This is a genomic window from Ensifer sp. KUDG1, assembly GCF_050434285.1.
In the GTDB taxonomy this organism is placed as follows: Bacteria; Pseudomonadota; Alphaproteobacteria; order Rhizobiales; family Rhizobiaceae; genus Ensifer.
In genome coordinates, this window is record NZ_JBNDIG010000003.1 from 111,340 (window position 1) to 339,234 (window position 227,895).

207 protein-coding genes, 1 tRNA gene, 1 other RNA gene and 2 pseudogenes (1 of these 211 only partly in view) are annotated in these 227,895 nt (G+C 63.4%); 104 read left to right on the forward strand and 107 right to left on the reverse strand.

Annotation, left to right across the window (positions count from 1 at the left end; all coding sequences use genetic code 11):
* The first annotated feature begins 34 nt into the window (after positions 1–34).
* Positions 35–316: a GNAT family N-acetyltransferase gene (locus M2267_RS11180; protein ID WP_060581188.1), complete on the forward strand. Its 282-nt coding sequence runs from the start codon at positions 35–37 to the stop codon at positions 314–316.
* 324 nt (positions 317–640) lie between these two features.
* Here M2267_RS11180 and M2267_RS11185 read toward each other — a convergent pair whose 3' ends face one another.
* Positions 641–991: a flagellar export protein FliJ gene (locus M2267_RS11185; RefSeq protein WP_034806460.1), complete on the reverse strand. Its 351-nt coding sequence runs from the start codon at positions 989–991 to the stop codon at positions 641–643.
* 441 nt (positions 992–1,432) lie between these two features.
* Here M2267_RS11185 and ctrA point away from each other — a divergent pair, with 441 nt between their 5' ends.
* A complete protein-coding gene (gene ctrA, locus M2267_RS11190; protein WP_025424706.1) occupies positions 1,433–2,134 on the forward strand; it encodes a response regulator transcription factor CtrA in 702 nt (233 codons plus the stop codon).
* A gap of 278 nt (positions 2,135–2,412) precedes the next feature.
* Here the strand turns inward: ctrA and M2267_RS11195 are convergent, their stop codons facing one another.
* Together M2267_RS11195 and chpT are read right to left on the reverse strand one after the other, a co-directional pair.
* Entirely contained in the window at positions 2,413–2,775 is a 363-nt protein-coding gene (locus tag M2267_RS11195) for a response regulator (protein ID WP_034806707.1), read from the reverse strand.
* Positions 2,776–3,028: 253 nt separating this feature from the next.
* On the reverse strand, positions 3,029–3,679 hold the full coding sequence (gene chpT / locus M2267_RS11200) for a histidine phosphotransferase ChpT (protein WP_043611903.1): 651 nt from the start codon (positions 3,677–3,679) through the stop codon (positions 3,029–3,031).
* Positions 3,680–3,953: 274 nt separating this feature from the next.
* Between chpT and M2267_RS11205 the strand changes: the two genes are divergently transcribed.
* Positions 3,954–4,547, forward strand: a complete 594-nt coding sequence (locus M2267_RS11205; protein WP_082005878.1) for a DUF1134 domain-containing protein — start codon at positions 3,954–3,956, stop codon at positions 4,545–4,547.
* Between the two features lie 161 nt (positions 4,548–4,708).
* Entirely contained in the window at positions 4,709–5,872 is a 1,164-nt protein-coding gene (locus M2267_RS11210; RefSeq protein ID WP_429114653.1) for a hypothetical protein, read from the forward strand.
* Between the two features lie 48 nt (positions 5,873–5,920).
* On the opposite strand, the gene M2267_RS11215 is transcribed toward M2267_RS11210, so the two are convergent.
* Positions 5,921–6,757, reverse strand: coding sequence for a TrmH family RNA methyltransferase (locus M2267_RS11215; protein ID WP_429114654.1), 837 nt, complete (start codon positions 6,755–6,757; stop codon positions 5,921–5,923).
* A 4-nt stretch (positions 6,758–6,761) separates the two neighbouring features.
* Positions 6,762–7,145, reverse strand: a complete 384-nt coding sequence (locus M2267_RS11220; RefSeq protein ID WP_034806447.1) for a hypothetical protein — start codon at positions 7,143–7,145, stop codon at positions 6,762–6,764.
* A gap of 29 nt (positions 7,146–7,174) precedes the next feature.
* Here M2267_RS11220 and M2267_RS11225 point away from each other — a divergent pair, with 29 nt between their 5' ends.
* Both M2267_RS11225 and rpoH read left to right on the forward strand, forming a co-directional pair.
* Positions 7,175–8,203, forward strand: coding sequence for an RluA family pseudouridine synthase (locus tag M2267_RS11225; RefSeq protein ID WP_429114655.1), 1,029 nt, complete (start codon positions 7,175–7,177; stop codon positions 8,201–8,203).
* Positions 8,204–8,413: 210 nt separating this feature from the next.
* On the forward strand, positions 8,414–9,319 hold the full coding sequence (rpoH, locus tag M2267_RS11230; protein ID WP_043611895.1) for an RNA polymerase sigma factor RpoH: 906 nt from the start codon (positions 8,414–8,416) through the stop codon (positions 9,317–9,319).
* Between the two features lie 110 nt (positions 9,320–9,429).
* Here the strand turns inward: rpoH and M2267_RS11235 are convergent, their stop codons facing one another.
* Entirely contained in the window at positions 9,430–11,745 is a 2,316-nt protein-coding gene (locus tag M2267_RS11235) for a hypothetical protein (RefSeq protein ID WP_429114656.1), read from the reverse strand.
* 63 nt (positions 11,746–11,808) lie between these two features.
* The gene (locus M2267_RS11240; RefSeq protein WP_043623234.1) at positions 11,809–13,107 is read right to left on the reverse strand and encodes an adenylosuccinate synthase; all 1,299 of its coding nucleotides are present in this window, start codon (positions 13,105–13,107) and stop codon (positions 11,809–11,811) included.
* Positions 13,108–13,311: 204 nt separating this feature from the next.
* Here M2267_RS11240 and M2267_RS11245 point away from each other — a divergent pair, with 204 nt between their 5' ends.
* A complete protein-coding gene (locus tag M2267_RS11245) occupies positions 13,312–14,193 on the forward strand; it encodes a DMT family transporter (RefSeq protein ID WP_429114657.1) in 882 nt (293 codons plus the stop codon).
* 126 nt (positions 14,194–14,319) lie between these two features.
* On the forward strand, positions 14,320–16,134 hold the full coding sequence (locus tag M2267_RS11250; RefSeq protein ID WP_429114658.1) for a methyl-accepting chemotaxis protein: 1,815 nt from the start codon (positions 14,320–14,322) through the stop codon (positions 16,132–16,134).
* Positions 16,135–16,178: 44 nt separating this feature from the next.
* On the opposite strand, the gene M2267_RS11255 is transcribed toward M2267_RS11250, so the two are convergent.
* The 14 genes from M2267_RS11255 to tolQ all read right to left on the reverse strand — a co-directional run bounded on the left by M2267_RS11255 (position 16,179) and on the right by tolQ (position 33,032).
* Positions 16,179–16,685, reverse strand: coding sequence for a GNAT family N-acetyltransferase (locus M2267_RS11255; RefSeq protein WP_192450685.1), 507 nt, complete (start codon positions 16,683–16,685; stop codon positions 16,179–16,181).
* A gap of 119 nt (positions 16,686–16,804) precedes the next feature.
* Positions 16,805–18,400: a phosphoglycerate dehydrogenase gene (gene serA / locus M2267_RS11260; RefSeq protein ID WP_429114659.1), complete on the reverse strand. Its 1,596-nt coding sequence runs from the start codon at positions 18,398–18,400 to the stop codon at positions 16,805–16,807.
* A gap of 130 nt (positions 18,401–18,530) precedes the next feature.
* Positions 18,531–19,709, reverse strand: a complete 1,179-nt coding sequence (locus tag M2267_RS11265) for a phosphoserine transaminase (RefSeq protein ID WP_402325407.1) — start codon at positions 19,707–19,709, stop codon at positions 18,531–18,533.
* A 252-nt stretch (positions 19,710–19,961) separates the two neighbouring features.
* The gene (locus tag M2267_RS11270; protein WP_429114660.1) at positions 19,962–20,795 is read right to left on the reverse strand and encodes an outer membrane protein; all 834 of its coding nucleotides are present in this window, start codon (positions 20,793–20,795) and stop codon (positions 19,962–19,964) included.
* 188 nt (positions 20,796–20,983) lie between these two features.
* Positions 20,984–21,808, reverse strand: coding sequence for an outer membrane protein (locus M2267_RS11275; protein WP_429114661.1), 825 nt, complete (start codon positions 21,806–21,808; stop codon positions 20,984–20,986).
* Between the two features lie 374 nt (positions 21,809–22,182).
* Complete coding sequence (gene glmM, locus M2267_RS11280; protein WP_429114662.1) at positions 22,183–23,535, reverse strand: phosphoglucosamine mutase; 1,353 nt, start codon at positions 23,533–23,535, stop codon at positions 22,183–22,185.
* A gap of 315 nt (positions 23,536–23,850) precedes the next feature.
* Positions 23,851–25,794 carry an ATP-dependent zinc metalloprotease FtsH gene (ftsH, locus tag M2267_RS11285; RefSeq protein WP_429114663.1) on the reverse strand — a complete coding sequence of 648 codons (1,944 nt, stop codon included), beginning with the start codon at positions 25,792–25,794 and terminating at the stop codon, positions 23,851–23,853.
* A 100-nt stretch (positions 25,795–25,894) separates the two neighbouring features.
* Positions 25,895–27,235, reverse strand: coding sequence for a tRNA lysidine(34) synthetase TilS (gene tilS, locus M2267_RS11290; protein ID WP_429114664.1), 1,341 nt, complete (start codon positions 27,233–27,235; stop codon positions 25,895–25,897).
* The gene (gene ybgF / locus M2267_RS11295) at positions 27,225–28,253 is read right to left on the reverse strand and encodes a tol-pal system protein YbgF (RefSeq protein ID WP_043623205.1); all 1,029 of its coding nucleotides are present in this window, start codon (positions 28,251–28,253) and stop codon (positions 27,225–27,227) included. The genes tilS and ybgF overlap by 11 nt, the downstream gene beginning before the upstream one ends.
* A 263-nt stretch (positions 28,254–28,516) precedes the next feature.
* Positions 28,517–29,050: a peptidoglycan-associated lipoprotein Pal gene (gene pal, locus M2267_RS11300; RefSeq protein ID WP_034806256.1), complete on the reverse strand. Its 534-nt coding sequence runs from the start codon at positions 29,048–29,050 to the stop codon at positions 28,517–28,519.
* Positions 29,051–29,347: 297 nt separating this feature from the next.
* Positions 29,348–30,634, reverse strand: coding sequence for a Tol-Pal system beta propeller repeat protein TolB (tolB, locus tag M2267_RS11305; protein ID WP_245281720.1), 1,287 nt, complete (start codon positions 30,632–30,634; stop codon positions 29,348–29,350).
* A gap of 106 nt (positions 30,635–30,740) precedes the next feature.
* Positions 30,741–31,820, reverse strand: a complete 1,080-nt coding sequence (locus M2267_RS11310) for a hypothetical protein (protein WP_402325412.1) — start codon at positions 31,818–31,820, stop codon at positions 30,741–30,743.
* Positions 31,821–31,829: 9 nt separating this feature from the next.
* Positions 31,830–32,282, reverse strand: coding sequence for a protein TolR (tolR, locus tag M2267_RS11315; RefSeq protein WP_034806246.1), 453 nt, complete (start codon positions 32,280–32,282; stop codon positions 31,830–31,832).
* Positions 32,283–32,309: 27 nt separating this feature from the next.
* Positions 32,310–33,032 (reverse strand): protein TolQ, encoded by a 723-nt coding sequence (tolQ, locus tag M2267_RS11320; protein WP_034806243.1) that lies wholly within the window; start codon positions 33,030–33,032, stop codon positions 32,310–32,312.
* Positions 33,033–33,467: 435 nt separating this feature from the next.
* Between tolQ and ligD the strand changes: the two are divergent.
* A pseudogene (ligD, locus tag M2267_RS11325) lies at positions 33,468–34,469 on the forward strand (non-homologous end-joining DNA ligase); the annotation flags it as partial.
* 28 nt (positions 34,470–34,497) lie between these two features.
* Here ligD and ybgC read toward each other — a convergent pair.
* Complete coding sequence (ybgC, locus tag M2267_RS11330) at positions 34,498–34,953, reverse strand: tol-pal system-associated acyl-CoA thioesterase (RefSeq protein ID WP_429114665.1); 456 nt, start codon at positions 34,951–34,953, stop codon at positions 34,498–34,500.
* A gap of 124 nt (positions 34,954–35,077) precedes the next feature.
* Here ybgC and M2267_RS11335 point away from each other — a divergent pair, with 124 nt between their 5' ends.
* From M2267_RS11335 to M2267_RS11350, 4 genes are all read left to right on the forward strand, one after another.
* The gene (locus tag M2267_RS11335; protein ID WP_429114666.1) at positions 35,078–36,298 is read left to right on the forward strand and encodes an NAD-dependent epimerase/dehydratase family protein; all 1,221 of its coding nucleotides are present in this window, start codon (positions 35,078–35,080) and stop codon (positions 36,296–36,298) included.
* Positions 36,295–37,155 (forward strand): glycosyltransferase, encoded by an 861-nt coding sequence (locus tag M2267_RS11340; protein ID WP_429114667.1) that lies wholly within the window; start codon positions 36,295–36,297, stop codon positions 37,153–37,155. Before M2267_RS11335 ends, M2267_RS11340 begins: the two co-directional genes overlap by 4 nt.
* Positions 37,152–38,042, forward strand: coding sequence for an NAD-dependent epimerase/dehydratase family protein (locus tag M2267_RS11345; RefSeq protein WP_429114668.1), 891 nt, complete (start codon positions 37,152–37,154; stop codon positions 38,040–38,042). The genes M2267_RS11340 and M2267_RS11345 overlap by 4 nt, the downstream gene beginning before the upstream one ends.
* Before the next feature lie 178 nt (positions 38,043–38,220).
* Complete coding sequence (locus M2267_RS11350; RefSeq protein ID WP_429114669.1) at positions 38,221–39,429, forward strand: hypothetical protein; 1,209 nt, start codon at positions 38,221–38,223, stop codon at positions 39,427–39,429.
* A gap of 124 nt (positions 39,430–39,553) precedes the next feature.
* Here the strand turns inward: M2267_RS11350 and M2267_RS11355 are convergent, their stop codons facing one another.
* The 4 genes from M2267_RS11355 to ruvC form a co-directional block, all read right to left on the reverse strand.
* Positions 39,554–40,456 (reverse strand): metallophosphoesterase, encoded by a 903-nt coding sequence (locus M2267_RS11355; protein ID WP_429114670.1) that lies wholly within the window; start codon positions 40,454–40,456, stop codon positions 39,554–39,556.
* Entirely contained in the window at positions 40,457–41,500 is a 1,044-nt protein-coding gene (ruvB, locus tag M2267_RS11360; protein WP_192450698.1) for a Holliday junction branch migration DNA helicase RuvB, read from the reverse strand.
* Positions 41,501–41,596: 96 nt separating this feature from the next.
* Positions 41,597–42,214 carry a Holliday junction branch migration protein RuvA gene (ruvA, locus tag M2267_RS11365; RefSeq protein WP_043625531.1) on the reverse strand — a complete coding sequence of 206 codons (618 nt, stop codon included), beginning with the start codon at positions 42,212–42,214 and terminating at the stop codon, positions 41,597–41,599.
* 119 nt (positions 42,215–42,333) lie between these two features.
* Positions 42,334–42,846 (reverse strand): crossover junction endodeoxyribonuclease RuvC, encoded by a 513-nt coding sequence (gene ruvC / locus M2267_RS11370; RefSeq protein ID WP_043625534.1) that lies wholly within the window; start codon positions 42,844–42,846, stop codon positions 42,334–42,336.
* A gap of 170 nt (positions 42,847–43,016) precedes the next feature.
* Here ruvC and M2267_RS11375 point away from each other — a divergent pair, with 170 nt between their 5' ends.
* Entirely contained in the window at positions 43,017–44,018 is a 1,002-nt protein-coding gene (locus tag M2267_RS11375) for an LLM class flavin-dependent oxidoreductase (protein ID WP_429114671.1), read from the forward strand.
* Positions 44,019–44,028: 10 nt separating this feature from the next.
* On the opposite strand, the gene M2267_RS11380 is transcribed toward M2267_RS11375, so the two are convergent.
* From M2267_RS11380 to M2267_RS11415, 8 genes are all read right to left on the reverse strand, one after another.
* Complete coding sequence (locus M2267_RS11380; protein WP_429114672.1) at positions 44,029–44,658, reverse strand: HAD hydrolase-like protein; 630 nt, start codon at positions 44,656–44,658, stop codon at positions 44,029–44,031.
* 71 nt (positions 44,659–44,729) lie between these two features.
* Entirely contained in the window at positions 44,730–45,476 is a 747-nt protein-coding gene (locus tag M2267_RS11385) for a YebC/PmpR family DNA-binding transcriptional regulator (protein ID WP_429114673.1), read from the reverse strand.
* Between the two features lie 85 nt (positions 45,477–45,561).
* Positions 45,562–46,044, reverse strand: coding sequence for a hypothetical protein (locus M2267_RS11390; RefSeq protein ID WP_429114674.1), 483 nt, complete (start codon positions 46,042–46,044; stop codon positions 45,562–45,564).
* An 18-nt stretch (positions 46,045–46,062) separates the two neighbouring features.
* Complete coding sequence (locus M2267_RS11395) at positions 46,063–46,899, reverse strand: MBL fold metallo-hydrolase (RefSeq protein ID WP_156134291.1); 837 nt, start codon at positions 46,897–46,899, stop codon at positions 46,063–46,065.
* A 284-nt stretch (positions 46,900–47,183) separates the two neighbouring features.
* Positions 47,184–50,360, reverse strand: a complete 3,177-nt coding sequence (locus M2267_RS11400; protein WP_429114675.1) for an efflux RND transporter permease subunit — start codon at positions 50,358–50,360, stop codon at positions 47,184–47,186.
* Positions 50,357–51,511: an efflux RND transporter periplasmic adaptor subunit gene (locus tag M2267_RS11405; RefSeq protein WP_429114676.1), complete on the reverse strand. Its 1,155-nt coding sequence runs from the start codon at positions 51,509–51,511 to the stop codon at positions 50,357–50,359. Before M2267_RS11405 ends, M2267_RS11400 begins: the two co-directional genes overlap by 4 nt.
* A 481-nt stretch (positions 51,512–51,992) precedes the next feature.
* Positions 51,993–52,817, reverse strand: a complete 825-nt coding sequence (locus M2267_RS11410) for a TIGR00282 family metallophosphoesterase (RefSeq protein ID WP_034806196.1) — start codon at positions 52,815–52,817, stop codon at positions 51,993–51,995.
* A 211-nt stretch (positions 52,818–53,028) separates the two neighbouring features.
* On the reverse strand, positions 53,029–53,601 hold the full coding sequence (locus tag M2267_RS11415; RefSeq protein WP_043625555.1) for a 5-formyltetrahydrofolate cyclo-ligase: 573 nt from the start codon (positions 53,599–53,601) through the stop codon (positions 53,029–53,031).
* 362 nt (positions 53,602–53,963) lie between these two features.
* On the opposite strand from M2267_RS11415, the gene M2267_RS11420 reads away from it, so the two are divergent.
* A complete protein-coding gene (locus M2267_RS11420) occupies positions 53,964–54,161 on the forward strand; it encodes a transcriptional regulator (protein ID WP_234798710.1) in 198 nt (65 codons plus the stop codon).
* Positions 54,162–54,175: 14 nt separating this feature from the next.
* On the opposite strand, the gene M2267_RS11425 is transcribed toward M2267_RS11420, so the two are convergent.
* Positions 54,176–54,400, reverse strand: coding sequence for a hypothetical protein (locus tag M2267_RS11425; RefSeq protein WP_429114677.1), 225 nt, complete (start codon positions 54,398–54,400; stop codon positions 54,176–54,178).
* A 112-nt stretch (positions 54,401–54,512) separates the two neighbouring features.
* On the opposite strand from M2267_RS11425, the gene M2267_RS11430 reads away from it, so the two are divergent.
* Positions 54,513–55,382 carry a LysR family transcriptional regulator gene (locus tag M2267_RS11430; protein WP_192450706.1) on the forward strand — a complete coding sequence of 290 codons (870 nt, stop codon included), beginning with the start codon at positions 54,513–54,515 and terminating at the stop codon, positions 55,380–55,382.
* 24 nt (positions 55,383–55,406) lie between these two features.
* On the opposite strand, the gene ssrS is transcribed toward M2267_RS11430, so the two are convergent.
* The 3 genes from ssrS to M2267_RS11445 form a co-directional block, all read right to left on the reverse strand.
* A non-coding RNA gene (gene ssrS, locus M2267_RS11435) (6S RNA) lies at positions 55,407–55,564 on the reverse strand.
* Between the two features lie 72 nt (positions 55,565–55,636).
* Entirely contained in the window at positions 55,637–56,014 is a 378-nt protein-coding gene (locus M2267_RS11440) for a cell division protein ZapA (protein WP_429114678.1), read from the reverse strand.
* Positions 56,015–56,025: 11 nt separating this feature from the next.
* A complete protein-coding gene (locus M2267_RS11445; protein ID WP_034806184.1) occupies positions 56,026–56,295 on the reverse strand; it encodes a DUF4164 domain-containing protein in 270 nt (89 codons plus the stop codon).
* A 350-nt stretch (positions 56,296–56,645) separates the two neighbouring features.
* Between M2267_RS11445 and tkt the strand changes: the two genes are divergently transcribed.
* From tkt to M2267_RS11475, 6 genes are all read left to right on the forward strand, one after another.
* Entirely contained in the window at positions 56,646–58,628 is a 1,983-nt protein-coding gene (gene tkt, locus M2267_RS11450) for a transketolase (RefSeq protein ID WP_429114679.1), read from the forward strand.
* Between the two features lie 72 nt (positions 58,629–58,700).
* Entirely contained in the window at positions 58,701–59,711 is a 1,011-nt protein-coding gene (gene gap / locus M2267_RS11455) for a type I glyceraldehyde-3-phosphate dehydrogenase (protein ID WP_034806178.1), read from the forward strand.
* A gap of 5 nt (positions 59,712–59,716) precedes the next feature.
* Complete coding sequence (locus M2267_RS11460) at positions 59,717–60,307, forward strand: putative glycolipid-binding domain-containing protein (RefSeq protein WP_429114680.1); 591 nt, start codon at positions 59,717–59,719, stop codon at positions 60,305–60,307.
* Positions 60,307–61,503: a phosphoglycerate kinase gene (locus tag M2267_RS11465; protein WP_429114681.1), complete on the forward strand. Its 1,197-nt coding sequence runs from the start codon at positions 60,307–60,309 to the stop codon at positions 61,501–61,503. The genes M2267_RS11460 and M2267_RS11465 overlap by 1 nt, the downstream gene beginning before the upstream one ends.
* Positions 61,504–61,749: 246 nt before the next feature.
* On the forward strand, positions 61,750–62,775 hold the full coding sequence (locus M2267_RS11470; RefSeq protein WP_402325445.1) for a class I fructose-bisphosphate aldolase: 1,026 nt from the start codon (positions 61,750–61,752) through the stop codon (positions 62,773–62,775).
* 206 nt (positions 62,776–62,981) lie between these two features.
* Positions 62,982–63,917, forward strand: a complete 936-nt coding sequence (locus M2267_RS11475; RefSeq protein ID WP_429114682.1) for a PhzF family phenazine biosynthesis protein — start codon at positions 62,982–62,984, stop codon at positions 63,915–63,917.
* Positions 63,918–63,932: 15 nt separating this feature from the next.
* Here M2267_RS11475 and M2267_RS11480 read toward each other — a convergent pair whose 3' ends face one another.
* Entirely contained in the window at positions 63,933–64,484 is a 552-nt protein-coding gene (locus tag M2267_RS11480; protein WP_429114683.1) for a TetR/AcrR family transcriptional regulator, read from the reverse strand.
* A 106-nt stretch (positions 64,485–64,590) separates the two neighbouring features.
* Between M2267_RS11480 and M2267_RS11485 the strand changes: the two genes are divergently transcribed.
* Positions 64,591–66,102: an MFS transporter gene (locus M2267_RS11485; RefSeq protein ID WP_429114684.1), complete on the forward strand. Its 1,512-nt coding sequence runs from the start codon at positions 64,591–64,593 to the stop codon at positions 66,100–66,102.
* Between the two features lie 39 nt (positions 66,103–66,141).
* Here the strand turns inward: M2267_RS11485 and M2267_RS11490 are convergent, their stop codons facing one another.
* Both M2267_RS11490 and M2267_RS11495 read right to left on the reverse strand, forming a co-directional pair.
* Positions 66,142–68,079, reverse strand: coding sequence for a TPR end-of-group domain-containing protein (locus M2267_RS11490; protein ID WP_429114685.1), 1,938 nt, complete (start codon positions 68,077–68,079; stop codon positions 66,142–66,144).
* Between the two features lie 111 nt (positions 68,080–68,190).
* Positions 68,191–68,346 carry a hypothetical protein gene (locus M2267_RS11495; RefSeq protein WP_090299729.1) on the reverse strand — a complete coding sequence of 52 codons (156 nt, stop codon included), beginning with the start codon at positions 68,344–68,346 and terminating at the stop codon, positions 68,191–68,193.
* 147 nt (positions 68,347–68,493) lie between these two features.
* Between M2267_RS11495 and M2267_RS11500 the strand changes: the two genes are divergently transcribed.
* The 5 genes from M2267_RS11500 (at position 68,494) to M2267_RS11520 (ending at position 71,770) form a co-directional block, all read left to right on the forward strand.
* Positions 68,494–68,640 carry a hypothetical protein gene (locus M2267_RS11500; protein ID WP_205237832.1) on the forward strand — a complete coding sequence of 49 codons (147 nt, stop codon included), beginning with the start codon at positions 68,494–68,496 and terminating at the stop codon, positions 68,638–68,640.
* A complete protein-coding gene (locus M2267_RS11505) occupies positions 68,640–69,941 on the forward strand; it encodes an MFS transporter (protein ID WP_043610753.1) in 1,302 nt (433 codons plus the stop codon). Before M2267_RS11500 ends, M2267_RS11505 begins: the two co-directional genes overlap by 1 nt.
* Complete coding sequence (locus tag M2267_RS11510; RefSeq protein WP_043610601.1) at positions 69,928–70,116, forward strand: DUF1192 domain-containing protein; 189 nt, start codon at positions 69,928–69,930, stop codon at positions 70,114–70,116. Before M2267_RS11505 ends, M2267_RS11510 begins: the two co-directional genes overlap by 14 nt.
* A 354-nt stretch (positions 70,117–70,470) precedes the next feature.
* Complete coding sequence (locus M2267_RS11515) at positions 70,471–70,989, forward strand: DUF1465 family protein (RefSeq protein WP_429114686.1); 519 nt, start codon at positions 70,471–70,473, stop codon at positions 70,987–70,989.
* Positions 70,990–71,434: 445 nt separating this feature from the next.
* The gene (locus tag M2267_RS11520; RefSeq protein WP_429114687.1) at positions 71,435–71,770 is read left to right on the forward strand and encodes a hypothetical protein; all 336 of its coding nucleotides are present in this window, start codon (positions 71,435–71,437) and stop codon (positions 71,768–71,770) included.
* A 105-nt stretch (positions 71,771–71,875) separates the two neighbouring features.
* Here the strand turns inward: M2267_RS11520 and rpmE are convergent, their stop codons facing one another.
* Positions 71,876–72,097 (reverse strand): 50S ribosomal protein L31, encoded by a 222-nt coding sequence (rpmE, locus tag M2267_RS11525; RefSeq protein ID WP_034806140.1) that lies wholly within the window; start codon positions 72,095–72,097, stop codon positions 71,876–71,878.
* Positions 72,098–72,303: 206 nt separating this feature from the next.
* On the opposite strand from rpmE, the gene M2267_RS11530 reads away from it, so the two are divergent.
* Both M2267_RS11530 and M2267_RS11535 read left to right on the forward strand, forming a co-directional pair.
* On the forward strand, positions 72,304–74,106 hold the full coding sequence (locus M2267_RS11530) for an ABC transporter transmembrane domain-containing protein (protein WP_429114688.1): 1,803 nt from the start codon (positions 72,304–72,306) through the stop codon (positions 74,104–74,106).
* A 135-nt stretch (positions 74,107–74,241) separates the two neighbouring features.
* A complete protein-coding gene (locus M2267_RS11535) occupies positions 74,242–75,234 on the forward strand; it encodes a Bug family tripartite tricarboxylate transporter substrate binding protein (protein ID WP_429114689.1) in 993 nt (330 codons plus the stop codon).
* Between the two features lie 212 nt (positions 75,235–75,446).
* On the opposite strand, the gene M2267_RS11540 is transcribed toward M2267_RS11535, so the two are convergent.
* The 6 genes from M2267_RS11540 to M2267_RS11565 all read right to left on the reverse strand — a co-directional run bounded on the left by M2267_RS11540 (position 75,447) and on the right by M2267_RS11565 (position 82,508).
* Positions 75,447–77,093 carry an FAD-binding dehydrogenase gene (locus M2267_RS11540; protein WP_429114690.1) on the reverse strand — a complete coding sequence of 549 codons (1,647 nt, stop codon included), beginning with the start codon at positions 77,091–77,093 and terminating at the stop codon, positions 75,447–75,449.
* Positions 77,094–77,254: 161 nt separating this feature from the next.
* On the reverse strand, positions 77,255–78,286 hold the full coding sequence (locus tag M2267_RS11545; protein WP_043610615.1) for a peptidoglycan -binding protein: 1,032 nt from the start codon (positions 78,284–78,286) through the stop codon (positions 77,255–77,257).
* A gap of 3 nt (positions 78,287–78,289) precedes the next feature.
* Positions 78,290–79,387, reverse strand: coding sequence for a MotA/TolQ/ExbB proton channel family protein (locus tag M2267_RS11550; RefSeq protein ID WP_043610616.1), 1,098 nt, complete (start codon positions 79,385–79,387; stop codon positions 78,290–78,292).
* Between the two features lie 252 nt (positions 79,388–79,639).
* Entirely contained in the window at positions 79,640–80,440 is an 801-nt protein-coding gene (locus M2267_RS11555) for an inositol monophosphatase family protein (protein ID WP_034806132.1), read from the reverse strand.
* 271 nt (positions 80,441–80,711) lie between these two features.
* Positions 80,712–81,851 carry a tetratricopeptide repeat protein gene (locus M2267_RS11560; RefSeq protein WP_429114691.1) on the reverse strand — a complete coding sequence of 380 codons (1,140 nt, stop codon included), beginning with the start codon at positions 81,849–81,851 and terminating at the stop codon, positions 80,712–80,714.
* 9 nt (positions 81,852–81,860) lie between these two features.
* Positions 81,861–82,508, reverse strand: coding sequence for a thiamine phosphate synthase (locus M2267_RS11565; protein WP_043610620.1), 648 nt, complete (start codon positions 82,506–82,508; stop codon positions 81,861–81,863).
* 106 nt (positions 82,509–82,614) lie between these two features.
* Between M2267_RS11565 and M2267_RS11570 the strand changes: the two genes are divergently transcribed.
* Together M2267_RS11570 and M2267_RS11575 are read left to right on the forward strand one after the other, a co-directional pair.
* The gene (locus M2267_RS11570) at positions 82,615–83,394 is read left to right on the forward strand and encodes a sulfite exporter TauE/SafE family protein (RefSeq protein ID WP_429114692.1); all 780 of its coding nucleotides are present in this window, start codon (positions 82,615–82,617) and stop codon (positions 83,392–83,394) included.
* A 100-nt stretch (positions 83,395–83,494) separates the two neighbouring features.
* Positions 83,495–83,755 carry an ArsR/SmtB family transcription factor gene (locus M2267_RS11575; RefSeq protein WP_034806124.1) on the forward strand — a complete coding sequence of 87 codons (261 nt, stop codon included), beginning with the start codon at positions 83,495–83,497 and terminating at the stop codon, positions 83,753–83,755.
* 155 nt (positions 83,756–83,910) lie between these two features.
* Here M2267_RS11575 and M2267_RS11580 read toward each other — a convergent pair whose 3' ends face one another.
* Positions 83,911–84,084 (reverse strand): YdcH family protein, encoded by a 174-nt coding sequence (locus M2267_RS11580; protein WP_034806123.1) that lies wholly within the window; start codon positions 84,082–84,084, stop codon positions 83,911–83,913.
* 213 nt (positions 84,085–84,297) lie between these two features.
* Between M2267_RS11580 and M2267_RS11585 the strand changes: the two genes are divergently transcribed.
* From M2267_RS11585 to M2267_RS11615, 7 genes are all read left to right on the forward strand, one after another.
* Complete coding sequence (locus M2267_RS11585; protein ID WP_034806122.1) at positions 84,298–84,501, forward strand: YdcH family protein; 204 nt, start codon at positions 84,298–84,300, stop codon at positions 84,499–84,501.
* A gap of 53 nt (positions 84,502–84,554) precedes the next feature.
* Positions 84,555–85,019 carry a 5-(carboxyamino)imidazole ribonucleotide mutase gene (gene purE, locus M2267_RS11590; RefSeq protein ID WP_034806641.1) on the forward strand — a complete coding sequence of 155 codons (465 nt, stop codon included), beginning with the start codon at positions 84,555–84,557 and terminating at the stop codon, positions 85,017–85,019.
* Positions 85,016–86,071 carry a 5-(carboxyamino)imidazole ribonucleotide synthase gene (locus tag M2267_RS11595; protein ID WP_043610625.1) on the forward strand — a complete coding sequence of 352 codons (1,056 nt, stop codon included), beginning with the start codon at positions 85,016–85,018 and terminating at the stop codon, positions 86,069–86,071. The genes purE and M2267_RS11595 overlap by 4 nt, the downstream gene beginning before the upstream one ends.
* Positions 86,072–86,242: 171 nt before the next feature.
* Positions 86,243–86,368: a type B 50S ribosomal protein L36 gene (gene ykgO / locus M2267_RS11600; RefSeq protein ID WP_034806120.1), complete on the forward strand. Its 126-nt coding sequence runs from the start codon at positions 86,243–86,245 to the stop codon at positions 86,366–86,368.
* Positions 86,369–86,445: 77 nt separating this feature from the next.
* Entirely contained in the window at positions 86,446–87,060 is a 615-nt protein-coding gene (locus M2267_RS11605; RefSeq protein ID WP_402325699.1) for a tetratricopeptide repeat protein, read from the forward strand.
* Positions 87,029–87,376 carry a hypothetical protein gene (locus M2267_RS11610; RefSeq protein WP_429114693.1) on the forward strand — a complete coding sequence of 116 codons (348 nt, stop codon included), beginning with the start codon at positions 87,029–87,031 and terminating at the stop codon, positions 87,374–87,376. The genes M2267_RS11605 and M2267_RS11610 overlap by 32 nt, the downstream gene beginning before the upstream one ends.
* A 30-nt stretch (positions 87,377–87,406) precedes the next feature.
* Positions 87,407–88,411, forward strand: coding sequence for an alpha/beta fold hydrolase (locus M2267_RS11615; protein WP_429114810.1), 1,005 nt, complete (start codon positions 87,407–87,409; stop codon positions 88,409–88,411).
* Between the two features lie 149 nt (positions 88,412–88,560).
* Here M2267_RS11615 and pyk read toward each other — a convergent pair whose 3' ends face one another.
* Positions 88,561–90,000, reverse strand: coding sequence for a pyruvate kinase (pyk, locus tag M2267_RS11620; protein ID WP_402325474.1), 1,440 nt, complete (start codon positions 89,998–90,000; stop codon positions 88,561–88,563).
* A complete protein-coding gene (locus tag M2267_RS11625) occupies positions 90,000–90,476 on the reverse strand; it encodes a DUF1036 domain-containing protein (RefSeq protein WP_051659725.1) in 477 nt (158 codons plus the stop codon). Before M2267_RS11625 ends, pyk begins: the two co-directional genes overlap by 1 nt.
* 192 nt (positions 90,477–90,668) lie before the next feature.
* Here M2267_RS11625 and M2267_RS11630 point away from each other — a divergent pair, with 192 nt between their 5' ends.
* The 3 genes from M2267_RS11630 (at position 90,669) to M2267_RS11640 (ending at position 92,279) form a co-directional block, all read left to right on the forward strand.
* On the forward strand, positions 90,669–91,478 hold the full coding sequence (locus M2267_RS11630) for an N-formylglutamate amidohydrolase (protein ID WP_429114694.1): 810 nt from the start codon (positions 90,669–90,671) through the stop codon (positions 91,476–91,478).
* Positions 91,475–91,783, forward strand: coding sequence for a DUF1244 domain-containing protein (locus M2267_RS11635; protein WP_429114695.1), 309 nt, complete (start codon positions 91,475–91,477; stop codon positions 91,781–91,783). The genes M2267_RS11630 and M2267_RS11635 overlap by 4 nt, the downstream gene beginning before the upstream one ends.
* A gap of 232 nt (positions 91,784–92,015) precedes the next feature.
* On the forward strand, positions 92,016–92,279 hold the full coding sequence (locus M2267_RS11640; RefSeq protein ID WP_034806111.1) for a DUF2312 domain-containing protein: 264 nt from the start codon (positions 92,016–92,018) through the stop codon (positions 92,277–92,279).
* Between the two features lie 167 nt (positions 92,280–92,446).
* Here M2267_RS11640 and M2267_RS11645 read toward each other — a convergent pair whose 3' ends face one another.
* Positions 92,447–94,303 (reverse strand): DUF882 domain-containing protein, encoded by a 1,857-nt coding sequence (locus M2267_RS11645; protein ID WP_429114696.1) that lies wholly within the window; start codon positions 94,301–94,303, stop codon positions 92,447–92,449.
* A 180-nt stretch (positions 94,304–94,483) separates the two neighbouring features.
* Complete coding sequence (locus M2267_RS11650) at positions 94,484–96,028, reverse strand: sigma-54-dependent transcriptional regulator (protein ID WP_043610639.1); 1,545 nt, start codon at positions 96,026–96,028, stop codon at positions 94,484–94,486.
* A 188-nt stretch (positions 96,029–96,216) separates the two neighbouring features.
* Here M2267_RS11650 and M2267_RS11655 point away from each other — a divergent pair, with 188 nt between their 5' ends.
* Genes M2267_RS11655 through M2267_RS11665 form a run of 3 tightly spaced genes read left to right on the forward strand, consistent with a single transcriptional unit; the run spans position 96,217 to position 99,956 of the window.
* Positions 96,217–98,076, forward strand: a complete 1,860-nt coding sequence (locus M2267_RS11655; RefSeq protein WP_429114697.1) for a M3 family oligoendopeptidase — start codon at positions 96,217–96,219, stop codon at positions 98,074–98,076.
* 45 nt (positions 98,077–98,121) lie between these two features.
* Positions 98,122–99,321, forward strand: a complete 1,200-nt coding sequence (locus tag M2267_RS11660) for an aminodeoxychorismate synthase component I (protein ID WP_429114698.1) — start codon at positions 98,122–98,124, stop codon at positions 99,319–99,321.
* Positions 99,318–99,956: an aminotransferase class IV family protein gene (locus M2267_RS11665; protein WP_429114699.1), complete on the forward strand. Its 639-nt coding sequence runs from the start codon at positions 99,318–99,320 to the stop codon at positions 99,954–99,956. The genes M2267_RS11660 and M2267_RS11665 overlap by 4 nt, the downstream gene beginning before the upstream one ends.
* On the opposite strand, the gene M2267_RS11670 is transcribed toward M2267_RS11665, so the two are convergent.
* Positions 99,921–100,871: a sensor domain-containing diguanylate cyclase gene (locus tag M2267_RS11670; protein WP_043610644.1), complete on the reverse strand. Its 951-nt coding sequence runs from the start codon at positions 100,869–100,871 to the stop codon at positions 99,921–99,923. The two genes, M2267_RS11665 and M2267_RS11670, sit on opposite strands and share 36 nt — an antisense overlap.
* A 153-nt stretch (positions 100,872–101,024) precedes the next feature.
* On the opposite strand from M2267_RS11670, the gene M2267_RS11675 reads away from it, so the two are divergent.
* The 8 genes from M2267_RS11675 to M2267_RS11710 all read left to right on the forward strand — a co-directional run bounded on the left by M2267_RS11675 (position 101,025) and on the right by M2267_RS11710 (position 110,571).
* Positions 101,025–101,903: a heme-dependent oxidative N-demethylase family protein gene (locus M2267_RS11675; protein ID WP_429114700.1), complete on the forward strand. Its 879-nt coding sequence runs from the start codon at positions 101,025–101,027 to the stop codon at positions 101,901–101,903.
* Between the two features lie 192 nt (positions 101,904–102,095).
* Entirely contained in the window at positions 102,096–103,547 is a 1,452-nt protein-coding gene (locus M2267_RS11680) for a homospermidine synthase (protein WP_429114701.1), read from the forward strand.
* A 173-nt stretch (positions 103,548–103,720) separates the two neighbouring features.
* Complete coding sequence (gene omp10 / locus M2267_RS11685) at positions 103,721–104,092, forward strand: outer membrane lipoprotein Omp10 (protein WP_043610649.1); 372 nt, start codon at positions 103,721–103,723, stop codon at positions 104,090–104,092.
* 231 nt (positions 104,093–104,323) lie between these two features.
* Entirely contained in the window at positions 104,324–106,201 is a 1,878-nt protein-coding gene (locus M2267_RS11690; RefSeq protein WP_429114702.1) for a 5'-nucleotidase C-terminal domain-containing protein, read from the forward strand.
* 123 nt (positions 106,202–106,324) lie between these two features.
* Positions 106,325–107,362: a ferrochelatase gene (gene hemH, locus M2267_RS11695; RefSeq protein ID WP_429114703.1), complete on the forward strand. Its 1,038-nt coding sequence runs from the start codon at positions 106,325–106,327 to the stop codon at positions 107,360–107,362.
* A gap of 196 nt (positions 107,363–107,558) precedes the next feature.
* Positions 107,559–108,554 carry an SPFH domain-containing protein gene (locus M2267_RS11700; protein ID WP_429114704.1) on the forward strand — a complete coding sequence of 332 codons (996 nt, stop codon included), beginning with the start codon at positions 107,559–107,561 and terminating at the stop codon, positions 108,552–108,554.
* Positions 108,555–108,557: 3 nt separating this feature from the next.
* The gene (locus M2267_RS11705) at positions 108,558–109,028 is read left to right on the forward strand and encodes an NfeD family protein (protein ID WP_402325498.1); all 471 of its coding nucleotides are present in this window, start codon (positions 108,558–108,560) and stop codon (positions 109,026–109,028) included.
* A 94-nt stretch (positions 109,029–109,122) separates the two neighbouring features.
* Positions 109,123–110,571, forward strand: a complete 1,449-nt coding sequence (locus M2267_RS11710) for an outer membrane beta-barrel protein (RefSeq protein ID WP_429114705.1) — start codon at positions 109,123–109,125, stop codon at positions 110,569–110,571.
* Between the two features lie 75 nt (positions 110,572–110,646).
* On the opposite strand, the gene galU is transcribed toward M2267_RS11710, so the two are convergent.
* Entirely contained in the window at positions 110,647–111,534 is an 888-nt protein-coding gene (gene galU / locus M2267_RS11715) for a UTP--glucose-1-phosphate uridylyltransferase GalU (RefSeq protein WP_043610659.1), read from the reverse strand.
* Positions 111,535–111,932: 398 nt separating this feature from the next.
* Here galU and M2267_RS11720 point away from each other — a divergent pair, with 398 nt between their 5' ends.
* The gene (locus M2267_RS11720; protein ID WP_429114706.1) at positions 111,933–113,153 is read left to right on the forward strand and encodes a lytic murein transglycosylase; all 1,221 of its coding nucleotides are present in this window, start codon (positions 111,933–111,935) and stop codon (positions 113,151–113,153) included.
* A gap of 136 nt (positions 113,154–113,289) precedes the next feature.
* Entirely contained in the window at positions 113,290–114,540 is a 1,251-nt protein-coding gene (locus M2267_RS11725; RefSeq protein WP_429114707.1) for an SGNH/GDSL hydrolase family protein, read from the forward strand.
* Positions 114,541–114,626: 86 nt separating this feature from the next.
* On the opposite strand, the gene M2267_RS11730 is transcribed toward M2267_RS11725, so the two are convergent.
* Both M2267_RS11730 and gltB read right to left on the reverse strand, forming a co-directional pair.
* Positions 114,627–116,084, reverse strand: a complete 1,458-nt coding sequence (locus M2267_RS11730; RefSeq protein ID WP_429114708.1) for a glutamate synthase subunit beta — start codon at positions 116,082–116,084, stop codon at positions 114,627–114,629.
* Between the two features lie 108 nt (positions 116,085–116,192).
* The gene (gene gltB, locus M2267_RS11735) at positions 116,193–120,917 is read right to left on the reverse strand and encodes a glutamate synthase large subunit (RefSeq protein ID WP_429114709.1); all 4,725 of its coding nucleotides are present in this window, start codon (positions 120,915–120,917) and stop codon (positions 116,193–116,195) included.
* Positions 120,918–121,471: 554 nt separating this feature from the next.
* On the opposite strand from gltB, the gene M2267_RS11740 reads away from it, so the two are divergent.
* Positions 121,472–122,518: a threonine aldolase family protein gene (locus tag M2267_RS11740; protein ID WP_429114710.1), complete on the forward strand. Its 1,047-nt coding sequence runs from the start codon at positions 121,472–121,474 to the stop codon at positions 122,516–122,518.
* Positions 122,519–122,536: 18 nt separating this feature from the next.
* Here the strand turns inward: M2267_RS11740 and M2267_RS11745 are convergent, their stop codons facing one another.
* Positions 122,537–123,394, reverse strand: a complete 858-nt coding sequence (locus M2267_RS11745; protein ID WP_429114811.1) for a LysR family transcriptional regulator — start codon at positions 123,392–123,394, stop codon at positions 122,537–122,539.
* A 94-nt stretch (positions 123,395–123,488) separates the two neighbouring features.
* On the opposite strand from M2267_RS11745, the gene M2267_RS11750 reads away from it, so the two are divergent.
* Positions 123,489–124,481, forward strand: a complete 993-nt coding sequence (locus M2267_RS11750) for a bile acid:sodium symporter family protein (RefSeq protein ID WP_429114711.1) — start codon at positions 123,489–123,491, stop codon at positions 124,479–124,481.
* A 94-nt stretch (positions 124,482–124,575) separates the two neighbouring features.
* Here the strand turns inward: M2267_RS11750 and M2267_RS11755 are convergent, their stop codons facing one another.
* Positions 124,576–125,037, reverse strand: a complete 462-nt coding sequence (locus M2267_RS11755; protein ID WP_034786801.1) for an Hsp20 family protein — start codon at positions 125,035–125,037, stop codon at positions 124,576–124,578.
* A gap of 388 nt (positions 125,038–125,425) precedes the next feature.
* Between M2267_RS11755 and M2267_RS11760 the strand changes: the two genes are divergently transcribed.
* Complete coding sequence (locus tag M2267_RS11760; RefSeq protein ID WP_429114712.1) at positions 125,426–126,391, forward strand: alpha/beta fold hydrolase; 966 nt, start codon at positions 125,426–125,428, stop codon at positions 126,389–126,391.
* 112 nt (positions 126,392–126,503) lie between these two features.
* Here the strand turns inward: M2267_RS11760 and hisN are convergent, their stop codons facing one another.
* Both hisN and M2267_RS11770 read right to left on the reverse strand, forming a co-directional pair.
* Positions 126,504–127,277, reverse strand: a complete 774-nt coding sequence (gene hisN, locus M2267_RS11765) for a histidinol-phosphatase (RefSeq protein ID WP_429114812.1) — start codon at positions 127,275–127,277, stop codon at positions 126,504–126,506.
* Between the two features lie 434 nt (positions 127,278–127,711).
* Positions 127,712–128,593 (reverse strand): N-formylglutamate amidohydrolase, encoded by an 882-nt coding sequence (locus M2267_RS11770; protein ID WP_429114713.1) that lies wholly within the window; start codon positions 128,591–128,593, stop codon positions 127,712–127,714.
* Between the two features lie 200 nt (positions 128,594–128,793).
* Between M2267_RS11770 and cpdR1 the strand changes: the two genes are divergently transcribed.
* The 3 genes from cpdR1 (at position 128,794) to M2267_RS11785 (ending at position 130,747) form a co-directional block, all read left to right on the forward strand.
* Positions 128,794–129,159: a response regulator CpdR1 gene (cpdR1, locus tag M2267_RS11775; RefSeq protein WP_034786813.1), complete on the forward strand. Its 366-nt coding sequence runs from the start codon at positions 128,794–128,796 to the stop codon at positions 129,157–129,159.
* Positions 129,160–129,419: 260 nt separating this feature from the next.
* Positions 129,420–129,494 (forward strand) — tRNA-Val (locus M2267_RS11780).
* Between the two features lie 560 nt (positions 129,495–130,054).
* A complete protein-coding gene (locus M2267_RS11785) occupies positions 130,055–130,747 on the forward strand; it encodes an alpha/beta fold hydrolase (RefSeq protein WP_402325523.1) in 693 nt (230 codons plus the stop codon).
* Positions 130,748–130,827: 80 nt separating this feature from the next.
* On the opposite strand, the gene M2267_RS11790 is transcribed toward M2267_RS11785, so the two are convergent.
* The 4 genes from M2267_RS11790 to M2267_RS11805 form a co-directional block, all read right to left on the reverse strand.
* Positions 130,828–131,103, reverse strand: coding sequence for a hypothetical protein (locus M2267_RS11790; protein ID WP_429114714.1), 276 nt, complete (start codon positions 131,101–131,103; stop codon positions 130,828–130,830).
* Between the two features lie 32 nt (positions 131,104–131,135).
* Positions 131,136–131,327: a hypothetical protein gene (locus M2267_RS11795; protein ID WP_402325526.1), complete on the reverse strand. Its 192-nt coding sequence runs from the start codon at positions 131,325–131,327 to the stop codon at positions 131,136–131,138.
* Between the two features lie 85 nt (positions 131,328–131,412).
* The gene (gene dapA / locus M2267_RS11800) at positions 131,413–132,351 is read right to left on the reverse strand and encodes a 4-hydroxy-tetrahydrodipicolinate synthase (protein ID WP_429114715.1); all 939 of its coding nucleotides are present in this window, start codon (positions 132,349–132,351) and stop codon (positions 131,413–131,415) included.
* 11 nt (positions 132,352–132,362) lie between these two features.
* Complete coding sequence (locus M2267_RS11805; protein WP_429114716.1) at positions 132,363–132,851, reverse strand: hypothetical protein; 489 nt, start codon at positions 132,849–132,851, stop codon at positions 132,363–132,365.
* A 301-nt stretch (positions 132,852–133,152) separates the two neighbouring features.
* Between M2267_RS11805 and ilvD the strand changes: the two genes are divergently transcribed.
* Together ilvD and M2267_RS11815 are read left to right on the forward strand one after the other, a co-directional pair.
* Positions 133,153–134,991 (forward strand): dihydroxy-acid dehydratase, encoded by a 1,839-nt coding sequence (ilvD, locus tag M2267_RS11810; RefSeq protein WP_429114717.1) that lies wholly within the window; start codon positions 133,153–133,155, stop codon positions 134,989–134,991.
* A gap of 160 nt (positions 134,992–135,151) precedes the next feature.
* The gene (locus M2267_RS11815; RefSeq protein WP_077959723.1) at positions 135,152–135,580 is read left to right on the forward strand and encodes a lipocalin-like domain-containing protein; all 429 of its coding nucleotides are present in this window, start codon (positions 135,152–135,154) and stop codon (positions 135,578–135,580) included.
* A gap of 18 nt (positions 135,581–135,598) precedes the next feature.
* Here M2267_RS11815 and M2267_RS11820 read toward each other — a convergent pair whose 3' ends face one another.
* Complete coding sequence (locus M2267_RS11820) at positions 135,599–136,003, reverse strand: GFA family protein (protein ID WP_429114718.1); 405 nt, start codon at positions 136,001–136,003, stop codon at positions 135,599–135,601.
* Positions 136,004–136,138: 135 nt separating this feature from the next.
* Entirely contained in the window at positions 136,139–136,546 is a 408-nt protein-coding gene (locus M2267_RS11825; RefSeq protein WP_402325535.1) for a GFA family protein, read from the reverse strand.
* A gap of 95 nt (positions 136,547–136,641) precedes the next feature.
* On the opposite strand from M2267_RS11825, the gene M2267_RS11830 reads away from it, so the two are divergent.
* Positions 136,642–137,115 (forward strand): MarR family winged helix-turn-helix transcriptional regulator, encoded by a 474-nt coding sequence (locus tag M2267_RS11830; RefSeq protein WP_429114719.1) that lies wholly within the window; start codon positions 136,642–136,644, stop codon positions 137,113–137,115.
* Between the two features lie 11 nt (positions 137,116–137,126).
* Here the strand turns inward: M2267_RS11830 and M2267_RS11835 are convergent, their stop codons facing one another.
* The gene (locus M2267_RS11835; RefSeq protein WP_043610690.1) at positions 137,127–137,573 is read right to left on the reverse strand and encodes a MarR family winged helix-turn-helix transcriptional regulator; all 447 of its coding nucleotides are present in this window, start codon (positions 137,571–137,573) and stop codon (positions 137,127–137,129) included.
* Between the two features lie 61 nt (positions 137,574–137,634).
* On the opposite strand from M2267_RS11835, the gene M2267_RS11840 reads away from it, so the two are divergent.
* From M2267_RS11840 to M2267_RS11855, 4 genes are all read left to right on the forward strand, one after another.
* A complete protein-coding gene (locus M2267_RS11840) occupies positions 137,635–138,363 on the forward strand; it encodes a DUF899 domain-containing protein (protein ID WP_429114720.1) in 729 nt (242 codons plus the stop codon).
* 114 nt (positions 138,364–138,477) lie between these two features.
* Positions 138,478–138,954, forward strand: coding sequence for a DUF1579 domain-containing protein (locus M2267_RS11845; protein ID WP_429114721.1), 477 nt, complete (start codon positions 138,478–138,480; stop codon positions 138,952–138,954).
* 129 nt (positions 138,955–139,083) lie between these two features.
* Positions 139,084–139,851 carry a VOC family protein gene (locus M2267_RS11850; protein WP_429114722.1) on the forward strand — a complete coding sequence of 256 codons (768 nt, stop codon included), beginning with the start codon at positions 139,084–139,086 and terminating at the stop codon, positions 139,849–139,851.
* 452 nt (positions 139,852–140,303) lie between these two features.
* Complete coding sequence (locus M2267_RS11855) at positions 140,304–142,121, forward strand: GGDEF domain-containing protein (protein WP_082005832.1); 1,818 nt, start codon at positions 140,304–140,306, stop codon at positions 142,119–142,121.
* Here the strand turns inward: M2267_RS11855 and M2267_RS11860 are convergent.
* Positions 142,093–143,004: a LysR family transcriptional regulator gene (locus tag M2267_RS11860; protein WP_429114723.1), complete on the reverse strand. Its 912-nt coding sequence runs from the start codon at positions 143,002–143,004 to the stop codon at positions 142,093–142,095. The two genes, M2267_RS11855 and M2267_RS11860, sit on opposite strands and share 29 nt — an antisense overlap.
* Before the next feature lie 128 nt (positions 143,005–143,132).
* Here M2267_RS11860 and M2267_RS11865 point away from each other — a divergent pair, with 128 nt between their 5' ends.
* From M2267_RS11865 to nudI, 14 genes and pseudogenes are all read left to right on the forward strand, one after another.
* The gene (locus M2267_RS11865; protein WP_429114724.1) at positions 143,133–144,167 is read left to right on the forward strand and encodes an aldo/keto reductase; all 1,035 of its coding nucleotides are present in this window, start codon (positions 143,133–143,135) and stop codon (positions 144,165–144,167) included.
* Positions 144,168–144,328: 161 nt separating this feature from the next.
* Positions 144,329–147,655 (forward strand): annotated as a pseudogene (locus M2267_RS11870) (DUF2126 domain-containing protein).
* On the forward strand, positions 147,656–150,064 hold the full coding sequence (locus tag M2267_RS11875; RefSeq protein WP_429114725.1) for a circularly permuted type 2 ATP-grasp protein: 2,409 nt from the start codon (positions 147,656–147,658) through the stop codon (positions 150,062–150,064).
* A gap of 2 nt (positions 150,065–150,066) precedes the next feature.
* Entirely contained in the window at positions 150,067–150,945 is an 879-nt protein-coding gene (locus M2267_RS11880; protein ID WP_429114726.1) for a transglutaminase family protein, read from the forward strand.
* A 178-nt stretch (positions 150,946–151,123) separates the two neighbouring features.
* Positions 151,124–152,440 (forward strand): vWA domain-containing protein, encoded by a 1,317-nt coding sequence (locus tag M2267_RS11885; protein ID WP_043610702.1) that lies wholly within the window; start codon positions 151,124–151,126, stop codon positions 152,438–152,440.
* A 204-nt stretch (positions 152,441–152,644) separates the two neighbouring features.
* Positions 152,645–155,110, forward strand: a complete 2,466-nt coding sequence (locus M2267_RS11890) for a glycogen/starch/alpha-glucan phosphorylase (protein ID WP_429114727.1) — start codon at positions 152,645–152,647, stop codon at positions 155,108–155,110.
* On the forward strand, positions 155,107–157,317 hold the full coding sequence (gene glgB / locus M2267_RS11895; RefSeq protein ID WP_429114728.1) for a 1,4-alpha-glucan branching protein GlgB: 2,211 nt from the start codon (positions 155,107–155,109) through the stop codon (positions 157,315–157,317). Before M2267_RS11890 ends, glgB begins: the two co-directional genes overlap by 4 nt.
* A 115-nt stretch (positions 157,318–157,432) precedes the next feature.
* On the forward strand, positions 157,433–158,695 hold the full coding sequence (gene glgC, locus M2267_RS11900; RefSeq protein WP_043610706.1) for a glucose-1-phosphate adenylyltransferase: 1,263 nt from the start codon (positions 157,433–157,435) through the stop codon (positions 158,693–158,695).
* 7 nt (positions 158,696–158,702) lie between these two features.
* Positions 158,703–160,145 carry a glycogen synthase GlgA gene (gene glgA / locus M2267_RS11905; protein WP_429114729.1) on the forward strand — a complete coding sequence of 481 codons (1,443 nt, stop codon included), beginning with the start codon at positions 158,703–158,705 and terminating at the stop codon, positions 160,143–160,145.
* Positions 160,146–160,151: 6 nt separating this feature from the next.
* Positions 160,152–161,780: an alpha-D-glucose phosphate-specific phosphoglucomutase gene (locus tag M2267_RS11910; RefSeq protein ID WP_429114730.1), complete on the forward strand. Its 1,629-nt coding sequence runs from the start codon at positions 160,152–160,154 to the stop codon at positions 161,778–161,780.
* Positions 161,781–161,902: 122 nt separating this feature from the next.
* Entirely contained in the window at positions 161,903–163,867 is a 1,965-nt protein-coding gene (gene glgX, locus M2267_RS11915; protein WP_429114731.1) for a glycogen debranching protein GlgX, read from the forward strand.
* A gap of 73 nt (positions 163,868–163,940) precedes the next feature.
* On the forward strand, positions 163,941–164,429 hold the full coding sequence (locus M2267_RS11920; protein ID WP_043610712.1) for a MaoC family dehydratase: 489 nt from the start codon (positions 163,941–163,943) through the stop codon (positions 164,427–164,429).
* A 23-nt stretch (positions 164,430–164,452) separates the two neighbouring features.
* Positions 164,453–164,992 carry a GNAT family N-acetyltransferase gene (locus tag M2267_RS11925; RefSeq protein WP_429114732.1) on the forward strand — a complete coding sequence of 180 codons (540 nt, stop codon included), beginning with the start codon at positions 164,453–164,455 and terminating at the stop codon, positions 164,990–164,992.
* 35 nt (positions 164,993–165,027) lie between these two features.
* On the forward strand, positions 165,028–165,477 hold the full coding sequence (nudI, locus tag M2267_RS11930; protein WP_429114733.1) for a nucleoside triphosphatase NudI: 450 nt from the start codon (positions 165,028–165,030) through the stop codon (positions 165,475–165,477).
* Positions 165,478–165,542: 65 nt separating this feature from the next.
* On the opposite strand, the gene soxG is transcribed toward nudI, so the two are convergent.
* From soxG to M2267_RS11950, 4 genes are read right to left on the reverse strand one after another with little or no spacing between them, the layout of a single operon-like run.
* Positions 165,543–166,094, reverse strand: a complete 552-nt coding sequence (gene soxG / locus M2267_RS11935; protein WP_043610718.1) for a sarcosine oxidase subunit gamma family protein — start codon at positions 166,092–166,094, stop codon at positions 165,543–165,545.
* On the reverse strand, positions 166,087–169,080 hold the full coding sequence (locus tag M2267_RS11940; protein ID WP_429114734.1) for a sarcosine oxidase subunit alpha: 2,994 nt from the start codon (positions 169,078–169,080) through the stop codon (positions 166,087–166,089). Before M2267_RS11940 ends, soxG begins: the two co-directional genes overlap by 8 nt.
* Positions 169,077–169,412, reverse strand: coding sequence for a sarcosine oxidase subunit delta (locus M2267_RS11945; protein ID WP_034786877.1), 336 nt, complete (start codon positions 169,410–169,412; stop codon positions 169,077–169,079). The genes M2267_RS11940 and M2267_RS11945 overlap by 4 nt, the downstream gene beginning before the upstream one ends.
* 10 nt (positions 169,413–169,422) lie before the next feature.
* The gene (locus M2267_RS11950) at positions 169,423–170,676 is read right to left on the reverse strand and encodes a sarcosine oxidase subunit beta family protein (RefSeq protein ID WP_043610722.1); all 1,254 of its coding nucleotides are present in this window, start codon (positions 170,674–170,676) and stop codon (positions 169,423–169,425) included.
* A gap of 324 nt (positions 170,677–171,000) precedes the next feature.
* Here M2267_RS11950 and rpsU point away from each other — a divergent pair, with 324 nt between their 5' ends.
* From rpsU to M2267_RS11965, 3 genes are all read left to right on the forward strand, one after another.
* The gene (rpsU, locus tag M2267_RS11955) at positions 171,001–171,213 is read left to right on the forward strand and encodes a 30S ribosomal protein S21 (protein ID WP_034786884.1); all 213 of its coding nucleotides are present in this window, start codon (positions 171,001–171,003) and stop codon (positions 171,211–171,213) included.
* Positions 171,214–171,477: 264 nt separating this feature from the next.
* Positions 171,478–172,365, forward strand: a complete 888-nt coding sequence (locus M2267_RS11960; RefSeq protein WP_429114735.1) for a tetratricopeptide repeat protein — start codon at positions 171,478–171,480, stop codon at positions 172,363–172,365.
* Positions 172,366–172,501: 136 nt separating this feature from the next.
* Positions 172,502–172,978 (forward strand): DUF992 domain-containing protein, encoded by a 477-nt coding sequence (locus M2267_RS11965; RefSeq protein WP_043610725.1) that lies wholly within the window; start codon positions 172,502–172,504, stop codon positions 172,976–172,978.
* Positions 172,979–173,088: 110 nt separating this feature from the next.
* Here M2267_RS11965 and M2267_RS11970 read toward each other — a convergent pair whose 3' ends face one another.
* The 6 genes from M2267_RS11970 to M2267_RS11995 form a co-directional block, all read right to left on the reverse strand.
* Positions 173,089–174,489 (reverse strand): NAD(P)(+) transhydrogenase (Re/Si-specific) subunit beta, encoded by a 1,401-nt coding sequence (locus M2267_RS11970; RefSeq protein WP_429114736.1) that lies wholly within the window; start codon positions 174,487–174,489, stop codon positions 173,089–173,091.
* Between the two features lie 10 nt (positions 174,490–174,499).
* Complete coding sequence (locus M2267_RS11975; RefSeq protein ID WP_205237753.1) at positions 174,500–174,910, reverse strand: NAD(P) transhydrogenase subunit alpha; 411 nt, start codon at positions 174,908–174,910, stop codon at positions 174,500–174,502.
* Positions 174,910–176,055, reverse strand: coding sequence for a Re/Si-specific NAD(P)(+) transhydrogenase subunit alpha (locus tag M2267_RS11980; RefSeq protein WP_429114813.1), 1,146 nt, complete (start codon positions 176,053–176,055; stop codon positions 174,910–174,912). Before M2267_RS11980 ends, M2267_RS11975 begins: the two co-directional genes overlap by 1 nt.
* A gap of 387 nt (positions 176,056–176,442) precedes the next feature.
* Positions 176,443–176,667 (reverse strand): aa3-type cytochrome c oxidase subunit IV, encoded by a 225-nt coding sequence (locus tag M2267_RS11985; RefSeq protein ID WP_034786900.1) that lies wholly within the window; start codon positions 176,665–176,667, stop codon positions 176,443–176,445.
* A 235-nt stretch (positions 176,668–176,902) separates the two neighbouring features.
* Positions 176,903–177,676: an N-acyl amino acid synthase FeeM domain-containing protein gene (locus tag M2267_RS11990; protein WP_192450784.1), complete on the reverse strand. Its 774-nt coding sequence runs from the start codon at positions 177,674–177,676 to the stop codon at positions 176,903–176,905.
* A 232-nt stretch (positions 177,677–177,908) separates the two neighbouring features.
* Positions 177,909–180,218, reverse strand: a complete 2,310-nt coding sequence (locus tag M2267_RS11995; protein ID WP_043610734.1) for a putative bifunctional diguanylate cyclase/phosphodiesterase — start codon at positions 180,216–180,218, stop codon at positions 177,909–177,911.
* A 429-nt stretch (positions 180,219–180,647) separates the two neighbouring features.
* Here M2267_RS11995 and M2267_RS12000 point away from each other — a divergent pair, with 429 nt between their 5' ends.
* The gene (locus M2267_RS12000) at positions 180,648–181,406 is read left to right on the forward strand and encodes a gamma-glutamyl-gamma-aminobutyrate hydrolase family protein (protein WP_043610776.1); all 759 of its coding nucleotides are present in this window, start codon (positions 180,648–180,650) and stop codon (positions 181,404–181,406) included.
* A gap of 42 nt (positions 181,407–181,448) precedes the next feature.
* On the opposite strand, the gene M2267_RS12005 is transcribed toward M2267_RS12000, so the two are convergent.
* From M2267_RS12005 to M2267_RS12015, 3 genes are all read right to left on the reverse strand, one after another.
* Positions 181,449–182,414 carry a 2-hydroxyacid dehydrogenase gene (locus M2267_RS12005; protein ID WP_429114737.1) on the reverse strand — a complete coding sequence of 322 codons (966 nt, stop codon included), beginning with the start codon at positions 182,412–182,414 and terminating at the stop codon, positions 181,449–181,451.
* Positions 182,415–182,441: 27 nt separating this feature from the next.
* Positions 182,442–183,464 carry a LacI family DNA-binding transcriptional regulator gene (locus M2267_RS12010; protein ID WP_043610737.1) on the reverse strand — a complete coding sequence of 341 codons (1,023 nt, stop codon included), beginning with the start codon at positions 183,462–183,464 and terminating at the stop codon, positions 182,442–182,444.
* A gap of 168 nt (positions 183,465–183,632) precedes the next feature.
* Complete coding sequence (locus tag M2267_RS12015) at positions 183,633–184,130, reverse strand: MarR family winged helix-turn-helix transcriptional regulator (protein ID WP_034786917.1); 498 nt, start codon at positions 184,128–184,130, stop codon at positions 183,633–183,635.
* A 113-nt stretch (positions 184,131–184,243) separates the two neighbouring features.
* Here M2267_RS12015 and M2267_RS12020 point away from each other — a divergent pair, with 113 nt between their 5' ends.
* The 3 genes from M2267_RS12020 to M2267_RS12030 all read left to right on the forward strand — a co-directional run bounded on the left by M2267_RS12020 (position 184,244) and on the right by M2267_RS12030 (position 187,455).
* Positions 184,244–185,035 carry a creatininase family protein gene (locus M2267_RS12020; protein WP_429114738.1) on the forward strand — a complete coding sequence of 264 codons (792 nt, stop codon included), beginning with the start codon at positions 184,244–184,246 and terminating at the stop codon, positions 185,033–185,035.
* Between the two features lie 73 nt (positions 185,036–185,108).
* Positions 185,109–186,512: a hypothetical protein gene (locus M2267_RS12025; RefSeq protein ID WP_429114739.1), complete on the forward strand. Its 1,404-nt coding sequence runs from the start codon at positions 185,109–185,111 to the stop codon at positions 186,510–186,512.
* A gap of 64 nt (positions 186,513–186,576) precedes the next feature.
* Entirely contained in the window at positions 186,577–187,455 is an 879-nt protein-coding gene (locus M2267_RS12030) for a glycosyltransferase family 2 protein (protein WP_429114740.1), read from the forward strand.
* Between the two features lie 18 nt (positions 187,456–187,473).
* Here the strand turns inward: M2267_RS12030 and M2267_RS12035 are convergent, their stop codons facing one another.
* The gene (locus M2267_RS12035) at positions 187,474–188,562 is read right to left on the reverse strand and encodes a glycosyltransferase family 4 protein (protein WP_429114741.1); all 1,089 of its coding nucleotides are present in this window, start codon (positions 188,560–188,562) and stop codon (positions 187,474–187,476) included.
* A gap of 187 nt (positions 188,563–188,749) precedes the next feature.
* Between M2267_RS12035 and M2267_RS12040 the strand changes: the two genes are divergently transcribed.
* From M2267_RS12040 to cysE, 3 genes are read left to right on the forward strand one after another with little or no spacing between them, the layout of a single operon-like run.
* Positions 188,750–189,859: a CobW family GTP-binding protein gene (locus tag M2267_RS12040; protein ID WP_429114742.1), complete on the forward strand. Its 1,110-nt coding sequence runs from the start codon at positions 188,750–188,752 to the stop codon at positions 189,857–189,859.
* The gene (locus M2267_RS12045) at positions 189,859–190,848 is read left to right on the forward strand and encodes a WD40 repeat domain-containing protein (RefSeq protein WP_429114743.1); all 990 of its coding nucleotides are present in this window, start codon (positions 189,859–189,861) and stop codon (positions 190,846–190,848) included. The genes M2267_RS12040 and M2267_RS12045 overlap by 1 nt, the downstream gene beginning before the upstream one ends.
* 10 nt (positions 190,849–190,858) lie before the next feature.
* Positions 190,859–191,686, forward strand: a complete 828-nt coding sequence (gene cysE / locus M2267_RS12050) for a serine O-acetyltransferase (protein WP_429114744.1) — start codon at positions 190,859–190,861, stop codon at positions 191,684–191,686.
* A 16-nt stretch (positions 191,687–191,702) separates the two neighbouring features.
* Here the strand turns inward: cysE and M2267_RS12055 are convergent, their stop codons facing one another.
* The 3 genes from M2267_RS12055 to M2267_RS12065 form a co-directional block, all read right to left on the reverse strand.
* Positions 191,703–192,887, reverse strand: a complete 1,185-nt coding sequence (locus M2267_RS12055) for a metal transporter (protein WP_429114745.1) — start codon at positions 192,885–192,887, stop codon at positions 191,703–191,705.
* On the reverse strand, positions 192,884–194,011 hold the full coding sequence (locus M2267_RS12060; RefSeq protein ID WP_429114746.1) for a multicopper oxidase domain-containing protein: 1,128 nt from the start codon (positions 194,009–194,011) through the stop codon (positions 192,884–192,886). Before M2267_RS12060 ends, M2267_RS12055 begins: the two co-directional genes overlap by 4 nt.
* Before the next feature lie 313 nt (positions 194,012–194,324).
* On the reverse strand, positions 194,325–194,771 hold the full coding sequence (locus M2267_RS12065; protein ID WP_429114814.1) for a glyoxalase superfamily protein: 447 nt from the start codon (positions 194,769–194,771) through the stop codon (positions 194,325–194,327).
* 269 nt (positions 194,772–195,040) lie between these two features.
* Here M2267_RS12065 and M2267_RS12070 point away from each other — a divergent pair, with 269 nt between their 5' ends.
* Both M2267_RS12070 and M2267_RS12075 read left to right on the forward strand, forming a co-directional pair.
* Complete coding sequence (locus tag M2267_RS12070; RefSeq protein WP_429114747.1) at positions 195,041–195,673, forward strand: LysE family translocator; 633 nt, start codon at positions 195,041–195,043, stop codon at positions 195,671–195,673.
* A 1-nt stretch (position 195,674) separates the two neighbouring features.
* Positions 195,675–196,247, forward strand: a complete 573-nt coding sequence (locus M2267_RS12075; RefSeq protein WP_429114748.1) for a hypothetical protein — start codon at positions 195,675–195,677, stop codon at positions 196,245–196,247.
* A gap of 224 nt (positions 196,248–196,471) precedes the next feature.
* On the opposite strand, the gene M2267_RS12080 is transcribed toward M2267_RS12075, so the two are convergent.
* On the reverse strand, positions 196,472–196,756 hold the full coding sequence (locus tag M2267_RS12080) for a hypothetical protein (protein ID WP_043619526.1): 285 nt from the start codon (positions 196,754–196,756) through the stop codon (positions 196,472–196,474).
* A gap of 263 nt (positions 196,757–197,019) precedes the next feature.
* Here M2267_RS12080 and M2267_RS12085 point away from each other — a divergent pair, with 263 nt between their 5' ends.
* Complete coding sequence (locus M2267_RS12085; RefSeq protein WP_429114749.1) at positions 197,020–198,186, forward strand: hypothetical protein; 1,167 nt, start codon at positions 197,020–197,022, stop codon at positions 198,184–198,186.
* A 77-nt stretch (positions 198,187–198,263) separates the two neighbouring features.
* Positions 198,264–198,671, forward strand: a complete 408-nt coding sequence (locus M2267_RS12090) for a VOC family protein (RefSeq protein WP_402325593.1) — start codon at positions 198,264–198,266, stop codon at positions 198,669–198,671.
* 6 nt (positions 198,672–198,677) lie between these two features.
* Here M2267_RS12090 and M2267_RS12095 read toward each other — a convergent pair whose 3' ends face one another.
* The 3 genes from M2267_RS12095 to odc2 all read right to left on the reverse strand — a co-directional run bounded on the left by M2267_RS12095 (position 198,678) and on the right by odc2 (position 201,340).
* Positions 198,678–199,304 carry a LysE family translocator gene (locus tag M2267_RS12095; protein WP_043619555.1) on the reverse strand — a complete coding sequence of 209 codons (627 nt, stop codon included), beginning with the start codon at positions 199,302–199,304 and terminating at the stop codon, positions 198,678–198,680.
* A gap of 218 nt (positions 199,305–199,522) precedes the next feature.
* Positions 199,523–200,113 carry a GNAT family N-acetyltransferase gene (locus tag M2267_RS12100; protein WP_429114750.1) on the reverse strand — a complete coding sequence of 197 codons (591 nt, stop codon included), beginning with the start codon at positions 200,111–200,113 and terminating at the stop codon, positions 199,523–199,525.
* A gap of 87 nt (positions 200,114–200,200) precedes the next feature.
* A complete protein-coding gene (odc2, locus tag M2267_RS12105; RefSeq protein ID WP_246764948.1) occupies positions 200,201–201,340 on the reverse strand; it encodes an ornithine/lysine decarboxylase in 1,140 nt (379 codons plus the stop codon).
* A gap of 695 nt (positions 201,341–202,035) precedes the next feature.
* Between odc2 and M2267_RS12110 the strand changes: the two genes are divergently transcribed.
* The 3 genes from M2267_RS12110 to M2267_RS12120 all read left to right on the forward strand — a co-directional run bounded on the left by M2267_RS12110 (position 202,036) and on the right by M2267_RS12120 (position 204,721).
* On the forward strand, positions 202,036–202,929 hold the full coding sequence (locus M2267_RS12110; RefSeq protein WP_429114751.1) for a LysR family transcriptional regulator: 894 nt from the start codon (positions 202,036–202,038) through the stop codon (positions 202,927–202,929).
* A 101-nt stretch (positions 202,930–203,030) separates the two neighbouring features.
* Positions 203,031–203,675: a DUF1007 family protein gene (locus tag M2267_RS12115; protein WP_429114752.1), complete on the forward strand. Its 645-nt coding sequence runs from the start codon at positions 203,031–203,033 to the stop codon at positions 203,673–203,675.
* Positions 203,669–204,721, forward strand: coding sequence for a nickel/cobalt transporter (locus tag M2267_RS12120; RefSeq protein WP_429114753.1), 1,053 nt, complete (start codon positions 203,669–203,671; stop codon positions 204,719–204,721). Before M2267_RS12115 ends, M2267_RS12120 begins: the two co-directional genes overlap by 7 nt.
* Before the next feature lie 22 nt (positions 204,722–204,743).
* Here the strand turns inward: M2267_RS12120 and M2267_RS12125 are convergent, their stop codons facing one another.
* From M2267_RS12125 to M2267_RS12140, 4 genes are all read right to left on the reverse strand, one after another.
* The gene (locus M2267_RS12125; protein WP_034786975.1) at positions 204,744–204,950 is read right to left on the reverse strand and encodes a hypothetical protein; all 207 of its coding nucleotides are present in this window, start codon (positions 204,948–204,950) and stop codon (positions 204,744–204,746) included.
* Between the two features lie 42 nt (positions 204,951–204,992).
* On the reverse strand, positions 204,993–205,688 hold the full coding sequence (locus M2267_RS12130; RefSeq protein WP_429114754.1) for a GNAT family N-acetyltransferase: 696 nt from the start codon (positions 205,686–205,688) through the stop codon (positions 204,993–204,995).
* Between the two features lie 121 nt (positions 205,689–205,809).
* On the reverse strand, positions 205,810–206,523 hold the full coding sequence (locus tag M2267_RS12135; RefSeq protein WP_429114755.1) for a tellurite resistance TerB family protein: 714 nt from the start codon (positions 206,521–206,523) through the stop codon (positions 205,810–205,812).
* Positions 206,524–206,729: 206 nt separating this feature from the next.
* On the reverse strand, positions 206,730–207,368 hold the full coding sequence (locus M2267_RS12140; RefSeq protein WP_043619547.1) for a 2-dehydro-3-deoxy-phosphogluconate aldolase: 639 nt from the start codon (positions 207,366–207,368) through the stop codon (positions 206,730–206,732).
* A gap of 201 nt (positions 207,369–207,569) precedes the next feature.
* On the opposite strand from M2267_RS12140, the gene M2267_RS12145 reads away from it, so the two are divergent.
* From M2267_RS12145 to M2267_RS12155, 3 genes are all read left to right on the forward strand, one after another.
* Positions 207,570–208,043, forward strand: coding sequence for a CYTH domain-containing protein (locus tag M2267_RS12145; protein WP_034786982.1), 474 nt, complete (start codon positions 207,570–207,572; stop codon positions 208,041–208,043).
* A complete protein-coding gene (locus M2267_RS12150; RefSeq protein WP_429114756.1) occupies positions 208,040–208,948 on the forward strand; it encodes a CHAD domain-containing protein in 909 nt (302 codons plus the stop codon). The genes M2267_RS12145 and M2267_RS12150 overlap by 4 nt, the downstream gene beginning before the upstream one ends.
* Positions 208,949–209,057: 109 nt before the next feature.
* On the forward strand, positions 209,058–210,014 hold the full coding sequence (locus M2267_RS12155) for a rhodanese-related sulfurtransferase (RefSeq protein WP_429114757.1): 957 nt from the start codon (positions 209,058–209,060) through the stop codon (positions 210,012–210,014).
* A gap of 275 nt (positions 210,015–210,289) precedes the next feature.
* On the opposite strand, the gene M2267_RS12160 is transcribed toward M2267_RS12155, so the two are convergent.
* From M2267_RS12160 to M2267_RS12175, 4 genes are all read right to left on the reverse strand, one after another.
* Positions 210,290–210,697, reverse strand: a complete 408-nt coding sequence (locus M2267_RS12160; protein WP_429114758.1) for a GFA family protein — start codon at positions 210,695–210,697, stop codon at positions 210,290–210,292.
* 110 nt (positions 210,698–210,807) lie between these two features.
* Entirely contained in the window at positions 210,808–211,584 is a 777-nt protein-coding gene (locus tag M2267_RS12165) for a MetQ/NlpA family ABC transporter substrate-binding protein (protein ID WP_402325609.1), read from the reverse strand.
* 39 nt (positions 211,585–211,623) lie between these two features.
* Positions 211,624–212,289 (reverse strand): methionine ABC transporter permease, encoded by a 666-nt coding sequence (locus tag M2267_RS12170; RefSeq protein ID WP_192450810.1) that lies wholly within the window; start codon positions 212,287–212,289, stop codon positions 211,624–211,626.
* Positions 212,279–213,361, reverse strand: coding sequence for a methionine ABC transporter ATP-binding protein (locus M2267_RS12175; RefSeq protein ID WP_429114759.1), 1,083 nt, complete (start codon positions 213,359–213,361; stop codon positions 212,279–212,281). Before M2267_RS12175 ends, M2267_RS12170 begins: the two co-directional genes overlap by 11 nt.
* A gap of 414 nt (positions 213,362–213,775) precedes the next feature.
* Between M2267_RS12175 and M2267_RS12180 the strand changes: the two genes are divergently transcribed.
* Positions 213,776–214,648 carry an NAD-dependent epimerase/dehydratase family protein gene (locus tag M2267_RS12180; protein WP_429114760.1) on the forward strand — a complete coding sequence of 291 codons (873 nt, stop codon included), beginning with the start codon at positions 213,776–213,778 and terminating at the stop codon, positions 214,646–214,648.
* A 51-nt stretch (positions 214,649–214,699) separates the two neighbouring features.
* On the opposite strand, the gene M2267_RS12185 is transcribed toward M2267_RS12180, so the two are convergent.
* From M2267_RS12185 to xylA, 5 genes are all read right to left on the reverse strand, one after another.
* The gene (locus M2267_RS12185) at positions 214,700–216,067 is read right to left on the reverse strand and encodes a GH1 family beta-glucosidase (RefSeq protein ID WP_429114761.1); all 1,368 of its coding nucleotides are present in this window, start codon (positions 216,065–216,067) and stop codon (positions 214,700–214,702) included.
* A 145-nt stretch (positions 216,068–216,212) separates the two neighbouring features.
* Positions 216,213–217,394, reverse strand: coding sequence for a Gfo/Idh/MocA family protein (locus M2267_RS12190; protein ID WP_429114762.1), 1,182 nt, complete (start codon positions 217,392–217,394; stop codon positions 216,213–216,215).
* A gap of 256 nt (positions 217,395–217,650) precedes the next feature.
* On the reverse strand, positions 217,651–218,703 hold the full coding sequence (locus tag M2267_RS12195; protein ID WP_429114763.1) for a sugar phosphate isomerase/epimerase family protein: 1,053 nt from the start codon (positions 218,701–218,703) through the stop codon (positions 217,651–217,653).
* A gap of 337 nt (positions 218,704–219,040) precedes the next feature.
* Complete coding sequence (locus M2267_RS12200) at positions 219,041–220,552, reverse strand: globin-coupled sensor protein (protein WP_052201834.1); 1,512 nt, start codon at positions 220,550–220,552, stop codon at positions 219,041–219,043.
* Positions 220,553–220,931: 379 nt separating this feature from the next.
* Positions 220,932–222,242: a xylose isomerase gene (xylA, locus tag M2267_RS12205; RefSeq protein WP_429114764.1), complete on the reverse strand. Its 1,311-nt coding sequence runs from the start codon at positions 222,240–222,242 to the stop codon at positions 220,932–220,934.
* 142 nt (positions 222,243–222,384) lie between these two features.
* Between xylA and M2267_RS12210 the strand changes: the two genes are divergently transcribed.
* Positions 222,385–222,747: a nuclear transport factor 2 family protein gene (locus tag M2267_RS12210; protein ID WP_429114765.1), complete on the forward strand. Its 363-nt coding sequence runs from the start codon at positions 222,385–222,387 to the stop codon at positions 222,745–222,747.
* Between the two features lie 35 nt (positions 222,748–222,782).
* Here the strand turns inward: M2267_RS12210 and xylB are convergent, their stop codons facing one another.
* The 4 genes from xylB to M2267_RS12230 form a co-directional block, all read right to left on the reverse strand.
* Positions 222,783–224,237: a xylulokinase gene (gene xylB, locus M2267_RS12215; RefSeq protein ID WP_429114766.1), complete on the reverse strand. Its 1,455-nt coding sequence runs from the start codon at positions 224,235–224,237 to the stop codon at positions 222,783–222,785.
* A gap of 50 nt (positions 224,238–224,287) precedes the next feature.
* On the reverse strand, positions 224,288–225,325 hold the full coding sequence (locus tag M2267_RS12220) for a LacI family DNA-binding transcriptional regulator (protein WP_429114767.1): 1,038 nt from the start codon (positions 225,323–225,325) through the stop codon (positions 224,288–224,290).
* A 145-nt stretch (positions 225,326–225,470) separates the two neighbouring features.
* A complete protein-coding gene (locus tag M2267_RS12225; RefSeq protein WP_429114768.1) occupies positions 225,471–226,586 on the reverse strand; it encodes a metallophosphoesterase in 1,116 nt (371 codons plus the stop codon).
* An 84-nt stretch (positions 226,587–226,670) separates the two neighbouring features.
* Positions 226,671–227,895, reverse strand: the 3' portion of a protein-coding gene (locus M2267_RS12230; protein ID WP_156134123.1) for a DHA2 family efflux MFS transporter permease subunit. 365 nt of this gene lie beyond the right edge of the window; only the last 1,225 of its 1,590 coding nucleotides appear in the window; its start codon lies off the right edge, out of view — the gene reads right to left on this strand; the stop codon is at positions 226,671–226,673.

Sequence of the window (227,895 nt, forward strand, 5' to 3'; positions counted from 1 at the left end):
AAGCAGACAAACCCGTTCACCAAGGAAGGTTGCCATGGAAATCATGCACGAGGAAACCGGATCGCACGGCCGCTACTCGACATCAGTCGAAGGCCATACTGGTGAAATGACCTATTCGCGCACCTCGCCGCAACTGATCATCGTCGATCACACGCTCGTTCCGGATGCCCTGCGCGGCAAGGGCGTCGGCCAGGCGCTGGCCAAGCATGCGATCGAGGAAGCCCGCAAGGGCGGCTGGAAGATTATCCCCCTCTGCCCTTTCATGAAGGCCCAGGCGATGCGGCATCCCGAATGGCAGGATGTCATCCAGGGTTGAGACACCTGCGCCGACGGCCGCGGCACAAATCTTAAATCGAAATCGCGCGCGCCTTGAAAGAACCACGGCGCTGCCGGTCCCGAAATGAGAAGACCCGCCCGGATGCCGAGGCATCGGGCGGGTCTTTTTGTCTTGTCACGATCGTGCCGGATCGGATCATGCCAACCGCATGATCCGTCAAGGATGGAACCATCTGCTCCGAAACGGGCTATCGGCCCGTCCAACGGACAAATCCCCCTTGCCGCATCCGGCTCGGGGTTCAAATCACCCTTTGGACCAAGGCGTTACGGCCCGCTGCGCCGAACTAGGGCGCAGGAGCCGCAGCTATGCCCGCAGGCGGGTCGACGTGTCCCGCTCTTCGAGGGCCGCCGCCTTCGCGTATTCGGCCTGCACTTCTTCGAGCGCGAGTTCGGCAGCATCCTGCTGCGTCTTCAGCTCGCGAATGGAGACCTGAAGATTGTCGGCTCTCTGACGTGCGGCCTTGGCGAAGGTGGGATAGGCGAAGTGCTGGGGATCGGAGATACCCGACTTCTTCTCCTCGAAAATAATCTGATTTTCCAGATCCTTGGTCATCCGTTCGAACTCAGCCATCATCATCTGAAGCTGGTTCAGCTGACGCTGCTTCTCCCGGACCTGAAACTCCTTCAGGCGGACAAGGCTCTCACGTGCTTTCATACGCAATACTCCCGTGGATAACGAGACCCCGGTTACTGATTTGCCCGCGAGCCGGCCCGAACAGGGCCGGAAACGAAAAATCTTCAGCGATATTAACAAAAGCCTACCGCTGGTAACCTTTCGTTTACGGGCATCGTTAATCATAGGCGTGATGATTTAAGGCTCCGTAAATGCTGAGGCACGAAATGTGACCGCCCCGGCATTAACGAGTCAGAAGAGTCAGATAACGGGATTTCCTCATGTTTCACATGAGATTAGCCGTTCTGGATTCACGTTTGAAATCAGGAGACTGCTAAAAATATTTAACAAACTCGATACACCTTGCCAGAGGGAATCAGAATTTGTTAACCATTTGGTGGCAGCCTCCAAATCAGGCAACGACTGGATCCGTATCGCGTAAGGGTGCCACGACAACCTTGGGCGGCGGAAAAGGGGAAGAATATGCGGGTTCTATTAATTGAAGACGACAGTGCAACGGCTCAGAGCATTGAGCTGATGCTCAAGTCCGAGAGTTTCAACGTCTACACCACCGATCTCGGTGAAGAAGGCGTCGATCTCGGCAAACTTTATGACTATGACATCATCCTTCTCGACCTCAACCTGCCGGACATGTCCGGCTACGAAGTCTTGAGAACGCTGCGTCTTTCCAAGGTGAAGACGCCCATCCTGATTCTTTCGGGCATGGCCGGCATCGAAGACAAGGTTCGAGGCCTGGGCTTCGGCGCAGACGACTACATGACCAAGCCGTTCCACAAGGACGAACTGGTCGCTCGCATTCATGCGATCGTCCGCCGCTCCAAGGGCCACGCCCAGTCGGTCATCTCCACCGGCGAGCTCATCGTCAACCTGGATGCCAAGACGGTTGAAGTGGGCGGACAGCGCGTCCACCTGACCGGCAAGGAATACCAGATGCTCGAGCTGCTCTCGCTGCGCAAGGGCACGACGCTTACCAAGGAAATGTTCCTGAACCACCTCTACGGCGGTATGGACGAGCCGGAACTGAAGATCATCGACGTCTTCATCTGCAAGCTGCGCAAGAAGCTCGCAAACGCCGCCGGCGGCGCCAACTACATCGAAACCGTCTGGGGCCGCGGCTATGTGCTGCGTGAGCCGGATGGCGCCGAATACGCCGAAACTGCCTGATTCCCTGCCAGGGCTTGCACCGATCCCCGCATGATGCGGGCCCGACATTCGAGAGTTTCGCAAAACCCGCCTATGAGGCGGGTTTTGTTTTGCGTGAAAGAGACCACGCCTACCGGTTTTGCGATGATATTGCCCCAGATCCAGGGCGCACCGCGCCCGTCGCCCTCCCCTTTCCCAATGATCGAAATCCCTGTTCGGCGCACCGGGTTGGCACAACAAAAAAGCCGCGGCAAACGCCACGGCTTGGTTTCGCTGCAAGGATGCCAGGATAAGGCGGCTCAGGCCGCCATCGACTGGCTCGCGAAAACGCTGGTCAGGATCTTGCGGTCGAAAGGCTTCAGCAGGAAGTCGTCGGCACCAGCCCGCTTGCCGGCCATCATCTTCTTCAGGTCCGCTTCGACGACGCAGTAATAAATCCGCACCGACGGGCCGTTCGGCAGCCGGCGAATGTTGCCGATAAGCTCGAGCGCGCCTTCGAGACCTGCGTCGATGATCAGGATGTTCGGGAGTTCCGCTTCACAGCGCACGAGCGCCTCAAGGCTGTTCGACGCCTCGTAAACCATAAAGCCCATGCCGGAGAGGATACGTTTTCCAACTTTCCGGACGACATCCGAGCCGTCGGCAATCATCAAACGTCGCATGTCCAACTCCCTTCGCCACTTACCTATACGCGTATCGGCATTCTTGAAACAACTCTATACAAATTTGGGAAAGATTTCGTTACGGAATTTGCTTAACGAAGCTTTTTCGCACGAGATCAACCCACTGAAAATATTAAGTTTTCCAAGATTCGGGTGACAGTGAAACGCCTATGGCAGATACGTTTCCGCCGGATGCGATGGCACCCGGCGGCTGTCGAGACGTCAAGAAATCGGGGCGCCTGGCGCCGCCGACTTAAACCTCAGGCTGCATCTTGGCGGTGAAGATGATTTCCTCGCCGGTCGAGGTGACGGCGATTTCCATGCCCGCCTCCTCGCCGAGAAGCACCGTGTAATAGGGCTGGATCGAATGGGCATCGACGGCCTCTTCCGGCGTGCCGGAGAGGAGTTCCACCAGCCTTGGAGGCACGCGCATCATCCGGCCCTTGGCAACGAGCGTGAACACGGCGTCGAACTCCGGGTTCTCGAGCGTCACGTCGATCGAGCCGCCGCGCGGAATGGCGCCGTAGGCGATCAGGAAGAGGTTCAGGAGCAGCTTGACCCGGTTCTTGGCAATGATCGCCCGCGGGCCGTGCCAGTTGACCTCGGTCTTCTTCTCGGCCGCGGCAAAATCCTTCGCCGCCTTCTCCGCTTCGCCGGTATCGATCGACGCACCAACCGAACCCGACGCGCCGAAGGCTAGGCGCGCAAACTTCAGCCGGACCGAGGCGTTGAGCGCGCTCGTGCGGATGAGATCCATCGCATCCGCATCGGCGCCGCCCTCGTCGAGCAGCTCCAGGCCGTTGTTGATGGCGCCGACCGGGGAAATGATGTCGTGGCAAACCCGGCTGCACAGAAGCGCGGCCAGATCGGGTCCCGTCAATGTCAGGTTCGGATTCGTTGCCATCTTAGTTCCTTGTTTGGTGCCATCGGCCCTCGCCTGGAGCACGCGCCGTGGTCACGCCGGTAAAGCCTCCTGCGTGAAGACGCAAGTCATGAGCTGCCCGGCGCAGCCGTTCATCAGTGGAACATAATGACACCACATTTGGTAAACCGATTGTTAAGACCATCGGTTCAAATTGCATGGAATTGGTCCAGACCCCACCTGGCCGCGCAGTGATCTGACTGTCGGCCACTGCAAACCCGCAAGCGAGCAAATTTCGCGCCTGACGGAGGATATGATGCATCAGATCATGAAGGCTGCCACATCGGCTGGCCGTGTTGTCCTGGCCACGATGTTTCTGGTCGCCGGCGCCCTGTCCGTCGCGCACGCCCAGTCGGCGAACAACAACAGCCAATACACCATGCAGGAAATCGTCGATGCCGGTCACGGCTTCTTCGGAGAAACCTCCGGCGGCCTTGCCAAGGTCGTCGAACGTGCCTTTGAACGCTACGGCCTGCCGAATGGCTACATTCTCGGACAGGAAGGCTCAGGCGCGTTCATCGCCGGCCTCACCTATGGCGAAGGCGAGCTCAACACCAAGAATGCCGGACAGCACAGCGTCTTCTGGCAGGGTCCGTCGCTCGGTATCGACTGGGGCGGCCAGGGCAGCCGCGCAATGATGCTGGTCTACAATCTGCCGAGCGTGCCGGCGCTCTACAAGCGCTTCGGCGGTGTCTCCGGCTCGGCCTATGTGGTTGCCGGCGTCGGCATGACGGTACTGACCGACGAGAACATCGTCGTGGTGCCGATCCGCACCGGCATCGGCGCACGCCTCGGCGTCAATGTCGGCTACCTCAAGATGACCCAGAATCCGACCTGGAATCCCTTCTAAGACCGTTGCCGGACCTGCCTGTCGCAAAATCCGGCACCATAGACTTGCAGCGCACGAAACGTCATGTTTAGTGCAAGGAAACGGAAGATGGAGCGCCTGCCGTGCCCTTTGTGGCCGGGCAGGCGGTTCGGTTTCCGGTCTAGTTTCGAAACGGCCAGCTCGTGATCCAATTCTCGCTTCTCTTTGCCCTGGGCTTTCTGACGGCGATCATCATCGGTCTCCTGGTCGCACCGGCGATCCACCGCCGTATCGTGCGTTTCGCCGAGGACCGGCTGAAGGCGACGATGCCGCTCAGCCCCCAGGAGGTGCGCGCGCAGAAGGATGCGGCCCGCGCCGCTTTTGCCGCCGAAAATGCCCGCACGCTTCAGGCCTTGAAGCGCGAACGGGACAAGGGCGTGTCTCTGATGCTCACAAACGAGAAGAGCCTGCAGGAAGCCCGTCGCCTCAGCGGCGAAAACGCCGATCTGCATGCCCAGCTTGCCGACATGAACGTCGAGGCGGCAGACATGCGCTCGGCCATCCGCCAGTTCGAACAGCGCCTGGAGCGGATGAAGGCGACGCTCGACAGCGTCGAGCGGGACAACGCCGGCAAGGCCGACGAGATCAGGAAGCGTGACGTTCAGCTCGCCCAGGATGCTGCCGAGACCGACAATCTGCGGATCAACCTGGCCGCACGCGACACAGAGGTCGAGCATCTGAAAAGCCGGATCGCCACACTGCGCGACGAGCGCGAAGCCCTGCGCGGCGACTTGAAGACCGAGACCACCCATGCAAAGGAAATGGAACTCCGCCTGTCGCGCGATGAGACCCGCCTGCACCGGCTGGAAGACAAGCTTGCGCGCGAAATGGCAACCAGCGCCGATCGCGAGAGCGCGCTCGAAAGGCGCGCCGGTGAAATCGAGAGATTGAAGGCCAAGGTGAAGGACACCAACCAGGAAATGCGTGACGCCGCCAAGGCGCTGCGCGCCGCCGGCGTCGCCTTTCCCTTGCGCCGCGACCGCAAGTCGGCATCCGAGCAGACGGGCAATGGTGCTGCAGCACCGGTCGAATTGGCAAACGGGGATTCCGGCTCCATTGTCGCCGCCGACGACCTGCGCAATCGCGCCACGGCCCTTTCGGAGCGCCTGACCAACTCCAAGTCCGCAACCCATGACGAAGCGCTGCGCGACGAAGTCGCAGCAATCGCCGCAGGCATGGTCGCGCTGACGGCGGCGAATGAGGGCGCCACCTCTCCCATCCCCAGCCTGCTCTCGGGCGAGGAAGAAGGCACAGCCAACAGAAAAAGCCTGGCGAAGCGCGTCAAGGATATTCTTCCGCGCGAGTAGGCGCCCGCAGCCGTCGGGGACTGCCTGCCCTCACACCAGCGCTACCCCTCAGATGCGGCCGTTGATCAATGCCACCTGGTGCAATGCGATGCCAGCCGCGGTCGACACGTTGAGGCTGTCGAGCCCCGGCCGCTGGCGGATGCGCGCGGTCTGGATCGCGGTCATCACCGCTTGCGGCAGTCCCTCGCCCTCGGTCCCCATCAGAAGCGCCGTGCGCGGTGCCGGAGGGATTGCGCCGATGTCTGTCGTTCCTGCCGGCGACAGCCCCCAGATCGCAAAGCCTGCATCCTGCAGCCGCTCCAGCATGATGGCGACGGAACCCTCGCGAACGAAGGGCACCGTCAGCACGGAGCCGACGGAAACGCGGATCGCCTTGCGATACATCGGATCACAGCTCGTCTCGTCCATCAGGACCGCGTCGACCCCAAAGGCCGCGGCGTTGCGGAAAAGCGCACCCATATTGTCGTGGTTGGAGATGCCGCAGGCCGCCAGCACCAGGCTCGACGTCGGCAGCGACGCGATCAGCGCATCGCGATCCGGTTCGCCTTCGCGGCGCCCGAGTGCCAGCACGCCGCGATGCATGTTGAAGCCGGCGATCGCGTCGAACACCTGCGCGTTCGCCACATAGACCGGGACGTCAGGCGGGAAACGCCGAAGAATGTCGCCGACGCCCTCCAGACGGTTTTCCAGAAGCAGGAGGGCCTCGGCGGCAAAACCGCGGCCGGCCGCGTGCGCGGCGGCCAGCATGCGTAGCACCACGGTGCCCTCGGCAATGAAGCGGCCCTGCCGCCCCGTCAGATCGCGCTCCTTGATCGAGACGAAACCAGCGATCCGGGGATCGGCGGGATCGTCGATGCGCAGGACGGGCGGGAGGGCGCCGGACATGCCGTCAGTTCGTCCGAACGGTGATATCCGCGACGATGCGGCCGGTGCCGATGTCGAAGACGATCGCACGCGGCTCGGCACCGGGCAGGTTGCCGTAGAACAGCACCTGCGAGCCAGAAAGCGCGACATTCGTCACGGTGAAGCCGGCAGGCAGCGCGGCAACAGCGTTGAGCGGCGCCTCACTCGGAACGACGGCGGCGGACGTCTGGGCCGGCGCTTTCTCATCCGTGCGCGTCAGCTTGTAGACAATCGTTCCAAGGACAGCCATAAGCATGACCAACATGACGCCTGCCGAGACGAGCTGCAGCTTCACCATCTTGCGGCGGACATTTTCCATCGCCGGATCTAGCGGCTTGTCTTCCTGGTCATCGGGCTCGATTGCGGTCATGGCTGGCCTTTTTTCGGATTTTTAACGGAATGAACGACCCCTTTAAACAAGCAACGGCCAATAGGAAAGTCCTGACGGCGGGCGAGGATGCCGCAGGACGGCTCGATTCCTTCCTGACGGACGCACTTTCGGGTGAATTCTCCCGCAACCGTATCAAGGCTCTCATCGAGCAGGGTGCCGTGTCGGTCAACGGCAAGCCGGTGAGCGAGCCGAAGAAGAAGGTGCAGCCGGGGGACATTTTCGAGATCGACCTCCCGGAGCCGGAAGATCCCGAGCCGAAGGGCGAGAACATCCCCCTCGACGTGCTTTATGAGGACAGCGACCTGATCGTGCTGTGCAAGCCGGCCGGCCTCGTCGTGCATCCGGGTGCCGGCAACTGGACGGGCACGCTCGTCAATGCCCTGATCCACCACTGCGGCAGCAGCCTGTCGGGTATCGGCGGCGTCAAGCGCCCCGGCATCGTCCATCGCCTCGACAAGGAAACGAGCGGCGTCATGGTCGTCGCCAAGAACGATGCGGCCCATCGCCATCTCTCCGACCAGTTTGCCGACCACGGCCGCACCGGCCCGCTCGAGCGCGCCTACCGGGCGGTCGTCTGGGGCAGGCCCCGGCAGTTGAAGGGCACGATCGACGCGCCGCTCGGCCGCGCCGGCGACCGAACGAAGCGCGCGGTCAAGCGCGAGGATAGCGACGACGCCCGCGAGGCGATCACCCATTACGAGGTGGTCGAGCGCTACCTCGAAAAGCCCGACGGCACCTCGCTCGCCTCGACGATCGAATGCCACCTGGAAACGGGCCGGACCCACCAGATCCGCGTGCACATGGCCCATATCGGCCATCCGCTGATCGGCGATCCCGAATACGGCGCCGCCTTCAGAACCAAGGCGAACCTTCTGCCGGATGCCGCCAAGGCCGTTGTCAACCAGTTCCACCGTCAGGCGCTGCATGCCTTCATGCTGCAGTTCGAGCACCCGTCGACCGGCGAGACCATGCATTTCGAAGCGCCGATGCCGGACGACATGGGAGCGCTGATCGAAGCGCTGCGCAGCGGAGAGTGAGCGCCCCTTGAAATCCGTCGGAAGAATTCCGATCTAAAGCGTGCCTCTATTCGTGACATTTCCGTCGCTCCGGCGTCACATCCTTGTGAACCGGACTCCTTGAATCATGCTTTCGCCGTACTTATTTTCTACGTTCGTGGGGTCTTGACGAAGACCCACATGCCCGGCTTGCCGACCGGAGGCCGGAGACTAAAAAGGGGGGTGCTTCATATGGCCCGAAACAATTTGCCGACCATTGCCGCTGGAGAAGGCGGCCTTAATCGTTACCTCGACGAAATTCGCAAGTTCCCGATGCTTGAGCCGCAGGAAGAGTACATGCTCGCCAAGCGGTACCAGGAACACGACGACCGCAAAGCGGCGCACAAGCTTGTCACCAGCCACCTTCGCCTCGTCGCCAAGATCGCGATGGGTTATCGCGGCTACGGCCTGCCGATCGGCGAAGTCGTGTCGGAAGGCAATGTCGGCCTGATGCAGGCCGTGAAGAAGTTCGAGCCCGATCGCGGCTTCCGTCTCGCCACCTATGCAATGTGGTGGATCAAGGCGGCGATCCAGGAGTACATTCTGCGCTCGTGGTCGCTGGTCAAGATGGGCACGACCGCCAACCAGAAGCGGCTGTTCTTCAACCTGCGTCGCCTCAAGGGCAAGATCCAGGCACTCGATGAGGGTGACCTGAAGCCGGAGCATGTCAAGGAAATCGCCACCACCCTCAAGGTGAGCGAGGACGAAGTCGTTTCGATGAACCGCCGCCTGTCCGGCGACGCCTCGCTCAATGCGCCGATCAAGGCGAGCGAGGGCGAGTCCGGCCAATGGCAGGACTGGCTCGTCGACGACCACGACAACCAGGAAGAAATCCTGATCGAGCAGGACGAGCTCGAAAGCCGCAGGGCACTGCTTGCGAACGCGATGAAGGTGCTCAACGACCGTGAGCGCCGCATCTTCGAGGCACGCCGCCTGACCGAAGATCCGCTGACGCTCGAGGATCTTTCGGCCGAGTTCGACATCAGCCGCGAACGCGTCCGGCAGATCGAAGTTCGTGCGTTCGAGAAGGTCCAGGACGCCGTGCGCAAGGCAGCGCTGGAGCGCGCCAATTCCCTGCGCGTCGTCGAAGGCGCCTAAGGCAACCGCAGCAACTTAAAGCGGCGGTTCTGCTTCAAGTACGCGAAACCCAATAAAAAACCCGGCGGTTGCTTCCGCCGGGTTTTTTGTATGTTCGGTTCTTGTCGAGCTTACTGGCTGTTGCTCTCGGCAGCCGTACCCGTCGCCGACCAGGCGCGCATGGCCTGGTTGAAGGCATCCGTGCCGCTCTGCCCCTTTTCAAGCGTCAGAAGCGCGCGGCGACCGTTGCGGTAGGTCAGCGGGATATCGATCCAGCTGCGGCTGCGCAGCAGCTGGGTGTTGTTGCCGATGGCGTCCGTCGCATCGTTCAGAGCGATCATATGGAAATCGTCCGTGATCTTGGCCGGAACCGCGATCAAGGCGTCTCCCCGATCCTGCTCGGTCCGCTTCATCGATACGCGCTGGACGCTGTCGATGGCGCCGCCCTCGAAATTCGACGGCAGCGAGAACACGAACTCGATGACGTGGCTTGCCGGCAGCGACGGATCCGCATTTCGCTTGATCGTCATCAGCGCGGTCAGGCCGCGGTCCGGAACGGTGATCTGGGCCTGGATCGCCGGCTCGGGCTTGGCATCGCCGCCGGGCGATTCCTCCTTCACCGACCACGCCACGGTTCCCGGAACGGCCGTGGGCGAAGACTGGCCGAGACGCTCCTCGTAGAGGAACATCTTCTCGCCGGTGGCGAGGGCCACTTCAGGCTGGTTCGGCTGGCCGGCCGGCTGGCCAGTCGCGGGCGCTCCGGCCTGGCCGGCCGTGCCACCCTGACCGCTCGCCGCTTCGACAGGCTTGCCTGCTTCCGTCTGCGGCGCCACGGACTTGCCTTCCTGCGCGGCGCTCTCGCCCGTTGGGTTGGCCGGGCCGTCGTCGGTCTCCGATCCGTCCGCCATCAGGCGCTGCGTGAACTTCGTCGAGTTGTTGTCCGGCGCAACCGTATCGTCATGCGCGGCCGGTTCCTGCGTGGCCGTTTCGCCAGCGGGCTGCGGCGGCGTGCTTTGCTCGGCCGGCGTTCCGCCGATGCTGGACACCGCCGAGCTTATCGACGACACCATGCCGGAAATCCAGGCATTGCCAGCCTCGCGGTTCTGCCAATAGGCAAATCCGCCGCCGCCAAGCACGAGCAGGGCGACGCCCGCAATGACGAGACGCTTTACGCTGAAACGAGACGGCTTCGGCGTGGCCCGGTAGGATGTCGGCCTTGGCGCTGCCGGGGTTGCTTCGCCAGCCCGTTCCGGCTCGCGCGCTGCCGCCGTGGCTCCGGCTCCCGCCGCAGCAGCGTTGGCCGCGTCCTCGAAGCCGAGCAGATCGTCAATATGATCCCAAGCGGTACCGGCGCGTTCCTGCTGGTTCTGCGCCGCCGGTACGGCAGCCGCCTGAACAGGCTTTTCGACCGGCCACGACCAGTCGCTGATCTCCGGTTCGGAAGTCTTCTCGGCCCGCCGCTCTTCGATCGGCGCAAAGGGGTCATTGTCGTCGAACGACCAGCCGCGCACGGGGTCCGCCTTGGGCGTCGCCTCAGGGGCCTGCTGCTCCAGCTCGGCGACCGGATGCATCCCCAAAAGCTCGGGCGCGGTGTCCGGGTCGTGGGTCTCCGTGGCGCGCTCTTCGCCGATGTGTTCGGTGACCGGCGCGACGGTCGAGGTCGGACCAACGGTCTCCCATTCGGGCAGGTCCCACTCGGAGAGGGCCGGCTTCTGCTCAGGACTTGCAGCCGGCGCTTCGTCCCAGGTCGGCTCGTGCGCGGCATGGTGCTGCGTCTCGACCTCCGGGGAAGCCACCGGTGTTTCCTGCGCTTCTGTCACCGGCTCCGAATATTCGGGCGCTTCATAGGCCTGCACGTCTTCGTGCGGCTGAACGACGACGGGACTTTCGTCCAGCGGCGGCGCAACGGCTTCTGCAGGTTCAACGACCGGTTCGTATTCTACCGCCTCGACCGGAGTTTCCTCGACCGGCTCGGCCTCGGGCTCGACCACATGCGTCGGCGTCTCATAGGCCTCGACAGGATGGTAGGGCTCGGCGGCGATTTCCGGTTCCGATGCGGGCTGCTCGGCCGCATCATCGGCAGCGGCCAACGGCTCGCTTTCGACAACCTGTACAGGCTGAGCTTCCGGTTCCGGTTCCGGTTCCGGTTCCGGAACGTGCTCTACTGCTGGCTCCGAGGCAACCGGTTCGACGGTCTCCGCCTCGGCAACCTCGGGCTCGTCGAGCGCCGGCAAGGCCTCGGCGTGTTCGCTGTCGACCTCGGCAATCGCATTTTCGAGTTTCGCCAGCTGGCGATTGATCATGTCGTCCGACGGACGCGGGTTCATGTTTTCGAGTTGGCGGCGCACGGCCGCGCGCGCCTTCTCGTATACCCTGTCCCGCATTTCAGGTGTGTTTTCCGACAGGCCGTCAACGGTCCTGCGAATAACTGCAACAAAATCCGCCATTAGTACTTTCTCATACGCCCAGGTATGTCTTTGCGATCACGACGCAATGTCAGTTCGCCGACACTAGTCCTCAAAGGGGTCCGTCACAAGTATTGTGTCGTCCCGCTCCGGGCTGGTCGAAAGAAGAGCAACCGGTGCACCGATCAGTTCTTCCACCTGGCGGACATACTTGATCGCTTGCGCCGGAAGATCTGCCCAGCTGCGTGCGCCAACCGTCGATTCTTTCCATCCTTCAAGCGTAACATACACTGGCTTTGCCGAAGCTTGCTGCGCCTGGCTTGCCGGCAGATGGTCGATCTGCTGCCCGTCCAGAGTATAGCCAATGCAGATCTTCAGTTCGTCGAGGCCATCGAGAACGTCAAGCTTGGTGAGCGCGATGCCGGTGATGCCGTTGGCGGCAACCGACTGGCGTACCAGGGCTGCATCGAACCAGCCGCAGCGGCGCTTGCGGCCCGTCACGGTGCCGAACTCATGGCCCTTTTCGCCGAGGAACTGGCCGATTTCGTCGGTAAGTTCGGTCGGGAACGGACCTTCACCGACGCGCGTCGTATAGGCCTTGGTGATGCCGAGGATGTAGCCGAGCGAGCCCGGGCCCATGCCCGAACCGGCGGCAGCCTGGCCGGCGACCGTGTTCGACGAGGTGACGAACGGATAGGTGCCGTGGTCGATGTCGAGCAGCGTGCCCTGAGCACCTTCGAACAGGATGCGCGCGCCCTTGCGGCGGGCCTTGTCGAGCAGCACCCAGACGGTGTCCATGAACGGCAGCACCTTGTCGGCGACCGACGAAAGTTCCTGCATGATCGCGTCATGGCTGATCTCGGCTTCACCAAGGCCGCGGCGCAGCGCGTTGTGGTGCGTCAGCAGGCGGTCGACCTTGGCCGGCAGCGTGTCGAGGTCGGCAAGGTCCATGACGCGGATGGCACGACGGCCGACCTTGTCTTCATAGGCCGGGCCGATGCCGCGGCGCGTCGTGCCGATCTTGGTGCCGCTGTTGGAGGCGGCGTCTTCGCGGATGCCGTCAAGCTCGCGGTGCAGCGACAGGATCAGCGTGGCATTGTCGGCGATACGCAGGTTGTCCGGCGTGATCGCAATGCCCTGCTTGCCGAGCTTGTCGATTTCGGCGATCAGCGCGTGCGGATCGATGACGACGCCGTTGCCGATGACGGCAAGCTTGCCGGGACGCACGACGCCGGAGGGCAGGAGCGACAGCTTGTAGCTGACGCCGTCGATCACCAGGGTATGGCCGGCATTGTGACCGCCCTGAAAGCGCACGACGATATCCGCGCGCTCGGAGAGCCAATCCACAATCTTGCCTTTGCCTTCGTCACCCCATTGGGAGCCGACCACTACGACATTCGTCATAATTCTCTTCCTGTTCAGGCGCGCAACCGAGGCTGCGCTGTTCTCAAACCCGCGCATCTATACTGTGTTGTCATCTGGAAAGCGACCCCGTTATGTCGGGCGTTCCGCCCTTTTTGCATGACAAGGCCGGGATTTAGAGCCTATATCTTCCGCTCTCCCGCCATCGCGACAACCGGTCGCCATCCCCATGCAGGTCTGAGCATCGTGAATTCCAGGGCCTACTTCTATCTCTGCATCACCGCGCTCTTCTGGGGCGGCAACTCCGTCGCCGGCAAGATGGCCGTTGGCCACGTGAGCCCGATGATGCTGACGACCCTGCGCTGGGTCTTCGCCCTCGTCGTCATCCTGGTGCTGATGACGCCGCAGATCCGGCACGACTGGGACAAGATCCGCAAGCACTGGCTGCAGCTTCTCGCCTACGGCGTGGTCGGCTTCACGACCTTCAATGCCCTGCTCTACTCGGCGCTCAAATATACGAGCGCCATCAATGCCGTCATTCTCCAGGCCGGCATCCCGATGCTGATCTTCCTCTTCAACTTCGTGCTGTTTCGAACGAAGGCGTCGATCGCCCAGGTGATCGGCTTTACCGTCACCCTCGTCGGCGTTCTGGTGACGGCGGCCCATGGCGACGTCACCAGCCTGCTGTCGCTCGAATTCAACTTCGGCGATGCGCTGATGATCGCGGCCTGCGTCGTCTATGCCGGTTACACCGTGGCGCTGCGCTACAAGCCGACGATGCACTGGCAGAGCTTCATTGCGGCCCCCGCCTTCGGCGCGCTCTTGAGCGCCATTCCGCTGTTGTTCTGGGAGATCGGCACGGGCACCGCGATCGCGCCCGATACCACCGGCTGGATCATCGTGCTCTATGCCGCGATCTTCCCATCGCTGATGTCGCAGGTGCTTTATGTCCGCGGTGTCGAGATGATCGGCGCCAACCGCGCCGGCCTGTTCATCAACGCCATTCCCGTTTTCGGCACGCTGCTGTCGGTGATGCTGATCGGCGAGACCTTTCACCTCTTCCACCTTGTCGCGCTGCTCCTGGTGCTCGGAGGGATCGCGATCGCCGAAAAGGGTCGCCCGCGCTAGCCGGAGCCTCGCGCCTGCCGGGTAAGTTTCTGGCGATGCAATCGCTAGAACTCGGGAGGTGACTTAAGGCTTGATTAGCAGATGGATGTTTCTGTCGCCCCCAGGATTTTCCTTGGGGCTAAGGCAGTGAAAAACATTAGAATTTCGACACGTATCTACTTATTGACGGCGATGGCGCTGGTCTTCATGGCGGCCGCCATGGCCTATAAGACTCAAGTTGCCAACGCGGAAGTCAGCGACGAACGCCGGCAGATGCTGCGCAACGTCACCGAAGCGGCGATCTCGACGATCGCAAGCTTCGAGGAACAGGAGCGCAGTGGCACGCTCTCGCGTGAGGAGGCCCAGAGCCGCGCCATTTCCGCGGTCATGGCCATGCGCTTCGGCCAGGACGGCTACTTCTTCATCAACGGCTTCGACGGCATGATGATCGCTCATCCGCTCGCCAAGAAGCTCGTCGGCACCGACGTGCGCGGCCTCAAGGATACCAACGGCAAGGCCTTCAACGTCGAGCTTATCGCGTTGGCACAGAACCCGGGCAACGGCATCGTCAACTACTACTGGGACAAGCCCGGCCACGAGGAGCCGGTCGAGAAGTACTCCTATATCCAGGGCTTCAAGCCCTGGGGCTGGGGTGTCGGCACCGGCGTTTACGCCGACGATCTCGCCGCCAAGTACAATGCGTCGCTGCTGATGACGATCATCACCACGGCGATCGCCGCGATCGCGACGCTTGCCGCCGCCATGGCGATCGGCCGCTCGATCAGCCGGCCGATCAACCGGCTGAAGGACGTGATGCTCGAAGTGTCGAACAATGACACCCGTTCGGAAGTCCCCGATACCGACCGCCGCGACGAGATCGGCCATATGGCCGACGCGCTCGTCGTGCTGCGCGCCTCGGTGATCGAACGCAATGCTCTCGAGGTTCGCCAACGCGAACAGCAGGTGGCGCTCGACGGTGAGCGCAGCGCCAACGAGGAAATGCAGCAGGCGACCGCCCGCGCGCAGGCCCATGTCGTCAGCACCATCGGCGGTGCGCTCGAGCGGCTGGCGAGCGGCGACCTCACCACCCACGTGCCGGATCTTGGCGCCGACTACGAAAAGCTGCGCCAGGACTTCAACACCGCCGTCGCCGCACTTCGCTCGACGGTCAGCGCAATCGCCGATTCCACCTCTGTTGTCACCGGCAATGCAAATGAGATCAGCCGTGCAGCCAACGACCTGTCGCAGCGTACCGAGCAGCAGGCAGCGTCGCTCGAAGAAACCGCAGCCGCGCTCGACGAAATCACCTCGGCGGTGCAGAACTCCACCAACCGTGCCGAGGAGGCGACCCGCATGGTCGCCGAGGCTCGCAAGGGTGCGGCCACCTCGAGCGAGGTCGTTCGCGACGCCATCACTGCCATGGGCCGTATCGAGAACTCGTCTTCGAAGATCGGCGAAATCATCGGCGTGATCGACGACATCGCCTTCCAGACAAACCTTCTGGCGCTGAACGCCGGCGTCGAAGCGGCGCGCGCGGGGGATGCCGGCAAGGGCTTTGCCGTCGTCGCGCAGGAAGTGCGGGAATTGGCGCAGCGCTCGGCAACGGCCGCCAAGGAGATCAAGGGCCTGATCACCGCGTCGGGCGTCGAGGTTTCGGCCGGCGTACGGCTGGTCGAGGCGACCGGCTCGGCGCTCGGTGACATCGAGCGGCGGGTCAACGAGATCAACGACCGTATCGTCGCGATTGCGACGGCAGCGCGCGAACAGTCGGTCGGGCTGCGGGAGATCAACACCGCCGTCAACCAGATGGACCAGATGACCCAGCAGAACGCTGCCATGGTCGAGCAAACCTCGGCCGCAAGCCAGACACTCGCCGGCGAAAGCAACGTGCTTTCCGGCCGGCTTGCCCAGTTCACCGTCGAGGAAAAGGTATGGCGGCCCGCGACGCAGCGGGCGGCCTGATCCAGCACAAAACGAAAATGGCGCCGATCGGCGCCATTTTCATTTTAGACGAGGTGCCGCTCCATGTAGAGCGCGTCGTCACCGTAACTCGAAAGCTTCTGTGCCAGCCGTTCGTCCATGCGGACCTCAAAGCCCTGTCTTTCCCAGAAGCCGCGGGATCCGTTGACGGAAACGAGCGACATCGACCGGAACCCTTCCGTGCGAGCGACATCCGCAAGCATCGGCAACACGCCGCCCCCTGCCCCGGAGCCGCGCATTTCCGGCAGGAGCGCGAGGTCATGGATGTACCACGTGTCGGCGGCCTCAGGGATTTCGCCAAGCATGCTGTTCAGCGACGGCGGCGCACCGCGAAGCCATGGGTGGCTCAGCACATAACCGCGCGACAGACCTTTCGCATCCAGCATGAAACAACCGGCAGGGCTGAGTGCGATGCGGTCGGCGAGAACGGCGTCATCCTCAGGAAAGGCCTGGTGAACCACGAGCTGGATCTCCGATACGGAGGCGAGGTCGGGCAGGCTTGCCTCGCGCCAGCGGAATGTCATTTCGGTCATTTCTCGTCACATGCGTTCGAAACAGGAAAACGCACCGGCGGTCAGCCGGTGCGTCCTCGATATGTCCCGTGAGTGGGTCGGCAAAGTGGCAGACGGTGCTGCCACTTGCTGGGCTGGCGTCAATCTATGTTGAAGACCAGCGGCTTTGCCTGGCGAATTGCCGGATTGGCACGCAGCTTGTCAAGCACAACCTCGGAAACCGCGCCATCGACGTAGAGCAACGCGATCGCGTCGCCGGCTTCCTTCTCGCGGCCGAGCTGGAAGTTGGCGATGTTGACGCCGGCATCACCGAGCGTCATGCCGATGAAACCGATCATGCCGGGTACGTCGGTGTTGGTGATGTAGACCATGTGGCTGCCGACATCCGCATCGAGGTTGATGCCCTTGATCTGGATGAAGCGCGGCTTGCCGTCCGAGAACACCGTGCCGGCAACCGAACGGGTCTGGTTCGCGGTCTTCACCGTCAGCTTGATGTAGCCGTCGAAGACGCCGGTCTTGTCGCGCTTGACCTCGGACAGGATGATGCCCTTCTCCTTGATCATGACCGGCGCCGAAACCATGTTGACGTCGGCGACCTGTGGTCGGATCAGACCGGCAAGCACGGCACTCGTCAGCGCCTTGGTGTTCATACCGGCGGTCGAGCCGTCATAAAGGATCTCGATTTCCTTGATCGCGCTTTCCGTCACCTGGCCGACGAAGGCGCCAAGCACGTCGGCAAGCCGGATGAACGGCTTCAGGATCGGCGCTTCCTCAGCGGTGATCGACGGCATGTTGATGGCGTTGGAGACGGCACCCTTGACCAGGTAGTCCGACATCTGCTCAGCCACCTGCAGCGCGACGTTCTCCTGGGCTTCCGTGGTCGAAGCGCCAAGGTGCGGCGTGCAGACGACGTTCGGCAGGCCGAAGAGCGGGCTTTCGGTCGCGGGCTCGACCTCGAAGACGTCGAAGCCGGCACCGGCGACATGGCCCGACTTGATGGCTTCGGCAAGCGCTTTCTCGTCGACGAGACCGCCGCGAGCGCAGTTGACGATGCGCACACCCGGCTTGGCCTTGGCAAGCGCTTCGGCGCTCAGGATATTGCGGGTCTTGTCGGTCAGCGGCACGTGCAGGGTGATGAAGTCGGCCTGGGCGAGCAGTTCGTCGAGCTCGACCTTGGTAACGCCCATTTCCTCGGCGCGCTCCTTGGAGAGGAACGGGTCGTAGGCGAGAACGTGCATCTTGAGGCCGATGGCGCGCGAGCAGACGATGGAGCCGATGTTGCCGGCGCCGATGACGCCGAGCGTCTTGCCGGTGATTTCGACACCCATGAAGCGGGACTTTTCCCACTTGCCGGCCTGCGTCGAGGTATCGGCGGCCGGAAGCTGGCGGGCAACGGCAAAGAGCAGCGCAATCGCATGTTCGGCGGTCGTGATCGAGTTGCCGAAGGGCGTGTTCATCACGATGATACCGCGGCGCGAGGCGGCCGGGATGTCGACATTGTCGACGCCGATGCCGGCGCGGCCGATGACCTTGAGGTTGGTCGCAGCTGCGATCAGCTTTTCGGTCGCCTTGGTGGCCGAGCGGATGGCGAGGCCGTCGTAGTTACCGATGATTTCGGCAAGCTTGTCCTTGTCCTTGCCGAGCTTCGGCTGGAAATCGACTTCGACGCCGCGATCGCGAAAAATCTGGACGGCGGTTTCCGACAGTTCGTCGGATACGAGAACGCGAGATGCCATGAAAGGCCTCCTTAAAGATCAGGTCTGAATGGAAATGCGAATAGCCAGCTTCGCTCCCATCGGGAGCGAAGCGGATCACTCAAATCAGTGTGAGATGCGGGCGAAGTTCATTGTCCTCACCCTTGTCCGATCAGGCCGCGGCCTGTGCCAGCGTTGCCTTCTGGGTCTCGAAAGCCCAGGTCAGCCACGGCATCAGCGCCTTCATGTCGGCCGCCTCGATGGTGGCGCCGGCCCATATGCGAAGACCGGACGGTGCATCGCGGTAGTGGCCGATGTCGAAGGCAACGCCTTCCTTTTCGAGAAGCGCAACCACGCCCTTGGCAAAGGCTGCCTGTCCGTCGGCGTCGAGCGCGAGCACGTCCTTGTCGACGATCTTCAGGCAGACCGAGGTGTTGGAGCGGGTCTCGTCCTTGACCGCCAGGTTGGCGATCCAGTCATTGGCGGCAACAAAGTCGAAAATCGCCTGCGCATTGGCGTCGGCACGCGCCATCAAGCCCTTGAGCCCCCCGACCTGCTGCGCCCAGACGAGCGCATCGATGTAATCTTCGACGCAGAGCATCGACGGCGTGTTGATGGTTTCACCGGTGAAGATGCCTTCGATCAGCTTGCCGCCCGAAGTCATGCGGAAGATCTTCGGCAGCGGCCAGGCCGGAACGTAGGTCAGCAGGCGTTCGACGGCGCGCGGCGACAGGATGATGACGCCGTGGGCGCCCTCGCCGCCCAGAACCTTCTGCCAGGAGAAGGTGACGACATCGAGCTTGGCGAAATCGAGGTTCTGCGCGAAGGCAGCCGAGGTCGCGTCGCAGATCGTCAGGCCCTTGCGGTCTGCCGGGATGAAGTCGCCGTTAGGCACTCGCACACCCGAGGTCGTACCGTTCCAGGTGAAGACCACGTCGCGGTCAAAATCGACCTTGGAAAGATCGGGAAGTTCGCCATAGGCGGCTTCGAACTTGCGAACGTCGGCGAGCTTCAGCTGCTTGACCACGTCGGTCACCCAGCCGGCGCCGAAGCTTTCCCAGGCGACCATGTCGACGCCGCGCGGACCGAGCAGCGACCAGAGCGCCATTTCGACGGCGCCGGTATCGGAAGCGGGCACGATACCGATGCGGTAATCAGCCGGCACTTCAAGAATGTCACGGGTAAGATCGATGGCCTGCTTCAGCTTCGTCTTGCCGATCTTGGCGCGGTGCGAACGACCGAGCGGAGCATCGGAGAGAGCGTCGAGCGTCCAACCGGGGCGCTTCGAGCAAGGGCCAGAAGAGAAATGGGTATTGTTCGGACGGAGGTCCGGCTGTGCAGGCTTTGCCATGTGCTATCCTTCCAGATAGATAGCCCTTCGTTGGGGAAGGGTGTCCCGCCGTCGTCGATATTGAGGGCGGGACCGGAAGTCAAGCGCTTTGTCGCAATCGACAAAATTTATGGCGTCGCGAGCAAGATTCGAAAAAGCACACGGCCGCCGCCGAGCGATTGTTGCCAGACGCTGCCTTCATGTGGGCAACAGGCTGAATCACCTGAGGAAGGAACGCGGCAAACCTGCCCGATCTTCCCTTGGCCGATCGTGTTAGAACGAGAAGCGCAGGCCCGCCCGGATTTCGTGACGCGAAAGCCCATCGTCGAACCCCTTGTCGCCCCGCGCGCCGGCCAGCGCTTCGGCACCAAAGCCGAACATCTCGCCATCGGCGATGTGGGAGTAGCGGTAGCCGACATCGAGCTTCAGCTGATCGCTGAGATCGTAGGAAACGCCGGCCATCAGGGCATAGGTAAACCGCCAGCTATCGCGCCCCTCGTAGGGGGTGGAGCCGGCGGCACCAGCGCAGGCGCCGCCGCCGGCAACGCAGGTCGCCCGTTCAACTGCCGTATCCCAATTGAGACGCGTTGCGCCGAGACCGGCGCCGACATAGGGGGTAAAGCCGGCGAGCGTGCCGAAATCGACATAGGCGTTCGCCATCAGGCCAAGAGCGGAGTAATCAGCCGCGGTTGAAAATGCGCAGGACGTTCCCGCCCCCTGCCCCGCGCACGGGGCGGTCGACGATGACGAACCGTTGAACCGGCCCTCAAAATACTCCGCCGTCAGGTCGGCACGGAACGTGTCGGTAAACTGGTAGCCGACGCCAAGCGAGCCTGCGAACGGCTTGTCGAAACGGGCGTTGTCGAAAGTGGTGCTGTCGTATGTCGACGTGCCTGCATCGAAGGTTCGGTAATAGGGATCGCCCTCGCTACGCCAGGGCGCATAACCGATATCGCCGCGCAGGTAGATCGCGCTGGCGCCAGCGGCTTCTTTTTCGATGGTGATCTCCGGCGCATTCAGGAGCTCCTCATCGGCAGCGAATGCCACGCCGGAAAGGAGCAGGCCGGCACCAAAAGCGGCCCCGCAGAACCCGTTTCGCCAATCCATGCCCATGCCCTTTCACCACTGCTATCGGTGCGGGATGGCGCACTGCCGTCACCGCTTCGTTCAGCGTTAACTATTGGCAGCTACTGGTTAACCCCTGGTTAACCATGCCCGTTAGGAAACCAGCAAAGATTGGCGGCAACGAAAAAGGCCACCCGAAGGTGGCCTTTTGTATCATCTGGTCTGGTCGATCACTTGTAGACGATCGGCTCCGGCTCGTAGGGCACTTCGCAGACACTGCCGAACGAGTAGCGCAGACCGGCGCGTGCCTCATGGATGTAGAAGCCCTTGTCGAAGCCCGGGCCGCCACCATTGGCGTAGCCGAACATGTCGCCATCGTCGACCTGGCGGAAGCGGTAGCCAACGTCGGCCTTGAGGTTGCAGGTGAGGTCGATGGCCGTACCGGCCATCAGCGCATAGGTGAAGCGCCACTTGCTCTCGCCGTCATGACCCGTCGTCGGGTCGCATTGGCTGGGATCGGCGATGCTGCAGCTGGTGTTGCGCAGTTTGTCCCACTTGACGTGGGTGGCACCGATACCGGCACCGACGTAAGGGGTGAAGGCGCCGTAGGTGCCGATGTCGACATAGGCGTTGGCCATCAGGCTCCAGGCGGAAACCGAAGTTATGTCACGCGATCGGCAAGGACCAGCCACGCTGCCGCAGCCACCCAGGGTCGAACCGGCAAAGTCGGCATTGCCCCAGTAGTCGGCCGTGATGTCGGCGCGCAGATAGTTGTTGAACTGGTAACCGACACCGACGCCGGCGACCCAGGAATCATCGATATCGGCCGTTTCGAAATTGGTGATGGAGCCGCCGGGCCCCCCTTGGTAGTAGTTCGCACCGCGCAGGTTGTTCCAGGCGTAGCCAACGTCGCCGCGCAGATACCAGCCGCTGGTCTGGATGACCTCGACCGGCTGTTCCGGCACCGGCTCCATTGGCGGTTGATACACATCTGCAGCGTAAGCTGCCGTGCCGCTGAGCAATATAGCAACAACGCCACTCAAAATTCTCTTCATGGCCCACTCCAATACATTTCGTTGCTTGGCTCACCATGAAACCGGTGCCCAAATCCCGTTGTTGGTTATGGATAATGAGGAGCAAAGGTTAAGTTCCGATTAACTACAATCGTTTACCGAGTTTGTTAAACATCGGGTCTATTCTTGTAGTTGTCGTGCGACGTTACTGACGGCAACGGAGCATCCGTAAGACACACCTAAATAGTTTGGCAGGACAAAGCGCTAGGTTGCGCATGGCTGGAAGCACTTGCTCGGCAAGCGACGCGCCCGCGCGGGAAAAAGTCTCCGACGCGGCGCATGGCTGACGCACCATCCGCACAAAAAAGAGGCCGGTGCAACGCACCGGCCCTGGAGGGAAACCAAAGGTCTGACGTTTAAGCCGCGTTGCGCACGCTGCCGATGACGTTGACCAGTTCGTCGACGATGCGCTCGACCTGGCCGCGATCGTCGCCTTCCGCCATCACGCGGATCAGCGGCTCGGTGCCGGACGGGCGGATCAATAGACGACCAGATTTCGCAAGCTCCGCCTCCGCGTCCGCAATCGCCTGGCGCACGGTCGCGTCTTCAAGCGGCTTGCCGGCGGAAACACGAACATTCTTCAAGACCTGCGGCACCGGCTCGAAGCGATGGCACACTTCGCTGACGGCCTTGCCCTGGCGTTTGATCACCGCAAGGATCTGCAGTGCGGCAACGAGACCATCGCCGGTCGTGCCGAAGTCGGACAGCACGATGTGGCCCGACTGCTCGCCGCCGACGTTCAGGCCGTCCTGGCGCATCTGCTCGACGACGTACCGGTCGCCGACCTTGGTGCGGCGCAAGTCGATGCCGCGCCCCTTCAGGTAGCGCTCGAGACCGAGATTGGACATGACGGTGGCCGCAACGGCGCCACCGCGCAGCATGCCGTCCTCGGCCCAGCTGTCGGCAATGACGGCCATCAGCTGGTCGCCATCGATGACGGTGCCGTTCTCGTCGACGATCAGCACGCGGTCGGCGTCGCCGTCGAGCGCAATGCCGATATCGGCGCGCACTTCATGGACCTTCTTGGAAAGGGCAGCCGGATGCGTCGAGCCGCAGTCGAGGTTGATATTGAGACCGTTCGGCTCGGTGCCGATGCTGACGACCTCGGCGCCCAGTTCCCAAAGAGCGGTCGGAGCCACCTTGTAGGCCGCGCCATTGGCGCAATCGATGGCGATCCTCAGACCCTGCAGCGTGACGTCGCGTGGCAGCGTGCGCTTTGCGTGTTCCAGGTAGCGATAGATGTCGCCATCGACGCGCTTCGCCCGGCCGATGTCTTCGGATTTTGCCAGCTGTCCAGAGAGGTCCTGATCGAGCAACGCTTCGATCTTCTGTTCGATATCGTCGGAGAGTTTGTAGCCATCAGGGCCGAAAAGCTTGATGCCGTTGTCCTGGAAGGGATTGTGGGACGCCGAGATCATCACGCCGATATCGGCGCGAAGCGACCGGGTGAGCATGGCCACGCCCGGCGTCGGGATCGGCCCGAGCAGGAAGACGTCGAGACCGGCGGCGGTGAAGCCCGCCACCATCGCGTTTTCGAGCATGTAGCCGGAAAGACGCGTGTCCTTGCCGATCACCACCCGGTGACGATGGGCGCCATTGCGAAAGATCGTACCGACGGCGATGCCGACCCGCATCGCCAGGTCCGGAGTCATCGGAAACATGTTGGACTGGCCGCGAATACCGTCAGTGCCGAAATACTTGCGCTTCATAAGAGCTCCATCGTTCTGCCGGGTCAGCGCTGGCTTTGCCAGCTTCGCCTGTCTGCGGGGTGCGCGACTGGGTTTCATTGACCGGACCTCATTTCATATCGGCGGTTGCCGTACGCCTCGGATCGTCATGCCCATCTATGGCCATGCGATCGCAACACATGAGTCTTCTTGACACAAAAGCGCAGCAAACGGCAGCGAGCCTAGCATCAGAAATCATTACATCCCGTTACCAAATGCCAGGTAGAAAATCGCCAACGAAAAACCGCCGCTCCACTCAAGGAACGGCGGCTTCAATACATGGCCGACAGGTGTCGGTTATTGCGGCTGCGGCTCGAACCCGCCTTCGGACTCTTCGCCCTTGTTGCCCGCCGAACCTTCCTTCTTGGGACCAGCCGAAGGAACGGCCGAGCCACGATGCGGCGGCGTGTCGTCGCCGAGATCGCGTGCCGGCTTCTCGCCGCGGATCAGCGCCTTGATTTCTTCGCCGGTCAGCGTTTCGTATTCGAGCAGGCCTTCGGCAAGCGCCACGAACTCGTGGTTCTTCTCCGTCAGGATCTTGCGGGCGGTCTCGTAGGCCTCATCGATCAGACGACGGATTTCGTTGTCGATCTTCTGGGCGGTCGCTTCCGACACGTTCTTCTGCTGGGCAACGGAGTGGCCGAGGAAGACTTCCTGCTGGTTCTCGCCATAAGAAACCTGGCCAAGCTGGTCGGAGAAACCCCATTGCGTCACCATCGCACGGGCAAGCTTGGTGGCCTGCTCGATATCCGAGGATGCGCCCGAAGTGATGTTCTCCTTGCCGAAAGTCAGTTCTTCGGCGACGCGCCCACCCATCATGATGGCAAGACGCGAGACCATCCACTTGTAGCTCATCGAGTAGCGGTCGCCTTCCGGCAGCTGCATGACCATGCCGAGCGCGCGACCGCGCGGGATGATCGTCGCCTTGTGCAGCGGATCGGCCGAGGGAACGTTGAGCGCAAGGATCGCGTGACCGGCTTCGTGATAGGCGGTCAGCTTCTTCTCGGCCTCGGTCATCGCCGACGAACGACGCTCCGCGCCCATCATGATCTTGTCCTTGGCATCCTCGAACTCGAGCATGGTGACAAGACGCTTGTTGCGACGGGCGGCCATCAAGGCAGCCTCGTTGACGAGGTTCATGAGGTCGGCACCGGAGAAGCCGGGCGTACCACGTGCGAGCACCTTGAGGTCGACATTCGGCGCCAGCGGCACGTTGCGTACATGCACCTTGAGGATGCGTTCGCGGCCGTTGATATCCGGGTTCGGCACGACGACCTGCCGGTCGAAGCGGCCCGGACGCAGAAGAGCCGGGTCGAGAACGTCAGGACGGTTGGTCGCCGCGATCAGGATGATGCCTTCATTGGCTTCGAAGCCGTCCATCTCGACTAGCAGCTGGTTGAGCGTCTGTTCACGCTCGTCGTTGCCACCGCCGAGGCCGGCGCCACGATGGCGACCGACGGCGTCGATTTCGTCGATGAAGATGATGCAGGGTGCATTCTTCTTGGCCTGCTCGAACATGTCGCGCACACGGCTGGCGCCGACGCCGACGAACATTTCGACGAAGTCCGAACCGGAGATCGTGAAGAACGGCACGTTGGCTTCGCCGGCAACCGAGCGGGCCAGCAGCGTCTTACCGGTACCGGGAGGGCCGACGAGCAGCACGCCGCGCGGAATGCGACCGCCGAGGCGCTGGAACTTCTGCGGGTCGCGCAGGAATTCGACGATTTCTTCCAGGTCCTGCTTGGCTTCGTCGACGCCGGCGACGTCGTCAAAGGTGACGCGGCCATGCGCTTCGGTCAGAAGCTTGGCCTTGGACTTGCCAAAGCCCATGGCGCCACGCGAACCGCCCTGCATCTGGCGCATGAAGAACAGCCAGACGCCAAGGATCAGAAGCATCGGAAGCAGGGTACCGATATAGCTGAGGAACCCGGACGAACCGTCGGTTTCCGGGCGAACCGTGACCGTCACGTCCTTGGCTTCAAGGCGCTCGGTGAGCGCCGTATCGACTGAAGGCGCGTAGGTCTGGAAGGTTGCGCCGCTTTCGGAATAGCTGCCGATCACTTTCGAGCCGGTGATCACGACTTCCTTGACGCGGCTCGCATCCACGTCTTTCAGGAACTGCGAGAACGGAATCTCGCGCGAGCCGGTGCGCTCCGTCGGCTGTTGGAACATGCTGAACAGCGCGATCAGCAGAAGCGCTATGATTGCCCAAAGGGCAAGATTACGAAAATTAGGGTTCATCGAACTCCCCGGAACCTGTCACGACCCGCGCATTTCGCGAGCCGCTGTCTTGCTCCCTAACATAGGGTTCTGGTGACGTATTGCCAAGGCAAACCGCCGGCTACCGTTCCATTTCTGTCAACAGATCGTGAACCGGCGGCGGAGGATAAGGCTCTCGTCCGAACAATCCGGCGATCCGATCGGCCATGATCCGGTCGAAACTCGGCAAAAAGGTGTCGTAGAGCCCGATCCGCGGCTCGATTGTGACAGATGCGACACTTTCGCCGTTCCCAGACAGGACCTTCGGCGCCGCAAGCGATGCCCGGCCGGCAACGCCCGGTGGCAGGCCTGCGGCAATAAGTCTCTGCTGTTGTGGCCCGCCCCTGCCTTCTGCCGCGACGGAGATGGGCGTGCTTGCGCCGTTGTGCACATGGAAGCGGCCGTCCCATGTTCCGGTCTTACCGCCCGCAAGCGTCAAAGTCGGTAGGCCCCGCGCCTCGCGATAGAGGTAAAGTCCGCTTGCGCGCAGGTCGAACACGCATCGTCCGGCCGTCATCCTGCCGGGCGTTGCTTCTTGCAGAAACGCGGCTACCCGCTTCACCGTGTCGGCTGCGGGGATATGCGCGCGGCCGCCGACGACGGCCACCAGCGCGAGCAGCGCCCGCTGCCAATCGACGTTGTCGCGATGGTTGGCGAGAGCAAGCGGGATCTCCACCACCAGGCTCGCATGCACGCGCACCTGGCGGGTGAGTACGCCGGCAGCCCTTGCCGACGACCGGGCCCTGGCTCCAGCATCCCATGCCCCCTCCTCCGCTCGCGGCGATTGCGCCAGTTCAGTCCGGACGCGGACCCGCTCGAAAGTCGGATTGGCGTTGCTCGGATCATCGAACCAAGTCACGTCGCGCGTCGCAAGAAAGGCGCGGATCGACGCCCGATCAAGACTAAGGAACGGCCGCAGCACCCAGACCCGGCGGTCGTAAAGGGTGGCGCTCGCCATGCCGGAAGCACCCGGCCCTTGCGCCCTTTGCGTCCGCATCAGGATCGTTTCGCACTGGTCGTCGCTGGTGTGGCCGGTGACGATGCAGCCGGCCTCAAATCGCTCAGCGGCATTTGCCAGCAACCGGTAGCGCGCCACGCGCGCTGCCGCCTGAATGCCGGTCGGCGGCTTCGCGCCATCCCAGCGCATGATGAGGTGTGGGACGTCGATGCTTGCGCAGAACGCAGCAACACCGCGCGCTTCCTCGGCCGATTCCGGCCGCAGCGCGTGGTCGACCGTACATGCGGCCAGGGAAAATCTCTTGGGTTCGGCTGCCTCGATCGCCTCGTTCAGGGCGAGAAGCAAGCCCTTGGAATCGCTCCCACCGGACACGGCGACGAGGATGCGCGTTGGGCGAAGAAAGGAGGCAAGAAATCGTTTTGCCGTTTCGACAACGGCTGTCGGCGCGGGAGCCTCAGCAGCCAAAGCGGCTCTGCTCGCTCGTCACCTTCGCCTTCACCGCAGGCGAGGCCTTGGGATAGCGCTTGTTGACCTCGCCCAGCGTCGCGCAGGCGGTTTCCTTGTTGTCGAGCGCGCCGAGCGACATGCCGAGCTTCAGAAGCATTTCGGGCGCCTTCGGCGATTTGCCGTGGGCCTGATGCGCGTTCAGGAAAGTCTTTGCGGCGTCGCTGTATTTGCCTTGCGAATATTGGGCTTCGCCCAGCCAGAAGCTGGCATCGGCTGCCTTGTCGCCCTTCGGAAAGGCGGCCAGGTAATCGCCGAATTCCTGTTCGGCGGTGCTGTAGTCGCCCGAAAGCACATGACCGTAGGCCGACTGGTAGAGGTCGCCTGGATTGTCGAGAGACGCGGTCTGCTGGCTACCGGGATTGCTGTTCAGGCCGCCATCGGCGGGTGCGCCGGAATCAACGCCGGGAAGCGTGGCGTTTGCGCCAGGCCGCCCATCGGTCGTCGCTGCGACCGGATTGCCGTTCTCGTCGAAGACGATCTGCCCGAGTGTCGACGGCGGAGCCGCACCATTGCCGCCCTGGCCTGCTCCGGGCGAAACGCCGGAAGACGCCATGTCGTTGCCGCCGGCGCCCGGCGCCATGGTCTGGCTATCCGTCACCCCCGGGGTGACGGACGCCTGATCGCTGGTTTTCGGCGTCTGCAGAGCGCCGCTCTTCTTGGGGGAGGCCTTGCCGCTTTCCAGATCCTGGAAGCGGAACTCGTTGTCCTCCTGGAACTTCCGGATCTGCTCCTGCATCTGCAAGAGCTGGAAGCTCATTTCCTCGATACGCCCGTTGAGCGAGCGGATCTGTTCTTCGAGCTGGCCAATCCGTGCGGTTTCGGCCGACTGCACCTTCACGACGGGCAGGTTCTGCACGCCGCTGTTGGTCTCAGCCGTTCGGGCCAGCAGCCCTGAAAGAGGCATGGCGTTCGCCGTCTGGCCGAGACCCGCAAGGGTCGCAAGACCGATCAGGCCCGCCACGACAAATTTCTTCATTTCATTTGTCCTGTTCGAATACCGGTTGTCCCACCCTTGACCAGGGGCCCGCAATACATCTCGCCGAGTCATCTGGGTGATTGCCGCACAGTTTTCCAATTGCCCTGAAAAAGCAACGGAGTTCGGCCAAAGTGTGGTAAAAAAGCAAAGGGCGGCCGAGGGCCGCCCTTTTAATTTAGCGATCTGTGATCTCCGGAACACGCAGCGCCTCCTCAGATCACGTCGTGATTCCGGGCCACGCGATGCGCGGGGCCGCGGCATCATTACATGCCAGCGCCACCGAGAACGGTAACGGCGCGGCGGTTCTGCGACCAGCAGGAAATGTCGTCGCAAACGGCGACCGGCTTTTCCTTGCCGTAGGAGATCGTCTTCATGCGGTTCGACGGAACGCCCTGGCTGATCAGGTAGTCGCGGGTGGAAGCCGCACGGCGGGCGCCGAGCGCCAGGTTGTATTCGCGCGTGCCGCGTTCGTCGGCATGGCCTTCGATGGTGATAGCGTAGTTCGGGTACTTGGCGAGCCACTGGGCCTGACGAGCGAGCGTCTGCTGCGCGTCGGCGCGGATCGAGGTGGAGTCGGTGTCGAAGAAGATGCGATCGCCGACATTGACGGTGAAGTCCTGCTGCGAGCCCGGCGTTGCCGAACCGGCGCCACCGAGACCGAGTTCGCCAGCACTGCCCGGCAGGTTCTTCTTCGATGCACAGCCAGCCAGGGCAAGCGTCATGACCAGGGCGATCATGACCGGGTTGCGAGCGATGGTCTGCATGCGGCCTGCGGCCGGGGTGTCAATTCGGCTCATACGCCGGTCTCCTTGAGAAGTGTCTGAATTCACGGTTGCCAGACTGTAACCGGAAGCGGTTAATCGCTATTCAACAGTTATGGTTAACAAATCGATAATTTCGGCTCGGGCCCTGCTAGACCAGCACTTTGCGGCGAGAAAGCGGCATCATTGCCACATTTTCCCGCCGCAAATCGGATCTGCCTGCAGCGGGATCAGGAAATAAGGACGCGGCTTTCCGCGGGCCTCCCACCCTCAAGTGGACGAGAGGCGATCACGGTTATGGCTTTGGATCGCGAGACCCAAAGCCATCGTGAACTACTCGAGCAGCGGCGACCAGGCCGGGTCGGATGCGAAGCCCTGCGTCTGGATCAGTTGCTCGTTGTAACCCGACAGATCGATCGAGTAGAGCTGCGGTCCGCCCGAACCGGCACCCTGACGGAAGAACATCAGCACGCGGCCGTTCGGCGCCCAGGTCGGGCCTTCGTTGTGGAAGCCGGTGGTCAGGATACGTTCGCCCGAACCGTCGGTCTTCATCACGCCGATCGAGAACTTGCCGCCCGACTGCTTGGTGAAGGCGATGAGGTCGCCGCGCGGAGACCAGACCGGCGTCGAATAGGAGCCGTCGCCGAAGGAGATGCGGCGCTGGCCGGAGCCGTCGGCACCCATGACGTAGATCTGCTGGCGGCCGCCGCGGTCGCTTTCAAAGGCGATCTGGCTGCCATCCGGCGAATAGGACGGCGCGGTGTCGATCGCCGCGGTGTTGGTGAGGCGCGTCGTGGTGCGCGAGCGCAGGTCCATGGTGTAGATGTTGGCGTTGCCGTCCTGCTGCAGGCTCATGATGACCCGCTGGCCATCCGGCGAGAAGCGCGGCGAGAAGGTCATGCCGGGGAAGTTGCCGACCACCTCGCGCTGTCCGGTCTCCAGCTGCAGCAGGTAGACGCGCGGCTGCTGGTTTTCGAACGACATGTAGGTGACTTCCTGGCGGTTCGGCGAGAAGCGCGGCGTCAGAACGATGTCGTTGGAATTGGTGAGCGCACGGGCGTTGAAGCCGTCCTGGTCCATGATCGCGAGCTGACGCTTGCGTGCCGTCTTCGGGCCGCTTTCGGCGACATAGACGATGCGGGTATCGAAATAGCCCTTTTCACCGGTAACGCTCTGATAGATCGCGTCGGCGATGATGTGGGCCACGCGGCGCCAGTTTTCCGGCTGGGTGAAGAACTGCTGGCCGGTCATCTGCTTGTTACCGAACGTATCCCACAGGCGGAACTCGGCCTTCAGCCTGCCGTCGCCTTCCTGCGTCACGCGACCGGTGACGAGCGCTTGCGCGTTGATGACCTTCCAGTCTTCGAAACGCGGCGTCGCATCCGGATTGCTGATCTTCTCGATGAAGGCGCCCTTGTTGATCGGCGCGAACAGACCCGAACGCTTCAGGTCGGCTGCGACCACGTCGGAGATCTTCTGGCCGAGTTCGCCCTGGAGGAAGTCGGTAACAGCAATCGGCAGCGGTTCGACGTTGCCCTTGTTGATGTTGATTTCAACTTCAGCGTTCGCCGGCGTCACCGCCGCCACGACGGCGACTAACATGCCCGCGGCCACCATCATGGCGCGGATAAGAGAGACCTTGATCATAGAGACAAGCCTTTCAGCTTCGTACGAAGGGTTTGCAGGGGTGGTTTGCTATCCGGCATGGGTTCCAATCCCGGCAGCTCTAGAGTGCGAATTCCGAGGGGTCGAAGTTCAGCACGAGGGTATTCCATCCTTTTTCGCCCTCATATTTTTCAGGCGGCAGGTTCTGTAGCGGGGCCGAACGGCGGATCGCGCGCAAGGTGCTGCTTTCAACGGCGCGGCGCGTACCTTCCGGACCGCCGGTTGCGGTAACCTCGGGCGTGCCGACGATATTGCCGGCCTGGTCGAGCTGCACGCGGACCGTGACGCGGACTTCCTCGACGCCGGTCAGGCCGGGGGTCAGCGACCAGTTGCCCTGGATCTGCCCCTTCACGCCGTCGATTTCGTTGGCGCTCAAGCCCACGCCGATCGTCTTCTTGCCGCCAAGGGCCGCCTCTTGCGTCGAGCGCTTGGCGCCACCGGCGGACGGATCCTGCCGATTGAGCAAAGCGGCGATCTCGTCGGCGTTGAACTTGCTTTCCTCGGTGGAGGCAGCTTTCTTCTGTTCCTTCGGCGTTGCCTCGTTCTTGCGCTCAGGCGTCTTGGCGCTCTGGGCGGGCTTTTCGACCTTCGGCTTCGCAGCCGGCGTCGGCACCTTCTCGGGCAAGGCTTCGGCTTCCGGGTTTTCGGCCGGCTTTTCTTCAGCCGGGGCCGGATCGGGCTTCGTCTCCGGCTTCACTTCCTGCTTGGGTTCCGGCAGGGCCGCAACTTCGGTCGCAGGCTCGGAAGCAGGTTTGGACTCCTCGACTTTCTTGATCTCCTGCTCGACCGGATCGGGCGTCGGCTCGGGCTTGTCGTTCTTTTCAGGCGAGGCCGTGGCTTCGCTCTTCGACGGCTTGGCGTTCGGCGTTGGCGGGGTCTTCAGGTCGGTATCGTTGTCGCCGACATTTTCAGCCGGCTGGTTCGTCTCCGGACGCTTGGTCGGAACCGGCGACGAATGCTCCTTCTTCGGTGCCTTCTTGTCGCCCTGCTGAACCTGCGTCATCTCCGAATAGGGAACGATGTCGACAGGCAAAGCCTCGACGTCGGCGACCTGGAAGTCAGCCGGGCTGCCAAGCGACACCAGCGCCCAGGTCAAGACCATGGCGTGGAGGACAGCAGATGTAGCGAGACTGCCCTTCATCGTGGACGATCACTTTTCCTGTTCTTGCAGCGTGACGAGGCCGAGGTTCTTGAACCCGGCGGCAGAGATGCGGGCCATGACCTTCATGACCGTGCCGTAGTCGGCATTGGTGTCGCCGCGCACATAGATGCGCTCATTGTAGCCGGTGGTGGCAATAGCCTCGAGCTTCGGCACGACTTCATCGATGGCGATCGCGGTTTCCTGCAGGTAGATCTCGCCGGCCGGGTTGACCGAGACCGTGATCGGCTGCGTATCGGAATTCAGCGCCTTTGCCTGCGTTTCCGGCAGATCGATCGGCACGCCGACCGTCATCATCGGTGCGGCCACCATGAAGATGATCAGGAGCACGAGCATGACGTCGACGAACGGCGTCACGTTGATTTCGCTCATCATGGCTTTCTTGCCGCCGCGGCGACGACGTCCGCCACCCGAACCTTTGGCTCCGCCAACCGACATACCCATCAGCGTGGTCTCCGTACTCTCTGGCGATTACTGCGCGGCCTGGCGCGGGTTCTGGAGCTTCTCGTCGATCTGCCGCGACAGGATGGCGGAGAACTCGTCGGCGAAAGCTTCCATGCGTGCCGACAGCTTGCCGGCGTCGGCCGAGAACTTGTTGTAGGCGATAACCGCGGGGATAGCGGCGAGAAGGCCGATCGCGGTGGCAAGCAGCGCTTCGGCAATACCGGGCGCCACGACCGCAAGGTTGGTCGACTTCGAACCGGCGATCGCCTGGAACGAGGTCATGATACCGACGACCGTACCGAAGAGACCGATGAACGGCGCTGCCGAACCGATGGTCGCGAGCGAGCCGAGGCGGGCCTCCAGCGATTCCGATTCCCGGGCGAGCGTCACGTCCATGGCGCGGTCGATACGCATCTGCAGGCCGATCGGCGAACGGGCACCGCGCTCGAAGCTCTTCTTCCATTCGCGCATGGCGGAGACGAAGATCGCGCCCATGCCGGCCGTCTGGCGGTCGGCGAGCGTGCGGTAGAGTTCTTCCAGCGACTGGCCGGACCAGAACACCTGCTCGAAGCTGTCGAGCTGGCGACGGACGCGACCGTAGTTGAGCGTCTTGTCGACGACGATCGCCCAGGTCCAGACGGAGGCTGCGACCAGCCCCAGCATGACCAGCTTCACGACGAAGCCCGCTTGCATGAATAGCGACCAAAGGCTCACATCGTGTGTTGCCGCGGCCAATCCAACCTGTTCCATCGTCTTCAGTCCCCGAATCCAAACACCCGGCAAGAGCGGTTCATGCTCGTGACCGGGTAGCCCAAACGTCCTGTTTGCAAGAGTGCCCGGCACCGCCGCAGATCGCACCATCGCGACCTTAATTAGCTTTAGGTTGCCTTCTCTCCGTCAATTTTGGTCAAAGGATGACGTGCACTGCACAAATCCTGATGCGATGATTAAGACACCATTATGGTTAAGAGACCGTTACCGTTGTGTGTCTTTACAGCGTCACCTTCGGGGCGGAACTTACCCGCTACCGCCACGTTTCTTGACCACGACCCGATCCTCGACCGGACGTTGCGACAAGTTGCCATTCTCGCGATATCCTGACCTTGATGACATCGGGCATGTCGATCTCCAGACAGGCCACAGGCCGTGGACCATCCAATCGCGCTGCGGGTGATGAGAATGACCGAAACGGAAGACACCGCCACCAAACGGAACAAGGGCAAGCCGGCCCCCGGGACATCGAAGGGTGCCGGGGCGACACCCGCGAAGTCCCGTCCGGCCGCCCCTGAAGAGACGGTGGCCGGCATAACGATCACGCACCCCGAACGGCTGCTGTTTGACGGCGGCATCAGCAAACTGGATCTTGCCCGCTATTACGCGGTGGTCGCCGATCGCATGCTGCCCTACGCCGCCAGACACCTGCTGTCGCTCGTGCGCGCCCCGCAGGGGCTGAAGGGACCGCGCTTCTACCAGAAGCATGCCGGGGATGGTTTTCCCGAAGAGATCAAGGAAATGGCGATCACCGAGAGTTCCGGCGAAACCGAAAACTACATGTACGTGCACGATACCGCCGGCCTGGTCGCCGCGGTGCAGATGGGATCGCTCGAATTCCACATCTGGGGTTCGCGGGTCGATGCGCTTGAAACACCGGACCGGCTGGTCTTCGACCTCGACCCGGACGAGGGCCTTGATTTCGGCATGGTCAAGACCGCAGCGACGGCGCTTCGCGATGCGCTCTCCGCCATCGGATTGGCGTCGATGCCGATGGTTACCGGCGGCAAGGGCGTGCACGTGATCGTGCCCCTGGCCGAGCACGCCACCTGGGCGCAAGCCAAGGCCTTTGCCAAGACCTTTGCGCAAGGCTTTGCCGATCGCGAACCGGACAAGTTCATCGCCACCATGTCGAAGGAAAAACGGAAAGGGCGGATCTTCATCGACTGGCTGCGGAACGAACGTGGATCGACGGCTATCACCCCCTACTCGACCCGTGCGCGAGCCGGTTGCCCGGTCGCCACGCCCGTCAGTTGGGAGGAGCTTGCCGGTCTTGACGCCGCCAATAGCTTCCACATCGCCGACAGTCTCGAACGGATCGAACGCGGCACGGATCCCTGGCGGGACTTCGCGAAGGCGAAGCAATCGCTCACCAACGAGATGCTGAAGCAGCTCGGCGTGGAAGCGGCGGACTAAGCCCCGCACGCGTCCCGGGCGTGCCGGCCTAGCCGGCGCTCTCCTTGGCATGCTGGAACTTGTAGGCCAGCGCCTCCGGCAGCCGCCGCGGGCGGCCCTGAGCATTGATCACGGCGATGATCACCTTGGCAGCGATCAGCAAATGTTCGCCGCGGCGAATTTCCTGCTGCAGCACCATCTTGGCGCCGCCGGCCTTCTCCGTGACGGTCGTGATCTTCAGGATGTCGTCCATGCGCGCCGGCGCCTTGAAGTCGATTTCCATGCGATGGACGACGAAGACGAGGCCCTCGCTGTCGCCCTCGATCGCCAGCGTCGCCTGTTCGACGCCGAGCAGCCGCAGGAAATCGGTGCGGGCGCGTTCCATGAAGTGCAGGTAGCGGGCATGGTAGACGACGCCGGAAAAGTCGGTGTCTTCGTAATAGACGCGCTGGATCAGCTGATGGCCGTTTTCGGTCAGTTCGCCTGCAAGCGAGATCAGGGACATACTTTTCTCCGAAAGAATTTCCCGTTTCCTGTGCAGGAACAAAAAGCCGTTTGCAAGCATTGCAGCCTTGTCACAATCCTATCCTATCACGTGACGGACTTCCTTTGCGATCAGGAGAACGTGCATGAAGATTGCGATTCTCGGCGGCGACGGTTTCGTCGGCTGGCCCACGGCCCTTCATTTGTCCGATGCCGGTCACGACGTTCATATCCTCGACAATCTCTCCCGCCGATGGATCGATACGGAACTGGGCGTGCAGTCTTTGACGCCGATGGATTCGATCCAGGAACGCACCCGCATCTGGCATGCCGAAACCGGCCGCCGCATCCATTTCAACCTGATCGATCTTGCCCGAGACTACGAGCTTCTGAAGAACTGGCTCGCCGAACACCGTCCGGATGCGATCGTGCATTTTGCCGAGCAGCGCGCCGCCCCCTATTCGATGAAGAGCGACCGCCACAAGAACTACACGGTCAACAACAACGTCAACGCCACGCACAATCTCCTGAACGCATTGGTCGAGCTCAGCCTCGACGCCCATCTCGTCCATCTCGGCACCATGGGTGTCTACGGTTATTCGACCATCGGCGCGGCGATCCCTGAAGGGTACCTGCCTGTCGGCATCGAAACGATGGGCGGCGAGACCGTCAGCCAGGAAATCCTCTACCCCGCCAATCCCGGCTCGATCTACCACATGACCAAGTGCCTGGATCAGTTGCTCTTCCAGTTCTATGCCAAGAACGACGGGCTCAGGATCACCGATCTGCACCAGGGCATCGTCTGGGGTACCCACACCGAGCAGACGCACCGCCACCCGCAGCTCATCAACCGCTTCGATTATGACGGCGACTACGGCACCGTCTTGAACCGCTTCCTCATCCAGGCGGCGATCGGCTATCCGCTGACCGTGCACGGCACCGGCGGCCAGACACGCGCCTTCATCCATATCCAGGATTCGGTCCGCTGCATCGAGCTGGCACTCACGAACCCGCCGGCGCGCGGAAGCCGCGTCGAGATCTTCAACCAGATGACCGAGACCCATAGGGTGCGCGACCTCGCCGAGATGATCGCCACGATATCGGGCGCTCAGATCGCCTGGCTGCCGAACCCGCGCAAGGAAGCCGCCGAGAACGAGCTCGTTGTGCACAACGAGAAATTCCTGAGCCTCGGCCTCAACCCGACGCGGCTGCAGGATGGGCTTCTCACGGAAATCGTCGATGTCGCCAAGAAATTCGCCTATCGTGTCGACAGAACGCGCGTGCCCGCCGTCTCCGCCTGGACCAAGGACATCGCGCCGCTCATCAACCACGACCCAGAGGGCAAGCGGCTGAAATCCGTTTCATGAGATCGACCGATCCTTCGGAGGGGCTCCGCCCCTCCTCGCCTCCCCAAGCCGACCATGCCTATGTGACGCTCGTCACCAATGCCGACTATGCGCTCGGCGCCCGCGCGCTGGCGCGCTCCATGAGGCTGACGGACACGAAGGCCGATATCGTCGTGCTCCATACCGGCGGCGTTTCGCGCGAGGCGCTGGCGCCGCTCGCAGAATTTCAATGCCGCCTGGTCGAGACCGACCTGCTGCCGCTTTCCGACGCCTTCAACGAACGCCACCAGCGCCGGAACGTGCATGACAAGGCGCCCTTCACCAAGGGCCGCAAGCCCGACTTCCACTCGCCGCTCGACAACTTCTGCAAGCTTCGGCTCTGGCAGCTTGGCGAATACCGACGCTGCGTCTTCATCGACGCCGACGCGATCGTGCTCAGGAATATCGACCGGTTGTTTGCCTATCCGGAATTCTCCGCCGCCCCCAATGTGTATGAAAGTCTTGCGGATTTTCACCGGCTGAATTCAGGCGTCTTCGTCGCCGAACCGTCACTGGCGACCTTCGACAGAATGCTCACTCGGCTTGACGCGCCGGACGCCTTCTGGCCGCGCACCGACCAGACCTTCCTGCAAGCCTTCTTCCCGGACTGGCATGGCCTGCCGGTGACGATGAACATGCTGCAATATGTCTGGTTCAACCTGCCGGAACTCTGGGACTGGAGCGCGATCGGCGTGCTGCACTACCAGTATGAAAAGCCCTGGGAGAAGGATCATCCGCGCCGGGAGGCCCTGCAGCCGCTGATCGATCTCTGGCACGGCTATCTCACAGGAGAGGCTATTCCGGACATCGCATCGCTCGCCAACCCGGCCCGCCGATGAGCCGGGTGCTTGTCTCCGGCGGCACAGGCTTCGTCGGCCGCTTCATCGTCGAGCATCTGCTACAGGCCGGGTACGAGGTGGTGGTCGGTGGTCGCACGCGGCCCGCCGGCACCTTCCTTGGCGGACCTATCGATTTCGTGCCCCTGTCGCTCGATCCGACGAGCGATCGCAGCGCTGCTTTCGCCAATGTCCAGTGTTTCGTCCATGCCGCCTTCCAGCACATCCCCGGCCGATATCGCGGCGGCGAAGGCGACGATCCCGAGGGTTTCCGCCGCGCCAATCTCGATGGTTCGGTTCGCCTGTTCGAAGCGGCACGCGAACAGGGCGTGGAGCGCTGCATCTTCCTGTCGAGCCGCGCGGTGTTTGGAGCACACCCGGCGGGCACGGTGCTGACCGAGGGGTCGGCCTGCCACCCCGAGAGCCTCTATGGCACGCTCAAGCTTGAGACGGAGCGGCAACTGGAACTGCTCAGCACGAACGACTTCAAGACAGCGAGCCTGCGCGTCACCGGCGTCTACGGAGCGCCGGGCAACGGGGCGTCGCACAAATGGCAGGCCCTGTTCGACGACTATCTGCAGGGCCGCCCGGTTGCGCCGCGGGCCGGCACGGAAGTGCATGGCGACGATGTCGCAGCCGCCGTGCGCCTCGTGCTTGAAGCGGAAGCACGCCGCCTACCGGCTTCGGTCTTCAACGTCTCCGACATCCTCGTCGACAGCCGTACCATTCTGGAAATCTTGCGTGAAATCACCGGTTGCACGAACGACCTGCCCGAACCGGCCGCATTGGCTGATTTCAACGCGATGGACTGCGACCGCTTGCGCGCGCTCGGCTGGACGCCCGGCGGGCTGCCGCGGCTGCGCGAGACGATCGAAAAGCTGCTCGGCTGAGGCGCTGTGCAGAGCCGTTCTGTGTCGATCAAGGACTCCTTTAAGGAGTGTTAATTTACAATTTAACACCACAGGTTGCCCTCGAAAATCCGCGCTATGTTGGCTGTGCGGAGCGGTTCCGCTCCGCGCAAAAGCTCAACCCTCCCGTCGATCGACGGCGCTTCGAAGGAAATCAATCATGCCTATCGAGACGTTGAATCCTGAAGTCTGGAAGCTTGTCGGCACTTTGAACGGTGAATGGAAAACAAATGGCGGCAATGATTTTGGCTGGGGTACGGTCAAGACCTCATCGCAAACCTTGACCGCAAACGCCTTGCTTTCGGTCTACAAACTGATGCGCGGCAACCAGAACCTGACGCGTGACTACTATCTCGTCGTCGGGGATGTCTATCACGGCATCCAGGGCTCGCCGTCCAACCCGTCATCCAACTGGGTGTCGGTCGGCTTTTACGCCAATCAGATGAAGCTGCGCCTAGAAACGAACTCGTCGCAGGCGCGGCTGGTAACCTTCGGGCCCAACAGCACCGTCGAGCAGGCGACGATCAGTTTCTCGATCGGCGGCGAACTCAGCGCCGAATACAGCAAGGAAGGTCCGAAGGGCGGCGCCTCGCTCAGCGCCAATGTGGGTGTCAGCTTCACCGCCTCCGAGGTTTCGTTTGCGGCACGGCCCGCAACGCAATCGATCGAGTGGCAGGCGCGGCTGCCCCATGTCGGCTGGGTATCGCCAGGAGTACCGGCAAATCCCGGCCGTCCTTCCTATGCCGGTTACATCTGGAATGCAGCCGCGATCATCGAGGTCCCGCAAGGCGCAACGCCCAACTTCAAGGGGCGCTTCGAGGTGGACTTCGAATTCAACTGGACGCGCGGCATTCGCAAGCGGTCGTTCACGCCCGAGATCGATCTCGTCTACCAGTCCCTTACGAGGACCGGCACCAGCGACATCGAGGTCGTTCCGGCGCTGCCGACGATTCTGGAGACCTTGCGCTCTCTGGCCTCTTCGACCGGCCGGGACGGCAAGACCGACACCTTCCTGGCGGCGCTGGAAAACTCTCGCGTGATCGATGCCCTCGGCGACAGCAATCTCGACCAGATCGTCATCGCGCCAACCAACTTGGCCGTCCAGACTTACTTCGACAAGCATCCGCAAATCGCGCTCGAGGCGGTTTCACCGGCAAACCAGGCCTGGCTCGATAGCTGGGTCGCCGAACGGATCATCAGCACACCGCCCGGCTCGGTTGAACTGGCAACGCTCAGCCCGTCGGTGAAGAGCATGAGCGAAGGGGAATGGTACCAGTGCGCCGACGGCCTGCTGTTGGTCACCGACACCTATGAGGTCGCGTCCGGCCTGCGGGGCGCACTGCGAAGCGGCGCCATCCGGGCCGCCTGATAAGCCGTGACGAACGGGCGCCCTGCTCGGCTCAACAGAGCGAGCGGGCGGGAGCAAACGGACCTGGCGTCGTCTTGACGCCAGGTTCTTTCAGGCCAAGATCGTCAAGCCCGGAAATTACCGCTCAACCGAGATCGATCACCACGATCTCCGGCGGCATGCCGAAGCGAACCGGCGCAAGCGAGCAGCCGAGACCGCCGGAAACGATCAGATTGCAATCGTTCTCGGTCACATGACCATAGGCGTAGCGCTCGCCGAAACGCGAGGGCACGACCGGCGCATAGCCGAGAAACCGCACCTGGCCGCCATGGGTATGGCCCGACAGCGTCAGCGCGACGCGCGATGGAACGCGCGGGAAGACATCCGGCTCATGCGCCATGAGGATGACCGGATCGGCATCGCTCACCTGGGCGAGCGTGCCGCCGAGGTCGTCCAGACCACCCATGTGCCTGCGCTTCCATTTTTTACCGGGCAGCAGCGCAAGCTGATCTTCGAGGCCGGCGACCCAGAAACCCTGCCCGTCCTTCTCGAAGCGGGCAGCCCGGTTGCTGTAGACGTTGATGCCGACGTCCTGCAGCGCCTTGTGCCCAAAGGTCGGTCCGCCGCCGTTCTTCTGCGCCGTCCTGTCTTCCCACCAGTCGTGATTGCCCATGACGGCGTGCACCCCGAGCGGTGCCTCGAGGACTGCGAGCGCCTTCGACCATTCGCTGGAATGCACATAGCTGGTGACGAAGTTCATGCCGGCCACATAGTCGCCGAGCAGCAGCGTGATATCGCCGCCAAGCGAGTTGGCCTGCCGGCAAATCGAAGCGATGCGGCTCGCCGGCATCCAGGGCTCGCAGGCGTGGATGTCGGTAAGCACCACGAGGCGCAGCTTCAGCCCAGGCGTCCAATTGGGCGGCGTCAATTTGTATCGCGTGACGTTCAGCCGGGCCAATGGTTCGACGGCAAAGGCGTAACCGCCAAGTGCTGCCATACTGGCGATACCGCCGCCGACCAGTTTCAACAATCCGCGTCGGCTGATCATCTAGTCGTCGTCCTCTAATGTCAGGCGAAACTGGGTCGCCTCCATTTCCTTGGGGGGATTAAGGCCGATATGTTTCCAGGCATTGGCGGTCAAAATACGGCCGCGCGGTGTGCGTTGGATGAAGCCCTGCTGGATCAAATAGGGCTCGATGATATCTTCGATGGCATCGCGCGGCTCCGAAAGGCCGGCGGCGATGGTTTCGATTCCGACAGGACCGCCGCCGAAGTTCTGCGCGATCATGAAGAGATAGCGCCGGTCGAGCTGGTCGAGGCCCATATTGTCGACGAGCAGCCGCGTCAGCGCCTCGTCGGCGAGTTCCTTGGTCACGGCTTCGGCGCGCGCCACTTCGGCGAAGTCGCGCACCCGACGCAACAGCCGGCCGGCGATGCGCGGCGTGCCGCGGGCGCGACGGGCGATCTCGCGGGCGCCGTCGTCGGTCATGCCGAGCCCCATCAGCCGGGCGCCGCGCCGGACGATCGATTCCAGTTCCTCGACCGTGTAGAAATTGAGCCGCACCGGAATGCCGAAACGGTCGCGAAGCGGCGTCGTCAGAAGGCCAAGCCGGGTGGTCGCCGCCACCAGCGTGAACTTCGACAGATCGATCTTCACCGAGCGTGCCGCCGGGCCTTCGCCGATGATGAGATCGAGCTGGAAGTCTTCCATCGCCGGGTAGAGGATTTCTTCGACCGCCGGATTGAGCCGGTGGATTTCGTCGATGAAGAGCACGTCGCGCTCTTCGAGATTGGTGAGCAGGGCGGCGAGATCGCCGGCCTTGGCGATAACGGGGCCGGAGGTCGAGCGGAAATTGACGCCGAGTTCCTTGGCCATGATCTGCGCCAGCGTCGTCTTGCCGAGACCCGGCGGGCCGACGAAGAGCACATGGTCGAGCGCCTCGCCGCGGTTCTTTGCGGCCTCAATGAAGATCTTCAGGTTGGCGCGCGCTTCCGCCTGGCCGGTGAAATCGTCCAGCGTCTGCGGGCGCATGGTCGCATCGATGTCTTCACCGCGCTTTTCCGGCGTTATCAGGCGTGCGGCGTCAGTCATGCGTTCGTTCCATTCGGTCGGGCAGCTCAGCGCTGCAACCCGTCATCATGCCGGGCACGATGCGTTCTGCCTTCTGCACCCGGCCAAGGCAAGCGTTCATCGCGCCAGTTCTTTCAGGCCAAGGCGAATGAGCTTGGCGCTGTCGCCGCCTTCGCCGCCGTTCTTCAGGGCCGCTGCGACGGCATTGGCTGCCTGGTCACGCGAGTAGCCGAGGTTGGTAAGCGCCGAAACCGCATCGGAAACCGGCGCGGAGGCGACGCCTTCGCCAAGCTCCTGCTTGAGGCCGATCGACGCCGACATCTCGCCGGCAAAGGACGGCGCCTTGTTCTTCAGTTCCGTGACGATGCGCACCGCCACCTTGGGCCCGACACCGGGCGCACGGGAGACGGAGGTCTTGTCCTGCAGCGCGATCGCATTGGCCAGTTCGCCCGGCGTCAGGGTGGAAAGCACGGCCAGCGCCACCTTCGAACCGACCCCCTGTACGCTCTGCAGCAGGCGGAACCACTCCCGCTCCAACGCCGTCAGGAAGCCGAACAGCTTCAGCTGGTCCTCGCGCACATAGGTCTCGATGAAGAGGATGGCCGCCTCGCCGGCAGACCCGAGCCTGGACAAGGTGCGCGCCGAGCAAAAGGCAACGTAGCCGACGCCATGCACATCGAGCACGACGTGATCCTCGGCGATCTCGTCGATGGTACCCTTCAATTTGCCGATCATGTGGCGTCTCTCGCGGTGGGCTGTGATGGTCACCGGACCATCGGAAATTATCGTCTCTACAGCGCCGCGCGTCTGACGAGACGCGCTAAGGACGCTGTAACACTTTATGACGGGCGCAACTACGCCATCAATGCGGCAAGCCGGCTCGTCACCGATTGCCGGTTGTGGGCATGGCAGATGGCGATCGCCAATGCGTCCGCCGCGTCGTTGCCCTTGAACTCGGCCTTCGGCATCAGAACCTTCAGCATCATGTGGATCTGCTGCTTCTCGCCGTGGCCGACGCCGATCACCGCCTTCTTGACGGCGTTCGGCGCATACTCGGCGACCCTCAGGCCCGCGCGTGCCGGCACCAGCATGGCGATGCCGCGCGCCTGGCCGAGCTTCAGCGTCGCCGTCGCGTCCTTGTTGACGAAGGTCTGCTCCACCGCCGCCTCATGCGGCTGATAGCCGTGCACCACCTCGGCAAGCCCGTCATGCAACTGGCAAAGTCTGGAGGCGAGATCCATGTCGCCATCGGAGGTCACCGTGCCGGAAGCGACGAAACGCAGCGAATTGCCGAGCGTCTCGATGATGCCCCAGCCGGTACGGCGGAGCCCCGGATCGATACCGATGATACGAATCGTGGTCTGCATGGATTTCACCCTATGATGTCAGCCCGGACGCTGCCAGCAAAAAGTGAACAAAACAAAAACATACGCACAGTTGAGACGCGGACTCAGGTTTTCTTCGGCAGCGCCCTTGGATTGAGGAAAATTGAGCTTACATAGCCTTGCATCAATTTCTCTCAATGAAGGCCTTTGCCATGGCGACTTTCTCCGTCCTCGATCTTTCCCCGATCACTGAAGGCGGCAGCGTCGCCCAATCGCTGGAGAATTCGCGCCGACTGGCCCAAGCAGCCGAAGAGAACGGCTACAGCCGTTTCTGGCTGGCCGAGCATCACGGCATGAAGGGCATTGCCAGTGCCGCGACCTCGATCGTGATCTCGCATGTGGCCGCCGCCACCAAGACCATCCGCGTCGGCTCCGGCGGCATCATGCTGCCGAACCACTCGCCGCTTGTCATCGCCGAGCAGTTCGGCACGCTTGCGGCCCTCTACCCCGGCCGCATCGACCTCGGTCTCGGCCGCGCGCCAGGCACCGACATGCGCACCGCCCAGGCGCTTCGCCGCAACATGGAGGCGAGCGGCAACAACTTCCCGAACGACGTCGTCGAACTGCAGGCGCTGCTCGGCCCGGTCGCCGAAGACCAGAAGATCATCGCCGTGCCGGGCGCCGACACCAACGTGCCGATCTGGCTGCTCGGCTCCAGCCATTTCAGCGCCCATCTCGCCGGTATGCTCGGCCTGCCCTTCGCGTTTGCCTCGCATTTCGCACCCGACATGCTGCTCTCGGCGCTGGAGATCTACCGCGAGCGCTTCACCCCCTCCGAGACCCTTGCCAAGCCGCAGGTGATGGTCGGCGTCATGGGGGTCGCCGCCGAAACGGACGAGGAGGCGAACTACCTCTTCACCTCCATGCAGCAATCCTTCGTGGCCCTGCGGCGCAATGCCCGCGGACAGTTCCCGCCGCCAGTCCAGTCGATGGATGGGCTGTGGAGCTATGACGAGAAAATCTTCGTCGACCATTCGATGATGTATGCGATCGTCGGCGGGCCCGAGACGATCCGGCGCAAGATCGAGGCGTTCCTCGAGCAGACGAAAGCCGACGAGCTGATCATCTCCATGCCGATCTTCGACATGGACGCGCGGCTGAATTCGCTTCGCCTCTTCGCCGACGCCCAGCGCGATCTCGCCAAGGCGGCCTGAGGCGGGCCGATCAGATCGCCCCGAAGGCGGGCGCGATCTCTTCCAGATTGGCAAAGAACCGATCCGGCCCGAGCCCTTGCAGGAAGACCGGGTCGGCATAGCCCCAGGCAACGGCCCCTGCCGCCACACCGGCCTTTCGCGCCGCCTCGATATCGCGCGCCTCGTCGCCGATCGCCAGGATGCGAGCCGCATCGAGGCCGGAGTGCCTGATCGCGCGCTTGAAGTGCTGCGCCTTGCCGAAGAGCGCGGCCCCGCATTCGAAGAGGTTGACAGTCGCAGCCGCTTCGCCGAGCGCGGCACGAATACCCTCTTCCGCATTCGAACTCACAATCGCGATGCCGATGCCTGCCGCCTTCAGTTTCCAGAGAAGCTGAACGGCGCCCGGAAACAGCCGGACGCTTGCGGCTTCCGTTGTCATGGCCCGGCGCATGAAGGTGGCGATCTGCGGCAATTTCCAAACGGGCACGCCGAGCTGCGCGATGATCTCGCGGCTGCCCATCGCCCGCAACGACTGGAACTCCTCGACCGAGAGCTCGCGGAAGCCGTAGCGCCGCGCAGCCGCATTGCACGCCGTCATGAAGCTTGCCGCCGTATCGGCCAGCGTGCCGTCAAAATCGAAGATTGCGAACTGATAGGTCATCGGGCCATCCAAAGAAAAACCCGCGCCCTTTCGGACGCGGGTAGGAAATCTTCAAGCGACGGTCGCCCCAATCAGGCCGACAGCTTCGCCAGGATCTCGTCCGACACTTCGAAGTTCGAGTAGACGTTCTGGACGTCGTCGTCGTCTTCAAGGATGTCGATGAGCTTCATCAGCGACTGTGCCTTTTCTTCGTCGACCGGAACGGTGTTCTGGGCCTTCCAGATCGCCTTGACCGTTTCGGCTTCGCCGAGCGTGTCTTCGAGCGCCTTGGAGACTTCGCCGATCGCTTCGAAGCCGCAGATGATCGTGTGGCCGTCCTCATCGGTGGTGACGTCGTCGGCACCAGCCTCGATTGCCGCGTCCATCACCTTGTCGGCGTCACCGACGGAGAGCTTGTAGGTGATCTCGCCAACGCGATCGAAGGAGAAGGAGACCGAGCCGGTTTCGCCGAGCGCGCCGCCGGCCTTGGTGAAGGTCGAGCGCACGTTGGAGGCGGTGCGGTTGCGGTTGTCCGTCAAGGCTTCGACGATGACCGCGACGCCGCCCGGGCCATAACCCTCGTAGCGCACTTCTTCGTAGTTCTCCGAGTCGCCGCCGGACGCTTTCTTGACGGCGCGCTCGATGTTGTCCTTCGGCATCGACTGCGCCTTGGCGTTCTGGATCGCCAGGCGCAGGCGCGCGTTCATTGCGGGATCGGGCATGCCGGTCTTGGCGGCAACCGTGATTTCGCGCGCGAGCTTGGAAAACATTTTCGAGCGCACCGCATCCTGACGGCCCTTGCGGTGCATGATGTTCTTGAACTGTGAATGGCCAGCCATGGCACCCTCTGCATGCATTAATTTGAATGGAATGGGGCGCCTTATAGTTTTATTGCCGCTTTCCGTCCAGCCGGGGGGCGGTTTTTCAGTTGGCCGAGACCTGCGCGCGGCTGAGGAGGAAGCTGTGCCCGTCGTCACGACGACAGGAAAGACCGGTGCGTTCCGACACGCAGGAGAACGGCCCGCGCGACCAGCTTTGCCCATAGTCGAGAACGGTTCCGACCGAGCAGCAGCTCGGATCGCCGACGGCGTGATTGAGCGTGGCGGCTCCCGCCCGGCCCAGGGTCGCCCTGACATAACGCGGCGCGACGATATCGCAGGCGAGTTCCGGACCGCCGTCGGCGGGCTGATAGACGGACGTGCCGCCAGCCGGCGTATAGATGCAGCCGATATTGCCCGAGGGCATCGCGAAAATCTCCTGCTCAGAAACTGGTTGGACCGCGATCTCCGGTTGGCTTTGCGGCTGCTGTCCCTCTGGAGACGGCATGCGCGGCGGCGGCACGCCACCGGCCTCGGCAAGAGTCGAAAAGGAGAGAAAGAGCGATACGCCAACCACGAGCAACTTCATCGGGCGATCCCAGGATGTTCAAACGCCCTTGAGAATATAAATCAGCGGTTTGCTTGGCAAGGAACGCAGGGATACTTTGATACTGGCGCTGTCGGCATACCGCTTGTCGTAGTCGTCGCCGAACATGTCGAGGAAAGCCTCGATCGGCGGGCCGCGGCGATGCATCGGCAGAATCAGCGACGAGCGCAGCCGGCTGACGACCCGGCTCATGCTTTCCGCCCCCATGGTCAGGCCGCCATCGACAGGCACCATCAGCACATCAAGCCGGCCGATCTGGCCATAGTGGCTGTCGTCGAGCTCATGGTGCAGATGGCCCAGATGCCCGATGCAGAGATCCGCTACCTCGAAGATGAAGATCGAGTTTCCGTCGTGCTCCATGGCGCCGCCACCGGCACGAATGTCCGTCGTCACGTTGCGGATGTAGGCGTCGCCGACCACGAGGTCGTGGCGCGCCGGTTGGCCGCTATCGCTCCAGCCGTGCAGCACGGTCTTGATCGCGGGATCCGGCGTCAGCGTGTAGTGGCTCGAATGCGCCTTGTTCATGGTCGCGACCGTCGGTGGCGCCGACGGCGCATACCAGCCGCTGTAGTCGGTTGCGATCGAGACGCCGCCGGGCGTCTCGATCAGGAAGGTGGAATGGCCGAGATAGCTGATCGTCACTTCGCCGGCCGTCGTCTGCCCCTTGGTGGTGGCAGCAGGCGTGAAACTGGCGAATGTGGCCTGGGGGATCGTCTCGGCGATCGCCTGGCATTGACTGACGGGGCGCGGCTGTTGCTGCGCATGGGCGACCGATGGCCAGAACGCGTGGATGATCCATATGGCGGCGAATGTGTAGACAAAGTACCGGAGCATCAGCCTTCACCTCTCTCACTTGCCGCCCGACCTCGGGCCCTGGGGGCACGCGGCAGGCAGGTATTGAACAGCGAATGGAAGCCTTTGCCTTCGCTCGACCGAACGGTGGCGTCACGGGGCCGGGAGAGAATTGCTCAAGGGCCTGGCCACGTCCAGTTACAAGCGGCAGGCGGTGCTCACGTTTACGTCACCGACCCCAGGGGACGATCAAGAAACGATAACCTCTTCAAAGCCAAATGCCCCGGCATTGCTGCCGGGGCATTTGTCCGATTGTCGAGAGGCCTGCGTTACTCGGCCGGGTGCGGCGCCGGCTCGCTCACCGCCACCTTGCGTCGCCGGAACGACCGGAGCGCGACGTAGAACACCGGTGTCAGGAACAGGCCGAGGAACGTTACCCCGAGCATGCCCGAGAAAACCGCGGTACCCAGCGACTGGCGCATTTCGGCGCCCGGGCCGGTCGCGATCATCAGCGGCACAACGCCGAGGATGAAGGCGAAGGCGGTCATCAGGATCGGGCGCAGGCGCAGCTGGCTCGCTTCCACCGCCGCCTCGATCGGCGTCTTGCCCTCGTCTTCGCCCTGCCGCGCGAACTCGACGATCAGGATCGCGTTCTTGGCCGCAAGGCCGATGAGAACGATCAGCCCGATCTGGGTCAGCACGTTGTTGTCGAGCCCGCGGATGAACACGCCGACCAATGCGGCCAGCACGCCGAGCGGCACGATTAGAATGATCGCCAGCGGCAGGACCCAGCTTTCGTACTGGGCCGAAAGCGCCAGGAACACGAAGACGACCGACAGTGCGAAGATGAACACCGCGGTGTTGCCTGTCTGGCGCTCCTGGTAGGCGAGTTCCGTCCACTCGAAGGTCGTGCCCTGCGGCAGGATCTGGGCGGCGAGCGCCTCCATCTTGTCGAGAGCCGTGCCCGTGGAGACACCGACCGCGGGGTTACCCTGGATCGGCACCGAGACGTACATGTTGTAGCGCTGCACCAGCGTCGGACCGGCCGTATCCTGAATCTCGACGAGTGTACCCATCGGCACCAGCGCACCGGTTGCCGAGCGCACCTTCAGCGCCAGGATGTTGTCGCGCTCCACGCGGTATTGCTGGTCGGCCTGCGCCCGCACCTGGTAGACGCGGCCAAAGGCGTTGAAGTCGTTGACGTAGGATGTGCCGAGGTTGATCGACAGCGCTTCGAAGATGTTGGGGATCGGCACGTTGAGCGTGCGTGCCTTGTCGCGGTCGATCGCCAGGAAGTATTGCGGACTGGAGGCCGAGAAGGTGGTGAAGACCCCGGTCAACCCGTCCGTCTGGTTGGCAGCACCCATCATCTGGTAGGCAAGTCCGAGCGCGCGGCGCATGTCGGAGCTCTGGCGGTCCATGATCTGCATCTTGAAGCCGCCGGAGTTGCCGATGCCGCGCACCGAAGGCGGCGGCACGGCGATGATGAAGGCTTCCTGGATGCTCTGCAGGCTGCCATAGAGCTGGCCGATGATCTGGTTGGCCCCCTGCCCGTGCTTCAGCCGCTCCTCGAAGCTTTCGAAAGAGGCAAAGACCACACCCGAATTGGACGCGTTGGTAAAGGTCGCACCATTGAAGCCGGCAAAGGCAACGGCGCTCTTCACGCCCGGAACGTCCTGGATGATCTTCGACGCCCGCTTGACCACAGCGTCCGTCCGGTCGAGCGAGGCGCCGTCCGGCAGCTGGATAACGACAATCGCATAGCCCTGGTCCATGGTCGGCACGAAGCCGCGGGGCACGATCTGCGCCATGTACCAGGTGGCCCCGAGCAGCCCGACGAAGACGAGAAGGGACGCGGCCAGCGCCACCTTCGTCGAGACGAGCTTGCGCACGACCCACGCATAACCGGCCGCCATGCGGTCGAAGCCGTTGTTGAAGCCGTTTGCCAGCGCCTTGCCGAACCGCGTCAGCGGATTGCGGCTTTCATGATGGCCGTTCTCGTGCGGCTTCAACAGGATGGCCGCCAGCGCCGGCGACAGCGTCAACGAGTTGAAGGCGGAAATGACCGTTGCGACCGAGATCGTCACGGCGAACTGCAGGTAGAACTGGCCGGCGATACCGGGGATGAAGGCCGTCGGCACGAAGACCGCGGTCAACACCAGCGAGATCGCGATTACGGCCGCCCCCACCTCGTCCATGGTCACATGCGAGGCCTCGCGCGGGGTCATGCCGCGCGCGAGATTTCGTTCGACGTTCTCGACCACCACGATCGCATCGTCGACGACGATGCCGATCGCCAGCACCAGGCCGAACAGCGTCAGCATGTTCAGCGAGAAGCCGAAGGCATAGAGGAAGGCGAAGGTGCCGACGAGCGACACGGGGATGGCGACGATCGGGATGATCGCCGTTCGCCACGATTGCAGGAAGACGAGGACGACGATGGCGACGAGAATGGCCGCCTCGGCGATCGTTTTGTAGACCTCGTTGATCGACTCCGAGATGAACTCGGTCGGGTTGTAGACGATGCGATATTCGAGCCCGTCGGGGAAGTCCTTGGAAACGTCGGTCATCACCTTCTGGATCTGCTCGGCGGCGTCGAGCGCATTGGTGCCCGGCCGCGAGAAGATGCCGAGCGCCACCGCCGGGCTACCGTCGAGATAGCTGTTGTTGACGTATTCGCGGGCGCCGAGCTCGACGCGGGCGACATCCTGCAGCTGCACGAGACGGCCGGTTTCTGTCGCCTTGACGATGACGTAGCGGAACTGCCGCGCATCGCTGAAGCGGCCATCCGTCGTGACCGTATACTGGAACGCGCTGTCGCCCGGCGCCGGCGGACCGCCGATAGACCCGCCGGAGACCTGCACGTTCTGCTCGCGCAGTGCCTGCACCACGTCGCCGGCCGTCATGCCGTAGGCCGACAGTTTCTCTGGATCGAGCCAGACACGCAGCGCATACTCGCGCTCGCCGAACAGGATGACGTCGCCGACGCCGTCGAGCCGCACGAGCAGGTCGCGGATGCGGGTGCGCGCATAGTTCGAGACGTAGAGCTGGTCATAGCGTTCGGTCGGTGAGAGCAGATGCACGACCATCATCAGGTCGGGCGAACTCTTGGCCGTGGTGATGCCGATGCGCCGGACTTCCTCGGGCAGCCGGGGCTCCGCGATCGACACGCGGTTCTGCACCAGCACCTGCGCCTGGTCGAGGTCGGTGCCGAGCTTGAAGGTGATCGTCAGCGCCATCGAACCGTCGGCGGTCGAATAGGAGGACATGTAGAGCATGTTCTCGACGCCGTTGATTTCCTGTTCGAGCGGCGTCGCGACGGTGTTGGCGACGGTATCGGCGTCGGCGCCCGGATAGGCGGCGCGAACGACGATGGTCGGCGGCGCAATTTCCGGATACTGCGCCACGGGAAGCTGAAAATAGGCGATGCTGCCGACGATCAGAAGCACGATCGAAAGCACCGATGCGAAGATCGGCCGGTCGACGAAGAAGTGAGCAAACCTCATTGCGCTGCCCCCACGCTTGGGCCTTCCGGCGGCAGCTGGACCGTCTCGGGCTTCACCTTGGTGCCGGGACGCGCCCGCATCAGGCCGTTGACGACGATAGTTTCGTCACCCGTCATGCCCGAGCGGATGACCCGGTAGCCATGCAACCTCGGGCCAAGCCGAACCGGCTTGGTCACCACGGTGCCGTCGCCGGTCACCTCGTAGACGATACGCTCGTTCTGGTCGGCGCCGATGGCTTCGTCCGGAATGAGCACGGCCTTGTAGGTGTTCGAGCCTTCGATCTGCACGCGCCCGAAGAGGCCCGGCTGCAACACGAGGCTCGGGTTATCGAGACGGGCGCGCACACGCATCGTGCCGCTCTGCGGGTCGACGCGGTTTTCGGCAAAGTCGAGCTTGCCCTTGAACGGCTCCTCCTTCGAGTCGGCGATGGTAACCAGCACCTCCAGCGAACCGCCGCCTTCCTGCAGCGCGCTGCCGCGCTCGCGCGCGACCCGGGCATAGGAAAGCAGCCGCCGTTCGTCGACGTCGAAGTAGAAGTCGATCGGGTCGAGTGACACGATCGTCGTCAGCACCGTCTGGTCGGCCTGAACCAGGTTGCCTGTCGACAGCAGCCGCCGGTCGACGCGGCCGCTGAGCGGCGCGGTGATGGTGGTGTAGTCAAGGTCGAGCTTGGCGCGCTCGACCGCCGCTTCCGCGCCGCGCACAAGCGCCTGCGCCGACAGGAATTCGCGGCGGTGATCGTCGAGCGTCGAGACCGAAAGCGTGCCGGTGCCCGTCAGCGATTGCGTCCGCTTGAACTGGGCTTCGGCGAATTCCAGCGAGGAGCGTGCCGATTCCAGTGTCGACTCGGCCTGGGAGAGGGCCGTGCGATAGGGGCGCTGGTCGATGACGAAGAGCTTGTCGCCCTTCTTCACCAGGGCACCATCGGTGAAATTGACCTCGTCGAGATAGCCGCCGATGCGGGCGCGAACCTGCACCTCGTCGACGGGCTCGAAACGGCCGATGAACTCGTCGCTATCGATGACGTCCCGCACGACCGGCTTGGCGACGGTCACGACGGGCAATTGCGCGTCCTGCGCCTGGGCACCAATTGCGGATAGAAGGGAAAGAGAAGCGCCGACGATCATCGGCAAATGCCACTGAGACAACATGCATGCCCTCCGAATGCACTTGGATCACGAGGGGCAGCCAATCGACCAAACCACCGCAATCGCTTTGAATATTCAGAGCGGGGCCCGTGCGCAAAACAGCCGCATTACCCGTCCCGCTCCGCACAAATCCTCGGATCGGCAGCGATCCGAGAGGCAAAGTCACACAAGCAATCAAATGATACAGCGGCCTTGCGCCCTTCGGCCCGCGAACGCTGTCAGGTCAAAACCGCCCGCAGCGGGCATCAGCCCGAAACGCGGCGACAACAGCACATGCCCGCAATCCAGGACTGCGGACACCATTCATTCTGCAAAAACCCACGAATACATCACGCCCCGGCCCGGCGTGATTTCGCGATAACCTGCCATCATTTGATGGGGTTGTCACCTTGAAAAAAATCAATTCCGATAAGGCGATACGGGACAACCAAAGGTGCCCGCGCGCAGCTTTGCACTGCGACTCAGGACGCCGCCTGCCCTGGCTTTAAGACCAGAAATCCGGGATCGTTTCCGCCAGTCTCGGCCCAAGTCGCAGCGGCGCGATCTTCTCGGCAAGCCCGGTGCGATCGGAAATCTCGACGCCGAGGCCGCAGATGGTGGCCGGACCCGACGCCGCCTCAAAACGCCCCTTCGGCATCTTCGAGATGAAGCGGTTGAGCGGCTCTTCCTTGTCCATGCCGAGCGAGGAATCGTAGTCGCCGCACATGCCGGCATCGCTCATATAGGCGGTACCGCCATTGAGAATCTGGTGATCGGCGGTCGGCACGTGCGTATGCGTGCCGACGACGAGGCTGGCGCGTCCGTCGACGAAATGGCCGAAGCACTGCTTTTCGCTTGTCGCCTCCGCATGAAAGTCGAAGACGATCGCATCCGCCTGCTCGCCGAGCGGGCAGGCATCGAGGATCGCCTCGGCCGACTTGAAGGGATCATCGAGTTCGGGGTGCATGAAGACGCGGCCCATGACGTTGGCGACCAGCACGCGGGCGCCGTTGCGGGCAAAGAACAGGTTGGAGCCGCGGCCGGGCGTGCCGGCCGGATAGTTGGCCGGGCGCAGGAACTGGTCGTGCCGCTCGCAGAAGACCACCGCCTCCTTCTGGTCCCAGACGTGGTTGCCGGTGGTCACCACGTCAGCGCCGGCGTTAATCGTCTCGAGGAAGATGTCTTCTGTGATGCCGAAGCCGCCGGCGGCGTTCTCGCCGTTGACGATGACGAAGTCGAGCTTGAGGTCGCCGATCAGTCCCGGAAGCCGCTCCCAGACCGCCGTACGGCCCGTCTTGCCCACCATATCTCCCAGAAACAGAAGCCTCATGCTCGCTCAAATCCTACCAGGGCAGCTCCGGCGGAAGCGCGTCAGCGGTAGTTGCGGCCGGACCTGCGTAAAACAAAGAGGTAGAGCGTCTACACGATCCTGGCCCGACAGGAAACGCCCAAGATCGATTCCGCCGGAATCGCGAACCGATCGTCGGTCGCGACCTGCACGATTTCAAGGCGCAGGGCCGTTCCTCGGCTTCGTCGGTGATCTAGAAATGCCGGAACCCGCTCTCGGTGAGCACGGCATCCAGCGCCACATCATGCGGTTCGGCCGGCACGGTGGCCACTTCCTGGCAGTCGAAGGCGATGCCGATCAGCTTCGGCAGGTGCCCCTTGTTGCGCAACCGGTCGATCGCCCGGTCATAGTAGCCGGCGCCGTAGCCGATCCGGTGACCGGTCGCATCGAACGCCGAAAGCGGCACGAGCATGATATCCGGGTCGAGCACCGGTGCATCCGGGCCAGGCCCGGTGGTGCCGAAGCCGGTGGCGATGATGTCGACACCATCGAGCAGCTCGCGAAAGACGATCGTCTGCTTGTCCATGATCACGGGCAGGCAGAGCCGGGCCCCGCGGCTTTTCAGCCGTGCCATCAGCGGCCGGATATCGACCTCGGAGCGGATCGGCCAGAAGCCGGAAACGATGTGACCGGGATCGAGCGCAATGACGTCGCCCGCATGGTCGGCCATGGTCAGGCTCGCCTCGATCCGTATCTCCGCGGGCATCGCATCGCGCAATGCCAGCCGCTCATTGCGCAGCGCCGCCTTCAAGTCCTTCGGTGACATCGTGCCCTCTCCTGCCTCATGCCATCGTCGCGGACGAATTTTCTTCCCGAAATGGCACAACCCGTCACTTTCTCGCCGATTCCCGGCTCAATCACCAGCCTATACACCCGATGTCACCCAGACATAGTCACCCGCTTCGCCGCTTTTGCCGCGGTTTGCGACAGCACGGCCAGCATCTTCCCGGTTCGGCACAGCATTAGCGTTCCGTTCATCATGGACGACGGTTCCGCTTTCACGCATCGGCGACCGCATGCAAATAAAGACGCGATTTCAAATAATTAGCAGGAACTAATGCCCGCGTTCGATGTATGGACGCGCTCCTGCAGGCAGCAGTGGAAAAGCCGACGTCCATGAAGGACCAGATGAAAGAACTCGAACCGTTGGAACTGCGTTGCCTGACGCTCGCCGCCCGCGGCCGCACGCGCCAGGATATGATGCGCGAAACCGATATTCCCCTCGACCGGATCGACCGGGCGCTGGAAGACGCCATGCGCAAGCTGCAGGCCGGCAATCTGGCCGAAGCCGTCTTTCGCGCCGCAAGGCTCGATCTCATCTCGTAAGGATTGGCGCGGGCCTAGAGCATCCAGTGCGACCGATAGACCGCCTGCTCCAACATCCGCTCCCGCCGTCGAAGGTCGAAGTCGACTGCGGGGATCCCGGCGTCGCGCAGCAGCAGCGGCCTGTCCGCCGGCACCTCGGCGGGCGCCTCGACAAGCAGCAAATCGGCGGCCCATTGCCTGGCCCTGCGTCGGGCGGCAGCGAATGTGTCGGAAAAGGCGAGAACAGCAAGCACGCTCATGGCAGGGACTCGGGCCTAGGATGATCTGACAGAACGATCTTCGTCCTCGCATTGACATCTGACAAACGAATTGCAAGCATGACTGTCATCAGAAATTCTGATGGTTGACGCCATGCCTCTCCCCCTTGATAGCGATCTGCTCAGAACCTTTCTCGCGGTCGTCGATACCAGCAGCGTCACGCGCGCCGCAGACATCGTCGGGCGTACCCAGTCGGCCGTCAGCATGCAGATCAGGAAGCTCGAGGATGTGCTCGGCGACGCCCTGTTCGAGCGCCACTCGCGCGGTGTGGTACTGACGCCGCAAGGACTGCGGCTCGTCGACAATGCCAGGCGCATCGTCACCCTGCTCGACGACACCGCCGCCGCGCTGCGTCAGCCGGCACTCGACGGCGCCGTCCGGATCGGGCTGCCCGAGGAATACATCAACTCGACCCTGCCGAAGGCGCTCGGCAGTTTCGCGGCCATCCACCCGGGCGTCGAAGTGACCGTGCAGCAGGGCGCCTCGATGACCAATGTCGCGGCGCTGGAGGCCGGCGAGATCGACCTTGCCGTCGTCTTCGAGCCCGGCGGAAAGACGAGGAACGAGGTGCTGATGATGGATCCGACCGTCTGGGTGACGTCGGAGCAGCACCGGACCGACGAGCGCCGTCCCGTACCGATCGCGACCTATACCTATCTTGAAGGCGGCTGGTGCGACGACCTTGCCCAGCGCAATTTGAGGAAATGCCGCATCGACAACCGCGTCGCCTATGTCAGCCGCACCAGCGGCGGCCTGATGGCGGCGGTGGTGTCCGGCCTTGCCATCGCGCCGCTTGCCCGCAGCAGCATCCCGTCCGGCTGCCGCGAACTGACGGCCGATGACGGCTACACCGTGATCGATCACTCGAATGTCGTGCTGCGGATTTCAAAGGCCGGGAACGGCAAGGACCGGATCGTCGAGGCCATGGCCGACGCCATCCGTCGGGCCTTTGCCGGGGACTGAACAAGCAGTCGAAAGGAGGGAGAAGTGCGATCCACACAACCGATGGATAGTTTACGATCCCGGGTGCCTACAAAGTAGGTGGGCGCCATGTGTCCGGACCCACGAGCCCGGCCAGGGACGGCTCCCTAGAGATCGAGTATGGCCCCGGGGATTGTGGTTCCTGTCGGGAAGCGCAGACCGCATCCAATATATAAAGTGTCTCGGTGCTTCGCGCCAGTGGCTCGCCACCGAAACCTTGTCAGGGCGAAACCTTGTCAGCTCGACGTGGTCGGGGTGCGGCCGTTCAGCTTGGCGGCAATGCCGTGGATCTGCTGGGTCACTTCGCTGAGCGCCGAGGCCAACGCTTCCTCGTTCTTCAACTGGTCCGAAAGCGCTACATCGCGGCCGTTGGTCAGGTTGCCGACCTCCGCTTCGAGGTTCTTCAGCCGGCGATTGACCTCGCTGAGCTCGTCCATGACCATGATGCCGGCCATGACGGTCAGGCGCAGATCGCCGATCTCGCCGAACTGGGCCTTGAGGTGTCCGACATACTGATCGAAATTGGTGGCAAGCTCGATCAAATGATCTTCCTGCCCTTCCTCGCAGGCCATCCGATAGGCCTTGCCGTCGATCGAAACTGTCACCTGCGCCATGTCGCTTGTTCCTAGCGGTCGAGCACCGCCCGAATGGTTTCCATCGCCGTCACGAGGCGACGGGAAACCTCACGGTTGACCTCCTCGAGCCGGTTTGCCCGGAACTGCGACTGATCGAGCTCCTGCGCCAGTCGCGACCGGTCGGTGTTGACGCGTCGCACCTCGCCCTCGAACTCGCTGAAGTCCCGCTCCCTGTCAAACCGACCGTCGATCGCATTCTCCAGGGATTGCACTGCGTTTCGCAGTTCGTCGATCGCCGCTTTGACAGTCTTTGCCGGCATGTGTTCCGAATACCTCGCCCATGAGGCCGAATCGCCCGAATCCCGTCCGCCGCTTCGGCTCGATCTTTTTTAAACCTATTACGTAAGTCTCAACAATGCCAAGTACAGCAAACAACAGCGGAAGCTGTGGATGGATTGCGTAGCCGGCTTTCTTCAACGGCAGTGCAGCAGGCATATTGCATTGCAGAACAAGCACTCGGGCAGGGACCGAAGCAAGCTGCCGTCAAATGGCCGCGGAAGCCCCGTATTTATTGACTCGCACGGCGCACCTGCTATGTGTCAGCCGCTTCTTGCGCGGTCTTTGGAGGATAGAGACCGTTCCCTGACCACCGAACGCAAACGGAACAGTCATGATCTCTCGCGAAAAACACGACCGGATGGCAAATGCGATCCGTTTCCTCTCCATGGATGCCGTCGAGAAGGCAAATTCCGGCCACCCTGGCCTGCCCATGGGTGCAGCCGACATAGCGACAGTCCTCTTCACGCGCTATCTGAGCTTTGACCCCAAGAACCCCTCCTGGCCGAACCGCGACCGCTTCGTGCTGTCGGCCGGCCACGGCTCGATGCTGCTCTACTCGCTGCTCTATTTGACGGGCTACGAAGACATCTCCATCGACGAGATCAAGAACTTCCGCCAGCTCGGCGCCCGCACCGCCGGCCACCCGGAATACGGCCACGCCGCCGGCATCGAGACGACCACCGGTCCGCTCGGCCAGGGCATTGCCAATGCCGTCGGCATGGCGATCGCCGAGCGCAAGCTGCGTGACGAATTCGGCTCCGACCTGATGGAGCACTATACCTACGTGCTCGCCGGTGACGGCTGCCTCATGGAAGGCATCAGCCAGGAAGCGATTTCGCTCGCCGGCCACCTGAAGCTCAACAAGCTGATCGTCTTCTGGGACGACAACAACATCTCGATCGACGGCCCGATCTCGATCGCCGACTCGACCGACCAGCACGCCCGCTTCCGCGCCTCCAACTGGAACACCATTGCCGTCGACGGCCATGATCCGGACGCGATCGCCACTGCGATCGACCAGGCGCAGAAGTCCGACAAGCCGACGATGATCGCCTGCAAGACGACCATCGGCTTCGGCGCCCCGAACAAGGCCGGCACCCACAAGGTTCACGGCTCGCCGCTCGGCGCCGAGGAAATCGCCGCCACCCGCAAGGCGCTCGGCTGGGAAGCTGAAGCCTTCGTCGTTCCTTCCGACGTGCTCGATGCCTGGCGCCTGGCCGGCCTGCGCTCCACCAAGGCCCGCAAGGAATGGGAAGAGCGTCTCGAAAAGAGCGAGGCCGAGAAGAAGGCACAGTTCGTTCGCCGCTTCTCCGGCGAACTCGAAGGCCGCCTGTCCTCCGCCATCGACGACTACAAGAAGAAGCTCGCCGAGACCAAGCCCTCGCCGGCAACCCGCAAGGCTTCCGAGGACGCGCTCGAAGTCATCAACGGCGTTCTGGCCGAAACCATCGGCGGCTCGGCTGACTTGACCGGCTCGAACAACACCAAGACGAGCCAGACCAAGTCGATCACCCCTGACGACTTCTCCGGGCGCTACATCCATTGGGGCGTTCGCGAGCACGGCATGGCCGCTGCCATGAACGGCATGGCGCTGCATGGCGGCGTCATCCCCTATTCCGGCGGCTTCCTGATCTTCTCGGACTATTGCCGTCCGTCGATCCGCCTGGCCGCCCTGATGGGCATCCGCGTCATCCACGTGCTGACGCACGATTCCATCGGCCTTGGCGAAGACGGCCCGACGCACCAGCCGGTCGAGCACATGGCAGCCCTTCGCGCCATCCCGAACCTGTTGATGTTCCGCCCGGCCGACGCCACGGAAACGGCCGAGTGCTGGCAGCTGGCGCTCGAAAGCCACAACCGTCCGTCCGGCATCGCGCTGACGCGCCAGAACCTGATGGCCGTTCGCACCGAGTATGAGGAAGAAAACCTCTGCGCCCGCGGCGCCTATGACCTGATCTCGGCCGCCGACGCCAAGGTCACGATCTTCGCCACCGGCTCGGAAGTCGAAATCGCCGTCAAGGCCTGCCAGACGCTGACCGCCAAGGGCATCTCGACCCGCGTCGTCTCCGTTCCCTGCTTCGAGCTTTTCGCCGAGCAGAGCGAAGACTACCAGCAGGCGATCATCGGCAACTCGCCGGTCAAGATCGCCGTCGAAGCCGGCATCCGTCAGGGCTGGGATCACTTCATCGGCAGCGATGGCACCTTCATCGGCATGTCGAGCTTCGGCGCTTCCGGCCCCTACAAGGAGCTTTACAAGCACTTCGGCATCACGCCTGAGGCGGTGGTTGCCGCCGCGGAAACGAAGCTCGCCTGATCAATCTGCGGGGCGCGCCGAAAGGTGCGCCCCGCTTTTTTTGTACCACGTCAGTCAGACAGGGAGAGACCCATGACAGTGAAAGTCGCCATCAACGGTTTTGGCCGCATCGGCCGCAACGTGCTCCGCGCGATCGTCGAATCCGGCCGCACCGACATCGAAGTCGTTGCGATCAACGACCTCGGCCCCGTTGAGACCAACGCTCACCTGCTGCGCTATGACTCGATCCACGGTCGCTTCCCGGCCGAGGTCAAGGTCGAAGGCGACACGATCACCATCAACGGCGGCAAGCCGATCAAGGTGACCGCGATCAAGGATCCGGCAACGCTGCCGCACAAGGAACTCGGCATCGACATCGCGATGGAATGCACCGGCATCTTCACCGCGCGCGACAAGGCTGCAGCCCACCTGACGGCCGGCGCCAAGCGCGTCATCGTCTCGGCCCCGGCCGACGGCGCTGACCTGACGGTCGTCTACGGCGTCAACCACGACCAGCTGACCAAGGACCACCTGGTCATCTCCAACGCATCCTGCACGACGAACTGCCTGGTTCCGGTCGTCAAGGTCCTGAACGATACCATCGGCATCAGCCATGGCTTCATGACCACGATCCACTCCTACACCAACGACCAGCCGTCGCTCGACCAGATGCACAAGGATCTGTACCGCGCCCGCGCTGCCGCTCTGTCGATGATCCCGACCTCGACCGGCGCTGCCAAGGCCGTTGGCCTGGTTCTGCCGGAACTGAAGGGCAAGCTCGACGGCACGTCGATCCGCGTTCCGACCCCGAACGTCTCGGTCGTCGACTTCAAGTTCGTCGCCAAGCGCAACACTTCGGTCGAGGAAATCACCAACGCCATCAAGGCCGCCTCCAACGGCGCGCTGAAGGGCGTTCTCGGCTACACGGAAGAGCCGCTCGTTTCGCGCGACTTCAACCATGACAGCCACTCCTCGATCTTCGCGATCGACCAGACCAAGGTCGTCGAAGGCAACTTCGTGCGTATCCTCACCTGGTACGACAACGAGTGGGGCTTCTCGAACCGCATGGCCGACACGGCGGTCGCGTTCGCCAAGCTCATCTAAGACAGATGTTTCGCGCCCTCTCCTCAACGACGGTCCGCTGGCGTCCGCTGGAAGGGGAAGGGCTCGAACACTTGACGCTGACGAAAATCGACACCACCGACGGCGCGGTCATCCGCGCCGTCGGCGTTCTGATCGGCAGCCGCGGCGGCGCGCCCTATGGCGTGCGCTACCGGATCGACTGCGACGACAGCTGGCACGTGCGCAAGCTGATGGTCGACACGACAGACGGCCGCAGCCTGCACCTGCGCTCGGACATTCCGGGCGAATGGGCAACGGCACGCGGCACGCCCCTCCCCGAATTCGACGGCTGCATCGATATCGATCTCGCCGGCACGCCCTTCACCAACACCCTGCCGATCCGTCGCCTCGGCCTTGGGAGCCAATCCGGCGCCGCCAGGCTGAAGATGCTCTACGTGCCGTTCGACACGTTTCAGCCCGTTGTCGACGGTCAGCACTACACCTGCCTCGATGATTTCAGGCTCTATCGCTACGAGGCCGAGGATCGCAGCTTTACCGCGGACCTGCCTGTGGACGAGGACGGCCTCGTCATCGACTATCCAACCCTTTTCCAAAGACTATCACCGGAGACCATCTGATGACTTTCAAGACCCTCGACGATCTGACCGACATCGCCGGCAAGCGCGTTCTGGTGCGCGTCGATCTCAACGTGCCGGTCAAGGACGGCGTGGTCACCGACGCGACCCGTATCGAGCGCGTCGCGCCGACCATCCGCGAGCTGTCCGAGAAGGGCGCCAAGGTCATCCTGCTCGCCCATTTCGGTCGCCCGAAGGGTGAACCGGTCGCCGACATGTCGCTGAAGACGATCGCAACGGCCGTCGAGGACGTGCTCGACCAGCGCGTTCACTTCGGCGCCGACTGCATCGGCGACAAGGCAGCGAACGCGATTGCCGACATGAGCAACGGCGACGTGCTGCTGCTCGAAAACACCCGCTTCCACAAGGGTGAGGAAAAGAACGAGGCCGAGTTCGTCAAGGCGCTCGCGGCCAATGGCGACATCTACGTCAACGACGCGTTCTCGGCAGCGCACCGCGCCCATGCCTCGACCGAAGGCCTTGCCCATCACCTGCCGGCCTATGCCGGCCGCACCATGCAGGCCGAACTGGAAGCGCTGGAAAAAGGCCTCGGCCAGCCGAAGCGCCCGGTCGTCGCCATCGTCGGCGGCGCCAAGGTCTCGACCAAGATCGACCTGTTGCAGAACCTCGTGACCAAGGTCGATGCGCTCGTCATCGGCGGCGGCATGGCCAACACCTTCATCGCTGCCAAGGGCATCAATGTCGGCAAGTCGCTCTGCGAGCATGACCTCGCCGACACCGCCAAGACGATCATCGCCGCTGCCGACAAGGCCGGCTGCGCCATCGTGCTGCCGGAAGACGGCGTGATTGCCCGCGAGTTCAAGGCCGGCGCCGACAACGAAGTGGTCGACATCAACGCCATTCCGGCCGATGCCATGGTTCTCGACGTCGGCCCGAAGTCGATCGCGGCCGTCAACGCGTGGATCTCCAAGGCCGAAACGCTGGTCTGGAACGGCCCGCTCGGCGCCTTCGAAATCGCGCCATTCGACAAGGCGACCGTTGCCGTCGCCAAGCATGCGGCTGCCCGCACCCGTCAGGGTTCGCTGGTCTCGGTTGCCGGCGGTGGCGACACCGTCGCGGCGCTGAACCATGCCGAAGTCGCCGACGATTTCAGCTACGTCTCGACCGCCGGCGGCGCGTTCCTGGAGTGGATGGAAGGCAAGCCGCTCCCGGGCGTCGACATCCTGAAGCAGAAGTAAGACATACAACCGGCGCGTGGGAAGCACTCTCACGCGCCGGCAATCAAGAAAAAACCTTATTTATTCAAACGATTAAAAAATTTTAAATCGTTTCAGTCGATTTTCTCGCCATTTTCCTGGACAATTTCACCTGTTACTCGCGCTCCTGTTGGGAGCGTGGCGGTTGCCCCGTGCGCCGTCGGCCCTGCAACTGTTTCAGTGTTCGCCTGATCCCCACGATCGGCGCTGTCTAGGGAGAGAAAAAGCATGACGGAAAAACTGGAAGACATCGCCGTCGCCATGGTCGCCAATGGCCGCGGACTGCTTGCCGCCGACGAGTCCACGGCAACGATCAAGAAGCGCTTCGACACGATCGGCCTCGAATCCACCGAGACCTCCAGGCGCGATTACCGCGAGATGCTGCTGCGCGCCGAAAAGGCGATGCGCAAGTACATCTCCGGCGTCATCCTCTACGAGGAAACCCTGTTCCAGCATGCGGTCGACGGCACGCCGCTCGTCGACATCATCCGGGCCGCCGGCGCGATCCCCGGCATCAAGGTCGATGCCGGCGCCAAGCCGATGACCAACTTCCCGGCCGAAACCATCACCGAAGGGCTCGACGGCCTTGCCCAGCGGCTGGCGAGATATCACGAGGCCGGCGCACGCTTTGCCAAGTGGCGCGGTGTCGTCTCCATCTCCGATACGCTGCCCACCGCCGGTGCGGTGCGCGCCAATGCCCATGCGCTCGCCCGCTATGCCGCCCTCTGCCAGGACGCCGGCATCGTGCCGATCGTCGAGCCGGAAGTACTGATGGATGGCGCGCCGGGCGACCACTCGATCGATCGCTCCGAACATGTGACCGAGTGGACGCTGCGGACCACCTTCGAGGAATTGGCGGCCATGCGCGTCAAGCTCGAAGGCATGATCCTGAAGCCAAGCATGGTGATCGACGGCAAGAAGGCCCGCAATGCCTCCGTCGCCGAAGTGGCCGAGCGCACCATCCGGGTACTGAAGCGCACGGTGCCTTCGGCTGTACCGGGCATCGCCTTCCTCTCCGGAGGTCAATCGACCGAGGAGGCGACCGCCCACCTCTCGGCAATGAACGCCAGCCACGACCTGCCCTGGAAGCTCACCTTCTCCTATGGCCGCGCCCTGCAACAGGAAGCGCTGAATGCCTGGCACGGCAAGGCCGACAACATCGGCGCCGGCCAACGCGCCTTTGCCCATCGCGCCGAGATGTGCAGCTTGGCGGCGAAAGGGACGTGGAAGAAGGAACTCGAGAAGGCCGCCTGAGCCAGGTTGACCGCATAGGAGGGGCCGCTGTCGGCCCCTTTTCATTGCAAAGGCTTGACGCCTGCAACGCGACGGCTTCGTCGGCGCCGTGGAACTTGTCACCCGGACAAGTTCGGGTCTTTGTGCGGTGTGTCGGCTGTCTTAAGCCTTGACATCAGAGCCGACACGATGAGCGCCAGCGGCGCTCCACCAGCGAAAGCCACGACATGACCTCTGACACCGCGCCGAAATCCGTTGCCTATGTCACCGTCGACGTCTTCACCGACGAGCGCTTTGCCGGCAACCAGTTGGCGGTCATGTCCGACGCCCGCGGCTTGAGCGATCGTCAGATGCAGGCGATCGCGACCGAATTCGGCTATTCCGAAGTCACCTTCGTGCTGCCGCCGCGCGACCCTGCGAACACCGCAGAAGTCCGGATCTTCACGCCGACGACCGAGATCCCCTTTGCCGGCCATCCCAATGTCGGCACGGCCTTCGTGCTCGGCCGCCAAAAAGAAATCTTCGGCCGCGCGCCCGGCGAAATCCTGCGTTTCGAGGAAAAGGCCGGCCTCGTCGAGGCCACGTTGCTGGTGGAGGACAGTGTCGTCGTCGGCGCCACCATCGTCGTACCGCGCAGCCTGACCGTCGGCCCAGAATTCGACGCCGACACCATCGCGGCCTGCGCGTCGCTCGCGCCTGAGGCCATCAGCAGACGCGTGCACGCACCGAGCCGGCTTTCCGTCGGCCTGCCCTTCGCCGTCGCCGAAATCATGGATGTCGCGACACTGTCGTCTGCCCAACCCAATGTCACCGCCTTCCAGGCGGCCAATGCGCGCTACAAACCCGAGGAAGACAGTTTCAGCCTGTTCCTCTACGCTCGCTCGGTGGAAGCGCCCTGGCAGATCCGGGCGCGCATGTTCGCACCGCTCGACAATGTCAACGAGGACCCGGCAACCGGTAGCGCCTCGGCAGCGCTTTCCGCCTATCTCGTCTCGCTCGCCCCGGAGCAGGATATCGATGTCGAGATCACCATCGAGCAGGGTGTGGAGATGGGGCGTCGCAGCCTCATCGGTGCGCATGTCCGAAAGCAGGGTGGCGTCGTTCGCAAGGTCAGCCTTTCCGGCCATTGCGTCAGCGCCATGCGCGGCCTGATCGAGCTCTAGCGCTTTTTTAACGACTCAGGCGCGGTCGCGCTCCGGCAGAAGCTTCAAGATATCGGCAAACATATCCTGCCATTCGGCGTCTTCCATCTCGAGGAAACCGAAGCCGCGCAGCAGGAAGACGCCTTCCGTTGCCAGAAACATCATCCGCGCCCTTCGGCCCTCCTCCGTCGACAGGTCGAGACCGTCGAGGCGAGCGCGATACCAGGCGCGGTTCTTCGCCATATGCTCTTCCCGCTGCAGCAGTGCGGCCATCATGCCGGAAGTGCGGGCATTGTCGGCCGTGTTCATCCGGGCGGTCACCGCCGCATGGGCGCGCATCGCCTTGATCGGATCAGGATCGTCGCCGCCTTCCGCCGTTACCGCGGCATCGAACTCGTCGAACCAACGCTGCATCATCGCGTCGATCAGGCCGTCCTTGTTGCCGAAGCAATATTGCACGCCGCCCTTGGTGATGCCGGAGGCCTTGGCGACGGCATCGATCGTCAGCCCGGCCGCGCCAACGGAATTCACCACCGCCTCCGCCGCATCCAGCACCTTGTCACGATCGATTGTTCGTCGTCGTCCCATCTTGACTTCCTATTTCAAATCCATACGTACGTATTCAAATAAACAACGACCCTGATTTAAACAAGGCCCAGCCCCCATTTCCCAGTGGCGGCCACCGAGGTGTACCATGCTTCCGCAAAATCGCTGGCTCATTCTAGCCATAGTATCGAGCGCACTTTTTCTGATCGTCGTCGACATGACGGTGCTCTATACCGCCCTGCCCCGTCTGACCCATGACCTCGGCGCCACCGCGTCGGAGAAGCTCTGGATCGTCAACGCCTATGCCCTGGTCGTCGCCGGCCTTCTGCCCGGCCTCGGCACGCTTGGCGACCGCCTCGGCCACAAGAAGCCCTTCATCGTCGGTCTTGCCGTCTTCGGCATCGCCTCGCTGATCGCCGCCTATGCGCCGACATCGGCGATCCTGATCGGCGGCCGCGTCCTGCTCGCTGTCGGCGCCGCCCTTATGATGCCGGCGACGCTGTCGATCATCCGGCTCACCTTCACCGACGAACGGGAACGGTCGCTGGCGATCGGCGTCTGGGCGGCGATCGCTTCCGGCGGCGCCGCAATCGGCCCGGTGCTTGGCGGTTTCCTGCTCGAATACTTCTGGTGGGGCTCGGTCTTCCTCATCAACGTGCCGGTCGTCGCGGTAGCGCTGCTGCTCGGCCTCGCCGTGCTGCCGAACAGCGCCGGCAATCCGAAACACCCCTGGGACGCGATCGGTTCGCTGCAGATCATGGTCGGCCTCATCGGTCTTGCCTATGCCGTCAAGGAAACGAGCAAGCGCGAGCCGTCGCTGGAAGCGGGTCTTGCTGCCGCCGTGATCGGCGCGATCGCGCTCCTTCTCTTCGTGCGTCGCCAGCGCCGCAGTCCGCATCCGCTGATCGATTTCAGCCTCTTCCGCAATGCGGTGTTTTCCTCCGGCGTCGCCGCAGCGCTGGTGGCATCCGCCTCCATCGTCGGCATCGAACTGGTGCTGAGCCAGCAGTTGCAGCTGGTCGAGGGATTTTCGCCACTTCAGGCCGGCTTCTTCATCCTGCCGATCCCGCTTGCCGCCTTCGTCGCCGGGCCGCTGACCGGTACGTTGCTGCCGCGCCTCGGTGCCGAAGTGGTGCTGCGCTCCGGCCTCATCCTGGCGGCGCTCGGCCTCGGCGGCTACCTGCTCCTCCATGAAACCGGCGCGCTCGCCCAGGTCGCCACCCTCGTGGTTCTCGGCCTCGGCATCGGTGCGTCCATGACCGCCGCCTCCAGCGCCATCATGTTCAACGCCCCGCCGGAACGAGCCGGCATGGCAGCATCGATCGAGGAGGTCTCGTTCGAGCTTGGCGGCGCGATCGGCATTGCCGTGCTCGGCACCGTCATGTCGGTCGTCTACACCGCTTTCCTCGTCCTGCCGGAGGGGGCTGCGATCCCGGCGATGGCACGCGACAGTCTCGACGAAGCCCTGCTTCTCGCCGAGAAGCTGCCGGCGGATGTGGCGAGCGAACTGGTGACCCGTGCCCGCCTCTCCTTCGAAGGAGCGTTTACCGCGGTCGTGATGGTGGCGACAGCCATGCTGTTCGTGACCGGAGCGGCCATCTGGTGGCTGACGGCCGGGCGCGTCAGCGCCCCTCAGGGATCCCGCCAGGGTCACCACTAGCAACTGCGAGCCGCCGGAAGGCAACGACTGTCCGGCGGTTCAGCGCAATCCGGCCTCGCATTTTGCGATCGCTTCGACCATCGCCTGGAAACGAACATGGTGGCGAACGGCGTCGAGGTCGGAATCCTGCTTGAACCAAAGCAGCTGGTAGCAGGAGCTCTGCGGCAGCAAGGTCTCGAGAAGATCGAGCGCCGCGTCGATATCGCCGAGGATGCAATAGACGCAGGCGGTGTTGTAGCGGGCGACCACGTCATCGGGATCGATCGCCAGCGCCCGCGCTGCCCATTCGCGCGCACGGTCGGCCTCGCCCATATGGGCAAGCGCCAGCGCGCCGCGATGGGCCGGGCCCGAGTTTTCCGGATTGAGCTCCAGCGCTCGCTCCGCCCGGGCTATGCCGATGCGCGCCCACTGCTTGCGTTCGGAGTCAAGGCCGAGCGTGCGATAGGCGCTCATCAGGTGGATCGGCGACAGGTAGTCGTCCGGACGGATGTCGGCGGCGCGTTTGAAGAACTGGATCGCCATTTCGAAGGCGCCCTGCATGAACAGGAAGCGGCCATAATGGAAGTTCGCCTCGTAGAGCCCGGCATCAAGCGTCAGCGCCTGCTCGAAGGCGGCAACCGCCTCCTCGCATTGGCCGTCCTGGTGAAGCACCAGACCACGGGATGCATGGGCCTCCGCGAGGTCTGGATCGAGCGCCAGCGCCCTGTCGGTGATGGACAGGATGCCTTGCAGCGGAAACTCGTCCTCGTGCCAATCACGCAGCGCCGACTCGCAATCGGCGATGCCGGCATAGGCGCGGGCAAAATCCGGATCGAGTTCCACCGCCTTCATGAACATGCGCCGCGCGAGCAGGAGATAGGAGCGCGTCCAGGCATGCGAAAACTGCCGGCCGCGCAGATAGTAGGTGTAGGCTTCGACACTTGTCGTCGGGTCGCTCTCGATCGCCCGCCGTTCCGCCGGCAACAGCTTGATCTTCAGCTGGTCGACGATCGCATGGGTGATTTCGTCCTGGATGGCGAAGATGTCGGTCAGGTCGCGGTCGTAGCGATCGGCCCAGAGATGCGTGCCGGTCAGCGCATCGATCAACTGGCCGGTGATGCGCACCCGCGCGCCCGCCTTGCGTACGCTGCCTTCGAGGATGTAGCGCACGCCCAGTTCCTGGGCCACCTGCTTCACCTTCACCGACCGCCCCTTGTAGGTGAACACCGTGTTGCGGGCGACGACGTGCAGCTTCGATATCTTCGAAAGATCGGTGATGATGTCTTCGGTGATGCCGTCGGAGAAGTATTCCTGCTCCGGATCGTGGCTCATATTGGTGAAGGGCAGTACGCCGACCGAGAGCCCGTAGCCATCGTCGAGCACCACCGGACACGATCCGTTCGGCGCCGACGCGACCTTGGTCGGTGCACCGAGCGCCACCGAATAGACATGCACGCCGGCGGCGATGTTCTTCAGCGTGTGTTCGCCCTTGTCGATGAAGCCGACATCCAGGCGCGCGCCGACATGGTCGCGCACGGAAGCCGAGACGGCGATGCCGGAAGGTTCAGCGAGGCCTTCGAGGCGCGCCGCGACATTGACGCCATCCCCGAAGATGTCGCCATCTTCGACGATGATGTCGCCAAGATGCACGCCAATCCTGAGTTCGATGCGTTTGAGCGGCGAAACGCTTTCATTGCGCAGCAGCATGCCGCGCTGGATATCGACCGCGCAGGCAACAGCGTTGACGACGCTGGCAAATTCGACGAGCAGGCCGTCGCCGGTGAGCTTGACGATGCGTCCCTTGTGACGGGTGATCTTCGGATCGACGAGTTCGCTCTTGTGCCGTTTCATCGCGGCCAACGTACCGGTCTCGTCAGCGCCGATCAGGCGACTGTACCCCACGACATCGGCAGCGAGAATGGCAGCAAGCCGGCGTTCCAAGAAACCCTCGAAGTCATCTCCCGAATGAGGCTCGCACTTTAGCGCTTTCTTTCCCATCTGTCCTGCGCCCTTTTCTGGTTGAAACGACAGGTTTCGCAACCAAGGTAGCGGTGAGCCGAAGGCGATGGAGTTCCAAAGGTAACGGGGAGTTGCGGTGCTTGGGCCGGATCAGGGGCGGATCAACACCGTCACCATCATCATCACGATGGCGAAGACCGCGATCTTCCAGAAATCGCGACGGCGGCGCAGCCCCGGAATGCCTATCGGCCAGAGGAGCTGAATGGCCATGATCAGAAGCAGAAAAAGGGCGATCGCCTTTTGCATGTTGCCCTCGTCTACCGGGAGGCTGCCTCGACCGGTGAAGCGTTCGCAACACCGGCACTCTTCGTCGCACGCAGCACCGCCTCCCCCGAGGACTAGCGATACGTTGCGCCTAGCAAAAAGGGCTAGTGTTTCCGCGGGCGATTTGCAATGACCGGCCGCCGCATGTTGCGTCATTCGTCTCCGATCGAAGGACAAAACCTGCGGCAACGCCAGGCGCTGCAATCACAAACCGGCTGGCAATTCACCAGGCACCGCCCTAACTTGCTGACGGCAGAACGAATTTCGGATGAATGATGAGAAAGAACCTGCTCCCTGTCGCCGCCCTCCTGCTCGGCACGCTGTTTCTCTTTCTGGGCAATGGTCTGCAGGGGCTGCTTCTTCCGGTGCGCGGCACCGCTGAAGGTTATCCCACCACCATCCTCGGCCTGATCGGCACATCCTGGGCTGCCGGCTTCGTGCTCGGCTGCTTCTTTGCGCCCACCGTCGTCAAGCGCATCGGCCACGTGCGCGCCTTCAGCGTCTTTGCATCGCTGATCGCGATCGTCGCGCTGCTCACCGGCATCCTGATCGACCCGACCTGGTGGCTGATCCTCAGGGCCTTGACCGGCTTTTCCACGGCCGGCACCTCGATGATCATCGAAAGCTGGCTGAACGAGCGCGCCACCAACGAGAGCCGCGGCGTCATCTTCTCGCTCTATATCGCCATCACGCTCTTCGGCGTCGTCGGCGGCCAGATGATGATCCCCTTCGGCGATACGTCGACCAGCATCTTCTTCATGATCTGCGGCATTCTCTACTGCGTCGCCATGCTGCCGACGCTTATGTCCAAGGCCGCCTCGCCGCAACCGTTGAAGAAGGTGAGCCTCGACCTGCGTGGCCTCTACAAAAACTCGCCGGTTTCCTTCCTCGGCATTCTGCTCGTCGGCATCGCCAACGGCGCCTTCGGCACGCTCGGCGCCGTCTTCGGTCGCCAGGCCGGCCTTTCCGACAGCACCGTCGCAGCCATGATGAGCGTGGCGATCTTTGCCGGCGCCGTCATGCAGTTGCCCGCCGGTCGCCTCTCCGACCGCATCGACCGGCGCTACGTTCTCGCCGCGCTTGCCGGCATCGGCGCCCTTGCCGGGCTCCTCATCTTCCTGATCGAGCCGAGCCAGGTCTGGATCGTGCTGACGCTGATCGCGATCTACGGCGCTGCGGCCAACGCGCTCTACCCGATCGCCGTGTCGCACGCCAACGACTTCGCGACGGCCGAAGACTTCGTCAAGGTGTCCGGCGGCCTGCTGCTGCTCTACGGCATCGGCACCATCATCGGCCCGACGATCGGCGGCCCGGTCATGACTGCGGCAGGCCCCTACGGCCTGTTCATGATCACCGCCTGCGCCCATATCCTGATCACGGCCTATGCCATCATCCGCAGCCGGATGCGCGCACCGGTTCCGGTCTCCGACCGCGACGCCTTCTCGCCGGTCAATGCCGGTGCGCCGACGACGCCGGAAAGCCTGCAGCTTTCGCCGCGCGCAGCCCCGTTCGAAGAAGCACACAACGAACCGGACAAGCGTCCGGAATGGGAGGATCAGTCGGATGAGCCTGTTTGACGACGACCGGCCGCAGAAGAAGGTGGCCCATGAAATCGGCAGCGATCTCGCGCTGCTGTCCGTCGATGAGCTGACGCAGCGCATCGCGCTTCTAACCGAAGAGATTACCCGGCTGGAGGCGGAGCGGACACGCAAATCCGCCAGCCGGTCGGCCGCCGAGAACCTGTTTCGCTGATCCGGCGGCGTAAGGTCGCACCGCAGCAAAACGGAGCGCGTTTAACGCCGCATTAAGCATTATCTGCGATTGTCAGGGCATCCGGAGCTTTCCGGTTTCAGACAATTTCTCCGACTGGCGAATGGGTCTGATTTTTCTCCCTGTTTTACCTTGAGAGCCGCTTTCCGCGGCTCTTTTTTTGTTTTGGCATAGGTTTTTCCAAAGAACTGTGGAGATTAACCCTTTCTTAAGAATGCCCTTGCGCGAAATGCGCTATCGGATCATTCTTCAAGCATAGAGACGGGCAAGGATTTATTTCCCATAACCGTCCCCTACCTGACTGTCGTGATGCGTTTGAACCAGGGAAAACAGGTCATGTCCGAGAGAGGATTGAATACGGTCAGTTTCGCAGGACACGCGGCGTCCTCGGCACAATTCAAGACACTCTATTCGGAAGGCATGGGACTGGTCGAAGAAACGGCCACCTATCTTGACGGACCCGGCCGCGCCGCTTCCAAGGTCCTGCCGCGCATGGCATCGGTGCTTTATGCAGCCGAATCCATGCGACTGACCACCCGCCTGATGCAGATGGCCTCCTGGCTGCTGCTGCAGCGCGCCGTCAACAACGGCGAGATGAGCCGCGACCAGGTGATGTCGGAAAAGAGCAAGGTTCGCCTCGACAGCTTCAACGTCGACAAGGCTGCTCCGGGCTGGGCCGAGCTGCCGGAATCCTTCCGCGACCTGATCGAGCGGTCGCTGCGCCTGCAGAACCGCGTCGCCCTGCTCGACCGCGAAATCTATCGCCCGCACGAAGCGGCCGCGATCGTCCCGGACAACCAGAACGGCGTCAAGGCGCAGATCAAGCTGCTGCAGACGGCCTTCGGAACCAACTGACGCCGCGCGCAAAGAACAAATCTGAGAAACCAAACCCGCCGCAACAGCAATTGCCGGCGGGTTTTTCTTTGCGACCGGCAGCGGCGGCGGCCGCCCGTCGCCACCGGCAAACAGCGACTTATCGGACATGATCCTCACCGAAGCCGACTTGGCTCCCTTCCGCGACGCGAACGGACTTGCACATCTGGAACCACTTCCCGGGTTCCTCGAGAGCGCTGCGGCGCTACTCAGCCCCGGACGCGTCGTCCTGCCAAGCCAGATGTTGACCCCAACCCAAAAAGCCTTCGAGACCGAATGGAACGCCTTCGATTCCAGCAGGCCGCGAGAGACGCTCCAGGCGATCCCCGTCCTTGCCTTCCGACGACACGTCCCTGTTCTCAACCCAGCCGTGGAATGGCGCGGACTGGTCCATCAGTGCTCCGGATTCTATTGCCAGCAGATGAGGATGATCGCGACGCGCCTGAGGCCGACGCCGGCGATCGCTGCGCATTTGAACGCCATTGTCCGAAAACACTATGACGCGGACGCCGGTTTCCTTCATCCCGACAATCTGCGCGCATCGCAGATCGTCTCTTACATCGAAACGCTGGCACGCCTGGGCCTCGACTGCGACGTTTCCTGGAGAAGCCTCACCGAGGGCGCCTATCCGATCGACGCCACGCAAAAGCATCTCGATCTTCTGACGGAAGAGGCGTTGCCGCTTGCGGAAATCGCCGACTGGTCGGATCAGGAACCGCGACATAACGCCGTCATCCTGCTCCTTGCCTGGAACAGCGACTGAACGCCGCTGCCCGCAGCGCCGCGCCCGGCGTATCTCCCAAAACCAAGACAGCAAAAAGCCCGGGCCAATGACCCGGGCTTTTTGAAATGCCGAAGAGGCGTTCGATTAGAGGCCGAGGCCTTCGAAGCGCTTCTTGAACTTGGAGACGCGGCCGCCGCGGTCCATGAGCTGCTGGTTGCCGCCCGTCCAAGCCGGGTGCGACTTGGGGTCGATTTCCAGGTTCATGGTGGCGCCTTCAGAACCCCAGGTCGAGCGGGTTTCGTATTCGGTGCCGTCAGTCATGACTACCTTGATGACGTGGTAATCGGGATGGATGTCTGCCTTCATAACGATCTTCCTAGAGTTCCAGGGTCCAATTGTCGCAAGGCATTGCGACTTCGAGACCGAACACGTAAATGAAGCCGCGTACCGGCTGAACGGCCACGGCTTCCCAATTCGATGCCGTGCCTATACATCAAGGTCTGCGGGATAACAAGTGCCGCACGGAAGACTCATGGGCAATCCCTTCCTCCGTGTTTGGCGAAAGGGGTCAAGTGTCGTCAAGAGAAAACCAGGCGCCAACGCGCAAATCCATTCGCCCGCTCGCCACGCTGCTTCCCTATCTCGCGCGCTACCGTCATCTGGTCGTCGGAGCCAGCATTTCGCTGATCCTTGCTGCCGTAACCACGCTGGCGCTGCCGCTCGCCGTCAGGCGGATGGTCGACAACGGCTTCTCCAGTCCCGATAGCGGCTTCATCAACACCTACTTCGCGATGCTGATGATGCTCGCCATCGTGCTCGCGCTGGCGAGTGCGGCGCGCTACTACTTCGTGATCACGCTCGGCGAACGCATCGTCGCCGACCTGAGGCGCAGCGTTTTCGACCGCGTCACCCGCCTTTCCGCCTCCTTCTTCGACGTCAACCAGTCCGGCGAGATCGTCTCGCGACTGACCGCCGATACGACGCAGGTGAAATCCGCAGTCGGCGCCACCGCCTCGGTCGCGCTGCGCAACCTGATCCTGTGTCTCGGCGCTATCGGCATGATGGTCTATACCAGCCCCAAGCTTTCGAGCCTGGTGCTGATCGCGATCCCGATCATCGTCTTCCCGCTCGTCGGCTTCGGCCGTTCCGTCCGCCGCCGCTCGCGCCAGGCGCAAGACACGCTCGCCGCCGCCTCGGCCTATGCCGGCGAGGCGATTGCCGCATCGCGCACAGTCCAGGCCTTCAACGGCGAAGGGCTTGCCAACAGCCACTTCGGAGCCGCCGTCGAGGATGCCTATGGCGCGGCGCGCGCCGCGATCAAGGCGCGCTCGGTGCTGACCGCTTTCGCCATCACCATGGTGTTCGGCAGCGTTGTCGCCGTGCTCTGGTTCGGCGCGCACGACGTGCTGTCGGGCAATCTCTCCGCCGGCACGCTCAGCCAGTTCCTGCTCTACTCGGTCTTTGCCGCGGGCAGCCTCGGTTCGCTCTCGGAAGTCTGGGGCGAGCTTTCGCAGGCAGCGGGTGCTGCCGAGCGGCTGAACGAGCTTCTGACCGAAGTCCCCGAGATCCAGGCGCCGGAAAATCCGGTCGCCATGCCGGTGCCGGCAACCGGCGCCATCGCCTTCGACGACGTTCATTTCGCCTACCCCTCACGGCCCGACTACAAGAGCCTCAACGGCCTCAGCTTCAACATCGCGCCCGGCGAGACCGTTGCGATCGTCGGACCGTCCGGTGCCGGCAAGAGCACCGTCTTCTCGATGCTGCTTCGCTTCTACGATCCCGCCAAGGGCGCGGTGAGCGTCGACGGCGTCGATATCCGCACGGTCGACCCCAAGGATCTGCGCGACCGCATTGCGATCGTGCCGCAGGACGTGACGATCTTCGCCTCGTCCGTGCATGACAACATCGCCTTCGGCATGCCGAAGGCCAGCCGCGAGGCGGTGCGCGCCGCTGCCGTCGCTGCGCAGGCGGACGAGTTCATCGGCAGGCTCGACAAGGGCTACGACACCTATGTCGGCGAACGGGGCGTTACGCTTTCCGGCGGCCAGCGCCAGCGCATCGCCATTGCCCGCGCGATCCTCAAGAACGCGCCGGTGCTGCTTCTTGACGAAGCAACCTCTGCCCTCGACGCCGAGAGCGAGACGCTGGTCCAGAAGGCGCTCGACAGCCTGCTGCACGAGCGCTCTACCATCATCATCGCCCATCGGCTGGCGACCGTGCTGAAGGCCGATCGTATCCTGGTTCTGGACCATGGCCGCATCGTCGAGGAAGGAACCCACGCCTCCCTCATCCGCCAGGGCGGGCTCTACGCCAAGCTGGCGCGGCTGCAGTTCAACCATGGCGCAGAGGCCCTGTTCGTCAACGCGCAGAGCTAAACGCACTGCACGGCGCGAAAGCATCCTCCGATTTGCCGTAAAGCGGTTGCCGACGGGAGGCCGAGCCCTATTGTTATGGGGCCGGCCGAGGAGGCCGGTATCGCTTTCTGCTGAATTGATCGGGAGGACTACCGCATGGCATTTTCGCACCTGACCCGGCGTGCCGCTCTGGCGCTGGGCCTGATGGCACTGACGGCGCTGCCCCTTGGCTCGACGGCACTGGCACAGGACTTCCCCGACCGGCCGATAACGCTCGTCGTTCCCTTTGCCGCCGGCGGTTCCACCGACGTGGTTGCCCGCATCGTCGCGCAGAAAATGTCGGAGGACCTCGGCGAACAGGTGATCGTCCAGAACGTTGCCGGCGCCGGTGGCAATCTCGGCGCAGACAATGTCGCCCGCGCCGATCCGGACGGCTATACGATCCTGATGGGCACGGTCGCCACCCACGCGCTCAATCCGCTGATCCTCAAAACCAAGCCCTACGACCCCGAAAAGGACTTCGCGCCGATCTCCCTGCTCGTCGTCGTGCCCAACGTGCTCGTCGTCAATCCGGAACTTCCGGCCAAGGACGTTGCGGAACTGCTGGCACTCCTGAAGGCCAAGCCCGACGAGTATAGCTACGCGTCTTCCGGCAACGGCACGCCGCTGCACCTCTCCGGCGAACTCTTCAAGAAGATGGCCGGCGTCAGCATGCAGCACATCCCCTACAAGGGCGCAGGCCCGGCGCTGAACGACGTCATCGGCAACCAGGTGCCGATCATGTTCGACAACCTCCCCTCCTCCTCCAGCCACATCAAGGCGGGAACGCTGAGGGCGCTTGCGGTGACCACGGCGGAACGGGCACCGTCCTTCCCGGATGTGCCGACGGTCGCCGAGGCCGGCATTCCGGGCTACGAGACCTACACCTGGAATGCGCTCTTCGCCCCCGCCAACACGCCTCAGCCGGTCGTCGCCCGCCTCAACGAGGCGGCCAACAAGGCGCTGAAGGATCCCGCCGTCGTCGAACGCATGAAGGAATTCAGCGCCACGATCGTTGGCTCGACCCCGGTAGAGCTGGAAGCGCATGTGAAGGCCGAGCTGGCGAAGTGGACGCCGGTCGTGCGCGACGCCAACGTTCAGATGGATTGACGATCAGACCGAGCGGTGCCGTCATCCGTTGCCACGCCCTTCTCCCCGTACGCGGGGAGAAGGGACGTGTGGCGCGCTCCGCGCGTTTGCGTCAAACACACACGGTGTCCCTCGGATTGAACCCGGATACACCACCCCACACTCGAACGTCGCCTCTTCGCGCTTGGCAAGGAGAGGGCTATCGTGAGGGGCCGCTCCAGCTAACAACCACGTCACGCCCCGGCAGCACCCCGCCCCGCAGCCCGGCCGGAAAAGATGCAGCCGCCGAGAAACGTGCCTTCGAGCGCATTGTAGCCATGCATGCCGCCGCCGCCGAAGCCGGCGACTTCGCCGGCAGCGTAGAGACCGGGTACCGGCTCGCCCGATTGCTCCAGCACCTGGCCTGACAGGTTGGTTTGGAGCCCGCCGAGCGTCTTGCGGGTCAGGATATGCAGGCGGACGGCAATCAGCGGTCCGGCCTTGGGATCGAGCAGCCGATGCGGCTTGGCGGTGCGCAGCAGCCGATCACCGCGATAGGCGCGGGCGCCGCGGATCGCGGTCACCTGCGCGTCCTTGGAGAACGGATTGTTGATTTCCCGGTCGCGCGCCTCGATCTGCTGCCGCAGATGCTCCAGCGACAGCCGGTTCTCGCCGGTCAGTGCATTCATCGCCGGCACCAGGTCGTCGAGCCGATCACGCACGATGAAATCCTCGCCCTTGTCCATGAACGCCTGGACCGGCCCTGGCGGGTTCTTGCCGAGCCGCTTTAACAGAAGGGCGACGCTCTTGCCGGTGAGATCGGGATTCTGCTCCGAACCGGAAAGCGCAAATTCCTTCTTGATGATCGCCCGCGTCAGCACGAACCAGCTGTAGTCATGGCCGCTGTCGCGGATCGCCTTCAACGTGCCGAGCGTATCGAAGCCGGGCATGGCTGGCGCCGGAAAACGGTTGCCGTCGGCGTCGCACCAGAAGGACGAAGGCCCCGGCAGGATGCGGATGCCATGGTCCGGCCAGATCGGATCGAAGTTCTTCAACCCCTCGGTATAGTGCCACATGCGATCCGCATTGATGACCGCGCCCCGCGCCTGGCTGGCGATCTCCAGCATGCGACCGTCGACATGGTGGGGTACGCCGGCGACCATCGTCGCCGGCGGTTGGCCGAGACGCTTGCGCGGCCAGTTGCGGCGGACTAGATCGTGGTTTCCGCCGATACCGCCTGACGTGACGACGACCGCGCCTGCCGAAAGCTCGAAATCGCCGACGATGTCGCGCGAGCTGCGTTCGCCGCGCCCGACCGGATCGTCCTTGAGCAGCGCACCGCGCGCACCCGTCACGCGGCCGTCGGTGGTCACGAGCTCATCGACCCGGTGCCGGAAACGGAAGCGCACGAGACCGCGGCTTTCCGCCTCCCGCGTCAACCGGATGAACGGTTCGAGCACTGCCGGGCCGGTGCCCCAGGTGACGTGAAAGCGCGGCACCGAATTGCCGTGCCCGTGGGCAAGGCCGCCGCCGCGCTCCGCCCAGCCGACGACCGGGAACCAGCGCATACCGAGCGAGTGCAACCAGGAGCGTTTCTCGCCCGCGGCAAAATCGAGATAGGCTTCCGCCCAGAGCCGCGGCCAGTGATCCTCAGGACGGTCGAACTGCGACGAGCCCGCCCAGTCCTGCCGGGCAAGCTCGCGGGTGTCGCGGATACCCATGCGGCGCTGTTCGGGGCTATCGACGAAAAACAGACCGCCCAGCGACCAGAAGGCCTGTCCGCCGAGGTTCTGCTCCCCCTCCTGGTCGAGCACGATGACCCTGCGCCCGAGTGCTGCCGCCTCCGCTGCGGCGACAAGCCCGGCAAGGCCCGCGCCGATAACCAATACATCGCAATCCATGAAATGCTCTCCCCCTCGCATCCCATCCGGCACCCCACGCCCTGACACGCAAAAGTTGCCGCAGCCATCGAAATGGCCGCAGAAACTGTTACGCGTACGTCAAGGTCAATTCAAGGCCGGACTGGCGTCACCGACGACGGGACGCTCGCGGGGCCGAAAGCTTACTTCTCCGTCAGCTTGAGCTCGATGCGGCGGTTCTGCGCCCGCGCTTCCGGGCTTTCGCCCGGCGCGATCGGCTGGTACTCGCCAAAGCCTGCAGCAACCAGGCGGTCCGCCGGTACGCCCTTCGAGATCAGGAACTTGACCACCGAGGTCGCGCGCGCCGACGAGAGCTCCCAGTTGTCGGCAAAACGCCCGGCGCCGGAAAGCTGCACATTGTCGGTGTGGCCGTCGACACGCAGCACCCAGTTGATCTCGGCGGGGATTTCCTTGGCGAGATCGAGCAGTGCGGTGGCGAGCTTGGCCATTTCCGCCTGCCCCGCCGGATTGAGGTCGTTGCCGCCGGACGGGAACAGCACCTCCGACTGGAAGACGAAGCGGTCGCCGACGATGCGGATGTTTTCGCGGTCGGAGAGAATTTCCCGAAGGCGTCCGAAGAAGTCCGAGCGGTAGCGATTGAGTTCCTGCACCCGCTGGGCCAGCGCCACGTTGAGGCGTCGGCCGAGATCGGCGATCTTGGTCTGCGACTGCTGGTCCTTGGCTTCCGATGCCTGAAGCGCCACCTCGATGGCGGCAATCTGGCTGCGGAGCGCCGCGATCTGCTGGTTCAGGAGTTCGATCTGGCTCATCGCCCGCGCGCTGACTTCGCGCTCGGTCTCAAGCTCAGAGCCGAGACGGCCGATCTTCTGGTTGGCGGCGTCCGAGCTGCCAGCACCCTGGTCGAGCAGGGCCTGAAGCCGCGAGCGTTCGCCCTCGGAGGTGGCGAGCGACGCCTGCAGATTGGCAAGGGAATCCTCGAGATCCTGCTTGCCGCTCTTTTCGAGCGCCAGAAGCTGGGTCAGCTCGTTGATCTGGCTGTTCAGTCGCGTGAGTACCTCGTCCTTGCCGCTGATTTCACGGCTGAGCAGAAACTGTGCGAGGACGAAGACGGTCAGCAGGAACATGATCGACAGCAGCAGCGTCGACAGCGCGTCGACGAAGCCCGGCCAATAGTCGATCGTGCGCTGAGAGCGGCCTTTTCGCGCGAGCGCCATGGATCATTCCCCTCCGGTCTCTTCCACGCGCGCCTTGGCCGGCACGGCCGGCTTGTCATGCGCAGACGACCGGTCGGAGATGCCGACGCGCGAAGCCAGCTTGTCGAGCGTCTTGCGCATCGCCTTGGCTTCGTCCTGTTGAGCTTCGATCCAGTCCCGCAGCATCTGCTGTTCGCCGCGCATGTTCTTGACCAGCCCCTGAATGCCTTCTGCAAGGCTTGCCATGGCGGCGGTCGTGCGCTGGTTCGCGCCGCCCTCATGGTTAAGGCGGACGAGCTGGTCGGTGAGCCTTTTCAGCTCCTCGACCGGCGCGCCGGCGGGCAGGTCGAGCGCCGGCGAAAGCTCCGAGCCGACATCGGTCACGGAGGAGAGCCAGTTTTCAAGCTCGGTGTAGAAACGGTTCTGCGCCCGCCCGGCCTGCAGATCGAGAAAGCCGAGGATCAGCGAACCGGAAAGGCCGAAAAGCGACGTCGAAAACGCCGTGCCCATGCCGGTGAGCGGTGCCGACAGGCCGTTCTTCAGCGCCGAGAGAATGTCTTCCGTCGTACCCGATCCGGCATCCAGGGACTGGATGACCGTATTGATCGAGCCGATCGTTCCAAGCAGACCCCAGAAGGTGCCGAGCAGGCCGAGAAACACCAGAAGCCCGGTCAGGTAACGCGAAATGTCGCGCGATTCGTCGAGGCGGGTGGCGATGGAATCGAGGATCGACCGCAGCGCCGTGGTCGAGATCGCCGTCTGGCGACCGCCGATCAGGGCCCGCATCGGCGCGAGCAGAACCGGGTCGCGGCCGACCTTATCGGCACTGCCGGCGGCACGGAACGAGTTGAACCAGCGCACTTCGGGACGCAAGCCCAGCACGTGGTTGAAGACGAGCAGGATGCCGATCAGCAGGACGCCGAGGATCAGGCCGTTGAGGCCCGGATTGGCGAGAAAGGCATTCTGCGCCTGGCGGAAGAGGATCGCACCCACGAAGCCGACGATGATCAGAAAGACCACCATCGTCCAGAAATAGTGCATGGGGCTCGAGAGCTTATGCGGGTTGTAGCCGTCTTCCATGCCTTCCCGACCGTTCCATCCGGACAGATGCAGTTTCGTCATGGGTATGAGTATCTCCGCTTCACTTGACGGAACGACGCCGCGCCGGCCCGGAGCCTATCGCATAATTCCTGAAACCGAAATCGATTCAAGGGCCAATTTGTGCATGCAGCCGCGATGATGCCGCCGCCTGCAGGTCGCCAGTTAGGCACGGGCCTGTGGCGGTGTCGTGTTGCTCCGCCGCGCTTCGCACTAAAAACAAAGCCCCCGATGCGGGCTGCGCGTCGGAGGCTTTGAAACGAAAGGGATGACGACTTACTTCGTCGGCACCGGGCGATGAACGACTTCCGTCAGCGCCTTGACGATGTATTCGTTGCCGCAAATGACCGAGCCGTCGTCGACCGGACGGGCGCCGCCGTTGATATCGTGCGTCCAGCCACCGGCTTCGCGAATGAGAAGCACGCCGGCGGCAATGTCCCAGGCGGCAAGGTCACGCTCCCAGTAGCCGTCGAAACGGCCGGCAGCGACATAGGCAAGATCGAGTGCAGCCGAGCCCATGCGGCGGATGCCGGCGACTTCGCCCATCACGTGACGCAGTTCGATCAGGTACTTGCCGTGGTTGCCGCGGCCGAGATGCGGCGTGCCGGTGGCGATCACGGCATCGGAAAGATGCTTGCGCGCAGCAACCCGCAGACGACGGTCGTTGAGGAAGGCGCCACCGCCGCGCTCGGCCGTGTAGAGTTCATCGGTCGCTGGGTTGAAGACGACGGCGCCGACGATCTCGCCCTGGCGCTCCAGTGCGATCGAAACGGCGAAATGCGGAATGCCGTGCAGGAAGTTGGTGGTGCCGTCGAGCGGATCGACGATCCAGCGATGGGCGCCGTCGGTGCCGATGATCTCCTCGCCTTCCTCGCCGAGGAAGCCATAGGTCGGGCGAGCCTTCAGGAGTTCTTCGCGGATGAGCTTTTCGGCCTTGCGGTCGGCCTGCGAAACATAGTCGCCGGGTCCCTTGAGCGAGACCTGCAGGTTCTGGACTTCCCCGAAATCGCGGGACAACGACTTGCCCGCCTTGAAGGCGGCCTGAACCATGACATTGAGAAGTGCTGAACGGGCCATCTGGCGATCCCTTGAAAAACGAAGGCCGATCGAACGCGTTCGATCGGACGTTGAACCTGCTTGACGAAACATAGGCGCATTGCCGGCCCCAAGGGCAAGCTGCAAACCGTGTTCCGTCGTCAAAAAACCGAGTGAAGTCTCACTCCGCTCGCGCATTGCAGCCACTGTCGTGGCGCCACGAGCAAAACCGCGGCTTCAGAACCACAAAAGCCCCGCGAGTTCAAGCGAAATAGCATGTTTGCCGGCCGCCGGCGACGGGATTCCGCCGCGCTCAGCTCCGGCGATACTTGTTGGCCGCACTCAGCGCCTGCTTCTGCTGCTCTTCGTTCAGGCCGAGGTAGAAGTCCTCGAGCGCATCGTCCTTGAGACCGGCGCGGCGCGACAGCACATACCATTTCGCCGCCTCGACCGGATTGGGCCGCGTGCCGATGGCATTGACATAGAGATGCGAGAGGCGGTTCTGCGCCACCACGTTGCCGCCCTCGGCAGCCCGGCGCATCCAGCCGAAGCCGTCCTCCAGGTTCCGCTCACCGGCAATGCCTTCGATCATCCAGATGGCGATGTCCAGCTGGGCGGTGTCGAAGCCCGCCCGCGCCGCACGGATCAGCCATTCGCGGGCACGCGCCCGCTTGCTTTCCTCGATGCCGTCGACATTGACCAGGATCTGCGACAACGCATATTGCGCGTCCGCAATGCCTTGCTCGGCCGACTTCTCGTAATAGGGCATCGCCAGCTTCAATCCCTTCGGTCCGGGATTGTCGGCAACGAGCGTTTGCCCATAGTTGAACTGCGCCGAGCCGTTGCCGAGATCGGCCGACTTCTTCATCAGCTCTTCGGACTTCTTCCGGTCACGCTTGGCGTAGCGCCCCTCCATCAGGATCAGGGCATATTTGAACATCGCCGCCGGATCGCCTTTTTCCGCCGCCTGGCCATACCAGAAGGCAGCCTGCTGCGGGTTGCGCACGACGCCAAGCCCCTGCTGCAGGATTTCGGCAATCAGCGTCTGCGCCGCTGGATCGCCGAGCTGCGCCCGCGGCAGCGCCAGATCCATCGCGGTCAGGTAATAGCCGCGCTGGAACGCGCCATAAGCCTCGTCGACCTTGCCGGCGAAGGGCTTTTCGGCCGGAAGCGCCGGCAATTCCGCACCCATGCGATCGAAAACGCCCACGCCTCCAGACGGCGCCGTACCGTCTCCCGGCTTCTTTCCCGAGGCCGCGTTCGACTTGTCGCCAGTCTCTGCCCCTTCGGGCATCGCCGCGCCGTTGAAGGGTGTGATGCGGCCGCGTTTTTCGACGCCGGCATCACCGCCGTCGCTCGGCTGCTCCTGCGCATGCGCCGGCAGCGCCAGCGCAACGGCCAGGGCGACAAGGGAAAGACCCCTACTCAATCTGGAAGACGGACGGTTCAACATCGAAACGTCTTAATCTTCAAACCGTGGCGCTTTTTCGTCAAGCAACGCGTTGACCGCGGCAACGACGGAGGGCGCCTGTCCCGGCTCACCGAAGACGGCTAGACGAAGCGCCACGAACTCGGCGCCGGTCTCCGCCACGGCAAGCGCCGATTGCGGATCGGTGCCGCCCATGACGATGCAAGGGATCTCGATCATCGACGCCCACCATTCGGCAAGCGCCAGGTTCTTCGAATGCGCCTCCGGCTTGATGTCGCCATCGGTCTTGCCGAAGAACACGTAGTCCGGACGCACTTCGCCGATCTCCAGCGCATGGTGGCGGTCGGCCGCGTTGCCACCGCCGACGATCAGCTTCGGCGTATGCTTCTCGACCGCCTCGCCGAGCACCTCGGCATTGCCGGTAACATGCAGACCATCCGCCTTGGCGCGACCAGCCACGCGCGAGTCGCCCGCGATCAGCGCTGCGGCGCCCGCCTCCTGGATGACCGGAACCAGGCGCTCGGCATGCTTCTGGAACTCGGCGTCGTCGAGCCCGTATTGCGGCACGATCACCGAGGCGACGTCGCCACCCTTGAGCGCGTCGGCGAGCACCTTGGCACGTTCCGCCGCATCGGGCATGTCGGGCGCGATAAGCACCAGGCGGCAGCGTTCTGTTGTCATGCTCAGATATCCATTTCCGGCTGTACCGCGTAAGCCGCGAAACCAGCGCTCGATTTCATTTCCGAAAACCGATAGACGGAGACTGCAAAAGGATCAACAGCCACCCATGCTTCCGGATCTCGACTTCTACCTTATCGCCATCCCGGCCGTTCTGCTTGTCGGCCTCAGCAAAGGCGGCATGGGAGAAGCGCTTTCGCTCATGGGCGTGCCGATCCTGTCGATGGCGGTGTCGCCCGTCCAGGCCGCGGCCCTGCTCCTGCCGATCCTGATCGCGATGGACCTTGTATCGCTCTGGATGTGGCGCAAGCATGGCGACCGCAAGACGCTTTTCATGCTTTTGCCCGGCGCCATTGCCGGCATCCTCATCGGCTGGGCGACCTCCGCCTACGTCTCGCGTGACCTGCTCCGCCTGATCATCGGCCTGATCACCGTGCTCTTCGTGCTTCGCTACGTCTACAACATCTGGCGCATGCGCCTCGGCATCACCATCGCGCCGAAGACGCAGCGGCCCGGGCCGGCAGCGCTTTGGGGCTCGTTCGCCGGCTATGGCAGCTTTGTTGCGCATGCCGGCGGCCCGCCCTTCCAGATCTATGCGCTGCCGCTGCAACTCGATCCGCGCGAATATACCGGCACGATCGTGCGCTTCTTCGCGATCCTCAACGCAGTGAAGCTCATTCCCTATTTCGCGCTCGGGCAACTGGATCTCAGCAACCTGAAAATCTCGGCGACGCTCTTTCCGCTGGCGATCGTCGCGACCGTGTGCGGCGCCTTTATCGTTCGCCGCATGAAGCCGCAGATCTTCTATCCCTTCATGTATAGCATGGCCTTCATCGCGGGCTCGAAGCTGCTCTGGGACGGTATCGTCGGCCTCGCCGCGGCCGGCTGAGTCGCCACCCAAGTATTACGGAAATATTGCAAAGCAAAATTAGCGTTTCGCACCGCACAAAATTCTTGCTGCCTTGCAAAAATTCGCCTAACGTCCGCCCATGACCATCGCGGACCCTTTCGATGCCATTGCGGACCCGAACCGGCGCCACCTGCTGGAGGAATTGCGGCGCGCGCCGAAAACCGTGAACGAGCTGGCCGAAGGCTTGCCGATCAGCCGTCCTGCCGTATCGCAGCACCTGAAGGCCTTGCTGGACTGCAATTTGGTCTCGGTCTCGGCGAGCGGCACGCGGCGGATCTACGCGATCAACCGGCCGGGGTTTGACCGCCTCAACCTCTGGCTCGACCAGTTCTGGTCTTGAGCTCTGAAGCGACGGCCCGGAAACAAGAGGACCGGGCGTCAGGCCCGGTCCAAAAGTCCGTATATTCCACTGTGGGGGATTGGTTCTAAACCTTGTTGCGCCTACTCAGAGGGGAGATGGCGCTTCCCGATGGTTCTGGGAAATACCGTTGATAATCAGTGAGTCGAGGAGCGAAGCCTTTCGATTTCGTCCTTGATGCGCAGCTTCCTTCGCTTGATATCGGTAATCAGTTCGTCTTCCACTGACGGCTGATTCATCGCTACGTGGAGCTCCTGCTCCAGGGCGCCATGTTTTTTCTCAAGCGTTGCAAGATGAGCCTCAACAGTCATTTGGCAGTCCCTTCCTTTTGCTTGCATCCGGCACGCAAATGCCGGATGTTTCATGGTTGTAACCTTACTACTGTGCCACGCCATTTTTCATTTGTCGAAGGCGAAATGATGACGACGGATAACTTCCCGTTACCGCCCAAGATGTGATAGAGCGGCGCATGAAATTCCGGTTCGAGGAGGACTTCGCAACCGGGCTGATGGGGATCGCTTTGCATGCCGGACCAGGACCAGGCCGAACTCAGACTGACCGCAGCGCGGCTGAGGCAGGAACATGAAGACTATGATGCTGCCATCAACGCCATGATCGAGACGGGCTGCGACGCGCTCAGAGTCCAGCGCATGAAGAAGAAGAAGCTGGCGATCAAGGACAAGATCAGCAAGATCGAAGACCAGATCATTCCCGATATCATTGCCTGAAGCAGAACAGGATAGACGTGATCGACACCACGACCCCACCCGTCGCCATCATCATGGGAAGCCAGTCGGACTGGGAGACGATGAAGAATGCCGCCGATACGCTCGACGCGCTCGACATTCCCTATGAGGCACGCATCGTTTCGGCCCATCGCACGCCCGATCGGCTGGTCAGCTTCGCCAAGGGCGCCCGCGACGAGGGCTTCAAGGTGATCATCGCCGGCGCCGGAGGTGCAGCGCATCTGCCCGGCATGTGCGCCTCGATGACGCCGCTGCCGGTCTTTGGCGTCCCCGTCCAGTCAAAGGCGCTCTCCGGCCAGGACAGCCTGCTGTCGATCGTCCAGATGCCGGCCGGAATCCCGGTCGGCACGCTCGCGATCGGCCGCGCCGGCGCCGTCAATGCAGCACTCCTTGCCGCAGCCGTCCTTGCGCTTGGCGACGAGGACCTCGCAGACCGCCTCGACGACTGGCGTGAACAGCAGACCATTGCCGTTGCCGAGTATCCGGTGGACGAGGCATGACCACCATCGGCATTATCGGCGGCGGCCAGCTCGGCCGCATGCTGGCGATGGCAGCCGCCCGACTGAACTTCCGCACCGTCATCCTCGAGCCGCAGGTCGACTGTCCGGCGGCCCAGGTGGCGAACGACCAGATCGTCGCGGCCTATGACGACGAAGCCGCGCTCGGCGAGCTTGCCGCCGTCAGCGACATCATCACCTACGAATTCGAGAACGTGCCGGTCGGGGCCGCCGAGCGGCTTGCCGCGAAACGTCCCGTCTTCCCGCCGCCGAAGGCGCTGGAAGTCGCCCAGGACCGCCTCACCGAAAAGCAGTTCATCAACGGCTGCGGCATTGCCACGGCACGCTTCCATGCCGTCGACAGCCAGGCCGACCTCGAAGCGGCGCTTGCCGATTTCGGCGGAACCGGCGTCCTGAAAACCCGCCGCCTCGGCTATGACGGCAAGGGACAGCGCGTCTTCCGCTCGACGGCAGACAGCCCGGCCGGCGCCTTTGCGGCACTCGGCGGCGTACCGCTGATCCTCGAAAGCTTCGTGCCCTTCGAGCGCGAAATCTCGATCATCGCCGCCCGTGCGTCCAACGGCGCCGTTGCCTGTTTCGATCCGGCGGAAAACGTGCACCGCAACGGCATCCTCCACACCTCGACGGTCCCGGCGGAGATCGGCGCTGCGACAGGCGAAGCGGCACGGGTTGCCGCCAAGGCGATCCTCGATGCGCTCGGCTATGTCGGCGTCATCGGTGTCGAGTTCTTCGTGCTCGCCGACGGCAGCCTGATCGTCAACGAGATGGCGCCACGCGTGCACAATTCCGGCCACTGGACGGAAGCCGCCTGCGTCGTCTCGCAGTTCGAGCAGCATATCCGTGCCGTCACCGGACTGCCGCTTGGCAATCCGCGTCGCCATTCCGACTGCGTCATGCAAAACCTGATCGGCGACGACCTCGACGCGGTCCCCGCATGGCTTGCGGAGGATGACGTGCTGGTGCACCTCTACGGCAAGACCGAGGCCCGCACTGGGCGCAAAATGGGCCACGTCACGCGGCTCGTTCGCGGCTGAGGGCCATAGAAATGCGGGGCAAGACGCCAAAATGGGGCGTCTTGTGGTTGACACACCAGGGGTGACACGGTATTTGCCATCCCACCTTAAAGGAGCGCGCTCACGGGCGCGCTTTTGATTGTTAGAGATACCGGGCGAATTTTCATTCCCCGAAACCTGCGGATCAGGAAAATGAAGATCAAGAATTCGCTCAAGTCGCTCAAGACCCGCCACCGCGAAAACCGTCTGGTTCGTCGCAAGGGCCGCATCTACATCATCAACAAGTCCAACCCGCGCTTCAAGGCTCGTCAGGGCTGAGACCCGTCAGGGGACTTGGGAACAGCGCTCAGGCGATGTCCCAGAATTGATTTGAAGTTATTCCGTGGCGAGCTAACATGCTCGCCATGCGAGTTTTTAGACCCTTGATTCTGGCGTGTTCCGCCCTGCTCGCCACCTCCACGGGAGCTGGCAACCTCTCCTTCGCGGCGGAAGCCTCGACCCAAACGGAAGCAACCAGCCTCACCACCCCGAAGCAACGCCTCGACACACTGTTCGCCGACCTGAAAAAGGAACGCGACCCTGACAAGGCACGCGAGCTTTCCAACCAGATCCGCATGGAGTGGCAGGATTCCGGCAGCGCCACGGTCAACCTGCTGATGCAATGGGCCGACAAGGCGATCTCCGACAACAAGCAGCCGGCCGCTCTCGATATCCTCGACCAGGTTATCGCCCTTGCACCCAACTATGTCGAAGGCTGGAACCGCCGCGCGACCTTGCACTATACGATGGGCAACTACCGGAAATCGATGGCCGACATCAACCGCGTGCTGTCGATCGAGCCCCGCCACTTCGGTGCGCTTGCCGGCATGGCGGCAATCCTCGGCGCCTCCGGCAAGGATGAGCTTGCCATGCGTGCCTGGGAACAGTTCCTGGACATTTATCCCGCCGATCGCAAGGCGCAGGAACAACTGGGCGAACTTGCCGAAAAACTCGCCGGCAGCAAGACCTGACAACGCGCGATCCGGTCGATTGCCTAGCCCGTCAACGCTCCTCCCCTCCGACAGAACGTCGCTTCTGAAGATCGCGACAGCGGCGCGCCGTTTCGTCGAGCCCATCTGGGAGGAATGGCATCGCCATGCCGGAGCCGACCGCCCAGCGATCGCCGCGGTGCTCGTTGTCGACCGCATGGACAACCGCTACAACAAAGACAACCGGGATGCGGCGCTGCCAGAGTTTGTGCTGGCCCGCAAGCGCGCTGTGGACGACATCTGGCCGCGATGGCAAAGGATAAACCTCGGCGGCCCCAAGGGTTCGGTCACGCCTTGAAAGACGGGCACCGGAAGACAAATAGAAATGATGTTCCCAGTCACGCTCCTGTTCCTTGCACTGATACTCGCCGGCGTCGCCTACAGCCTCTGGCACGCGCGTGGCTTCGCCCGGCGCTTTCCCAATGTCGGCGAACTGATCGATATCGGCGGCTACCGCATGAACAGCGTGCACCTGCCCGCCGGCGGGCAAGCCGACCTCCTGCCGGTCGTCTTCATTCATGGCGCGAGCGGCAACCTGCTCGACCAGTTGCATGCTTTCGCAACCGCGCTTGATGGTCGCGCCGAGATGCTGTTCGTCGATCGGCCGGGCCATGGCTATTCCGAGCGCGGCGGGCCGGAAAACGACCTGCCCGGTGGCCAGGCGGATGCGATCGCAAGGCTGATGGACAAGCGCGGCGTCGGTCGCGCGGTGATCGTCGGCCACTCCTTCGGCGGCGCGATTGCGGCGAGCTTCGCGCTCAATCATCCGGACAAGACCGCCGGCCTCCTCCTGCTGGCGCCGGCCACCCACCCCTGGCCCGGCGGCATCGACTGGTACTACCGCCTGACAGCCTTGCCCTTCGTCGGCTGGCTCTTTGCCCATACGCTGGTAACGCCACTGGGACAGCGACGCATCGAGGGCGGTACGCACTCGATCTTTTCGCCCAACCCGCGCCCGGCTGACTACATCGACAAGACCGGCCCGCATCTGGTGCTGCGTCCCTCGACCTTCCTCAGCAACGCCCGCGACATCGCCAATCTGCACGGCTATCTGACTGCTACCGCGCCCCGCTACCGGGACATCGCCGCGCCGACCGTGATCATCACCGGCGACAGCGACGGGATCGTTCTGGCCGATATCCACTCGCGCGGGCTGGCGCGCGATATCCCCGGCGCCGAACTGCACTGGATCGGCAATCTCGGCCACAAACCCGACTATGTGGTCACCGACGTCGTCGTTGCCGCGGTCGAGAAACTGGCCGGCAAGCCCGGCGATCTCGAAGCGGCAGTCAAGCGCGCCGAAGAAAGGCTCGCCGCCGCCAAGTCGCCCTGATCGCGCCAGGCCATCCGTTGGGGATCTGGCCGGTTTTGCCGGGGCGCCCGTCATCCCACGACCTGCCCCATCATCAACAAAACACGAGACCCCAGGAGCGGGATCATCGCTCCTGGGGTCTCGTTGCAGTCCGAAAAAGAGAGAGGGCGTCAGACGCCGCTCATGCCGTCCGAGCCGATATAGGCGATGCGCAGCATGTTGGTCGCGCCGGGGGTGCCGAGCGGCACGCCGGCCGAGATGATGATGCGTTCGCCCGGCTTGCCGAAGCCTTCCGAGGCTACGATGCGGCAGGCGCGGTTGACCATGTCGTCGAGGTCGGTCGCATCCTCGGTGACCACGCAGTGCAGGCCCCAGACGACCGAGAGGCGGCGCGCCGTCTGCACGATCGGCGACAGCGCGATGATCGGCACCTGCGGCCGCTCGCGGGCGGCGCGAAGGCCCGTCGTGCCCGACGAGGTGTAGCAGACGATGGCAGAGAGCCGCAGCGTCTCGGCGATCTGGTGGGCAGCGAGCGAAATCGCGTCGGCGCCGGTTGCTTCCGGCGGCGTGCGCTGCGCGTAGATGATGCTGGAATAATGCGGGTCGCGCTCGACGTTGCTGGCGATCGACGCCATGGTCGAAACGGCTTCCACCGGATACTCGCCCGAGGCCGATTCTGCCGAAAGCATGACAGCATCCGCACCTTCGAACACGGCCGTCGCGACGTCGGAGACTTCGGCGCGGGTCGGGACCGGAGCCGAAATCATCGATTCCAGCATCTGGGTGGCAACCACTACCGGCTTGCCGGCGCGGCGACAAGCGCGCGTCAGCTGCTTCTGCAGGCCGGGCACCGATTCCAGCGGCATCTCGACGCCGAGGTCGCCGCGGGCGACCATCAGCGCGTCCGAGAGTTCGATGATCTCGTCGATGCGGTCGAGCGCCTGCGGCTTTTCGATCTTCGACATCAGGCCAACGCGGCCGCGGGCGATCTTGCGAACTTCGGCCAGGTCTTCCGGACGCTGCACGAAGGAGAGCGCCACCCAATCGAATTCGCCGGTCGCCAGAACGGCGTCGAGGTCGGCGCGGTCCTTGTCGGTCAGCACGCCCACAGCGAGCAGCGTATCAGGCAGGCTGACGCCCTTGCGATCGGAAATCCTGGTGCCGGCGACAACGGTCGTGACGATGCTCTTGCCGTCGGTCTTCTCGGCCTTCAGGTGGAGCTTGCCGTCGTCGATCAGCAGGCGGTGGCCGGGCTTGACCGCTTCGAGGATCTCCGGATGGGGCAGATAGACGCGGGTGTTGTCGCCAGGCTCGTCCTTGTTGTCGAGCGTGAAGGTCTGGCCGACCTTGAGATCGACCTTGCCTTCGGCGAACTTGCCGACGCGCAGCTTCGGTCCCTGCAGGTCGCCGAGAATGCCGATCGGCCGGCCGCAGCGCGCTTCGACCGCGCGGATGCGCTGCACCAGCGTGCGCATCACGTCGTGGCTCGCATGGCTCATGTTGATGCGGAACAGATCGGCCCCGGCCTCGTGCAGCTTCTGGATCATCTGCTCGTCCGAAGACGCCGGTCCGAGCGTTGCGAGGATTTTGACTTTTCTGTTCCGCTTCATCAATTCTGGCTTTCCTGCGTGCCGGACGGATCCGAAAGCTGAACCATCCAGCTTCCCTGCCGCCCCGTGTCGTACTCTTTGAATCCCATGCGCTGGAAGCCGCGGGCAAAGCAGTCCTGCACGCCCGTGATTTTGAATTCGTTCTCGGCGACGCACATGTTGACGTCACCGGTCCAGCGACCGCCACGGGCCGCATCTTCCGCGTAAAGATAATAATAACGTGACTGAAGCTCGCCCTCGATCAGGGTCGCGCAGGTGTTGGCAGGCACCTGCCACCAGCCTTCCGTCATCCAGCCGTCCTTGGCCCGGTAGCCGATGGCTACGCCGACCAGTGTCTGGGTGCCGTTGCATACGCGAAAATCGGCGCGTGCATCGCTGGCGAAAAGAAATGAGCTTGATGTCGCCAGGAGAAACAGGAGGATGCCTCCCAGTGTCGTCAGCCCCGGCTTCGCTTTGGAAAAAGGATATCTGGACACGGTTTCCGATGGAACTCCGTTTTGATTTGCGTGGCACTTTCTTGCGACGGGCAGCCCCGAAAGTCAACGCAACTCTAATCGATTACAATCGGTAAATTGCTTTCGGATTTCGTTAAACAGTTGCGTTTTTCTTGCGATTGACGCCCACGCGTGCGATCAGCGAGACGGGACGCTGAAACGGACTGGAAGGGCATGCAACACTATTCTCCCTATGAGATTATCGAAGCCAAGCCCACAACCGGGCTCGTGCTCCTTGCCGATCACGCCATGAACCGGCTGCCTGCCGAATATGGCAGTCTCGGCCTTCCCGCCGCAGCCTTCGAGCGGCACATCGCCTACGATATCGGTGTCGAAGCGCTCGTGCGGCGCCTGTCGGCGATGCTCGACGCGCCGGCCGTTCTCGGCTGCTTCTCGCGCCTGCTGATCGATCCCAACCGCGGTGAGGACGACCCGACATTGATCATGCGGATTTCCGACGGAGCGATCATCCCGGGTAACCACCCCATCACCGAGCAGGAGTGGGAAAACCGGCTGAACCGGTTCCATCGCCCCTATCACCGCGCCGTCTCCGAGACCATCGGCCGAAGCGCCGAGGCGCATGGCGCAGCACCGCTGGTCATCTCAATCCATTCCTACACGCCGGCCTGGAAGGGCGTCGCCCGTCCCTGGCACGCCGCCGTGCTCTGGGACAGCGACGGCCGCGCCGTGCTGCCGCTGATCGACAGGCTCGAGGCGCCGGGCGATATCGTCGTCGGCAACAATGAACCCTATGACGGCGCGTTGCGCGGCGATACGATGTTCAGGCATTGCATGGTGCCGGGCATTGCGCACGCCCTGATCGAGGTGCGGCAGGACCTGATCGCCGACGCTGAAGGCGTTGCCGCCTGGGCCGAGCGGCTGGCGCCGATCCTGGCAAGCCTGAACGCCATGCCCGAGTTGCATCGCTACGAGCGGCACATCTCGCGCACCGGCGCCTATGATGAAGAGGACGAGCGACCATGACCGAACTGACCCCGGAGCAACAGACCGCCTTCGAGGCCGCCGCCTTTCGCCGGCTGGTCAACCACCTGCGCGAACGCAACGATGTCCAGAACATCGACCTGATGAACCTCGCCGGCTTCTGCCGCAACTGTCTGTCCAACTGGTATCGCGAAGCCGCCGAACAGGCGGGCGTTCCGCTTGCCAAGGAGGAATCGCGCGAGATCATCTACGGCATGCCCTATGAGGAATGGCGCGAGCGCAACCAGAGGGAAGCATCGGCCGAACAAAAGGCGGCGTTCGAGCTCAACCGGCCCAAGGCGGAATGACGAAAGGCGTATGCGGGCTTCCACCCGCACTTCGCTCGAACGCGTGAGCCGCTTGAAAATGATGGCTGGATCGCGCCGACACAAACCGTCGTGATCAAGGGATTAGGGTCTTTTCGGCCGCCTCTGCCACGGAAATGACCGCGTTGTTGCGCAATCACCCTTGACCTTGGCGGCCGTTCGCGGCACGTCACGGCACCCAAGAAATTCCATTCCCCCTATCAAGGAGAAGACCATGTCGGATGCTCACGGCGTCGCACGCGATCAGCTTCGTGCTTTCATCGAACGGATCGAACGCCTGGAAGAAGAAAAGAAGACCATCGCGGACGACATCAAGGACGTCTACGGCGAAGCCAAGTCCACCGGCTTCGACGCCAAGATCCTGCGCAAGGTCATTTCGATCCGCAAGCAGGATCACGACGAGCGCATGGAACAGGAAGCGATCCTCGACACCTACCTCCAGGCGCTCGGCATGGTGCCGGCGGCCGACGAGGAATAAGCAGGACCTTTTCGAGGCCGCCGCCAGGCGGCCTTCGCTTTCCGCGCGGGAACGCCGCGGCGGAGGCGCGCATGCAGCCGGAGCCGGCATGAGGCGAAGGCAGACGACAGACACGAAAAAGCCCGCCAGGTCGGCGGGCTTTTTCGTGTCTGGTGCTTGGTGGAAGCTCAGTTGGTGCTGAACTTCTTCACTTCCATGAAGTTGACGGCATTGCCGCTGAAGCGGGCCGTGTCGACGTTTGGTCCGGCGCTGCTGGAGAAGCCGGCCGCATAGACCGTCGTCGGGGCAGTCCGCAGGGACTTGCTGACGAAGCGCGGCGCCTTCACCGGCTTGGAAAGCGTTGCGACGCGGCCGGTCGAAAGCGCCCATTCGGAGATGATCTTCTGGGTCAGCTTCGGTTCGGCGCGCACCGACGAGCGGGTCGCGGCATCGGCGTCGTTCTTCTTCGGTCGGCCGCCCTTGGCCGGCGCTTCCGCCTGCGTGTCAAACGCGCTGTCGAAGATCGCGGCACGCGCATTGGTGCCCGACTGCGGCGCGTAGGCTGCCATCTCGATCGGCTGCGGCTGGGCGACGGGCTGGCGTTCAGCCGGCGTCGGCTGGGCCAGCGCCACACGGGTCTTGGCTTCGGCCGCCACATCACGCGGCGGTTCTGCGGATGCCACGACCGGGCGCTCCGCGAAGGAGGGGATCACGACCTGCGCATCGGCAACGGCGGCAAGGGCAGCGTCGCCCGCGGGCCGCATGGCAGGAACCGGCACGAAACCGAGCGCCTGCATGTCCGGCTCGGCATCGGCGGATGCGACGAGCGTGTTCATGTCGCGGCGGTCAAGCATTTGCGGGACCGGAACCTTCATCGAACCGAGGTCGGCAAATTCGCTCGGCGTTTCCGAGGTTGGCGGCAGGGCTGCAGCAAGCGCTTCCTGGGCCGGGTTCTTCTCCGGCGCGACGAGAGCCACGGCTACGCCAGCATCGGCAGGCGCCTGCTTGAAGGCGGGCCGCACGGCCGGAACCGGCGCATTGATGTTCTGTTCGGCAGCAACCGTCTGCTCGGCGGCGACAGAACCGGCAACACCGGGCAGCGCTTCCTGAGCGGCGGGGGCAGCAGCCGTCTGCACCTTGGCAGCGGGCGCAGCACCACCTTCGTCATCGGTACCGGGGCCGGCTGCGATTGCCGAGGGTTCTTCATCCTCGTCACCGCCACCGCCAAAGAGCATGGCAAACAGGTTGCCGCGACGCTTGCCGCTCGCCGTATCGCCCGGACCGGTATCGCCACCGCCAGCGACCTGGATCGCCGAAGCCCCGACGCGACGCTTGTAGTCGGCAACCGCCTGCTCATAACCCGGAAGCGGCTTGCCATCGGACGGCAAATGCATGGTCTTGCCGTCGGGGAAGAGGCGTGCCAGTTCGGCGCGGCTCATGCGCGGCCAGGCGCGAACGCCACCGACGTCCATGTGGACGAAAGGCGAGCCGGATGTCGGGTAATAGCCGACGCCGCCCACCTGGAACTTCACGCCGATTTCGCGCAGCGTCTTCAGCTTCACATCCGGCAGATAGAAGTCCATCGCCTTGCCGAGCATGTGCTGGCTCTTCTTGGCGACACCCTTCGAGCGCGAACGCAGCATGCCGTTGGTCGCCGGCGAACGATAGGCCGAAACGACGTGGATGTAATCGCGCGAGCCGCTCTTCTGGTAGACTTCCCAGACGAGATCGAGCAGGCGCGGATCCATCTTCGTCGGCTCGTTGCGGCGCCAGTCGCGCAGGAAGCGGTTGATTTCCTGCAGGCCCTTGGCGTCATAGCGGCCATTGCGCTTGAAGGTGATCTGCGCCTTTTCCTGGGTATGAATGAAATAGAGCTTCAGTGTCCGGGTCTGGCCTGCGGCCTCTACGGGAGGAGCAAAACCAGGCGTAACGAGGGCAGCCGCAAGAGCAACGGATGTCAGAACCTGCGGCACCCGGCGGGTGACCGCCGCGCAGACTCTCGCTAAGGAGCCGAGCGGCTTCTTAAAACCGAACAAATTTGGCATTCAATCCCCGTCCGACGGACAACCGTGCTTCGCTGTCTCAGATGACTGTCAAATAAGGTGACAGCATGGCAAATTTGCCACAGTCGTCACCGCCCCTTATAATATAGTGAATACTTCACTAACAAGGTCTAAACGGCGGTGACTGAATAGCACGGCTAATGAATCGTGAATGCGTCGATTTTATGCCGCCTCTCTCAAAGGGTTATCGGGATCGATGCCATAATCCTTCAGCTTGCGGTAGAGGGTAGACCGGCCGATACCGAGCTTGCGGGCCACCTGGCTCATCTGGCCGCGGTAGAATTTCAGCGCAAAACGAATCAGTTCCTCCTCGACTTCCGCAAGCTTGCGCACGTCTCCGCCCTCGTCGACGCTGGCGATCGCGTTCTCCATGCGTGCGTCGCCGGAGGCCTCTGCCTCCATGGATTTCGCCGCACTCGCAAAGTCCGGGTAGACGCTCGACACGGTCTCGCCGCCAGCCGCCGCCCGCTCCGGACCAGCCTCGCCCCAGGAGAAACCGGCGCGATCGGAAACCACGTAGCCGGGGATCTGGGTGGCGATCTGCGGGAAATCCTTCACCGTCAGCTCGTTGCCCTCGGCAAGCACGACGGCGCGGAAGATCGCGTTTTCGAGCTGGCGGATATTGCCCGGCCAGTCATAGGCGGTCAGAAGCGCCAGCGCGCCGCTCGACACCGTCAGCGGCTGGTTCAGCCGCTGCTCGGCGGCGAAGCGCTCGACGAAGGAGCGCACCAGCACCGGGATATCTTCCTTGCGCCGGCGGAGCGCCGGAATGGTGATCGGGAAAACGTTGAGGCGATAGTAAAGGTCCTCGCGGAACCGCCCTTCGCGCACTTCGTTGATCAGGTCCTTGTTGGTGGCCGAAATCAGCCGGACATTGACCTTCTGCGGATGGCGTGCGCCGATCGTCTCGACCTCGCCCTGCTGGACCGCGCGCAGAAGCTTCACCTGGACTTCCAGCGGCAGGTCGCCGATCTCGTCGAGGAACAGGGTTCCCCCGTCAGCATCGACGAACTTGCCCGTGTGCTTTTCGGTCGCGCCGGTAAAGGCGCCCTTCTCGTGGCCGAAGAGGATGCTCTCGACCAGATTGTGCGGGATGGCGCCACAGTTGACGGTAATGAAGGGCTTGCCCACCCGGTCGCTTGCGGACTGGATGGCGCGCGCCACCATTTCCTTGCCGACGCCGCTCTCGCCTTCGAGCACGATCGGAATGTTCGACTGCGCGGCGCGGCGCGCAAGGTCGATCACCCGGATCATCGCCGGGCTTGCAGAGACGATGTCGTCGAAGCCGACGGCGCCGCCGCGCGGACGGCGCGAGGTTTTGACCTTGCCGTCACGGCTCGCCATCTTCAGCGCGTTACCGATTGCCACAGACAGCCGCTCCGGAGAGACCGGCTTGACCAGGAAGTCGAAGGCTCCGGCCTGCATTGCGTGCACCACGGTCTCGATGCCGCCCTGTCCGGTCTGCACGATGACAGGCGTATCGACGCCGCGCTCGGCCAGCGCTTCAAGGAAGCCGTGGCCGTTCATTTCCGGCATCAGGAGATCGAGCAGGATGACATTGATCATGCCGCCCTTGCGCTCCAGCAGTTCCAGGCCGCTGCGGCCGTTATCGGCGAGATGCGCCACATGACCGAGACGCTCGATCATGTTCGTCAGCAACCGGCGCTGCACCGGATCGTCATCAATGACCAGAATGTGTGATGTCACGGAAGCCTCCTGCTCTGGACACGCGGTACTCTTTGGCCAACCTCATGTGCCAAATCACGTCAGGCATCTGTGCCATAAAGGGCTGAACATCATGTTTTGAGAAATGCTTGCATTTTATCCATTGCCGGCGATAGCAATGGGGCCCATATCGCTTGCCTCTTCCTGTCACGAACGAGAGAAATCCGACGATGACCTTCCGCCCCTTCGCCCCCGAGCAATTTGTTGTCCGCGCCGCCGCCGGCCAGAGCCATGGCGCCGCTGCCGACCTCGGTGACCTGCCCTCCTGGCGGCTGGAGGATCTTTATGCCTCCGCGTCCTCGGATGCGTTTCGCAACGACATGAAGAAGGCCGATGCCGACGCGATCGCCTTCGAGACCAAGTGGAAGGGCAAGCTCGCAGACGCGGCGACGAAGAGCGGTGACGCCGGCATCGGCGCGGCCGTGCGGGAATTCGAGGCGCTCGAAGACATCATGGGGCGCATCGCCTCCTTTGCCGGTCTCACCTATTTCTCCGACACCTCCAAGCCCGAAAACGGCAAGCTTTACGGCGACGTGCAATCGAAGCTCACCGACATGTCGGCGCATCTCCTGTTCTTCTCCTTGGAGCTGAACCGGATCGACGACGCGATCCTCGACAAGGCGCTCGAAACAGATGCGCTCGCCGCCCATTACAAGCCATGGCTGACCGATCTGCGCATGGACAAGCCCTACCAGCTCGACGACAAGCTGGAGCAGCTTTTCCTGGAAAAATCGATGACCGGCGCTGCCGCCTTCAACCGGCTGTTCGACGAGACGATGGCAAGCCTCACCTTCACGGTCGACGGTGAAACGCTGCCGCTCGAGGTCACCCTGAACCTGCTGCAGGACCCGTCGAGCGATGTTCGCAAGAAGGCGGCGATGGCGCTGGCCGAAACCTTCAAGGCCAATATCCGCACCTTCACGCTGATCACCAACACGCTCGCCAAGGACAAGGAAATCTCCGACCGCTGGCGCGGCTTCAAGGATATCGCCGACAGCCGGCATCTGGCCAACCGCGTCGAGCGCGAGGTCGTGGACGCGCTCGCCGAAGCGGTCAAATCCGCCTATCCGCGCCTGTCGCACCGCTACTATTCGCTGAAGGCCAGGTGGCTCGGCATGGAACAGATGGATTTCTGGGACCGCAACGCACCGTTGCCGGAAACGCCGAATGCGCTGATCTCCTGGGATGAAGCCAAGGACACGGTGCTCTCCGCCTACAATGCCTTCGCTCCGGAAATGGCCGATATCGCCCGCCGCTTCTTCGACGAGCGCTGGATCGACGCACCGGTGCGCCCCGGCAAGGCGCCGGGCGCCTTCGCCCACCCGACAGTCCCCTCGGCCCACCCATACGTGCTCGTCAACTATATGGGCAAGCCGCGCGACGTGATGACGCTCGCCCACGAACTCGGCCATGGCGTGCATCAGGTGCTCGCCGGCGGTCAGGGTGCGCTGATGGCTTCGACCCCGCTGACGCTCGCCGAAACGGCGTCCGTCTTCGGCGAGATGCTGACCTTCCGTGCGCTGCTCGACCAGACGAAGGACAAGCGAGAGCGCAAGGCCATGCTGTCGCAGAAGGTCGAGGACATGATCAACACGGTCGTGCGGCAGATCGCCTTCTACGAATTCGAGCGCAAGGTGCACACCGCGCGCAAGGAAGGCGAGCTGACTGCCGACGATATCGGCAAGCTGTGGCTGTCGGTACAGAACGAGAGCCTGGGCCCGGCCATCCGGATTTCCGAGGGCTACGAGACCTACTGGGCCTATATCCCGCACTTCATCCATTCGCCCTTCTACGTCTATGCCTATGCCTTCGGCGACTGCCTGGTGAATTCGCTCTACGCGGTCTACCAGAACGCCGAACAGGGCTTCCAGGACAAGTACTTCGAGCTTCTGAAGGCCGGCGGCACCAAGCACCATTCCGAGCTGCTCGCCCCCTTCGGCCTCGATGCCACCGATCCGTCGTTCTGGGCACAGGGACTGTCGATGATCGAAGGGCTCATCGACGAGCTCGAGGCGCTTGATAAGGCCTGATCCGGACACAGGTCCGGATCGCGGCGCGATCGACAAGACGACTTTATGAGCGACACCGCACCCTATGTGCTGTTCCGGGACGACAGCGAAAACCGCACCACGGTTTTCGCATCGCCTTCGCGCGTCATAACTGCGCGCACGAAGGCCGAATTTGTCCGCGGCCTTGCCGAGCTTGAACGCGCGCACACATCAGGCAAATGGATCGCCGGTTTCATGTCCTATGAGGCCGGCCATCTCTTCGAGGAGAAGCTCGAAGGCTTTGCCGAGGAAAATCGCAAGACGCCGCTGATGTCCTTCGGCATCTTCGATGCGCCGAGCGAGGACCATCCCCTCGCCGGGCCGCAGCGGCGCACCGAGAACGAACCCTTCCTGAGCGAGCCCCGCGCCGGCTGGGATTTCGAGACCTACCGCGAGCGTTTCGACCGCCTGCACCAGCATCTGCGGCAGGGCGATTGTTACCAGGCAAACCTGACGATGCCGATCCGCGCCCGCTGGTCCGGCGACCCGCGGGCCGCCTTCTGGTCGCTGATCGACCGGCAGCCGGTCAAGTATGGCGCGCTCGTCGCCCTCGACGGTCCGGTCCTTCTATCGCGCTCACCGGAGCTCTTTTTCCGCGTCGACACGGACGGCTGGATCGAGACCCACCCGATGAAGGGCACGGCCAAGCGTGGCGCCACGGCCGCCGAAGACCTCGAAATCATCGCCGCCATGCGCGCCGACGAAAAGACCCAGGCCGAAAACCGGATGATCGTCGATCTCCTGCGCAACGACATCTCGCGCATCACCGAGGTCGGCACGCTCAGCGTCCCAAAACTCTTCGACATCGAGACCTATCCGACGGTGCACCAGATGGTGAGCCATGTCCGGGCGAAGCTCCTGCCGGAGATCACCCTCAAGGACGTCTTCGCAGCACTCTTCCCCTGCGGTTCGATCACCGGGGCGCCGAAGATGCGCGCGATGGAAATCCTGCACGACCTGGAAGACGGCCCCCGCGACGCCTATTGCGGCGCGATCGGCTTCATCGCCCCGAACGGCGTGATGCGCTTCAGCGTCGCGATCCGGACGATATCGCTCTTTGATAATGGCGATGCCGTCTTCAATGTCGGCGGCGGCATCGTCTTCGACAGCACCGCCCAATCCGAATACGAGGAATGCCTGTTGAAGGCCCGCTTCGCCGTCGGCGACGATAGGATCGCGCTCGGCGAAGGCGATGTCGCGCCCGTCGGCAATGCGGTCATCCGATGACGGATTTCTCGCTGATCGAAACCCTGCGCTACGAGCCCCAAGTCGGCTTCGTCCGCTTGCGCCTGCATCTTGCCCGGTTGGTCCGCTCCGCCCGCCGTCTCGGCATCGCGGGTTCAGGTGGCGCGCAGGCTGCGCTGCTTGCGGCGGTCGATGCGGCCGCCGGCAATGCCGGAACCGCGCTTCGCGTGCGCCTCGAGCTGTTCCCGGACGGCCATATCGAGGTGAAGACCGCTCCCTTTGCGCCGCTACCCGAAGATACGCTCTGGCGGGCGCGGATTGCCACCGTCAGGCTCAAGTCGAACGATCCACTGCTGCGCTACAAGACCAGTCGCCGCGCCACCTATGAGGCAGCCCGCAACGAGTTTGCGGCGAGCGAGGCCGACGAGGTTCTGCTTCTGAACGAGAGGGACGAGGTCTGCGAAGGCACGATCACCTCCGTCTTCCTCGACGACGGCAGCGGCCTCCTGAAGACGCCGCCGATCGCCTGCGGCCTGCTTGCCGGCGTGCTGCGTACCGAGCTTATCTGCCAGCGCCGCGCGCGGGTCGCGCGGCTCTCGCGTGACGACCTTGTTCGCGGCAACCTCTATGTCGGTAATTCGCTACGGGGCCTGATCCGGGTGAACCTCCTGGTCTGAGCCGGGAAGCGTGTAGCGGCGGACGCGATCTCGGCCGTCGCGCTTGGCAAGATAGAGCGCCTGGTCGGCGCGCGCATAGAGATCGCTGACGCTGTCGCCGTCGCGATATTCCGCAACGCCGACAGAACAGGTGTAGAAGAACTCAGGAATGTTCTCGAGCGGCCGCGAGCTTCTGACCCGTTCGAGCAGGCGGTCGAGGATGCGATTGCCCTCGCTGATGGTCGTATCCGGCAGGATCAGCATGAATTCCTCGCCGCCGATCCGTCCGAAACAATCCGAACGGCGAACGAATTCCTGCATCTGCCGGGCGAAATCGAGCAGCACCTCGTCGCCGCGCTGGTGCCCATGGCGATCGTTGATCGCCTTGAAGTAGTCGATGTCGATGATCGCGACGCAGCCCCACATATGCGGGTTCTCGGCGCAATTGGCGATGAATTCGGTGAGCCGGCCCATCGTGTAGCGACGGTTGGGAACGCTCGTCAGCTCATCCACCTGGGCGGCCCGAAGCGCGAAGTCGCGATCCTGCCTGAGCTCGCGCTCTTCCGCATGGATGGCCGTCACGTCGACGGCGATGCACAGCATGCAGCCATCCGCGTCCACCGTCTCCGTCATCCACATCCAGCGACCGTCATGCAGGTCGGTTTCCATGGCGCGGAACGGAACCTTGCCACGCCGATGCATCGTCGAGGCGATCCAGGCATCGATGTCTTCGGTCTTGAGGATCGTTCCGTGGCCGGCAGCGTGGTTCCGGCGCATGATTTCCTCCCAAGTCGGACTCTCATCCGGGCCGACGTGGTAGGCTGCGCGGAATGCCGGATTGGCAAACCGCAGGCGATCATGCTGGTCGTAGAGCGCGATCAGCACGGGTGTTTTGCTCTGTAAGGCCGCAAGAGCCTTGAGATGACTACCGGTCACGGTCTGTCACGCCTCCGGGTCGGACAACTATCAATTATGGCGCGAAGCGGATGCTTCTAGCGAAGCTATAGCACGAACAGCTTGTGGCAAGCGTTTCATCGTGCGAAACGATAGGGATATGGTTAAATCACAGCCTTGGTGCGGCCGCTGAGCATGAAGCATACGCCTTACGACGGTTCTTCAAAACCTTTCACCATCGGCCTTGCCCAGCTCGACCCCGATCGCTGGATCGAGCCGGACGAACAGCTGCAGCACTACCTCTGCGAAAAGAAGCGGCTGCTTGCGCAGGCGCGCGATACCGTGTTCGCCGCCGCTGACGGAACGCAGGACGCGCAGCGCGAACTGCTCGACGTTCTGCTCGACTACCTGCCGGCCGCCTACCCGGAGATCTACCGCCGCGACGGCGACCGCATGATCGTCGGCGGCGAGCCCGTGCCGCTCGACGGCGATGAGCCGCTGGCCGTTTCGGGCTCGCTGGTCCAGGACGATCTTGCCATCATGCAGAAGACCGACGACGGCTGGCGCCTCAACGCCGCCTATGTCGCCTTTCCTTCCTCCTGGTCGCTCGCCGAAAAATACGGCCGCACCATGAACGAGATCCATGGCCCCGTCCCGGGCTTCGAGCATGGCACCCGCAATGCCGAGCTGATTGCCCGCATGTTCGACAATCTGCCGCCGGGCCGTTTCGTCGAGCGCTTCAACTGGGCGGTCAATGTCGACGGCGCGCTGCACCTGCCGAAATCGAAGTCCGAGGGCATTGCCGCCAGTGCCATCGAGATGACCGAGGAGCGTACCTTCATCCGTATCGAACGGCAGGCGCTGCGCAAGCTGCCTGAGACCGGCGCGCTGGTCTTCACCATCCGCATCTATTCGGACCCGCTGGCGATGCTGCGCAAGCGGCCGGATGCCGCAGCGCTGGCCGCGTCCTTCGTCGAACAGCTGCGCGCCCTGACCTTGCCGCAGGCCGCCTACAAGGGGCTTGTCAGCAAGCGGGATGGCCTGATTGCCGCACTGCTGACGATCGCCGGTTAAGCACACTCTCAAATAGCGGTTGACCGGCCGGCTCTTTATTGTGACAGCAATCTATGCTCTACAGCGCCGCGTGCCCCACGGGCACAGCGGCCGTTTCGGCACACTCGTACGAGCCAGACAGCGGCCACAGCCGCTTCCTCACGCTTAGTCACCCACCGCCACAGGGAAAGTTTTCTCAGGAGTAAGACAAAAATGGCAGATACCACCTATCCGGTTTACGGCGAGATCACCGGTCCGATCGTCATGATCGGTTTCGGCTCGATCGGTCGCGGCACCTTGCCGCTGATCGAGCGCCACTTCAAATACGACAAGAACCGGTTGATCGTGGTCGAGCCCCGTGAGGATGCCGCCGACAACGAGATCTTCGAACGCCACGGCGTTCGTCACGTTCGCGCGCATGTGACCAAGGACAACTACAAGGAACTGCTGAAGCCGCTCCTGACCGAAGGCGAAGGCCAGGGCTTCTGCGTCAACCTGTCGGTCGACACCGGCTCGGTCGATCTGATGAGGATGTGCCGCAAGCTTGACGTTCTCTACATCGACACGGTCGTCGAGCCGTGGCTCGGCTTCTATTTCGACAGCGAAATGGACAATTCCGAGCGCACCAACTATGCGCTGCGCGAAACCCTGCGCAAGGAAAAGGAAAAGAACCCGGGCGGCACGACCGCGGTTTCCACCTGCGGCGCCAATCCGGGCATGGTCTCCTGGTTCGTCAAGCAGGGCCTCCTCAACCTCGCCAACGACCTTGGCGTGAAGTTCGAAGAGCCGCATCAGGACGACCGCGAAGGCTGGGCCAAGCTGATGAAGAAGGTCGGCGTCAAGGGCGTGCATATCGCCGAGCGCGACACCCAGCGCACCAAGAACCCGAAGCCGTTCAACACCTTCTGGAACACCTGGTCGGTCGAAGGCTTCATCTCCGAGGGCTTGCAGCCAGCCGAACTCGGCTGGGGCACCCATGAAAACTGGATGCCGAAGAACGCCAAGAAGCACAAGAAGGGCTGCAAGGCGGCGATCTACCTGGAGCAGCCGGGCGCCAACACCCGCGTGCGCAGCTGGTGCCCGACCCCCGGCCCGCAGTATGGCTTCCTCGTGACCCACAACGAAGCGATCTCGATCGCCGACTTCTTCACGGTTCGCGACAAGGACGGCGAAGTCACCTATCGCCCGACCTGCCACTACGCCTACCATCCGGCCAACGACGCGGTTCTGTCGCTGCACGAAATGTTCGGCAACGGCGGCAACGCCCAGCCGGTGCACCACGTCCTTGACGAAAAGGAACTGGTCGACGGCGTCGACGAACTCGGCGTGCTGCTCTACGGCCACGACAAGAACGCCTACTGGTTCGGTTCGCGCCTGTCGCTCGAAGAAACCCGCCGCATCGCACCTTACCAGAACGCCACCGGCCTGCAGGTGACCTCGGCGGTTCTCGCGGGCATGGTCTGGGCAATCGAGAACCCGAAGTCCGGCATCGTCGAAGCCGACGAGATGGACTACAAGCGGTGCCTCGAAGTGCAGCTGCAGTACCTCGGCCCGGTCGAAGGTCACTACACCGACTGGACCCCGCTCGACGGTCGCCCGGGCCTCTTCCCGGAAGACATCGACACCAAGGATCCGTGGCAGTTCAAGAACATCCTCGTTCGCTAAGCTGCTGAGACGTAAGCGCATCCGGCCCGGGACACGAACGTGCCCCGGGCCTTTTCATCTCTGGCGGAAAAGCCGGAGGCCGCGGCCTGCCGCTCTTGCTTTCAACTCATGATCGCGGCATGGTCTGCCGGAATGAAACAATCCGCTCGACCCAAACGCGGGGGAAATCGCCTATGAAGCCATTCGCCGTTCTGACCCTAATCGCAACCGCGGCGGCGCTTGCCTCCTGCCAGTCGTCGCCACGGATCATCGATGACGGTGGACAGCCGGCACGCCAGGCATCAGGCGTCGAGGGCTCCTGGGTGGACCCGAACGGTATCGTCTCGACATTTGCCGGCGGAACGTTCTCCACGCGCACGACCGACACCAATCAGCTGCTCGCCTCGGGCAACTACGTCAAGACGAGCCCGACCCTTGTCGAGATCAACATGACCTCGCTGGTGCGCAACACCCAGTCGAAGGTCGCCTGCGCTCTGGTCACCCAGAACCAGCTCAATTGCACGACCGATGCCGGGGCACAGTTCTCGCTGGCGCGACGCGGCTAATACAGCAAACCGGAAACAACAAAAGCCTCCACCCGGAGGCTTTTTTCGTTTCAGCGCCACGACTTAACCTTAACGGTAAACCCGACGACCAGGGCATGGTTTTAACGCTTGAAGTCGCCTCCAAGTGATGAAAACATCCGGCCCGGCAAAGCCACCCCGATCGTGGGGACCGGACCCGTTTCGACGGCCGGATGCGGTCGGACGACAATAGGCAAAAAACAGGAGAACATCATGATCAGACACGTGCGGACCGGCCTGATGACCGCGTCCATTCTTGCCCTTTCCTCGGGCGCAGCCTTCGCCGATTATGAATTGAACATCCTGCATATCAACGACCTTCATTCCCGCATCGAATCGATCAACAAGTTCGATTCCACCTGCTCGGCAGAAGAGGAAGGCAAGAACGAGTGCTTCGGCGGCGTCGCGCGCCTGAAAGCGCTGATCGACCAGAAGCGCCAGGACCTCTCAGGCAAGAACGTGCTGCTCTTGAACGCCGGCGACAACTTCCAGGGCTCGCTGTTCTTCACCACCTACAAGGGCCTGGCGGAAGCCGAATTCCTCAACCTGATGAAGTTCGACGCGATGACCGTCGGCAACCATGAATTCGACGAGAGCGAAGACGGCCTTGCCGGCTTCCTCGACAAGATCGCCTTCCCTGTTGTCACCGCCAACGTGCTGCCGAGCGTCAAGTCGAAGATCGGCGACCGCATCAAGCCGTCGCTCGTGCTCGACGTCGGCGGCCAGAAGGTCGGCATCGTCGGCGCGGTTGCCAACGACACGCCGGAACTCTCCTCCCCCGGTCCGGACATCCTGATCGGTGACGACGTCGCCACCACCACGGCAGCCGTCGAGGAACTGAAGAAGCAGGGCGTCGACAAGATCATCGCACTCACCCATGTCGGCTATCCGCGCGACCTCGCGGCCATCGCCAAGATCCCGGATGTCGACGTCGTCGTCGGCGGCCACTCGCACAGCCTGCTCTCCAACACCGATGCGAAGGCCGAGGGTCCTTACCCGACGATGGTCGACAACCCCGGCGGCTACAAGGTTCCGGTGGTCCAGGCCGGCTCCTACACCAAGTATCTCGGCGACCTCGTCGTCACCTTCGACGACAAGGGCGTGGTCAAATCTGCCAAGGGCGACCCGATCCTCGTCGACAGCTCGGTCAAGCCGGATGAGTCCGTGCTTGCCCGCGTCGCCGAACTCGGCAAGCCGATCGAAGAGCTGCGCTCGAAGATCATCGCCAAGACCGAAGCGCCGATCGACGGCTCGCGTGAGAATTGCCGCGCCAAAGAGTGCGAGATGGGCAGCCTGCTTACCGACGCCATGCTCGACCGCGTCAAGGGCCAGGGCGTGACCATCGCCATCACCAACGGTGGCGGTCTGCGCGCTTCCATCGATGCCGGCGACGTTTCGATGGGCGAAGCCATCACCGTGCTGCCGTTCCAGAACACCGTTGCGACCTTCCAGATCAAGGGCGACGGCATTCGTGCAGCCCTTGAAAACGGCCTCAGCAAGCTCGAGGAAGCCGGCGGCCGTTTCCCGCAGGTGGCCGGCATGAAGTTCTCCTTCGACAAGTCGAAGCCGGTCGGCAGCCGCGTCGTCTCGGTCGAGGTGAAGGAGGGCGAGGCCTATGTCCCGCTCGATCCGGCCAAGACCTACTCGCTCGTCACCAACAACTACATGCGCAATGGCGGCGACGGCTACGACGTCTTCAAGACGCAGGGTGAAAACGCCTACGACTACGGTCCGGGCCTCGAAACCGTGCTTGCCGACTACCTCGCCGCCCACCAGCCGTTCAAGCCTTATACCGACGGCCGCATCACCGAGGTCGCTTCGGCCGCAGGCGCTGCGACGACCGAACAGCCGGCAACCGAAGCAAAGCCAGCGGCCGACGCCACGGCAACCCAGCCGGCAACAAGCGCTGGCGGCACCGCGGCGGCGAGCGGCCCGCAGAAGCATGTGATCGCCAAGGGCGACACGCTCTGGGACCTCGCCAAGGCCTTCTACGGCGAAGGCGCACTCTGGAAGAAGATCTCCGACGCCAACGGCAAGCCGGCGCCGCGCGCCCTGCATGTCGGCAAGGAACTGGAGATTCCGGCAAAGTAAGACAATTTGCCTCTCTTTTCAGGGCCGGCGCGGGCTTCCCCGCGCCGGCTTTTCTTTTTAGAAGGACTGGAAACCGAAGGAACGAAAGCGGCGTCCCGATGCGGGGACCCGACGAGGATGAAGATGACCGATCAGCTTGCCGTGACCACTCCTGCCAACCACCCTTCCGTCAAATCCGGAAAGGTCGGCATCCTGCTGGTCAATCTCGGCACCCCCGACGGCACCGACTACACCTCGATGCGCCGCTACCTGAAGGAGTTTCTGACCGACCGCCGGGTGATCGAATGGTCGCGGCTGTTCTGGTACCCGATCCTGTTCGGCATCGTGCTCAACACCCGCCCTGGCAAGGTCGGCAAGGCTTATGAGACGATCTGGAACAAGGACCTGAACGAAAGCTACCTGCGGACCTACACCCGCAACCAGTCCGAACTGATGGCCAAGTCCTTCGCCGACCAGCCCAACGTGATCGTCGACTGGGGCATGCGCTACGGCCAGCCGTCGATCGCATCGCGCATGGACGCGCTGCAGAAGGCCGGCTGCGAACGCATTCTCGTCTTCCCGCTCTATCCGCAATATGCCGCCGCCACCACGGCCACCGTCAACGACAAGGCCTTCGAGGCGCTTCTGAAGATGCGCTGGCAGCCGGCGCTGCGCACCGTCCCGCCTTACCACGACGACCCCGTCTACATCGACGCGCTGGCGACGTCGATCGAGCGTCACCTGGCGACGCTCGACTGGGAGCCGGAAGTGGTGCTCACCTCCTTCCACGGCATTCCGAAGAGCTACTTCGACAAGGGCGACCCCTACTACTGCCAGTGCCAGAAGACCGCGCGGCTGCTGCGCGAGAAGCTCGGCTGGTCGAAGGACAAGCTCCAGGTCACCTTCCAGTCGCGCTTCGGGCCCGAGGAATGGCTGCAGCCCTACACTGACAAGACGGTCGAAAAGCTCGCCCAGGATGGCGTCAAGCGCATCGCCGTGCTCAATCCCGGCTTCGTCTCCGACTGTCTGGAAACGCTGGAAGAGATCGCCGAGCAGGCGGCCGAGAGCTTCCATCACAATGGCGGCGAGAAGTTCACCCACATCCCCTGTCTGAACGACAGCGCCGAAGGCATGGCCGTGCTCGAACACGTCGTGCGCCGGGAGCTTGCCGGCTGGCTTTGAGCCTCCCGCTAGCCCACTTGAAAACGGCACGCCGATCACCACCTCAGGATGAAGGAGCCGCGCGCGCGCCCACCGGCGAGTGCGCCTTTCTAACATTTTGAATTTACGCGCAATCCGCGGAAAACCGATTCCGAATGGAAACGGAATACGCTAGACTGCAGCCACAGGTCGAGATTGCAATTTAAGGGGGTATATCTTGGGCGGAATGGATATCGTCGTCATTGGCTTCGTGGTGCTTATCATCCTGGTCCTCTTCATGGGGATCAAGACGGTGCCCCAGGGCTACCGCTATACGATCGAACGCTTTGGCCGGTACACGAAAACGCTTGAGCCTGGTCTCAACCTGATCGTTCCCTTCATCGACCGGATCGGCGCGAAGATGAACGTGATGGAACAGGTGCTCGACGTACCGACCCAGGAAGTCATCACCAAGGACAATGCCAGCGTCTCGGCCGATGCCGTCGCCTTCTATCAGATCCTGAACGCGGCGCAGGCCGCCTACCAGGTCGCGCACCTGGAAAACGCCATCCTGAACTTGACGATGACCAACATTCGCTCGGTCATGGGCTCGATGGATCTCGACGAGCTCTTGTCCAACCGCGATACGATCAATGACAGGCTGCTGCATGTCGTCGACGAGGCCGCCAGCCCCTGGGGCATCAAGATCACCCGCGTCGAGATCAAGGACATCGCGCCGCCGAAGGACCTGGTCGATGCCATGGCGCGGCAGATGAAGGCCGAGCGCGAAAAGCGCGCCCAGGTGCTCGAAGCCGAAGGTGCCAGAAACGCGCAGATCCTACGCGCCGAAGGCGCCAAGCAGTCGGCGATCCTGCAGGCCGAAGGCCAGCGTGAAGCAGCCTTCCGCGACGCCGAAGCGCGCGAACGTCTGGCGGAAGCCGAGGCGAAGGCGACCAGGATGGTCTCCGAGGCCATTGCGGCCGGCGACGTGCAGGCGATCAACTACTTCGTCGCGCAGAAGTATACCGAAGCGCTCGCTTCGATCGGCACCGCCAACAACCAGAAGATCGTGCTGATGCCGATGGAAGCCTCGGCGCTGATCGGTTCGCTCGGCGGCATCGGCGCCATCGCCAAGGAAGTGTTCGGCAACGGCGACACCACGCCGGCGAGACCGCGCCAGTCGACGCCGCGCACCACGCCGGCCTTCCCGGCCGATCCCTCGCAAGGGAAGTAACCCATGATCGAACGCGCCATTCAAGAACTCGGGCCCTGGAGCTGGTGGGTTCTGGGCTTCGTGCTTCTGGCAGCCGAGCTCGTCGCGCCCGGCGTGTTCCTGATCTGGATCGGCGTCGCGGCCCTTGTCGTCGGCATCCTGTCCCTCCTCCTTTGGGAGGTCGGTTTCTGGATTTGGCAGGTTCAGCTGGTGCTTTTTGCACTGCTGTCGGTGGCGGCCGTTCTGCTCGGCCGCCGCTTCGTTCTCTCCACCTCCGAGACATCCGACGAGCCGCTGTTGAACCAGCGCGCCGAAAGCCTCGTCGGCCGCACGGCGGTGTTAGAGAAGCCGATCGCCGAGGGCCGAGGGCGGATCCGGCTCGACGACACGTTCTGGATCGTCGAGGGGCCGGACCTGCCGGCCGGCACGCGGGTGCGCGTCGTTTCCACCAACGGCCGCAACCTGACCGTCGAAGGCGTAACCGCAAGCGGCTGATGCCACGACGTTTTTTCCGCTTGGAAACGATTGCTTAACCACGTCGCTTTACGATTGCGAAAGGATTGCAATCAGGCTCGTGGACAAACGGCATATGGTGCCAGGCACATCTCGCTCGACCAAAGGAGACGCGCGGCGTTCAGCCTCGCTGGCGTTACTGCTGGCTGGCACGGCGCTGCTTGTCCCGGCGTCCCTGAACGCCCAGACCGCCACCACCGCGCCGGCGACGACCTATACTGCCGGCACGGCACCGTCAGCCGTCCCGGCCACGACACCCGCGATCACCGATCCGCAGACGACCGGCGCCGTCAGCGCCGACGATCTGACACCGGCTTCAAACGAGGATTACCTCCGCCTGAACCAGCGCGAGCCGACGCTCGACGGCCTGCGGCTGCGGGCCTATGACCCCGAATACGATCGCGCAGCGGGCATTCGCCTCGGCACCTTCACGCTGCGCCCTGAAATCAGCGAGACCATCAATCACGAATGGCGCAAGGACGGCGACACCAAGACCAACCGCGGCTATCTCGAAACAGGAATTCGCGGCACCTTGACGTCGGACTGGTCGCGGCATCAGCTGATCGTCACCGGCGAAGGCGTACTGCAGAACAACATCTCCGGCGAGGGCGAGGAAGAGCCGCGCGCCAATGTCGATGCCGAATTGCGCCTCGATCTCTGGGACGAAACGATCGCCCGTCTGCGTGCCGGCTATAGCTTCGAGCGCGAAGACGCCGACGACCCGAACGCGATTTCGAACGCCAAGGACCAGTCCGCCGTCAACACCTACCGCCTTGGCGCCGCCATCGAGCGCGACTTCGGCGTGATCCGCGGCTCGGTCGGCATCGATTTCGACCGGCGCACCTATGGCGATGTCGAACTCGAAAACGGCACGAACCTGTCGGTCAAGTATCGAAACCGCAACACCGGCATGCTGACGGCCCGCGTCGGCTACGAACTGTCGCCGGCGCTGATCCCGTTCATCGAGGGCTCCGTCGGCAAGTCGCTCTACGACCTGCGCCAGGACCCGCTCGGCTTCGAACGTTCCTACCAGACCTATGCCGGACGCGGCGGTATCGAGCTCGACCTCGGCGAGAAGCTCTATGGCGAGCTCGGCCTCGGCTACGAGACCTACAATTTCGAGGATGGCCGACTTGGCGATCTCAGCGGCCTTTCGGTCGATGGCCGTCTCAACTGGTCGCCGCAACGCGGTACCGACGTGCTCTTCGCCGTTTCGACCGACCTCAACCCGTCGACGACGCCGGGTGATGCCGGCTCGATCGACTACAACTTCACCAACATCATCACCCACCAGATGCGCTCGGACCTGGTCGCGCGACTGACGAACAACCTGACGCTCCGCAACTACCCTTCGAACGCCCGTTCGTCGGACGAGACCACCTGGCGCACCGGCGCCGGCCTCACCTACGACATCAACCGCTACCTGGCGCTGACGGGCGATGTCAGCTACGAGCGTACCACCCGCGATCAGGGCGACACCACCGACATCACTCGTGTCGGCGTCGGGTTGACGCTCCGCCGCTGAGGCAATCCGATCATCAGATAAAAAAAGCCGCGCCCGATGGGCGCGGCCTTTCTGCCTTCGAGAAGAGAAAGCCGATTACTTCAGGCTGCCGAGCAGGCTCTTCAGCGGGCCTTCGACGGTCGGACGGATATCGCCACGCTCGAGCGCGAAGGCGACGTTTGCCAGGATGAAGCCGTCCTTGGCGCCACAGTCGTAGGTATCGCCACGGAAGTGGTAAGCGGCGAACTGCTGGTTGTCGGAAAGCTTGAGCATGCCGTCGGTCAGCTGGATCTCGTTGCCCGCACCGCGCTCCTGCTTTTCGAGAATCGGGAAGATCTCCGGCTGCAGGATGTAGCGGCCGTTGATGAAGAAGTTCGAGGGAGCCGTACCCGGTGCCGGCTTCTCGACCATCTTGGTGATCTTGAAACCTTCGCCGACCTTATCGCCGACGCCGACAATACCGTACTTGTGCGCCTGGTCCGGCGCGCATTCCTCAACGGCGATGACGTTGCCGCCGCTCTGTTCGTAGAGCTCGACCATGCCCTTCAGGCAGCCCTTTTCACCCTTCATGATCATGTCGGGCAGAAGCAGCGCAAACGGCTCGTTGCCGACGAGATCACGGGCGCACCAGACCGCGTGGCCAAGGCCAAGCGGCGCCTGCTGGCGGGTAAAGCTGGTGGTGCCGGCCTTCGGCAGGATGCCGTCGAGAAGGGCGATCTCGGCCTTCTTGTTGCGCTCGCGCAGCGTCTGGTCGAGCTCGACCTGGATGTCGAAATAGTCCTCGATGACGGCCTTGCTGCGGCCGGTCACGAAGATCAGATGCTCGATACCGGCTTCCAGCGCCTCGTCGACCACATATTGAATGACCGGCTTGTCCACCACCGTCAGCATTTCCTTCGGCACGGCCTTGGTCGCCGGCAGGAAACGGGTGCCCAGTCCTGCGACCGGGAACACGGCTTTGCGGACTTTACGCTTGTCGGTCATCGATACCTCCTTGAAAGGATTTCACTCATAACTCTTGCCGAATGGTCCCGGACGTCAATCCGTCCCGAACCATACAGCGCTCCGTAATGGAGCCGCAATCTCTATGCCGTCAGCTGAACACAGCATGAACCGACGAAACAAATGCATATGCGAACTCCACGACCAAGGCTTGACATTTTCTGTGGCCGAAGACGCCACCACATTTTCATGGTAAAGGGTTTGTTGACCACGTTTCTGTAGATTCGTTGCAATCCGGCAATGCAACAAGCGCGGCCGGATCCGAACCAGGAGCCGCCGACGACTGCCCCCACCGTCGAGGCTGGCCCCAGACTGCCACCTTGCGGAGTGATTCGGGCCATGACGGCCGAAACTCCGCAGAGAAACGGAACCGACAGCTGATGATCAGAAACCGCAGGACGTTTTTCCGTCATATCGCAGCCGCCCTCGTCCTATCCGCCGCCACCCTCGGCACCTCCCCCGCGCGCGCCGATACCGGGTTCCAGAACTGGATCAACGAGTTTTACGCGACCGCCGCCCAGGCAGGCATCACCAAGGCAACCTACCGCCAGGCCTTTGCCGGCGTGAAGTCGCCCGACCAGACCGTGATCGACAAGGCCAACTACCAGCCGGAGTTCAAGCACAAGATCTGGGAATATATCGATTCCCGCGTGAACCCCTACACCAAGCGCGTCGGCCAGGAGATGGCGACCAAGCACGCCCGCACGCTGAACGCGCTGGAGAAACACTTCGGCGTCGACAAGACCATTCTGCTCGCCATCTGGTCGATGGAGTCCAACTACGGCGCCGTGCTGGAAAAGGACGACCGTCTGCACTACGTGCCGCGCGCGCTCGCCACCCTTGCCTATGCGGATCCGAAGCGGTCGAACTATGCCAAGAAGCAGCTGATCGCCGCGCTGAAGATCCTGCAGAAGGGCGATATCACCCCGCGTGAGCTGACCGGCTCCTGGGCGGGCGCCATGGGCCACACCCAGTTCATCCCCACGAGCTACCTGCTCTATGCGGTTGACGCAGACGGGAACGGTCACCGCGACATCTGGAATTCCGTACCGGACGCGCTGGCCACCGCCGCCAACCTTCTGAAGAAGAACGGCTGGCAGCCGGGCGAGACCTGGGGCTACGAGGTCGCGCCGCCGGCCAATGCCGCGAAGTATTCGGGCCAGACGAAAACGCTCAAGGAATGGGCGTCGCTCGGTTTCATCAGGCCGAACGGCAAGGGCTTCCGCAATGGCAGCACGCGCGCCGAGCTCAAGCTGCCGAGCGGCGGCAACGGCCCCGGCTTCCTGATGACCAAGAACTTCTTCGTCATCAAGCGCTACAACGCCTCGGACAGCTACGCGCTTGGCGTCGGCCTGCTCGCCGACCAGATCGCCGGCTACCAGGGAATGCAACAGCGCTGGCCGCGTCCGGACGGATCGCTTGATATCAGCGAGAAGTTCGAGCTGCAGAACCGCCTGAAGGAGCTTGGCTACTACAGCGGCGAAGTCGACGGCAACTTCGGCTCCGGCTCGAAGGCCGCGATCCAGGCGTTCCAGTCGAAGAACGGGCTGGCGCCGGATGGAGAGCCGACCCAGATGCTGCTGCGGGCGCTGCGCAACTAGCAGGCTCGAAACGGTTTCACGATCTGCGTATCCGTGAGATAAAAGACCGAAAAGGCGCGCTGCATTCCCTGCGGCGCGCTGATCCGTGACAGCGGCCAGGCGCCGCCGGAACACGTATGAACGGGCAGAAAAGCAGATGACGAGCAAGCGCAGCAGGCAACAGGGCCGGACGCCGTTCGGGATTGCGACGATCATGATCGCGCTTGCGGCCATGCTCACCGTCAGCCTGTTCGCCAGCTTTGCCGAGGCGCAGGAGCGGGTGCAGCGGCGCAATCTGTTCCAGATGCTCTTTGGCGGACTGAGCCGCGAGCGGCCGGTCTATGAGGACCGGGACTATTTTCCCGAACAGCCGCGCCCGAAGCGCCAGCGCCAGCCGCAACAGCGCCAGAAGGGCCTGGGTCAACAGAAGCAGAAGCCGAAACCTGCCGACACCGCTGCCCCGGCGCCCGTGGTGGTGGAAAAGGCGCCGGATGCCAAGAAGGTGCTCGTCGTCGGCGACTTCATGGCCGGTAGCCTTGGCGACGGCCTGAAGACCGCCTTCGAGATGACGCCCGGCATCACCATCGAGACACGCGCGAACGGCTCGTCCGGTCTCGTGCGCGAGGACTATTTCAATTGGCCCGGCACGCTGCCGGGCTATGCCGGCGAAGTGAAGCCGTCGGTCATCATCATCAGCCTGGGCGCCAATGACCGACAGCAGATGCAGATCGGCAGCACCAAGGAGAAGTTCCGCTCCGACCTTTGGACGGAAGAATATCGCAAGCGCGTCAACGCGCTGGCAGCCCTTGCGCGCAAGGAAAAGCTGCCGGTTCTCTGGGTCGGCATGCCACCATTTCAGTCGGCCGCCATGACCGCCGACATGGTCACCTTCAACGGCATCTACCGCGAGGAAATCGAGAAGGTCGGTGGCCAGTTCGTCGACATCTGGGACGGTTTCGTCGACGAGGCCGGCAAATTCGTGCTGACCGGGTCCGACATCAACGGCCAGCAGGTGCGCCTGCGCGGCGCCGACGGCGTCAACCTCACCAAGGCCGGCAAGCGCAAGCTCGCCTTCTATGTGGAGAAGGACATCCGCCGGCTGCTCGGCGATGCCGCCGCGACCGACAAGAACGTACCGGGCGCCGACGAACTCAAGGACCTTGTGGTGACCGCACCGCTCGGCAACGAGGATATCGTCAAGACCCAGCCGATCGGGCTGACCGATCCGGCGCTCGATGGCGCCGCGTCCCTGCTCGGCAGCGCAGCACCGGACAAGGGCAACGGCAAGAGCCCGCGCGACCTGCTGGTGGGCAAGGGCGACGTCGCCGCCGCCCCGGCCGGTCGCGTCGATGACTTCCGCCTGTCGAAACCGAGCACGGTGATCAGCAACCCGGTGATCCGCAACTAGATCGACGAACAGTCGGCCTTCTGGCCGGCCACAAAAAAAGCCCCGCATCGCTGCGGGGCTTTTTTCATGCTTGGGAGTGAACTTGCTTAGCGCGGCAGGGTCGTCGAGCCCATCAGCGCCTCGTCGATCGCGCGCGCCGCCTGGCGGCCTTCGCGGATCGCCCAGACGACGAGCGACTGGCCGCGGCGCACGTCGCCGGCGGTCCAAAGCTTGTCGACCGAGGTCTTGTAGTCACGCTCGTTGGCAACGACGTTGGTCGATCCGCGGCGGTCGGTGTTGAGCGTCAGCTTGTCGCCGAGGTCCTTGATCACGCTGTTGGTGAAGGGACCGCTGAAACCGATGGCGATGAAGGCGAGATCGGCCTTGATGATGAACTCGGTGCCGGCGACCGGCTTGCGGCGATCATCCACCTGGCAGCACTTCACGCCGGTCAGGTTGCCGTCCTCGTCGCCGATGAATTCGAGCGTCGCCACCTGAAACTCGCGGATGGCGCCTTCGGCCTGGCTGGAAGAGGTGCGCATCTTGGTTGCCCAGAACGGCCAGACGGCGAGCTTGTCTTCCTTTTCCGGCGGCTGCGGACGGATGTCGAGCTGGGTCACCTTTACGGCCCCCTGGCGGAAAGCGGTGCCGACACAGTCGGACGCGGTATCGCCACCGCCGACGACGACGATGTGCTTGCCGCCGGCAAGGATCGGCTGCGACGGCCAGCCGACGCTGTCGATGTTTTCGCGGCCGACGCGGCGGTTCTGCTGCACGAGATAGGGCATCGCGTCATGCACGCCGGCGAACTGGACGCCCGGGATGCCGGCGTCGCGCGGCGTTTCGGAACCGCCGCAATAGAGCACGGCGTCGTGGTCGTCGAGAAGGCGCTGCATCGGCACGTCGACGCCGACATTGATGCCGCAATGGAAGGTGACGCCTTCACCCCGCATCTGATCGACACGGCGATCGATGAAGTTCTTCTCCATCTTGAAGTCCGGGATGCCGTAGCGCAAAAGCCCGCCGGGCTTGGTCTCGCGCTCGTAGACGTGAACCTCGTGGCCGGCACGGGCAAGCTGCTGGGCCGCTGCCATGCCGGCAGGTCCCGAACCGATGACCGCGACCTTCTTGCCGGTCTTGGTGACGGCCGGCTGCGGCACGATATAGCCCATCTCATAGGCCTTGTCGGCGATCGCCTGTTCGACCGTCTTGATCGCGACGGGCGTGTCTTCGAGGTTCAGCGTGCACGCTTCCTCGCACGGCGCCGGGCAGACGCGGCCGGTGAACTCCGGGAAGTTGTTGGTCGAATGCAGGTTGCGGATCGCCTCGTCCCAGTTGCCGTTGTAGACGAGATCGTTCCAGTCCGGGATCTGGTTGTGCACCGGGCAGCCGGTCGGGCCGTGGCAATAGGGGATGCCACAGTCCATGCAGCGCGCGGCCTGCTTCTGCACTTCCGGTTCTGACATCGGAATGGTGAATTCGCGAAAATGGCGGATGCGGTCGGAGGCCGGCTGGTACTTTGCCACTTGCCGGTCGATCTCGAGAAATCCAGTTACCTTACCCATCGTATCATCCTGAAAGCTTTGCGTCTGAACAGGCGCTTTTGACAAGCGCGCGTGAAGGACCCCCGCACCGATCTGCGATGAACCGGGAGCCTTGGTCACCGGGGCCTCCTATTCGGCCGCCTCTGCCATTTTCATGCGTTCCATATCCTCGAGCGCACGGCGGTATTCGACCGGCATGACCTTGCGGAATTTCGGCCGGTAATCCGTCCAGTGGTCGAGGATCTCCTTCGCCCGGGGCGAACCCGTGTGGTGAAGGTGATTGGAGATGAGCTGATAAAGCCGCTCCTCGTCGTGGCGTGTCATGTCGCCGGACACGTCGACCATGCCCTTATGCATGATGTCGCCGCCGTGATGGTGCAGCTTCTCCAGCATGTCGTCCTCTTCCGGAACCGGTTGCAGCTCGACCATCGCCATGTTGCAGCGACGGGCGAAGTCACCTTCCTCGTCGAGCACATAGGCAACACCGCCCGACATGCCGGCCGCAAAGTTGCGACCCGTGCCGCCGAGCACGACGACGACGCCGCCGGTCATGTATTCGCAGCCGTGGTCACCCACGCCCTCGACGACCGCGACAGCGCCGGAGTTGCGCACGGCGAAACGTTCACCGGCCACGCCGTTGAAGTAGCATTCGCCCGAGATCGCGCCGTAGAGCACGGTGTTGCCGACGATGATCGACTCCTGCGGGACGATCGTCGCGTTTTCCGGCGGACGGACGATGATGCGACCACCCGAGAGACCCTTGCCGACATAGTCGTTGCCGTCACCCACGAGATCGAAGGTGATGCCGCGTGCCAGGAACGCGCCGAAGGACTGGCCGGCCGTGCCCTTGAGGGTCACGTGGATGGTGTCGTCCTTCAGGCCCTTGTGGCCCCAGCGCTTGGCAAGCGCACCCGCAAGCATCGCGCCGGCCGACCGGTCGACGTTCTTGATCTCGGCTTCGATCTTGACCGGAGCCTTGGTTTCGAGCGCGACAGTTGCTTCCTTGATCAGCTTGCGGTCGAGAACGTCGTCGATCGGGTGCTGCTGGCGCGTGGTCCAGTATGTCTCTTCCTTCTTGGCTTCCACCTTGTGGAAGATCTTAGAGAAGTCGAGGCCGTTGGCCTTCCAGTGGGCAAGCGCGCTGTCCTTTTCGAGCAGCTCGGACGCGCCGACAATATCGTTGAGCTTCTTGACGCCGAGCGACGCCAGGATCTCGCGCACTTCCTCGGCCACGAAGAAGAAGTAGTTGATGACGTGCTCGGCCGTGCCTTTGAAGCGCTTGCGCAGCACCGGATCCTGGGTCGCAACGCCGACGGGACAGGTGTTCAAGTGGCACTTGCGCATCATGATGCAGCCGGCGGCGATCAGCGGTGCGGTCGCAAAGCCGAACTCGTCGGCACCGAGCAGCGCACCGATAATGACGTCGCGACCGGTCTTGAGACCCCCGTCGACCTGAAGGGCGACGCGCGAACGCAGGCCGTTCAGGACCAGCGTCTGCTGGGTCTCGGCAAGGCCAATTTCCCAGGGGCTGCCGGCATGCTTCAGCGACGTCAGCGGCGAAGCGCCGGTGCCGCCGTCGAAGCCGGCAACGGTGATGTGGTCGGCGCGCGCCTTGGCAACGCCGGCGGCAACCGTGCCGACGCCCACTTCCGAGACGAGCTTGACCGAAACGTCGGCTTCCGGATTGACGTTCTTCAGATCGTAGATCAGCTGCGCCAGGTCTTCGATCGAATAGATGTCGTGGTGCGGTGGCGGCGAAATCAGGCCGACGCCCGGCGTCGAGTGCCTGGTCTTGGCGACCGTCGCATCGACCTTGTGACCGGGCAGCTGGCCGCCTTCACCGGGCTTTGCGCCCTGCGCCACCTTGATCTGCAGCATGTCGGCATTGACCAGATACTCGGTCGTCACGCCGAAGCGGCCGGACGCGATCTGCTTGATCGCCGAACGTTCCGGGTTCATCGAACCATCGGGCAGCGGCAGGTAGCGATCGCTTTCCTCGCCGCCTTCGCCGGTGTTCGACTTGCCGCCGATCCGGTTCATGGCGATCGCCAGCGTCGTATGCGCCTCGCGGCTGATCGAGCCGAAGGACATGGCGCCGGTGGAGAAGCGCTTGACGATGTCGACGGCCGGCTCGACCTCGTCGATCGAGATCGGCTTGCGGCCAAGGGCCTCGGCGCTCTTGATCGTGAACAGGCCACGAATGGTGTTCATGCGCAGCGCCGAGGTGTTCACCATCTCGGCGAATTCGCGGTAGCGGTCCTCTGCGTTGCCGCGAACTGCGTGCTGCAGCGAGGCGATTGCGTCGGGCGTCCAGGCATGGCTTTCGCCGCGCATGCGGAAGGCATATTCGCCGCCGATGTCGAGCGAGTTGGCGAGAACCGGGTCGGCACCGAAGGCCGCCTTGTGGCGGGCGACGGTTTCGGCGGCGATCTCTTCGAGGCCGATGCCTTCAATCGTCGTCGCCGTGCCGAAGAAGAACTGATCGACAAGCTTCGACGACAGGCCGACGGCGTCGAAGATCTGCGCGCCGCAATAGGACTGGTAGGTCGAGATGCCCATCTTGGACATGACCTTGAGGATGCCCTTACCGACCGCCTTGATATAGCGGTAGACCACTTCGCTGCCGTCGACTTCCTTGGGGAACTCGCCGCGCTTGTGCATGTCGGTGAGCGTATCGAAGGCGAGGTAGGGGTTGATCGCCTCGGCGCCGTAGCCGGCGAGCAGGCAGAACTGATGCACTTCGCGCGGTTCGCCGGATTCCAGCACGATGCCGACGGACGTGCGCAGACCCTTGCGGATCAGGTGGTGGTGCACCGCGGCGGTCGCCAGCAGCGCCGGGATCGCCACGCGGTCCGGACCAACCTGACGGTCCGACAGCACGATGATGTTGTAGCCGCCCTTAACCGCCGCTTCCGCGCGCTCGCAGAGCCGGTCGAGCATTTCGGGCATACCTTCGGCACCGCGCGAAATGTCATAGGTAAAGTCGAGCGTCTTGGTGTCGAAACGATCCTCGGTGTGACCGATCGAACGGATCTTTTCGAGATCGCCATTGGTCAGGATCGGCTGGCGCACTTCAAGACGCTTGGCATGCGCCATGCCCTCGTGGTCGAGGATGTTCGGCCGCGGGCCGATGAAGGAGACGAGGCTCATCACCAGCTCTTCGCGGATCGGGTCGATCGGCGGGTTGGTGACCTGCGCAAAGTTCTGCTTGAAATAGGTGTAAAGCAGCTTGCGCTTGTCTGACATCGCCGAGATCGGCGTGTCGGTGCCCATCGAGCCGATTGCTTCCTGGCCGGTCGTCGCCATCGGCGACATCAGGATCTTGGTGTCTTCGAGCGTGTAGCCGAAGGCCTGCTGGCGGTCGATCAGGGACACGTCGCGACGGAGCGCACGCGGCTCCACCGGCTTCAGCTCCTCGAGGATCAGCTGGGTGTCTTCGAGCCACTTGCTGTAGGGGTGCTTCTGCGCGAGCGAGGACTTCACCTCCTCGTCGGAGATGATGCGGCCCTGCTCCATGTCGATCAGGAGCATCTTGCCCGGCTGCAGGCGCCACTTCTTGACGATCTTGTCTTCGTCGACCGGCAGCACGCCGGCTTCCGACGCAAGGATGACGCGGTCGTCAGAGGTAACGATGTAGCGGGCCGGACGCAGACCGTTGCGGTCGAGCGTCGCGCCGACCTGGCGACCGTCGGTAAAGGCGACCGCGGCCGGGCCGTCCCACGGCTCCATCAAGGCGGCGTGGTATTCGTAGAACGCCTTGCGCTCGGGCGACATCAGCTGGTTGCCAGCCCACGCCTCGGGGATCAGCATCATGACGGCATGCGACAGCGAGTAGCCGCCCTGCACGAGGAACTCGAGCGCGTTGTCGAAGCAGGCGGTGTCCGACTGGCCCTCGTAGGAGATCGGCCAGAGCTTGGAGATGTCGTCGCCGAAGAGCGGCGAGGATACAGAGGCTTGGCGCGCCGCCATCCAGTTGACGTTGCCGCGCAGCGTGTTGATTTCGCCGTTGTGCGCGACCATGCGGTACGGGTGCGCCAGCTTCCAAGACGGGAAGGTGTTGGTCGAGAAGCGCTGATGGACGAGCGCCACCGCACTTTCGAACCGCGGATCTGCCAGGTCCTTATAATAGGCGCCGACCTGATAGGCGAGGAACATGCCCTTGTAGACGATCGTCGAGGACGACAGCGACACCGGGTAGAAGTTGCTCTCCTCGCCCTTGTATTCGTCATAGATGCGGTTGGAGATCACCTTGCGGAGCGTAAAGAGACGGCGCTCGAACTCGGGGTTCGTGGCGGCGTCACGGCCGGCGCCGATGAAGATCTGGACATGGCGCGGCTCGGTCGCGGCGATTTCCGGCGCCTTCGACAGCGACGAATTGTCGACCGGCACGTCGCGGTAACCGATGAGCACCTGGCCCTCTTCGGTAACGACGTCCTTGATCACCTGCTTGAAGTGTTCGACCAGCGCATCGTCCTGCGGCATGAAGATGTGGCCGACGGCATATTCGCCTGCCTTCGGCAGGGTGATGCCTTGCTTGGCCATCTCCTCGCGGAAGAAACGGTCGGGAATCTGCACGAGGATGCCCGCGCCATCGCCCATCAGCGGGTCGGCGCCGACGGCACCGCGGTGCGTCAGGTTTTCGAGCATGAAGAGACCGTCGCGCACGATCTGGTGGGACTTCTGACCCTTCATATGGGCGACGAAGCCGACACCGCAGGCGTCATGTTCGTTGCGCGGATCGTAGAGCCCCTGTTTTCGCGGCAGGCCAGTCGGGAATGCGGGCGTTTTTTCAGCCGTCGCAACGCTGTGTGCGAGGTTGAGCCCAGATTGCTGTGATGGCGAATGATCCGTCATCGTTTTCCCTCCTGTTGAACCCGGCACCGCCGGGCATGGCACCGCCCGCGCATGACTCTTCGTTGCGTGCAAAGACACGCCGAAAAGCCGGGGCACTCATCGTCTCATGATCCTGATCAGGTCGCAAATAAGCACGGCATCATCAGGCACTGATGTCTGCGACCATCCTGACGGCAGGCGATAACAACCGGATGAAATCCGGTTAATCCTCCCGCTTCGCACGCCGGCTGCCACTTTTTTAGGCACTCACGGCGATTGTTCCGGTCCCTAGACCGAAATAGGACAGCAAACCTGTCCTATTTCATGTGCTCTATGCCAGAAACCACCCCCCTCCGCAAGAGGCACATCAGCAAATAATGGAGAAGATTTTGCCGAACATTGCCGGAAATTTCCGGCTTTTATAATTTAATTACGGCATATCGTCGTTTTCTTCATTTTGGTTTCAAACTGGTCTCCTGTTGGCCTTTCGGCCTCTCACCGTGATTGATCCGGCTATAAACTCGGCTAAGGTCGGCAAAAGCCGTCGAAATGACGGTGAAACAGGGTGAGAAGTGATGATTTTTTCGTCTGATAACTGGGCTGGCGCCCATCCCGCGATCGCCGAAAGCCTGATGGCGCATGCCAGCGGCTACGCATCGGCCTATGGCACCAGCGAGCTTGACCGGAAGGTGGAAAAGAAGTTCGCGGAGATTTTCGAAAGGGAGGTCGCAGTCTTCTTCGTCGGCACCGGGACGGCCGCCAATTCGCTGGCCCTGGCGACGGCCAACCGCGCCGGCGGCGTCGCCTTCTGCCATCGCGAGGCCCATGTCATCGCCGACGAATGCGGTGCGCCCGAGTTCTTTTCGCATGGCGCCCGACTGAAACCCGTCGACGGACCGCGGGGCAAGATGGAGGCCTCCCGCCTTGAAGCCGAGATCCGCCGCTTCCCGCTCGACAACGTCCACGGCGGCCAGCCCAGTGCGGTATCGCTGACGCAGGCGACGGAAAGCGGCACGGTCTATTCGCTCGCTGAGATCGAGGCGATCTCGGCCGTCGCCAAGGCGCACAAACTACCGCTGCACATGGACGGTGCGCGCTTTGCCAATGCACTCGTCAGCCTGGGCACGACGCCCGCCGAAATGACCTGGAAGCGCGGCGTCGACCTCGTTTCCTTCGGCGGCACCAAGAACGGCTGCTGGTGCGCCGAGGCGCTGGTGCTGTTCGACCTCTCCAAGGCGCATGAGATGCACTTCCTGCGCAAGCGCTCGGCCCAGCTCTTTTCCAAGTCGCGCTTCGTCTCGGCGCAGTTTGACGCCTACTTCGCAGGCGATCTCTGGCTGAACCTCGCCCGGCACGCCAATGCCATGGCCACACGTCTCGCCGAAGGCATTGCCGCCTCAAAGACGAGCCGGCTTGCCTGGCAGGCCGATGCCAACGAGGTCTTCGCCATCATCAGCAAGGATGTGGCGACGAAGCTCAGGCACGATGGCGCCGTCTTCTACGACTGGCCGGTGCCGCACGATCTTGAGGGCAAGCTTGCCAAGAACGAGGGCCTCTATCGCCTCGTCACCAGCTTTGCGACCAAGGCCGAGGACGTCGACCGCTTCGTTGCCGGTTGCTGAGCAGTATCAGCCTTGCCTTCAACTCTGCCCTTGCAGGGTCCTCAGATTGGCGAGGATTTCGACCGAGAGCGCCGCACTCAGCTTTCGGTCGACGCCCTTGCTCGGCACCAGCACGAATTCCACGTCTTCGAGCGGCGGCAGGAGACCGGCCGGGATTTCCTTCAGCCCTGACGGCACCATGCTGCGCGGCTGCACGAGCACGCCCATGCCGGCCCGGGCCGCCGCCGTCAGGCCGCTGAGGCTGCCGCAGGTGCACACGATCCGCCACGGCAGGCGGTTCCGGTCAAGCACTTCGAGCGCGACGCTGCGGGTGATGCTCGGCGGCGGAAAGGCGATCAGCGGCAGCACCTTGTCACGCTTGATCCTTTCGGGATCGCGCGCCAGCCACACCAGCGGCTCGCGATAGACGAGCTCGCCCCTGATATCGCCGAGCCTGCGCTTGGCGAGAACGAGATCGATCTCGCCATTGTCCTGCATCTGGTAGAGCACGCCGCTCAAGGCCACCGTGAGCTCCAGATCGACGGACGGATGGGCCCGGACGAAATCTTCCAGCACCGCCGGCAGCCGGCTCATGACGAAATCCTCCGAGACGCCGAGACGCAGGCGGCCGCGCAGGCTGCTTTCGGCAAACAGCGCCCTCACTTCGCCGTCGATCGCCAGCATCGAGCGCGCATGGGAAAGCAGCGCCTGGCCATCGGCGGTCAGCGAAACCCGGTGTGTATCGCGGGCAACGAGCGTGCGCCCGAGAGACGCTTCAAGCCTCTGGATATGCTGGCTGACCGTCGATTGCCCGAGCGACAGCTTCTCCGCCGCAAGCGTGAAACTGCCCATCTGCTCGAGGGCGACGAAACTGCGCAACTGCACCAGATCCAACATACTCATCTAATTCCGTGATAACTGTTATTCCTTGCATCCTGCTTCACAATGAGCGATCCCGGCAAGACGTTCGTTAACGAGCAAGTGAGCTGAGATGCGCCGCTACCTTCCCGATACCTTCACGATCCTGCTTCTGGCGACGGTGCTGCTTGCATCCGTCCTGCCGATCCATGGCGAGGCAACCGAGTGGTTCGGACTGGCGACGAAGGTGGCCGTCGGCATGGTCTTCTTCCTGCACGGCGCGCGCCTGTCGCGCGATGTGGTGATCGCCGGCATCCTGCATTGGCGGCTGCACCTGACGATCCTTGCCTCGACCTTCGTGCTCTTCCCGCTGATCGGCCTTGCGATCGGCTTCGTGCCGGATTCGATCCTGCCGCAGTCGCTCTATACCGGCATCCTCTTCCTCTGCGTGCTGCCCTCGACGGTGCAGTCGTCGATCGCCTTCACCTCGATGGCCGGCGGCAACGTGCCGGCGGCGATCTGCTCGGCGTCGGCCTCCAACATTTTCGGCATGTTCCTGACGCCGCTGCTCGTCGGGTTGCTGTTTTCCGCCGGCGGCCACGGCACCGTCACGCTCGACGCGGTCAAACAGATCCTGTTGCAGCTGCTCGCTCCCTTCGTCATCGGCCAGATGCTGCAGCCCTTGATCGGCAACTGGATCCGCGCCCGCAAGGGACTGTTGGCGCCGGTCGATCGCGGCTCAATCCTGATGGTCGTCTATCTGGCCTTCAGCCAGGCGGTGACGTCGGGCCTGTGGCAGACGTTCTCGCTGACCGATCTCGGTGTGCTCGTCATCATCGAAATCGTCATGTTGGCGCTTGTGCTCGCGGTCACCATGTATGGCAGCCGCTTCCTCGGCTTCGACAAGGCCGATGAGATTGCCATTACCTTCTGCGGCTCGAAAAAGAGCCTGGCGAGCGGCGTGCCGATGGCAAGCGCCATCTTCGCCGGTCAAAACATCGGCGCGATCGTGCTGCCGGTCATGCTCTTCCATCAGATCCAGCTGATGGCCTGCGCCGTGATCGCGCAGCGCTATGCCGCCCGGAAAGCGGCGGCTTCCACGGTGCCGGTGCCGGCCCAGCCCTGATCCAGCCCCGATTGATCCGACAACAAAAAACGGCGCCCTGACGGACGCCGTTCTTTGTGGGAGGTCTGTTTCGTGCCCTGGTCGGGCATGATGTTTAGAGGGTCTGAGCCTCGATCTGCTTCGGCTGCGATGCAACGGACGCGATCTCGATCCGACGGGGCTTGGCGGCTTCCGGGATCTCGCGGGTAAGATCGATATGCAGCAAGCCGTTCTTCAGCGAAGCCGACTTGATCTCCACGTGATCGGCGAGCTGGAAGCGGCGCTCGAAGGCGCGCTTGGCAATACCGCGATGGAGAAACTGGCTTTCTTCGCCCTTGTCCTCGGCCTTTTCGCCCTTGACCGTCAACGTGTGTTCACGCGCCTCGATCGAAAGCTCGCTCTCGTCGAAACCGGCAACGGCCATGGTGATGCGGTAGGCATTTTCGCCGGTGCGCTCGATGTTGTAGGGCGGATAGGTCTGGGCTTCACCGGGCTGGCCGAGGCTGTCGAGCATGGTGAACAGGCGGTCGAAACCAACCGTGGAACGGTAAAGGGGGGAGAAATCGAAGTGACGCATGGTGTCCTCCTTGGAGCAACGTTTGCGATGTCTGGTCGGCCACCCCATTCTGGCAGTGGCAGGACCGGTGAACGGACCCGTCTTCGGCGCCCGTGACCCTGATTTGGGGAGGCGATTTGACGACTTCAAGACGCCCCCGCCGACGATTTTTCCGTGAACCCGACATGAACGCTGGCTTCGGCTGCCGTTCAGCCCGGCGGGACTAAAACGAAACCCTGGGCCGCAACGCCCAGGCTGAAGTGACATGTCCCTTCCCCTTCAGCGGCCGGAAACGGTGATCGTCCGGATTTCACCCACCGTTTCCGGCTTTTTTCTTTGACGGCGAAGACCCTGCCGCCTATCCCTTGATGCTACCGATCAACACGCTTTCACCTCCGGCCACGACCCCATGACCTCGATCCTCCACGCGACACCGGACAATCCGATCCCGGACAATCATGTCGCTGGCTTTTTCGATGGCATCGGCGGCCGCAAGATCCGCTATGCGATCTTCAAGACGAAGCAACCGGTGGCGCGCGGCACGGTCGTGCTGCTGCAGGGCCGCAACGAATCGATCGAGAAATATTTCGAGACCATTTCCGACCTGACCGCGGCCGGCCTCTGGGTTGCCACCTTCGACTGGCGTGGCCAGGCAGGCTCCGAGCGGCTGCTGACGCACTCCGGACGCGGTTATGTCGACCACTTCTCCGATTACGAGCGCGATCTCAGCACCTTCCTCGAACAAATCGTGCTGCCCGATACCCGCCTGCCCTTCTCGATCGTCGCCCATTCCATGGGCGCGCTCGTCGCCTTGTCGCTCGCCCCGATGCTTGCAAGCCGCATCGACCGGCTGGTGGTGCTGGCCCCCTTCGTCGGCCTTGGCGGCCAGGCGCTCGGCGAAAAGAGCATTGCGACGGTTGCGACCTTCATGCGCCTGGTCGGCCTCGGCGCCCTGCCGGCACATCCCGACAAGGGCAACCGCCCCTTCGAAAACAACGTGCTGACAGCGGACCGTCGCCGTTACGCCCGCAACATCGCGCTGACCGACGCGCATCCGGAACTGAGGCTCGGCCCCCCGACGGCGCGCTGGCTGAGCGAGGCTTTCCACGCCATGCGCCGGATCCTCCGCCGCGACCATCTGACCCGCATCACCTTGCCGACGATCATCCTGGCACCGACGGCCGATCGGCTGGTGCCTCATGTCGCCGTCGAATGGCTGGCGCGCAACTTCCGCGCCGCCCAGATGATTCCGATCGATGGCGCTCGCCATGAACTGCTGCACGAGGCGGACCGCTATCGCGCCCAGGCGATAGCGGCGATCCTCGCCTTCGTCATCCCCGAAGAAGGCGACGCGCGCGAAACCACCGCCGCCTGAAGCCAGCGCGCGCGCTCCCGACAACGCCGCACGCCCGATCGGACGTACGAACGCCTCTGTAACACTTTGATTTTACGGATGTCCGCGCCCGCTGCGCGAGGCGCAGGGCGCATCAGCCCTTCAGGATTTCCAGCGCCTGCGCGTGCAGTTCCGCATTGCCAGCCGCAATGACTTCGCCGCCCATTTCCGCCGGGCCGCCCTGCCAGTTGGTGACGATACCGCCGGCCTGCTCGATCAGCGGAATGAGCCCGCCGACATCATAGGGTTTCAGCCCGCATTCGATCACCAGATCGACATGGCCGGCAGCCAGAAGCGCAAATGCGTAGCAATCGCAGCCATAGCGGAACAGCCGCACCTTGTTTTGCACCGCTTCATAGCGGGTCTTGAACGCGCCGGAATAGAGGTGCGGCGAGGTGGTGAAAAGCACCGCGTCGTCCAGCGACTTGCAGGCGCGCGTCGAAAGCACCTGCTCGCCACCCGGTCCACGGTAGATCGATTTCGTGCCGTCGGCGAAGTAGCGCTCGCCGGTGAAAGGCTGGTCCATCAGGCCCATGACCGCATCGCCATTGCGATAGAGGCCCACCAGCGTGCCCCAGACCGGCAGGCCGGAAATGAAGGCGCGCGTGCCGTCGATCGGGTCGATGACCCAGACATATTCGCGGTCGAGACCGACATTGCCGTGCTCTTCGCCAAGAATGCCGTGCTCCGGAAAATGCGCCTCGATCAGCGCACGGATCGCCGCTTCAGCCGATTGGTCCGCTTCCGTCACCGGATCGAAGCCGCTTTCGAGCTTGTTGACGACGCTGGTCCCGATCCGAAAGCGCGGCAGGGTTTCCGCCTTGGCGGCATCTGCAAGACGATCGAAGAAGGCGCGGTCAGGCAACATGGCGATCTCTCTGAAAAACATGGAGGAAGGTACGTCCTGAATAGACGAAATTTGTCGAAAGGCAAACGACCGAGCACGCCCATCAGCGGGCGGCGTCGGCGTCAGGGCAGGAGCGTTTCGCACTGCACCACGGCCGCCTTACGCTTCAAACGCGGCTCTGCCGAATTCAATCGGTTGATTCGCCGTTTCCGGCTGAAAAACTTTTGACGCAATGCAAAAGTTTTCACCGGCAAACTTGACATTTGTGCAGCGCAATAATATGGTTTTCCTACAGTCACCTGTGACTGTAAATACCCTCCTTGGGTGTTTCCTCCCTAGACTTGACCGCGCCGTTGGCGCGGTTTTTTTTGAACCTCCCCGACAGAAAATACCAAGCGCCGCCAGCACCTTGCTGGACGTCACCCTTGTCCGTTCTTCCTGGTTTCTGGGAAAGGCTACTCGGCCGCCAGCGGCAGATAAGCGCCGTAGTCTTCGACGTGGCGGGCAAGCGAGCCGATGAAGGTCGTGAGGTCGGCAACCAGCGAACCGAAGCCGGGTTTGCGCACCAGCGTCGTTTCGTCGACATAGAGTGCCCGGTTGATCTCGATCTGCAGCGCGTGCAGCCCGCGCGTCGGCCGGCCGTAATGCTCGGTAATGAAGCCGCCGGCATAGGGCTTGTTGCGCACGACACTGTAGCCGAGTTGCTGCAGCAGATCGACGGCGGCACGCGAAAGCTCGCCGGCAGCACTGGTGCCGTATCGATCGCCGATGATGAAATCCGGTCGCTGGGCGCTGCCCGGCAGATGCACGTTGCCCGGCATCGAATGGCAGTCGATCAGCACCGACAGGCCGAACTGCACATGCGTGCGGGCGATCAGCTTGCGCAAGGTGGCGTGATAGGGCTTGTAGATCGTCTCGATCCGCGTCAGCGCATCCTCGACCGGGAACCGCCCGCGATAGATCTCCATATTCTCGGCCACCAGCCGCGGGATCGTTCCGAGCCCGCCTGCAACGCGCATCGAGCTGATGTTGGCATGCGGCGGCAACGATCCCTCGAACATGCGCGGATCGAGCTCATAGGGCTCGCGGTTGACGTCGAGGAAGGCGCGCGGGAAATGTGCAAGCAGCAGCGGCGCGCCGAGGAACGTCGCGTTCTGGAACAGCTCGTCGACATAGTGGTCTTCCGACCGGCGAATCGAAAGCGCATCGAGCCTGGACTGGTCGAGGAAACTCTGGGGGTAGGACCGGCCGCTATGCGGCGAATTGAACACAAAGGGAATGCGCTGGATTGGAGGTTCAAGGACCTCGAACAGTTCCCTCTCCGCAATTTCCCCCATCTGAACCCTTTTTTACCATATGCGGTACTTGCAATTGTCATCATGTTGCCAGTTGGCCCGCTCTGTGTCCATAGTGGCCAATCACAGCATCCCGGGGAATTGACGTCCCGCGTTCACGAGATATTTACCGCGTTGCGGTTTGGATAAAACGCCGCAATCTACGCGCAATGAACTGAATAAAGAGAAGCACGGCCCAATTCATGACTGCGAAAATCCTTCTTGCCGAAGACGACAACGACATGCGCCGGTTCCTGGTGAAGGCGCTGGAAAAGGCCGGCTATAAGGTCATGTCCTATGACAACGGCGCCAGCGCTTACGACCGGCTTCGCGAAGAACCGTTCTCGCTCCTTTTGACCGACATCGTCATGCCCGAGATGGACGGCATCGAGCTGGCGCGCCGCGCGACGGAACTCGACCCGGACCTCAAGGTCATGTTCATCACCGGCTTTGCCGCGGTTGCCCTCAACCCGGACTCCAAGGCGCCGAAGGATGCCAAGGTGCTCTCCAAGCCCTTCCACCTGCGCGACCTCGTAGACGAGGTCAACAAGATGCTGGCTGCTGCCTGATCAAGACAGTTTTCCACAGGCGCGCCGTTCCGCGACTGTAAAGAATGCGACTTCGGACCGACCGCCGCGATCCACAGGGATCTCCGGCGGTCTTTTCGTTTCAATGCCTTAGCGGAAACCCAGCAAATCCGGGATCTTGCCGGTGTCTCATCGACGCCGTTCCCGTGGGGAAAATCGCCGCCTTTAAATTTCTGTCAAAAAACCTTCGAAAACCCTATTGACGCGACAACGGCTTTTGTGGTCTATGCGCCACATCGGATGGGCGTGTAGCTCAGCGGGAGAGCACTACGTTGACATCGTAGGGGTCACAAGTTCGATCCTTGTCACGCCCACCATTCGAATTCAAAAGGCCTTTCGAGAAATCGAAAGGCCTTTTCTCGTTTCCCCTATTTCTTCCCCCTTCAGCTTGCGCATTCGCAAAGGCGTCGATCAAAGCGCTGCCCACCACTTTGCCCACAGCCGGCGCTCAGACTTTGGTCCGACAGAGGTCGGCAAAGGTCCGGGGCGCATTGTCGAATCGGTTTCGCGGTGACTTGATGCCGATGCGCCCGGAAGCAAGCCCGCCTCCTGGACGCAACTGGTCCCAGGGCGATGCCCCGTAGCCCCAATACGCCGCTCTGGGACCCCGTTCCTCCTCCACATGGCTGACACTGCCTGCTGTCGCGGCCACCCGAGCCATGGGTCGGTCCTCCGTCACGAAAATTTGTGGCTTGCGTCATGGAAGGCACGTCTTGTCGCCCTAATTTCGGGCTGCAATCTCAACGCTTTGCCAAGCGCCAAGCGCAAGGCCGAGCAAGCCACCGAACAGACGACGGGCAGCACCCTCGCACACCTCTCCAGGGACGAGTGTGCTGCCGAACCGAGCACCTCTCCATTCGAGCGAAAGGAACGGATCATGCCGGCAGTCAAGAATATCGTGCTTGTACACGGCGCCTGGGGCGATGCCTCCCATTGGCGCCACGTGATCCCGCCTCTGCACGCCAAGGGCTACAGGATCGCGGCGGTACAAAACCCGCTGACCTCGCTTGCCGACGATGTCGAGCGCACCCGCAAGCTGGCGGAATCGCTGGAAGGTCCGACACTGCTCGTCGGCCATTCCTATGGCGGCGCGGTGATCAGCGGCGCCGGCCACGCGTCCAACGTCGTCGGCCTGGTCTATGTCGCCGCTTTCGCGCCGGATGAGGGCGACAGCCTCGGCAGCATCTTCGCAAGGCGCGATCCGCCGTCCGGCGCCGCCAGCATCCGCCCCGACAAAGACGGCTTCCTCTGGCTGGCGCAGGATACGTTCCGTGAGAGTTTCGGCCAGGATCTGAGCGAGACCGAGGCTTTGGTCATGGCGGTCGCGCAAAAACCGATCGCCGGGCGTTGCTTCGAGGACAAGGCCGGGGCTCCCGCCTGGAAGACGAAACCCAGCTGGTACCAGGTCTCGCGGCACGATCACATGATCCCGCCCGAAACCGAACAATGGATGGCCGAGCGCATCAAGGCGAAGAAGATCATCACGCTCGACGCCAGCCACGCCTCCCTTGCCTCGCACGCCAAGGAAATCGTGGCGCTGATCGACGAGGCGATCGCCTCGCTCGGCTGAACGTCCGGAAGCGCAGCGTCCCGACACGAGCAACCCCGTCGGCTCCGAGCCGACGGGGTTCCCCTCTGTCTCATTGGACGTCAGGCATAGGCGCGGCGCCGGCGCTGTCGCGTGGCGCTCGGCCCGCGCGAAAACGTATCGAGATCGATCGCCGCCCCTTCCGGTGCCCGGCACACCTCCTCCGGATGCCGGTCGCTCGCCTCGACGGCGAAATGGATCGCGGCGCTCTCATTGGTAAAGAGGCCGCCGACGAGGCCCTTGCGGTCGGATACGACCCACCAGCCGTGCCGGTCGCGGCCGACGACGAAACGCGCCCGCGCCAGGAAACCACGGCGGATCTGCTGCATACTGCCCATGATCGAACAATCCTTGTTGAGGAAAAGGCGGCCTAACCGGCGATCCACGGCAGTGCGGCCTGGATGCCGTAGGCAAGGCCGAGCACGATGGCGAGCCGGATGCCGATGCCGAGAAAGGCATCGCGAACGGCGCTGTCCTTGGGCGGAAGGTGCTCGGCGCGCTCGCTGCTTTCGATGCGCCGGCGCCCGGCAGCGCGCGCGGCAAGATGGGGAAAACGGGACATGGTCGTTCCTTTCGGGTGAGATGGATGCGGGCAGCGAGCGCCGCCGCGGCAATCGGGCATGCAGGATCCGGGTGAGGACGTGCCGTCAGCCGGCGAGCGCGATGCGCACCCCGCGGCCGATCAGGGTGGAGGCTGGAAGCTCGGTCAGCGGTTCGAGCGCCGCACGGATTTCCGCCGCCGTCTCCGGCGCCACTGCTGTCAGCGGCAGGCGCACCTCCGGGCTGAGCGCCCGCACCAGGTGCAATGCGTATTTCACGGGTCCGGGATTGGTCTCGCGCTCCAGCGCCGTGAGCAGCGGCCGCAGGCGCTCATGAAGGGCGAGCGCCGCTGCGACATTTCCGGTCGTGACGGCCTGATGCATGGCGACCACCAGCCGCGGCACGACATTGGACGCCACCGAGATGGTGCCGCGGCCGCCACAGAGATTGAACGGCAGCGCCGTCTGGTCGTGACCCGAGAGCTGCTTGAGCCTGGTCTTCAAGGCTGGCGACGACGACAGGAAGCGGCCGACGTCGCCGGTGGCGTCCTTGATGCCGACGACATTTTGAAGCTCCGCCAGCCGCTCGATCGTCCGCGGAGCGAGATCGACCCCGGCGCGCGAGGGCACATTGTAGATGATGATGGGAAGGTCCACCGCTCGGGCGACCGCCTCGAAGTGGCGATAGAGCCCCTCCTGCGACGGCTTGCTGTAGTAGGGCGCAACAACGAGCGCCGCATCGGCACGGAGGGCCTTGGCTTCCGCGGTCAGTTCAATCGTCGTCGCGGTGCTGTTGGTACCGGTTCCGGCGATAACCGGGATCTTGCGCTCCGCCACCTCGACGCAGCGCTCGATCACCAGCGCCCGCTCGGCACGCGACAGCGTCGGCGCTTCGCCGGTGGTGCCGCAGGCAACGATGCCGGAAATGCCGTGGCGGATCTGCCATTCGACCAGAGACATCAGGCCGACGACATCGACCTTGCCGTCCCGGAACGGCGTGACGAGTGCTGTGATCGCCCCTTCGAGGCGCAGCGAATTCATGTTCATGGAAGTATCCTTCAGGTGGAAAGTTGGCCGCGGCCGGCAGCGGCCGCAAGCTGGTGGCAGCGGCAAGAGCGCAGGAAGGCGCCAAGGATCGCCGCGGCAAGGTCGGCATGTCGCGCCTTGAACGTGATCCGGCCGGCGCCCGGTGGCTGATAGCGCAGCGCGCAGGTCCACAGGCCGAACTCGTGATTGAGCGTTCGAAGGCACAGTTTCGCCTCGGTCGCCGACGTCAGCTGGATGACGGCATCGACCAGTGCATCGGCGGCCATCAGTTCACGGAACCGGCGCGACGGCCATTCCCCAACCGCCAGATCCGGCATGTCCGCGATCACCCGTACCGCCTCCCAGACATGGTGCTCGCGCAGGCGGCGAACGGCGGTCAGCCGGAGGATCAGCGCATCGAGCGCTTGCGCAACCGTTTCGCCGGTCAACTCCGGACCCACATCGACCTTGCGCGGGGCCGGAAGAATATGACGACGGATGTTGAAATCCTGGAGAGACATGGCACGCATCCCTATTCGATGCGGCAAGGCTAGACCCGGCAGGCGTCCGGTTTCGATTGCGACTTCGGGCGCCCGGCATAAGATTTCCGTAAAGCGCTTCGGTGGGTGTTGTGGAAGACGCCGGCCGCGGTCTAGATTTGGTTTCCGAACAGGCGAAAGCCCGGCGCGACAGCGCGCGCGGCGTCGAAATAATCTGACGCAAAAGATGACGCGCACGCAATTTTGCGCTAGGTAGCCCATTCGGTGGCGATCAGGGATCGCCATTCCCGAGCAATACCCCTTGTCCGTGAAGGAACATGCCATGCCTGCCTATCGCTCACGTACCACCACCCACGGCCGTAACATGGCCGGCGCCCGCGGCCTCTGGCGCGCGACGGGCATGAAGGACAGCGATTTTGGCAAGCCGATTATTGCGGTGGTGAACTCGTTCACCCAGTTCGTGCCGGGCCACGTGCACCTCAAGGATCTTGGCCAGCTCGTCGCCCGCGAGATCGAGGCTGCCGGTGGCGTCGCCAAGGAATTCAACACCATCGCCGTCGACGACGGCATCGCCATGGGCCACGACGGCATGCTCTATTCGCTGCCGTCGCGCGAGATCATCGCTGACTCGGTCGAGTACATGGTCAACGCGCACTGCGCCGACGCCATGGTCTGCATCTCCAACTGCGACAAGATCACCCCCGGCATGCTGATGGCCGCACTTCGCCTCAACATCCCCGCCGTCTTCGTTTCCGGCGGCCCGATGGAAGCAGGCAAGGTCGTGCTGCACGGCAAAACGCACGCGCTCGACCTGGTCGACGCCATGGTCGCCGCAGCCGACGACAATGTTTCCGATGAAGACGTCAAGGTCATCGAGCGCTCCGCCTGCCCGACCTGCGGCTCCTGCTCCGGCATGTTCACGGCCAACTCGATGAACTGTCTGACCGAAGCCCTCGGCCTGTCGCTGCCCGGCAATGGCTCGACGCTCGCCACCCACGCCGACCGCAAGCGCCTGTTCGTCGAAGCCGGCCACCTGATCGTCGACATCACCCGCCGCCACTACGAGCAGGACGACAACAGCGTCCTGCCGCGCAACGTCGCCTCGAAGAAGGCGTTCGAGAACGCCATGGCGCTCGATATCGCCATGGGCGGCTCGACCAACACCGTGCTGCACATTCTCGCCGCCGCCCATGAGGGCGAGGTCGATTTCACCATGGCGGACATCGACCGCCTGTCGCGCAAGGTGCCCTGCCTGTCGAAGGTCGCACCGGCCAAGAGCGACGTGCACATGGAAGACGTGCACCGTGCCGGCGGCATCATGTCGATCCTCGGCGAACTCGAAAAAGGCGGGCTCATCAACCGCGATTGCCCGACGGTGCACAGCGCCACGATCGGCGACGCCATCGACCGCTGGGACATCACCCGCACCTCGAGCGAAACGGTTCGCAATTTCTTCCGCGCGGCACCGGGCGGCATCCCGACCCAGGTCGCGTTCAGCCAGGAAGCCCGCTGGGACGAACTCGACACCGACCGCGAAAAGGGTGTCATCCGCTCGGTCGAACATCCCTTCTCCAAGGATGGCGGCCTCGCTGTCTTGAAGGGCAACATCGCCATCGATGGCTGCATAGTGAAGACCGCGGGCGTCGACGAGAGCATCCTGAAGTTCTCCGGTCCGGCCCGCGTTTTCGAAAGCCAGGACGCGTCGGTCAAGGCGATCCTTGCCAACGAGATCAAGGCCGGCGACGTCGTCGTCATCCGCTATGAAGGCCCGAAGGGCGGCCCGGGCATGCAGGAAATGCTCTATCCGACGAGCTACCTGAAATCGAAGGGCCTCGGCAAAGCCTGCGCGCTGATCACCGACGGCCGCTTCTCCGGCGGCACCTCGGGTCTTTCGATCGGCCACGTTTCGCCCGAAGCGGCCAATGGCGGCACGATCGGCCTGGTGCGCGAAGGCGACATGATCGACATCGACATCCCGAACCGCACGATCAGCCTGCGCGTCGACGAGGCGGAACTCAGCCGCCGCCGTACCGAGCAGGACGCGAAGGGCTGGAAGCCCACCGAACAGCGCAAGCGCAAGGTGACGACGGCGCTGAAGGCCTATGCGGCTTTCGCCACCTCCGCCGACCGTGGCGCCGTGCGCGACCTCGGCGAGCACTGACCAGCCACGTTCTGGCAGCGCCCGAGCGGCGCAAGAAACAACGAAGGGCTCCCGCGCGGCGGGGGCCCTTTTCTTTGATCTCGTCCTAGGGATTGGCCCGGCTTTGCCGGACAGGAACCATCTGTTATTTTAGTTTACCCTAAAATCATACAGGTGGATCATGGCGGACGAGTCTGGATTGCTCGGCACCTGGAAGATGCTTTCCTGGACGCGCGAGGTCGTCGCCACTGGCGAGGTCAGCGATGCCATGGGTCCTGACCCCATCGGTTATCTCTCGTATTTTCCGGATGGCCGGATGACTGCCGTCGTGGTGAAGCGCGATCGGCCGCAGCTCAAAGGGCTCGTGCCCTCTCACGACGAAAAAGCGGCACTGTTTGATTCCATGCTCGCCTATTCCGGCTCCTATTCACTCAAGGACGGCCGGATCATCCATCATGTCGAGGCAAGCTGGAACCCTGCCTGGGGCGTCTCCGACCTGATCCGCCCCTTTGTCCTGCAAGGCGACAAGCTGGTGATCTATGGTGCGCCGGGCGTGGACCCGGCAACCGGCGAGGAGGTCATCTACCACCTCGAATTTCGCAAGATGTGACCAGCTTGGCCACGGGCGTCAGAGGTGACGCGTCTCGGCCGGCGCGTGGAACCAGTTGTTGTTGCGCCCGTCCATGTACTGCACCGGTGCTTCGGCCAGCACCGCCGGGTCGAGATCGTCGAGGCAGGCGACGTTGACGGAATAGTAGGCGCCGCCGATCTCCTCGATGTAGCCGTGACCGAAGGCGGCAACGCCGCAGGTCCTGCAGAAGCGGTGATGCACGCTGTTGCTGCCGAACTGGTAGTCGGCGAGGTTGGCTTCGTCGCACTGCAGCCGGAAGGCGTCGGGCTTCACGACCACCCCCCAGTAGCGCCGCTTCCAGCAAATCGAGCAGTTGCATTTGCCGGTGCCGGCATCGAGGTCGATATCGGCCTCATAGCGGATGTTTCCGCAATGGCAGCTTCCTTTGTAGGTCAGTTTCATAGCTGTCGCTCCTGCTCGCGGGCCGGTCAGCCCCCATATTGCCGCCCACCCGGCAGGCGATATGCCTGCCGGGTGAAGCTCATGCAATGCAAGTGCCATATTGACAACATATTGTCAATTATGAACCGGCACGCGTCAGAGATGACGGACTTCGGCGGGCGTTTGATCCCATCGGTCGTTCCGGCCATCCAGATATTGCACCGACACCTCGGCAAGGACCGATGGATCGACATCGTCCAGCGTGGCAACATTGACGCTGTAATAGGCGCCACCGAGTTCCTCGACATAACCATGGCTATAGGAGGCGATGCCGCAGGCCGGGCAGAAGCGGTGGTTGCCCACCTTGGCGCCGAACTGATACCGGCCAACCTGATCTTCCGGCGACAGGAGGCGAAAATCTTCCGGCTGGACCTGCGCACCCCAGTAGCGGGCCTTGCCGCAGAACGAGCAATTGCATCGCGTCGTCCCGGCATCGAGATCGAAAGTCGCCTCGTATCTGAGCTTGCCGCAATGGCAACCGCCGCTGTAAGTCCTTCTCGCCATGCTCTCATCTCCCTTGCTAAAATGGCTTGCTGAAACAACTGCATCATGACAACATGATGTCATATAAACATTCACACGACGCTGGTGCTGTCAACATGAAAGATCCTGATCGGACACCCGCCGGAGACGCCTTTGCGGAGTTCGCCATATCGGTATTGCGGCTGGCGGGCCCCCTGACGCAGGCCGGCGACGCGCTCGCCAAGCCTTCCGGACAAACGAGCGCCCGCTGGCAGGTGCTGGCCGCGGCAAACCATGCGCCGATGTCGGTGGCCGATGCGGCACGCGCGCTCGGCCTTGCGCGCCAAGGGGTGCAGCGCATCGCCGATCTCCTGGAGGCCGAAGGGCTGATCGCCTACAGGGACAACCCGACCCACCAGAGGGCGAAACTCATGGTCCTGACCGCGGCGGGAGAAACGGCGCTGCACGCCATCAAGCAACGGCAGGCGGCCTGGGCGGATGGCCTGGGCGGCGCGCTCGGCGAAAGGCGGCTACGCCAGGCTTCCGCCTTGATCGCCGAGGTGATCGAGGTACTCAGGGAACGCCCCACGCCAGAGCCGTCCGAGGACTGACCGACTGTCGGTCAGGCCAGCCTCAGGAGATCCGCACGCAGGCGGTCCGGACCACCGTCCCCGAACACCGGATCGAGCGCCTCATGGAGGTCCCGCCAGATCGGCACAGCGCGCGCCAGCAGCCCCTGCCCCTCCGGCGTCAGCCGCAATCGGCGCGACCGCCGGTCGTCGGCATCCGGGAAGCTTTCGACCAGGCCGCGCCGTTCGAGCGGCTTCAGCGCCGCCGTCAAGGTCGTCCGGTCCATGGCGAGAAGCGATGCCACCGAGCCCATATTGGGCGCTACCGGGCGGTTGAGCGACATCAGCAGAGAGAACTGTCCGTTGGTGATATCGAGCGGGCGCAGCCCCTCGTCGAACCGGCGGGCAAGGGCGCGCGCGGCACGCTGCACATGCAGGCAGAGGCAGGTGTCCTTCACATGCAGGGTGGTATCGAACGAAACGAGCGGCATTTTTGACATGACCGATTAATGTTGATATCAACGTAAATAGTCAAGTGCAACGTTGGAAGGAGGAACGGGCATGAGACAGGACCACGCAGTGGTATCGCCTGGAGAGTGGCTGAAGGCGCGCAGAGACCTGCTTGCGCTGGAAAAGGAACACACCCACGCACGCGACAAGGTCAATGCCGCCCGGCTGGCCTTGCCCTGGGTGAAGATGGAAAAGACCTACGTCTTCGATACGCCGGCGGGCCGCAGATCACTTTCCGAGCTTTTCGACGGCCGCAGCCAGCTCATGGTCTACCATTTCATGTTCGGCCCCACCTGGGAGGCCGGCTGCCCCGGCTGCTCCTTCCTGGTCGATCACTTCGCCGGCATGCTGCCGCACCTGAACCATCACGACGTCACGCTGGTCGCCGCATCGAACGCGCCGCTGGTCAAAATCGAAGCCTACAAGAAACGCATGGACTGGCATTTCCCCTGGGTCTCGGCGGAAGGCAACGGCTTCAACCATGACTTCCACGTGGCCTTTTCGGCAGACGAACTCGCCAGTGGCAAGGTCGGCTACAATTTCACCGACATCGAAAGCGCCAATGCGCATGAGGAACTGCCCGGTCTTAGCGCCTTCCAAAAGAGCGAGGACGGCACGGTCTACCACACCTATTCGTCCTATGCCCGCGGGCTCGAGGAACTGGTGGGCACACTGATGCTGCTCGACCGCGCACCGAAGGGCCGCAACGAAGACGGTACGATGGACTTCGTCCGGCGCCACGACGAATACGACCGGGAACCGGGCCGCAAGGCGGGCTGACCTTCGCATCCGCCGCGGGCGGAACTTTTCGCCCGCGAAATCGTTGTGAGAACGCTCGCGTGCCGGGCCGATTGCCTATGCCCGGACGAACCCTGTGCCCAACAAGGAAATCCCGTGAGAGCAGAACCGGAAGAACCGCACCGCTGGCTCGAGCAATTGCTGGGCGACTGGCACGTTCGCACGGCCGGATCCGATGGCGAGCCCGACGGCAGCGGCCCCTGGACCGAACATGTCCGGTCCCTCGAGGGCCTTTGGATCGTCTGCGAAGGTCAGGGAACGATGCCGGGTGGCAGTTTCGGCCAGACGCTGATGACGCTCGGCTTCAATCCGCAGACCGGGCGTTACGTCGGCACCTGGATCGGATCGATGATGAAGCACATGTGGATCTATGACGGCGAACTGGACGCGGCCGGCACGTCCCTCTCCCTTTCCTGCGAAGGGCCGGATTTCGAGACCCCCAACCGGACCGCGCGTTACCGTGATGTCATCACGCTTGACGGTCCGTCCCGGCGGCTACTGACGGCGCAGATGCAGACAGCGGACGGACGCTGGAAAGATTTGATGACCGCGGAGTACCTGCGCCGGGATTGAAAGCGGTGCTGGCGGCCGACCTTCGGCTTTGCGGTCACACGTCCCGTCAGGCTGACCCGGCGACAGTTCATTCGAACAGGCAACCAAGCGGCGCGAAATACGCCGCGCCAAGGCAATCGGAGGAAGGCAATGGCAGATCACGGCAAATTCGTTTGGTACGAGCTGATGACGACCGACATGGCGGCCGCCGAAACGTTCTACAAGGACGTCGTCGGGTGGAATGCCGCCGATTCCGGCATGGCCGGCATTAACTACACCCTGTTCAACGTCGGCGAGATTCCGGTGGCCGGCCTGATGACCATGCCGGAAGGCGCGCTTGAAATGAACGTGCCGCCCGCCTGGCTCGGTTACATCGGCGTCGACGATGTCGATGCGACCGCCGCCAGCATCGCCGCCAAGGGCGGCAAGGTGCACCGGGCGCCGGACGATATCCCCGGCATCGGGCGTTTCGCCGTCGTCACCGACCCGCACGGCGCGGTGTTCTCGGTCTTCAAGGGGACGGGCGATCCACCGCCGGTCACAGACCCGATGGCTCCCGGATTGATCGGCTGGCACGAGCTTGCCTCCGGCGACCTCGACACTGCCTTTCCCTTCTATTCCGAGCTCTTCGGCTGGACCAAGGACCAGGGCATGGACATGGGCGAGATGGGCATCTACCAGATCTTCGCCCATGGCGGCGCCCCGATCGGCGGGATGATGACCAAGCCGAAGGAAGTGCCCGCGCCCTATTGGCTCTACTATATCAACGTGCCGGCCATCGATGCCGCCATCGAACGCATCAAGGCTGGCGGCGGAAAGATCGTTTTGGAGCCTATGGAAGTCCCCGGAGGGGCCTGGATTGTTCAGGCGCTCGACCCGCAAGGCGCCCTCTTCGCACTGGTCGGGCCGAGGCGCTGAGACTGTTGCATGTCTCCTTAGATCCTCCTCGATTTAAGGCAAAAGACACGCAGCAGGTCAAAGTGCCATGGCAACCTTTGAGGGTTTGATGGGACGCGAGGCACGCCAGGCGCAGCACAGATCACGTTGCCGTGAAGAGTTACAGAAGTAAAATCACGGCAGACCAAGTCCAGGCCCGCTTTCGGCAAGAAAACGGGCCTGATTTATTACGATCATGGACCGGAAAGCGAACACCGAGGCCACCAAAGCCATGGCCTGCCCTGCGCCGGGCGCATCCCTCGGTTGCGGAATAGCCCCTAGTATTTCAGGGTATTTCAAGCTTATTTAACATCTTATACGATAACAGGGGCGACAAGCACACTGATTTCGGATGGGTTTCTTGTCGGGCGACAAGAATTTGTCGTGACTGTCGAGACGACGAGCGACGACATGAGTGGAGCAACTTCGCGCAGATGAGCAATAAGGGCAGCAGCTATGCGTCCCCTCAGATGGGCGTCGGGGAAGCACGCACGGCCAAGGCCCTGCGACGCAAGCTCCAATGGCTGGTGGCCATTGTCGTTGCCTGCACGGGCATTCTTGCGACCGAAATCATCGCCGCGTCCTACAGCGATTTCGTCATCGCGCGCCGCAATCTGACGGAAGTCATGGCCTTTTGCCGCGTCCTCGACGCCGCGAACTACCTCTCGGCCGAACGTGGTCCGTCGAACGGCATGCTTGGCCTCGGCGTAGCGCCCGGGTCCACCGTTCAGGCGCGGCTGGCGGAGTTTCGTACCCGCAGCGACGCGGCACTCGCCGAGATCACCGCCGACATCGACAATGCCAGCCGTTCCGAACCGGCCGGCGCACTCTCGCCCATCCTGGTCGAGGTGCACCGTCGGCTGATGCTTGCGCGTGCGGAAGTCGATCGCATTGCGGCCCTTCCGCCGGAAGAGCGGAACCTGGCCGAAATCGAAGGGTCGATCGAGGCCATGTTCGGCGTGATCGATGCGCTCCGCCCCGCGATCGACTGGAACATTCAGCGCCTGACCAATACGGACCCGAACCTTGCGGGCATTGCTCTTGCGGCCCAGATGCTCGCCAATCTGCGTGAAGACGGTGGTCGCCTCGGCTCGCAGGTCATGGCGCCCGTTGCCGTCGGCAAGCCGCTCGCGATCAAGAACCTGGCCGACAGCGAGCGCACACGTGGCAGGCTGCAGGAGGTCTGGGCGATCGTCGGCAAGCCGGGCGCGCTTCCCGGCCTCGATCCGGCGAAGATCGGCGATCTCGCCAAGATCGACCGCGAATTCTTCGGCGAAGGTTTTGCGATCATCGACAACATCGTCGCCGTCGGCAAACGCTCTGGCAACTACCCGCTGACCGCCGAACAGCTCACCGACATTTTCGTCCCGAAGATGAAGCCGCTTGAGGATCTGCGTCGCGCCTTCATGGATTCGACCGTCGAGCGCCTGTCGGCCAACAAGACGCGCGCGTCGATCAAGCTCGCCGTCGCGAGCCTTGCGACCTTCTCGCTTTTCCTGGTGCTCCTGGTGTTGATGCGCCGCGCCCGCTCGCTGGTCTTCGAACCGCTGCTCCTTGCGCGCCACAGCATCATCGAGCTTGCCAACGACCGCCCGATCCCGCGCCTCCAGGGCAAGGGCGGAGAAGGCGAAATGGGGCGCCTGTTCGATGCGATCGACATCCTGCGCCAGCGCCTCGACGAGCGCACGCTGCTGATGCAGCATCTCGAGCGCCAGGCGGAAACGGACGAATTGACCGGCCTGCTCAATCGCCGCGCACTGGAGCTGATCGGCGGCGCAGAGGACACGGACGGCAAGGATCAGGACGCCTGTCTGATCCTGATGGATATCGACCACTTCAAGCAGATCAACGATACCCACGGCCACCTGATCGGCGACATCGTGCTTCAGGAAACCGCACGCATCATCCGCAATTCCGTGCGCAATTCCGATCTCGTCGCCCGTTTCGGTGGCGAGGAGTTCGCCGTGATCACGCCCGGCGACAGCATCGAATCCGCGCTTGCCCTTGCCGAAAGGATCAGGGTCAACCTCGCACGCGAACCGATCGTCCTTGCCGACGGGCAGAAGCTGAATGTTACCGCCAGCTTCGGCGTGGCCGAGGGCCGGAGCGCGGACGGTGGCTGGAAGCACCTGATCGAACTTGCCGATACGGAACTCTATCGCGCCAAGTCCGAAGGCCGAAATCGCGTCTGCGGCCAGCCGGACGAAGCCGCGCACTCGCCGTTCAAGGCGATGAAATCCGCGCGCGCTTAGCCAGGAAATCGAGCACTACCCGCACACGCGCCGGCAGGGCTCCACCCTGCCCGTGGAACACCGCATGGAAGGCCTCGATGTCGCCCGGGTTCAAGTGCTCGGCAACCGCCGTCAGCCGGCCGCAACGGATATCCTCCTTGACCGTAAACGTCGGCAGTCGCGCCAGGCCGACGCCGGCGAGCGCAAGCTGGCGCAAACCCTCGCCGTCACTCACGCGGACCTGCTCCGTCGGTGCCAGCGTGATCGGCTCCCCGTTCGACAGGAGTGGCCAGCCATCGATCGAACGGGCGTAGCTATGGCTCAGCCTGTTCATCGCTTCGAGATCCTCAACACGCTCGGGCGTGCCGAACCGTTGAAGATAGGACGGCGCGCCGACGATCGTCATCGACGTGCTGCCGAGCTTGCGGGCGATCAGGCTTGAAGACTTCAGCGGACCGGCGCGCACGGCAATGTCGGCCCGCTCCGCCATCAGGTCGACCACGGCGTCGGTCTGCAGAATATCGAGCGAGACCGACGGAAAGGCCGAGAGAAACTCCGGCAGCACCGGCATCAGCACATGCACCGCATAGGAAGCGCTGACGTTCAGACGCACGCGACCCTCCGGCGTCTCGCCTGAACCCGCCTCGCGCTCCGCCTCGTCGATATCGGCAAGGATGCGCACCGCCCGCTCGTAGAAGGCGCAGCCCTCCGCCGTCAGTTGCAACCGCCGCGTCGAGCGGTTGACGAGCCGGACGCCGAGCCTTTCTTCAAGCCGCTGCACGAGCTTGCTGACGGCCGAGGGGGTCATACAGCAGACCTTTGCGGCGGCCGAAAAACCGCCAAGTTCCACCGCCTTGGCGAAAACCGCCATCTCCCCCGAACGATTGATCGACAAGCGCGACATGTGACTTCAACTCACAAATGATGTTCTTTCATCATGTCTACATCGCAAATAGCAACGACACCACCTTCTCCTCGTGGGCGAGCGGACATCCGGTCTCGCAAAGGCCAACCATCGAGGAGTTTGACGACATGGAATACAGACGGCTTGGATCATCGGGACTGAAAGTGCCTGCCTTGAGCTTTGGTGCCGGCACGTTCGGCGGCAAGGGGCCGCTCTTTAGCGCCTGGGGCAACAGCGACGCTTCGGAAGCCAGGCGGCTGATCGACATCTCGCTCGAGGCCGGCGTCAACCTCTTCGACACCGCCGACGTCTATTCCGACGGCGCGTCCGAGAGCGTGCTTGGTGCAGCCATCAAGGGCCGGCGCGATGCCGTGCTGCTCTCCACCAAGATGGCATTGCCGATGGGCGATGGACCGAACGACGCCGGCACGTCGCGCACGCGCCTCGTCAAGGGCGTCGACGATGCCTTGAAGCGGCTCGGCACCGACTATATCGACCTGTTGCAACTGCACGCCTTCGACGCGGGAACGCCGGTCGAGGAGGTGCTTTCGACACTCGACGGTCTCGTCACTGCCGGCAAGCTGCGCTACGTCGGCGCCTCAAACTTCGCCGGCTGGCAGCTGATGAAATCGCTGGCGGTCTCCGAGAAACACGGCCTCGTGCGCCATGTCGCCCACCAGGTCTACTATTCGCTGGTTGGACGCGACTACGAATGGGAACTGATGCCGCTTGGTGCCGACCAGGGCGTCGGCGCGCTGGTCTGGAGCCCGCTCGGATGGGGGCGCCTGACCGGTAAGATCCGCCGCGGCAAGCCGTGGCCGGAAGGAAGCCGCCTGCATGACACAGCCGCCTTCGGCCCGCCGGTCGATGACGAAAAGCTCTACGATGTCGTTGACGTGCTCGATCAACTCGCCGAGGAAACCGGCAGGACGATCCCGCAGATCGCCATCAACTGGCTGCTGCAGCGCCCGACGGTCTCGAGCGTCATCATCGGCGCCCGCAACGAAGAGCAGCTTCGCCAGAACCTCGGCGCCGTCGGCTGGTCGTTGTCGCGGGAACAGATCGCCCGGCTCGACGCGGCGAGCAATACGACTCCGGCCTACCCCTACTTCCCCTACTACCGCCAGGAGGGTTTCGCGCGGATCAATCCGCCGATCGTCTGATCGTCAGGCAACCGCTTTCGCACGCCGCGCACTGGCGTGCGAAAGCGTTGCACCGCCTCGATTTTCCAGGCACGCTTTCGCGCTTGCATTCTCGATTTGCATTGCACAAACTTCGTGGCGATGGGGGCACCAGACCTTCCACGAAGGGGATCAAATCCGGCATGTCTATCAAGGCCAGTATCTATCACCTGACCCACTACACCTATGACCGTCCCGTCAGGCTGTCGCCGCAGATCATCCGGCTGAAGCCCGCCGCTCACTCCAAGACAAAGGTGATCAGCCACTCGCTGAAGGTCTCGCCCGGCAACCATTTCGTCAACCTGCAGCAGGACCCCTACGGCAACTACCTCGCCCGCTTCGTCTTTCCCGATCCGGTGAGCGAGCTGAAGATCGAAGTCGATCTCGTTGCCGACATGACGGTCTACAACCCCTTCGACTTCTTCGTCGAGGAAGAGGCCGAGCATTGGCCCTTCCCCTACCCCGAAGATCTCAGCGACGATCTGAGGATCTACATGACGCCGGAGCCGCTCGGCCCGGCGCTCTCCGCCTTCATGGCAACGGTCGACCGTTCCCGCCAGCGCACCATCGACATGGTCGTCGGGCTCAACGCGCGCCTGCAGCAGGAAATCGGCTATGTCATCCGCATGGAGCCGGGCGTGCAGGACCCGGAGCAGACGCTGACATCGGCGCGCGGCTCGTGCCGCGATTCCAGCTGGTTGCTCGTGCAGATCCTGCGCAATCTCGGCTTCGCTGCCCGCTTCGTCTCCGGCTATCTCATTCAGCTGACACCCGATCTGAAAGCCCTCGACGGCCCCTCCGGCACCGACCACGACTTCACCGACCTGCACGCCTGGGCCGAAGTCTATCTGCCCGGCGCCGGCTGGGTCGGGCTCGACCCGACCTCGGGCCTCCTGACCGGCGAAAGCCACATTCCGCTCGCAGCAACGCCGCACTATCGAAACGCCGCGCCGATTTCCGGCGGCTTCTTCGGCGATCCCGAGACCCGAACCGACTTCGCCTTCGACATGAAGGTAAAACGTGTCGCCGAGCACCCGCGCATCACCAAGCCGTTCTCCGACGAGAGTTGGGAGTCGCTGAACGCACTTGGCGAAAGGGTCGACCGGGTTCTCGAGGAAAATGACGTCCGCCTGACGATGGGCGGCGAACCGACCTTCGTCTCCATCGACGATTTCGAGGCGGAAGAATGGAACACCGCCGCCGTCGGCCCGACCAAGCGCGAGAAGGCGGACGATCTCATCCGTCGGCTGCGCGAGCGTTTCGCCCCCGGCGGGTTCCTGCATTACGGCCAGGGCAAGTGGTATCCCGGCGAAAGCCTGCCGCGCTGGACCTTCTCGCTCTACTGGCGCAAGGACGGCGTGCCGATCTGGCGCCGGCCCGATCTCATCGCCGAGGAAGCCGGCCGGCACGACGTGACCGAAAAGGATGCCGAACGCCTGCTGCACGCGATCGCCGGCGAACTCAACGTCGCGGCCGAGATGGTGGTGCCCGCCTTCGAGGATCCGGCCGAATGGCTCTTGAAGGAGGCGAACCTCCCGGACAATGTCGATCCCGCCAACTCGAAGCTCAAGGACCCGGAGGAACGCAGCCGCATGGCGCGTGTCTTCGAGCGCGGGCTGACGACGCCGACCGGCTACGTTCTGCCGGTCCAGGCCTGGAACGCCCAGGCCTCCGGACGACAATGGATGAGCGAGAAGTGGAGCACCCGCCGCGGTCGGCTCTTCCTCGTGCCAGGCGATAGCCCCGTCGGCTACCGCCTGCCGCTCGGCACTCTGCCCTACATCGCGCCCTCGCAGTTTCCCTATATCCACCCGCTCGACCCGACCTTGCCGCGCGACGACCTGCCGGATTTCTCCGAGGAGATCAGCCGGCCGCAACAGGCACGCTTCCAACCCTTGGAAGCGCCGGAAACACCGCTGCCGGTCGCGCGGGACGAAATCGCCGGCCTGGTGCGTACCGCCATCAGCGTCGAGCCCCGCGACGGCAGGCTCTGCGTTTTCATGCCGCCGACGGCAAGCATCGAGGAGTATCTCGACTTGATCGCGTCTGCGGAACGGGCCGCTGCCGCCATTGGCCTGCCGGTGCATATCGAGGGCTATGCCCCGCCCCAGGACGAGCGCATCAACGTCATCCGCGTCGCACCCGATCCCGGCGTGATCGAGGTCAACATCCACCCGGCCGCCCATTGGCGCGACTGCGTCGATACCACGACCGCGATCTACGAGGAGGCGCGCCAGAGCCGGCTCGGCGCCGACAAGTTCATGATCGACGGCCGCCACACCGGCACCGGCGGCGGCAACCACGTGGTCGTCGGCGGCGCCAATCCAAATGACAGCCCGTTCCTGCGCCGCCCGGATCTCTTGAAGAGCATGGTGCTTCACTGGCAGCGGCATCCCTCGCTTTCCTATCTGTTTTCCGGCCTCTTCATCGGTCCGACGTCGCAGGCGCCGCGCATCGACGAGGCCCGCCACGACCAGCTCTATGAGCTCGAAATCGCGCTGGCGCAGGTGCCGATGCCCGGCTCTGCAACGCCGCCGCCCCTGCCCTGGCTCGTCGACCGGCTGTTCCGCAACCTGCTCGTCGACGTCACCGGCAACACCCATCGCGCGGAAATCTGCATCGACAAGCTGTTCTCGCCCGATGGCCCGACCGGCCGTCTCGGCCTCGTCGAGTTTCGCGGCTTCGAGATGCCGCCCAACGCCCGCATGTCGCTTGCCCAGCAATTGCTGGTGCGCGCGCTCATCGCCCGCTTCTGGAAGCATCCGGTCGACGGCCGCTTCGTGCGCTGGGGCACGGCGCTGCACGATCGTTTCATGCTGCCACATCATGTCTGGCAGGATTTTCTCGACGTGCTCGCCGACCTCAGAACCCATGGCTTCGATCTGAAGCCGGAATGGTTCGAGGCCCAGCTCGAGTTCCGCTTCCCCTTCTGCGGCGAGGTCGAATACGAGGGGGCAAAGCTCGAAATCCGCCAGGCGCTGGAACCCTGGCACGTGATGGGCGAACAGGGGGCAATCGGCGGCACCGTACGCTATGTCGACAGCTCGATCGAGCGCCTTCAGGTCAAGCTCGATACCGCCAATCTCGAGCGTTACACGGTCGCCTGCAACGGTCGGCCCGTGCCGCTCACACGCACCGGTCCGAACGGCGCGGCGGTGGCCGGCGTGCGTTACAAGGCGTGGCAGCCGGCGTCCGGGCTGCACCCGGTGCTGCCGGTCAACACTCCCCTTACATTCGATATCTATGATACATGATCGAATCGGGCGATCGGCGGTTGCATCTACCATGTCGCCCACCCGGGTGGGCGCAACTACGACACGTTTCCGGTCAACGGCAACGAGGCGGAGGCGCGACGCCTGTCGCGGTTCGAGCCTTGGGGCCATACGCCGGGAGGTTACCCGCTGCGCCCCGAAAGCCCGTCGACGGAATTCCCGATGACGCTTGATCTCAGGCGTCCACCAGGAGCGTAAATGCCGAAGAAGCAGACAGCCGCCGCAAGCCATCCGGGCACCGACGACGATCCGGTCTTCGGCTATCGGGCCCTACCGGGCATTGCCGACGAAATGCTCGACCAGGAAGGCAATGTCCGCCCGGTCTGGCAGCGGCTGCTCGCGACGCTTGGGCGGCTCGACGAGACCGAGCTTGCCAACCGCTTCGCCCGCGCCGACCGCTATCTGCGCGATGCCGGGGTATTCTATCGCGTCTATGGCGCCAAGGAGAGTTCCGAGCGCAGCTGGCCGCTGTCGCACATTCCGGTTCTGATCGACGAAAAGGAATGGGCGCACGTCTCGCAGGGCCTCGTGCAGCGCGCCGAGCTCCTGGAAAAGGTTGTCGCCGACATCTATGGCGAGAACCGGCTGGTGCGCGAAGGGCTGCTGCCGCCGGCGCTCGTTGCCTCCAATCCGGAGTTTCTGCGCCCGCTCGTCGGCGTAAAGCCGGCCGACGGCCACTTCCTGCATTTCGTCTCCTTCGAGATCGGCCGCGGCCCCGACGGAAACTGGTGGGTGCTGTCCGATCGCACCGAGGCGCCCTCGGGCGCCGGCTTCGCGCTCGAAAACCGGGTCGCGACCACGCGCGCCTTCTCCAATCTCTACGCCGAAAGCCACGTCCACCGGCTGGCCGGTTTCTTCGGCGAGTTCCGCGACACGCTGCAGAGCCGCCGGCTGCATCCGGACGACCGCATCGCCGTCCTTTCGCCGGGGATCGCCAACGAGACCTATTTCGAACATGCCTATATCGCACGCTATCTCGGCTTCATGCTGCTTGAAGGCGAGGATCTGACCGTGGTCGGCGGCCGGGTGATGGTGCGCACCGTCGCCGGTCTCAAGCCCATCGGCGTACTCTGGCGCCGGCTCGATGCCGCCTTTGCCGATCCGCTCGAACTCAATCAGTCCTCCCATATCGGCACACCCGGCATCGTCGAGGCGCTCAGGGCCGGATCGGTCTCGATCGTCAACGCGCTCGGCACCGGCATCGTCGAAACCCGTGCCTTCCTCGCCTTTACGCCGGCGATCTGCCGTCATCTGCTGGGCGAGGAGCAGAAGCTGCCCTCGATCGCCACCTGGTGGTGCGGCCAAAGCGCGGAACGCGAACAGGTCGCCGCCAACCTCGACCGCATGGTCATCGGCCCCGCCTACCAGACCCGCCCCTTCTTCGACGACAATGGACAGTCGGTGCTCGGCCGCACGCTCGATGAGAAGGCCCGGGCCTCGATCGCAGACTGGCTTTGCGCCGAGGGCGGCAAGCTCGTGGGCCAGGAAGTGGTCACGCTCTCGACCACCCCCGCCTGGGTGCGCGGACGGCTGACGCCACGGCCGATGAGCCTGCGCGTGTTTGCGGCGCGCACCCGCGACGGCTGGCAGATCATGCCGGGCGGCTTTGCCCGCATCGGCTCCGGTGACGATGTCGCTGCGATCGCGATGCAGGCGGGCGGCACCGCCGCCGACGTCTGGATCGTCAGCGACCGGCCGGTCGAGCGCACGACGCTGCTTCCGGCCGAGGAAAGCTTCACCCGCAACATGCCGGGCAGCCTGCCGAGCCGGGCGGCCGACAATCTCTTCTGGCTCGGCCGCTACATCGAGCGTGCGGAAGGGGCGCTTCGCATCCTGCGCGCCTGGCACGGCCGCTTTGCCGAAACCGCCGATCCGGACCTGCCGCTCCTGAAGGATGTCGGCGACTATCTCTCCGCCCTCGACATCGATGCCCGCCAGCCGGTGCCCGACAGCCTGCTTGCCAATATCTCCAGCGCCCTTTTCAGCGCCGGCAACATCCGCGACCGTTTCTCGCCGGATGGCTGGCTGGCGCTCAACGACCTCTCGCAGACGGCCCGCAAGTTCCACGCGACGGTGCAGGCCGGCGACGACGCGACGCGGGCGATCACCGTGCTCCTGCGCAAGCTCGCCGGCTTTGCCGGTCTCGTGCATGAAAACATGTACCGCTTCACCGGCTGGCGCTTTCTTTCGATCGGCCGCTACATCGAGCGCGGCCTGCACATGACCCGGCTGCTCGGCCACATGTCGGGGCCGGATGCGCCCGATGGCGCCTATGACATGCTGCTCGAAATCGGCGACAGCGTCATGACCCATCGCCGGCGCTACAATGTCAGCACCGCCGCCTTGACCGTCACCGACCTTTTGGCGCTCGACCCGCTCAATCCGCGCTCGGTGCTTTACCAGTTGAACGAGATCAAGACCGAGGTCGAGCTCTTGCCGAACGCCTTCGTCAACGGACAGATGTCTCCTTTCTACCGCGAGGCGATGCGGCTGCATTCGGGCCTGGCTGTGATGACGCCGGAAGCCATGAACCTCGGCGTCTACAATCGGTTGGAGCGGGATCTCGAAAGCCTGTCCGATCTGCTCGCACGCACCTATCTCGGCTAGCCATGCTTTACGACATCAGCCTGAAGATCACCTATGACTACGAAGTGCCGGTGTCCGGCGGCCGCCACCTCGTGCGTGTGCTGCCGGCGACGCTGCCGGGCCGCCAGCGTCTCGTCGTCGGCTCGCTCAGCTGCCATCCCGTGCCGGCCGAGCGCACCGAGAGCATCGACTTCTTCGCCAACCCGTTCGCGTCGATCCTCTTTCGCAATTCGCATGCCGACCTGACGATCCGCATGCAGGCGCGTGTGCAGGTGGAGGCCCAGGCCTTGACCGCGGACTTCTCCCCCGATCTCGCCGGCCTGCCGGCAGAGCTTGCCGCCTGCTGGTCCGTCGATGCCGAAGCGCCGCACCACTTCGCCGGCCCGAGCCCCCTCTTGCCCGAGGCCGCCGAAATCGCCGCCTATGCGCGCGACACGGTCACCGACGGGATGACCGTGCGCCAGATCGCCGTCGCACTGTGCGACCGCATCCATCGCGACTTCACTTATGACGGTGAGGCGACGACCGTGAACACGACGCCGGCAGAAGCGTTCAAGCTCAAGCGCGGCGTCTGCCAGGACTTCGCCCATGTCATGATCGTGGCGCTCAGAAGCCTCGGCGTCCCTGCGGGATATGTTAGTGGATTCTTAAGGACGATCCCTCCGCCCGGCAAGGAACGCCTCGAAGGGGCCGATGCCATGCATGCCTGGGTGCGCGTCTGGTGCGGCACAACCGGTGGATGGCTCGAACTCGATCCGACCAACAATATTCCGGCTGGAACCGACCATATCGTCGTCGGCCATGGCCGCGACTATGGCGATGTCGCGCCCGTCATCGGGGTCCTGAAAAGCTACGGCAGCCAGACGACGAAACAGGCGGTCGACGTCATTCCGGTACCGTGACCCGATTTGGCACAGTCCAGTTCCCGCTTCAGGACAGATCGCGTGCCGCAAAACCCCTTACAACAACTGGTTTTCCGGCGATCCGTTAAAATTGCACGGATTGCCGGAACGATATCGTAAGCCATCGCCGCTATTGATGCCCCCAAGCTTGCAACGTGTTCCTTTGGGGTGTGCAAAGATGGGAAGACGATACACGGTAGGCCGGTCCTTCGTAGCCATGCTCAAGGACCGGGGTGGCAATTTTGGTGTGATGGCTGCACTCGCGGCGCCATTGGTCTTGGCTGCCGGCGGCGTCGCCGTCGATCTGGCCACGATGATGACGACAAAGAACCAGATGCAGGATGCGGCCGATGCGGCGGCTCTTGCGGCTGCGTCGGCATTGGTTGCCAGCAAGGATGGACTGACGCCCGAGAAGGCCAAGGAAATCGCCTTGAACTTCCTGAAGGCGCAGTCGGCCGCAAGTTCGACGGATGTGCCCGGCGGCAACGACCCGGGCATGGGTACAGCCTCGGCGGGCGGCGTGACCGATCCGACAGAGACCCAGGTTCAGCCGACGGTCGACATCGTTACCACGCCGGTCGGCAAGAGCGACAAGGCCTTCAAGGTCACGATCGTCAACAAGCAGACCATTCAGCTCAACCCCATGACGCGATTGCTCGGACAGAAGTCCGTCAATCTGGAAACGGTGGCCATCGCCGAGAGCGCGACGGAAACCAAGAACGCCATGTCGATGTATCTCGTGCTCGACCGCTCGGGCTCGATGGCGTTCGCGACGAACGTGGAAAAAAAGCCGACCACCAGCTGCGTCAACTGGAACTCGGACAATTGGGGCAAAAGCAACGTCAAGGCGTCCACCCCGTGCATGATCGACAAGATCACGACCTTGAAATCCGCGGTTGAGACGCTGCTGAAGCCACTGACCGAGATGGACCCCGATAAGAAGTATGTTCGTGTCGGCGCCGTTTCCTATAGCAGCTCCATCTTCGCGGAAGAGAAACTGGCCTGGGGCACGACGAAGGCCAGCACCTACGTCAAGAACCTCGAGGCGAACGGCGGCACGGATTCGAGCGGCGCCTTCGCCAAGGCCGTCGCGGACCTGAAGCTCAAGAGCGAGAACGACGCGCACACGGCTTCCAACGGCCTGACACCGAAAAAGTACATCGTCTTCATGACCGATGGGGCGAACACACATTTCGAAGGAAAGGCGTTGACCATCCCGGCGGCGCCAAAGCCGGAACCGGAACTCGACAATTACACGGCCCAGGATTCCAAATCCGACACCGCAACGCTCAAGGCGTGCCAGGATGCCAAGGACGCCGGCATTCGCGTCTTCACGATCGCCTTCATGGCGCCGATTCAGGGAAAATCGGTCCTCAGCCGATGCGCCAGCAGCACCGCCGACTACAAGTCGCCGGAAGATGCCGCTGCTCTGGTCAAGGTTTTCGGCGAAATCGGCGCCACGACCTCGGGCAAGATGGCACGCCTGACGCGGTAAGACAGACCACATCGCTGACGATGCCGCCCGGTCCCGCCGGGCGGCATTTTGCATTTCGGCGGGACGCTTTCTCCACCGTTTGAGACACGTCTAATCCATTTAAAAACATCTGTTGCAAGCGCTTCGGATCGATGCATAAATTGCCTTTATCCCCGGTCGGGTCCGGCCTGCGACCTCCCAACGCAAAAGGGTAAAGACAGTTTCATGATGAACAGGCTCTCCACCAACGACGTGCCGCAGCCCGCCCCAAGGTCGTCTGAACCTAGCCAGCTCGCCGTCGAAATCCTCGAACGTCTGAAGTACCGCATCGGCAAGGACCCGAAGGTCGCAAAGCCCCATGACTGGCTGACCGCGGCGATCCTGGTTGCACGCGACCGCATCACCGACAAGTGGATGGATTCCACCCGCAAGACCTATTCAACCGGTGCAAAGCGCGTCTACTACCTCTCGCTTGAGTTTCTCATCGGCCGGCTGATGCGCGATGCGATGACCAATATCGGCCTGATGGACGAGATGCGCGATGCGCTCGCCTCCCTCGGCGTCGATATCGACGTCGTCGCCCAGCTCGAACCGGACGCAGCCCTTGGCAACGGCGGTCTCGGCCGTCTTGCCGCCTGCTTCATGGAATCGATGGCGACCGTCGACGTGCCGGCCTATGGATACGGCATTCGCTACATGCACGGCCTCTTCCGCCAGCAGATGGCCGACGGCTGGCAGGTTGAACTGCCGGAGACCTGGCTTGCCCATGGCAACCCCTGGGAGTTCGAACGGCGCGAGAGCTCCTACGAAATCGGCTTCGGCGGGATCGTCGAGACCGCCAATATCGACGAAGAGATCCAGCGTTTCGTCTGGAAACCGGCCGAGCGCGTTATCGCCACCGCCTTCGACACGCCGGCCGTCGGCTGGCGAGCAAAGCGCGTCAACACGCTGCGCCTGTGGACCGCGCAGCCGATCGACCCGATCCTGCTTGCAGCGTTCAATGCCGGCGACCACATCGGAGCGCTCAAGGAAAGCAACAAGGCCGAAAGCCTGACCCGCGTTCTTTATCCCGCCGACGCAACGCCGGCCGGCCAGGAGCTGCGACTGCGCCAGGAGTACTTCTTCTCGTCGGCCTCGCTGCAGGACATCCTGCGCCGTCACCTGCAGCAATATCCCGATTTCAGCTCGCTGCCGGACGCCGTCGCCATTCAGCTGAATGACACCCATCCGGCCATCTCCATTGCCGAACTGGTGCGGCTCTTGACCGATCTGCACGGCCTCGACTTCGAGCAGGCCTGGGACATCACCCGCCGCACGATCTCCTACACCAACCACACGCTTTTGCCCGAAGCGCTCGAAAGCTGGCCGGTGCCGCTGATCGAGCGGCTTTTGCCGCGCCACATGCAGATCGTCTATGCGATCAACGCCAAGATCCTGATCGAGGCCCGCCGCCAGAAGGGCGCGACGGACGACGAGATCCGCAACATCTCGCTGATCGACGAAAGCGGCGAACGGCGGGTGCGGATGGGCAACCTCGCCTTCGTCGGCTCGCACTCGATCAACGGCGTTTCGGCGCTGCACACCGAGCTGATGAAGGAAACGGTCTTTGCCGACCTGCACAAGCTCTACCCCGACCGCATCAACAACAAGACCAACGGCATTACCCCGCGCCGCTGGCTGATGCAGTGCAATCCCGGTCTCTTCGGACTGATCCGCGAAGCGATCGGCGACGAGTTCATGGACAATACCGAGGCGCTGCAGGCGCTCGACGCCTTCGCCGACAAGGCGGACTTCCAGGAGCAATTTGCCGCCGTCAAGCGCGCCAACAAGGTGCGCCTCGCCCAGGTCGTGCAAAGCCGCCTCGGCATAAGGCTCGATCCGTCGGCGATGTTCGATATCCAGATCAAGCGCATTCACGAATACAAGCGCCAGCTCCTCAACATCATCGAGGCGGTGGCGCTCTACGACCAGATCCGCTCGCATCCGGAGCTTGACTGGGTCCCGCGCGTCAAGCTTTTCGCCGGCAAGGCGGCGCCGAGCTATCACAATGCCAAGCTGATCATCAAACTCGCCAACGACGTCGCCCGTGTCGTCAACAACGACCCGGCCGTGCGCGGCCTCCTGAAGATCGTCTTCGTGCCGAACTACAACGTCTCGCTTGCCGAGATCATGGTTCCGGCCGCCGACCTCTCGGAGCAGATTTCGACCGCCGGCATGGAAGCGTCGGGCACCGGCAACATGAAGTTCGCGCTGAACGGCGCCTTGACGATCGGCACGCTCGACGGCGCCAATGTCGAAATGCGCGACTGGATCGGCGAGGAAAACATCAAGATCTTCGGCATGACCGCCGAAGAGGTGACGCGCGCACGAGCCGAAGGGCACAATCCGCGCGCCATCATCGAAGGCTCGCGCGAGCTGTCGCAGGCGTTGCAGGCGATTGCCTCCGGTGTCTTCTCGCCCGACGACCGCAACCGCTTCGCCGGCCTTATCGAGGGCATCTACAATCACGACTGGTTCATGGTTGCCGCTGATTTCGAAGCCTACGCCAAGGCACAGCGCGAGCTCGACCAGCTCTGGACGACGCCGTCCGACTGGCAAGCACAGGCAATCCGCAACACGGCACGGATGGGCTGGTTCTCGTCCGACCGCACCATCCGGCAATATGCCGGGGAAATCTGGAGAGCCGGATGACGTCTTCGGCCGGCAAGGACCCGGAACCCGCAGCTTCAGGTCTGCTGTCAGCGCCGGATATCGCGGCCATCCTCTCGGGCACGCATGAGGACCCCTTCGCGGTTCTCGGCGTGCACCCCGCCGGCAAGGTCATCCTTGCCCGCTGCTTCATCCCCGACGCCGAGACCGTGGCGGTGGAAACGCTCACAGGCAAGGAACTTGGTTCGCTGGAACGGCGCCACGATGCCGGATTCTTCGAGGGCCCTGTCTCCCTGAAAAAGCCGCAGCCGGTGCGCTATCGCGCCCGAAATCAGGGCGGCGAATGGGTGGTGGTCGATCCCTATAGCTTCGGCCCGGTGCTCGGGCCGATGGACGATTACTACATTCGCGAGGGCTCGCATCTCCGGCTGTTCGACAAGATGGGCGCCCATGCGATCGAGCATGACGGCGCGCAGGGCTATCACTTCGCCGTCTGGGCGCCGAACGCCAGGCGCGTTTCGGTGGTCGGCCAGTTCAACGACTGGGACGGCCGGCGGCACGTCATGCGGCTGCGCGCCGATACCGGCATCTGGGAGATCTTCATTCCCGGCGTCGAAGGCGGACTTGCCTATAAATACGAGATCCTCGACCGCAACGGCACGTTACTGCCGCTGAAGGCCGATCCCTTTGCCCGGCGCTCCGAGCTCCGCCCCAACACCGCCTCCGTCACCACGCCGGAAATCGCGCAGGTGTGGGACGACGAGGCGCACCGCAAGCATTGGGCGTCTGCCGACGCGAGGCGCCAGCCGATCTCGATCTACGAGGTCCATGCCGGCTCCTGGCAACGCCGCGACAATGGCGACATGCTCTCCTGGGACGAACTTGCCGATCGGCTGATCCCCTACTGCGTCGATATGGGCTTCACCCATATCGAGTTCCTGCCGATCTCGGAATTTCCCTTCGATCCGTCCTGGGGCTACCAGACGACCGGCCTCTATGCGCCGACCGCCCGCTTCGGCGAGCCCGAAGGTTTTGCCCGTTTCGTCAACGGCTGCCACAAGGTCGGCCTCGGTGTCATCCTCGACTGGGTGCCCGCGCATTTCCCGACCGACGAGCACGGGCTGCGCTGGTTCGACGGCACCGCACTCTACGAACACGAGGATCCGCGCCAGGGCTTCCATCCCGACTGGAACACGGCGATCTACAATTTCGGCCGCCAGGAAGTGCTGTCGTTCCTCGTCAACAACGCGCTCTATTGGGCGGAAAAATTCCATGTCGACGGACTGCGCGTCGATGCGGTCGCCTCGATGCTCTATCTCGACTACTCGCGCAAACATGGCGAGTGGGTGCCGAACGAGTATGGCGGCAACGAGAACCTCGAAGCGGTTCGCTTCCTGCAGACGATGAACACCCAGATCTACGGCCTGCATGGCGGCATCCTGACGATCGCCGAGGAATCGACCTCCTGGCCGAAGGTGTCCCATCCCGTTCACGCCGGCGGCCTCGGCTTCGGCTTCAAGTGGAACATGGGCTTCATGCACGACACGCTGCAGTATCTGTCGCGCGAGCCGGTGCACCGCAAGTTCCACCACAACGACCTGACCTTCGGCCTGCTCTACGCCTTCAGCGAGAACTTCGTGCTGCCGCTCTCCCATGACGAGGTCGTGCACGGCAAGGGTTCGCTGATCGCCAAGATGGCCGGCGACGACTGGCAGAAGTTCGCCAATCTCCGCGCCTATTACGCTTTCATGTGGGGTTATCCGGGCAAGAAGCTGCTGTTCATGGGCCAGGAGTTCGCGCAATGGCGCGAATGGTCCGAGGACCGCGCGCTCGACTGGAACCTGCTTGAATACCACCTGCACGAAGGCATGCGGCGGCTGGTGCGTGACCTCAACGGCACCTACCGGGCCAAGCCCGCCCTTCATGCGCGGGACTGCGAGGGCGAAGGTTTCGAGTGGCTGCTGGCCGACGACCGCGACAACTCCATCTTTGCCTGGCTGCGCAAGGCGCCCGGCGAAAAGCTCGTTGCCGTCATCACCAATTTCACCCCCGTCTACCGGGAAAGCTACGCCATCCCGCTTCCGGTCAAGGGTCGTTGGAAGGAGATCCTCAACTCCGACGCGGAAATCTACGGAGGAAGCGGCAAGGGCAACGGCGGCGCCGTTTTTGCCGAGAAGAACAGCACGGGAGCGATCATGGCCAACATCACCCTGCCGCCGCTGGCGACACTGATGCTGGAACAGGAGTAATTTATCCGATCCGCCAGCCGAAGGAGCGGGCGGGAGACTGCAAAAATCGAGGGCCGCAAGGCGTCGCAGAAGGCCGCCGTGACGACCCCTTGAGGTCAATGAATGGGGAGGACAAATGGTGGAAAAGCGTACGCAACCTCTGGCACGTGATGCCATGGCCTATGTTCTCGCCGGCGGTCGCGGCAGTCGCCTGAAGGAACTGACCGACCGACGGGCGAAGCCGGCGGTCTATTTCGGCGGCAAGGCCCGTATCATCGACTTCGCGCTGTCGAACGCGCTGAACTCCGGTATCCGCCGCATCGGCGTCGCCACCCAGTACAAGGCGCATTCGCTGATCCGCCACCTGCAGCGCGGCTGGAACTTCTTCCGCCCTGAACGAAACGAAAGCTTCGACATCCTGCCTGCCAGCCAGCGCGTTTCCGAAACGCAGTGGTACGAAGGCACGGCCGACGCGGTCTACCAGAACATCGACATCATCGAGGACCATGGCGTCGAATACATGGTGATCCTTGCCGGCGATCACATCTACAAGATGGACTACGAACTGATGCTGCAGCAGCACGTCGATTCCGGCGCCGATGTCACCATCGGCTGCCTCGAAGTGCCGCGCATGGAAGCGACCGGCTTCGGCGTCATGCATGTCGACGAGAAGGACCGCATCATCGCCTTCGTCGAAAAGCCCGCCGATCCGCCGGGCATTCCCGGCAATCCCGAGATGGCACTCGCCTCCATGGGCATCTATGTCTTCCACACGAAGTTCCTGATGGATCTTCTGCGCCGCGACGCCGCCGATCCGAAATCGAGCCGCGACTTCGGCAAGGACATCATTCCCTATATCGTCGACAACGGCAAAGCCGTCGCACATCGCTTTGCCCAGTCCTGCGTACGCTCCGATTTCGAGCGCGAGGCCTACTGGCGCGACGTCGGCACGATCGACGCCTACTGGCAGGCCAATATCGATCTCACCCATGTGACGCCGGAACTGGACATCTACGACAGCACCTGGCCGATCTGGACCTTCGCCGAGATCAAGCCGCCGGCCAAATTCGTGCATGACGACGAAAACCGCCGCGGCTCGGCGACCTCGTCGCTCATCTCCGGCGACTGCATCATCTCAGGCGCCGCTCTCAACCGCAGCCTGTTGTTCACAGGTGTGCGTGTTAATTCATATTCCCGTCTGGAGAATGCCGTAGTTCTTCCCGATGTGAAGATCGGTCGCCATGCGACGCTGCGCAACGTGGTCATCGACAGCCGTGTCGTGATCCCGGAGGGCCTCGTCGTCGGGGACGATCCGGTGCTCGATGCCAAGCGTTTCCGGCGCTCGGAAAACGGCGTCTGCCTGATCACGCAAACGATGATCGACAAATTGGGAATGTAGGCACTTCATGAACGTCCTGTCCGTTGCGTCCGAAGTCTATCCGCTGATCAAGACCGGGGGGCTCGCCGATGTCGTCGGCGCGCTTCCGGCAGCGCTTTTGCCGCACGGCGTCAAGACCCGCACCCTGGTGCCCGGCTATCCGGCCGTGCTGCAGAAGCTGAAGAAGAAAAAGAAGGTCGGCAGTTTCGACAACCTGTTCGGCAATCCGGCGACAGTTCTCGCCGCTGAAATCGACGGGCTCGACCTTTTGGTCCTCGACCAGCCGGAACTCTACGCCCGCGACGGCGGTCCTTACGTCGATGCGACCGGCCTCGACTATGCCGACAATTTCCGTCGCTTCGCCGCGCTCTCGCTTGCGGCGGCCGAGATTGCCGGCGGCGATATCGTCGCGGGCTTTAAGCCCGATATCGTTCACGCCCATGACTGGCAGACCGCGCTGACGCCGGTCTACATGCATTTCGGCCCGGCGGCCGCAACGCCGACGGTGATGACGATCCACAACATCGCCTTCCAGGGCCAGTTCGGCGCCTCGGTCTTCCCGGAGCTTGCCCTTCCCCCTGAAGCCTTCTCGATGCAGTTCGTCGAATATTACGGCGATGTCGGCTTTCTGAAAGGCGGCCTGCAGACCGCCGACGCCATCACCACCGTCAGCCCCTCCTATGCGCAGGAAATCCTGACGCCCGAGTTCGGCATGGGGCTCGAAGGTCTGTTGAAGAGCCGCGTCCCCGACCTCTCCGGCATCGTCAACGGCATCGACGCAGATGTCTGGGATCCGCAGACCGATCCTCACATCGCCCAGCACTTCAGCGCAACGAGCCTGAAGCAGCGGGCGGCCAACCGGCGTTCGCTCGAGGAACGCTTCAGCCTTGAAAAAGGCAACGGACCGATCTTCTGCGTCGTCAGCCGGCTCACCTGGCAGAAGGGCATGGATCTGGTAGCCGAAGTGGCGGACGAACTCGTCGCCCTTGGCGCCAAGCTGGTGGTGCTTGGGTCGGGTGACGCGGCCCTTGAAGGCGCGTTGCTTGCGGCCGCTTCCCGTCACCGCGGCCATATCGGCATGGTCACCGGCTACAACGAGCCGCTGTCGCATCTGATGCAGGCGGGTTCCGACGCGATCCTCATCCCGTCGCGCTTCGAGCCCTGCGGGCTTACCCAGCTCTACGGCCTGCGCTACGGCTGCGTGCCGGTCGTCGCCCGCACCGGCGGGCTTGCCGATACCATCATCGACGCCAACGAGGCCGGGCTTGCGGCCAAGGTCGCCACCGGCTTCCAGTTCACGCCTGTCAATGCCGATGGGTTGCGGCTTGCGATCCGGCGGGTGCTGCGTGCATACAGCGAGCCCAAAGTCTGGTCGAAAATTCAGACCCAGGGCATGAAATCGGACGTTTCCTGGGCCACAAGTGCCGAGCGTTACGTCTCTCTTTATTCCGGACTTCTCGGGAAAGGTTAAGTCAGCATGATAAGAACGGTTACCACAACCCCCTACGGCGACCAGAAGCCTGGCACGTCAGGGCTGCGCAAGAAGGTCCCGGTCTTCCAGCAGAAGAACTATGCCGAGAACTTCATCCAGTCGATCTTCGACGCGCTCGAAGGCTTTCAGGGCGAAACCCTTGTGATCGGCGGCGACGGCCGCTTCTACAACCGCGAAGTCATCCAGATCGCCATCAAGATGGCGGCCGCCAACGGCTTCGGTCGCGTGCTCGTCGGCCGTGGCGGCATCCTGTCGACGCCGGCTGCCTCCAACGTCATCCGCAAGTACAAGGCCTTTGGCGGCATCGTTCTGTCGGCCAGCCACAATCCCGGCGGCCCGACCGAAGATTTCGGCATCAAGTACAATATCGGCAATGGCGGCCCGGCACCGGAAAAGGTCACCGATGCGATCTTTGCCCGCAGCAAGGTGATCGACAGCTACAAGATCTCTGACGTTGCCGACATCAACCTCGATGCCGAAGGCACGCAGGAGCTTGACGGCATGACCGTGACGGTCATCGACCCGGTCGCCGACTATGCCGAACTGATGGAAAGCCTGTTCGACTTCGACGCCATCCGCAAAATGATCGGCGGCGGCTTCCGCGTCGTCTTCGACGCCATGAGTGCCGTCACCGGGCCTTACGCCAAGGAGATCATCGAGAAGCGTCTCGGCGCGCCCAAGGGCTCGGTGATGAACTTCATTCCGCTGCCCGATTTCGGCGGCCACCATCCGGACCCGAACCTCGTACACGCGCGCGCGCTCTACGAGACGATGATGGGACCGGATGCACCGGATTTCGGCGCCGCCTCCGATGGCGACGGTGACCGCAACCTCGTCATCGGCCGCAGCATCTTCATCACGCCCTCCGACAGTCTGGCCATGCTCGCCGCCAACGCCCACCTGGCACCCGGCTACGCCAAGGGCATTGCCGGCATCGCCCGCTCGATGCCAACCAGCGGTGCGGCCGACCGCGTGGCCGAGAAGCTCGGCATCGGCCTCTACGAAACGCCGACCGGCTGGAAGTTCTTCGGCAACCTGCTCGACGAGGGCATGGCGACGATCTGCGGCGAGGAAAGCGCCGGCACCGGCTCCAACCACGTGCGCGAAAAGGACGGCCTCTGGGCGGTCCTGCTGTGGCTCAACGTTCTCGCCGCCCGCAAGGAAAGTGCGCTCGACATCGTCAAGAGCCACTGGGCGACCTACGGCCGCAACTATTATTCGCGCCACGACTACGAAGAGGTCGACAGCGATGCGGCCAATGGCCTGATCGCCAACCTGCGCGACCAGCTTGCCACGCTGCCCGGCAAGTCCTTCGGCGCGCTCAAGGTCGCGACCGCGGACGACTTTGCCTACAACGATCCGGTCGACCATTCCGTCAGCAAGAACCAGGGCATCCGCATCCTGTTCGAAGGCGGCTCCCGCGTCGTCTTCCGCCTCTCGGGCACCGGCACATCGGGCGCAACGCTGCGCGTCTATATCGAGCGCTTCGAGCCGGACGCTTCGCGTCACGATATCGAGACGCAGACGGCGCTTGCCGATCTCATCGCCGTTGCGGAAGAGATCGCCAGCATCAAGACCCGCACCGGCCGCACCGAGCCGAGCGTCATTACCTGAGAAACCAGACGATCGGGGCCGCCTTCGGGCGGCCCTTTTCTGTTGCCGCCTACCCTCACTGCCTAGCCTGGCGGAGGGGGCTGACGGAATATGAGTTCGATACCAGGAAGAGGGACGCTTTCATGCCGACGATCGGAAACCCACCCCTCGGTGCCACCGTCACCTCCGACGGCACGGTGTTTTCGGTCTGGTCGCGCAACGCCGCCCGTATCGATCTCTGCCTCTTCGACAAATCGGGCGCCAACCAGCTGCGCCAGCTGCCGATGACGCGGAACGGCGACATTCACAGCCTGACGGTTGCCGACGCGCCGAAGGGAACGCGCTACGGCTTCCGGGCCGATGGCGTCTATTCGCCCGATCACGGTCTCTGGTTCGATCCGTCCAAACTTCTCGTCGATCCCTACGCCCTGGAGCTCGACCGCCCGTTCCGCCACGATCCACGCCTGACGATCTTTGGCGAAGACACCGCCGACCTCGTACCGAAAGCGATCGTCACCGAGGCAAAACCGGCCAAGGTGAAAGCGCCGCTCTTTCGCGCCGGCGGCCTCGTCTACGAAATCGCCGTCAAGCCTTTCACCATCCTCCATCCCGACGTGCCCGAACCCAAGCGTGGTACGGTGGCGGCGCTTGCCGAGCCTGCCATCATCGCGCACTTGAAGCGCCTCGGCGTTTCGGCGGTCGAACTGATGCCGATCGTTGCCTGGATCGACGAGCGCCATCTGCCGCCGCTCGGGCTGAAGAATGGCTGGGGCTACAATCCGATCGCCCCGATGGCGCTCGATCCGCGCCTCGTGCCGGGTGGCCTCAAGGAATTGCGCAAGACCGTCGAAGCGCTGCGCAAGGAGGGCATCGGCGTCATCCTCGATCTCGTCTTCAACCACTCCGGCGAGAGCGACCGCTTCGGCACGACCTTGTCGATGCGCGGCCTCGACAACCTCACCTATTACCGCCATGTCACCGACCGGCCGGGCGAGCTGATCAACGACACCGGCTGCGGCAACACCATCGCCTGCGACAACCCTGTGGTCGAGGCGCTGATCCTCGACAGTCTGCGCCATTTCGTCAGCGCCGCCGGCGTCGACGGCTTTCGTTTCGACCTCGCCTCGATCCTCGGCCGCGACATGGGCGGCTTCCACCGCGATGCTCCGCTCTTCCGGGCGATCGCGACCGATCCGCTGCTTGCCGACCGCGTGCTGATTGCCGAGCCGTGGGATATCGGCCCCGGCGGCTACCAGCTCGGCAACTTCCCCGCCCCTTTCCTTGAGTGGAACGACCGCGCCCGCGACGACATCCGCATCTACTGGCGCGGCGATCGACATTCGATCGGCGCGCTGGCGACAGCGCTTGCCGGCTCGTCGAACAGTTTTTCCCGTTGGGGCGAGGCAGGAACCCGTACGGTCAACTTCATCGCCGCCCATGACGGCTTCACGCTGGCCGATCTCGTCTCCTATGCCGGCAAGCACAACGAGGCGAACGGCGAGGAAAACCGCGACGGCCACAACGAGAACCACTCCTGGAACAACGGCGCCGAGGGCGCGACGACCGATCCGGAAATCAAGGCGGCTCGCCGCCATGACCTGATGGCGCTCGTCGGCACACTCTTTGCCACCCGCGGTACGATCATGCTGACCGCCGGCGACGAAGCCGGGCGCAGCCAGCAGGGCAACAACAACGCCTATTGCCAGGACAACGCCATCACCTGGCTCGACTGGACGGCGCTGGACGACGAGATCGTCGCCCATACTGCAGCCCTGTCAGCCATGCGCTCTCGCTTCGGCGTTTTCGATGAAACCACCTTCCTGACCGGAAACGGCGACGTCGAGTGGTGCCGTCTCGACGGTCACCCGATGACCGTGGCCGACTGGGAGCATCCGGCAACGGACAATCTGATGATGGTGCTGGCCACCCGCGACCGAACCCAGAAGCGGGCAACGCGGCTGGCCGTCGTCATCAATCGCAGCCATGCGCCGCATCCCCTCCGCCTGCCCGACAGCGTCAATGGGAAATGGCAGGACGCGCTCGCAGCGTCAGCTCCCGCCGATCACGTAGCGCCGCGCTCCGTCACCTTCCTCGTCGAAGTTTTCTAAGCTTTTCCACCACTTGCAGGTTGCAACAGGCGAGCCTATAGATCGCTTGGGGGGCTTGTTTCGAGGCGTTCACATGCTGCAGGACATATCACTTTCTGAGATCAAGGTACTGGTCGGCAAGGAAGTCGGCGTTTCCGACTGGATCACGGTCACCCAGGAAACGATCGACAAATTCGCCGAAGCAACCAGCGACTATCAGTATATCCACGTCGACCCGGTGCGGGCCGCTGCCGAAACGCCCTTCGGCGGCACGATCGCGCATGGCTTCCTGTCGCTCTCGCTGCTTTCGGCGATGAACTACAATTGCCTGCCGAAGATCCGCGAACAGACGATGGGCATCAACTACGGCTTCGAGAAGGTGCGCTTCGTCGCGCCGGTGAAGAGCGGCGCCAAAGTGCGCGGCCACTTCACCATGGCCGATGCGCGCTTTCGCGGCGCCAGCATGCTAATGATCACCTATGACGTCAGCGTCGAGATCGAAGGCGAGCGCAAGCCGGCGCTGACGGCGACCTGGCAGACCATCATCCAGTTTGATCCCAAGGATCGACCCGCCGATGCCTGAGGCGGTTTGAGCAGGCAGATCCCATGACAGCATCAGTCATCGTCGCGCCGGCCGACGGACGTTTCGTCGGCGACTTTGCCGGCTGCGACTTCTCCTTCGAGATCACGTCCGAAGCGCTGCCGCCCTTCACCGGCCCCGGTGTTGGCGACATCGCCCCGGTCGAGCGCTACATCAAGGCCTATGGATCCGACCCGGACGAGCTTGTGGAGGCGGCGGCCGAGCCGGATGCCGCCCTCTTCGCAGCACGTCTCGACGGCCGGCTCGCCGGTTACATCGCGCTCTCGAAGGCCTGGAACGGCTTTGCCGAAGTCGACGATATCGCCGTCGACAGCAACGCGCGCCGAGCCGGCGTCGCGCGGGCCCTCATGGACCGGGCGGTGTCATGGGCGCGGGAACGGGGCCTGCCGGGGATCCGTCTCGAGACCCAGTCGAACAATGTCACCGCCTGCCGCTTCTACGAGCGCTTCGGCTTCGAACTTGCCGGCTACGACCGCCATCTCTATTCGGCATTGACGCCGGGAACCCGCGAGATCGCGCTCTACTGGTATTTGCGCTTCGCGTGAAATCAAGGCGGCTGTCGCGGTCGCAGAAACAGGGAATGGAGAAGTCATTGCGCCAGCGTATCATCGTCTGCCCGCTCATTCAGAACAGGGGCGCCTACTTGCTCTGCAAGATGCCGACCGATCGCGGCGTGTTTCCCGGGCAGTGGGCCCTTTCCGGTGGCGGCCTGGAGCCGGGCGAACGTCTCGACGAGGGCCTGCGCCGTGAAATCCGGGAAGAGCTTGGAGACCGCCTGGAGATCGGGACCATCAAGCCCTGGACCTTCCGGGACGACATCCGGACGAAGTCCTACGCCGACGGGTCAACCGAAGAGCTGCATATGATCTATCTGATCTTTGACTGCGAGGCCAAAAATCGCGAGGTCAGCCTCAACGACGAATTCGTCGAACATGCCTGGGTCGCGCCCGAGCAGCTCCAGGATTACGACCTCAACGACGCGACGAAGCGCACATTCCAGGAAAAAGGCATCCTGCCGGCTACACGGTAAGCGCCAACGGTTGCCGACAGACTTGAAGGCCGGGAAACGCGTGAGCGCTTCCCGGCCTTTTTATCTCAATGCCCGGCGTCCGCCGCACCCTCGGACAGCAGCCCGAAGACGAAGGGCGAGAACGACCGCCAGCACTCGACCCGGAACTGATCCTCGGCCGTGCGGAAGAGGATGATCTCGGCTTTGCCGAGGATCGTGCGCGAGCAGCCGCCAACCGGGAAGATCGCCAGGGACAGATCCTGCGGGCAGCCGCTGTTGATGGCCACGTCCGCGCCTGGGCCGCTGACGATGACGGCGACGTTGCGATGCGAGATGTCGACCGCCGAATGCAGCGTTCCGCTCGAGGCGGCCGCCGCCATCAGGTCGGCTTCGCTTTCATCGAACACCAGCCACTCGTCGGGGCCGATCCACAGCGCATGACGCTGGCCGGAGGAGGCCGAGGTCTTCGGTCGGGTCGGCAGCGTCACGCCAAGGGCCGCCGAAAGGGCCGGCAGTGCGTCGGCGCCGGCGCGCAGCGAGATGCGGGTTGCCGCCGGTGCCGGCGTCAGGATCGCTTCGGCCGAACCGCCGCGCGCGGTGAGTGCCGCCTTGCGGCTTGCAGTAACCTGGTCAGCCATGGAGGCGGCCCCCTTCCTTGTCAAAGAACACCATGTCGCTCACTTCGACGGCGATGGTGCGATCGGTCATCGGCACATAGAGCGTCTGCCCGATCCGCGCGCGGCCACCGGCCACCATGGCGAGTGCAATCGAGCGGCCGCAGTTTTCCGACCAGTAGGACGACGTCACGTGACCGAGCATGGTCATCGGCTTCGGCTGGTTCGGGTCGGCGACGATCTGCGCGCCTTCCTCCAGCACCACCTTCGGATCCTTGGTGAGAAGACCCACGAGCTGCTTGCGGCCGTCCTTGACGAGATCCGGGCGCTTGAGGCCGCGGATACCGACGAAGTCGGGCTTCTTCTTCGAGACCGCCCAGGAGAGGCCGGCATCGTCGGGCGTCAGCGTGCCGTCGGTATCCTGGCCGACGATGATGTAGCCCTTCTCGGCGCGCAGCACATGCATGGTTTCCGTGCCATAGGCGCAGGCGCCCATCGGCTCGGCCCGCGCCCAGATCGCTTCCCAGACCGCCTGGCCGTAGTCAGCCGGCACGTTGACTTCGAAACCGAGCTCGCCGGTGAACGACATGCGGAACAGCCGTGTCGGCACGCCGCAGATCTTGCCCTCGGCGACGCTCATGTGCGGGAAGGCCTCGTTGGAGAGGTCGATGCCTTCGACCAGCGGCGCGATGATCTCGCGCGCCTTCGGACCCTGCACGGCGATGACCGCCCATTGTTCCGTCGTCGACGTCAGCCACACCTTCAGATGCGGGAACTCGGTCTGCAGATAGTCTTCCATGTGGTTCATGACGCGCGGCGCACCGCCGGTTGTCGTCGTCACATGGAAGCGGTCCTCGGCCAGGCGGCCGACCACGCCGTCGTCATAGACGAAGCCGTCGTCGCGCAGCATGATGCCGTAGCGGCAGCGGCCGGGCTTCAGGTTGTCCCAGGCGTTGGTGTACATGAGGTTGAGGAACTGGGCCGCGTCCGGGCCGACGACCTCGATCTTGCCGAGCGTCGAGGCATCGAAGACACCGGCGACATCACGCACCGTCTTGCACTCGCGCGCCACCGCCTCGTGCATGTCTTCGCCGGAGCGCGGGTAGAACCAGGCGCGCTTCCAGTTGCCGACATCCTCGAACTCGGCGCCATGCGCTTCCTCCCAAGCATGCATTGGCGTCTTGCGCGCCGGGTCGAACAGGGATCCACGCGAATGGTTGACGATCGCGCCGAAGGTCACCGGCGTATAGGGCTGGCGGAAGGTGGTGAGACCCACCTGCGGAATGTCCTTGCCGAGCGCCTCTGCGGCAATCGCCAGGCCATGCATGTTGGAAAGCTTGCCCTGGTCGGACGCCATGCCGTTGGTGGTGAAGCGCTTGATGTGCTCGATCGAGTGCATGCCTTCGCGCACCGCCAAACGGATGTCCTTGGCGCAGACGTCGTGCTGGAAGTCGATGAAGGCCTTGACGGTCGTGTCCGGCCCTGCCCCTTCAGCGGCACCGATCATGCCGCCGGTCCAGCCGTAGCGGTTTTCGCCCGAGAGCGTCACCTGCGCTCCGCCTTCGGCACCAGCCGCACGCGCAGTCAGTTCGCCGGCGGCAAGCGCTTCGTCGATGGTTGCCTGCAGGTCGTCGGTGCCGTTGCAGGCGCCGATCGACAGGCAATCTTGCAGGTACGTGCCCGGCAGGAAGCGCTGCGTCGCCGCATCGAACTTCACCTTGCCGCGCGACTGCGAGAACAGGTGCACCGACGGCGTCCAGCCGGCTGAGACCAAAAGCGCGTCGACCGCGAACTTGCGGGCCGAGCCGCCGCCATTGCGGGCGACGCTGATCGAGTTGACCCTAAGCTTCCCGCCGGCCTTGATCACAGAATGGCTGGTCAGCACTTCGATGCCGAGCTTGCGCGCTTCAGCCAGCACCGCTTCACCAGGGTTTTCGCGGCAGTCGACGATGACGGGAACCGAGACACCGGCCCGCTTGAGGTCGAAAGCCGCCTCATAGGCCGAGTCATGGGCGGTGTAGACGCCAACCTTGGAGCCGACGGCAACGCCGAAGTGGTTGAGATAGGTGCGCCCGGCCGAAGCGAGCATGATGCCCGGACGGTCGTTGTTGGCGAACACCATGTGCCGCTCGATCTGGCCGTTGGCGAGGATCACCTTCTTGGCGCGCACCTGCCACAGCCGCTCGCGCGGCAGCGACTTGTCGAGCGCCGCCAGATGATCGGTCACGCGCTCGACGAGGCCGACGAAATTGTGGTTGTAGTAGCCGAAGCCGGCGGTGCGGGTGAGCACCGTGACGTTGTCCATCGAGGCCAGCGTCTTTGCGGTCTCCTGCGCCCAGTCCCAGCCGTCCTTGCCGTCGATCGTCGTACCGCTTTCATAGCGAAGCGCGCCGCCCATTTCCGGCTGCTCGTCGCAGATGACCACCTTGGCGCCGGCTTTGGCTGCGGCAAGCGCCGCCGAGAGGCCGGCAACGCCACCACCGATGACGAGCACGTCGCAATGGGCGTAGCGGCTGGCATAGTGGTCCGGATCGGCTTCCGTCGGCGCGACGCCGAGGCCGGCGGCACGACGGATGAAGGGTTCGTAGATCGCGTGCCAGGCAGCCTTCGGCCACATGAAGGTCTTGTAGTAGAAACCGGCGGCGAAGAACGGCGACATCAGGTCGTTGAGGCCGCCGATGTCGAAGGCGAGCGACGGCCAGCGGTTCTGCGAACTCACCTTCATGCCGTCGAAGACTTCCTGCACCGTTGCGCGCACGTTCGGCTGACGCCGGGCGGCATCCCGCGAGACGTCCATCAACGCGTTCGGCTCCTCGGCACCGGCCGAAAGAATGCCGCGCGGGCGGTGATACTTGAACGAACGGCCGACGAGATGAATGCCGTTGGCAAGCAGCGCCGAGGCAACCGTGTCGCCTTCGAGCGCCGTCAGCGTGCGGCCGTCGAAGGTGAAGCGCGCGGTGCGGGCGGGGGTCAGGCGGCCGACGCCTGGAATGCGGTTGGCGCCCATCATTTCGCGGCTCCCTTGTCCTGGCCGTTCTTGTCCTGCTCGCTCTGGAGAATGGTGGCGATGTCAGGCTTTGGCTCGCCCGCCTTGTAGGTGGTGTAGAAACGGTCGCTGACCGTGTCGCGGGCGGCGTTGAAGAAGCGGCCGCAGCCATGGATATGGCGCCAGCGTTCGAAGATCAGACCCTTGGGGTTCTGACGCAGGAAGAAGTATTCCTCGAACTGTTCGTCGGTGATGTCGGCGATGTTTTCCGGACGGGCGATATGGGCGTCGCCGGCACCGCGGAACTCGAGCTCCGAACGCTCTTCCTCGCAATAGGGGCAGTAGATCAGAAGCATCTCGAAATCCTCAGTGCGCAACGGCGGCGGCAGCCGCCTCGTCGATCAGCCGGCCGGTGCGGAAGCGCTCCAGCGTCAACCCTGCGGCCAGACGATGCGGCTCGCCCTTGGCGATCAGATGGGCGAAGAGATGGGCCGAGCCGGGCGTCGCCTTGAAACCGCCCGTACCCCAGCCTGCGTTGAGATAAAGGCCCGGAACCGGCGTCACACCCTGGATCGGCGAGCGGTCCTGGGTGACGTCGACGATGCCACCCCACTGCCGCATCATCTTCACGCGGCGGAACATCGGGAAGAGCTCGCAGATCGCATCGAGCGTATGGGTGATGATCTGCAGGCCGCCGGTCTGCGAATAGGAATTGTACTGGTCGGTGCCGGCGCCGATGACGAACTCGCCCTTGTCGGACTGCGAGATATAGGCATGCACCGAGTTCGACATGACGACGCAGGGGAAGATTGGCTTCAGCGGCTCGGAGACCAGCGCCTGCAGCGGCTGGCTCTGCAGCGGCACACGCACGTCCGCCATCTGCATCAGCACCGAGGTATGGCCGGCGGCGGAGATGCCGACCTTCTTGGCGCCGATGTAGCCGCGGCTGGTGTCGACGCCGACGACCCGGCCGGTCTCGTCGCGACGGATGCCGGTCACTTCGCAGTTCTGGATGATGTGCACGCCGCGGTCGGAGGCCGCGCGGGCATAGCCCCAGGCAACCGCGTCATGGCGGGCCGTGCCGCCGCGGCGCTGCAGGGCGGCACCATTGATCGGGTAGCGCGCGGTCTTGGCGATGTCGAGCGGCGGGCAATAGGCCTTGGCCTGTTCCGGCGTCAGCCATTCATTGTCGATGCCATAGAGGCGGTTGGCATGGATATGGCGCTTGAACGACTGCTGGTCATGGATGTTGTGCGACAGCATCATCACGCCGCGCGGCGAATACATGACGTTGTAGTTCAGGTCCTGCGACAGGTTTTCCCAGAGCTTCAGCGAATGCTCGTAGATGTCCATGCTCTCTTCATAGAGATAGTTGGACCGGATGATCGTCGTGTTGCGGCCGGTATTGCCGCCGCCGATCCATCCCTTTTCGAGCACCGCGACATTGGTGATGCCGTGCTCCTTGGCAAGATAGTAGGCAGCACCGAGACCATGGCCGCCGCCGCCGATGATGATGGCGTCGTACTCCTTGCGCGGCTCCGGCGACGCCCAGTGCGGGCCCCATCCCTTGTGGCCGCGCAGCGCCTCGCGCGCCACGGCGAAAACTGAATATTTGCGCATCGGCCCGTTACTCCCGGTGTTCATTCTCGTTGGCGTTAGAAATCGCAAATCCGGGGCCCGCGCAACGTTTCTTTTGCGACGCATTTGCGTGGACTTGCGCGCAGTTGCGACATGACTATGGATCGGTTAAGCGGCAGACGGGAAGCAGCGCCGGCCCTGCATCTCAGGATTTTTCCGCGTCTCCTCATGTCGTCGCTGGACTTTCGCCTGACGATCTGGTATCCGCTCATCTAATCGTAAAGCTTCCAGCTTAGCGAATGTCATTCTTTTGCCTCCGTACCTGACGGAGCTGCAAAATAACTCGAACCAAGGAACGGGATTCACGTGCAGGTACTTGTCCGCGATAACAATGTCGATCAGGCGCTCCGCGCTCTTAAGAAGAAGATGCAGCGCGAAGGCATTTTCCGCGAAATGAAGATGCGTGACTACTACGAGAAGCCGTCCCAGAAGCGCGCCCGCGAAAAGGCTGAAGCCGTACGCCGCGTCCGCAAGCTGGCACGCAAGCGTGCACAGCGCGAAGGCCTCCTGGCCCGCTGATTTGTCGATTTTTCGACGCTTTCCGATGTAAGTCGTGGCGGGGGCGATATATCGCCACCGCCTTTTTTTGGTATGGACATCTTTTCCGCCAACAGGCTAGCGTGAGAAACGCTGCCGGAGACGGATAGCCGACCGGAGCGTTTTGGCCGGGCGGACGCCAGTGGCCTGAACAGGGCCCGGCTGCGGAGCCCCGGGGAGTATCGGCGGCTTCAGGAACAGAAGGCCGATGGCTTTCGAGACCTTGTCGATTTGAGGGATCAACCTTTGACACTTGCTGCCATGACTGCGGACGTCTCCGGTTTCACTGCCCACGAGGCGTCTCGCCGCCACCAGCGCAAGCCAAGGCTTGCCGCCCTGCTGCTTCTCGGTTCGGCCCTTCTCATTGCCGGCTGCACGACCGACGGTCCGGACTCCGTCACCAACAAGGTCGAGCGCGAACAGGGCTCGCAGGAAAACATCGCCTCGCTCTCGAGCGTCATCGCCTCCAACCCGAGCGACCCGGAAGGCTACAATGTTCGCGGTTCGGCTTACGGCCGCGCCGGCGAATACCGCCGCGCCATTGCCGATTTCGACCAGGCGATCAAGCTCAACCCGCGCTTCTACCAGGCCTATGCCAACCGGGCGCTGGTTCACCGCAACATGGGCAACACCCAGGCAGCGCTTGCCGACTACAACACGGCGCTGCAGCTCAACACCAACTACGACGTCGCCTACATCGGCCGCGGCAATCTTTATCGCCAGGCCGGCCAGCTCGATTCCGCCTTCAACGATTTCAACAAGGCGATCCAGCTCGATACGACCGATCCGCGCGCCTATCACAATCGCGGCCTGATCTACCAGGCGCGCAACCAGCACGGCCAGGCGATCGAAGACTTCTCGACCGCGATCTCGCTTTCGCCGAGCTCGCCGGAGCCCTATAACGGCCGCGGCATCTCCTATGTCGCCCAAGGCGACGACGACAACGCGTTCTCCGACTTCAACACCGCGATCAACCTCAACGGCAAGGTCGCCGAATCCTGGGCCAACCAGGCGCTGATCTACGAGCGCAAGGGCGACAAGGCCAAGGCGTCGAAGTCCTACTCGCACGCGCTGCAGCTCGACCCGAAATACGAGCCGGCCCGCGCCGGCCTTGCCCGCGTCAAGGCATCCTGAGCCGACCCGATCACACATTTCGAAACGCCCGCGACCACATCGCGGGCGTTTTGGTTTGCAGGCCCTGAGCGCTGCACGGCGGAACCTTCCTGCCGGCCATCCGTTTGCTTGAAGCATCAAAAACGGAGACCAAGCCATGATCAAACGAACCCTCGTTACTGCGCTGGCGCTCGCCGCGCTTGCCACGGGCCCGGCCGCCGCACAGAACTATGTCGCCCTTGGCCGCCTCGTCTGCGGTTCGGAAGGCGGTACAGGCATGATCCTGACCTCGACAAAGAACCTGATGTGCACCTTCACGCCCGCCAATGGCGCGCCGAAGGCCGTCTATGCCGGCACGATCCGCAAGATCGGCATCGACATCGGCAAGACGGGCAAGAGCACTATGATCTGGGATGTCTTTGCCAAGACCGGCACCCCGGTCAGCGAATTCGCGCTCGCCGGTGAATATTACGGCGTCGGCGCCGATGCGAGCATGGCCGTTGGCGCGGGTGCCAAGGTGATCGGCGGCGGCACCAACAAGGCCTTCATGCTACAGCCCGTCAACGTTCAGGTACAAGAAGGCCTGAATGTCGCCGTCGGCATCGACGAACTGACACTGGCGCCCGCAGGCTAAGTCGGCCTCGACAAAAGCCCGACACATCGCCGCACGCAGCGCGCCATATCCTTCAACGCAAAACGCCCGCCGAAAGGCGGGCGTCTCGTTTTCGGTCGATGCGAACGGCGTCAGGCGTGCAGCGCCTTGACGATGTCTTCCGTCACCTTCTTGGCGTCGCCGAGCAGCATCATCGTGCCGTCCTTGTAGAACAGCGTGTTGTCGATCCCGGCATAGCCCGAGCCGAGCGAGCGCTTGACGAACAGGCAGGTCTTGGCCTTGTCAACGTCGAGGATCGGCATGCCGTAGATCGGCGAGGACTTGTCGTCGCGCGCCGCCGGGTTGGTGACGTCGTTGGCGCCGATGACATAGGCGACATCGGCCTGTGCGAACTCGGAATTGATGTCCTCGAGCTCGAACACTTCGTCATAGGGAACGTTTGCTTCGGCGAGCAACACATTCATATGGCCAGGCATGCGGCCCGCGACCGGGTGGATCGCATACTTGACCTCGACGCCGGCCGCCTTCAGCTGGTCGGCCATTTCGCGCAGCGCATGCTGAGCCTGGGCGACCGCCATGCCGTAGCCGGGCACGATGATCACCTTGGAGGCGTTCGCCATCAGGAAGGCCGCGTCATCGGCCGAGCCCTGCTTGACCGTGCGCTGGACACCGTCGTCGCTGGCTGCTGCCGCCGTCTCGCCGCCAAAGCCGCCGAGAATGACGGAGATGAACGAGCGGTTCATGCCCTTGCACATGATGTAGGAGAGGATCGCACCGGAAGAACCGACGAGCGCCCCGGTGATGATCAGCGCCAGGTTGCCGAGCGTGAAGCCGATGCCGGCCGCCGCCCAGCCCGAATAGGAGTTGAGCATCGAGACCACCACCGGCATGTCGGCGCCGCCGATCGGGATGATGATCAGCACGCCGAGCGCCAGCGACAGCAGGACGATCAGCCAGAACACCGTCGTGCTCTGGGTCAGCACCAGCATGATCACCAGAACGACGAGCGCGGCCGCAAGACCGGCATTGATGGCATGGCGGCCCGAAAGCATGATCGGCTTGCCGGACATGCGACCGTCGAGCTTCAGGAAGGCGATGATCGAGCCGGTAAAGGTGATGGCGCCGATGGCGACGCCGAGCGACATTTCGACCAGCGCCTGCGCGTGGATGTCACCGATCGTGCCGATGCCGAAGCTTTCCGGTGCATACATGGCGGCGCCCGCCACCATGACGGCGGCAAGACCGACCAGCGAGTGGAAGGCCGCGACCAGCTGCGGCATCGACGTCATGGCGATACGGCGGGCAATGACCGCACCGATACCGCCGCCGATGGCAAGGCCGAGCACGATCAGCATCAAGCCGCCGAAGCTCGGCTTGGCGAGCAGCAGCGTCGTGACGATGGCGATGCCCATGCCGACCATGCCATAGGTGTTGCCCTTGCGGCTGGTGGTCGGATGCGAGAGGCCGCGCAGCGCCATGATGAACAGGACGCCGGAGACGAGATAGAGGAAGGCTGCGAAGTTGGCGTTCATCGGGCCGGCCTCACTTGTCTTTTTTCTTGTACATGGCGAGCATGCGCTGGGTGACGAGGAAGCCGCCGAAGATGTTGACGGAGGCCAGCACCAGCGCAATGAAGCCGAAGCCGGTCGCAAGCCCAGAGGCCGAAATGCCGACGGCCAGCAGAGCGCCGACGACGATGACCGAGGAGATCGCGTTGGTAACGGCCATCAGCGGCGTGTGCAGCGCCGGGGTCACCGACCAGACGACGTAATAGCCGACGAAGATCGCCAGCACGAAGATCGCCAGGCGAAAGACGAAAGGATCGATCGCCCCGCCGGTGGCGCCATGGGCAACGACGCCGGCGGCGTCCGGCACGTATTCGGCGGCGGTGCGGACCGCTTCCACGGCCCGGTCGAGATCGGCGAGCGCCTTGTCGAGAAGTTCATTCGCCATCACTTGTCCCCCTTGCTGGCACCGAAGTTCGGATGCACGACCTGACCGCCATGGGTGAGCGCCGTCGCCTTGACGAGCTCGTCCTCCATGTTGAGAGCCAGCGCCTTGGTCTCCTTGGAGACCATCGTCTCCAGGAAGGTGACGAGGTTCTTGGCATAAAGCCCGGAGGCGGAAGCGGCGATGCGGCCCGGTACATTCAGATGGCCGATAACCTTGACGCCCTCGACCTCGGCAACCTTGCCGGCCTCGGCGCCCTCGACGTTGCCGCCGCGCTCGACCGCAAGATCGACCGCGATCGAGCCTGGCTTCATGCTCCTCAGCATCTCGCGGGTAACGAGCCGCGGCGCCGGGCGGCCGGGAATGAGCGCAGTGGTGATGACGATGTCCTGCTTGGCGATATGCTCGGCGACGAGTGCCGCCTGCTTGGCCTGGTAGTCCTTGGACATTTCCTTGGCGTAGCCGCCAGCGGTTTCGGCCGCCTTGAACTCGTCGTCTTCGACGGCGATGAACTTGGCCCCGAGCGAGGCGACCTGTTCCTTGGCGGCCGGACGCACGTCCGTCGCCGACACCACCGCGCCGAGGCGGCGAGCCGTCGCGATCGCCTGCAGGCCGGCGACGCCGGCGCCCATGACGAAGACCTTGGCGGCAGGCACCGTACCGGCCGCCGTCATCATCATCGGCAATGCCCGGTCATATTCGTAGGCCGCATCGATCACCGCCTGGTAGCCGGCGAGGTTCGCCTGGCTCGACAGCACGTCCATCGACTGCGCGCGGGTGATGCGCGGCATCAGCTCCATCGCAAAAGCGGTCAATCCGGCATTCGCCATCTCGGCGATCGCCGCCTCGTTGCCGTAGGGATCCATGATGGCGATGACGATGGCGCCCGACTTGTAGCCGCCGATTTCGGCAGTCGTCGGTCGACGGACCTTGAGCACGACATCCGCCGCCCTGGCGTCTGCCGTCGTGCCGATCCGGGCTCCGGCCTTTTCGAACTCTGCGTCCGGAACGCGCGACAGCACGCCGGCCCCCGCCTCGACGACGACGTCGAAGCCGAGGCCTTTCAGTTTCTTCACGGTATCCGGTGATGCGGCAACGCGACCCTCGTTCAGATCCGTTTCCTTGGCGACGAAGACGATCTCGCTCACAAGTCCCCCCTCCTGGCCGCAATCGAGCCAGGGCTGGAATGCGGGCATTCTCTCCGACTGCAAAGCGGGTGGGCCTATCGGGCCGACACGCCCTCCTGCGCGCGACACATCTGTGCCCGGCGCAATCGTCTGGAGCAAGCCGTCGCCTGGATGCGGGACCTTGGGCGGTCCACCGGCATCGAGCCTCAAATGGGCTCTGCGGGCCTGCTCTTCACTCCTCCCTCACGCGGGTGAGGATTATCCGCCCCTGCCCTTTGCGGGCATCCGGGCCTCAAGCCACATGCGGCGGCACCTCCAGCCAGCGACACGCAGCTTCTTCCGGGCAAACGCCCGGTCGCCGAGGAAGCACCATCTGCACTCCCTCAACGGTCGGTTTGGTCGCGCCGGTTAGCGAAGGAAGAAGAAACCGGCGACGTTGATCAGGATGAAAAGCACGATCGAGGAGATCAGGCCCATCGTCGTGAAGAAGCCGGCAGCCATCGCGATCAGCAGGGCGACGCAGAAAAGCGTGCCGTACTTCGAGGCGCTCAGGAACATGAGGTAGGTCTTCTCGTGTTCCGGATAGTCCATCGGAGCGCCCACATCGACCGGTCCAGAATGATGCTCAGCCATCGTTCAAAATTCTCCCTGAATGCCGCGGCGCCACCTTGGGGTCATCGCCGCCCCTAATCGAAGCATGGTCCCGCGAAAAGCCGCGAAACCCTTATAGCTGCCCTTACACAATGCGCAGGGCCGGCGCAACGAAAACCCGTTCTTTAGCCGCACCTGATGGGCGAAATGTCGCGCCATTCCGCAAGGGGTGGTACGCCTCGGTGCGCCCGAAATTCGCCTGCGCAATCAAGGCCGCTTAGCGGAAAACGGACGTCCGGTAGGAGCGGCCGTATCCGGTCTGCGCCATGCGCGCGGTCGGCAGGATCGTCAGCGGCGCAAACGGCACTTCGTTACGGTCGGCAAACATCATGCGACGTTCGAACGGCTCGGAATCGAAAACCGGGTAACGGTCGAGGATCGAAGGCCGCTGCCCCCGCACCTGCGCCACCAGAAGCGCGCCGTCGGCATTGTAGACGCCGAGGTTCTCGCGCTTGGCGACAACCGTCTCCGACGCAAAGATGCGCTTGTAGAAAGCCGCGTGGCGCGGACGGCACGCCGTCAGGCAGCGGTCGGCAGCGAAATATTCGCAGGCCATGGCGACCGGTCGCAGCGTCAAATAGGGAAGCGCCCGCATCTCGTCGCCGATCACGTCCGGATCGACCGCCAGCCGGCCGGGATCGACCAGCACCATGCCGGCATCGAGGAACGCGTCGATCTCGGGTGCGAAGATCACGCCCGACGTGCTGGCGCGATGATCCGGCGTCACGTGGTGAACGCGCACGGTGCTGACAAGCACTTCGTCGAGATAGAGACCGAAGACATAGGCGTGACTGTCGAAATCGAGATCGTCGATCAGCGTCGAGCCGGTCAACTCCATCAGGTTGACGGACTTGTAGGACTTGTAGCGCAGCCGCGCGATGTCCTCCATGTCCTCGCCGGTCTCGACCCGCCGGTATTCGACGCGATCGAGCAATTGCATCAGTTTTTCAGAAAAGCGCCCAGGCTCAGCCTGGTGAACCGTCTCACCCATACTCAACACCTCATGGTTAACAAATCGTTAACCTATTGACGGGCGATGGGGCGGCAACCGCAAATCGAAACAGTTCACCGTTAACTTTTCGTTAACCATAAAAATTCGTGAACGTATTTGCTCGATTTGAAATCAAGCGCACCAAATCGGGATGAATTTGGCACGCCTAATCAATGGCTTGCTACCGGAAAACCAGTAGCAAAACAGGACGGATTCCAGAAGATTTCAGGAGTTAGGCGATGCGCTTGCTCGTGGGCTTTGCGCCCCGTTTTGGCACACCATTCTTGCAAAGCGTGGCAATGGCCGAGGCCGGCATGGGCGCCGCAAAGACGAAGCCTTGTATCAAATCGGCACAATTGTGCTCGTTGATAAGTTGTAGCTGGTCCGCCGTCTCGACACCTTCGACGACGATGCGCAGGCCGAGCGCGCGGGCCAGGTTGGCTGTTCCGCGCAGGAGCTTGAAGCGCCGCGAATCCTCGCGGATGTTGCGCACGAAGGAACGGTCGATCTTGATGATGTCCACCGGCAGGGCATCGAGATAGCTGAGGCTCGAGTAGCCGGTGCCGAAATCGTCGATGGCGATGGTGATGCCGAGCCCGCGCAGTTCGCGCAGGATCGCCTGCACCTTGAGCGGCTCGTCCATCAGGCAGCTTTCCGTCACCTCCAGATGCAGCCGCGCGGCATCGAGACCGGTGAGGTGAAGCGCGTTCGTCACCATCACCACGACTTCGCTGCTGCGCAGGTCGAGCACCGACAGGTTGACCGACACGGATACGTCGCTCGGCCAGCTCATGCAGTCCCGGCACGCCTGATCGAGCACAAAGCGGGTGATCTCGGTGACCAACCCGAGCTCTTCGGCGAGCTGGATGAACACGTTCGGCGGCACCGGCCCGCGTTCGGGATGCGTCCACCGCGCCAGCGCCTCGCAGCACTCCACGCGCCCGCCGTTCGGCGCGAACATCGGCTGATAGGAGAGCGTCAGGCTGCGGGCGTTGATCGCCTCGCGCAAGTCGGCCTTCAGCTTCTGGCGGTCGACGTAGCGCGCATCCATCTCGGCTTCGAAGGCGGTGCAGCCGCCGCGGTTGCGCAGCTTCGTTTCCGAAAGCGCAAGATCGGCCTTGATCTGCAGGTCCTCGAGCTTGAGGTCGACGCTCGAAGCGATGACGAAGCCGGCACTCATCGTCATGCTGAAGGTGAAGCCGCCGGCTTCGTAAGTGTCGCGCAGATCGGCATGCAGTCCGCGCATCCGCTCTTCGAGAGCAATCGCGTCACTGCCATCGGGAATGAACACGACGAACTCGTCGCCCATCAGCCGCGCGACGATGGCATCATCGCCGGCAAGCACCCTTAGCCGGCCGGCAATCGCCTGAAGCAGTCGATCGCCGACGATATGGCCGCGCATGTCGTTGACGTGCTTGAACTCGGTTACGTCGAGAACCATGAGCCCGACCAGCCGTTCGGCCGTGTCGTCGGCGCTCACCGTCGCCTGCACCAGCTCTCCGAAATAGTCGCGGCTCGGCAGCTCCGTGAGCTTGTCGAACCGCACCATATGCAGGATCTGCTTCTCCGCCTGGACGCGCGCGGTCACGTCTTCAAAGATCAGCACCGTGTCGCCGTTGTCGCGGCGGCTCGCCGAAAACTCCAGATGCAGCTCTTCGCTGACCGGGATCAGCACCTGCGGCCGCTTGCCCTTGAGCAGAAGGTCGAGCTGGCGCGAAATGACCTTGGTCTTGTCCGGATCGAGGCGCATGCGCCGTGCGCCGCGCCGGATCACGTCGTCGAGCAGCCAGCCCTTGAGCTCGGTGCGGTCACCGAGAGCCAGCAATTCGCAGGCCCGCTCGTTGGCAACGACCACGCGACCATCGGCATCGAGCATGAAAAGCCCGTGCGTCATGTTGTTGAGCGCGGTGTCGAACTGGCCGGCGATCGTGGCGATCTCGCGCGCCGCCATCACGTTCTCGTAGAGAAAGGCGCGCACGTTGTTGGCCATCATCCAGGTGGACAGGATGAAGGGCAGGATCAGCACGGCAAGCGCCAGCATGAACACGTCCTGCAGCGAGATCAGGCCGATGACGATCGGCAGGCAGGCCGACGAGGAGAGCAGAAGCACGGCCCGCTCGGAGCCGTAATTGCGCCCGACGAGCGAAATCATCGAGGCCAGCGTCACCGATATGGTGGCGAGCTCGGAAAAGGAATCCTGGCTGACGGCAATGGCATAACCGCAGGCGATGCCGCAGGTGAGCGTGACGCTGACACCGCCGACGATGTAGCGGTTCTCCCATTTTCGCACCATCGCCCGGTCGGCGTTGGAGAAGTCCTGCCGGTCGAAGCGCGCCATGTCGAGATTGCGCAGCGCCCAAAGCACGAAGATCACGCCGGAGCAGGCAAGGTAAAGCGGATCACTGGTCTTCAGATAGACGAGCAGGAACGTCACGACATGCGACAACATGCCGATCAGCAACGTTTTGCGATGTTCGTAGAGCGAGCTTACGGATGACAGATACACGTCAGTCGGAAGAGCGCTCTGTCCAAGTCGCATCATGAACCAAGCTCCGGTTTACCGGATTGTTAGGGGTGATGACTTAACGAAAGATTTCGTCTAACGCCCCGAAAAATGTACCGAATCCCAGCAAAATAACGGGTCTTCGCCGGCATCGCCCAAGAGTTCAACTCAGTAGTGCGAACCGCGCGGGACAATACTCGGTTTCTACAACCAAACATAGGCATTCGCACAATAAAACGGCTTGATCGCAACTTCGACAATTCTGCGACGCCGGCAGTTGATCCCAAACTTGCGCCTGTGATGGTTACTCGTTCTTGAAGAATTACCTGCGATTTCCTGCCGTTTCGGACCGCTCCTCCTGTCATGATACCCGGGATCGGCGCGACGATGACGCTCACCACCTTCTCAGTTGACTTTCATCTGCAACTGAAGGCAAGGCTTTTCTCAAGCATCCAACGGAGCCTGATGATGTCGAAACCTGTCGTTGCCATCCCCTGCGATTTCCGCGAATTCGACGGCAATGTCTGGCATGTCGTTGCCCATCAATATGTGCGCGCCGCCGTCGAAGGCGCCGGCGTCATGCCCTTCCTCATCCCTGCGCTCGAAACCGGCAACGACATCGACGAGATCCTCGACCGGGTCGACGGCGTGCTGGCCAGCGGCGCCCGCTCGAACGTCCATCCCTCGCTCTATGGAGCCGAGGCCAAGGAGAGCGACGGCCCCTTCGATCCAGGCCGCGACGCGACCAGCCTGCCGCTCATCACCCGCGCGCTGGAACGCGGCGTGCCTCTTCTCGCCATCTGTCGCGGCATCCAGGAACTGAACGTCGCGCTCGGCGGCACGCTCGCCTCCGAAATTCAGGACCAGCCGGGTATCTGGGATCACCGCAAGCCCGACGTGAAGGAACTCGACGTCGCCTACGGCATCCGCCAGGACGTGATCGTCAAGGAAGGAAGCTGCCTTGCGCCGGTACTCGGCGCCGGCCGCATCCGCGTCAACTCGCTGCATCGCCAGGCAATCGGCGCAGCCGCGCCCCGTCTTGCGGTCGAAGCGGTCGCCGACGACGGCACGATTGAGGCAGTCTCAGTGATCGGCTCCAAGGCCTTTGCGGTCGGCGTACAATGGCATCCGGAATACTGGGTGCGCACGGACACGCCGTCCGCGAGCCTGTTCAGGGCCTTCGGCGATGCCGTCAGGACCTACGCTGCCGGTCGTCTGGCCGCCTGATCTATCGGTTTGACGTTGCGCCCGGCGCGTCGACCTCGGGCTTTAGTCCGCGCGACGCGTGAACGGCGTTTCCGGCACTGGTGTCAGCGCCTTGCCGGTCGAAAACCACGCCAGAATGTTGTCGGCTACGAGATCGGCCATGGCGTTGCGCGTCACAACCGAGGCCGAGGCCACATGCGGCAGCAGCGAAACATTCGGCAGCGCCATTAGCGCCTCCGGCACCTGCGGCTCGTTCTCGAAGACATCGAGGCCGGCACCGGCGATCACGCCCGCCTGAAGTGCTGCGATCAAGGCCTGTTCGTCGACAGTCGAGCCGCGGCCGACATTGATCAGCACCCCGTTGCTTCCGAGCGCGGCAAGCACCTCGGCATCGACCGTGCGCCGCGTCGCTTCGGTGCCGGGTACGATGACGACAAGCGTGTCGACCGCGGTTGCAAGCTCCGTCAGCGTCGAATGATAGGCATAGGCAAGGCCCTCGCGCGGGCTGCGCGTATGATAGGCGATCGACACGCCGAAGGCTTCGAGCCGCTTGGCAATCGCTAGGCCGATGCGCCCGAGACCGTAAAGACCGACGCTTCGACCGCGTAGCGACAGCGGCGAAAGCGGGAAAGCGCCGTCGCGGCTCCAGCGGCCCTGGCGCAGCCATTGCTCCGCCTGCGGCAACTGACGGAGCGTGTTGAGCAGCAGCCCGACAGCTGTATCGGCCACTTCTTCGGTCAGGACGTCCGGCGTATTGCTGACGGCAATTCTCTTTTTCGCCGCATGCCCGACCTCCACCCCGTCGTAGCCGACGCCGAAATTGGCGATGATCTCAAGCTGCGGCAGGGCGTCCATCAGTGCAGCCGGCACGCGCCCGGAAACGGCGATCGCCTTGACGTCCTGCATCTGCGGCGTCACCAGCGTCGCATCGGCACCTTCGATCCGCACCACGTCGAACCGTTCCGCCAGACGATCGATCACCCGCGGATTGATTTTTCCGGGCACGAGAACGCGAATGCGGGCAGACATGGCAATTTTCCTTGCGGGTGATGGACCTCAGGCGATGACCCGCAAGGGGCCGGTCGACTGCCGGATGCGCATCTCCGGCTTGATCAGGTGAATGCCATCCGGCTCATGGCTGCCGGAAAGCTTGTCGAGCAGCGCGCGGGCAGCACTCCGGCCGACATCGGCCTGGCCGTTCCAGACGGTGGTGAGAGCCGGTGTTGCGATCGACGCCTCTTCCAGGTCGTCGTAGCCGGTGACCGAGATATCAACGCCGGGAATGAGCCCTGCGCGCGCGATGCCGTTCATCATTCCGATCGCCACCAGGTCGTTCCAACAGACGACGGCCGTCGGCTTCTGCGGCAGCGAAAGCAGGTGCACCGCCGCCTCGAAACCGCCCTGCTTCGTGCGGGGGCCGGGAATGCGCAGCTCCGGATCGACTTCGATATTGGCCTTGCGCAGCGCGTTGACGTAGCCCTGGTAGCGGTCGCGTCCGGTGGAGGTCTCGTCCGTGCCGCCGACCATGGCGATGCAGCGGTGGCCAAGGCCGATCAGGTGGTTGGCGGCCAGCGAGATGCCGTAGGCGTCGTCGCCGCGGAAGATCGGCACGTCCACGCCCTCGATCGAGCGGGCGATCAGGATCGCCGGCATGCCGTTGTCCTCGGCGAGCTGGATGTCCTCCAGCGGCGTGCCGATGGCCGGCGACATGATCACGCCGTCGCCGCCGAGCTGCAGCAGCGTCTCGATGAAATCGCGCTGTTTTTCAACCGAGTCATAGTGGTTGGACAGAATGAAGGTCTGCTTGTCGCGGTCGAGTTCGGCCTCGATCGCCTTCAGGATTTCCCCGTAGAACGGATTCATGATGTCGTGCACGACGACGCCAATGATGCCGGAGCGCGATGTTCTGAGACTGGCGGCGCGGCGGTTGTAGATGTAGCCGAGCGCGCGTGCCTGTTCCTTGATCTTGTCGCGGGTGACGGTCGCCACCAGCGGGCTGTCACGCAGGGCCAGGGATACCGTCGCCGTCGAAAGACCGAGTGTTTCCGCGATCGTCGAAAGCTTGACCTTTTGCGCCACGATGCCCCCTATTAGCCCTGTTTCGCCCCATCCGCAGCACCCCAGCCAGGAGTAGCGCGACAAACCGTTCGGCATCCTTCGCGCGCCGTTGCCAACGCACGCGTGCCATAAATTTAAATCCCTATTTAAACTGTTTAAATCGCCGCGGCAATATGCGGCAGATCCGGCTCAGTCCGCCGCGCGCGCAGCCTGGAGATTGCTGTCGACGGCGCGCAGCAGCTTCATCAGCGTGCGAACCTGCTTGTCGGTCAGGCCGCGGGTCGCAAGCTTTTCCGAATGCTGACCGGCCTCGGCGATCGTCTGCAGCCGGTTACGGCCTGGCTCGGTGAGATAGACCTTGGTGAGCCGGGCATCATCGTCGTCCGGCCGCCGCTCGAGAAAGCCCTGCGCTTCCATGCGGCCGATCGTGCGGGTCATGGTCGGCGCCTTGACGCCGAGCTTGACCGCAAGCCCGCCGGCCGTCAGGCCATCGGTCTCGGCCAGCGCCAGCATGACGCCATCCTGTCCGGCATAGAGGCCGCTTTCGAGCAGATTGCGGGAGAGCACGGTGCGCATGGACCGCGCAGCCTGGACAAGGACGGCGGCAAGATCGTGAGGCTCGATCAGGAGCTCGTCCTTCTTCTTGCCGTTCTTGCCCTTCTTTTCGGCCTTGTTCTTCTTGCCCATTGGACCTCCTGCCGAATCCCGTCTCGCACTCTTATAACAATACAGCTTGCGATTACGAACTGTATGACTCAAATAACAATTTTACGACAATTGACGTGGAGGATCGAAGAGAAATGTCGATGCCCCAGCCGCGATGGCAGCACAATCCAGCCGACCTTCCACCAGACGCCCGCCGCGACTGGATCGCGGTGCTGCCGCTCGGCGCGCATGAGCAGCACGGACCGCACCTGCCCTTCGAAACCGACACGCTGATTGCCGAGGGGATCGTCTCCCGCACGATCGCCGCCCTTCCCGCCGATCTGCCCGTCACCTTCCTGCCGGCCGAGCCGGTCGGCTACTCGATCGAACACATGGATGTCGCCGGCAGCCGCACGCTTGGTTACGGAGAGGCGGTCGAGCGCTGGCTCGGCATCGCCGCCGGACTTCAGCAGCAGGGTATCCGCAAGTTCGTGATGCTGAACGCCCATGGCGGCAACGCGCCCCTGATGACCATCATCGCCACCGAAGCGCGGGTGCGGTTCAACATGCTTGCGGTCGCGACGAGCTGGACCCGTTTCGGCCAACCGGACGGCTGGATTTCGCCGGCGGACAAGGCACTCGACATCCACGGCGGCGACATCGAAACCTCGGTCATGCTGGCGCTCCATCCCGACAGGGTCGACATGGCCAAGGCCGACCGCTTTTCCTCTCGCCAGGAACAGTTTGCGGAGCGCTTCAAGCATCTGCGCGCCTATGGGCCCCACGCCTTCGGCTGGAAGATGCGCGATCTCAACGCCACAGGCGTCGCCGGCAACGCCGCCGCGGCAACGGCAGCACGCGGCGAAATCCTGGTCGCCCATGCTGTCCAAGGCTTCATCGAACTTCTCGAAGACGTCAGGGATTTCGATCCGAACGATCTGGCCTGAAGGGCCGGCAAACACTTTGTTTGCGCTTTTGCGCTATCAGAACTGCAGCTGACAGCGTCCGACAGAGAACCACATGGCGAAGATCATTGCGCTCGGCGCCTATTTCTACCAGGCCGTCATCGCCTTCGGCCTGCTGATCGTCGTCGCCCATTGGCTGGCGCCGGCCGACTATGCCAGCTACTCGCTCTTCATCTCCATCTGCCAGTTTGCTGCGATCGCCGCATTCGAATGGGTGCGGTTTGCCTGCACGCGCTTCTACCCTGGGCCGGATGCTGCAAGCGAAGCGGCGGAGCGGCGCGCGATCCTCGTCGAAGCGTTCGCCTGCGCCGCCCTCTGCCTGATCGCGGCTTGCCTGTCGCTGTTCTTTGGCGTGCCACCTGTCGTGGCGCTTGTCGGCGGCCTCGTCTCGATCGCGCAGGGCGGCAGCGACCTGCACCTGACCATGCTGCGCTTCCGCCAGGATTTTCGCGCCTTTTCCGTACTGCAGGGATCCCGTGCCACCATCCTCGCCGCCGGCACACTTCTCGGCGCGCTCGCCTCCCCCGGCTTCCTTTCGACGGTCACCGGGCTCCTCGGCGGCTATGTGGCCTATGGCCTGCTCGCGCTTCTTCTGTCGCGCCGCGCGAAGACCCGCCCTGTCGCAGCGCTCGACAGCGCCCGGGTCCGCAAGCACCTAGTCTATGGCAGCGTTTCGGCAGGTGCCGCGACAGCTGCCATGTTCGCGCCGCTGGCGCTGAAGGCGATCTTCACCGCAGCGCTCGGAACCACGGGCGCCGCCGGCGCGCTGCTCGCGCTCGATCTTTTGCAGCGCCCCTTCGTGCTGATCGTTTCCGCCCTCCAGGCGATCCAGTATCCCGAAATCGTCGCCGCACACGACCGGGCCGAAGATCGCGTCAACCTCCCCCGCCAGCTCGGGCATTACTACGCCCTGCTGACGAGCTTTGCGCTGATGATGGCAGCCGGCATCTTCTCGGTCCTCATGCCCGCCGCCTGGCTCGTCATCAGCCCTGACCTGCAGCAAGGTTTCCTCGCCACCGCACCGGCCATCATCGTGCTCTCGCTTGTTCGCACACTGACGCAGATCATGCTGCCGACGCCGCTGCACTTGAAGCAGCGCCTGGCGCTGATCCTGCTGCTCGCGGTGATCGACTGTGCGTTCCTGAACCTCGGCGCGCTGACCGCCCTGCTCACCGCCGGGCCGGATGGTGCGGCACTCGCATGGGGCAGCGCCGTCGGCGCGTTCCTTGCCGCCTTGGTCGGCCTGAGGCTGATGTCCTCGCTTGCCTTCGAGTTTTCCTGGCCGCCTGTGCTCTTTGCCGCCGCCGGACTTGGCGCGGCCGTGCTTGCCTTCTCCCTCTCCGGCGAAACCAGCTACGTCACGATCGGCGGCGGCATCATCGGCGGCGGCCTGCTCTGCCTGCTCTCGCTCAACCAACTGCGGCTCATGCTGCGGACGCCGGGACCTGGCGCGGCTTAGTCGCTAACTGAAACTGCACGATCTTCCGGTTAGATCGCCACCGAAACGAGCGGGGAGCGCATCCATGAACATCGTCGTCGGCATAGCGACCGCGGGCCGCCGCGAAGTCCTCTCCGAAACCCTGTTGCATCTGACGCGCCAGACCCGTCTGCCCGACCTCATTCTCGTCTGCCCAAGTGCTGCGGAAGACATCGACGAAGTGAAGTTGGGCATGCTTCCCATGGAGGTCCGTATCGTCGCAGGCGACAAGGGGTCCAGCGCTCAACGCAACGCCATCCTCGATCAGGCGACAACCGCCGATCTGATCGTCTTTTTCGATGACGATTTTCTGCCGCGCAGCGATTTCCTCGCAGAGACTGTGAAGCTCTTCGAAACGGAGCCCGATATCGTCGTTGCAACGGGGCTCGTTCTTGCTGACGGCATTCATGGCCCGGGCATATCGATCGCCGAGGCCCAGACAATCCTCGATACCGATGTCGGCGCTCAGCCCCAGGACATCCCGCAGCCGGCCTTCAATGCCTATGGCTGTAACATGGCTTTTCGTGTTTCAGCGATTGCCGCCGAAAGTACCCGTTTCGATGAACGGCTGCCTCTTTATGGCTGGCAGGAGGATGTCGATTTCTGCCGGCGGCTCGCGAAGCATGGCCGGATCGTCAAATCGCCTGCGCTTCGTGGCGTCCATCTTGGCAACAAGCGCGGCCGCACGTCCGGCCTGCGTTTCGGCTACTCCCAGGTCGCGAACCCGCTTTACCTCCGCAACAAGGGCACCGTCGGCCTGAAATGGGCGCTACGACTGATGGGCGGCAACATCGCCGCCAACATCCTCGGCAGCCTCAGGCCGCAAGGCCTCGTCGATCGACGCGGCCGCCTCAAGGGTAACCTCATGGCGTTCGCCGATTTTTGCCGGGGGCGATTGGATCCGATGCGGATCCTCGAACTCTGATGCCTGGGCGCGAGCGGATCAGGCTCGCTGCGCCGCCAGCATGTTGAGCAGCACCACCGCACTTCCATCCCAGGAAAAGCGCTTGGCATTGTCGTGACCGGCCTGCGCCAACTCGCGGCGCAAAGGCGCGTCGGTGGAGATCGTTCGCATGGCCTCGACCAGCGTTTCGGTCTTCAAAGGATCGAAGTAGCGCACCGCATCGCCGCAGGCCTCGCGCACCGGTGGAATGTCGGCGGCAAGCACCGGGCAGCCTTGCGTCATCGCCTCGAGCGGCGGGATGCCGAAGCCTTCGTAGAGGCTCGGAAAGACGAAGGCGACGGCGCGGCGCTGCAGCGCGGCGATCTCCTCGTCGGTCAGACGTCCGGGAAAGATCAGATTGCCCTTCGATGTCGGCGCGATATCGCGAAACACCGATGGGTCGGTGCCACCCACCACGACCAGCTTGTGATCGCCGCCAAGGGCCTCGAAAGCGCGCACGGCAAACTCGACATTCTTGTTGGGCTTCAGCGTGCCGACCAGGAGGAAGAAGGGCGTGTCGGCAAGCCCGAGCCGCGCGATGACGCCGTCATCAGGCTGAAGGCCCGCGAAGTGGTCGGTTGCATTGTAGATCACGTCGATACCGGCCGAGGGTACGCGGAAGACCTCGGCAAGTTCCTTGCGCGAGAAGTTCGAGACCGTACCGATTTTGGCCCGTCGCGTTAGAAGATAGCCGAGCGCTCCGTGGAACATTCGGTAGCCTCGACCAAAGGAGGCCGGATGGCGAAAGAGCGTGACGTCGTGGATCACCACCACCTGGTCGCCATGCAGCACCGGTCCGCTGCCGCCGAAGCCGATGAGCGTGTCGCGGCGCGACCGCCAGAAGAGTGGTCCCTGCTCCCAGAGATGGCCTGGGCCGGAGCCGAAGCGCTCCACCGAAATCGCCTCGAGGCCGAGATCGTCGACAGCCTTTCCGGGCGCAAGCAGCCGCCAGCGCACGTCCTTCAGCGCATGCGGCACGGCGCCCGATGCGATGCGGTGATCCAGCGCCCGGGTCATCTCGCGGGCGAAGCGCTGCACGCCGGTAAGCGGCTGGGTCAGGAACCGGCCGTTGATGGAAATCGTCTTCACGTGCGCACCCCTTCGATATGCCCCGCACTCTCGCCGATCTTGATGAAAGGAGGGTTATCGGGACCGCAGCGATCAACGCCGCCCGACCGGCAAAATCGCCTGCGCCATTTGCGCATCGCCGCCGCATCTCCTATATGAGACGCGACTAGGATGCCTGCTCCCGCATCCGGAAATCCCAGAGGTTCCCATGACCGAAACATCCCCGCAGAAGCCGATCCCCGTCACCGTGCTCACCGGCTATCTCGGCGCCGGCAAGACGACGCTTTTGAACCGCATCCTCAGCGAGAACCATGGCCGCAAATACGCGGTCATCGTCAACGAGTTCGGCGAGATCGGCATCGACAACGACCTGATCGTGGAATCCGACGAGGAAATCTACGAGATGAACAACGGCTGCGTCTGCTGCACCGTGCGCGGCGACTTGATCCGCGTGGTGGAAGGCCTGATGCGCCGCCCCGGCCGCTTCGACGCGATCATCGTCGAGACGACAGGCCTTGCCGATCCGGTCCCGGTTGCCCAGACCTTCTTCATGGACGACGATGTGCGCGCCAAGACCGAGCTCGACGCCGTCGTTGCACTGGTCGACGCCAAGCACCTGCCGCTGCGCCTCAAGGACAGCCGTGAGGCCGAAGACCAGATCGCCTTCGCCGATGTCGTTCTGCTCAACAAGACCGACCTCGTCACGCCCGAGGAACTGGAGCGCATCGAAGCGACCGTACGCGTCATCAATCCGTCGGCCCGCATTTACCGCACCCAGCGTTCAGACATCGATCTCGCCAAGGTTCTCGACCAGGGCGCCTTCAACCTCGAACGGGCGCTCGAAAACGATCCGCATTTCCTCGACCAGGACGATCACGAACACGATCACACCTGCGGTCCCGACTGCGGCCACGATCATCACCATCACCACCATGATCACGACCACCACCATCATGATCATGACCACGATCACGACCATCATCACCACCACGATGCCCCGTCGCCGATCCACGACGTGACGGTACAGTCGATCTCGCTGCGCGGCGGCGAGATGAACCCGGATCGCTTCTTCCCCTGGATCCAGAAGATCACCCAGACGGACGGCCCGAACATCCTGCGTCTCAAGGGCATCATCGCTTTTGCCGGCGACGCCGAGCGTTACGTCGTTCAGGGCGTACACATGATCATCGAGGGCGATCACCAGCGCGCGTGGAAGGAAGGCGAAAAGCGGGAAAGCCGCCTCGTCTTCATCGGCCGTGATCTCGACCGCGAAAAGCTCGAGCGCACGTTCAAGGCCTGCGAGGCGCAGCCGAACTGATGCCGACAGTCGCTCCCCTCGATCTTGAAGGTCACGTCGTCGGCGTGGCCTTTCTCAAAGGCGTCCCCTTCTTCGCCGAAGCAACCGGCGCCATTCACCGCCTCGATCTCGGCCACAAGACGACGGAGGTCCATGAGGGCCTGTTGTCGCTCGTCGTCGACGAAGCCAACGACACGCTGCTGACCGGCGGCGAAGATGGCAAGGTCATGCGCACCGCCGCCGACGGCACGACGTCGCTCGTCGCCGAAGCGCCGCGCAAGTGGATCGCCCAGGTTGCCGCCGGCCCGCAAGGCGCCGTTGGCTATGCCTATGGCAAGACCACGCACGTGAGGCTTGCAGACGGCGCGACGAAGGAATTTGCCGAAGACCGCACCGTCGAGGGCTTGGCCTTCGCGCCGAAGGGTCTGCGCATCGCCGCCGCCCGCTACAACGGCGTCTCGCTGCACTGGGTCGGCATGTCCGGCCAGCCGATCGATCTCGAATGGAAAGGCGCCCATACCGGCGTCACCTTCTCGCCCGATGGCCGCTTTCTCGTCACCACCATGCAGGAAAACGCGCTGCATGGCTGGAAGCTCGATGCCAAGCCCGGCACTGAGGCCCGCCACATGCGCATGACCGGCTATCCGGCGAAGGTGAAGTCGGTCTCTTGGTCGGCCAAAGGCAAGTGGCTCGCCTCCTCGGGCGCGCCGGCCGCGATCGTCTGGCCCTTCCAGGGCAAGGACGGGCCGATGGGCAAGGCGCCGCTCGAACTCGGCACCCGCGCCGACATCATGGTGACCTCCGTCTGCTGCCATCCGGCCGAAGACATCGTCGCCATCGGCTACCAGGACGGCATGATCCTCGGCGCCCGCTTTGCCGACAGCAAGGAAGTGCTTCTGCGCCGCCCCGGCAAGGGCGCGATCACCGCTATGGCCTGGAACAAGGATGGCCGGCAGCTCGCCTTCGGCTCGGCCGAGGGTGATTGCGGCGTCGTCGATATCGCCGGCTGACGGGTGGCGCATGACCGCATTGATTGAGACGCAGCGCTACGAAGGCTCGCTCGCCACACCGCTTGCCGACGGCGCGGTCTGGAGCCTGATCCGGGCGGAAGCGCGCGCGCTTGCCGCCCGTGAACCGGTCATGGCACCCTCCCTGATGCCGATCATCGACGCCGGGTCAGATGCCGAGTTGCTGGCCGGCGTGCTTGCGGCCGGCTTGACCGTCGCGCGCGTCGACGAACGCTCGCTTGCGCAACTGCTCGCCGGCATCTTCAAGGCAAACCCTCAGATCCTGCTGGCGACAGAAGCCGACCTTCAGGCAGTGAAAGAGCGTGACCCGGCCTGCCCGGGCCTCATGCATGTGTTGTTGAACCTCAAGGGCTTTCAGGCGCTACAGATCTATCGCGCGGCCCACCAGCTCTGGGTCGATGGCCGCCGCGAGGTCGCGAGCTGGCTTTCGAACCTCGCCTCGCTCGTCTTCGGACCCGACATCCATCCGGCCGCCTGCATTGGCAAGGCTGTCATGCTCGACCATGGCTCCGGCATCGTCATCGGCGAAACCTCGGTCATCGAAGATCAAGTCTCGATCCTGCAGAACGTCACGCTCGGCGGCACCGGCAAGGACACCGGAGACCGCCACCCGAAGATCCGCCGCGGCGTTATGCTTGGCGCCGGCGCCAAGATCCTCGGCAATATCGAGGTCGGCGCCTATAGCAAGGTCGCCGCCGGTAGCGTCGTCCTCAAGACCGTTCCGCCGCGCACCACCGTCGCGGGCGTGCCGGCAACCGTCGTGCGCATCCATCGCGTCGATGAAATTCCGGCGGCGGAGATGGACCAGACGATCGTCTGACCCATCCTATTGACCGTCAGATCTTCACCAGCGCCGCGGTGACATACATGAAGGCCGCACCGGCCGCGAGACCCGCCAGAACCGGCGGCGTCAGGAAGACATCGCCCCGCCGATCGTTCTGGCGCATCAGATAGGCGCCAACCTCGACGATAACCTGCAGGATCGCACCAGCCCCGACCGCCAGCGCCAGCGCCGACCACTGCGCCGACGTCGCAAGACTGCCGAGCCACATGCCGATGACGGCTGGACCGCCAGCAAGCAGCGTCAAGCCGGCGAAGACCGGGAACGGCGGCCTCTTCTTCAGGATCGGCGCGGCGATGCCGATGCCCTCGGTGACATTGTGGAGCGCAAAGCCGAGCACGAGGAAGGTGCCGAGCCCGGCCGAGCCGGCCGCAAAGGCGGCGCCGATCGCCAACCCCTCGCCAAGATTGTGCAGGCCGATGCCGAGCGCGATGTAGGTGGAGAGCGCCAGCCCGGTCGGGGCGCCGCTACGCCGGCCGATTGCCATCAGCAGGAGGAAACTGCCCAGGCCTGCCAGCACCACCATGACGGACCCCTGGAAGATCGCCGCCGCCTCGCCGGCAAGCTCGAGCGCCTCGCCGCTGGCATCGACCAGCAGGAAGCCGAGCAGGCCGATCGTCAGCGACAGCAGGAAGGCCATGCCCTCGCGCCCAACGCCACGCAGGACCGGATAGAACATCAGGCCGACGGCCACGGGCACGATGCCGACGATGATGCCGACCAGGGCTTGCAGCCGCAACTGGCCCGTCGTCGCCTGGGGCGTCGGCACGGCAACCGCTATGTCATGCGCAAAGGTGGCGCCGGTGTCGGTCACCACCTTCACGGCATGCGCCTCGCCCAGCATCCAGGGAAACGGCAGCTTCAGCCATGCGGCCCCGCCACGCGCGATCGGCCCCGGCGGATCCTGGGTGAATTGCCAATAGGCGTCGTCCACCTGGACCTGCGCCACCGTCATCGGCTCCGATCCGCCTGCACGAACAAGCAGACTGAGACCGCTATCGTCGAGCACGGTCCTTTCGAAGGTGAGATTTTCGACAGGCGGCGCACCGTTGCGGAAGCCCGACAACGGATCGGTCGATACGAGCCAGGCAACGGCGATGCCAAAGACGATGAGAGGCAATGCCAGCCACACCAGGTTGGTCTTTGCCGCGCGAAGGGCAGCTCTTGGCATCTCGTTCATGCAAGCGCCTCCACCACATCGAACATGCCGACCCAGCCGAGTTCGGTGAACTCGGTCTGGTGCGGGTGAAACATGTAGAGCCCGGGTTCGTGCTCGGCAAAGGTGAACTCGAGGATGCCGCGCTGCGCCTGGCACTGGGTGATGAGATCGACCGTCCTCAACGTCGGCGTCAGCGTCGTTCCCTGATCGTAATAGTCGAAGAAATTGGCGTGCAGGTGGAAGGAGTTGATCGGATCGAACTCGATGACGTTGACGAGATAGATGCGCACCGGCTTGCCCTTCACGATCCGGATCGGCCGCTTCATGAAGGCGTGCGCGACGGTGTTGACCGCGTAGAATTCGTTCTCGGCATCGAAATTGGTGTCGAAGGCGTTCATCACCATCACCAGTTCCTGCCAGCCGGCATTCTCCGGTGTTCCGAACAGTCTGGAGCGGGCGACCTCCACATGCTCCGGCCGGCGGTCCGGGTCCGGATCGATGACGAAGGCACCGTACATGCCCTTGTGGATATGCCGGCGCAGCGGCATCGCGTGGCAATGGTAGAGATGGCAGCCGAAGGGCTTGGCATCGAACTCATAGATAAACTCGTCACCGGGATCGACCATGCCGGCACCCGGCACACCATCCATACGTGCCGCGTGAATACCGTGGAAATGGATCGAGTGCGGATGTGACGCGTAGTTGCGGAAAACGATCCGGAGCCGCTCGCCTTCCTTGGCCCGAAGCGCCGGGCCGGGAACCCGGCCGTTATAGGTCCAGGCGGGAAATTTGATGCCGGGCGCGATCTCGATCTCGCGGTCCTCCGCCGTCATCTCGAAGGTGCGCAGCGTCCGTCCGTCCGGCAGCGTCGAAACCGTGCCGGTATCCCAGTCGGTCAGCATGTCCGTCGGGTCGAAGCCGTTGACGGCGCTATCGACCTCTCCGACCGTCATCATCGCGCCATGCCCCATGGCGGGCATCGGCTCCTGTCCCGCCGCTCCCGATGGCGTGGCATGACCGACATGGCTTGCCTGTTGTTGTCCCAGGGCGGCGCTGGTGCAGATCGCCGTTCCGCCCGCTGCCGCCAGCCCGCCCATCAGCAGGCTGCGCCTTCGCAGCAGGTCCGGTCTTGTCGGCTTGTCCATATTCGCCCCTCTCCCTCATTGGGTAACGCGCACCCGCACTGCGCCTGACCGGGGCCAGCAACGAGCCACATGCTTCTGCAAATCATTTGCAACAACATGAATAATGCAAATGCAACCCATTCGCAACTGACTCGGGCACGCGTGACGGTCCGCAGGGGCCGGCAGGACCGCGCGCTCTGGGCGACACCCTGTCAGCGACCCTGAAACGAAAACGTCCCCGGAAAGCGCGCAGCTTCGGGGACGTTGGGTTGGACTTCGGCGCCGGACCGGAAACGGACATGTCCGCATGGCCTCGGCAGGCGGTGGTCGCGCCTCACCATTCAAGTTCGAGTTGCGGCACCCCGTTGGAGGTTTTTTCGATCGTACGGCCGTTCTCGTCCACCGTCGCCGTGACCCGCTGGCGGAAGGCCGAGAAGCTGTCGAACGTGACGACGTCGACCGGTGCATCGAACTTCATCGTCAGGCGGTAGCGCCCCGGCTGCGCCGTCAGCGCCTGCACCGAAAGGATCTCACCCTCGAAGGCCTGGCCGAGATAGCGCCCCTTCACGCGGGATCCGAGCATCCAGGGATTGAACGGCGGACGGTTGCCGACAGCGGCGTGCAGCGTGTTCCAGTCGCGATAGCCGTACTGGGCGGCGATCAGTTCGAGCGAGCGGGAATGGCCGATGGTTTCGCCTTCGGATGCAAGGCGGGTGCGCAGACGCTTGGCCTGGTCTTTCAGGGCGTCGAGCGAAGGAAGCGGGTTTGATCCGCGCGTCATGAGAAGGTCTCCTGCAGCGGCATGCATTCCTTGAAGAGGGGAGCCCGCATTGCCACCGGTTCGCATGCCGTTTCGGCTGACCGTGTCTCAAAAGAAGGACTTCACCAAAGCATGACGCTCGCGGACGGCAGGGACCTTCACCCTGCCGCTTCCATAGGGGATGCCGCTTCGGCTGTCAAACATACCGCTGAACCGGCGTCCGCGCGAAAGACGATTGCGCACGCGCAGAAGCTGTGGGACGACTACCGGAGACGACGGAGGAGGACGTGATGACCGAAATGACGATACTCGCATTCGCGCTGGTTGCCTTCATCGGCATCGCGACACCGGGCCCGACGGTCCTGCTCGCACTCACCAATGGATCACGCTACGGCGTGCGGCGGGCAACGGCCGGCATGGTCGGCGCCGTGCTCTCCGATTTCGTGCTGATCGGCGCGGTCGCGCTTGGCCTCGGCGCGCTGCTGGCGGCTTCCGAATTCTGGTTCACCGTCGTCAAGTGGCTGGGTGCGGGCTATCTGGCCTTTCTCGGCATCATGCTGCTGCGGTCGAAAGGGACGATCCAGGTGGCAAACGAAGCCGGCGGTGCCGCTCCCGTTTCCTCCGCCGCGATCTTCCTCAAAAGCTTCCTGGTCGCCGTCACCAATCCCAAGGGCTATCTGTTCTTTACCGCCTTCCTGCCGCAGTTCATCGATCCGGCGGCATCACAGGCGTCGCAATACGCCATGCTTGCGCTCGTCTTCGCAGCCGTCGATTTCATCGTGATGTTCGGCTATGCGCTACTCGGCGCGAAGGCAGCAGCCTTCCTCAAGCGTTCCGGCGCCGTCTGGCTTGACCGCCTCTGCGGCGGCGCGTTGCTGGCGCTCGCCGGCTCACTCGCCCTCTATCGCCGCGCCACCGCCTGAAATGCTGTTTCGCCAAAACGCGCTCTCTGGCATCGCCAGCGGTGACGTGACCTTGGCCTTCCGGCGCTGGATCAAGCCGACGGTCAAGGCCGGCGGTAGCTTGCGCACCGCAGTCGGTGTTCTCGCCATCGATGCCGTTGACGAGATCGAGGAAGGCGCGATTACCGACAGCGATGCCCGCAAGGCCGGCTTTGCCGATCGCGCCGCCCTTGTTGGGGAGCTGGCCGCGCGCACAGAAGGACGCTGCTACCGCATCGCCTTCCACCGGGCCGGCGACGACCCACGCATCGCCCTGCGGGACGCGGCCGACCTCGACGATGAAGGGCGGGCAGAAATCGACCGCAAGCTCGCGCGCTTCGACGACAGCGCCGGCATGGCCTGGACCCGTCCGGTGTTGCAGCTGATCGCCGCCCGTGACGGAACGACTGCGGCGGAGCTGAGCGTCGCCATCGGGATGGAAAAACTGAAGCTCAAGGCGCGCATCCGCAAACTGAAGGAGCTCGGCCTCACCGAAAGCCTCGATGTCGGCTATCGCCTGTCCGGCCGCGGGCGTGCCTTTCTCGGCGGAAAATAGCGCGCGTGAAAAAGCGGATGGTGCCGAGGACACCATCCGCTTCCAGACTTGAGGCACACGAGACCCGCGGCAGAGAAGAACACCCTGAAGGCTCTTCCCTACATCCCTGCGTCACGGATCACAGTGCAAGTGTTGACGGGTGATCGGTTCGAACGCGTTTCGAAGCAAACCCCGGAGCGATTGCGGGATCGGGGCGGAAAACCGCGCCGCTTTCCCGTTGCCCTTTAGTGGCGGCGCTGTTTGCCGCCGTTGTTCGACAGGATGCCGAGGCCAAGGTCGAGATCGTTGCCGGAGAGAACGCCGTTCAACGACTTGTTGAGGATGCTGTTGTCGGAAAGCACATCGCCGACATCGACCTTCGGTGCGACGACGATGCCATTGGCGATGCCGCCGTTGAGCACGTTGACGTTCTTGCCGGACAGAACACCCAGCGACAGGCCACCGGCCGACGCCTGGGACACAGTGGCGGCCACAACTGCGAATGCGATGCAAACTGTCTTGATCGTCATGGGGTTACCTCCTGTTGGACGTGTACCTGCTGTACACAACCAAGAGAGTACAATTAACATTTCAGTAATCAATTAAGAAAGCAAATCATAATAAACAGTTAAGCATAACAACTTCAATTCTAACGAGCGCCAGGGCCGGATCTTCCGACGAAGCATTTGGGCATGGCACCGGGAATATTCGACACAGCTAATTACAACATAAAGTTTTATTAACCACGTAACTCCATCATATACTTATAAAGGCATCGATTGAGGAAGAGGGGATGCGACCATTCCCGGCCGTCGTAGTCACTCTTGTTGTTCTCGCGACAGCCTTTCCGGCGGCCAGTGAAACCACGCTCGATTACTCCGCCGGCTACGGCCACAGCAGCAATATCTTCGAGGACCCGCAGGTGCTTTCCGGACCATTCTGGGAAGGTCGGCTGGGGTTACGCGGCAGCCTCGAGCTCGGTGACGGCAAGCTCAGCTACGGCATCCGGCAGTTCGAGCGCCGGATCACCGACTACCGTTTTGCCGACACGCATTTGACCGGCGGCACGCTCGGCTATTCCTTCCCGATCGGAAAGAACCTGCTGGTCGAACTCGAGGGCGCCGCCATCCGCAACGATTCCGGCGACCTCTTCCTCAAGCTGCCGAACAACATCATCGGCTACCGCACGATCGATTATTCGACCCAGGCGGCGGCCAAGGTCACGGCCGAAGGCCTTGGCGGCAAGACTGCCTTCTCGGCGAAATACGACGAGCGCCGGCGCGGCATCGCCGAGTTCACCACCGATCTCATCCGCCCCACCAAGCTCGACCCGGACGTCGCCCTTGCGACCTTCGGCGCCAGCCACTACCGCACCGTCGGCGGCGGCGAGCTTTGCCTGTGCGTCGAATATAACCGCTCGATCATTCCCGGCGACGAACAGAACAGCTTCGTCCGCTTCCCGGCGACGACGCTGCGCGGCTCGATTGCCTATGCGCGACAGTTCGACAACGGCCTGACCCTCGTCGGCGAGGCCGGCCTGATCACGCTGATGAGCGACAATCTCGGCGATACCAGTCGCTACACCGAGCCCTATCTGCGAGCCGAAGCCAAATGGGAAACATCCGGCGGCTTCGAAATCGGCAGCGGCTTCCGGCAGGACATCGCCATCGACGACATCGACGATGCGGTCGCCGAACTCACCCGCACCATCTCCGCTTCGATCGCGCAGCGCTTCAATCCCTGGATCAAGGCAAGCCTCGGCTACGAGGTCAGCCGCGCCACCTACTATTACTATCTCTACGACCGGAAGACCGAGACCGTCACCGCAAAGCTGCTGCTCGGCCCAGAAGAGAAGCCGCAGCTCGAAATCGAGTATTCCCATTCGCTGCAACGGGAAACCGACCCGACGCAGGACTACAGCGCCAACACCATCGTCGCACGCATCGGCGGGTCCTTCTGATGCAGATCGCGCTGTTGCACCGCCGATAGAGGTGTGAGACGACTTGCCACCCAAACAGGCAGGACGAGGAGACAGGCATGATCGGCTATACGATGGTCGGAACGGCGGACCTGAGGCGCGCCGAGCGCTTCTATGATCCGGTGATGGCGCTGATCGGCCAGGAGCGCTGCTATTGCGACGAGCAGGTTTCCTCCTGGGGTCGAAAGGACGATGACAAGGCGCCGCGTTTCTTTGCCTGCCATCCCTTTGACGGCGGGACGGCCTCCGTCGGCAACGGCGCCATGACTGCCTTCCTGGTGGAGAGCGCCGGCGTGATCGACCGGCTGTTCGAAACAGCCATGGCGCGCGGCGGCAGCGAAGAGGGAAAACCGGGTTTCCGCCCGCAATATGGCGATGGCTTCTATGCTGCCTATGTGCGCGATCCCGACGGCAACAAGCTGGCCTTCGTCTGCTACGACGCCCGCGAGACGCAGAGTACGTCCTGATCCGTCCTAGCGGCGCGTCGACCAGCCGAACCAGATCGCGACGGCCGCAAGCATCAGTGCGAGCACGCGCCGCACCAGCCGTTCGCGTGCCGGCGAGTTGAGCACCGGCTCCAACGCCCCGGCCAGAAGCACGATCGCGGCGTGAACCGCGGTCGCAACACCCACATAGAGCGCGGCAAGCGTCAGGTTCTGCGGCAATAGCGGCCGGGTATCGTCGACGAAGGTCGGAAGCACGGTGACGAAGAACAGCGCCGCCTTCGGATTGAGCAGATTGGTGATCAGGCCGCGCCGGAAATAGAAGAATGCGGGCTTGCCGCTCGGCCCCGCCTCCTCACCGTCACCATTCCAGGCTTCGAAGGCGAGATAGAGCAGGAAGCCGACACCTGCCCAGCGAAGCGCTCCATAGAGCATGTCCGACCGACCGACGAACTCGGCAACGCCGAAGGAGGCGGCAAAGCCGACGATCGCGAGGCCCAGCGCCACGCCGGCGACGGTCGCCATGCCGGGCCTGCGCCCCTCCGAGGCCGCGACCATGGCGAGGTACGCCATGTTCGGCCCCGGCGTCAGTTCGATGATGAAGGATGTCAAAAGAAAGGGCAGCAGGGTCGCTGCCCCGAAAATGAACGGATCCATGCGCGAGACTTCCATCCGCTTGCAACGGGGCCCACCGGCTTGCGGTAAGGCCTTGTCCGCAAGGTCAGGTCAGCGACACCGCATTGTCAAGGAAGATCACGAACCCATCAGCAGGGAGCGCCCGGCATGGCACGCGTCTGCCCCCTCGCCGATCAGATCGAACCAGCGAGGGAGCAGCGAAAAATCCGTCACCGCAGGGTTGGCGACGGAAAGCGATCTCAGGCGGCGCGGCGAACCGGCGGCATGGCGAGCTTGCGGCCGCTGGCGACGATCAGGCCGGCAGCACCCTCGAGCCAGCTGTCGCGAAGCTCGAGCGCCAGGAACCGGTCGCGTTCGAACGGACCCGGCATGACGAGATGCTGGGTGCGGCTGGCAAAGAAGCCGAAGCGCTCGTAGTAGGCCGCGTCGCCGACGAGCAGGATCGCGCCATGGCCGCGGTTCTTGGCGTCTTCGATGGCAGCGCGCATCAGCATGGCGCCTATGCCCTTGCCCTCATGCGCCGGGTCGACGGCGAGCGGGCCGAGCAGCAGCGCCGGCACGGCATGGCCTTCGCGGCTGACGCCGGCCTCGACGTTCCAGAGGCGCACGGTGCCGATCACGTGGCCGTCGACATCGCGGGCGACGAAGGCAAGGCCTTCGGCCGGCAGCCGGCCGCTGCGCAGCTTCTCCGACGACTTGCGACGCCGCTCCGGCCCCATGGCGCGGTCGAGCAGGTTCTCGCGCGCGACGACGTCGCCCGGATTCTCGGCATCGATTACAAATGTAGTGGGCGCGAAAAACGCGCGCAGGGCGTCAACAACAGCGGCCATCGGGGCCTCCCGTCATCAAAACCGCTTCAGGCGGACCGAACGATAATTGTGAAGTGGCGCTCCCGCTTGAAGACGGGAGCAGCCGGATCAGATCACATAGGCCTTCAGCGGCTCAAAGCCGTTGAAGGCGACGGCCGAGTAGGTCGTCGTATAGGCACCGGTGCCTTCGATCAGAACCTCGTCACCGATCGAAAGCGTGATCGGCAGCGGATACATGTTCTTCTCGTAGAGCACGTCGGCCGAATCGCAGGTCGGGCCGGCGAGAACGCAAGGTTCCATTTCGTCGGTGTCGCGCGCCGTGCGGATCGGGTAGCGGATCGCCTCGTCCATGGTCTCGGCGAGACCGCCGAACTTGCCGATGTCCAGGAACACCCAGCGATGGGCGTCGTTGTCCGACTTCTTCGAAACGAGAACGACTTCCGCCTTGATCACGCCGGCATTGCCGACCATGCCGCGACCGGGCTCGATGATCGTTTCCGGGATGTGGTTGCCGAAGTGCTTCTTCAAGGCACCGAAGATCGCCTGGCCGTAAGCTTCCGCCGTCGGCACGTCCTTCAGGTACTTCGTCGGGAAGCCACCGCCCATGTTGACCATCTTGAGCTCGATGCCCTGCTTGGCCAGCTGCACGAAGACGCGCTTGGCATCAGAGAGCGCTGCATCCCAGGCATCCAGCTTCGTCATCTGCGAACCGACATGGAACGAGACGCCGTAGGAAACGAGGCCATGCTGATGAGCGTAGACGAGCACGTCGACGGCCATCTGCGGGACGCAGCCGAACTTGCGCGACAGCGGCCATTCGGCGCCTTCGCCATCGGTCAGGACGCGGCAGAACACGCGGGCGCCGGGGGCTGCGCGGGCAACCTTCTCGACTTCCTCGTGGCTGTCGACCGCAAACAGGTTCACCCCGAGCGCGTGGGCGCGGGCAATGTCGCGCTCTTTCTTGATCGTGTTGCCGTAGGAGACGCGGCTTGCGGTCGCACCGGCGTCGAGCGCCATTTCGATTTCGGCGACGGACGCGCAATCGAAGGAGGAGCCCATGCCGGCGAGCAGGCGCAGGATTTCCGGCGCCGGGTTTGCCTTGACCGCATAATAGATCGAGCTATCCGGCATCGCGTGGCGGAAAGCCTTGAAATTGTTGCGCACGACGTCGAGGTCGACAACAAGGCACGGGCCTTCCGGTCGTCGGGTGTTGATGAAGTCGATGATGCGAGCCGTGGTCATGGCCATATTCCCCTGATCCAAGATGCCCCGCTTTCGCGGAGGACAAAGGGCATACGCGCACATGCTCTGGAACCAGCCGGTGGAGACCCCGGAACCACGCATGCGCTCGATGCGCGAACGGTGAATCAAAGCCCGCCTAGGCTTCAATTCGGCTTTGTCTGCCATGGATTGGAGGGGGTAACCCAACCGCACTTCCGGCAATGAAGGTGTGCCTCTTCAGTAACCCCGGCTGTTGGAAAGCCGGCAGACACCAGAAAGGCCCGCACCGTCGTTGCTTCAAGATGTCCTCGCATTTCCCGGTTGGCCGGAATAGCGACTGGAGGGGTTAGTTCCAGGTACCTTACCGATACCCTCACCTAATCGAGGGTCGGCGGACACCCACAGGCACGTGCGACTTTGGGCAAGGGCGTAGGTAAGAAAAAAGCCCGTCGTAATCAAGAGTTTTTTCACAACCGCGGTTGAATTTTTTTCCAGCCGGGCAAAACTGTCGATGTTCACAAATCCTGAACGACAACCACCGGATCAATCACCGATCTAAAGCATTGAAAGAAAGCTATTATTTTGAGAAACCGGGGCCACTGCCAGAACCCGGCGCGATGACGCAAGCGACGGACAATCTGCCGCCGGCATCATCGGCGCGGAAAGAGGCCCTCGCCGGCGAATCGGCGAAGCACGATTGAGAGCACGAAAGAAAGATCGCCATGGACACACTCACCCGTATCCGCGCCTTTATCGATGTCGTGGACGCCGAGGGGTTCTCGGCCGCCGCAAGGCGCGTCGGCAAGTCGAAGGCGCTGCTTTCCAAATATGTGCGCGAGCTCGAGGATGAACTCGGTGCGCTGCTCCTCAACCGCACGACGCGGCAATTCTCGCTGACCGAGGCCGGCCACACCTATTACCGCACCGCGTCGGAGATCCTGAAGGAGATCGACAATCTCGCCGACCTCGTGCGCGCCAACAATTCCGACCTCAAGGGGCGGCTGCGCATCACCGCGCCGCGCACCTTCGTCGATGCGGAGATCGGCCAGTCGCTGGTCGATTTCGGCAAGCAGCATCCCGAACTCTCGCTCGAAATCATCTCCGACGACCGGTTCGTCGATCTGGTCGAGGAAGGCTTCGATGTCGCCATCCGCATCACCCGGCTCGAAGATTCGACGCTGATCGCCCGCAAGCTCGACGATTTCCAGGTGCTGATCTGCGCCGCCCCCGAATTCCTGGAAAAGGCTGGCCCGATCGCTCACCCGACGGACCTTTCCAAGCTGCCCTGCATTCTTGATACGAACGGCCGCTCCTATTCCAACTGGCGCTTCGTCGAGCCTGACGGTTCGGCCTTTACCGTGCCCGTCAGCGGCCCGATCGAAGTCAACAGCCCGCTTGCCGCCCTCAGGGCCACCGTCTCCGGCCTCGGCGTATCGATCATCCCGGATTTCATCGCCCGCCCGAAAGTCGCCACCGGCGAACTCGTGACGCTGTTCGACGATTTCCTGCCCCGCGACCGCGGCATCTATGCGATCTATCCGCATCGCCGCTACCTCCCGGCCAAGATCAGGACCCTCGTCGACTTCCTCCACGCCTGGTTCCGCAAGCCGCGGTGATCGGGCACCTAAGCCTCAAAGTCCCAATTCCGTCCCATTTCCGGTACATTCCCGGAAACGAATCGCGGAGCGATCGCTCCAGCCGAAAGGATTGCCGCCACATGAGAACCAAATGCCTCGTCATGGCCGGCCTTGCCACCTTGGCTGCCCCGTCGCTGGCCTTTGCTCACCCGCATATCTTTGCGGAAGCGCGCCTCGAGGTGGTCTCCGACGACAAGGACGAGATCAGCGAACTCCGCAACGTCTGGCGCTTCGACGAACTGTTCTCCTCCAGCGTCGTGCTCGATTTCGACAAGAACTCGAACGCGACACTCGATCCGGACGAGCTGGCGGAAGTCGGCCAGACGGTGATGGAGTCCCTGTCCGAGTACAATTACTACACGACGATCCTCGACAACGGCAAAACCATCAAGGTCAACAAACCGGACCACATCACCGTCGATTACAAGGACGGGCAACTGCTGATGATGTTCGCGGTCAAGCCGGCCGAGCCGATGCCGCTCAAGGGCAAACTCTCCTTCGGCGTCTACGATCCGACGATGTATACCGCGATGGACTTCGCGAACGACGATGACCTGACGGTCGTCGGCGACAAGATCAATGCCTGTGAGCACAAGGTCGTCCGCCCTGATCCCGACGAAGTTCTCGCCGAGAACAAGGACACCTTGACCGATGCCTTCTGGAGCGATCCGACGGGCACCGACATGTCGAAGCTCTTTGCAACCAGGATTGAGATCACATGCTGAATACCCGCGGGATTGGACGCCTGGTCACGGCAGCGCTCATCGTCACGGCGCTCTCCGCAACGATCGCCGCGGCCCAGTCGCCCCTCGGCATCGGCACGGCCGAGCCGGCGTTCAAGACGACCGGTTTTCTCGGCGGCTTCTTCGCCTGGATCAACATGGAGCAGCAGGGCTTCTATCGGCTGATGACCAACGCGCTGAAGGGGATGCGTGAGAACCCCTGGCAGCTCTGGTCGCTGGTCGGCCTGTCCTTCACCTATGGCGTGCTGCATGCCGCTGGCCCCGGCCATGGCAAGGCGGTGATCTCCTCCTACATGATCGCCAACGAGACGGAACTGAAGCGCGGCGTGCTGCTCTCCTTCCTTTCCTCGCTCCTGCAGGGCGTGGTCGCGATCCTTTTGATCGGCGCCGTCTACCTCATCCTGCGCGGCACCTCGATCAGCATGACCAGCGCGACGCGCTGGCTGGAGATTGCGAGCTACGCGCTGATTGCTGCCTTCGGCGGCTGGCTTCTCCTGCGCAAGCTACGGTCGATGCTGCGTCCGGTCGCCGTGGCTTCCGTGGCCGGCGGCGGGCAGGTCCATCTCGCGCACGATCACCATCACGATCATCACGATCACCATCACAGCCACCATCATGATCACCACGGGCACAGCCATGGGCCGGGCGAAGTCTGCGCAAGCTGCGGCCATGCGCACGCGCCCGATCCGTCGATGCTGAAGGGCGATCGTTTTGCACTGCGCGAAGCCTGGTCGGCGGTCATCGCCGTCGGCCTGCGTCCCTGCTCCGGCGCGCTGATCGTGCTGTCCTTCGCACTCCTGAACGGGCTTTACCTCGGCGGCGTGCTTTCGGTCTTTGCCATGTCGATCGGCACGGCGATCACTGTCTCGATCCTCGCGACCATGGCCGTCACCGCCAAGGGCTTTGCGCTCCGCTATGCGGCAAACGGCGCTGCGGCCGCCCGGATCTCGAACGGTATCGAGATCGCCGGCGCTGCCCTTGTTCTGTTGCTGGGATTGGCGCTGCTCGGCGCGGCGATACAGAGCTGACACAGACGGCCTGATCAGGCCGTCACAGTCCGCGCTTGCGCTGGTAGCGCGCGCGGAGCCAGAAGAGCAGGAAGAAGCCGAGAACGAAAATCACGCCGAAGGCGGCGGCAAGCCAGGGCGAAATATCGCCGAGCTTGAGCATGATCGACGGCAACACGAAGAAGCCGAGGCCGGCGACGACGAGAATGATCGCAGCGGCGATCGCCGGTGACTTTTCCTTGTTCTGCATGACTTCCCTGCTGTTGTCTGCTGCGGCCTGAGCAACCGGCGCCTATTTCGACGCCTGCCGCTCCAGGTCCGAGCGAATATCTTCAAGCCGCCGCTTCTGGCGACCGTCTTCATCGAAATTATCAGCTGCAAGCCAGCTTTCGAATGCGGCATTGAGCAGCGGCCATTCGCTATCGACCATCGAAAACCAGGCCGTGTCGCGGTTGCCGCCCTTGGAAATCATGTGCTGCCGGAAAATGCCTTCGAAAGTGAAACCGAGGCGTGCCGCCGTCTGACGGCTGGCCATGTTCTCGCTGTTGCACTTCCATTCGTAGCGGCGGTAGCCCAGATCCTCAAAGACGTGTTTTGCCATCAGGTAGTGGACTTCGGTCGAAAGCGGCGAACGCGCCATGGCCGCGCCATGCGCCACGGAGCCAACCTCGACGACGCCATTGGCCGGATCGGGGCGCATGTAGTTGGCCATGCCGACGACAATGCCGGTTGCCTGGTCGCGGAACACCTCGGTGACCCAGCTGGACTTCTGCTGAGCCGCCGTCAGCCACGCGTCGAAGTCCTCGATCCCGGCGAAGTCCGGCTGCGCGAAATATTTCAGCAGCGGGTTGATCGCCATGCCGCCGAGGCCATCCCAGAGATCCTGCAGATGCCGGTCGCGCTCATAGGGCTCAAGCTTGACGAAGCGCCCCTCGAGTGCGACGCCCTTCGGCGCCGGGCACCCTTTCCAGTTCGTCAGATCTCGCATCGGCCGCTCCTCCTTCATCCCTGCCCTTCGGCATAGGCCAGAGTGGCGGCCGACACAAATTCAAACTGGTGATGAACCCTGTTCGAACCGGTGATGAAACCGTGCCGGCAGAACCGATCCCCTACGCGGTGGCCGGCACCTTGGCGGCCGAAACCGTCGCCTCGATGTGATCGACCAGCGCATCGGGAAGACCGAGACGGCCGGCAAGCAGGTCGAGATAGCCACGCTCCGCACGGGTTTCCGGTTCGATCGTCAGGCGCGACGCGGTGTAGACCTCTACCCGCTCCTCTTCGGTCTTTGTCGCGCCGACGATCGCGTCGATATCGACGGGGTTGGCAAGTTCGCCTTCGAGGAAGCTCGCGGCATCGGCCGAGAGGCCCGATACCGACAGCTTGTCCATGATATGCTGGCGCTCGGCATCGTCGATATGCCCATCGGCGCGCGAAGCGGCGATCATCGCGCGCACCAGCGTCAGCGCAAAATCATGGCTGACGGCTTCCGGCGCGGAGGCGAAACCGGAATCGGCCGGCGGCGGCAGAAGTTCCGGGTCGCCTTTGGCGACCGTTGCGCCGCCGGGTGTGTTGCCGGCCTGATAATTCTTGTAGGCCTGGTAACCGAGACCGGCGATCGCCGCGAGACCACCGAGCACGGCGGCGTTGCCCGCCAGCTGGCGACCCGACTTGGTACCGAGCAGAACAGCGGCAATGGCGCCGCTCGCCAGCGGATTGTCCTTGGCAAGCTGCGTCGCCTGGGTCGCGCGATCGCGCACCGTGCCGCCGGCACCGGGCACCTGCGATCCCAGAAACTGATCCAGCAATTTCTTCGCGTCGAACATCGGGTTTCGCTCCTTGTCGGTTCCGGGCGGTTGAAGACGAGCGCAAGGGTGCGCCGCCCGCGCGCCCGTCGCTGAATGGATTGAGACATAGGAACGTTGCAGGGAAAATACAAATTCGCGCCAGAGGCGAGCGACGCCGTCCAGCCAAAGAAAAAGGCCGGGCTCTCCGCCCGGCCTTTCAAAAAACGGAAGGCGTTGCTTGCCGCTCAGCCCTTGAGCACGAAGGCTTCTGCCGCGAGCTTGGTGATGCCGGCCCAGTCGCCCTTGGCAACCAGTTCCTTCGGCGCAACCCAGGAACCACCGACGCAAACAACGTTGGGCAGCGTCAGATAGTCGCGCGCATTGGCAAGGGAAATGCCGCCCGTCGGGCAGAAGAGCGTGCCGGCAAGCGGCGAGGACAGCGACTTGAGGTAAGCGGCGCCGCCGGCCTGCTCGGCCGGGAAGAACTTCATGACGTTGTAGCCTTCTTCACGCAGGCCCATGACTTCGCTCGCCGTCGCAGCACCCGGCAAAAGCGGCACCTCGTGGTCGTTGGCCACGTCGATCAGTTCCTGCGTCGTGCCGGGGCTGACGATGAACTTCGAGCCAGCTTCGACCGCCGCTTCGAACTGGGCGGCGTTGAGGATCGTACCGGCGCCGGCAACGGCACCTTCGACTTCGTTGGCAACGGCGCGGATCGCTTCGAGTGCGGCCGGCGTGCGCAAGGTGATCTCGATCGCCTTCAAACCGCCGGCAACAAGCGCGCGCGCCAGCGGAACGGCGGTCGCCACGTCGTCGATCACCAGAACCGGAACGACCGGCGCCAGTTTGAGGGTTGAAAGAAGCCTGTCGGATTTCGCGCTCATGCCGATCGTCCTTTTTAAAACGATTGAATATGCCCTCCGCATACTCCCCCGGCCACCGGTTGTCGAGACCCAAGGCGGCGGGAGCGCGGCTTTCGCATGTAAGGCAAGGGTAATATGCAACTTGCGACAAAGAGATGACTTGAGCCTTTGCGCGAAAGCGATAGGTTGGTGGCCGCGGGCCCCTGAAATGGCGGATTTTCCATGGCGAAGGAAATAGAGCGCAAATTTCTGGTCGCTTCCGACGGATGGCGGGAGCGTGCCGACAAGGGCATTGACCTCAGGCAGGCCTATGTCGTGACCATGGACGACCGCTCGCTACGCGTGCGCATCCACGGCGACAAATGGGCGCGCCTCACCATCAAGATCGGCAAGTCGGCGCTCGTCAGGAACGAATACGAATACGACCTGCCGATGGACGATGCCCGCGAGATGCTGACCCAGGCGGTCGGGATCGTCATCGAGAAGAGGCGCTACCGGGTGCCACACAAGGGGTTCACCTGGGAAGTCGACGTCTATGGAGGCGCCCTTAAAGGCCTCGTCGTTGCGGAAGTCGAAATGAAGCGCGAGACCGACATGCCGGCGCTTCCCGATTGGGTCGGGCAGGAAATCACGGGCGATCGCCGCTACTCCAACCAGTCCCTCGCCACCGAAGGACTGACGGAACCGCAGCCATGACCTACGCCTTCGAACCTGGACGGCCTTTTTCGGAAGACTTCCGCGCGATCGCCGCCGAACAGCTGACACAAGCGGTCATGACGCTCGAAGATCGGCCCGACGGCATGCACGAGGCGATCCACGAGGCCCGCAAGAACTTCAAGCGCCTGCGCTCGCTGTACCGTCTCGTCGCAGCGGACGTGCCGCTTTTTCAGAAGCACGAAAATGCGCGCATCCGCGACATGGCCCGCAACCTCTCAACCGTTCGGGACGCGGCCGCACTGGTCGAGAACGCCCATTACCTCAAGGCAGCCGCTTGCAACGAGGAGGAAGAACGGGCGCTCGCCCATGTCTGCGAGCGGCTGACGACACGCCGGGACCGCATCACTGAAAGCGCGACCGATATCGAGGACCGCGTGGCAGCCACCATCGTGCGCTGCGAGCAGGCACTGCAGGCCCTCAGCCAGGTGACATTCGACGATCGACGCCGCAAGACCGCAAACCGGCTGACAAAGGGATGGCGGCGCACTCTGAAGCGGGCCAAGCGCGCCAGGCAGGCATGCAGCGAGACCTCGGAAGCCCCGGCGTTCCACGAGCTGCGAAAGCGGGCGCAGGACTACCGCATGCATCTCGGCCTGATGCACGCGGTCTGGCCTTCCGCCCTGCAGGCCAAGCGCGCCGAGGCCAAAGCGCTGGTCGACACGCTCGGGCACCTCAACGATCTCGCGGTCATGACCCAGTTGATCAACGAGGATCCGGGTCTTGCCGGCAACAGTCAGGATCAGGCCCACCTCATCGCGGCCGTCATCGACCGACAGGGAAGCTTGCGCAAGCACGCTCTTGATCTCGCCGCCGAGGTCTTCCAGGAGGAACCGGACGACGAAAGCCGAACGATCCGGTTGCTCTGGCTCGACGCCGCGCGCTGATGTTTCGGCGAAAGTTCGGCGGGCGGGGCGACTGTCCGCGCCGCGACAGAGTGCCCATGGGCCCCGCCGCGATTGCGCTTGCGGCGCGAAAGCTGTATTTGCACGGGCCATGACCGACATTTCCACGACCCCGCTCGCCCAGACCCATGGTGAGACGCATGGCCAGTTCCTGGTGGCCGCGCTCTATCATTTCGCAAGCTTTCCGCGCTTCGCCGAATTCCGCGAGCCGCTGCAGGCCGTCTGCGACGAAAACGGCGTCAAGGGAACGCTGCTTCTGGCGCATGAAGGCATCAACGGCACGATCGCCGGCACCGATGCCGGCATCACCGCGGTGCTTTCCTTCCTCCGCGCACAGCCCGAGTTCGGCGCATTGGAGCACAAGGAAAGCCGCGCATCGTCCATGCCTTTCCTGCGCATGAAGGTGCGGCTGAAGAAGGAAATCGTCACCATGGGCGTCGAGGACATCGACCCCAACAAGATCGTCGGCACCTATGTCGATCCGAAGGATTGGAACGCGTTGATCTCCGATCCCGAGACGATCGTCATCGACACGCGCAACGACTACGAGACGGCAATCGGCATCTTCAAGGGCGCGGTCGATCCGAACACCAAGACCTTCCGCGAGTTCCCGGACTGGGTGCGCAACAACACCGGCCTGCACAACAAGCCGAAGATCGCCATGTACTGCACCGGCGGCATCCGCTGCGAGAAGGCGACCGCCTTCATGAAGGAGCAGGGCTTCGACGAGGTGTACCATCTCAAGGGCGGCATCCTGAAATATCTCGAGGAAGTGCCGCAGGAAGAGAGCCTGTGGGAAGGCGCCTGCTTCGTCTTCGACGATCGCGTTTCAGTTACCCACGGCCTCGAGGAAGGCGAGCACACGCTCTGCCACGCCTGCCGCCAGCCGTTGACCAAGGCTGACCTGGCTTCACCACACCACGAAGACGGCGTCGCCTGCATTCATTGCCACGAGGTCCGCACCGACGAGGACCGCGAACGCTACCGCCAGCGCCAGAAGCAGATCGACCTTGCGAAGAAGCGCGGCGAGCGCCACCTCGGTAGCTGAACGACCGATTCGCCGCCTCATCTGCGCGGTAATGCCCCTCATCCGCCTGCCGGCACCTTCTCCCCGCAAGCGGGGCGAAGGGACTTGCGGCACCGCCCCTGCTCACAAAGCTAACCCCAGCTTTCGGCTGCGACTTGCAGGCAGTCCCCGGGGTTCCCGGGTACAGAGAGCTCCGTGGCGCCCCAGCGCGGCACGTCCCCTCGCCCCGCTTGCGGGGAGAGGGTTAGTCCTCGGGTTTAACCCGAGGAGAGGGGCAGTTTCACTAGCGAACGCAGTCAGCCCGGCAGCGCCTCGCACTCCCCAAGCACCAGCGCGCTGCGGTCCCATTCATGCCGGCTGCGCGTGAAGATCGCATCGGTCGGCTGAAACACCGAGGGGTCATCGAGCGTGCCGGCATAGATCGACACACGCGGATCATCCGGCGGACCTGAGCCGTACACCTGGCTGCCGCAGGTCTCGCAGAAATAGCGAACGGATGGATTGCCGTTTTCGGCGCGCGTCTCATAACCGCGGCCCGCGCCCGACATCGACACATCGGCGCGGTCGAAGATCATATAGCAGCAATGGCCGGTTCCGGTCGTACGCTGGCAGTCGCGGCAATGGCAGAAGCCGGAAAAGAGAGGCTGAGCCTTCAGCTCATACCGGATCGCACCGCAGAGACATCCGCCCGTCATCGCATCCATGTCCTACCCTCCTCAAGGCAGGCGGAGGATAACGCTGCGCGCGGTCCGGTCAAAGAAAAACCGCGCGCCGGGGTGCGGCGCGCGGTCGATGGTTCGCTTAGCGGAGATGCTTACCAGCTCGGGATCAGCGCGCCCTTGAAGGTGTCGTTGATGAAGGCACGCACCTTTTCGTCGTGGTAGGATTCGACCAGCGTCTTCACCCACGGCGCGTCCTTGTCGGCCTTGCGAACGGCAATGACGTTGGCGTAGGGCGACTTTTCGCCTTCAATCGCGATTGCGTCCTTCTTCGGATGCAGGCCGGCTTCCATCGCGTAGTTGGTGTTGATCACGGCCGCATCGACGTCCTGCAGCGAGCGCGGCAGCTGGGCAGCGTCGAGCTCGGCAAAGGTAATGTTCTTCGGGTTCTCGGTGATGTCGGCCGGCGTGACCTTGAGGCCAGCCTCTTCCTTGACCTTGATCAGGCCCTTGGACGCGAGAACGAGCAGCGCGCGGCCGCCATTGGTCGGGTCGTTCGGGATGGCGATCGTCGCGCCGTCCGTGAGTTCGTCGAGGCTCTTCACCTTCTGCGAATAAACGCCCATCGGGGTGGTGATGGTCGTGCCTACGCTGACGATGTCGAAACCGCGATCGGCGATCTGGTTGTCGAGATAGGGCTGGTGCTGGAACGAGTTGGCGTTGAGGTCGCCGTCAGCCAGAGCCTGGTTCGGAACGACGTAGTCGGAGAATTCGAGGATCTCGATGTCGAGGCCCTTGGGGGCTGCGACTTCCTTCACCTTCTCCATGATCTGGGCGTGTTCGCCCGGCGTGACGCCGACCTTGATGGTTTCGGCGAATGCCGCGCCGGCGGAAAGAGCGGCAATCGCTGCCGCGATGATGAGCTTCTTCATGGTCGTCTCCTTGTTCACGTTTAAGTCTTGGGAGGAAAATCAGGTCTTGCGGTTCTTCTTGTCGAAGCGCCGCGCGAGGCCATCGCCGGCGCTCTGCACGAGCTGCACCAGCACGATCAGCACGATGACGACGACGAGCATCACGTCGGGCATGAAACGCTGGTAGCCGTAGCGGATGCCGAGGTCGCCAAGCCCGCCGCCGCCAACGGCGCCGACCATGGCCGAATAGCCGATAAGGCTGACGGCGGTCATGGTGAGCGCCAGGGTCAGCGCCGGCCGCGCTTCGGCAAGCAGCACCTTGAAGACGATCTGCATCGGGGTCGCCCCCATGGCCCGCGCCGCCTCGATCAGCCCCTTGTCGATCTCGCGGATCGCCGCTTCCACCAGCCGCGCGACGAACGGGATCGTCGCGATCGTCAGCGGCACGATCGCAGCCTTCGTGCCGATCGAGGTGCCGGTCAGAAGCCGGGTGAAGGGAATGATGGCAACGACCAGGATGATGAACGGCGTCGAGCGCGTGGCGTTGACGATCAGCCCGACGATGCGGTTGAGCGTCGGCGCCGGGAAGAGCTCACCCTTGCCGCTGGTCGCGAGAAAGATGCCGATCGGCCCACCGATCAGCGAGCCGATGAGGCCGGCGATGGCGACCATGTAGATCGTGTCGACGGTGGCGCCGCCGATGCGCAGGAGAATATCAGGCGACATAACCGAGCACCTCCGTGACCAGACCGTTTTCGGTAAAGAAGCGTTCGGCGCGGCCGGACGTCTCGGCATCGGCGCCATAGGCGACGACCAGCGAGCCATAGGGGGCGCCGCCGATCTCGTCGATCGTGCCGGCGATGATGTTGACCTCGGCGCCGACGGACTTGATCAGCTGCGAGATCAGCGGCTTTTCGGCTGCCGCCCCAAAGAAGGTCAGCCGCACGACGGCGCGATCGCCGGCGGCCGGTGCAGGCTTCAGCGCGCGGGCGACCGCGTCTGGAAGCTTCGAGCCCGGCAGGCCCGAAAGCAGCGCCCGCGTCGTCTCGTGCTTCGGATGAGTGAAGACATCGAAGGTGTGGCCACGCTCGACGATGCGGCCGTGATCGATGACGGCAACATCCGAAGTTACCGCCTTCACCACTTCCATCTCGTGGGTGATGAGCAGCACCGTCAGGCCGAGATCGGCATTGATGCGCTTCAACAGCTCCAGGATCGACTGGGTCGTCTCCGGATCGAGCGCCGAGGTCGCCTCGTCGGAGAGCAGGAGCTTCGGCTCGGTCGCAAGCGCCCGGGCAATGCCGATGCGCTGCTTCTGGCCACCCGAAAGCTCGGCCGGATAGCGCCCGTGCTTGTCGGCAAGGCCGACGAGATCGAGCAGCGGCAGCACGCGCTGTTCGATCGCGCGCTTGTCCATGCCCGCGATTTCAAGCGGCAGCGCGACGTTTCCGAACACGGTGCGCGAGGACAGCAGGTTGAAGTGCTGGAAGATCATACCGACGGATCGGCGCAGGCTGCGCAGCGCCGCCTCGTCGAGCCCGCCGACATCGACGCCGTCGACCAGCACCTTGCCGCCCGTCGGCTTTTCGAGCCCGTTGACCAGCCGGATCAGCGTCGATTTGCCGGCGCCGGAACGGCCGATGATGCCGGTGATCGAGCCGCGATCGACGGTCAACGAGACCTTGTCGAGCGCAGTGAAGGCGCCGCTGGTGCCGGACGCGGGGAAATGCTTGGAAACGCCGTCGAAGACGACGGCCGCGTCAGCCGATGGCGCGGCGTTTTGGGCGGAAACGCTCATCGTTCGGAAATCCCCGAATGAGGCGCAGTCGGAATGTGCGGGTACATAAGTGCTCTCGGATGTTCAAAACTCATGATCCCGGGCTTGGCCGGGATGGAACGCGCGTCTGGTCAGGCCGACATTCGACAACGCATTCGGAACAGGGAGCACTTCTCTAACATCAAGCAACCAGTCAGTTCAACTTTGGCGCCGCATGGCCCGCACGCGACATAATCTACGGCTCTTATGGAGAATTGCCACGCCCTTTCACAGGCATGATTTTCCTGATTATGGCAAACAGCGGCAAAACCATGCTCTTTTGCGTGGCGGGGCACCGTCATCCCGCAAATCGCCATCTTGGATATCCTTGTTCGGGCGGACTGTGGCCGACCGCATTTCATGCTAACGGGCAGGGACAGGATTACGAGGTGAGAAATGCGCATCGTCTTGACCGGAAGTTCCGGCCGCATCGGCAGAGCCATCTATAACGCACTCGCCGCTGACGACCATGACGTCATCGGCATCGATCGTGCCCCGTTCGGCACCACGGCCATCGTCGGCGACTTCGTCGATGGCGAGCTGCTCGAGCGCGCGATGGAAGGAGCGGACGCCGTGATCCATACGGCTGCGCTGCACGCGCCGCATGTGGATGCGGCTGCCGATCAGGAGTTCGAGCGCGTCAACGTGATGGGCACGCATCTGGTGATCGCCGCAGCCCAGGCCGCCGGCGTCGGCCGCATCGTCTTTACCAGCACAACGGCACTCTACGGCCATGCGGTCACGGAAGGCGGATGCGCCTGGATCACCGAGGAGACGCCGCCGAAGCCGCACACGATCTACCATCACACAAAGCTTGCAGCCGAAGCCCTGCTCGAAAACGCCGCCGATCGTGCTTTGCATGTGCGGGTGTTGCGCATGTCGCGCTGTTTCCCGGAGGCCGCCGATCGTATCGCAAGCTACCGCCTGCACCGCGGCATCGATGCGCGCGACGTGGCTGCCGCGCATGTGGCAGCACTCGACAATGGCGGCCCGGCTTTTCAGCGCTACATCATCTCGGGCGAAACGCCCTTCCTTCCAACGGATTGCCGCCGGCTGGCGGAGGACGCGGCGGGGCTCTTGCGCGAACGTGCGCCAAAACTGAGCCAAGCCTTTTCCGATCGCGACTGGTCGCTGCCCGCGACCATCGACAGGGTCTACGACCCGAGTGCTGCGATCGAAAAGCTCGACTGGAAGCCGCGTTACGGCTTCAAGGAAGTGCTGGCCCAGCTCGACCGACAGAGCCTGGAAGTCCTGCCGGTCCGGCGATGAAGTGACCGGACCACGGAGGCATCACGGGCGGGCGAGCCGCCCGCTTAAGCGTCAGACGTGGTTGCCCTTCGGAAACTGTTCGGCCAGCGCCTGGTACCACTGACCGCTCTTCTTGATGGTGCGGACCTGGGTGTCGTAGTCGACATGGACGATGCCGAAACGCATCTTGTAACCCTCGGCCCATTCGAAATTGTCCATCAGGCTCCAGGCGAAATAGCCGCGCATCGGATAACCCTCGGAGATCAGGTCCGCCGTCACCGACAGATGGTCGGCGATGTAGTCGAGCCGCGGCTGGTCGTCGACGATGCCGTTCTCGACGCCCATGTTGTAGCAGGCGCCGTTCTCGGTGATATAGCAGTCCGGCAGCTCGTATTTTGCGTTCAGCGTCTTGACCAGGCTGCCGAGCGCGGGAGCGTAAACCTCCCAACCGATATCCGTCTTTGTCTCGCTCACCGGCTTGGCATTGATGGTTGCCGGGTATTCTGCGCCCTTGGCCGGATCGTCGCTCACCCGCATCGGCGTGTAGTAGTTGAGCCCCCACCAGTCGAGCGGCCGGGAGATCGTCTCCATGTCGCCGTCTTCGATCGCCGGCATGCGATGGCCGAGCGCACTCATGAAGCTTTCGGGGTACTCCCCCTTGAAGATCGGGCCGAAGAAGACGCCGTTGTGGAAGTCGAAGGCACGGTCGGCGGCTTTCTTGTCGGCTGCACTGTCGCTGCCCGGATAGACCGAATGCGCGTTGATGACGATGCCCGTCGGCAGGTTCGGCCGCTCGGAGCGGATGGCGTCAACGCCGAGGCCGTGCGCCAGATTGGTGAAGTGCAAGGCATGCAGGGCTGCATCCATGTTGCGCTCGCCCGGCGCATGGATGCCATAGAGGTGGCTGAGCCAGACCGAGCACCAGGGCTCGTTGAAGGTCGCCACCGCATCGAGCCGGTCGCCGAGGCGAGCAATCACCGTCTTGGCATAACGCTGGAAGGCATAGGCCGTGGTGCGCGCCGTCCAGCCGCCATCGCCCATCAGCGCCAGCGGCAGGTCCCAATGATAGAGCGTGGCATAGGCCTTAATGTTGCGGGCCTTGAGGCCGTCGACGAGACGGTCGTAGAAGTCGAGCCCCTTCTCGTTGATCGGACCGGTGCCTTCAGGGATGATGCGCGGCCAGGCGATCGAAAAGCGGTAAGCATCGACGCCGAGGCTCTTGATCAGGTCCAGATCTTCTTCCAGCCGATTGTAGTGGTCGCAGGCGACATCGCCGTTGTGACGCCCGAAGACACGGCCCGGCATGTTGGAAAAGGCATCCCAGATCGACGGCTTGCGTCCGTCGGCCTTGGTCGCGCCTTCGATCTGGAACGAGGCGGTCGCCACCCCGAATACGAAATCGCCCGGAAAGCGCTCTGCCAGGATCTTGGGATCGGTCATCTCTTTGTCTCGTCTCGTTCCGCCCCCGCTGTCAGCGGGACCTTGTTTTTCGGTTTGTAGAGGGCCGACCTAAAACGATGCCGGCAAATGTCAACTCGCGAAAAAGGGCGGGAAAGCCCGCCCTTCCGCAGGTTTTGGCCGTTGGCTATACCTTTACCCACGCCCCATTTCGTTTGGATGACTGGACGCAGGCATCGACGAAGACCATGCCCTTCATGCCGTCGTCGATGGTCGGATAGGTGACGGCCGGATCGATCTTCTCGCCCTTGCGCTTGGCAAATATGGCGCGCGCCGCCTCGGTGTAGATGTTGGCGAAACCTTCGAGATAGCCTTCCGGATGGCCCGACGGAATGCGGCTGACGCGGTTTGCGGCCGCACCCGCTCCGGCGCCGGCGCGCGTGAGCAGGCGCTTCGGCTCGCCGAACGGCGTGTACCAGAGATAGTTCGGGTCCTTCTGCGTCCATTCGAGCCCGCCCTTTGTGCCGTAGACGCGCACCATAAGGCCGTTCTCGTGGCCGGGCGCCACCTGGCTGCACCAGAGCAGACCCTTGGCGCGCTCGCCGTCCTTCGCCTTGAAGCGCATCATCACATGGGCATTGTCGTCGAGCTGGCGGCCGCCAACGAAGCTGTCGAGATCGGCAGCGAGTTCTTCCAGCTCGAGGCCCGAGACGAAGGCGCCGAGATTGTAGGCGTGCGTGCCGATGTCGCCGGTCGAACCGCCGGCGCCGGAGCGCGCCGGATCGGTGCGCCAGGCCGCCTGCTTCTGGCCGGACTGTTCGATGTTTTCCGTCAGCCAGTCCTGCGGGTACTCCATCTGCACCAACCGCACCGCGCCGATCTCGCCATTGGCGACCATCTCGCGCGCCTGTCGCACCATCGGATAGCCGGTGTAGTTGTGCGTCAGCACGAACAGCGCATCGCTCTCGTCCGCCGCCTTCTTCAGCTTCTTCGCGTCGCCAAGCGTCGAGGTCAGAGGCTTGTCGCAGATCACGTGGATGCCCCGCTTCAGGAATTCCTTGGCCGCGGCGTAGTGCACGTGGTTCGGGGTGACGATCGCCACCGCCTCGATGCCGTCCTTCAGCTTCGCCTCGCGGATCGCCATCTGCTTGAAGTCGGAATAGACGCGCGACGGATCGAGCCCAAGCTCGCGGCCGGAGCTTTCCGCCTTGTCCGGCGTCGACGACAGCGCGCCGGCGACCAGCTCATAGTGATCGTCGAGCCGGGCGGCGATACGGTGCACCGCGCCGATGAAGGCGCCGGAGCCGCCGCCCACCATACCGAGCCGGATGCGACGCTCGCGCTTCTCGCTCGTTCCTTCGATTGCCATAGTCTTCTCCCCTGTTTCCATTCTGTGTCTTGTGATTTTCTCTGGGCCGCCCCTCGTCCGCGCGGTGAGGGCTGCCCCTCATCCGCCAGCCGGCACCTTCTCCCCGCTCGGGGAGAAGGGAACTGCCGCACCCCGTCGCCACATAACCCATGGCAGCATGTACCGGAGGAACAACGGCCAGCGGTCGTGCACGTCCCCTCTCCCCGCCTGCGGGGAGAGGGTTAGGGTGAGGGGCCGCCGGGTCCGCAGCCCGGCCTCAGATCCCGAGCATCCGCCGGTTGGCCGCCTCGTCCGTGCCGCCATCGGCAAAGTCGTCGAAGGCCTTTTCGGTAACGCGGATGATGTGGTGCTTGACGAAATCGGCACCTTCCCTCGCCCCATCCTCCGGATGCTTCAGCGCGCATTCCCACTCGACCACCGCCCAGCCGGCGAAATCATTGGCCGCCATCTTCGAGAACACAGCACCGAAATCCACCTGGCCGTCGCCGAGCGAGCGGAAGCGCCCGGCACGGTTGACCCAGCCCTGGTAGCCGCCATAGACGCCCTGGCGCCCGGTCGGGTTGAACTCCGCATCCTTGACGTGGAACATCCGGATGCGGTCCTTGTAGATGTCGATATTGTCGAGATAGTCGAGGCACTGCAGCACGTAGTGCGAGGGGTCGTAGAGCATGCAGGCGCGGGCATGGTTGCCGGTGCGCTCCAAGAACATCTCGTAGGTAATGCCGTCGTGCAGGTCTTCGCCCGGATGGATCTCGTAGCAGACGTCGACGCCACAATCTTCGGCGTGGTCGAGGATCGGCTTCCAGCGCTTGGCCAGCTCATCGAAGGCCGTCTCGACGAGGCCGGCCGGCCGCTGCGGCCAGGGATAGACGAAGGGCCAGGCGAGCGCGCCGGAGAAGCTTGCCATGGCGTTCAAGCCCAGATTCTTCGAGGCCGTCAGCGCCAGCTTCACCTGCTCCACCGCCCAGGCCTGGCGTGCTTTCGGATTGCCGCGCACCTCGGGTGCTGCAAAGCCCTCGAAGGCTTCATCATAGGCCGGATGCACGGCGACGAGCTGGCCCTGCAGATGGGTCGAAAGCTCGGTTACCTCGACGCCGTTGTCGCGCGCCGTGCCGGCAAACTCGTCGCAATAGGCTTTCGAGGTCGCAGCCTTTTTCAGATCGATCAGCCGCGCGTCCCAGCTCGGCACCTGCACGCCCTTGTAGCCGCAATCGGCCGCCCATTTGGTGATCGCATCCCAGGAATTGAACGGCGCCGCATCGCCTGCGAATTGCGCAAGAAAGAGCCCTGGCCCCTTGATGGTCTTCATGCTGATTTTCCTCCCGATGGCACGGCCGAAGATCGCTCGATCCGTCCGAGCAATTGCCGGACGACGGCGCAAGGCTCGTCGCTTTTCCGGTACAAATGACAGGCCTGAAACGTTGCAGGCGCTGCACGCTACCAGATTTTTCCAAGGGGGCAACCGGCGAAGGCATAGATTCCCCGAACATTTGTAATCGATTTCATTTCTTATGCCCGACAGGCCGCCGAACCGCGTTGCAAATGGAGCATCAGCGCTTGCGGTGCACGTCCGGCAGTCGGCCCGCGAAGAGAAAGGGCGCCATCATGGCGCCCCTTCCCCCTCGTCCGCCGCTCTCCTCAGACGATCATCCGTAACGCCGGTTGGCAGTTGCAGGCGTAGGCCTGCCTTGCCGCCCGGAGGATACGGTGAACTGATCGACCAGCCCCTTGAGCGTGGTGCTGACCTGCATGAGTGTGTGGGTCGCAGCGCTGGTCTCTTCCACCATCGCCGCATTCTGCTGGGTCATCTGGTCCATGTTGGTGACGGCCGTATTGATCTCGGCCATGCCGGCCGACTGCTCGCGGGCGGAGCCTGCGATCGCATCGATATGGCCGTTGATGTGGATCACCTGGTCGCCGATGTGATGCAGTGCCTCGCCCGTCTTGTTGACCAGCGACACCCCCATCAGCACGTCCTCGGCCGACTTGTCGATCAGCTCCTTGATCTCGCGTGCCGCTTCGGCCGATTTCTGCGCCAGCTCACGCACCTCCTGGGCGACGACGGCAAAACCCTTGCCCGCCTCGCCCGCGCGCGCTGCCTCCACGCCTGCATTGAGAGCCAGAAGGTTGGTCTGGAAGGAGATCTGGTCGATGACACCGATGATCTGGGTGATCTTGCGCGAGGATTCCTCGATCGCGCTCATCGCCGCCACCGCCTGTTCGACGATCGCACCGGATTTGCGCGCTTCTTCGGTGGCGTTTCCGACCACCCGCCGCGCCTCCTCGGCGCGTGATGCCGCCTCCTTGGAAATCGTGGTAATCTCTTCGAGCGCTGCAGCCGTCTCCTCGAGCGAGGCCGCCTGCTGCTCTGTACGCCGCGCCATGTCGTCCGTCGCCGACACCAGTTCGCCGGCATTGTTGGCCGTCTCTTCGGAAGCCCCCACGATCGCGCCAAAAGTCTGGTCGAGCTTGCCGAGGGCCGCATTGAAGTTGGACCTGAGGCTTGCGAATTGCGGCGCGAGTTCATGGGCGATGACGGCGGTCAAATCGCCATCGGCCAGGCGCTTCAGACAGTTTTCGAGCGCGGAAAGCGCGTCTTCCTGCTGGCCGTTCAAGACCTCTCGTTCGGCTTCGGAGCGCTCGCGCTCTTCCTGCAAAGCTTCGAGATAGACCGAGATGGCATAGTCCATGTCGACCATCGCCGCCTTGACGACGGCGGCCACGTCCGTGCCGATCTCCTTTGCCTTGTTGCGGTGAAGGAAGCCCGTCAGGTGGCTCTCGATGACGCTCTTGAGGATGGATTCGATGATCAGCGCATAACCGCCGATGTACCAGCGCGGCTCCAGGCCGAGGCGCGCATGGGTTTTGCCGATCGTGGTGACGGCATCGACATATTGCGCATCGAACCGGGCCGATGCGATCAGTTCCCAGTGTTTTGCCTGTCGCGCCTTTGCCCCCTGCACATGCGCGTCGCTGGCAAAGAAGCGCGCCGTCTCGGGATTAGCCCGCGCCTTGGCGTAGAATTTGTTCAGCGCCGTATCCAGCGAGGCGGAAATGACGGGCAGCGAGCGCGCGAGCGCCGTCCGTTGCACCTCGTCGAGATCGACGAACTGAAGCCGCTCGGTCAGCAGTTTTGTTTTTGAATCGAAGCTGGTCATGCGAAAAGTTCCCCCGGAGCCGCGGCAGGACGCATGACAAGTCGCCGCTGCAGCTGAAGGTCCGGCGTACCCTGCACCCGACGTTTACCACATTATAAAGTAGAAATAACTGTAAATTGTATATTACAAATACTGCTATTAATGATTGAATCTTGATAGCACGAAACCCGCCTCCGCTGAAAGCACGCAGCTATCGACGGTTGCGCATGAACATAAGTATTTGCTGAATAAGATTTCCATGAAATCCGCGCTCCGGCAACAACCAGAAAGCGCCATGGATTTCCTGCTGTGAAAAAACACAAATCCAGAGTGGCAAATATGACAAAAATCAAAAGCGGCCGGAAAGATCCGGCCGCCCGTTGCATGTACCACTCGCCGCTCAGACGTAGCGGTTGACGACGTTTTCCAGCAACTCCTGCTTGCCGGACTTCGGCTGTGGGTTGAGGTCGGATTTCAGCACCCAGGCCTCGATCTCCTCCAGCGAGAAGCCGCCGTCGAGCATCTTCTTGGCTTCCGGCACCTGCCAGCCGGCATAACGCTGGTCGAGCGGCTGCGAGAGCGCCTTTTCCTCGATCATCTTCGCCGCCGCCTTCAGGCCGCGGGCACAGCAATCCATGCCGCCGATATGGCCAATCAGCAGGTCTTCCGGGTCGATCGACTGGCGGCGCAGCTTGGCGTCGAAGTTCGTACCGCCGGTGGCAAAGCCGCCGCCGGCCAGAACCTGGTAATAGGCGAGCGCCATTTCCGGCACGTTGTTGGGGAACTGGTCGGTATCCCAGCCGGACTGATAGTCGTTGCGGTTCATGTCGATCGAGCCGAAGATGCCGAGCGCGTTGGCAAGCGCCAGCTCGTGCTCGAAGGAGTGGCCGGCAAGGATCGCATGGCCCTGCTCGATATTGACCTTCACCTCGTTTTCCAGGCCGTAGTTCTTGAGGAAGCCGTAGACCGTCGCGACGTCGTAGTCGTACTGGTGCTTGGTCGGTTCCTGCGGCTTCGGCTCGATCAGGATCGCGCCCTTGAAGCCGATCTTGTGCTTGTACTCGACGACCAGGTTGACGAAGCGGCCGAGCTGATCGAGCTCGCGTTTCATGTCGGTGTTGAGCAGCGTCTCGTAGCCTTCGCGTCCGCCCCACAGCACGTAGTTCTGGCCGCCGAGACGCTTGGTGGCGTCAAGGCAGGTTTTCACCGTCGCTGCGGCAAAGGCAAAGACATCCGGGTCCGGATTGGTTGCCGCACCCGACATGTAGCGGCGGTTGGAGAAGAGGTTCGCCGTGCCCCAGAGCAGGTTGACGCCGGTCTCGGCCTGCTTCTTTTCGAAGTAGTCGACGATCTCGTTGAGGTTCTTCGTATTCTCGACGAAGCTTTTGCCTTCCGGGCGCACGTCGGCGTCGTGGAAGCAGTAGAAGGGCACGCCGAGCAGGTCGAAGAATTCGAAGGCGACATCGGCCTTCAGCTTGGCCGCCGCCATGTCGTCCTTGAACCAGGGGCGCTCGAAGGTCTGGCCGCCAAAGGGGTCGCCGCCCGGCCAGACGAAGGTGTGCCAGTAGGCAACCGCGAAACGCAGGTGGTCTTCCATGCGCTTGCCGAGCACGACCTCGTCCTTGTTGTAATGGCGGAAGGCGAGCGGGTTGGTGCTTTCAGGGCCTTCATACTTGATCTTGGCGATATCGCCGAAAAAGCCAGTGCTCACGGGTCTTGCTCCTCTTTCAAGAGTGGTGTCGGCCGGCATCGCCATTGCGATAGGCGCGGCCATTACGTGGAAGGTAATTGGTTTCATTCCCTCGGCCGGCGATACCGGAAGCATCGAAACGCCAAACGAAAGGAACACTTCGATGCACGACTTCAACGCCATCGCCGAAGCCTACATCACCGCCTGGAACGCCACCGACGCTGCCGAGCGCGCGGCCCTGATCGAGAAGGCGTTCACCGCCGACGTCGCCTACCGTGATCCGATCATGCAGGGCGACAGTCATGCCGGCATCGATGCGCTCATTGCCGGTGTGCAGGGGCAATTCCCCGGCTTCCGTTTCACGCTGAAGGGTGCCGCCGACGGTTATGCCGACACGATCCGCTTTTCTTGGGCGCTCGGTCCGGACGGCGTTCCCTCTGTCATCGAAGGCACCGATGTCTGCCAGATCGAAGATGGCCGCCTGAAGACGGTCACCGGTTTCCTCGACAAGGTTCCGGCCCGCTGAGCACGCGGCAGCGGATCGAGACATAGGGCGCCGTATCACGACACGGCGCCCTTGATCGCCGGATAGAGCCGGCGGTAGCGCTGGTAGCTCTCCTCATAGGCCGAAACCAGCGACGCCTCCGGTGCGATGGTCTCGGCCGTGCGCGGGGCGTAGCAGGTGGCGACCGGATCGGCGCCGGTCGCGGCGATGAGGCCGAGACGGGCCGCCCCGAAGGCAGCACCGAAATCGCCGTCGGCGGGCAGATCGACCGGCAGGTTGAGCGCCGTCGCGATCGATTTCAGCCAGTAACGCGAGCGCGAACCGCCACCGATCGCCGTCACCCGCATGAGTGTGGTGCCGGCGGCGCGCAAAGCTTCGAGGCTGTCGCGAATGGCGAAGGACACGCCCTCCATCACCGCCTGGGTCAGCACCACCCGGCCGCTCTCATGACCAAGCCCGACGAAGGCGCCACGGATCGCCGCGTCGTTGTGCGGCGTGCGCTCGCCCGAGAGATAGGGGAGGAAGGTGACGCCCGAGGGCGCCTTCAGATTATCGCCAAGCTCGGCGCTCAGGTCGGCAGCACTGCGGCCGGCGATGCCGGAGTACCAGTTGAGCGCATCGGTCGCCGACAGGATCACGCCCATCTGGTGCCAGGTGTTCGGCAGCGCATGGCAGAAGGCATGCACGGCGCTTTCCGGATTGGGCAGATAGCTGGCATTGGCCGCAAAGAGCACGCCCGAGGTTCCGAGCGAGACGAAGGCATTGCCCTCGCCGACCGTGCCCATGCCGCAGGCCGAGGCCGCATTGTCACCGGCGCCGCCGGCAACCACGACGTCACCGGAAATCCCCCAACGCGCCGCCAGTTCCGAACGCAGCTCCCCGGCTGCATCGGTTCCCTCGACCAGGCTCGGCATCTGCTTTTCGTCCATGCCGGTAGCGGCAAGCAGGCTTCCCGACCACTGCCTCTTGCCGGTGTCGAGCCAGGCGGTGCCGGCGCTGTCGGACTTTTCCGACATGTGTTCGCCGGTCAGCCACAGGCGCAGATAATCCTTCGGCAGCAGCACCCAGCGCACCTTGGCGAAGATGTCTGGCTCGTTGGCCCGCACCCAGGCGAGCTTCGGCGCGGTGAAACCCGGGAAAACGATGTTGCCGGTGATCGCGCGGAACTGCGGGTCCGCGTCGAGCGCTGCCGCCTCGCGGAAGCTGCGGGTGTCGTTCCAGAGAATGCAGGGCCTGAGCACCCGGTCATCGGCATCAAGCAGCGTGGCGCCGTGCATCTGGCCGGAAAGCCCGATACCGCGCACCGCCGCAAGCTCCGCCGGATGCGCCGCCTTCAGCCCGGCAATCGCCTCTTCGCTGGCGCGCACCCAATCGGCCGGATCCTGTTCCGACCAGCCGGGATGCGGCCGCGAAACGTCGAGCGCGCCGGAGGCGGAACCGACGATGCGCTGGTCACCATCGATCAACATTGCCTTGACGCCCGAGGTGCCGAGATCCAGTCCGAGATACATGCTTGCCTCCATTGTGCAATTCCTCGAAGGAACTGCGTAAATTCAAAGCACTACGCCGGATCGACCGGCAGGTTGTCCTTCAGGAAAATCTCGATGCGGATGCGCTCCTGCGCGCCGATCACCGCAAGCCCGTCGGCACGGGCCTTCAGCACCCGGATGGCGCTGCGCACCTCATGGCCGGCGTCCTGATTGAGGAGCGCGTCGAGCGTGCCGGAAAGAAGTGCCGTGCGGCTGTGCGGCGTCAGTTCATGGGCGATGGCGCAAACGGCCTTCTCGCGACCTGCCTTTTCCAGTGCCGCGATCAGGCCGCGGTTGCCGGCGCCGAGACTGTAGATGCCGGCAAGCTCCGGGTGATCGGAGAGCAGGCTGGAAACGAGGCGATCGACCTCGGCCGGATCGTCGTGGCCCTCTACGACGGGCAGAAGTCGGCGCCCGGGCGCACTTTCTGCCATGGCTGCGCCAAAACCTTCGAGACGGTCGCGATGGTCGCGCACCAGCATCGAGCCGGCGACGATCGCGACCGGGCCGTTTCGGCCACCGAGGAAACGCCCCATCAGGGTGCCGGCGGTCCGGCCGGCTGCGACGTTGTCGACACCGGCAAAGTGATCGCGCGAAGACCCCGGCAGGTCGGACACCAAGGTCACGACGGCGATGCCGTCCTCACGCAGCGCGTCCACCGCGCTGACGACTTCGGGCGCATCGATCGCGACGACCGCAACGCCGGCCGGGTCAAGCGACCGCGCTTTATGAAGTGCTTCAGCCAACGCTGCCGGGTCGAAGGCAGGCACGGACAAGACCGTGATCGCCGTGCGCTCGACGGCGGAGCGGACTTTCGCCGCCTCCACCTCGGCCGCAAGGCCGCGCATGAAGGTGTTGTCGCCCTCCGGCAGGATGAAGACCAGCGGATAGGTCCGGCTCTTGGCGAGGTTGGCGGCCGCCACATCGCGCACATAGCCGAGCGCTTCGATGGCGCGCTCGACCTTGTCGCGGGTGACGCTGCGCACGCCCGGGCGGTTGTTCAAAACCCGGTCGACGGTCGCGAGGCTGACCCCGGCTCTGGCAGCGATATCGTGAACTGTCGGGCGCATGTTTTCCTCCGGGTTCTGCCTTTAGAGGAATTTCTGATGTACGTAAATCAAAAATCCGCAAGACGTAGAAAGCGGAGCGCCGTGCCGCCGTCCGGAGAAGACGGATCCGACGCCTTAACGATTTGATTCATATTGTTTTTTCGAGCTAGGAAAGGCGCTTGCTGAAGGCATCGGTAAAGACGACCTCGCCATGGCTCTGTCCGGCCTCCGCCAGCGCCACGTCCATGAAACCATCGGTAACACGCACGAGGGCAAAGCCCCCCATGTAAGCGGCCTTCGGCTTGACGAGATCGAGCCCGCCCTGGCGGTAGATCATCGCCGTTTCGTGCTGGTGGCCGTGGAACAGGCCGATGACGTTGCTGCCCTTGACGGTCTCGAGCAGCGCCTGGCGCTGAGGCACGCTCCACCAATGCGCAGCGCCGTCGCCATCGTCGTCGAAGGTTTTCGCCTTGGCATCCCAGACCTCGGTCGAAAAGGCGTCCCAGCCATAGTGCTGGAAGAGGATCACCGGCCGGCCATCGCCGGCATAGCTCGCAAGATCCTGCTTCAACCAGGGCAGCGCATTGACGGCGCCCTTGGTCTCGTCGCCGCCGAAGCGCTGCAATTGCACCAGATGCAGCCCGCCCCAGTCCCAGGAGTAGCAATCCGAAAGCGGATCGTAATTGGTGACCGGCACCGGCGGCTTGTAGAACACCGACTGGCGGTGGTTGAGTTCGACATAGTCGCGCAGTTCGCGGCGATACCAGTCGACATGCGGCGGCGGCCCGTCCTGGTCGAGGTCGTGGTTGCCGAGGCCGACATAGACGGGCATGTGGACGTGGTCCGGCCCTGCCCCTTCCTGGTAGCGGCTTGAAAATTGCTGCAGCTGCCGGCCCTCGCGCGGCTGGCGCACCTGGCCGCCGCCGTCATCGGTGAGATCACCGCCAAGCACCAGGCCGAGCGGCTTGCCGATCTCCCGCCCGGCGCTTGCAAGTCCGCTCGGCTTGCCGGCAACCGTCTCCGGCCAGCGCATGGCGTGCACGGCGTTCAGCGCTGCCACATGGCGCAGCAGATTGGCGTCCGTCTTGCCTTCGGCCGCGCAGTTGGGAGCAAGCCCTTCGATCGAAACGAGGCAGGCATGGATGTCGTTGGAAAACAGGAACGTCACGTCGATGGCCGGGACGGCAGCGCGGCTCCGGGAGGCCGCAAGCGCCGCCCCGAGACCGGCAAGGCCGGTCAGGAAAGACCGTCTTGAAAAAGACGCCAGAGCCGATCTGCGCATGCTTCCACCCCTCCGCTATCCGTGGAGAGGAGTGTGCCGCACGGCTTCGTTCGCGTAAACCGTGCGGGCTGCGTTATGCCGGTGTCAGTGACCGCCGCCGCTGGGGCCGACGCCCTCGGGCTTCTTGATCATCATCACGCCGAGGATCAGCGACAGGAACAGCACCGTCAAAAGCATGAAGATATCGCCGAAGGACAGGATGATCGCCTGCTTCTGCGCCATGCCCGCAAGCTGCTTGATGGCGATCGTCGTGCCGTCGAGACCATGGGCATTGAAGTTGGCGGCCATGTTGTTGAACCGCTCCATCGCCTCCGGATTGCCCCACTGGATATGCTCGGCAAGCCGCGCATAGTGGAAGTCCTGGCGCTGCGTCAGGATCGTGTTGATCACCGCAAGCCCGACTGCACCGCCGAGGTTTCGGGTCAGGTTGAACAGGCCCGAGGCGCCGCGCATGCGCGCCGGCGGCATGGTGCCGAGCGCGATGTTGTTGATCGGCACCATGCACAGCATCAGCCCGACGCCGCGCAGGATCTGCGGAATGAACAGCTCGTAGAAATCCCAGTCGGCCGTCAGGTGGCCCATGATCCAGGTGCCGCTGGCAAAGCTGGTGAAGCCGATCGTCATCAGCACGCGCGGGTCGAGCTTGCCCGAGAGAATGCCCGCGACCGGCGCCGTGAAGAACATGGCAAGGCCCGAGACGAACATGGTCTCGCCGATCATCAGCGAATCGTAGCCGCGGATACGGCCGAGATAGAGCGGATAGAGATAGGTGAGGCCGTAAAGGCCGATGCCCATGACGAAGGAGAACATCGAGCCGAAGGCGAAGTTTCGGTTGGCAAAAGCCCTGAGGTCGACGACTGGAAACTCCACCTTGAAGGCGCGGTAGAAGAACACGATGGCGGCAATCGCCGAAGCGACCGCACCCATGACGATGTGCTCGTCGTTGAACCAGTCGTTGGTGTTGCCCTCTTCCAGCACGTATTCGAGCGCGCCGAGGAAGACCGCCATCGAGGCCAGGCCCCACCAGTCGAACTTCTTGAACAGGCTGAGCTCCGGCTTGTCGAAGTCGATGAAGGTCCAGGTGAGCGTCGCGACGATGATGCCGGGAATGACGTTGACGAGGAACAGCCAGTGCCAGGAGAAGGCGTGGCTGAGATAGCCGCCGACCGTCGGGCCGATCGTCGGCGCCAAGGTCGCGATCAGGCCGATGATCGGCGAGACGATGTTGCGCTTCGACGGCGGAAAGATGGTGAAGGCGGCCGCAAAGACCGACGGAATCATGCCGCCGCCGATGAAGCCCTGGATCGCA

Excerpts from the sequence above, each read along its gene's own strand:
- M2267_RS11220 (WP_034806447.1), bottom strand. The coding sequence starts at position 7,145 with ATGACCGCAATCGAGCCCGATGACCAGGAAGACAAGCCGCTAGATCCG.
- M2267_RS12160 (WP_429114758.1), bottom strand. The coding sequence starts at position 210,697 with ATGGATGCGATGACGGGCGGATGTCTCTGCGGTGCGATCCGGTATGAG.
- M2267_RS12185 (WP_429114761.1), bottom strand. The coding sequence starts at position 216,067 with ATGACCGATCCCAAGATCCTGGCAGAGCGCTTTCCGGGCGATTTCGTA.
- xylB (WP_429114766.1), bottom strand. The coding sequence starts at position 224,237 with ATGTATCTCGGACTGGATCTCGGCACCTCGGGCGTCAAGGCAATGTTG.
- M2267_RS12170 (WP_192450810.1), bottom strand. The coding sequence starts at position 212,289 with ATGTCGCCTGATATTCTCCTGCGCATCGGCGGCGCCACCGTCGACACG.
- M2267_RS11400 (WP_429114675.1), bottom strand. The coding sequence starts at position 50,360 with ATGAGGTTTGCTCACTTCTTCGTCGACCGGCCGATCTTCGCATCGGTG.
- glgB (WP_429114728.1), top strand. The coding sequence starts at position 155,107 with ATGACGTCTTCGGCCGGCAAGGACCCGGAACCCGCAGCTTCAGGTCTG.
- M2267_RS11885 (WP_043610702.1), top strand. The coding sequence starts at position 151,124 with ATGGGAAGACGATACACGGTAGGCCGGTCCTTCGTAGCCATGCTCAAG.
- M2267_RS11550 (WP_043610616.1), bottom strand. The coding sequence starts at position 79,387 with ATGACGAAACTGCATCTGTCCGGATGGAACGGTCGGGAAGGCATGGAA.
- ykgO (WP_034806120.1), top strand. The coding sequence starts at position 86,243 with ATGAAGATCAAGAATTCGCTCAAGTCGCTCAAGACCCGCCACCGCGAA.
- tkt (WP_429114679.1), top strand. The coding sequence starts at position 56,646 with ATGATCTCTCGCGAAAAACACGACCGGATGGCAAATGCGATCCGTTTC.
- M2267_RS12200 (WP_052201834.1), bottom strand. The coding sequence starts at position 220,552 with ATGACCAGCTTCGATTCAAAAACAAAACTGCTGACCGAGCGGCTTCAG.
- cpdR1 (WP_034786813.1), top strand. The coding sequence starts at position 128,794 with ATGACTGCGAAAATCCTTCTTGCCGAAGACGACAACGACATGCGCCGG.
- M2267_RS11995 (WP_043610734.1), bottom strand. The coding sequence starts at position 180,218 with ATGATGCGACTTGGACAGAGCGCTCTTCCGACTGACGTGTATCTGTCA.
- M2267_RS11750 (WP_429114711.1), top strand. The coding sequence starts at position 123,489 with ATGCGCCGCTACCTTCCCGATACCTTCACGATCCTGCTTCTGGCGACG.
- M2267_RS11345 (WP_429114668.1), top strand. The coding sequence starts at position 37,152 with ATGAGCCGGGTGCTTGTCTCCGGCGGCACAGGCTTCGTCGGCCGCTTC.
- M2267_RS12075 (WP_429114748.1), top strand. The coding sequence starts at position 195,675 with ATGCTGTTTCGCCAAAACGCGCTCTCTGGCATCGCCAGCGGTGACGTG.
- M2267_RS11495 (WP_090299729.1), bottom strand. The coding sequence starts at position 68,346 with ATGCAAAAGGCGATCGCCCTTTTTCTGCTTCTGATCATGGCCATTCAG.
- galU (WP_043610659.1), bottom strand. The coding sequence starts at position 111,534 with ATGACCGACAAGCGTAAAGTCCGCAAAGCCGTGTTCCCGGTCGCAGGA.
- ruvA (WP_043625531.1), bottom strand. The coding sequence starts at position 42,214 with ATGATCGGCAAATTGAAGGGTACCATCGACGAGATCGCCGAGGATCAC.
- gltB (WP_429114709.1), bottom strand. The coding sequence starts at position 120,917 with ATGACGGATCATTCGCCATCACAGCAATCTGGGCTCAACCTCGCACAC.
- glgX (WP_429114731.1), top strand. The coding sequence starts at position 161,903 with ATGCCGACGATCGGAAACCCACCCCTCGGTGCCACCGTCACCTCCGAC.
- M2267_RS12145 (WP_034786982.1), top strand. The coding sequence starts at position 207,570 with ATGGCGAAGGAAATAGAGCGCAAATTTCTGGTCGCTTCCGACGGATGG.
- rpmE (WP_034806140.1), bottom strand. The coding sequence starts at position 72,097 with ATGAAGGCAGACATCCATCCCGATTACCACGTCATCAAGGTAGTCATG.
- M2267_RS11275 (WP_429114661.1), bottom strand. The coding sequence starts at position 21,808 with ATGAAGAGAATTTTGAGTGGCGTTGTTGCTATATTGCTCAGCGGCACG.
- M2267_RS11805 (WP_429114716.1), bottom strand. The coding sequence starts at position 132,851 with ATGTCTCTCCAGGATTTCAACATCCGTCGTCATATTCTTCCGGCCCCG.
- M2267_RS11485 (WP_429114684.1), top strand. The coding sequence starts at position 64,591 with ATGCTTCCGCAAAATCGCTGGCTCATTCTAGCCATAGTATCGAGCGCA.
- M2267_RS11585 (WP_034806122.1), top strand. The coding sequence starts at position 84,298 with ATGCCGGACCAGGACCAGGCCGAACTCAGACTGACCGCAGCGCGGCTG.
- M2267_RS11480 (WP_429114683.1), bottom strand. The coding sequence starts at position 64,484 with ATGGGACGACGACGAACAATCGATCGTGACAAGGTGCTGGATGCGGCG.
- M2267_RS11340 (WP_429114667.1), top strand. The coding sequence starts at position 36,295 with ATGAGATCGACCGATCCTTCGGAGGGGCTCCGCCCCTCCTCGCCTCCC.
- serA (WP_429114659.1), bottom strand. The coding sequence starts at position 18,400 with ATGGCATCTCGCGTTCTCGTATCCGACGAACTGTCGGAAACCGCCGTC.
- M2267_RS12150 (WP_429114756.1), top strand. The coding sequence starts at position 208,040 with ATGACCTACGCCTTCGAACCTGGACGGCCTTTTTCGGAAGACTTCCGC.
- M2267_RS12210 (WP_429114765.1), top strand. The coding sequence starts at position 222,385 with ATGCACGACTTCAACGCCATCGCCGAAGCCTACATCACCGCCTGGAAC.
- M2267_RS11645 (WP_429114696.1), bottom strand. The coding sequence starts at position 94,303 with ATGCCAAATTTGTTCGGTTTTAAGAAGCCGCTCGGCTCCTTAGCGAGA.
- M2267_RS12095 (WP_043619555.1), bottom strand. The coding sequence starts at position 199,304 with ATGGATCCGTTCATTTTCGGGGCAGCGACCCTGCTGCCCTTTCTTTTG.
- M2267_RS11690 (WP_429114702.1), top strand. The coding sequence starts at position 104,324 with ATGATCAGACACGTGCGGACCGGCCTGATGACCGCGTCCATTCTTGCC.
- M2267_RS11405 (WP_429114676.1), bottom strand. The coding sequence starts at position 51,511 with ATGTTGTCTCAGTGGCATTTGCCGATGATCGTCGGCGCTTCTCTTTCC.
- purE (WP_034806641.1), top strand. The coding sequence starts at position 84,555 with ATGGGAAGCCAGTCGGACTGGGAGACGATGAAGAATGCCGCCGATACG.
- M2267_RS11540 (WP_429114690.1), bottom strand. The coding sequence starts at position 77,093 with ATGGATTGCGATGTATTGGTTATCGGCGCGGGCCTTGCCGGGCTTGTC.
- chpT (WP_043611903.1), bottom strand. The coding sequence starts at position 3,679 with ATGGCAACGAATCCGAACCTGACATTGACGGGACCCGATCTGGCCGCG.
- M2267_RS11925 (WP_429114732.1), top strand. The coding sequence starts at position 164,453 with ATGACAGCATCAGTCATCGTCGCGCCGGCCGACGGACGTTTCGTCGGC.
- M2267_RS11420 (WP_234798710.1), top strand. The coding sequence starts at position 53,964 with ATGAAAGAACTCGAACCGTTGGAACTGCGTTGCCTGACGCTCGCCGCC.
- M2267_RS11235 (WP_429114656.1), bottom strand. The coding sequence starts at position 11,745 with ATGGCGGATTTTGTTGCAGTTATTCGCAGGACCGTTGACGGCCTGTCG.
- M2267_RS11460 (WP_429114680.1), top strand. The coding sequence starts at position 59,717 with ATGTTTCGCGCCCTCTCCTCAACGACGGTCCGCTGGCGTCCGCTGGAA.
- M2267_RS11570 (WP_429114692.1), top strand. The coding sequence starts at position 82,615 with ATGCTTCCGGATCTCGACTTCTACCTTATCGCCATCCCGGCCGTTCTG.
- M2267_RS11720 (WP_429114706.1), top strand. The coding sequence starts at position 111,933 with ATGATCAGAAACCGCAGGACGTTTTTCCGTCATATCGCAGCCGCCCTC.
- M2267_RS11390 (WP_429114674.1), bottom strand. The coding sequence starts at position 46,044 with ATGAAGTTGCTCGTGGTTGGCGTATCGCTCTTTCTCTCCTTTTCGACT.
- M2267_RS12100 (WP_429114750.1), bottom strand. The coding sequence starts at position 200,113 with ATGGCCGCTGTTGTTGACGCCCTGCGCGCGTTTTTCGCGCCCACTACA.
- M2267_RS11745 (WP_429114811.1), bottom strand. The coding sequence starts at position 123,394 with ATGTTGGATCTGGTGCAGTTGCGCAGTTTCGTCGCCCTCGAGCAGATG.
- M2267_RS11265 (WP_402325407.1), bottom strand. The coding sequence starts at position 19,709 with ATGGCAAAGCCTGCACAGCCGGACCTCCGTCCGAACAATACCCATTTC.
- M2267_RS11310 (WP_402325412.1), bottom strand. The coding sequence starts at position 31,820 with ATGAAGGGCAGTCTCGCTACATCTGCTGTCCTCCACGCCATGGTCTTG.
- tolR (WP_034806246.1), bottom strand. The coding sequence starts at position 32,282 with ATGGGTATGTCGGTTGGCGGAGCCAAAGGTTCGGGTGGCGGACGTCGT.
- M2267_RS11840 (WP_429114720.1), top strand. The coding sequence starts at position 137,635 with ATGAGACAGGACCACGCAGTGGTATCGCCTGGAGAGTGGCTGAAGGCG.
- M2267_RS11575 (WP_034806124.1), top strand. The coding sequence starts at position 83,495 with ATGACCATCGCGGACCCTTTCGATGCCATTGCGGACCCGAACCGGCGC.
- M2267_RS11785 (WP_402325523.1), top strand. The coding sequence starts at position 130,055 with ATGCCGGCAGTCAAGAATATCGTGCTTGTACACGGCGCCTGGGGCGAT.
- M2267_RS11490 (WP_429114685.1), bottom strand. The coding sequence starts at position 68,079 with ATGGGAAAGAAAGCGCTAAAGTGCGAGCCTCATTCGGGAGATGACTTC.
- dapA (WP_429114715.1), bottom strand. The coding sequence starts at position 132,351 with ATGAACATGAATTCGCTGCGCCTCGAAGGGGCGATCACAGCACTCGTC.
- M2267_RS12080 (WP_043619526.1), bottom strand. The coding sequence starts at position 196,756 with ATGACGATCAAGACAGTTTGCATCGCATTCGCAGTTGTGGCCGCCACT.
- M2267_RS11815 (WP_077959723.1), top strand. The coding sequence starts at position 135,152 with ATGGCGGACGAGTCTGGATTGCTCGGCACCTGGAAGATGCTTTCCTGG.
- M2267_RS11680 (WP_429114701.1), top strand. The coding sequence starts at position 102,096 with ATGGCAGATACCACCTATCCGGTTTACGGCGAGATCACCGGTCCGATC.
- M2267_RS12025 (WP_429114739.1), top strand. The coding sequence starts at position 185,109 with ATGGCGAAGATCATTGCGCTCGGCGCCTATTTCTACCAGGCCGTCATC.
- M2267_RS11835 (WP_043610690.1), bottom strand. The coding sequence starts at position 137,573 with ATGTCAAAAATGCCGCTCGTTTCGTTCGATACCACCCTGCATGTGAAG.
- M2267_RS12225 (WP_429114768.1), bottom strand. The coding sequence starts at position 226,586 with ATGCGCAGATCGGCTCTGGCGTCTTTTTCAAGACGGTCTTTCCTGACC.
- M2267_RS12055 (WP_429114745.1), bottom strand. The coding sequence starts at position 192,887 with ATGAACGAGATGCCAAGAGCTGCCCTTCGCGCGGCAAAGACCAACCTG.
- tolB (WP_245281720.1), bottom strand. The coding sequence starts at position 30,634 with ATGATGGTGGCCGCGGGCATGTTAGTCGCCGTCGTGGCGGCGGTGACG.
- M2267_RS12155 (WP_429114757.1), top strand. The coding sequence starts at position 209,058 with ATGACCGACATTTCCACGACCCCGCTCGCCCAGACCCATGGTGAGACG.
- M2267_RS11640 (WP_034806111.1), top strand. The coding sequence starts at position 92,016 with ATGTCGGATGCTCACGGCGTCGCACGCGATCAGCTTCGTGCTTTCATC.
- ctrA (WP_025424706.1), top strand. The coding sequence starts at position 1,433 with ATGCGGGTTCTATTAATTGAAGACGACAGTGCAACGGCTCAGAGCATT.
- M2267_RS11825 (WP_402325535.1), bottom strand. The coding sequence starts at position 136,546 with ATGGCGAGAAGGACTTACAGCGGCGGTTGCCATTGCGGCAAGCTCAGA.
- M2267_RS11335 (WP_429114666.1), top strand. The coding sequence starts at position 35,078 with ATGAAGATTGCGATTCTCGGCGGCGACGGTTTCGTCGGCTGGCCCACG.
- glmM (WP_429114662.1), bottom strand. The coding sequence starts at position 23,535 with ATGAAGCGCAAGTATTTCGGCACTGACGGTATTCGCGGCCAGTCCAAC.
- M2267_RS12135 (WP_429114755.1), bottom strand. The coding sequence starts at position 206,523 with ATGTTCGACGCGAAGAAATTGCTGGATCAGTTTCTGGGATCGCAGGTG.
- M2267_RS11205 (WP_082005878.1), top strand. The coding sequence starts at position 3,954 with ATGCATCAGATCATGAAGGCTGCCACATCGGCTGGCCGTGTTGTCCTG.
- M2267_RS11865 (WP_429114724.1), top strand. The coding sequence starts at position 143,133 with ATGGAATACAGACGGCTTGGATCATCGGGACTGAAAGTGCCTGCCTTG.
- M2267_RS12030 (WP_429114740.1), top strand. The coding sequence starts at position 186,577 with ATGAACATCGTCGTCGGCATAGCGACCGCGGGCCGCCGCGAAGTCCTC.
- M2267_RS12015 (WP_034786917.1), bottom strand. The coding sequence starts at position 184,130 with ATGGGCAAGAAGAACAAGGCCGAAAAGAAGGGCAAGAACGGCAAGAAG.
- M2267_RS12005 (WP_429114737.1), bottom strand. The coding sequence starts at position 182,414 with ATGTCTGCCCGCATTCGCGTTCTCGTGCCCGGAAAAATCAATCCGCGG.
- M2267_RS11705 (WP_402325498.1), top strand. The coding sequence starts at position 108,558 with ATGATCGAACGCGCCATTCAAGAACTCGGGCCCTGGAGCTGGTGGGTT.
- M2267_RS11830 (WP_429114719.1), top strand. The coding sequence starts at position 136,642 with ATGAAAGATCCTGATCGGACACCCGCCGGAGACGCCTTTGCGGAGTTC.
- M2267_RS12000 (WP_043610776.1), top strand. The coding sequence starts at position 180,648 with ATGTCGAAACCTGTCGTTGCCATCCCCTGCGATTTCCGCGAATTCGAC.
- M2267_RS11185 (WP_034806460.1), bottom strand. The coding sequence starts at position 991 with ATGAAAGCACGTGAGAGCCTTGTCCGCCTGAAGGAGTTTCAGGTCCGG.
- M2267_RS11475 (WP_429114682.1), top strand. The coding sequence starts at position 62,982 with ATGACCTCTGACACCGCGCCGAAATCCGTTGCCTATGTCACCGTCGAC.
- tolQ (WP_034806243.1), bottom strand. The coding sequence starts at position 33,032 with ATGGAACAGGTTGGATTGGCCGCGGCAACACACGATGTGAGCCTTTGG.
- ruvB (WP_192450698.1), bottom strand. The coding sequence starts at position 41,500 with ATGACTGACGCCGCACGCCTGATAACGCCGGAAAAGCGCGGTGAAGAC.
- M2267_RS11430 (WP_192450706.1), top strand. The coding sequence starts at position 54,513 with ATGCCTCTCCCCCTTGATAGCGATCTGCTCAGAACCTTTCTCGCGGTC.
- rpoH (WP_043611895.1), top strand. The coding sequence starts at position 8,414 with ATGGCCCGAAACAATTTGCCGACCATTGCCGCTGGAGAAGGCGGCCTT.
- M2267_RS11950 (WP_043610722.1), bottom strand. The coding sequence starts at position 170,676 with ATGCGCAAATATTCAGTTTTCGCCGTGGCGCGCGAGGCGCTGCGCGGC.
- M2267_RS12020 (WP_429114738.1), top strand. The coding sequence starts at position 184,244 with ATGTCGATGCCCCAGCCGCGATGGCAGCACAATCCAGCCGACCTTCCA.
- M2267_RS11660 (WP_429114698.1), top strand. The coding sequence starts at position 98,122 with ATGAGCGACACCGCACCCTATGTGCTGTTCCGGGACGACAGCGAAAAC.
- M2267_RS11470 (WP_402325445.1), top strand. The coding sequence starts at position 61,750 with ATGACGGAAAAACTGGAAGACATCGCCGTCGCCATGGTCGCCAATGGC.
- nudI (WP_429114733.1), top strand. The coding sequence starts at position 165,028 with ATGGAGAAGTCATTGCGCCAGCGTATCATCGTCTGCCCGCTCATTCAG.
- pal (WP_034806256.1), bottom strand. The coding sequence starts at position 29,050 with ATGAGCCGAATTGACACCCCGGCCGCAGGCCGCATGCAGACCATCGCT.
- M2267_RS12190 (WP_429114762.1), bottom strand. The coding sequence starts at position 217,394 with ATGGCAATCGAAGGAACGAGCGAGAAGCGCGAGCGTCGCATCCGGCTC.
- M2267_RS12085 (WP_429114749.1), top strand. The coding sequence starts at position 197,020 with ATGCGACCATTCCCGGCCGTCGTAGTCACTCTTGTTGTTCTCGCGACA.
- M2267_RS11350 (WP_429114669.1), top strand. The coding sequence starts at position 38,221 with ATGCCTATCGAGACGTTGAATCCTGAAGTCTGGAAGCTTGTCGGCACT.
- M2267_RS11860 (WP_429114723.1), bottom strand. The coding sequence starts at position 143,004 with ATGTCGCGCTTGTCGATCAATCGTTCGGGGGAGATGGCGGTTTTCGCC.
- omp10 (WP_043610649.1), top strand. The coding sequence starts at position 103,721 with ATGAAGCCATTCGCCGTTCTGACCCTAATCGCAACCGCGGCGGCGCTT.
- M2267_RS11385 (WP_429114673.1), bottom strand. The coding sequence starts at position 45,476 with ATGGCTGGCCATTCACAGTTCAAGAACATCATGCACCGCAAGGGCCGT.
- M2267_RS11535 (WP_429114689.1), top strand. The coding sequence starts at position 74,242 with ATGGCATTTTCGCACCTGACCCGGCGTGCCGCTCTGGCGCTGGGCCTG.
- M2267_RS12115 (WP_429114752.1), top strand. The coding sequence starts at position 203,031 with ATGAGAACCAAATGCCTCGTCATGGCCGGCCTTGCCACCTTGGCTGCC.
- ilvD (WP_429114717.1), top strand. The coding sequence starts at position 133,153 with ATGCCTGCCTATCGCTCACGTACCACCACCCACGGCCGTAACATGGCC.
- M2267_RS11500 (WP_205237832.1), top strand. The coding sequence starts at position 68,494 with ATGACCGGCCGCCGCATGTTGCGTCATTCGTCTCCGATCGAAGGACAA.
- odc2 (WP_246764948.1), bottom strand. The coding sequence starts at position 201,340 with ATGGCCATGACCACGGCTCGCATCATCGACTTCATCAACACCCGACGA.
- M2267_RS11615 (WP_429114810.1), top strand. The coding sequence starts at position 87,407 with ATGTTCCCAGTCACGCTCCTGTTCCTTGCACTGATACTCGCCGGCGTC.
- M2267_RS11910 (WP_429114730.1), top strand. The coding sequence starts at position 160,152 with ATGATAAGAACGGTTACCACAACCCCCTACGGCGACCAGAAGCCTGGC.
- M2267_RS11410 (WP_034806196.1), bottom strand. The coding sequence starts at position 52,817 with ATGAGGCTTCTGTTTCTGGGAGATATGGTGGGCAAGACGGGCCGTACG.
- M2267_RS12070 (WP_429114747.1), top strand. The coding sequence starts at position 195,041 with ATGACCGAAATGACGATACTCGCATTCGCGCTGGTTGCCTTCATCGGC.
- M2267_RS11425 (WP_429114677.1), bottom strand. The coding sequence starts at position 54,400 with ATGAGCGTGCTTGCTGTTCTCGCCTTTTCCGACACATTCGCTGCCGCC.
- M2267_RS11225 (WP_429114655.1), top strand. The coding sequence starts at position 7,175 with ATGAACGACCCCTTTAAACAAGCAACGGCCAATAGGAAAGTCCTGACG.
- M2267_RS11355 (WP_429114670.1), bottom strand. The coding sequence starts at position 40,456 with ATGATCAGCCGACGCGGATTGTTGAAACTGGTCGGCGGCGGTATCGCC.
- M2267_RS12090 (WP_402325593.1), top strand. The coding sequence starts at position 198,264 with ATGATCGGCTATACGATGGTCGGAACGGCGGACCTGAGGCGCGCCGAG.
- hisN (WP_429114812.1), bottom strand. The coding sequence starts at position 127,277 with ATGTTGCCTGACCGCGCCTTCTTCGATCGTCTTGCAGATGCCGCCAAG.
- M2267_RS11990 (WP_192450784.1), bottom strand. The coding sequence starts at position 177,676 with ATGGGTGAGACGGTTCACCAGGCTGAGCCTGGGCGCTTTTCTGAAAAA.
- ybgC (WP_429114665.1), bottom strand. The coding sequence starts at position 34,953 with ATGTCCCTGATCTCGCTTGCAGGCGAACTGACCGAAAACGGCCATCAG.
- M2267_RS11725 (WP_429114707.1), top strand. The coding sequence starts at position 113,290 with ATGACGAGCAAGCGCAGCAGGCAACAGGGCCGGACGCCGTTCGGGATT.
- cysE (WP_429114744.1), top strand. The coding sequence starts at position 190,859 with ATGACCGCATTGATTGAGACGCAGCGCTACGAAGGCTCGCTCGCCACA.
- M2267_RS11380 (WP_429114672.1), bottom strand. The coding sequence starts at position 44,658 with ATGACCTATCAGTTCGCAATCTTCGATTTTGACGGCACGCTGGCCGAT.
- M2267_RS11850 (WP_429114722.1), top strand. The coding sequence starts at position 139,084 with ATGGCAGATCACGGCAAATTCGTTTGGTACGAGCTGATGACGACCGAC.
- M2267_RS11255 (WP_192450685.1), bottom strand. The coding sequence starts at position 16,685 with ATGACCGAAATGACATTCCGCTGGCGCGAGGCAAGCCTGCCCGACCTC.
- M2267_RS11580 (WP_034806123.1), bottom strand. The coding sequence starts at position 84,084 with ATGACTGTTGAGGCTCATCTTGCAACGCTTGAGAAAAAACATGGCGCC.
- M2267_RS12060 (WP_429114746.1), bottom strand. The coding sequence starts at position 194,011 with ATGGACAAGCCGACAAGACCGGACCTGCTGCGAAGGCGCAGCCTGCTG.
- M2267_RS11755 (WP_034786801.1), bottom strand. The coding sequence starts at position 125,037 with ATGCGTCACTTCGATTTCTCCCCCCTTTACCGTTCCACGGTTGGTTTC.
- M2267_RS11855 (WP_082005832.1), top strand. The coding sequence starts at position 140,304 with ATGAGCAATAAGGGCAGCAGCTATGCGTCCCCTCAGATGGGCGTCGGG.
- M2267_RS11875 (WP_429114725.1), top strand. The coding sequence starts at position 147,656 with ATGCCGAAGAAGCAGACAGCCGCCGCAAGCCATCCGGGCACCGACGAC.
- M2267_RS11710 (WP_429114705.1), top strand. The coding sequence starts at position 109,123 with ATGGTGCCAGGCACATCTCGCTCGACCAAAGGAGACGCGCGGCGTTCA.
- ftsH (WP_429114663.1), bottom strand. The coding sequence starts at position 25,794 with ATGAACCCTAATTTTCGTAATCTTGCCCTTTGGGCAATCATAGCGCTT.
- M2267_RS11630 (WP_429114694.1), top strand. The coding sequence starts at position 90,669 with ATGCAACACTATTCTCCCTATGAGATTATCGAAGCCAAGCCCACAACC.
- M2267_RS11820 (WP_429114718.1), bottom strand. The coding sequence starts at position 136,003 with ATGAAACTGACCTACAAAGGAAGCTGCCATTGCGGAAACATCCGCTAT.
- ruvC (WP_043625534.1), bottom strand. The coding sequence starts at position 42,846 with ATGCAGACCACGATTCGTATCATCGGTATCGATCCGGGGCTCCGCCGT.
- M2267_RS11985 (WP_034786900.1), bottom strand. The coding sequence starts at position 176,667 with ATGGCTGAGCATCATTCTGGACCGGTCGATGTGGGCGCTCCGATGGAC.
- M2267_RS11770 (WP_429114713.1), bottom strand. The coding sequence starts at position 128,593 with ATGGGGGAAATTGCGGAGAGGGAACTGTTCGAGGTCCTTGAACCTCCA.
- M2267_RS11970 (WP_429114736.1), bottom strand. The coding sequence starts at position 174,489 with ATGAACGCCAACTTCGCAGCCTTCCTCTATCTCGTCTCCGGCGTCCTG.
- M2267_RS11635 (WP_429114695.1), top strand. The coding sequence starts at position 91,475 with ATGACCGAACTGACCCCGGAGCAACAGACCGCCTTCGAGGCCGCCGCC.
- M2267_RS12120 (WP_429114753.1), top strand. The coding sequence starts at position 203,669 with ATGCTGAATACCCGCGGGATTGGACGCCTGGTCACGGCAGCGCTCATC.
- M2267_RS11545 (WP_043610615.1), bottom strand. The coding sequence starts at position 78,286 with ATGGCGCTCGCGCGAAAAGGCCGCTCTCAGCGCACGATCGACTATTGG.
- pyk (WP_402325474.1), bottom strand. The coding sequence starts at position 90,000 with ATGAAGCGGAACAGAAAAGTCAAAATCCTCGCAACGCTCGGACCGGCG.
- M2267_RS12110 (WP_429114751.1), top strand. The coding sequence starts at position 202,036 with ATGGACACACTCACCCGTATCCGCGCCTTTATCGATGTCGTGGACGCC.
- M2267_RS11790 (WP_429114714.1), bottom strand. The coding sequence starts at position 131,103 with ATGGGCAGTATGCAGCAGATCCGCCGTGGTTTCCTGGCGCGGGCGCGT.
- M2267_RS12140 (WP_043619547.1), bottom strand. The coding sequence starts at position 207,368 with ATGAGCGCGAAATCCGACAGGCTTCTTTCAACCCTCAAACTGGCGCCG.
- M2267_RS11560 (WP_429114691.1), bottom strand. The coding sequence starts at position 81,851 with ATGTTGAACCGTCCGTCTTCCAGATTGAGTAGGGGTCTTTCCCTTGTC.
- ybgF (WP_043623205.1), bottom strand. The coding sequence starts at position 28,253 with ATGAAGAAATTTGTCGTGGCGGGCCTGATCGGTCTTGCGACCCTTGCG.
- M2267_RS12040 (WP_429114742.1), top strand. The coding sequence starts at position 188,750 with ATGACCGAAACATCCCCGCAGAAGCCGATCCCCGTCACCGTGCTCACC.
- M2267_RS11740 (WP_429114710.1), top strand. The coding sequence starts at position 121,472 with ATGATTTTTTCGTCTGATAACTGGGCTGGCGCCCATCCCGCGATCGCC.
- M2267_RS11515 (WP_429114686.1), top strand. The coding sequence starts at position 70,471 with ATGTCCGAGAGAGGATTGAATACGGTCAGTTTCGCAGGACACGCGGCG.
- M2267_RS12220 (WP_429114767.1), bottom strand. The coding sequence starts at position 225,325 with ATGCGCCCGACAGTTCACGATATCGCTGCCAGAGCCGGGGTCAGCCTC.
- M2267_RS11665 (WP_429114699.1), top strand. The coding sequence starts at position 99,318 with ATGACGGATTTCTCGCTGATCGAAACCCTGCGCTACGAGCCCCAAGTC.
- M2267_RS11465 (WP_429114681.1), top strand. The coding sequence starts at position 60,307 with ATGACTTTCAAGACCCTCGACGATCTGACCGACATCGCCGGCAAGCGC.
- M2267_RS11520 (WP_429114687.1), top strand. The coding sequence starts at position 71,435 with ATGATCGCGACGCGCCTGAGGCCGACGCCGGCGATCGCTGCGCATTTG.
- M2267_RS11440 (WP_429114678.1), bottom strand. The coding sequence starts at position 56,014 with ATGGCGCAGGTGACAGTTTCGATCGACGGCAAGGCCTATCGGATGGCC.
- M2267_RS11195 (WP_034806707.1), bottom strand. The coding sequence starts at position 2,775 with ATGCGACGTTTGATGATTGCCGACGGCTCGGATGTCGTCCGGAAAGTT.
- M2267_RS11215 (WP_429114654.1), bottom strand. The coding sequence starts at position 6,757 with ATGTCCGGCGCCCTCCCGCCCGTCCTGCGCATCGACGATCCCGCCGAT.
- M2267_RS11595 (WP_043610625.1), top strand. The coding sequence starts at position 85,016 with ATGACCACCATCGGCATTATCGGCGGCGGCCAGCTCGGCCGCATGCTG.
- M2267_RS12125 (WP_034786975.1), bottom strand. The coding sequence starts at position 204,950 with ATGCAGAACAAGGAAAAGTCACCGGCGATCGCCGCTGCGATCATTCTC.
- M2267_RS11795 (WP_402325526.1), bottom strand. The coding sequence starts at position 131,327 with ATGTCCCGTTTTCCCCATCTTGCCGCGCGCGCTGCCGGGCGCCGGCGC.
- M2267_RS11655 (WP_429114697.1), top strand. The coding sequence starts at position 96,217 with ATGACCTTCCGCCCCTTCGCCCCCGAGCAATTTGTTGTCCGCGCCGCC.
- M2267_RS11920 (WP_043610712.1), top strand. The coding sequence starts at position 163,941 with ATGCTGCAGGACATATCACTTTCTGAGATCAAGGTACTGGTCGGCAAG.
- M2267_RS11565 (WP_043610620.1), bottom strand. The coding sequence starts at position 82,508 with ATGACAACAGAACGCTGCCGCCTGGTGCTTATCGCGCCCGACATGCCC.
- M2267_RS12045 (WP_429114743.1), top strand. The coding sequence starts at position 189,859 with ATGCCGACAGTCGCTCCCCTCGATCTTGAAGGTCACGTCGTCGGCGTG.
- soxG (WP_043610718.1), bottom strand. The coding sequence starts at position 166,094 with ATGGCTGACCAGGTTACTGCAAGCCGCAAGGCGGCACTCACCGCGCGC.
- M2267_RS11940 (WP_429114734.1), bottom strand. The coding sequence starts at position 169,080 with ATGATGGGCGCCAACCGCATTCCAGGCGTCGGCCGCCTGACCCCCGCC.
- M2267_RS11505 (WP_043610753.1), top strand. The coding sequence starts at position 68,640 with ATGAGAAAGAACCTGCTCCCTGTCGCCGCCCTCCTGCTCGGCACGCTG.
- M2267_RS11880 (WP_429114726.1), top strand. The coding sequence starts at position 150,067 with ATGCTTTACGACATCAGCCTGAAGATCACCTATGACTACGAAGTGCCG.
- M2267_RS11605 (WP_402325699.1), top strand. The coding sequence starts at position 86,446 with ATGCTCGCCATGCGAGTTTTTAGACCCTTGATTCTGGCGTGTTCCGCC.
- M2267_RS12130 (WP_429114754.1), bottom strand. The coding sequence starts at position 205,688 with ATGCGAGATCTGACGAACTGGAAAGGGTGCCCGGCGCCGAAGGGCGTC.
- M2267_RS11730 (WP_429114708.1), bottom strand. The coding sequence starts at position 116,084 with ATGGGTAAGGTAACTGGATTTCTCGAGATCGACCGGCAAGTGGCAAAG.
- M2267_RS12180 (WP_429114760.1), top strand. The coding sequence starts at position 213,776 with ATGCGCATCGTCTTGACCGGAAGTTCCGGCCGCATCGGCAGAGCCATC.
- hemH (WP_429114703.1), top strand. The coding sequence starts at position 106,325 with ATGACCGATCAGCTTGCCGTGACCACTCCTGCCAACCACCCTTCCGTC.
- glgA (WP_429114729.1), top strand. The coding sequence starts at position 158,703 with ATGAACGTCCTGTCCGTTGCGTCCGAAGTCTATCCGCTGATCAAGACC.
- M2267_RS11180 (WP_060581188.1), top strand. The coding sequence starts at position 35 with ATGGAAATCATGCACGAGGAAACCGGATCGCACGGCCGCTACTCGACA.
- M2267_RS11965 (WP_043610725.1), top strand. The coding sequence starts at position 172,502 with ATGATCAAACGAACCCTCGTTACTGCGCTGGCGCTCGCCGCGCTTGCC.
- M2267_RS12065 (WP_429114814.1), bottom strand. The coding sequence starts at position 194,771 with ATGACGCGCGGATCAAACCCGCTTCCTTCGCTCGACGCCCTGAAAGAC.
- M2267_RS11675 (WP_429114700.1), top strand. The coding sequence starts at position 101,025 with ATGAAGCATACGCCTTACGACGGTTCTTCAAAACCTTTCACCATCGGC.
- M2267_RS11555 (WP_034806132.1), bottom strand. The coding sequence starts at position 80,440 with ATGGCCCGTTCAGCACTTCTCAATGTCATGGTTCAGGCCGCCTTCAAG.
- M2267_RS11375 (WP_429114671.1), top strand. The coding sequence starts at position 43,017 with ATGGCGACTTTCTCCGTCCTCGATCTTTCCCCGATCACTGAAGGCGGC.
- M2267_RS11270 (WP_429114660.1), bottom strand. The coding sequence starts at position 20,795 with ATGGATTGGCGAAACGGGTTCTGCGGGGCCGCTTTTGGTGCCGGCCTG.
- M2267_RS11240 (WP_043623234.1), bottom strand. The coding sequence starts at position 13,107 with ATGACGAATGTCGTAGTGGTCGGCTCCCAATGGGGTGACGAAGGCAAA.
- M2267_RS12175 (WP_429114759.1), bottom strand. The coding sequence starts at position 213,361 with ATGAGCGTTTCCGCCCAAAACGCCGCGCCATCGGCTGACGCGGCCGTC.
- M2267_RS12165 (WP_402325609.1), bottom strand. The coding sequence starts at position 211,584 with ATGAAGAAGCTCATCATCGCGGCAGCGATTGCCGCTCTTTCCGCCGGC.
- M2267_RS11945 (WP_034786877.1), bottom strand. The coding sequence starts at position 169,412 with ATGCTTCTGATCTACTGCCCCTATTGCGAGGAAGAGCGTTCGGAGCTC.
- M2267_RS11415 (WP_043625555.1), bottom strand. The coding sequence starts at position 53,601 with ATGTCACCGAAGGACTTGAAGGCGGCGCTGCGCAATGAGCGGCTGGCA.
- M2267_RS12195 (WP_429114763.1), bottom strand. The coding sequence starts at position 218,703 with ATGAAGACCATCAAGGGGCCAGGGCTCTTTCTTGCGCAATTCGCAGGC.
- M2267_RS11975 (WP_205237753.1), bottom strand. The coding sequence starts at position 174,910 with ATGGCGAATGAACTTCTCGACAAGGCGCTCGCCGATCTCGACCGGGCC.
- M2267_RS11510 (WP_043610601.1), top strand. The coding sequence starts at position 69,928 with ATGAGCCTGTTTGACGACGACCGGCCGCAGAAGAAGGTGGCCCATGAA.
- M2267_RS11445 (WP_034806184.1), bottom strand. The coding sequence starts at position 56,295 with ATGCCGGCAAAGACTGTCAAAGCGGCGATCGACGAACTGCGAAACGCA.
- M2267_RS11760 (WP_429114712.1), top strand. The coding sequence starts at position 125,426 with ATGACCTCGATCCTCCACGCGACACCGGACAATCCGATCCCGGACAAT.
- glgC (WP_043610706.1), top strand. The coding sequence starts at position 157,433 with ATGGTGGAAAAGCGTACGCAACCTCTGGCACGTGATGCCATGGCCTAT.
- gap (WP_034806178.1), top strand. The coding sequence starts at position 58,701 with ATGACAGTGAAAGTCGCCATCAACGGTTTTGGCCGCATCGGCCGCAAC.
- M2267_RS11890 (WP_429114727.1), top strand. The coding sequence starts at position 152,645 with ATGATGAACAGGCTCTCCACCAACGACGTGCCGCAGCCCGCCCCAAGG.